Below are 230,686 nucleotides of genomic sequence, written 5' to 3' on the forward strand. Positions count from 1 at the left end.
CTCGGCCAACAGCACCGACCCCATCGGCAGGTACTTTCGGTCTGCGGCCACTGCAGCATGGGCCTGCAACGGGATCCCGGCACTGCCCATCACATCCAAGGTCGAGCTCGGCTTAAAGAAAACAAACGACGGGTTCTGCTCGAGCAATTCACGCACGGTCGCGTCATCTTGCTTGGCAGCCCACTCGGAAATTGCTTTGAGTGACATTTTCTCGCGCGGCACCTCGCCACGCTCGATAAGCACCTTGCCGATACTGACGTACGGATGGCCATTCTTGCCGTTGTAGGCAAAATACTGAAGCTGGTCATTGTCCTCGAAATGGACAAAGCCGCTGCCCTGTACTTCCATCATGAAGATATCGAGCATTGATGCGCTATAACCAAGCTCCAGCCCCTGTCCATCAAGAGCACCGGCATAAATCGCCGTTCGATTTGGGCACGAGGTACCACACTTAGGCATCGCGTAAACAGGGTAACGGTAAGTGGCATCAGGTTGGTGGCGCAGTTCGATAACTGGCGAAAAATACCCGGTAAACATCACGTTTCCGTAACCGTCGCCGCCGCCCATTTGAGCCAGATCTATGCCGTAATTACCCAGCGTAGCAGGATCACCGCTATTCTCGGCCCAGTTTTCAACCTGACGGTAAAGCGACTGGTAAGTGGCTGCCATCGAAGGGGAACGCTCCAGCACCAGCTCCATCTGCTGCTTGAACTCATGATAATCACGAGGCTTGTCCGAAGAAACGGTCGAAACCGGATTGAGAACCTGATCAAATTCCCCATCAAGGTACTGCTGGCCGCGATCTGTCGGTCTGGCACAGCCAGCCAACCCCAATACCAAAAGCGCAATCGTTGCTTTTCGTAACACTGAAAATCCTATAAAAATAATGGGTTATAAAGCAGCTCAAGCCGAGATGCGTCCAGCGCATTTCTCGCTACCTCTCAAGCTGGCCGCTATTGTAACGGCATGGATAATCAGTATGTCAGCAGATTGTCTGGAGGCCAAGCCGTTAGCAAATCTAACTGCATTGCCAGTATGCATTTTATGCTATCAGCACTGAATATAATAAATACCAGGCATTAAATAAGGGGGGGGGCACTCAAGCAGCGACCAATCAACCACCAGCGACGGCCCCTACCACGAGACTGTGATTCGCTACCACGGCCTGACGGGTAAACGACGACACATAGTGAACTGGCTGCTCACGAATCAACTGCTGATCAATCAAATGATAACGGTATAACTCATTGCCATAGCGATATTCCAGCTCGCGACCGTTCCAGGTGTAATCCGTGCTGACCTGACGGCCACCAACAAAAACCCCGGCGGGTCGTAGTTCAAAGCTGTCGGCGGCATAGGGGGCGACATCTTGCTCCACCCACACACCGTAAATATCCGATCGTGCGAGCCCTGATGTCTTAGGTTGACTGCAGCTGTAGGCGGCAATGACAAAGGTAATGACGACCAAGGAGGCCAAGCCCCCACGTAAAGCCATCGCGAGCTGTATTCGTATTTTCGTCTGGCGTGCCATAGTTAAAATGCTGATTACAATGCTGTGGGGGACTATACCGGAAAGCCCCTTACTTGTGGGGCTTCCCCCGCCGCCAAAGGCCACAAACGAGATCTTCAGTCCAAAATTCGCAGTTTGTCATGTTTTCCCCCGGATCCGCCGCGATGAATTATTATTGACTCGCAGCGCATAAAATATAAATTATTAGACATCTACAACAAGGATGTTGATTGTGAAACTACGAAGCACCGCACTCGTCAAGGGGTTCCGCCAGTCTGCGCCCTACCTCAATGCCCATGTGGGTAAAACCATTGTTATCATGCTCGGTGGGGAAGCTATCGCCCATCCGAATTTCCCCCATATCGTCAACGATATCGCCCTGCTCAACAGCCTTGGGCTGCGTATCGTTCTGGTGTATGGCGCGCGCCCGCAAATCACCGCGCTGGCAGAGCAATGCCACTGCCCGACCCCTTACCACAAAGGCGTCAGGATCACTGACCAACGCACGCTGGAAATCGCCAAGCAGGCAGCCGGCCAGTTACAGCTCGATATTACCGCCCGTTTTTCGATGGGACTGAGCAATACCCCGATGGCAGGGGCACAGATCAACATCATCAGCGGCAACTTCATCATCGCCCAGCCACTCGGGGTCGATGACGGCATCGATTATGCCCACAGCGGGAAAATACGCCGTATCGATATTGACGGGATCCACCGCCAGCTCGATCAACGGGCTATTGTCCTGCTTGGCCCAGTGGCCAGCTCCGTCACTGGCGAGTGCTTCAACCTCACCTCCGAGGAAATAGCCACCCAGCTTGCCATCCGCCTCAAGGCCGACAAGCTGATCGGTTTTTGCTCCGCCCAAGGTGTACTGGACAGCACCGGGGAGGTCATTTCTGAAATGCACCCATCTGACGCCGAACATGCCTTGCAACAGCTTATCGACCAGCAACTCGATGACTGCGGTACGGGTCGATTCCTGCGCGGGGCTATCACCGCCTGCCGGGCAGGAGTGCCAAGGAGCCACCTCATCAGTTATCAGGGTGACGGCACCCTAATCCAAGAACTATTCTCCTTTGATGGCATCGGCACCCAAATCGTCATGGAAAGCGCTGAACAGGTCCGCCGTGCAACCATTGACGATATCGGCGGGATCCTCGCGCTTATCCGCCCCTTGGAACAGGAAGGGATCTTGGTCCGCCGCTCTCGCGAGCAACTCGAGCAGGAAGTCGAGCAATTTACCATTATCGAACGTGACGGGTTAATCATCGGCTGCGCCGCCCTCTACCCGTTCCCTGGTGACAAGATGGCGGAGATGGCCTGCGTCGCGATCCACCCCGACTACCGCGATGCCGAGCGGGGCCTGATCTTGCTCAAACAAGTCAAGCAACAAGCAAGGTTGATGGGACTCGAAAAACTCTTTGTCCTCACCACCCGCAGCCTGCACTGGTTCCGCGAGCAAGGCTTCTGCGAATCGTGTGTCGATGATCTGCCGATGGCCAAGCAGGCCCTCTACAACTTCCAGCGCCGCTCCAAAATCCTCGTGACCAACCTAGCCGGCAAATAGTCCCGTCGGCAACCGCCAAAACAAAAACACCAGCCGCAAAGCTGGTGTTTTCTCATCCTAAAAAGCCAATCAGCCCAAGAGATCGGCCAGACCGCTCGCACGCTCGGTGCGCCGCTTGACAGAGCGCTGAATCACCTCTGGCTGCGCATAGAGATACAGGCGGGCCTTGGCACGGGTCACCCCGGTATAAACCAGCTCACGGGTCAGGATCGGCGAGAAGTCCGCCGGGAGAACCATTAGCGTATCGGCAAATTCCGAGCCCTGTGATTTGTGGATCGTCATCGCATAGACCGTCTCGTGTTCAGGGAGGCGGCTTGGCAGTACACTACGAATCGTGCCGTCTGGCATATCAAAAAACACCCGCATATGAGGTTTGGCCGGATCAACCGTTTCATCCATCATCGCAATGCCGATATCGCCATTATAAAGCCCCAGACCATGATCGTTACGGGTGATCATCACCGGGCGGCCGACATACCACGTATCTTCGGTCTGGCTGATCTTGCCGATCTGACCCAGCTCCCGCTCAATCCGCTGGTTCAGCCCCGATACACCGAAGTCCCCCTCGCGCAACGCACACAGCAAGCGTACCGCCGCAAACGCATCGAGTACCTCTTTCGGTGACTTCTTGTGCTCGATGGCATCTAGGTAGTCTCGGTAGAATGTCACCGTCTTGTGGATCATATCCTTGTAGCTGTCGGCACTGAGAGAGGCAACCTTGATATCCTTGTACCCTCGCGTGCAGACCTGATCGACCAAGGCCGGCTCACCCATATTGATGGCCTTTGCCAACTGCCCGATACCCGATTCGGCATGGAAACGATAGCTCTTTCTGAGCATGCACAGGCTATCAGCGATAGCACTAACTAGCACACCACTATCATTGCCACCGGCTAGCTGGTAGCCCGTAAGGCGGCTCAACTGCTGGGCATGCTCGGCGCTGTAGCCTTGCTTGGAGAACGCGCAGATGTCCCCCAATACCGCCCCCGCCTCAACCGAGGAGAGCTGATCCTTATCGCCGAGCAAGATCAGTTTGGCATGCGGCGGCATGGCATCGAGCAACCGTGCCATCATCGACAAATCCACCATCGACGCCTCGTCCACCACCAGCACGTCCAAGTGCAACGGGTTATCCTTGTTGTGGCGAAAATCAACCTGATTGGGTACCGCACCCAATAATCTATGCAAGGTACTGGACTGGGTCGGGATCAAGGCACGAATACGGGGGTCGACCGGCAACGACTGCACCGCCAAGCCAATAGACTCCGTCAGACGCGCCGCCGCCTTACCGGTCGGAGCGACCAGCTTAATCGTCGGTATTGCCTCCTCGTCACCCTGAGAACGGTGATCAGCCTGCATCACCAACGCCGCCAATAGCTTAGCTACCGTGGTGGTCTTACCGGTACCCGGACCGCCGGAAATCACCGCGAACTGGCGGGTGATTGCCACAGCCGCCGCGACCTTCTGCCAATTCAGGCAGGCCGCAGCTGGTACCAATGTATCAAGCTCTTTCAGCTCCTCCGCCCGGCTTGCTGATGTCAACACTCTATCGATGCAACCCCAATCAAGCGTTTGGGGATAAACCACGTCAAGCTTGTCACACACCTCACGCTGGCGCTGTTGCTGGGCCTGCTCTGCCGATAGCGGCTCTTTGTCCAACTGGCGGAGAGCCTGATACAAATAGGTATAGGTTCGTGGGAACAACATATCGAGCACCGCCGGCATGATATCGCCCCCGGCCGAAACGGCTTCATTGGCCAACGCGGCTGACTGAAGTTTTCCTGCCACCAACTGTTCAAAATGCCAATAGCGGTGAAGGTACAGCCGCCCATCCTGCAAAATAAGCGGTGTCGCCTGTGGCTTTGCCTGACGCCCAGCCCCCGACATATCACTCACAACCGCGACATGACGCAACCGCGCCAACCACTGTGTTGGATCACTCATGCCATCCAGCAGCGAAACCGATAACGACGGAGACAGGCCAAACAGCGAATCAGCCCTGACCCGATCCAGCTTCAGGCAGACATGCCCCTTACCCAACTCATGGCTCGCCAGGGCCGCAACCAGTGCAACCAACGGCGCATCCTCACCCGGACTGCGCTGGGCAACAAATTTGGCAAATTGATAATCAAGCTGGCGCAGCCCCCCTTGCTTGACCAGACTCTGTAGTCGCTTAAGCATCAACCGGCTCCCCATCAATCAATTGTTCTAGACTTGCCAATAACTCGGCCGTTGGACGTGCATGGAAAATACCGCTATCGCCACTGGCTTCCATTCCACGCAAGAACAGATAGTAAACACCGCCAAAATGGCGCTCATAGTCATAATCGGGAATACGGCTACGCAAGAAACGCTGCAAGGCCAATGCATAAATTTGGTACTGCAGGTCATAGCGGTGATCGCGCATGGCGGCAACCAATTGCTCGCCACGGTACACCGCTGGATCATCACCGAGATGGTTGGATTTCCAGTCCAGCACGTAATATTTCCCCTCGTGCTCGAAAACCAGGTCAATAAAGCCCTTGAGCATGCCGCTGACCGTGGCAAAGCCCAGCTCACCCGCTTTTGCCGAGACGGGGTCATGCTTGGCAATCACCTTGTTGAGCATCGACGACTGCAGCAACTCGATCGGCAGCAGGAATTCCATTTCGGTCAAACGCTGGGCGGGGGTCTTGTCCACCAGCCGCATGCCCTTGCCATCAAGCTCACAGTGCAGCACATTATGGATCAGCTGCTGCAACACCGGCAGCCACTCCAAATCGTAATGCTCTTTTTGCAGCAAGTCGGTCAGTATCGCCGTCGTTGCCTCACCATCGACCGGCGCTGTAAATTCAATTTCTTCAAAAACCGTATGCAGGAATGTACCCGGACGGGCCCCGCGCGGGAAGGTGTAGATCGAACGGGCAGACTCAAGCGCTTCCAAGTCCCCCTCACTGCCAGCCACGGCTTCAGCAGCCGACTCAATATCAAAGCCAGGCAGATCCATACTGCTATCGTGGTGGGCCTGATGCCCCTGCTTGACCAAGCTAGAATAGCTGGTCATCCACCAATTACGCTCCAGAGAAGCGGTAAACATCGACGGAGCCAGCTCCGGCATTACCGCCTCTACCGGCTGCCAAGGTGACTCTGGTAACACTGGCGGCGCAACAACCGCTACCGATGCCTGCTCGTCAGCCAATTTGGCCAAGGCCAATGTCAGTTCGCCGACGGTTCCCTCTTTGCCATCCTGCACCAAGTGACCAATGGCTGATCGATGCAAACCGGTTGGCTCTTTGGTACTCCGGCCATTACGAATCGGAGCCATACCGACAAAACAGCCATATACCGCTCGAGTTAGCGCTACGTAAATAAGGCGCAGGTCTTCTGCCAGCCGCTCTTGCTCTGCCAACGCAATGGCCTTTTCCTGCTTGGCAATATCAAGCACCGTCGAGTGGTCATCCTGATCGTGGTATTTCACCTCGACCCGGCTGTCGACCTCGCGGTAACTGCAGACAAAAGGCATAAAGACCAAATCGTATTCCAGACCTTTTGATTTATGGATGGTGACAATCTGGACCAGGTTGCGCTCGGACTCCAAGCGTAGGATCTGATCATCGGCGTTGCCGTTCGGCTCAGCCACATTCTCGGCCAACCAGCGCAGCAGGCCGTAATCACTATCAAGGGTCTGGCTTGCCGCCTGCAATAATTCGCCGATATGCAGCAAATCAGTCAGCCTGCGCTCGCCCCCTTCGTCAGCCAATAGCCGCTCGGCAATTTTGTTCTGGGCCATCACGGTGCGCAGCATCGGCATCACCCCGCGAGACAACCAAAGCTTGCGGTATCCCTTAAAGCTGTTGATCGCCACTTCCCATGCCGACTCGCTGTTATTCAGCTCATCCAACTCCACCGCCGTCAGCGCAAACAGGCTCGAGGCCAGCGCAGCACGCAGCGCGCGTTCGTCTTCAGGCGTCAGCACGGCCTGCAGCAAGCGCTGGATATCCCCGGCTTCGGCACTCGCAAACACGCTATCGCGGTTAGACAAATACACACTGGCTATCCCTTGTTCGGCCAAGGCCTTCTTAACCAGCTTGCCTTCACTGCCGGTACGCACCAGCACCGCGATATCCCCCGCTTCGATCATATGGCGCTGCTCGCCATCACAAAAATAGGCCGACTGCTGCTGTGACTGGGTCAGGATATGCTGGATCTGAGCCGCTGTCGCAGCAGCCATGGTTTCCTGATAACTCCCTTTGGTTATCGGTTTACCGTCATCGCTGTCCTGCAGCCAGAATGTCAAAGCCGGTTGATCTTGGTTGTCCAGCCGCCAACGGCGTTCCGAGGCTTTCGGGCTATGGTTAACCGCCGTGAACTGGATATCCTGATCATAGATAAACGGGCTCTCTGGGCGGGCAAAGACCGCATTGACCGCCCCGACCATCTCGGCTGTCGAGCGCCAGTTGGTATCAAGGGTGTAATGATCGGTCACCTGCCGACGGGCTTGGATATAGGTGAAAATATCCGCCCCGCGAAAGGCATAGATCGCCTGCTTGGGGTCGCCGATCATGAACAGGCCGCAATCGGCATGATCACGGTAAATCGTACTAAAAATACTGTACTGCAGCGGATCGGTATCCTGGAATTCATCGATCATCGCCACCGGATACTGTGTCCGGATACGCCCGGCCAGCAGGTCATCGCTATCGTTATCAATGGCCGCCGACAATTGAGTCAACAAATCATCAAACGACAACCAGCCTTTACGGGCCTTGGCCTGTGCCAGCAAACTCCGACACTGCTCAATCGCGTGCGCCAGCAGCGGATCATGTAAGTTCGCAGGGCTATCAAGCAATTCAGCAATCGCAACAAATACCGGATGCTCGGGCGGCTCGCCCTTGGCCGTTTTCTCGATCAGGGTCTGCTGATGAAAACGGTCAAGCTTGTCAGGCAGGGAGTAGTCCTGCGTTGGCTTGGCCGCCCACGCGCTGACCTGAGCCAACCATGCTGGCAGGCTCTTTTTGGTATAGCTGCGCTTGTTGATCCCCGAATTGGCAATCAGAGCTTCAAGATCCGCCTCATGTTCTTGCCACAAGGCCTTGACGCTGTCGATCCGCTGCATATTTTCCTGATGAAGCGTATCAAGCGTGTCCGACATTGGCGGCACCGAAAGCTTCAGCGGCGCCCCGGTCAGGCTGCTGCCCAATTCGCGCAGCAATGCCGCCGGCGATGACCAGAGCTGCCTGACCTCATTCGCCAGACCAAACGGCAAATGGTAGAAATTCCGCCGCCAGTAGTCCGCAACCACGAGACTCTTTAGCTGGCTCTCATCGGTCACGAACTCATTATTGAAGCGACTGCCTGACTCGAAAGCATTCTGGGTTAGCATCCGCTGGCAGAAACCATGAATGGTATAAATCGCCGCCTCGTCCATACGCCGCTCGGCATCCAGCAATATTTGCTTGGCGATATGGTGATCGGGGATCTCTTGTAACAACGTGTCGATAGTCTGCTTGTACGAGCCGGTGCTCTTACCGCGGCAAAAAGAGACATAAGCATCTTTGATCCCCGTGCGGATACGATCTCTCAGCTCTGCGGTTGCGGCTTCAGTGAAGGTCACCACCAGAATTTCGTCCACATCCAACGGCTTTGCATGGCGCGTTTGATCACTGCCATGTCCCAGCAAAAGCCGCAGATACAAACTCACAATGGTAAAGGTCTTCCCCGTACCAGCCGAGGCTTCGATGAGCCTAGCGCCGTACAACGGGAAGGCCATCGGTTGTAATTTATTGGCAACGTTCACGTTATCCATGGATTGTCTTTCCAAATATTGTTTTGTTGGTTGATCCACCCGTCATCGGATGTCATCGCATCATCAGTTGCAGCAAGGGGCTTCGGCCACATCATCAATGTGATCAAGCACTTATTACGTACCTAAAACACACTGGCCACAAACCATTGTGAGACGTTTCTCACAGTTTACCCCGAGGCCATTCGTTAGTATCTGCGCCAGAAACGTGGTCTACCTCTGCACCAGTGGTCGTACAGCGAACACCCTACAACTAACAATGATTTGCTGGCGACCACACTACTTCCTTTCTGGCTTTTTCCACTACTCCTGCTCCACATCCTCACTGCCCATAATCGGACCCTGCAGTACTCGGGCAGCCAGTTGCGATATCTCCTGAGCCAGTTCGTCACTCCACTGCGGCCAGACTCGAGCGACATAAGTATCAACCCCCTCGCCGGTAAACATGTAACCGCCGTTGAAAGCATCTGCCATTTTTGCCAGGGCCTTCTCACGATTCTCGTCACTGTCGCTCCAGTTACCGTTCTTATCGATACAGGCCATGATGCCGGCCTGCGCCGTTTTCGGGAAATACGCCAACGGCTGGTTTAGCCCTTGGAAATATAACTCAATGACCTCTTGTAGATATGCTTTCGCATCACCGGCCTCCACTTGGAGCAGCTTCACATGCCGGTCAGTACCGATCACATGCGTTTCCAGTCCCTTGCCACCGGCCGCAAGGCAGAGGTGATCAAACCAAGCCGCCAGCATATCCTGCGGACGGATCTTCCCGCTGCGGTAGCGCAACAAACCGGACTGATAACGCTGTTTCAACCACCCTTGCAACTGCACCGTTTCGCCGTTGATCTCAAAGGCAATATCAACCTCATGATCATCAAGTGGCTTGCTCGCCAACGGGGCGATCAAATTAACCAGCGCCATTGTTTCCAGACGTGTGACTTCCAAGTCGAGCTCGCCAAACGCGGCGATTGGCAGGTTACCCGCCGCTTTTTGCTCAGCGGCAAAATCTCGGTACACCGGTTCCTCATCACGTCCCTGCGCACGAGCATCAAGCAGCAACGACAGTAGCTCATCACGCAGCACGTAGCTTTCCAAGCCATTGAGCTCAAATGGTTCATCATCAACCATCACGCCCATCGGCGGCTCAAAATACACCTTGAGTCGACGGTTGAAGAAGTAGCGTACCGGCAAACGCCAGAAGCGCTGCAATTCTGCCAGCTCGAGAGGTTTTATCTGCCCGTCCTTGAGCGGATCTGCATTGAGGGCTGCGATTTGAAATGCAGGGCTGGCACTGCCACTGCGGGTAGCGGCAGGAAGCCACTCGGCCGCAAAGCTGGCATGCTCACCGCTAAATGCCTGCGGGCTGAATGGGACAAGCGGATGGTGACGGATCAGCTTATCTTTGAGCAAATCAGCTGACTGGTCGACCGGCAACGCCTCGTCGCCGTCAAGGCAATAGCCTTGCTGACAGTACTCCACCAGCTCGCTAACCAGTACACTTGGCATCCGCTCGGCATTGTCCTGAATTGAACGTCCGACATAGCTGATATACAAGGTTTCCTGCGCTGACTGAATCGCCTCGAGGAACAGGTAGCGGTCGTCATCCCGGCGCGAGCGATCCCCTGCCCGAGTGCGGCCATTCATCAAATCAAACCCTTCAGGGGCAATGTTACGAGGGTAAGCCCCATCGTTCATCCCCAGCAGACACACCACCCGGAACGGGATCGAGCGCATTGGCATCAGGGTACAGAAGTTCACCTGTCCGGCGAGAAAACGCTGGCTTACCCGCTCACCCGATAGCTTGTCTTGCAGGTATTGGTTCAGCACGGCAGGGGAAATATCAGTGGCAAAACCCGCATCGTCCAACTGCTCGTCCAAGCGGTGGAGAAGATCACGGATCGACTTCAGCACCAACTCGCCTTCCAGCTCCACCGCCAGAAAATCATCCAACAGGGTATTGAGGATCGCGGTCCACTCATGGACCGAATGCGGCTGCGCCAGACTTTCCCGGTATTCAATAAGGCAGTCGATAAATCCAGCCAGATGGCCCGCCAGCTCTGCATCCAGCCCCTGCACCTGCTCATAGGCTGATATCCCGTCAAACAGCCCGGCATCATGCGGCATGGCATAACCAAGCAACATTCGCTGAATACCAAACAGCCAGGTATTCTGGCTTTGTTCTGGCAAATCAAACTGGCTCGCGGTTTTGCCATCAAGCCCCCAGCGAACACCGGCCTCTTCAATCCAGCGCTTTATTTTCTCGAAGCTGTCACCATCAAAGCCAAACTTGGCCATCACGGCCGGAACCTCAAGCAACTCAAGGATCTCGGATGCATGGCAGCGACTCTCAGGGAGCGACAGCAAACGGAGGAAGGCCAGCAGAATTGGGTTTTCCTGCTCGGCGGTACGGTCGGAAATCGAGAACGGGATATAACGCTGGCCCGGCGCATTACCGAACACGGCCTGAATCGCCGGGCTGTAGGCATTAATGTCTGCCACCATGACGATCACATCACGCGGCTTCAGGGTTGGTTCGGCCTCGAACATTGCCAGCAGCCTGTCATGCAGCACCTCCACTTCCCGCATCGGGCTATGGCAGGCATGAATAGACAGCGAGTGGTCATCCTTGCGGATCGGGAACTTGTGGTAGCTGTTATCAAGGATTTCGTCGTTCTGACGATCTTCCAAATTCAAGATATCAGCCTGGATGGCATGGAGCAGCGAATCCGGTTCGATATCGACAAAACCGGCATCGACTTCATTGACTTGCATTTCAGACAACAAGTAAAGGTTGTCACGCCCCAGTTTTCCCATCGAGGCCAGCAGGCTGTTGCCGACCACATTGTTGTGCATATCGAGATCATAATGCGTTTCGTCACTGTCTTTGAGCTGCTCGATATGCTCCTGCACATCAAGCTGGCTCTGCACCGAGCGCAAGGCTATACGCTTATTGGCGGCAAGACGGGCCAAATGCTTGCGATCCCGGATATCACCCCAGTAATAGCGGCAAGGGTTGGTGAACATCAGATGCACGTCAATATGCTGTCCCAAGGCGGCCAAGGCATCGAGATAGCGCGGCGGCAACGATGAGATACCAAACACAAACAGTCGCTTGGGAAGATTGGCCGACAACACGCCGGTAGTCGCGTAGTTCTCGAGGGTTTCGATGAAATGCTCGTACAAGTTAGCACGGTGATACGGCGACTGGCCCAGAGCCAGGGTATGGTCATACAGCGCTTGCCACAGTATAGGCTGCCAAGGGTGCTCACCCTCCAAATCGGCAACGACCTCACCGGCCTCCCATTGCTGGATCCACTCGGGACGGTATACCAAGTACTGGTCGAAGATATCCGCGATCTTCTCGGCAAGCTGGTAAAGCTTCAGGCTTTCGTCATCGTTTTCCAAATAGCGCTTGAGCGGCTCGAATTCCGGCAGATCCAACTGCTGCGGCAATACCTGCATCAGTTTCCAGGCCATCGATTCTTTGTTGAAGGCACTTCGCTCAGGCACATCATTGAGCACCTTGGTAAACATTTTCCAGATAAACGTCGCCGGCAGCGGAAACTCTATATTTGCCGCGACACCGAAGGACTTTGCCAGCTCCATCTTCAGCCATTGCGACATCCCCGGGCTCTGAACGAGGATCTGCTCCTGCACGAACGGGTTGTCCAAGGGCTCAAGACGAATAAGCTCGACCAGCAAGGATTTGAGCAGGTCCAGTTGATTGGAGTGATAGACGGTAAACACGCGGGTATCTCGCTAACAAGGGGCAATGCAACGATTTTCCTCTATCTGCCAAAGCGCTGCAAACGGTATTCCCGTGCTTTGTCCCACAAAAAAGCCCAGCATCACTGCCGGGCAAAGATCATCTTACATTGGAGCCCTTTATAGAATTCCCTTTAGCACACCGCTGGTTTCAACAAGGTCGAGATTGGGCGGTAGAAGGCCAAGTAGCGTAGTGCCACGTAGCCAACAACCAGTGTTGCAACAACCAGTTCAAACTGTGCCAATGCCGCAACCTGTCCGACATAGTGCTGGGCATAGCCCTGGCTCGCCATCCAGGCCGCTGTTTTGAACAAGGCTGTCGCGCCGATCACCATTGGGAAGGTGAAGGCTGCATAGCCCGGTGAGAATTCCAAACGCAGCAAGCGGAAGAAAGCCACATAGATAATAAACGTCATCAGAACAGCAATCCCACCAAGCAAACCGATAACAACCGGTGATGGCACTTGGCTGACGGTCAGGTAGCCTGCCAGCGACAGGCTGGCCGGCGCCGCAAGGATCGCAATAGTCGGCTTGGCCGCATCCGGAATTTCATGGCTGAAGATCAGGCGGTAAATCATCACCGGCAGCATCACGGCATACACCGCCATACCGAACATCAACAAGCCCTCGGCCAGCGGGCGGAATACCCCACCGGGAAAAGCAACGTCAGCAACAATGATCCCAATAGGCGGAACAAACCAGCTAGGCACCATATGATGCAGTTCGAACTCGCGGACACGATGGATGGTAAACAGGGTCAGGAACCCCAAATGCAATACGACAGCCACCAGCCACAGCACCTGCCCCGCCAGCGGGAAATACATGCCCAGCGCCTTCGATACCACCATGGTCGCCATCGCGAATGTCGGTACCACACTGCCCACTACCGGGTGACTCAAATCGTTCCACAACGCCTTAGGATGAAAGAGAAACTTGGCCAGCAACACCAACAGCAGCACGCTGGCGATGGCTGCACCGCCAATCTGGCCATAGCCATGCAGCTCGGCGCCGTTCTCCCAACACCAGCCAAGGCTGGCGATACCAAGAGCCAACCCGGCCATCGGGGTTGGTGCGCCCAATACTTTTTTCTTTGTTGCCTTAATCATGAGGACTCCCAAGGTAAACCATGTTGCTGAATACCGGGATAGTGTAACGGGGTTGCTTGATTTAGAATACTTGAATATATTTAAAGCCAAGTTAAATTTTACTGAACATTGAAGTTACAGTATGAATATTGCCCTACGCCAGCTGAAAGTCTTCGTTACCGTCGCCCAGGAACTCACCATCACCGCCGCCGCAGAGAAGCTATTTCTCTCCAAACCGGCTGTCAGTATGGCGCTGTCAGAGCTGGAAAAACAACTCGGCCACAAACTGTTTGACCGCAACAACAACCGCTTGCTCATCAACGAACAAGGCAAACGACTGCTGCCGCTGGCCGACGAGCTACTGGCCCGCAGCCAAGATATCGAGCAATTGTTCAATCAGGAAGGGCCGATCACCGGCAAACTGAAAATAGGATCAAGCGATACAGTCGGCAATCAGGTAACGCCATTTCTGCTCCGTGACTTCCGTCAGGAATCAGGCCACTGCGACCAATCCCTGTTCATCGCCAATACCGCCCAAATTTGTCATATGCTGGCCGAGTTCGAACTCGACATCGGCTTGGTAGAAGGCAAGGTCCAAACCGATAACCTAACGGTCATTCCCTGGCTCGGCGATGAGATGGTCGTTGCTTGCCATCCGGAGCACCCTCTGGCCCAGCACCACACACTAACCCTCGCCGAACTGGAGCACAGCCAATGGATCCTCCGGGAGCCCGGTTCAGGGACTCGCGAATTCTTCCTAAGTAGGCTGGCACCGCGACTCGAACATTGGCGGCAGGCATTCGAGCTCAACAATACCGAGGCAATCATCAACTGTGCTGCCGCAGGGCTGGGGATCACCTGCCTGTCACGCCGGGCCGTCGACCATGCCGTGATGGACGGGCGGCTGGTGATCCTTGAGCTGCCGCTCGACATGCAGCGCCAATACTGGCTCCTGCTCCATCAGGAAAAATACCAGAGCCCGTTGCTCAAGTTGTTCGTCTCGTTCTGCCAGCAATGGCAGCTTGAGCGCTGAGCCCCAGCCGTCAACGGGACATCCTAATAATTATCACCCACGCTGAACGCAATCACCTGGCTGATCTGGCACAGCGGACGGCCAGATTCGAGCTGCCAGGCATTAAATGCCGCTTGTGCCGCCGCCAGTGATTTCTGGGTATCTCGGCCACCGTCGATGATCCCGGTATGGCGTAGGTAGGCTTCAACGTCCCGGCTGAGAATGAAGGTATCCTTGCCCATGATCCGCAACGTATACGGGCCGGTATTGCCGCCTAGCCGCTGGCCATGCTTTTTCAGGTAGCGCCACAGGCCGACAATGTCATTCGATGGCCAGTCGGCCACCATCTCGGAAAAAGAATCAAACTCACGGGCCGCGCCGTGGATCATCTGGGCATTGGCCGGAATAGTCATCACCTTGCCGAGATGGCGGATAATCGCGGGGTCTGCCGCCTTACGCTCCCACATTTCATTGGGGATCAGCAGCATTTTTTCGATATCAAAGCCGAAAAAGACCTCTTCGAAGTTGGGCCATTTATTCCTGACGACCTGCCAGCTCATGCCGGACTGAAACACTTTTTGTGACAGGGCGGACAGCCAACGGTCATCACCAACCTGCGCCAGCGCGTCAGCCGGCAACGGATTGGCCAGCATCGCCTCAAGCGACTGGCTCCCCCCTTTGCGTTCCGCCGCTCGGGCATAAATTTGGTCAAATTTCTCTCGAGTCATCACATTCCCATGCTAACCACTGGACATTGCCGCCCATACTACTGTATAAACAGCCAGTTAATCAATTTCGGAGAGGGTGACCATGGCTGTTATCGTCAAATATGTAGTTGAGCGCAACGGAGAAGAAAAGATGACTTTCACCTCTAAGTCCGAAGCCGACGCATACGACAAAATGCTAGATATGGCTGACGAGCTGTTCGTTTTACTAAACGAGAGCAATCTAATCGAAGAAGAATCGATGCAAGAAGAGCTATCTATGTTCCTTGCCCAAAATCGGGAAGAAGTACTGGTAGCACTGGGCGCGAAAAAAGCCCCTAAGAAAAAAGCAGCAAAACCTGAAGTCGTTGCAGACGCTTCAGACGAAGAAGCCGCTTAAACAGCAGACTATCTGCTCGGGCTCCTAACGGATAGCAACACGATCAACCAAAGTTTTTTCTACTCTTTGCTCCCTGAGCAAAACCTTCGTCAAACCCGGTCTGGGTTTTCGAATCAGCGTAGAAAATGCTTTGGTTTTTTTAGCGCCGTATTTTGCCGCAACGCCCCAAAACAATCCCACCTCCCTGCTACCACAACGTCCCAATCCCAGAATAATCTTCGCTATTTCCCTTTGCCCCTTCAAACTCCGGGCAACTCTCTTTATGATGGGTTCATTAGATATTTCTATATGCGCTGCCGCTGAAGGCAACGCTTTATGATTTAACATGGAGAATGAACAATAATGGCCAGCTTTTCACTAGCCCTTGGTACTGCGACCAAAAACCGCGACGGCAAAATCATCGAAGCGTTCTTCCCAACGCCAATTCTGAATCCTTCCGATGAGCTAGTTAGCGCCCTTGCTGCTATTGTTGATTACAAAGATGGCAACCAAGCCATTGAAGTCACTGCAGCTCAGTGTGCTGATCTTGCCGCGGCCTTCACTGCGACCGGCGAGCAAGCCAGCGCCGCATTTGCAACCAAGGCAGCGGCTTCGAGCCAACCGTTGGTATTGGTTATTCTGGCCAGCGACGAAGCGCCAACATCTGTTGCGGAAGGCTTCCTTAAACTGCAGCTGATCTCCCACCGTCTGGTGAAGCCACACGGTCTCGTGCTGGACGGTATCTTCGGCCTGCTGCACAACATTGCCTGGACCAACCAAGGTGCTATCGACCTACCTGAACTGGCTGATCGCCAAATCGAAGCCCGCCTGAACGGTGAAACCCTGACGGTAGATTGCGTCGACAAATTCCCGAAAATGGTGGATTACATTGTACCGACTGGCGTACGTATTGCTGATACTTCCCGTGTTCGCCTTGGCGCGCATGTCGGCGAAGGCACCACGGTTATGCACGAAGGTTTCATCAACTTCAATGCAGGTACAACAGGCGTGAGCATGGTTGAAGGCCGTATTTCTGCAGGCGTTGTGGTCGGCAATGGCTCAGACATCGGCGGCGGTGCATCCATCATGGGTACACTATCTGGCGGCGGCAAGGTTGTCGTATCAATCGGCGAGAACAGCCTGCTTGGCGCGAATGCCGGTCTTGGTTTCCCGATGGGCGACCGCTGTACCATCGAATCAGGCCTGTATGTGACTGCCGGTTCTAAAGTACGTCTGCTTGACAACAACGGTCAAGAAGCCGGTTTTGCCAAAGCCCGTGATCTCGCTGGCAAGCCAGACCTACTATTCCGCCGTAACTCAATGACCGGTGTCATCGAATGTTTGACCAACAAGGCCGCCGTTGAGCTAAACAGCGAATTGCACAAAAACAACTAAGTCCACATTGTGCGATATGGCAATAAAAAGGCTGCCCAGTGGCAGCCTTTTTCCATTCAACAATAAAGGCGGGATCAGTACCCCCTGTCACCCAGATCATAGGACGCGGATCGATCGTCCTTGCACTCATCAGGATAGCCCGAGCTAAACAGTGTCCCCACGGTTGTCTTGTCGGTACAGTAATCGAAACGCCCCTGCAAATACCCAGCCCGGTATTCCTCATAGTCCGTTTCGGTCATCGCCCCCTTTTTATGCAGTTCCCCCTGATCCCATTGCCGGTATCCCTGCTCGCCGTGGTAATGTCCCAGCTGATCCCACTGTCCACTGCCCGTTAACTGCTGCTCATATTGGCTCACACACGCCGACAACATGAAAACGCCTAGCCCAAGTATGCCAGCCACTGCTCCTCTCGCCATGACCATCCTCTCTATTATATGTATTCACAGATAAGTATGGTTTAACCATTGAGGGCTGCCACTGCCTGCTGTCCCGTTTCGCTGCGTGTCCCACAAATCACCAGCACGACACCACCAAGCGCACCGAACAACATGACAGTACCAAGATGCCACGGGTACTGAATACCAAGTTTCAGCAACCCATTACTGCACAGCGAGGCAAATACCATCTGGCACGCCCCTGCCAGCGCAGCCACAGTCCCAGCTTTTTGGCTGTAAGGGATCAGCAATAACGACTGGGCACAGGGGAAAACCATGCCATTGGCCATTGCAAGGAAGAAATGCCCGGCAATCATCCAGGCCGCTTCGACCGGAGCCAGTATCAACAGGCACCCGGCGAAAATCTGACAGGCCGGAGCGAGGAAGAGCATGGTCCGCGTACCAATAAGCGGCCGCAATCGCTGACAAAACAGCCCCCCGCACAACAAACCGACAGCAGGGATCATCGCCCACCATGCATATTCCTCAGACGACATGCCGATCTGAACCTGCATAATGAACGGCATCAGCGATATTGATAACACGACCAGGGAAAAATTGATCCAGCCTATACCGGCAAAAGAGATAAAATGCCGATCCCGAATCAGTGCGGCATAGGATCGCACCAATACCGCCACAGACTGCGGCCGCGCTTGACCGGGCAAGGTCTCCCTGAAACAGACCACCAACAACAGCCACACCACCGCGATATAACCCAGCAACACGCAAAACACAGCCAGCCATCCGGCATAATGGTTGACCATCCCGCCAACCACCGGGGCCATAATTGGCGTAAACGCTGCAACAATAGCAACCCAGGTCATCGCTTTGACCAAATCATGGCTCTGGTAACTATCTCTGATGCTCGCCCTTGCCAGTACCGCGACACTGCCGGCCCCCAATCCTTGGATCATGCGGCCGGCCAATAACAAGGTAAATGAATCAGCCCAAATTACCGCAAGCAACAGCCCGGCCATTGCAATCAGCAGCCCCGAAAGCAACACGGGTCGTCGGCCGAAGACATCTGAAAGGGGGCCATAAACAAGCTGTGATGGGCCAAAACCCAGCAAATAGCCAGAAACCAGCCATTGTACCTGACCGGTAGACAAAGAGAGATCCTTGGCGATCCACGGCAGTGACGGAAAGATCAACCCAAGGCTCAGCTGGCCAATACTGACGATCAAGCAAGCCAGCAGCAGTGGCCTCCAGTTAAACGCGCCCATTCTATCCCCTTAATACTGTGCAAGTGATTAATTATGCACAACGACCAAGGTAGCGAGAAGCGACGGGCGCACAATGGATTCTTTCCCTATGGGAAAGTAATTACTTTTTTATAATATAAGTGAACGGGTTAGCAAAAGAGAACTTGCTTCCCTGAGTTGTCACCCGACCTTGCTTCATCGCAATAATCACCTCTTTTTGAACTCGGATCAGAGAAAAGAAGCGTACTACCATAAAAACAAGAAAGACCGGGATCACGATGTTGGCTGCCGAGGCGGACTTCAATACCAGATCATTGAACAGCCAAAATGCCAACATCCCCAACATCAAATACAATGAATGCGGACGCAGCACAATGCTAATCGTGTTCGCCGTTTCGGTACGTTCAAAAAAATACGTCATCTAAAAGGCCCTTTACCTAAACGCTCAGTAACACTTAGCCTCTCACAGTCAATCAGAGCAACGCAAGCCCCCCAATTCTTGCTCCTATCAACATCACCAAAGGAAACACACTGAATTATAAATGGCCAAATCAATACTTTTTGCGCATGACATACTCAATAAATGCACAATGTGCATTTTCTTTAAACAACCAATATTGCAAATTAACATATTACATTGGTGCATTTCTTTAAACGAAAACACTGTTATTTTAATGAACGACAGCAAATTACCGCTATGAGGTATGCTGCAAATTATCATTGTAATAGCCTACGATTTTAATCAAACATAGACTATTTCTTTGGTGACTAGGTGTAATGATCACTTTAGGACTTAAGAAATGAAAACATATGAGCAAAACTGGGATAAAGAAAATAACATTACAAATGATGCAAACAATTGGGCGAAGTATCGTAAAGATATGCTCAGTGCCTTTCCTGCTTACCAAACTGAAGAATCAGACCCGCTCGTTACTGCAATCGACAAAGCAGTAAAAGCCATAGATCAACTTCGTCCAGACTCTGAAGGTCCCGCTTACTTAGGCAAAAATCCCAAATTAACAATAGATTTTGATCATATTAAACATATCAGTATGCCAAGCAAAATGAGCACTACTGACAAAGTTATTGATGATACTATTGCATTGTTTGAGGGATTACCAAATTGGGGCCACCCTCTAACAATGTGTAATGTTATTCCACAGGCAAACACAGCATCTATTGTTGCTGCAGTTTTATCAGAGATATTTTCACCTAACATCCTTGAAGGCGAATATTCATGGAACGTACACCGTGCTGAATTAGAAAGTGCAGGTATGTTAGGTAATTTATTTGGATGGAATCCTGAAAACACTGGTTGTCTATATACATACGGTGGTTCTGGCTGTTGGACCTACCATGTAAAATATGCACTAAGTCGTGTACTGAAAGACTCTCGTCAAAAAGGTGTTCGTACTGATGCAAAAGTAATTTGTTCTCACCAAGCTCACTATACTATGCTCAATAGCACTGACTGGATGGGCCTTGGTATGGATAATATTATTAAGGTTCGTACTGATGTTCATACAAATGCAATGGATTTGGCACATTTAGAAGAAATTCTTAAAGATTGCCATGAAAAAGATATTCCTGTTGCTTCTGTCGTTTGTACTATGGGCACAACAGATGCTAACACGTTTGATCCAGTTGAAGGTGTCCGCAAGCTGCTAGACCAATACCCCAATAACACTGAAAAATATGGTAAAGCATTACTGTATTGTGATTCAGTTGTTGGTTGGGCTTGGGCTACGTTTAAAGAATATGACTTTGATGCTAACCCACTTCAATTCTCCAAAGAAATTATCCCATCACTAAAAGCTAATGCGAAAGCATTGTCTGGCGTGCAATACGCTGACGCCATTGGGGTGGACTTCCATAAAGTAGGCTGGTCTCCATACGCAAGCAGCTGTTTTGTTTATAAAAATAGTGAAGAATTTGAAACATTACTAAAACGCCCAGGTTCTGCCTATTTACAACCTCGTTCACCATATAACCCACTCGACTACACACTTGAAGTCTCTCGAGCTGCAACAGGTTCACTGGCTGGTTGGGCAACAATGAAATACTTTGGCTACGAGGGGTTCCAAGCGATCCTCGGCGGTATTTTAGAAAATCAACATTTTCTACGAAATGTTATTGCCTCTCATACAGAAACAGTATGTGTAAACTCAGAAGATCATGGCTTAGTGACATTATTCCGTGCATACCCTGATGGCGTAATGGCTGATGAGCAATACCGAAAAGAGCTTACTGACCCTGCTTATAAAGAGCAACTAGTCAAAAATAATATGTTAACAAAAGCTATCGGTGACAAATTGTATCACTGGTTCCGTGATGGTAAGAAAATCAATGGTCGATATACGCCTTATATAAGCTTCAGTACAGGTTTCCGAGTTGCTGAATATAATGGCAATGACAGTGACCCTGATGCGTATATTTTTGCATTGAAAATATTTCCAATGAATGTCCATATTACTCCAGAAATAATGCGCTATGCGATTGATTGTGTTCTGCTAGCAAGAGATGAAGTTTTATCTGAAATTTAATTCCATCATCTTACAAAAACACCGGTAACTAACACCGGTGTTTTTCATGACCATGATTTGTTATCTATGGGGTTGACACATGTCTGATAGTATATTGGCGAATAAAGGCGCATCAAAAACAAAATTAACTATTGCTACATTAGCAATAATGAATATAACGACAGTGGTTAGTTTAAGAGGTTTATCATCTGAGGCTGAATACGGTACAACTGCTGCTTTCTATTATATTTTTGCCGCCGTTGTTTTTCTCATTCCAGTAGCCTTATGCGCAGCAGAATTGGCAACAGGCTGGCCACAAAAAGGAGGGGTCTTTAACTGGGTAAGTAAAGCCTTTGGTCATAGGTTAGGTTTTTTAGCCATTTATCTTCAATGGCTAGCGACAACAATTTGGTTCCCAACAGTGCTTATTTTTGCCGGTGTGGCTTTAGCGTTCATAGGCCCAGATCAAACTTTTGACCAAGCTTTAGCTGCTAACCGTTTCTATAGTGGTATCGTCGTACTGGTTGTTTATTGGCTTGCAACATTTATCAGCCTGAAGGGCTTAAAAACAGCATCAAAAATTAGCTCCCTCGCTGGATTAATTGGTACCATTATCCCTGGGATAATTTTAGTTACTTTAGCTATTATTTATATTGCAAATGGTAATCCAATTCATTTTGATCTTTCGATGAAAGGATTTTTACCTGACTTTAGCAATTTCAATAATCTGGTTCTTGCTGCCAGCATATTTCTGTTTTTCGCAGGTATGGAAATTAATGCGGTACACGTAACAGAAGTTGAAAACCCATCAAAAGGCTATCCTCTAGCTATTATTTACGCCACCATATTTACCGTTATTATATTTATTTTCGGGACCTTATCCATTGCAACAATCATCCCAAAAGATGATATTAACTTAGTTCAAAGCTTGTTAGTTGCTTACGATAAACTATTTGCTCACTTCGGGCTAGGATGGCTCGGTAACTTGACTGCTGCTGCAATTTCGTTAGGTGTTCTTGGCCAGATAATCGCTATAATTTCTGGTCCATCAGCAGGGATATTACAAGTTGGACGAAAAGGATATTTACCGCTTATATTACAAGAAACAAACAAAAATGGCGTACAAAAAAATATACTTATGTGCCAAGGGGCAATTGTAACTGCACTTGTCATTATTATGACATTACTGCCGTCGGTACAAGCTGCATATCAAATGATCAGTCAATTGGCTGTTATTCTATATTTAGCCATGTATATTATGCTTTTCCTTTCTGTTATTTATTTACGTTATAAAGAACCTGATACTCCTCGACCATATAAATTACCGGGTGGAATGTTCGGGTTATGGATTATTGCAGGGGTCGGTTTATTTGGTTCTATATTAGCTTTTGTTCTAAGCTTTATTCCACCATCACAAATATCTATTGGTTCACCATCAACCTATATTGGTATTCTTGTTGTAGGTACAATTGCTTTTACTATTATACCTTTCATCATCTATGCATGCCGAAAACCAAGCTGGGCAACAACAACTAATGATTAATTAGGTAACATATAGTAGGCGATTTCATATATTCGCCTACTATATTTAAGTGAGTTTGTATGAATGTAATAGCTAAAAACAACAAACAGAAAATAATAAAAATCAGTGTACTTACTTTTGCCGTTATGAATATAACAACAGTATTAAGTACAAGAGGGTTAGCGCCTGAAGCTGAATATGGTCTCACTTCGATTTTTTATTATTTATTTGCTGCTATTTGCTTTCTTATCCCAGTCTCATTAGTCGCAGCTGAATTAGCGACTGGCTGGCCACAAAAAGGAGGTGTGTTTAATTGGATTAGCGCTGCATATGGAAAAAGAATAGGATTTGTCGCCATCTACTTACAATGGCTAGCAACAACTATTTGTTTTCCTACCATGCTAATTTTTATTGCAGTATCAATAGCATTCATTGACACAAACCATGCTAAGGAAATTGCTGCAAATAAAGAATTTGTACTCGCTATTGTATTGGGTATTTATTGGTTCTCAACATTTACAACATCAAAAGGAATAAAGTCAGCAGCTAGAATAAGTGCAGCATCCGGTATAACAGGGACAATTATCCCATTGATGATTTTATTTATTAGTGGTATTTGTTATATTTTCTCAAAGGGAAGTGTTGAATTTATAGTATCAAGCAATGATTTACTCCCAGACTTTCATCAATTTCATAATCTTGTATTAGCATCAAGTGTTTTCCTTTTTTACTCAGGAATGGAAATAAATGCAGTCCATGTGCAAAACATGGAAAACCCATCCAAAAACTACCCTATTGCAATTGCTATTGCATCAGGCATGACGGTATTATTTTTAGTTATAGGCACATTAATTATCAGTGCTGTCGTTCCACATGATAAAATTAATCTTGTTGAAAGCTTATTTATCACATACGATTCTATTTTCAAATATTTCCATATTGGATGGATGGGCCAAGTGATAACGGCAGCTATAGCTATTGGTGTCTTTGGTCAAATAACAGTTATTGTTGCTGGCCCATCAACGGGTTTATACCAAGTAGGTCAAGAAGGTTATCTACCGACAATATTACAAGGAAGTAATCGTAATGGTGTACAGATGCCAATACTTTATGTGCAAGGCGTAATTGTAACCATACTATCAATGATGCTAGTTATTTTGCCATCAGTCCAATCCACATTCCAAATATTAGGACAGCTTGCATCTATACTCTATTTAATTATGTACATGCTATTATTCTCTAGTGCTATATATTTACGCTATAAGTCGCCGGAAGTAAACCGCCCCTATAAAATACCCTTTGGTAATATAGGTATTTGGATTGTCGGTTCGCTTGGGTTCATTTCAAGTTTTATTGCATTAAGCTTAAGTTTTATTCCACCGTCTCAGATTAATACTGGAAATTCATTTTCATATATCGCAATTCTTATTGCATTAACCATAATATTCTTACTTGTCCCTATTCTTATTTATCAGAATCGTAAACCATCTTGGTTATCAAAATAATACTATTTAATAACTTAGAACCTCTTCCGATAGGCTCGAAACCAATGATAGGCCAGCAAGTTCTCCAATAAATAGGCCTACCCATCATCGGCAACGCACAAGCGTAAAAAAGCCCCGCTATTTCTAGCGGGGCATTCGAAGAAGTGGCGGAACGGCGGGGACGCCTAGTCCGGGCTGGCGCACCAGCGGGACTCATTCGCCTGTAAGGCGAACATAGTCTATAGATGTAAAAAAGCCCCAGTCTTTCGTCGGGGACGCCTAGTCTGGGGCTATCCGGCCGAAGGACGGACATTCAAAATTATTCAAATACGAAAAAGCCCCGCTATTTCTAGCGGGGCTTTCGAAGAAGTGGCGGAGCGGACGGGACTCGAACCCGCGACCCCCGGCGTGACAGGCCGGTATTCTAACCAACTGAACTACCGCTCCGCAGCGTGTCTATTCAGCTTAACGCAATTGAGAACTTAGCAATGTCCTACTCTCACATGGGGAGGCCCCACACTACCATCGGCGCTACAACGTTTCACTTCTGAGTTCGGCATGGGATCAGGTGGGACCGCTGTGCTATGGTCGCTAAGTAAATTCTTTTACTGTTCATGTCAAAAGACATAAACAAGAAATTTGAAGCCTGGCGATGTCCTACTCTCACATGGGGAGGCCCCACACTACCATCGGCGCTGTTACGTTTCACTGCTGAGTTCGGCATGGGATCAGGTGGGTCCATAACGCTATGGTCGCCAAGCAAATTCGTTTATTTACCGCCTTGGCAGTAAATAGCAATCTGGGAAAGTCCAACTAGTTATCTCAAGCACTGCATTCAAGTGCTCGTGGAGTCCGATAAAACCCCTTGGGTGTTGTATGGTTAAGCCTCACGGGCAATTAGTACAGGTTAGCTCAACGCCTCACAGCGCTTACACACCCTGCCTATCTACGTCGTAGTCTCCAACAACCCTTCAGGATACTTGTAGTATCAGGGATGACTCATCTTGAGGCTCGCTTCCCGCTTAGATGCTTTCAGCGGTTATCGATTCCGAACTTAGCTACCGGGCAATGCGTCTGGCGACACAACCCGAACACCAGAGGTTCGTCCACTCCGGTCCTCTCGTACTAGGAGCAGCCCCTCTCAATCATCCAGCGCCCACGGCAGATAGGGACCGAACTGTCTCACGACGTTCTAAACCCAGCTCGCGTACCACTTTAAATGGCGAACAGCCATACCCTTGGGACCGACTTCAGCCCCAGGATGTGATGAGCCGACATCGAGGTGCCAAACACCGCCGTCGATATGAACTCTTGGGCGGTATCAGCCTGTTATCCCCGGAGTACCTTTTATCCGTTGAGCGATGGCCCTTCCATACAGAACCACCGGATCACTATGACCTGCTTTCGCACCTGCTCGAACCGTCATTCTCGCAGTCAAGCGGGCTTATGCCATTGCACTAACCTCACGATGTCCGACCGTGATTAGCCCACCTTCGTGCTCCTCCGTTACTCTTTGGGAGGAGACCGCCCCAGTCAAACTACCCACCAGGCACTGTCCGTACCCCCGATAAGGGGGCGACGTTAGAACATCAACACTACAAGGGTGGTATTTCAAGGACGGCTCCACAGATACTGGCGTACCTGCTTCGAAGCCTCCCACCTATCCTACACATGTAGGGTCAATGTTCAGTGCCAAGCTGTAGTAAAGGTTCACGGGGTCTTTCCGTCTAGCCGCGGGTACGCAGCATCTTCACTGCGATTTCAATTTCACTGAGTCTCGGGTGGAGACAGCGTGGCCATCATTACGCCATTCGTGCAGGTCGGAACTTACCCGACAAGGAATTTCGCTACCTTAGGACCGTTATAGTTACGGCCGCCGTTTACCGGGGCTTCGATCAAGAGCTTCGCTTGCGCTAACCCCATCAATTAACCTTCCGGCACCGGGCAGGCGTCACACCGTATACGTCATCTTTCGATTTTGCACAGTGCTGTGTTTTTAATAAACAGTTGCAGCCACCTGGTATCTGCGACTTCCGATAGCTCCATCCGCGAGGGACTTCACCGTCAGAAGCGTACCTTCTCCCGAAGTTACGGTACCATTTTGCCTAGTTCCTTCACCCGAGTTCTCTCAAGCGCCTTGGTATTCTCTACCCGACCACCTGTGTCGGTTTGGGGTACGATTCCTTGCTATCTGAAGCTTAGAGGCTTTTCCCGGAAGCATGGCATCAATGACTTCAGCACCGTAGTGCCTCGACGTCGTATCTCAGCCTTGAGATGGTCCGGATTTGCCTAAACCATCAGCCTACATACTTGAACCTGGACAACCGTCGCCAGGCCCACCTAGCCTTCTCCGTCCCCCCATCGCAATAGCAAGAAGTACGGGAATATTAACCCGTTTCCCATCGACTACGCCTTTCGGCCTCGCCTTAGGGGTCGACTCACCCTGCCCCGATTAACGTTGGACAGGAACCCTTGGTCTTCCGGCGAGGAGGTTTTTCACCCCCTTTGTCGTTACTCATGTCAGCATTCGCACTTCTGATACCTCCAGCGCCCCTTACAGGACACCTTCAGCGGCTTACAGAACGCTCCCCTACCCAATGTGAACAAGTCACATTGCCGCAGCTTCGGTGTATCGCTTAGCCCCGTTAAATCTTCCGCGCAGGCCGACTCGACCAGTGAGCTATTACGCTTTCTTTAAATGATGGCTGCTTCTAAGCCAACATCCTGGCTGTCTGAGCCTTCCCACATCGTTTCCCACTTAGCGATAACTTTGGGACCTTAGCTGGCGGTCTGGGTTGTTTCCCTCTCCACGACGGACGTTAGCACCCGCCGTGTGTCTCCCGGATAGTACTTACTGGTATTCGGAGTTTGCAAAGGGTTGGTAAGTCGGGATGACCCCCTAGCCTTAACAGTGCTCTACCCCCAGTAGTATTCGTCCGAGGCGCTACCTAAATAGCTTTCGGGGAGAACCAGCTATCTCCGAGTTTGATTGGCCTTTCACCCCTAGCCACAAGTCATCCGCTAATTTTTCAACATTAGTCGGTTCGGTCCTCCAGTAAGTGTTACCTCACCTTCAACCTGCCCATGGCTAGATCACTCGGTTTCGGGTCTAATCCTAGCAACTGAACGCCCAGTTAAGACTCGGTTTCCCTACGGCTCCCCTATACGGTTAACCTTGCTACTAAAATTAAGTCGCTGACCCATTATACAAAAGGTACGCAGTCACAGGACGAAGCCTGCTCCTACTGCTTGTACGTACACGGTTTCAGGTTCTATTTCACTCCCCTCACAGGGGTTCTTTTCGCCTTTCCCTCACGGTACTGGTTCACTATCGGTCAGTCAGGAGTATTTAGCCTTGGAGGATGGTCCCCCCATGTTCAGACAGGATAACACGTGTCCCGTCCTACTCGATTTCACTGTAAAGGCACCGTCGGCTACGGGGCTGTCACCCTGTATCGCCACGCTTTCCAGCGTGTTCGCCTAGTGCCAATTCAACTTAAGGGCTAATCCGGTTTCGCTCGCCGCTACTGCCGGAATCTCGGTTGATTTCTTTTCCTCGGGGTACTTAGATGTTTCAGTTCCCCCGGTTCGCCTCACAATGCTATGTATTCACATTGAGATAACTGCTTATGCAGCTGGGTTTCCCCATTCGGAAATCCAAGACTCGAGTGGCTCTTACTGCCTCGTCTTGGCTTATCGCAAGTTAGTACGTCCTTCATCGCCTCTGACTGCCCAGGCATCCACCGTGTACGCTTAGTCACTTAACCATACAACCCCAAGAGGTTTCGTATGTTCAAACAACCAAGGTTGTCTATCTGAGTTGTGATAGACGTTGTTTTGCCGGACTTCTCTTCTTTTATTCCACTTTTGAAAAAGTGGAGACAAAAGCCAAGACACTTGAATGTGTGTTGCTTGAGAACTCGTTCTCGTTCCGAAGAACGAAAACATTTAGTGTGATCTTTCGATCACTTACTAGTCAGCTTTCCAGATTGTTAAAGAGCATGTGTTGCCTTGCGGCATCCACTTTCTAACGACACTTGCCAAGCAAGTATGTTTAGAAAGTGGCGTCCCATAGGGGAGTCGAACCCCTGTTACCGCCGTGAAAGGGCGGTGTCCTAGGCCTCTAGACGAATGGGACACGTCGTCTTTACTTTCAACCAAGCAATCTGTGTGGACACTGCGTCAAAAGCGCAGTCATATCGTTAAGGAGGTGATCCAGCCCCAGGTTCCCCTAGGGCTACCTTGTTACGACTTCACCCCAGTCATGAACCACACCGTGGTAAACGCCCTCCCGAAGGTTAAGCTATCTACTTCTGGTGCAGCCCACTCCCATGGTGTGACGGGCGGTGTGTACAAGGCCCGGGAACGTATTCACCGTGGCATTCTGATCCACGATTACTAGCGATTCCGACTTCATGGAGTCGAGTTGCAGACTCCAATCCGGACTACGACGTACTTTGTGGGATTCGCTCACCATCGCTGGTTGGCCGCCCTCTGTATACGCCATTGTAGCACGTGTGTAGCCCTACTCGTAAGGGCCATGATGACTTGACGTCGTCCCCACCTTCCTCCGGTTTATCACCGGCAGTCTCCCTGGAGTTCCCGCCATTACGCGCTGGCAAACAAGGATAGGGGTTGCGCTCGTTGCGGGACTTAACCCAACATTTCACAACACGAGCTGACGACAGCCATGCAGCACCTGTCTCAGAGTTCCCGAAGGCACCAAAGCATCTCTGCTAAGTTCTCTGGATGTCAAGAGTAGGTAAGGTTCTTCGCGTTGCATCGAATTAAACCACATGCTCCACCGCTTGTGCGGGCCCCCGTCAATTCATTTGAGTTTTAATCTTGCGACCGTACTCCCCAGGCGGTCTACTTAACGCGTTAGCTCCGAAAGCCACTCCTCAAGGGAACAGCCTCCAAGTAGACATCGTTTACGGCGTGGACTACCAGGGTATCTAATCCTGTTTGCTCCCCACGCTTTCGCATCTGAGCGTCAGTCTTTGTCCAGGGGGCCGCCTTCGCCACCGGTATTCCTTCAGATCTCTACGCATTTCACCGCTACACCTGAAATTCTACCCCCCTCTACAAGACTCTAGCCTGCCAGTTCCAAATGCTATTCCGAGGTTGAGCCCCGGGCTTTCACATCTGGCTTAACAAGCCGCCTGCATGCGCTTTACGCCCAGTAATTCCGATTAACGCTCGCACCCTCCGTATTACCGCGGCTGCTGGCACGGAGTTAGCCGGTGCTTCTTCTGTAGGTAACGTCAAACAATGCCGCTATTAACGACACTGCCTTCCTCCCTACTGAAAGTGCTTTACAACCCGAAGGCCTTCTTCACACACGCGGCATGGCTGCATCAGGGTTTCCCCCATTGTGCAATATTCCCCACTGCTGCCTCCCGTAGGAGTCTGGACCGTGTCTCAGTTCCAGTGTGGCTGATCATCCTCTCAGACCAGCTAGGGATCGTCGCCTAGGTGAGCCGTTACCCCACCTACTAGCTAATCCCACCTGGGCCAATCTTGGCGCGAGAGGCCCGAAGGTCCCCCTCTTTGGTCCGTAGACGTTATGCGGTATTAGCCATCGTTTCCAATGGTTATCCCCCACACCAAGGCATGTTCCCAGGCATTACTCACCCGTCCGCCGCTCGTCATCTCCAAAAGCAAGCTTTTGGAATGTTACCGCTCGACTTGCATGTGTTAGGCCTGCCGCCAGCGTTCAATCTGAGCCATGATCAAACTCTTCAATTAAAGTTTTTGTGTTTCCGAAGAAACGGCTCAGTGATTACTGATTTTCTTGTTTCCACTTTTTTATAAAAAAGCAGAACCAAAAAGAATTGACTGTGGATACTAAAAGTATCAATGGTCACTCAGTTCACTGATTTAAATCTTTTGACTAAATCTTTTCACGAGTGCCCACACAGATTGCATGGTCAAATTGTTAAAGAACAAACTGACTTATCGTTACCGGCGATGCCGTTGTCCGTGTCAGTGAGGCGGCATTATAGAGACTTCGAGCGCACTGGCAATACCCAAAATGAAATAAATTCAAAAAAACACGCCAAGCGTTCAAATAGCAGCCAAATCACTTTTTTTTGATAAAAAAAACACCGCTGACGCGGTGTTTTCTCTTAAGTAAACTGATTAATCCTGATGGGCAATAATCCGCCCGTCTTCAGCAGCAATAGTTACAGGCTTACCTGTAGTGAACTTGCCGGACAAAATATCCTGTGCCAGCGGGTTCTCTATGTATTGCTGAATAGCACGTTTTAATGGTCGCGCACCAAAAACAGGATCAAAGCCCGCTTCTGCAACTAAATCCAAGGCACTACTTTCAATGTCGAGGTGGTAATCACGCTCAGCCAGACGTTTAACCAATCGCTCCATCTGAATAGAAGCAATATTCTTGATATTTTCAGCACCCAGAGGGTGGAATACCACGGTTTCATCAACACGGTTAATAAACTCTGGGCGGAAATGCTGCCCGACGACTTCCATCACCAAGTGCTTGATACCGTCATAGTCCAATTCGCCAAAGTGTTCTTGGATCCGATCTGAGCCTAGGTTAGAGGTCATGATCACCACAGCATTGCGGAAATCAACCGTCCTGCCCTGCCCATCGGTCAAACGGCCGTCATCCAATACCTGCAACAAGATATTAAAGACATCCGGGTGGGCCTTCTCGACTTCATCAAGCAAGATGACAGAATATGGACGGCGGCGTACCGCTTCCGTCAAGTAGCCACCTTCCTCATAGCCGACATAGCCCGGAGGAGCGCCGACCAAGCGGGCCACGGAGTGCTTCTCCATGAATTCCGACATATCAATTCGCACCATGGCATCATCACTGTCGAACATAAAGTTGGCTAGCGACTTACAAAGTTCTGTCTTACCAACCCCTGTCGGACCAAGGAACAGGAACGAACCAATTGGACGATTAGGATCTGACAGTCCGGCACGACTACGGCGGATCGCATTGGCAACTGCTTCAACCGCTTCATCCTGACCGATAACCCGTTTATGCAGCGCCTCTTCCATCCGAAGCAGCTTGTCACGCTCCCCTTCCAGCATCTTAGCAACCGGAATACCGGTCTGGCGCGATAACACTTCTGCGATTTCCGCGTCGGTCACTTTGTTTTTCAGTAGGCTCATTTCCTGCATTTCAGCCTGAGCGGCGAGATCCAACTGCTTCTCAAGCTCAGGAATTCGACCATACTGAAGCTCGGACATCCGGTTCAAATCGCCGGCCCTACGGGCAATTTCCATATCAGTACGAGCTTGCTCTAGCTCTGTTTTAATATGCTGTGTGCCCGACAGCGCTGCTTTTTCCGCATTCCAAACCTCTTCAAGCTCAGCATATTCACGCTCTTTGCTATCTAGCTCATCGTTCAGATCGCTCAGGCGCTTCTTGCTGGCCTCATCGCTTTCTTTCTCTATGGCTTGCTGCTCAATCTTCAACTGAATAATCCGGCGTTCGAGGCGATCGAGCGATTCCGGCTTGGAGTCAATCTGCATACGAATACTGGATGCAGCTTCGTCAATAAGGTCAATCGCTTTGTCAGGTAACTGACGGTCCGAAATATAACGGTGCGATAAGCTAGCCGCAGCGACAATGGCCGGATCGGTAATCTCCACGTGGTGGTGCAGCTCATAGCGCTCTTTCAAGCCGCGCAAAATTGCCACTGTATCTTCAACCGTCGGCTCATCCACCAGCACCTTCTGGAACCGGCGCTCTAGAGCCGCATCTTTTTCAATATACTGGCGGTACTCATCAAGCGTGGTTGCCCCGACACAATGTAATTCACCTCGAGCCAACGCCGGTTTGAGCATGTTGCCGGCATCCATTGAGCCTTCACCCTTGCCCGCACCCACCATAGTATGGAGCTCGTCGACAAACAGGATCACATTGCCTTCTTCCTGCGCCAGTTCATTAAGTACCGACTTCAGGCGCTCTTCAAACTCACCACGGTACTTAGCCCCCGCAATCAGCGCACCCATGTCCAATGACAGCACGCGCTTGTTACGCAAACCCTCAGGCACTTCACCATTGACTATGCGCTGGGCAAGGCCTTCGACAATGGCGGTTTTACCCACCCCTGGCTCACCGATAATCACAGGGTTATTTTTGGTACGACGCTGAAGTACTTGAATCGTACGACGAATTTCATCATCACGGCCAATCACCGGATCAAGCTTGCCTTGCTCGGCTCGTTCGGTCAGGTCGATAGTGAATTTCTCGAGTGCCTGACGGTTTTCTTCGGCATTCTGATCATCGACCTTCTGCCCACCGCGAATTTGCTCTATCGCTTTTTCAACTTTTTCGGTTGTCATCCCAGCATCTTTTAGCAGCTGGCCGAGCGGGCCTTTATCTTCAACCGCAGCTAAAATAAACAGCTCAGACGAAATAAATTTATCTTTTCGTTTTTGTGCCAGCTTATCGCACATGTTGAGCAATACGCCCATCCCATGGGATAGCTGAACATCACCCCCGATCCCGGTTACCTTCGGCAAACGGTCCAACAGCTCAGACAAGCTTGAGCGTAGTTGGGCAATGTCGACATTCAATAGGGTCAGGAGTGGCCGAATCGTGCTGCTGTCCTGGTTCAACAGCGCTACCATCAGGTGAGCCGGCTCTATATACTGATGGTCCCGCCCCAATGCTAGCGACTGAGCATCAGAGATCGCCATTTGAAATTTGCTAGTAAAACGGTCAAGACGCATAAGTCCTCCTCAATATCTTTCAAAAGTAGATATGGTGGTGACCGTCACGCTTTTCAACCAAATTTATTCCCTATAAGCCATTTATCTCATCCCTCAAGAATGAAGCAATCTGCTATTCATCGGCACATGCATGGGGAATTCTCTTGTATTTAACAGTACATCACCCTGTATATTGCTCACCACGACAGAATGGCATACCATTTAATCCGTACCCCATACTGTTTCAAAGGTGAGAGATAATGATCAAACAACGTCTGGCTCTGTGTTTCATTACTATTGTATCCCTCCTGACATCCTCCTCTGTTTGGGCTCAGCGCCCTATTCAAGAAACTCGACAGGAGATACGCCAAGAAGCACGAATTGAAAACCGCACCGAAGCGCGAATTGAAAGGCGACGCAGCGGAAACAGCAACACCAGCGTTGTGATCATCAATAATGCTATGCTCCGTACCGTTAGCTACAAAGGCGTTGTGCTACTGCACGATCCGATTAACCATCGCTTCTACCGCGCGATCAACAACGGATACCAGGCCTATAACGTGCCCTACGGAGCGAAAGTGATCGAACTCGCACCCGCCTCTCCAACCCAACTCACTATCTTGCAATGAGTTGCAATAAAGCACAGATACAAAAAGGCCCCGCCAAATGACGGGGCCTTTCAATGTCATATCTCGAATGATCACGACTCGGCATCAAGCCAAATCAAACTCGCCTGTCTGCCAGTAACACCGTCTCGACGGTAGGAAAAGAAGCGATCCGGTTCCGAGAATGTACAATATTCTCCACCATACACCTCAATTACGCCCTGCCGTTGCAGACGCTGTCTTGCCAACAGATACAAATCAGCCAGCCATTTACCCTTGCCGTGGGCCGTAAAAGCCGCTTCGGCAGCAGGATCATGGGCAACAAACTGCTCTCGCACTTCGCCCCCCACCTCAAAGGCAGCCTGACTAATAGCCGGACCGAGCCAAGCCATAATCTCACCGCCCGGAACGCTGAACTCCGCCAAGGCATTTTCAATAATGCCGTCAACCAGACCTCGCCACCCGGCATGCACCGCTGCTACCTGTGTCCCAGCCTTGTCGCAAAGCAATACCGGCAGGCAATCAGCCGTCATCACAACACATGGCATACCCTGATGGCTGGTGTAACTGCCATCAACCTCTACAGAGGCCGGTACGGAGCCATCAATATTTAGCACCTTGGTACTGTGGATCTGGTTCAACCATCGGAGCGGAGACGCTAGTCCCAGCTGCTGCTGTAGCGCCTTACGGTTAGCTGCAACATCATCAGGACGATCCCCAACATGGTCACCGAGGTTGAACCCCCGGTAAGGTGCCTCGCTCACACCGCCGATGCGAGTGGTCGCTACAGCCTTGACCCTCGCCGGGGCCGGCCAGTTAGGGATAATAAGCATCTTAGTACTCGTCCTCTTGATGCTCTTCTTTGTCGTTGCGCAAGATATTGATCATCGCAATCATGTCTGTCGGCAACGGCGCTCGCCATTCCATCAACTCGCCAGTGATCGGATGCTCCAGACGCAACATGCGAGCATGCAGAGCCTGTCGGTCAAACGCACGCAGGGCCATGATCAGCTCTTCCGATGCATCACGCGGCGGACGCGGACGGCCACCGTAGGTTGCATCACCAAGCAGCGGGTGGCTCAGGTACGCCATATGGACACGGATCTGGTGGGTACGGCCCGTTTCCAAACGCAACACAATACGGGTATGGTCACGGAAATGCTCGGCAACACGGAAGCGAGTGATCGCCGGCTTACCCATTTCATTCACCGCCATGCAAGTACGCTTGGTCGGGTGACGGCCAATCGGCTTCTCAACACGACCGCCACCGGTCATACGGCCCATCGCAATGGCCTCGTACTCACGGGTGATCTTGCGCTTTTGCAGAGCACGAACCAGACGCGTCTGCGACTGAATAGTCTTTGCTACCACCATCAGGCCGGTAGTGTCCTTATCCAGACGGTGGACGATACCGGCACGTGGCACTTCCGCCAAAGCCGGACTATGGTGCAGCAAGGCGTTGAGCACTGTGCCGTCCGGCGTTCCCGCACCAGGGTGAACCACGAAATCACGCGGTTTGTTGATCACCAAAATATCATCGTCTTCGTAAACGATATCCAGCGGAATATCCTGAGCAACGAAACGAACTTCGTCCTCGATCTCAGCCTTGACCAGCAGCTCTTCGCCGCCCATCATCTTGATTCTTGGTTTGGTAATGACTTCCCCATCAACCGAAACCATACCGTTAAGAATCCACTCTTTAATCCGTGAGCGGGAGTAGTCTGGGTATAAATCAGCGATAACCTGATCTAGGCGCATGCCCAATTGGCTATCTTTTACTGTATTTGTTAACTCTATCTGCTGTGCCATCGCGAACTTTTTCAAAAAGCGTGGGACTAAAAGTCAAACGCTGAGTACAATAACCTATTAGTGTCATTGTATCCGTTAACGGTTCCATTCGTAATGGATCTGCCGAAATAAAATTTATAGCAAGGAAACTAACGCCTCCATGAAACGCCTGACTCTTACGTCTCTGCTTGCCCTAGCCATTCTTAGCGGCTGTTCAAGCACGGAAGAAGTGGTACCGGATGTACCGCCTTCAGAGTTGTATGCCACTGCCCAGCAGGCCCTGCAAAACGGCAGCTGGACTACGGCTATCGAGCGCCTGGAAACACTGGACTCACGCTACCCGTTTGGTGCGTATTCAGAGCAGGTACAACTTGACTTGATTTACGCCTACTACAAAAACGATGACCTAGCCCTTGGTGAAGCCACCATCGACAGGTTCAACCGCCTCAACCCAGCTCACGAAAAATCCGACTGGGTATTGTACATGCGCGGCTTGACCCACATGGCCCAAGATCGCAGCTTCATGCACGATCTTTTCAACATTGATCGTTTTGACCGTGACCCTGAACCGGCTCGCAAGGCATTTCGTGATTTCAAGCGCCTGCTTGAACGCTACCCGAACAGCCGCTACGCCGCTGATTCCAAAGCACGTATGGTCTTTTTGAAAAACCGCCTAGCCGATTACGAACTTGCCACGACCGATTTTTATATTCGCCGTGGGGCATGGGTTGCCGCTATCAATCGTGCTCAACTGATCCAGCGTGAATATGCCGATACGATGGCGGCACGCAAATCATTAGCATTGATGGAAACCGCTTATGAGGAACTCGGGCTGCAAGAACCGCTGGAACACACACGCGAACTAATGACGCTCAATCCATAATCGATAGCATCTCCCAAAAAAAACAGCAGCCCAATGGCTGCTGTTTTTTTATCTCTGCATAAACAGAGAAAGGATAAACAAGAATGTAAGTGGAGCTCACAAGATTGAAGGTGATGGTCAAAAAGAACGCAAGGCATTGTTTTAAACCGTATTTACCCCCTGAATAGCACCGGCCATCAGTCTTGTCTACTCCCCCATACTGCCCCAAAACAAAAACCGACTACAAGTACTTTCATCAAACTTTTTTGCAACAAACAAAACCGGATCACAGAATTTTTCCGAACAATAAATTAAAAAAATAAGTGTGATCCAGATCACGTTATTCCTGCCTGATTTTAGTAATCTGAAGTCAACCCAACGAAGGGTAGCAAAAGAGGAAAACATTTATGACAGTAGACATCGCCGGCAAAAACCTTGAAGTCACCCCTGCTATCCGTGAGAGAATCGAGTTTAAATTCAAGAAGTTGGAGAAATATCAAGTTCAGCTACTCAATAAACACGCAGTGATCAGCACAGAACCAAACCGACACTTTAAAGTTGAAGCATCTGCTGCTATTCCGGGAGGTCAACTTGTTGCCTCAGCAGAGCATGAAGATATGTACGGTGCCATTGCGGAAGTTTACCAAAAACTCGAACGCCAACTAAACAAGCAAACTCACAAGCCAGCGGCTCGCCGCGCAAGTCACAGTGACAAGCCTGAAGTTGAAGCTGACGTTGACGTTGAAAATGAAGAAGCCGAAGAAGCATAATCATTCATGAGGATTACTCGGGGCGTTGATCCTAGTAACAGCGCCCCATCACAAAAAGTCCTCCCATATATGTCACGAAGAATACTGTTTGGCTAACCGAATAAGTTCCGAGTACAACGACATGAGGCCAAGACAGCCCTGCCCTTGCAGGGCTGTTTAGTTTCTGCTTGACATCCAATGCACCGCTGAATAATGTTGAACCATATCTAACATAAAATAATCATTTTGGTATTAATGAAATCCAGCAAACTGTTTTTCTTTCGCTTGTTTTTTATGTCGCCATAACGGGGGCTATTCGTTGCGCGAGAGACAAGCGAAAGACGAACAGACAGCCTCCTGACCGGGAGGCTTTTTTGTATGGGTTGCCAACAGACAGGACGTGACAATGACCGAACCGATGTATTCGCTAGACGATATCCGAACCAATGTGACCCGTATCGATAACGAGATCCTCTCGTTGCTGGCAGAGCGGCGACAGCTGAGCCTCGAAGTGGCCAAAAGTAAAATTCAAACCGCCAAGCCAGTTCGAGACCAGACACGCGAACACGCTCTGCTGCTACGACTTATCGAAACAGGCCGCGCACTCAACCTAGACGCCCAGTATGTCACTCAAATCTTCCATGCCATCATTGAAGACTCAGTCCTGTTCCAGCAAGCCTACCTGCAAACACTAGCCAACCCAGACAGTCTTCAGCCCGTTGCTCGCGTCTCTTTTCTTGGCGCCAAGGGATCCTATTCAAACCTTGCCAGCCATCACTACTTCAGCAAAAAACAAACCAAACTGGTAGAGATCAGCTGTTCGACATTCCGCGATGTTCTCCATACTGTTGAAATTGGCAATGCCGATTTCGGGGTACTGCCGATTGAGAACACCAGTTCTGGCTCGATCAACGAGGTCTATGACCTATTGCAGCACACCAGCCTGTCTATTGTCGGGGAAATCACCCAGCCTATTGATCACTGCCTGCTTGTGGCTGTCGACACTCAGGTTGACCAAATTGATACCCTGTACTCGCATCCGCAACCCCACCAGCAATGTAGCGAATACCTCCATTCGCTGGGCGAGATCACCCAAGAATACTGTTCAAGTACAGCCGAGGCAATGCAGAAAGTCGCCGAAATCAAACGTCCGAACGTCGCTGCAATCGGCAATGCCGCCAGCGGCGAGCTTTACGGACTAACCCCGGTGAAGAGCAATATTGCCAACCAACAGGAGAATTTCACCCGTTTCATCGTTGTGGCCCGCAAACCCGTCGATGTCACCTCGCTGATCCCAGCCAAAACAACCCTGATCATGTCAACAGCCCAGAAAGCCGGTTCGCTGGTTGAATGTCTGCTGGTACTGCGCAACCTCAATATCAATATGACAAAGCTCGAATCACGACCGGTAATCGGCAATCCGTGGGAGGAGATGTTCTATGTTGACGTACAAGAGAACATCAAGTCAGGCGTTATGCAGCAGGCTCTCGAAGAACTCACTCACCTGACACGGTTCATCAAAGTGCTGGGGTGTTATCCCAGCGAGAACGTCAGCCCAACAGATGTCGAGATAACCCCATAACCGCCCACGGCAGCTCTACATAACAAAAGGCCCGCCCCTTCAATGGGGCGGGCCTTTTCCTGCTATCAGCCCTCTTGGGCTCTTACGCTTTACGGTGAGTTGAATCGTTCGCCTGTCTAAGCAATCCCTGGCTCTCGATTAAAAAATGCTGGGCATAATCCCCAAACCAATTTTCGACCCGGCCAAAAGCCTGCTTGAACGTCTCCTTGTCTTGGTTATCCAGCATTTCGATAGCTTCACCAAACCGTTGATGAAAGCGCTTGATCATCGCAATATTTTGCGGCGATGACATAATAATGTCCGCATATAACTGCGCGTCCTGAGCAAACAACCGGCCTACCATCGCCAGTTCCAACCGGTAAATCGGCGAACTCAATGACAGCAGTTGCTCCAGCTTGGGATCTTCTTCCGCCAAATGCACGCCATAGGCAAACGACGTGAAATGGCGAAGAGCCTGAATCAGGGTCATCCCCTCGTCGTGCTCAATCGCACTGATCCGATTGAGTGTTGCGCCCCAGATCTGAATCTGCTCAAGCAACCACTGATAACTCTCAGGCATCCGCCCGTCACAGTAGGCGACGACTTGCTTGGCCAAGCTGGCAATATCAGGGCCAAACATCGGATGCAGGCCAACAACCGGTCCGGAGTGAACCTCAAGCATCGCCTGAAGCGGGCCACTCTTCACCGATGTCAAATCAGCAAGAATACAATCTTCGGGCAAGTTGCCCAGTTTCGCGATGATCTGCTCGGTAATATTAATCGGTACCGATACCACGACCATCCCGGCGTCTGCCAGCAATTCGTCAGCACGATCCCAGTCACCGCTTCCTAACTTACGGATGGTATAACCCGACAGGGCAAACAAGCGGCAGAACAAACCACCAAGCTGGCCATGACCACCAACCACCACAATAGGACGGAGCTGCGGGTTAAGGCACTTGAAGCCAGAGTCATTCTCGCTGGCGTATGACTCTCGCATCGTTCGGCGCAAGATATCTTCAATCAGATCGGGAGGAACCCCCTGGTTTTCGGCCTCTTGACGACGAGAGGCCAACATCGCAGCCTCACGATCCGGGGCATAAATCGGTAATCCGTGCTGGCTTTTGACATGGCCGACCTCCTCGACCAGCGCCAGCCGCTGGGCAAGAAGTGCGACCATCTGGCGGTCGACCTCGTCAATTTGATCTCGTAGTTTACTCAGTTCAGCAACCATCTATGGCTCTCTGCTCTCTTGCGGAATTAAGATTCGGTACGTACCGGAAGAAACGGCATCAGTTCTTGGTGAATATGACGAAGTAAGGTTTCGGTTGTTTCCCAACTGATGCAGGCATCGGTGATCGACACCCCGTAGGCCATCTCTTCACGCGCCAAATCCGCACTCTGATTTCCTTCGTTAATATGGCTTTCCAGCATCAAGCCGATAATCGACTTGTTACCCTCACGGATCTGATGGATCACATCTTCTGCCACCAGCGGTTGACGGCGGTAATCCTTGCGTGAGTTTGCATGGCTACAGTCTACCATCAGCGATGGCGAAAGGCCTGATGCTTTCATCTCGTTTTCACATTCGGTCACTGAGACAGAGTCGTAATTGGTCTGCTTGCCCCCTCGCAGGATCACATGGCCGTCTGGGTTACCCTGGGTGTTAAGCAAAGCGACCTGGCCATCGGGGTTGATCCCCATGAAACGGTGGCCAGATGCCGCCGCCTGCATCGCGTTGATCGCAGTCCCCAAGCTGCCGTCGGTTCCATTCTTGAACCCAACCGGCATCGACAAGCCGCTAGCCATCTCACGGTGAGTCTGCGATTCCGTTGTACGCGCCCCGATAGCCGCCCAGCTAAACAGATCACCGATATATTGCGGGCTGATCGGATCCAGTGCCTCGGTGGCCAACGGGATCCCCATCTCCACCAGGTCAATCAGCAACTGGCGGGCAATATGAAGCCCTTTTTCGACCTCGAACGAACCGTCGAGGTCAGGATCGTTGATCAACCCCTTCCAGCCAACAGTCGTCCTCGGCTTCTCAAAATAGACCCGCATGACAATATACAGCTGGTCACCCAGCTCCTCAGACAACCGCTTGAGCTTTTCCGCATAGATCTTCGCGGCCTCAACATCATGGATAGAGCACGGCCCGCAGACGACCAACAGGCGGTGATCCCGGTGGTGGATAATATCGGCAATCGTCCGGCGCGACTGGCTGACAAAACTTAATGCCGACTCGCTCACCGGGAGCTTGCTACGCAGCTCATTGGGCGTAATGAGTACCGATTCATTCTCAATATGGACATTATTCAGTTGGTCTTTATGCATGCGGGCTTCCCTGTAAAAAATTAGATACACTCGATAAAGAAAAAACAGGACACCCTGTCATAAAGCGAACAATAACAGCCATTCAGATTAAATTGCAAGCGATGTAAAGTATAAAATCCATCCGTAAACAATTATTTCCGTTCAGCGTTTTTTGGTATGCGCGTTAAAATCCAGTTACCATAACGGCATAAGCCACTGGCAATCTCACAGCGAATAAACGCAATGGAACTGATTTTCTCGCTCCTCCAGCAACTCAGTGTATACCTAGTGCTGGCCTACCTGCTCAGCAAGACACCGCTATTCATGCCTCTGACATCGGTATCCGGGCGGTTATCGCAGCGCTTCACCTGCTATATCCTGTTTTCCCTCTTTTGTATTTTAGGCACTTACTTCGGATTGCACATAGAAGATGCTATTGCCAATACCCGTGCAATCGGTGCGGTTATGGGGGGGCTACTAGGCGGGCCAGTGGTCGGTTTTGCCGTCGGTCTTACCGGAGGATTGCACCGTTACAGCCTTGGGGGATTTACCGATCTTGCCTGTGCGATCTCCACCACCGCCGAAGGGGTGATCGGTGGCTTGATGCACAGCTACTTTGTCCGACGAGGCCAAGTCGACCAGTTATTCCGTCCTGTTGTCGTCTTTGCCGTCACCCTATTCGCCGAAATAGTGCAAATGCTGATCATATTGGCGGTGGCCGAGCCGTTCGACAAAGCCGTCCAGCTGGTCAGCGCCATTGCCCTGCCAATGGTTATCGCCAACTCGGTCGGGGCGGCTTTTTTCATGAGCATTATTCTTGACCGGAAAACCATCTACGAAAAATACTCGGCGGCATTTTCAAACCGGGCCCTGAAGATCGCCCAGCGCTCCGTCGGGATCCTCAGCCAAGGCTTCAACGAAGAAAGCACCAAGAAAATCGCCAATATCGTCTACGAGGAAACAGGGGTCGGCGCGGTCGCTATCACCGACCGGGAGAAAATTCTCGCCTTTATCGGGATCGGCGATGACCACCATCTGCCAGGTACTCCCATCTCATCAGGTTATACCCGCCGGGCTATTGATGCCTGCGAACTGGTCTATGCCGACGGCTATGATATCCCCTACCAATGTTCGCTGCATGAAAAGTGCCGCCTCGGCTCGGCACTGGTGATCCCGCTGGTCGGCGGCAACAATGAGGTACTCGGCACCATCAAACTCTACGAGCCCAAGCGAAAGCTGTTTTCCACGGTCAATGTGACCCTCGGCGAAGGGATAGCCAAGCTGCTATCCAACCAGATCTTAACCGGCCGCTACATCCAGCAGCAAAACCTCTTGGTTCAAGCCGAGCTGCGGCTATTGCAGGCACAGGTCAACCCGCACTTCCTGTTCAACGCGCTCAACACCATTAGCGCGGTTATCCGCCGCGATCCCGACAAGGCCCGTCAACTGATACAGCACCTGTCGCAGTTTTTCCGCAGCAACCTCAAGCAAAATATCGATACCGTCACCCTCGGCGAGGAGCTGCAGCATGTGCAGGCGTATCTCGAGATTGAACTGGCACGTTTTTCCGACCGGCTCCATATAGAAATCAATGTCCCGCCATCTCTCCACGCCCTTAGGCTGCCGACTTTTACTCTCCAGCCATTAGTCGAGAATGCCATCAAACATGGCACCTCATCGCTATTGGAAAATGGTAAAATCACCATCAACGGCTATTCGGATGGTGGCCAGATCATACTTGAGGTCGAAGATAACGCCGGTAATTATGCCCCGGTAGGGGAAGAAAGCGGATTGGGGATGAAGATTGTCGACAAACGCCTGAAGAATATGTTCGGCAAACACTATGGATTGGCAATGAGCTGCCAGCCCCAGCTCTGGACCCGGGCTACCATAAAGCTCCCTTGCGAGAATACAATAAACGGAGAACATGCTGCATGATCAAGGCGCTGGTCATTGACGACGAAAAATACGCCCGCGAAGAACTTATCGAACTACTCGAGGAAAGCGGCCGCATCCAAGTGATTGGAGAGTGCAGCAATGCCATCGAGGGGCTGAAGAAGATCAACGCCCTCAAGCCCGATGCTATCTTCCTTGATATCCAGATGCCTCAGCTCACCGGTGTTGAATTACTCAGCATGCTCGACCAAGACACCATGCCCAAGGTCGTCTTCGTGACGGCCTACGATGAGTTCGCCCTCAAGGCTTTCGAAGACAATGCATTCGATTACTTACTCAAACCCGTCGAGCCTGCACGGCTTTCCAAAACCTTGGATCGCCTCAGCCGTGAGTGCCATCAAGTAGACTATTCCCCACTCACCTCTGACATGCTGGAGCTGATCCCGTGCAGCGGCCATAACCGTATCGTACTGCTTAGCCCGGCCGATATTGAGGTGGCCTTCTCTGATCTGAGCGGGGTACATGCGGTCACCCATGATACCAAAGCGACCACTCACCTTACGCTCAAGACACTGGAGGAGAAGACACCGCTGATCCGGTGTCATCGACAATACCTGATCCACCCCAAAGCCATCAGAGAGATCAAGCTGCTGGATAATGGCCTTGCTGAGATCACAACCCAGCACGGCCATCATGCCCCCGTCAGTCGCCGCTACCTCAAGGAGCTCAAAGACCGCTTCGGGCTAACTTGAGGAGCTCGCTAAAAGTCAGCAGGCCCCTTGAAGCTGAGCCATTTGTCATAGCCGCGCTGCCAGTAGATCATGTAGAGGCCTTTCTGGTCGCGGCGAAACTCGCACGCCCCCCAGTTATTTTTGCCTTCTTGGCCAAATTGCTCCAATTGCTCCGGGGTACAATACTGTTCGATACCGGCCTGATAGCCCGCTTGATATTGCCCATAGTCAAGCGGCTGGGCTCCCTCTGTTTGCTCCGTTTTCTCTTCCAGTACCGTCATCGCAGTCGGATGCATGCCCTGCTTTCCATTGAGGAAGCCGAGCTTGTACCAATTGCCCTCTTCGATCAACGACGACTGCGTCACACAACCTGACAATAGTATGGCCGCCGCCCCGGCTACCAATATCTGTATTTTCATAACACGCATATCTCCTCCTTGCACTACGCCCGACACTGTAGAATATAATCTTTTTCTACAGTAACTTAGAAAACCCAATGGTGGCTTAACAAGCACCAATGAAACCGGACACCCATCACGAATTTTCGCTTTTACCATCAATACCGAAATCACTCGGCAAAACCGTCTTACAACATCGGAAAAACCGCTCAAGCAGGCTATCGACCGTTCAGCGGGCCATAGAACCACTCGCCCTTTTTGACCGTGCATCTAGCGATAAAAAGCTTAGGATGGCAGCTGAATAAATGAGTTTTGCGCCCGTTGCCAGGATGACAAGGCAAAGCGCGCCAAATTAACCATCCCACTCCCAAGGATATAGAGAGACAATTTATGGCCTGGTTTCTGATGTGTGTCGCCGCACTGGTAGGTGGATATTTCATCTACGGTGCATTTATCGAAAAAGTATTCGGTGTTAACGAGAACCGCAAAACCCCTGCGTATACCAAAAATGACGGCGTGGACTACGTCCCGATGTCTAACAAAAAAGTCTATCTAGTCCAATTGCTGAACATTGCCGGTGTCGGTCCGATTTTCGGCCCGATCATGGGGGCACTCTACGGCCCGGCGGCCATGCTCTGGATTGTACTGGGTTGTATCTTTGCCGGTGCGGTTCACGACTACTTCTCGGGCATGCTGTCAATTCGCAATGGTGGTGCATCTGTACCGAGCATTACCGGCCGCTACCTAGGCAACGGCGCAAAACACTTTATGAATATCTTTGCGATCGTGCTGTTGCTGCTTGTTGGTGTCGTCTTCGTCTCGGCCCCTGCCGGCATGATCACCAACCTTGTCAATGAGCAAACCAATATCGGCTTGTCGATGACGACCATGGTCGTGGTCATTTTCGCCTACTATATTCTGGCTACCATTGTCCCGGTAGACAAAATCATCGGCCGCTTCTACCCATTCTTCGGCGCCCTGCTTATCTTCATGTCGGTCGGTCTTATCACCGCGATGGCGATCTCTAGCGAGCACTCGCTGCTTGGGGGTTACGAGATAAGCCAGATGTTCACCAACATGAACCCTAACGATCTGCCACTGTGGCCGGCGTTGTTCATCACCATTGCCTGCGGTGCGATCTCCGGCTTCCACGCGACCCAATCGCCGCTGATGGCACGCTGTATGGAAAATGAAAAGAACGGCCGTTTCGTCTTCTACGGCGCGATGATCGGCGAGGGTGTCATCGCCCTGATCTGGTGTGCGGTTGCCCTGTCTTTCTTCGGCTCGGTCGAGGGCCTGTCTGAAGCGGTCGCCAATGGTGGCCCGGGTACAGTTGTCTACAATTCGTCAATGGGTCTGCTAGGCGTATTTGGCGGCATCATCGCCTTCCTAGGCGTGGTCATTCTACCGATCACCTCAGGCGACACTGCCTTCCGCTCAAGCCGTTTGATCTTGGCCGAATACTTCAATATGGAGCAGAAAACCCTACGTAACCGCCTACTAATGGCTGTACCACTGTTCGTTGTCGGTGGCATCCTGACTCAGGTTGACTTTGCGATCATCTGGCGTTACTTCGGCTTTGCGAACCAGGCCACCGCAGTGATGATGCTGTGGACAGCATCGGCTTATCTGCTACGCCACAACAAACTGCATTGGGTCACGACAGTACCGGCTATCTTCATGACCACGGTATGTATTACCTTCATTCTGAATAACAGCCAGCTAGGCTTCGGTCTGCCAATGACACTGTCTACTGCCGTGGGCCTCATCAGTGCTTTCGGTATCACAGCATTGATCATCAAGCGCTCAAAAGGCAAAGGTGAAACCGACTTGGCCGATGAAGAAAGCGGTGAACTAGAAGCTGCAAAATAATCGGTGAAAAACACTGAATCAAAAAACCAGCCTACGGGCTGGTTTTTTTCACTCACAAAATACACATGTTCATCCGCACTTCGCTACTCACAAAAGCGTCGAGACTGAGTGCCATCATGATGTTTTTCGGCCACCTCTTTCGCATAAGCCACACGCTCAGGCATCGCCGCAAAAAATGTCCCCACTCCCGCACCAATCCATACATTTCCATCACGGCACAAACTAACTATTACAGGGGTATAAGTAATGTCTCGAACAAGATCAGCTTCAACCGCTTGAACATAATCAATCATCTCACCGCTAAGCGATACATCCCCATTGATGACATCTACCACTTTCGCTTTAACCTTACGGTCTACCCATTCATCCTCTTCCGTACCAGGAATCAACTCGACAGTTTGAATATCAAGTACTGCCGTAAAATCCGTGAGCGTAACTGCATGCGTAATAGCCTGTTGTAAGCCAGCATCCAATGATGAAGAAGTGGATGCAGAGGCATGCAGTTGAAAAAAAGCGACAGCCAGCACTATAAATAACTTATTTTTCATACTAGACCTCAGAACCAGCTTTAACAGATGCCGCTGAATAAACAGGGAGACCTACTGTAGATGTATCAAAGTCATGAGGAACAACAAATGTATGAAAATCACTAGCTGGATATCGAGCTATGCTAACCCGATTACTCTGATTACCACCAAGTATGTATAGTTTACTGCCATCACTATTTTGACCAACAACAAACCCAACATGTCCTCCACCCTTTCGATCCTTAACAGCAATAGCTCCATGAATAGGTGACGACACTGCTTTTCCAAATAAAGCCCAGTTTTTAGCCCTATATGGAGCATCTAGAGTAAATACACAATGTTGCTTCATTATCCAATAAACAAAAGCACCACACCAAGCACTCTCCTCGAGAGAATCATCGCTAACCCATGAGAGCCCTGATGATTTAATGTAAGCCATTATTTGTGGATTTGATTTTTTACCAGCAACTTCCTGATGACCCAATTGGCCTAAAGCAGTCTTCATCCAAGGGACAATTGTAGTAATAGATAACGCAGGAGAGACTAACTTTAACTTTTCATTAATCTTTTTGTGTGTTTTCCCATTTACATCTATCTTTCCGTCAGGCGCTGAATACCGAAGAATTTGACGTTGAAAAGCCTTGATTGCCTTAACCGTATTTGATTGTGCAGGAACAGAACCAAGAGTTCCTGTAACAATAATTTTCTGTGATGGGGGTATAAGGTGAAGAAGTACATTTAGTGCATTTTGGACAGCTTTTACATCTTCGTTTGTATTATCAGCATCCCCTAACCCTACAGACTTATTCAACTTTAACGAATCCATATAAATATCTTCCACTAATAAATAAAACCAATGACAACACATTGATTTAAAATAGAAAAACACAAATGAAAAGCATTTTATATTTATCGATACGCATCAAATAAAAATGAAATATAATCCATAAATTACCTTCCTCACCCACGCAGTCGCTAAACCTTTTGGCTCATCCTGCGTTCATTCCCTATCAAGTTTCTCCCCTTTACATATCCTTCCCACGGCTCAGCACCATTTTCACACGCATAAAAAAAGCCCACCTTGCGGTGGGCTTTCAATTCGCGTCTTACGACAAGCGTATTACTTAGAAGATAGCTTCTCTTTGATACGAGCTGCTTTACCAGAACGCTCACGTAGGTAGTACAGTTTGGCACGACGTACTGCACCGCGACGCTTAACAGTAATGCTGTCAACTACTGGAGAGTGCAGTTGGAATACACGCTCAACGCCTTCACCGTTAGAAATCTTACGAACAGTGAATGCAGAGTGTAGACCACGGTTACGCTTAGCAATTACTACGCCTTCAAAAGCCTGAAGACGAGAGCGCTCACCCTCTTTTACTTTAACTTGAACAACTACAGTGTCACCAGGTGCGAACTGTGGAAGGTCTTGTTTCATTTGCTCTACTTCAAGAGCTTTGATGATATTACTCATTGGTTAATACCCTAGAATAAACTGATACTAAATTAATTAAATGCTTGCTTTGTATTCGCGGATAAACTCCGCCAGCAAGAATTCCTGATCGTCAGTCAGAGCTAGGTTTTCCAGGAGCTCTGGTCTTCTCAACCAAGTGCGGCCCAGCGATTGTTTCAACCGCCAGCGGCTTATATCCTTGTGGTTTCCTGACAACAAGACCCGAGGGACTTCCTGCCCGTCCAACACTTCAGGACGCGTATAGTGTGGGCAATCAAGCAAGCCATTGGCAAAGGAGTCTTCCTCTGCCGACGCAAAATCTCCCAGAACGCCCGGTACAAACCGAACGACTGCATCGACAAGCGTCATGGCTGGCAGTTCGCCACCCGTTAGCACAAAATCCCCGATAGACCATTCTTCGTCTACCTCTTGTTGGATAATGCGCTCATCTACCCCTTCATAGCGACCGCAGATAAGAATCAAGTTCTCGTTCTGCGCCAGCTCCTCAACACCCGCTTGATCAAGCTTACGGCCCTGAGGCGACAGATAAATGACTTTAGCCGGCCCATCAATGGACTGTTTTGCTGCATGAATGGCATCGCGCAATGGCTGAACCATCATAAGCATCCCAGGTCCACCGCCGTATGGTCGATCATCGACCGTACGGTGTTTGTCATGGGTGAAATCACGAGGATTCCATGTATCCAATGACAAAAGGCCTTTTTTAACCGCCTGGCCTGTGACCCCATAATTGGTAATGGCATCAAACATTTCAGGGAATAGGCTAATAATGCCTACCTTCATATGTCCACCTAATTACCGGGGTTAGAATCCAGGATCCCAGTCAACTTCGATCCGCTGAGCAGTGCGATCAATCGACTTGATGACCTGCTCATCGAGGAACGGGATTAGGCGTTCCTTTTGGCCAAAAGCATCTTTCAGATTAGCCTTAACTACCAATACATCGTTGGAACCTGTTTCCAGGATGTCAGTCACTTTACCTAGGTCGTAACCTTCGGTAGTCATCACTGTCATTCCAATCAATTCACGCCAGTAGAACTCGTCATCTGACAGCGCTGGCAGTTGGTCAGCAGCAACGTAGACTTCAGCATTAGTGAACATTTGAGCATCCTCGCGGATATCCAAACCTTCCAGCTTCGCTACCAAACCCTGACCGTGGCGCTTCCATGATTCAACACGGATCTCTTGCCACTCACCCTTCACTTTCACAAGCCAAGGCTGATAGGCAAAAATGCTCTCAGCGTCTTCGGTGAAAGAAAAAACTTTGAGCCAACCCTTGATGCCGTATGTGGAACCAAGTTTCCCGACGACGATGTTGTTGTCTTGAATACTCATAGCCTCTCTATTACCTGACATCGCTAATTAAGCCGCTTTAGCAGCGTCTTTGATTAGCTTAGCTGCGCGGTCAGACACAGTTGCGCCTTGACCTACCCAGTGGTTAACACGGTCTAGGTCTAGACGTAGGCGCTCTTCCTGACCCTTAGCTAGCGGGTTGAAGAAACCAATTTTCTCGATGTTACGACCGTCGCGTGCAGCGCGAGAATCAGCAACAACGATTTGATAGAATGGACGCTTTTTAGCGCCGTGACGTGCCAAACGAATGGTTACCATATCGTCCTCTTTGCATTACTGTAAAATTAAATGGCCCCGCCAGAATATAACGGGGCCCGTGCCAAATTAAGCTCGGGAATTTTACTCTTAAAACTGGCGAATGCAACCGCTTTAGCTAAATTTTCACCAATGATAAGAGTTGTCGCTCCAGCAAGCCTAATAATATAAAGGCAAAAAACCTTAGCGGCCGAACATTCCGCCGCCAGACATCATACCTTTCATATTACGCATCATACCCTTCATGCCGCCCTTCTGCATTTTCTTCATCATCTTCTGCATCTGGGTGAACTGCTTGAGCAGACGGTTTACATCCTGCACCTGGGTACCTGAACCCAGAGCGATACGTTTCTTACGCGAGCCCTTGATCAAATCAGGGCGCTCACGCTCTCCCGGGGTCATCGAGTTGATGATCGCTTCCATCTGAACGAACATCTTATCATCAACTTGGTCTTTGACATTGTCCGGCAGTTGCGACATACCTGGAAGCTTGTCCAGCATCCCCATCATGCCGCCCATTTTCTTCATCTGCTGCAACTGGTCACGGAAGTCTTCCAGATCGAAGCCTTTCTTCTCTTTGAATTTCTTCGCCAGCTGCTCGGCTTTTTCTTTGTCGACGTTACGCTCAAGATCTTCGATCAGCGACAGCACGTCGCCCATACCGAGGATACGCGAAGCCACACGGTCTGGGTGGAACGGCTCAAGCGCATCGGTCTTCTCGCCAACACCCAAGAACTTGATCGGCTTACCAGTCAGATGGCGTACTGACAGCGCCGCACCGCCACGGGCATCACCGTCGACCTTGGTCAGGATCACACCGGTCAGCGGCAGGGCCTCATCAAAGGCCTTGGCCGTATTGGCCGCATCCTGACCTGTCATGGCATCAACCACGAACAAGGTTTCTACCGGATCAATCGCCTTGTGGACGTCCTTGATCTCTTCCATCATTTCGCCGTCGACGTGCAGGCGACCTGCGGTATCGACGATCAGGACATCATAGAATTTTAGCTTGGCATGAGCCAATGCATCTTGGGCAATCTGTACTGGCTTCTGATCCGGTGTTGACGGGAAGAAGTCTACACCAAGATCGCTGGCCAATGTTTCTAGCTGCTTGATAGCGGCAGGGCGATATACGTCAGCCGACACCACCAGCACTTTCTTTTTCTTGCGCTCTTTAAGCAGTTTACTCAGCTTACCCACACTGGTGGTCTTACCCGCACCCTGTAGGCCCGCCATCAAAATTACCGCAGGCGGCTGGCTGGCAAGGTTCAAATCCTCGTTGGACTCGCCCATCACCGCTTCAAGCTCGGCCTGAACAATCTTGATAAACTCCTGACCCGGCGTCAGGCTCTTCGATACCTCTGTACCGACAGCGCGCTCTTTCACACGCTTAACGAATTCACGGACGACTGGCAGCGCAACATCTGCCTCGAGTAACGCCATGCGTACTTCACGCAGCGTATCCTTGATGTTGTCATCGGTCAGTCGACCGCGCCCACTGACATTCTTTAGCGTTCGCGATAAACGCTCCGTTAAATTTTCGAACATGTGCTACTCGCTCGTTACGCAATAATCTAAATCGTTATGATCCGGCTAGTATACCGCAATCCCTATGATGCTTTCATGCCCCGTAGGCGACTTTCACTGTGACATTGGCTTACAAAACCCTATTCTGCCGCGCAGAATACGGCTTTGGCATGGAAGAGACAGGGCGGGCAAGGTATACTTGCGAACTCTTACCATCTTAACCAGTTAAGTTTACTATGGATATGCTGATAGCCTTGGCGGCTGCTTGCCTGTACTTTCTCGCATTAGGGTTAGTCGTGCCCGGACTTACCAACAACAACGGCATCAAAACCAAACCGGTTTTCTTTTCCGCTATTGGCGCCATTGCTCTTCATCTCCTGTTGCTCAAAGACTTGATCCTCGGCGGTGTCGGGCAAAACCTCAGTATCCTCAATGTCGCCTCCCTGATCAGCCTGATGATAGCCATCATCACCACCACAGCCATGCTACGAATGCGGGTTTGGTTCCTGCTCCCGGTCGTCTACAGCTTTGCAGCCATCAATTTATCCGCTGCCATCATGCTGCCCGGGGCATTTATCACCCACCTCGAATCGCATCCCCAGCTGTTGCTGCATATTTCACTGGCGCTGTTCTCCTACTCGACCCTGATGATTGCGACCCTGTATGCAATCCAGCTGGCTTGGCTCGACCATAAGCTCAAAAGTAAGAAGAGCCTGCTGATCAACCCGAACATTCCCCCATTAATGATGGTGGAACGCCAACTTTTCAAGATCATCCTTGTCGGCAACGGCCTCCTGACACTGACATTGATCACCGGCCTGATTTTCATTCAGGACATGATGGCGCAAGGCAAACTCCACAAAGCCGTACTCTCTTTCTTGGCGTGGGTCGTGTACAGCACCCTGCTATGGGGCCATTACCAGAAAGGCTGGCGAGGACGCCGTGTTGTCTGGTATAGCTTAGTCGGTGCCTTTCTACTGACACTGGCTTATTTTGGCAGCCGCTTCGTCAAGGAGATCATCATCGGCGGCTGATTTAGGCCGCTATCATTGACACCCAGAGCATCTGGGTACACAGTACATGTAACCGAAACGTTAAGGAATAGCTTTTTGGAAGATGTATCTACCGGGATTTTATTTTCCCTGCTGATATTACTGCTCGTCATTTCAGGATACTTTTCCGGTTCAGAAACCGGAATGATGGCACTGAACCGCTACAAGCTCCGCCACTTGGCCAACCAAGGCCACAAGGGAGCCAAACGGGTGGAGAAACTTCTTTCTCGCCCTGACCGGCTGATCGGGCTCATTCTCATCGGCAACAACCTCGTCAACATCCTTGCATCAGCCATCGCGACCATCCTTGGTATGCGCCTCTACGGCGACATGGGCGTGGCCATTGCCACCGGTGCCCTGACCCTGGTGGTGCTGGTATTTGCCGAAGTCACCCCGAAAACACTCGCTGCGCTCTATCCCGAACGGGTTTCCTATGCCAGCAGCGTGCTCCTGCAACTTCTGATGAAGCTCCTTTACCCGCTGGTCTGGTTCGTCAACGGGATCACCAACGGCTTCCTGCGCCTACTCGGCCTCAGGGTCGGCAACCATCATGACGGCAAACTCAGCTCAGACGAACTACGCACCGTGGTCAACGAGGCCGGGGGGCTGATCCCCCGTCGCCACCAAGACATGCTGCTGTCTATCCTCGACTTGGAAAATGTCACCGTCGAAGACCTAATGGTTCCCCGCAACGAAATCGCCGCCATCAATATCAACGACGACTGGAAATCCATTGTCCGCCAGCTCAGCCACTCGGCTCATGGCCGGATCGTACTTTTCCGCGACACTATCGACGAAGTTGTTGGAATGCTCCGAGTTCGCGAAGCCTATCGCCTGATGATGGACAAAAACGATTTCAGCAAGGAGAACCTGCTTCGCGCCGCTGACGAGGTTTATTTCATTCCCGAAGGCACTCCCCTCAATATTCAGCTGATAAAGTTCCAGCGTAACAAGCAGCGTATTGGCCTTATTGTCGACGAATACGGCGATATCCAAGGGCTGATCACCCTCGAAGATATTCTCGAGGAGATTGTCGGGGAGTTCACCACCTCCATCAGCCCGACGCTGGCCGAGGAGATCACCCCCCAGAACGACGGGAGCTTGCTGATCGAAGGCAGTGCCAATATTCGGGACCTCAACAAGAGCCTCAACTGGGGGCTGCCTACCGACGGGCCACGTACCCTGAACGGCCTGATCCTCGAACACCTCGAGGATATCCCCGACAGCCAGCTCAGCGTCAAGGTGGCAGGCTACCAGATGGAAATCGTCGAGGTCTCCGACAATATGGTCAAACGGGTCAAGATCATGCCAGGCCAATTGCAAAAAACAGGCTAAGGCCCCCACGTTCAATCACTACCAATACAACAAAGCCGGCACTCAGCCGGCTTTGTTGTTGGATCACCCGTGGCCCCACGGTGATTCCTATCGGATAAATACGCGAGGCAGACGTTATTTGATCTTGAGCTCTTGCAACATGGAAGCCGGCAAGGCCAGCTCGTCATTCTTGTTGACGGCAATGCCCTGCTCGAGGATAGCGCGGGCAATCGCCTGTGCCTCTTCCAATGAGTGCATGCTGTAAGTCCCGCACTGGTACTCGTTCAGCTCCGGGATCTGGGTCTGAGATTCGACCTTAAGCACATCCTCCATCGCCGCACGCCAGCTGTCAGCAACCTGCTCCTCACTCGGTGTACCAATCAGACTCATATAGAAACCCGTACGGCAGCCCATCGGTGAGATATCGATAATTTCCACCCGCTCGGAATTAAGGTGGCTGCGCATAAAACCGGCATAAAGGTGCTCGAGGGTATGGATGCCACGCTCGCTGAGAATATCGGCATTCGGGCGGCAAAAACGCAGGTCAAACACCGTGATGGTATCGCCTTTGGGCGTTTTCATTGTTTTGGCGACCCGAACGGCTGGGGCCTGCATCCGGGTATGATCTACGGTGAAACTGTCTAATAGTGGCATGCTTCCTTTACTCCTTGGCCATCTCAACGGCTTCTGGCACAGAAGCCGTATATACATCCTTAACCCTACCTACCACACCGCTATCGCGCAAGGTTTAACCACCTCAGGGATTAAAACGGCCACCAGCTCCGGTTATCCTCAAGCTCAGTACGACACTGCTTGAGTTGCCAGCCGTAACTCTTGGCCTGCTGTTCGACACGGCGAGAAACCTTGATCAAATTGGGTTTGGACTTATACGTCCCCCGCTTATAACCACCGCGGCCATCATGGTAGGCCAGATACTGGCGGTAAGCATCCCACTTCGAAATTCCCAACTGGCGCTGGGTTTCATGGGTATACCAACCGACGAACATCAGTGAATCGGCAAAATCAGTGCGCGAGCCGCCATTACCCGTGGCTTTCTGATAATCGGCCCAAGCCGGGTCCTGTGCCTGGGCATAGCCATAGGCACTACTCACCCGCCCCCAGGGGATAAATCCTAGGACATATTTCTTGGGCGGCCTGGCGTCATGGCGAAAACTACTTTCCTGTTTGATGAAGGCCATCGCAACTTGGATCGGTGTCCCCCACTCCTTTTCCATATCAAGCGCATCCTCATACCAGCTGGGATATTCACGGAAGATATTGCAAAGGTTGGATTGGTCTTGGGGAGGGGCAGAGGCGCAACCGGTCAGGACAACCGCCGCCAATAACAATGAACTACGAAAAAATGCGCGCTTTTTTCCTGCAAGCATGGAACTCATTTCCGTCCTTAGGGTCTTATACTATGACTGGCAGCCCCGTGCTGCCATCATCCCTGCGAAATTATTTATCGGGCAGCATGACGCTGCCCGCTTTTTTTATGCCTGTTATACCGACTTAATATCAGCAAAATACTGATCCAAGAAGGTATCAAACGATACCATATCCGCCGACTCAATTTCCGCCTGACGAACCGCCGAGTCTTGGGCTTCCTGCTCGAAAGCAGCCTGATCATAATAGCCGTACTCACGCTCAGACAGCGTCGTCGCATGCTCGGCAAGCAGCGCCTTGCCCATACGGCCAATGCCCTGTTGTTCTTTAATTTGCGTAAGCACCTGAGCCGACAAGGTCAATGAAGGCTCATCAATCCACGTCTGCAATCGGCTCAAGGTCTGCTGATATTCATCATTACCCGCTGCCGTATCCATTACCTTGGCAACCTCAGCCAGCTCGGCAAAAACACGGGAACCCCACTGCTGAACGGTCAGACGCTCGCCATCACAACCAATCTTGAGCAACAGCTCAGGATTGCGTCCATCGAGGACAACACGGTTCCAGTTATCACGCCAGCATTCCAGCTCACACTGATCCATCGGAGCCGAATCAGACAGCACCGCCCAAGTCAGGAACAGGTCTAGGAAACGCACCTGATCAGCGGTAATACCAACAGGGCTGAACGGGTTAACATCCAGCGAGCGAACCTCAATATACTCGACACCGCCGCGCTCCAACGCTTCGGACGGTTTCTCGCCACTTTGGGTCACGCGCTTAGGCCGGATCGGGGCATACAGTTCGTTCTCAATTTGCAGAACATTGGCGTTTAGCTGACGGTATTCGCCATCAACCTTCACCCCAATTTCGGCAAACTTTTCTGAAGGCGTGCGAATCGCACGGCGCAAACCCTCGAGGTACTCAGGCAAGCCGTTAAAGCCAATTTTCAGCGAGCTCTGCTCACTGTTGGTGTAGCCAAGATCACTCAATCGCAATGCCGTGGCATTAGGTAGGAAATAAGTCCCCTCGCCCACTTTCTCAAACGCCAACTTCGAGGAGGCCGCATTGTTGAGGAACGAGCCGCATAGTGCCGGAGAAGCACCGAACAGGTACGGGATCAACCAACCGAATCGGTAATAGTTTCTGATCAGGCCGAAGTAAGCGTCAGAAACGGCATTCTGGCGTTCGTCAGCCGCCTGCTCGCCGAACAGCTGGTCCCAGAAGCTATCAGGGAATGAAAAGTTGAAGTGAACCCCGGAGATCACCTGCATAATGCTGCCATAACGGCGCTTTAGACCTTCACGGTAGAGGTTCTTCATCCGTCCCGTGTTCGAACTGCCGTATTGCGCCAGCGTAATGTCATCTTCATTGCCGACAAAGCACGGCATCGACATCGGCCACAGGCGCTCGTCGCCCATCTGGGCATAGGTAAACTGATGGATGTCAGCCAACTGAGACAACAGGTGCTCGACATTGTGCGAAACCGGGGTAATAAACTCCAGCAGCGACTCGGCATAATCTGTTGTGATCCACTTGTTGGTCAGCGCCGATCCCAATCCGGATGGATGCGGCTCAGGCGACAACGCCCCCTCAGGCGTAATACGCAATGCTTCACGCTCTAGGCCACGGCCAATTTGGGTCAGGGCGTCAGGATTCGCAGCAATTCGCTGCAATCTTTGTGAAAAATCCATCAAGGTGATTCTCAATCGTTAACAACTCAGCTCGGTAGAGTAATCATTATTGTGGTTGATTACCATTATTATTGTATCGAAACACTTTTACCCTACAGCAACAATTCTGCACGATTCTGCATCGCGGCAGCGAGGCTAAAATACCTCCCCCAGATAAAAAATAACCGGTCATACGACCGGCTATTCTCTGAGTTACATTTTCGGCTCCATCACCTCGATTGGCAGGCCGAGGGTTTCCAGTTGCGGCTTCAAGCTCTTGGCATCCCCCACCACGATAATCTGGTAATCCTGCGGGTTAAACCACTTGGCTGCCAACTTATCGATGGTCGATTTACTGATTGAAGCAGCAATCTGGTTACGCTGCTCGACGAAGTTTTCCGGCAGCGAGTAGGTCAGGATTTGCCCCAGCAGCTGGGCCTTCTTGCTTGGCGTCTCATAACTCAAGGCATCTTTCTGCCCCACGGCCAAACGCATGAAGGCCAGCTCCTTGTCAGTCACCCCGTCACGGGACATCTTGCCCAGCTCGGCAAGAAACTCTTTGACCGACGGCAACGTCGCATCGGCACGCACCTGTGCATAGTAGACCGACAGCCCTACTTCGCGGCCGCCGCTCTGGTAGCCTCCAGCGCCATAGGTATAGCCCTTGTCCTCACGCAGGTTCAGGTTGATCCGGCTGTTGAAGTTACCGCCCAAGTTGAAGTTCGCCAACTGGGTACGGTACAGCTCACCCGTTGCATCGTAAGGCAGCCCCTGACGAACCAAGCGGATCACGCTCTGCGGCGCGCCCGGCTTGTCCACCAGCCACACCTTCTGCTGCGACAGGGTCGGCAGCGCTGGCGTGGTATAGCTAGGTGTCGGCATCCCCTGCCAGTTGGCGAGGAAACCGACATCACGCTGCAATGACTGCTGGCTGATATCACCCACCACCACCAGATCTGCCCCATTCGGCGTATAGTAACGGTTGTAGAACGCCTTCACGTCCTCAAGGGTAATTGCACTTAGCGATGCCTTGGTTCCTTCCGGCGGCAGGCTGAAGTTAGTTCCACCGAACAACACTTCACGGGTTGCCTGCCCAGCCAGCCAAGACGGGCGCTGATGTTCATAAATAATCCCCTCAAGGGCCTGCTTTTTCACCCGGTCGAAATCAGCCTGATTAAATGCAGGGAAGAACAACCGCTCTTGCAAGATAGCCAGCGTTTCCGGCAGGTGCTTTTTCAGCGAGGTCAGCGAGATAACCGTCCCGTACTTACCGGCAGTGAAGTTCACGGTACTGCCCAGCATATCCAGCCGCGAAGATAGCTCCTCCACCGTGGATTTCTGCGAGGCCTCAGCCATCATACTTGCGGTCAACTGCGCCAGTCCCGCCTTGCCCTGTGGCTCAAAACGACGTCCCGCCGGAACCACCAGCTGCAACTCAACCGTCGGGGTCTCGCGGTATTCCGTTCCCAACACCTTGATGCCATTGGCCAGTTCAAACTGGTACAGGGTCGGCATCGCTGCCTCTACCGGTGCTGAAGGCTGTGGCATCACCGAGCGGTCGAAATCGTCGCGAGTCTCTCGCATCTGCTTTTTCAGTGCCGCTTCGCTAACCGTGCTGTGAGCCGGAATGATCCGCTCAGCAGGGGCATAATTAGGCGCAGCAGCCTGAAGCGAGGTCTTGCCATGCGGCACCACGCTCAGCGTCACGTTCGGGTGGCCGTTGATGTATTGCTCGTAGGCCGCCTCCATGCTTGCTGGCGTTACCGCTCGCAAATTACCCAGCTCAGTCGTCAGGTAACCCGGGTTGCCGTAGAAGGTTTCATAGGAAGCCAGCTGCGACACCTTGCCGCTGACACTCTGGAGGCCGAAGATGGCATTCGCCTCGACCATGCCCTTGAGCTCATTCACTTCTTTGTCGCTGATCCCGCGCTGCTCGATCCCGGACAGGATCCCTTCTACCTTGTTGCGCAGAGTTTTCAGATCCCCTTTGTCACCGCTTTGGCCAATAGCATAAACATACATGGTACAGGCCAATTCAGCACAGTCATGGAACGCACCGGCATCAACCACTTCGCCAGTCTTGACGAGGTTCTGGTATAGCAGGCTGTTCTTGCCACCGCCGATCACCCGAGCCAGCATATCCAAAGATGCTTCGTCCTTAGCACCGCTATAAGAGGTCGGCCAAGCCATCATCAGCATCGGTTGCTGAATATTATCTTCCAGCGTCAAGAAGCGGTTGTTTGCCAAGGTTACAGGCTGCTTGGCTGGTTTATCGACTTCAGGGCCACGCGGGATCGAACCGAAGTACTTATTGACCCATTCCAGCGTCTTGGCGATATCAATATCACCACCAATGGTCAGCGTCGCATTGTTTGGCCCGTACCAGCGCAAGAAGAACGCCTTCAGATCATTAACGTTGACCCGGTCAAGATCCTCAACATAGCCGATTGGCTGCCAAGAATACGGATGTGTCCGTGGATACAGCGCCTCGCCGATACGCTCGTAAACCAAACCATAAGGGCGGTTCTCATAGCGCTGGGCGCGTTCGTTCTTCACCGTGTCGCGCTGGATCTCGAACTTACGCTGTGACACCGCCTCAAGCAGGAACCCCATTCGGTCCGCTTCAAGCCACAATACTTTCTCCAGCTGGTTGGCAGGCACCGTTTCGAAATAGTTGGTCCGATCCCGGTTGGTCGTCCCGTTCATGGTTCCGCCCGCCTCGGTGATCAGGCGGAAGTGTTCCTGATCGCCCACATGCTTTGATCCTTGGAACATCATATGTTCGAAGAAATGGGCAAAACCAGACTTACCCAGCTCCTCACGGGCAGAGCCGACATGGTAGGTCATATCGACATGCACCAGAGGATCCGATTTATCCTCATGGAGCACCACCGTCAGGCCGTTTGCCAGTGTATATTTCGAATACGGTATCACCGGTGATACCGCACTCTCGTCGCCCTTCAACTGCCCCACGAATGTCACGCCTGGCGGCAGCGCCGCCGACTCTTGCTGGGGCTCTAGCAGGCTACAGCCAGCCAGTGACAACAGCGCAACGCCCACTATCCACTTTTGCACGTAATGCCTTCCTTATAATAATCCTGTTACGATCATAGCCAGTACCGTATACCGGAGCGCCTTGCCGACCATTATCAGCAATAAACTCAAAGAGTGCCGCATCCGCAACCACCCTGCAGCAAGGCAGAGCGGGTCACCGACCAACGGCAGCCAACTGAGCAGCAGCGACCAGTAGCCGTATTTTTTCAGCCATAGTAAAGCTCTATGACCGTGTTTTTCCTGAGAAGTTTTATCCGGCAACAACCGGCCAAGCCAATAATTGGTCATCCCCCCGAGCGTATTGCCCAATGTCGCTACCGCAACCACCAGCCAAACAGCGTTATCACCCAGCTTGAGAGAAGCCACGAGATTGGCCTCCGATCCGCCAGGCAACAGCGTCGCACTCAAAAAACCCGTTGTGAACAGCACCCAAAGCGCCGAATCACCATGAAATAACTCTAGCATTAAAACAACTTAGCCAATCTATCCAATCAGGTAGCCGCCATATGGCAACCACCGCTAGCCTATCGAGGAGAGTACGATCCCCTCGTCGTCACCAGCCCTCCTACCTTAACGGATTTGGCGCAAAAGAAAACGGGCAGCGATCAGCTACCCGTTTCAAAATATTGCAAAATTCAGCTTGTTCCGGTGAATTGACCGAAAGCCGAAGAGTTACCCAACCAAGGCCAGCAAGATACCGGCGGCCACGGCTGAGCCCAAGACCCCTGCCACATTCGGCCCCATCGCATGCATCAGCAAGAAGTTCTGCGGATTGGCCTCCAGACCGACCTTGTTAACCACCCGGGCCGCCATCGGTACTGCCGATACCCCCGCCGCACCAATCAGCGGATTGATATCCTCCTTGCTGAAACGGTTAAGAAGCTTGGCCATCAGTACACCGCCACCGGTACCGACACTGAAGGCGACGGCCCCCAAGACCAAAATCCCCAGCGTCTCAAGCTGAAGGAATGTCTCGGCCTCAAGCTTAGAGCCGACGCCAAGCCCAAGCATGATCGTGACGATATTGATCAGCTCGTTCTGCACCGTCTTGGACAAGCGCTCCACCACACCGGACTCGCGCATCAGGTTACCAAGGCAGAACATCCCCACCAAGGGTGTCGCCGACGGCAGGAACAAGATGGTCATCAGCAGTACCGCCAGTGGAAACAGAATCTTCTCCCCCTTGCTGACATGCCGCAGTTGCTTCATCTGGATCTTACGCTCTTCAGCCGTTGTCAGCGCCTTCATGATCGGCGGCTGGATAATCGGCACCAATGCCATATAGCTGTATGCGGCAACCGCAATCGCCCCGAGCAGATCTGGCGATAGCCTACTGGCAAGGAAAATCGCAGTCGGACCATCAGCACCACCGATAATCGCAATCGACGATGCATCGGCCAGGGTAAAGTCCATCCCCGGGATCACATTGAGCAGAATCGCCCCGAACAGGGTGAAGAAGATCCCGAACTGGGCCGCCGCGCCGAGGAGCAAGGTCTTGGGGTTGGCAATCAACGCCCCGAAGTCTGTCATCGCCCCGACCCCCATGAAGATCAGCAGGGGGAAGATCCCGGTTTCTATCCCGACATGGTAAATGTAATACAGCAGCCCGCCCGGCTCGGTAAAACCGGCATTGGGGATATTGGCCAGTATCGCCCCGAACCCTATCGGCAACAGCAGCAGAGGCTCAAAGCCCTTGCTGATCGCCAAATACAACAGGCCGGCACCGACCAACATCATGATTATCTGGCCAAACTCGAAATTGGCCAGCCCCGTCTCGCTCCAGAGTATCAATAAACCTTCCATGGTACCCTCTTATGCCAGACTGAGGATCGGCGCGCCGACCACCACCGAGTCACCTTCCTTGACGAGGAGCTCCTGCACCACGCCGCTGCGGGCAGCCCGGACTTCGGTTTCCATCTTCATCGCCTCGAGGATCACCAATACATCACCTTCCGATACCTGATGCCCCGGCTGGACATGGATCTTGAAGATATTGCCTGCCAAGGGTGCAGCTACCGGTTCAGCAGTAACGGCGGCAGAAGCGGCTGGGGCTACCGATGGGGCGGCGGCGGCCGGTGAAACGGCTGTCAGCGCACCACTGGGACCAACCTCAACATTGTAGAGCTGGCCATCCACCGTCACGCTATAGGCTTCAACCCCGCCAGCAGCAGGCGCGGCCTTTGTTGCGGGCGTAACGACAGGGTCAGGCTCGCTCCCCGGCGCTGGCTCAAACGCTTCAGGGTTATTGCGATTTTTAAGGAAGTTGAGCCCAACCTGAGGAAACAGTGCATAGGTCAGCACATCATCAACCTGTTGGTCGGCAAGCGTAATATTGTCTGACTGGGCTTTGGCCAGCAGTTCATCGGTTAATCGGTGCAACTCTGCATCAAGCAGATCTGCCGGACGGCAAGTCAGGGGCTTGCCACCCTCAAGTACCCGCTCCTGCAACGCACTGTTCACCGGTGCAGGCGCGGCACCATATTCGCCTTTCAGCACACCGGCCGTTTCCTTGCTGATACTTTTGTAGCGCTCGCCGGTGAGCACATTGAGCACCGCCTGAGTACCGACAATCTGCGAGGTCGGCGTTACCAGCGGTATATAGCCCAGATCCTGACGCACGCGCGGGATCTCCTCCAGCACTTCGTCGAAACGATCAGCGGCCCCCTGCTCCTTGAGCTGGCTTTCCATATTGGTCAGCATGCCGCCCGGCACCTGAGCCAACAGGATCCTGGCATCAACCCCTTTAAGGCTGCCTTCAAATTTGGCGTATTTCTTACGTACTTGACGGAAATAGGTGGCGATAGGCTCAAGCTGCTGCAAATCGAGCTTGGTGTCGCGAGGGGTACCCTCGAGCATGGCGACCACGGTTTCAGTCGGGGTATGGCCATAAGTCTGGCTCATCGACGATATCGCGGTATCGAGAATATCAATTCCCGCCTCGACCGCCTTCACCGCCGTTGCCGCCGACAACCCAGTCGTCGCATGACAGTGCAAGGCCAGAGGGATATCGCACGACGCCTTGATCTGAGTGATCAGCTCCTCGGCCTCATACGGCTTGAGCAGGCCTGACATATCTTTGATACAAAGCGAGTGGCAGCCGAGATCCTCAAGTCGCTTGGCGAGATCCGTCCAAGTCTCAAGGTTATGTACCGGACTGGTGGTATAGGATAAGGTTCCCTGGGCATGAGCGCCGACATCCACCGCCGCCTTGACGGCCTTTTCGAAATTCCGGACATCGTTCATCGCATCGAAAATCCGGAAGACGTCCATTCCGTTGGCGTGGGCGCGCTCAACGAACTTCTCGACCACATCATCGGCATAATGGCGGTAGCCCAGCAAGTTCTGGCCCCGAAGCAGCATCTGCATCGGGGTATTGGGCATCGCCTGCTTAAGCAGACGCAGGCGTTCCCACGGATCTTCCCCAAGAAAACGGATGCAGGCGTCAAATGTCGCCCCGCCCCACGTTTCGAGAGACCAATAGCCGACCTTGTCCAATTGCTCGGCAATGGGCAGCATATCCTCAACCCGCAAACGGGTAGCAAAAAGTGACTGGTGGGCATCACGCAATACAACATCAGTGATGGCTAGTGGCTTAGACATGCTCACAAACTCCTTGTCAAAAAACGAATCCTATATCCACACGGCTTCAATCAGGCTGTCTGGTCTATTCCGCAGACTTATACCTTTCGGCTGCGATACTGGTGCACCGCAGCGCCAATCGCGGCCACGATCTCAGGCCGCACACCATTGTGCGATGGCAAAACGGGGGTCGGGTGACTTCTGGCTGGAGCCGCCGGGGCATCCTTGGGGGCAATCCTTGCCAGCAATTGAACGAGGTAAATCAAAATACTGAGAAAAAGAAACACCACCACCATGCCTGTCACCATGATGGTGGCCGCTTCCCACAGCACACTCCCTAAATCGGCCATAACGCTTCCTTTCATTCCCTGTGTTAGTAGGGCGTTAACAAATAACACGTGAAGTAAAAATATGTCAAATTGATTAATAAATAGCACCATAACGATGAAGATTTGTTCTGAAATGCGATTTACGTAGTAAATTTACCAACTAATCACCAAAATCCCTTTGCTAGAGGATCAACCTCCTGAGGCCAGAGTGGATTAGCGTATTTCACTACTAGATTCGAATTGGAAAGGTCATTTCGCCAAACACTGACGCTGACGTAAGAGTCACCGCACTCACTGGCTAATACCAAGGCAAGGAGGGATATCGCAAAAGAGAAGGGAAAGGAATAGCGCGAGGTGTAGCCGGAGCCAATAGATGCAAATCAGCCGAACGGTACAAAATTTAGGTATAAAAAAACCCAGCGATTAAGCCGGGTTTTAAAATGATGGCGCGCTCGGGAGGATTCGAACCTCCGACCGCCTGGTTCGTAGCCAGGTACTCTATCCAGCTGAGCTACGAGCGCGCAATAAATCTGATTTTGTGCCTTTCGGCTATGAAGTAACAGCAACAAGCTATTGCTTCAAAATAATGGCGCGCTCGGGAGGATTCGAACCTCCGACCGCCTGGTTCGTAGCCAGGTACTCTATCCAGCTGAGCTACGAGCGCGCAGTAAATCTGATTGTGTGCCTTTCGGCTATGAAGTAACAGCAACAAGCTATTGCTTCAAAATAATGGCGCGCTCGGGAGGATTCGAACCTCCGACCGCCTGGTTCGTAGCCAGGTACTCTATCCAGCTGAGCTACGAGCGCGCAGTAAATCTGATTGTGTGCCTTTCGGCTATGAAGTAACAGCAACAAGCTATTGCTTCAAAATAATGGCGCGCTCGGGAGGATTCGAACCTCCGACCGCCTGGTTCGTAGCCAGGTACTCTATCCAGCTGAGCTACGAGCGCGCAGTAAATCTGATTGTGTGCCTTTCAGCAATAAAGTAATAGCAATAAGCTATTGCTTCAAACATAATGGCGCGCTCGGGAGGATTCGAACCTCCGACCGCCTGGTTCGTAGCCAGGTACTCTATCCAGCTGAGCTACGAGCGCGCAGTAAATCTGATGTTTGACCTTGTGGTCATTCAGTAACAATCCATTGATACTTTAAAAATAATGGCGCGTCCGGGAGGATTCGAACCTCCGACCGCCTGGTTCGTAGCCAGGTACTCTATCCAGCTGAGCTACGGACGCGCAGGCTGTATTCTGCCAATGGCAGATTACTTTAAAGATGGCGCGCTCGGGAGGATTCGAACCTCCGACCGCCTGGTTCGTAGCCAGGTACTCTATCCAGCTGAGCTACGAGCGCGCAATGAATCTGATTGTAACCTTTCGGTTTTTGAGTAGCAATCCGTTGATACTTTGAAATAATGGCGCGTCCGGGAGGATTCGAACCTCCGACCGCCTGGTTCGTAGCCAGGTACTCTATCCAGCTGAGCTACGGACGCGCAGGCAATTCTTTCTCAAGGATCTCTTGAAGGAAGAATGGCGGTGAAGGAGGGATTCGAACCCTCGATACGGCTATAAACCGTATACTCCCTTAGCAGGGGAGCGCCTTCAGCCTCTCGGCCACCTCACCACACAAATTATGGCGCGCTCGGGAGGATTCGAACCTCCGACCGCCTGGTTCGTAGCCAGGTACTCTATCCAGCTGAGCTACGAGCGCACACTTAATTCGGTTGTAACAACACTGCCCTAAGGCAATGCTTTTAAATAATGGCGCGTCCGGGAGGATTCGAACCTCCGACCGCCTGGTTCGTAGCCAGGTACTCTATCCAGCTGAGCTACGGACGCGCAGGCATCTTTCAATGAAAGAAAGAATGGCGGTGAAGGAGGGATTCGAACCCTCGATACGGCTATAAACCGTATACTCCCTTAGCAGGGGAGCGCCTTCAGCCTCTCGGCCACCTCACCACACAAATTATGGCGCGCTCGGGAGGATTCGAACCTCCGACCGCCTGGTTCGTAGCCAGGTACTCTATCCAGCTGAGCTACGAGCGCACACTTAATTCGGTTTTTACAACACCGCCCTAAGGCAATGCTTTTAAATAATGGCGCGTCCGGGAGGATTCGAACCTCCGACCGCCTGGTTCGTAGCCAGGTACTCTATCCAGCTGAGCTACGGACGCGCAGGCATTTCTCAAGAAACAATCTTGAAGCAAGAATGGCGGTGAAGGAGGGATTCGAACCCTCGATACGGCTATAAACCGTATACTCCCTTAGCAGGGGAGCGCCTTCAGCCTCTCGGCCACCTCACCGTCTTGCGGGGGCCCATATTACTGCTAGCCAAAAATAAGTCAAACACTTTGTTGTGAAAAAATGACTTCTTTCGCGCGTATGAATACTTAATAGCCAAGTAGGCAATTAATCAAACGCGAACATCGACTTACTGGCTTATTTCTGGGTTTCTGAAGAAGAAGGCAGAAAAACAGACGGCAGCGTATGGATACAAAAAAGGCCAGCAAACAATGCTGACCTTTTCCGAATTAGTAGTTACCAGAACCCTGGGAACCTGTTTCTTTTTCTGCTTGAATGCGCATGTAGATTTCTTCGCGGTGCACAGAAACTTCTTTTGGTGCATTTACACCAATGCGAACCTGGTTACCTTTAACGCCCAATACGGTGACAGTGACTTCATCACCAATCATCAGCGTTTCACCTACGCGACGTGTCAAAATTAGCATTCGTGTGCTCCTTGAGTAATCTCAGTCTTATAAGAGTTAAGTCTATTATCCAACAATTTTTACATTTTCGTAAATGGTCACTGCTCAAGAAACAGCGAGAAGCAGTCGATTATCCAGACTTTCTGGCTCAACCACAAATTTTTTGTGGATGATTTTCGCCGCTAATTGTTGATCCTGCCCATTAATAAGCAGGGACATACAACGGGATGTAGATTTACTATGGTAAACCATCACCTCCGCCTCTGCCATTGCCGTTTCCAATTGGTCGCGGATCTGCGCCACCCCCTCCCCTACCAGAGTCATCACAGCGACATCAGGTAGGTGATTGGCGATATCAGACGCCAGCACCAATCGCAAACGTGCCAGCTCATCACTGGCAATAATAATGCCGGTCGAATGCGCTTGCTCGGCATAACACCATGCGTCCAGTCCCAGTAGCTGCAAGCGTGGCTCTATCTGCCCTATAGGCTCAGATACCACGACAAGACAATGCTGACTCTTCATAGCCAGACCAACGGCCCCCTGTTGCGGGCTCATGGGCTGGAAGCATACCAGACTACCTTCTCCGTCATCGAAGGAAGACAGTACCCTCAATGGCACTTTATGTTGCCTTGCATATTCAACCGACTGTAATTGTAGCACTTTTGCACCATGACGTGCCATCGCTGCCATATCATCGAAATGAATCTCTGATAATCGCTGCGCGTCGTCCACCCAGCGCGGATCGGTGGTATATACCCCGTCCACATCGGTGAAGATCTGGCATTCGTCAGCATCCAACGCACTTGCGATGGCTACCGCGGTGGTATCGGAACCACCGCGACCCAGGGTCGTAATATTGTTTCCGCTATCACGTCCCTGGAACCCGGCCACCACCACAATGTGGTCCTGACCTAGCCATTTTTCGAGAGTCTCTGTCTCTACCTGGAGAATACTGGCATTGTTGAAGGCATCATCCGTTCGGATTGCCACCTGGTCGCCTGTCAGCGACACCGCCGGGTAGCCCCGTTTGTTCAGTGCCATAGCAAGCAAGGCGATGGTCACCTGCTCGCCGGTCGACAGCAGCATATCCAGCTCGCGCGGGGTCGGCACTTCATCCACCTGCCGGGCCAAGCCCAGCAAGCGGTTGGTTTCACCGGCCATTGCCGATACGACCACGACAACTTGATGCCCCTGCTGGCGCGCTTTGATCACACGCTCAGCGACTGCTTCAATACGTTCGATGCTCCCAACCGAGGTACCACCGAACTTCTGCACCAACAATGCCACTTTACTACTCCAGTGTAATTACAGCTTCTCCGCCAGCCAAGGTGTCACAGACTCCAGCGCCGCAGGAAGGGCTGCTGCATCGGTACCACCCGCCTGAGCCATGTCAGGACGGCCGCCGCCTTTACCGCCAACCTGTAGGGCAACCATGTTGATCAGCTCACCGGCCTTCACTTTGCCGATAAGATCTTTGGTCACACCCGCAATCAGGCCAACTTTGTCATCGCTTGCGTTGCCAAGAACAACAATACCGCTGCCCAGCTGGTTCTTCAGCTCGTCAACCATGCCGCGAAGGGCTTTGTTGTCCGCGCCGTCAAGCTTGGCGATCAAGACTTTAACGCCATTGATTTCTTTCGCCTGGTTAATTAGGCCCGCGCTCTCTTGCGCAGCCAGCTTGTCTTTCAGCTGCTGGATTTCTTTTTCCAGCTGCTTGCTGTGGGCAACCAAGGCGCTTACTTTGGTTGCAACAGAGGCAGCATCAGACTTCACCAAGTTCGCTGTTTTGGCCAGCAATGCTTCCTGCTCATGAAGAGCAGCAATTGCCGCTTCGCCAGTTACCGCTTCGATACGGCGAATACCGGCTGCGATACCCCCTTCGGAGATGATCTTGAACAGGCCGATGTCGCCGGTCTTAGAGGCATGAATACCACCACAAAGCTCGACAGAGAAGTCGCCCATGCTCAGGACGCGAACCTCGTCATCATATTTTTCGCCAAACAGTGCCATCGCACCTTTCTCTTTGGCTGCATCGATGTCCATAACATCAGTGCTGATAACATGGTTACGGCGGATCTGCTCGTTCACCACACGCTCAACTTCGCGCAGTTCCTCCGGCTTCACGCCTTCTAGGTGCGAGAAGTCAAAACGCAGGCCTTCTGGCTTAACCAAAGAGCCTTTCTGTGCTACGTGCTCACCCAGCAGGTTGCGCAGTGCAGCATGCATCAAGTGCGTTGCAGAGTGGTTCAGGCTGATCTTGGCACGGCGAGCCGCATCGACAACCGCTTTGATCTTGCCGCCAACAGTCAGGCTGCCCGCAGCCACTTTGCCGCTGTGGCCGATTGCATTGCCGAACTTCTGGGTATCGGTAACATCGAACTGAATGCCTTCAGCACTCATCACACCGGTATCACCGCACTGGCCGCCTGATTCCGCGTAGAACGGCGTGTTATCCAAGATAACCAGTACTTCTTCACCTTCGGCAGCGCTATCAATACTCTGGCCTTCGCGGTAAAGAGCAACGATTGTGGCATCACCTTCCGTCGCGCTGTAGCCGCAGAACTCAGTGTCCGCATCGACTTTGATCGCGTCGTTGTAGTCAACGCCGAACTGGCCTGCTTCGCGGGCACGCTGACGCTGGGCTTCCATTGCATCGTTGAAGCCTTCTTCATCGATAGAGAAACCGCGCTCGCGAGCAACGTCGTTGGTCAAATCAGCAGGGAAGCCGTAAGTATCGTACAGCTTGAACACTGTCTCGCCGTCCAGCACTTCGCCATCTAGCGCATCCAGTGCTTCGGCAAGAATAGCCATACCACGGTCAAGAGTACGACCGAAGTTCTCTTCTTCGATTTTCAGTACTTTCTCAACCATTTCCTGCTGCTTCTTCAGCTCTTCGCCAGCAGAACCCATCACGTCAGCCAGAGGGCCAACCAGCTTGAAGAAGAAGGCCCCTTTGGCACCTAGCTTGTTACCGTGACGCACAGCGCGACGGATAATACGGCGCAATACATAGCCACGGCCTTCGTTCGAAGGCATAACGCCATCGGCAATCAGGAAGGCGCAAGAGCGGATGTGGTCCGCGACAACGCGCAGTGACTGGTTAGACAGATCTTCATAGCCAATCACCTTGGCGGCTTCTTTGATCAGCGTCTGGAAGATGTCGATTTCGTAGTTTGAGTGAACGCCCTGCATGATTGCAGAGATACGCTCGATGCCCATACCGGTATCAACCGACGGCTTCGGCAACGGCTCCATAGTGCCATCCGCATGACGGTTGAACTGCATGAATACGTTGTTCCAGATCTCGATGAAGCGGTCGCCGTCTTCGTCTGGTGAGCCAGGAGGTCCCCCGGCAATGTGGTCGCCGTGGTCGTAGAAGATTTCGGTACATGGACCGCAAGGACCGGTGTCGCCCATCTGCCAGAAGTTGTCTGACTCGAACGGCTTGCCGCCTTCCTTGTCACCGATACGGATAATACGCTCCGCAGGGATACCTACCGTCTTGTTCCAGATGTCGAATGCTTCGTCATCGGTTTTGTAAACAGTAACTAGCAGGCGCTCTTTTGGCAGCTGAAGAACTTCAGTCAGGAATTCCCACGCGAACTGAATGGCATCGTGCTTGAAGTAGTCGCCGAAGCTGAAGTTACCCAGCATCTCGAAGAAAGTATGGTGACGGGCCGTGAAGCCTACGTTTTCTAGGTCGTTGTGCTTACCGCCTGCACGTACACAGCGCTGAGCCGTAGTCGCTCGAGTATAGGCTCGTTTCTCAAGGCCTAAGAAGCAATCCTTAAATTGGTTCATACCTGCATTGGTAAACAGCAGGGTCGGGTCGTTGTGTGGAACTAGCGATGAACTATCTACGATTTGGTGTCCTTTGCTTTCAAAGAACTTGAGGTACGCGTTGCGTACCTCATCAGTGCTCATGTACATTGGCAATTCCTGAATAGTGCTTTCATGTAAACTGAATGAACGAATTTATTTTCGTACTAGCAGGCCCGGGTACTCCGCCATGCCCTTGGCGGGACAATTCGGGCAGGCCGTGATTGGACTAAAATAAATGCTTTGGCTGATATTGTAAAACAACGGCAGGCGTAACAGGAAATGTTATGTGGTCAAATGGGACATTTTCTACCCCTTGGCAGCCACTCGTACTGACGGTGACGGAGGCGAGATCACACGGCCTTCCGCCTAATATTCCTCGTCGACCCCGAAGGCATATTTGATCTGCTCGAAATCAAACCCCCGATATTGCATAAAACGCACCCGCTTGGCCTGCTCCTTCGGGGTATCGGCCTGCGTTTCACCGAATTTGCGCCGGGCCACTGCTCGGGCATGCTCGAACCAATCGGTTTCATCCTCATCGAGCAGCTGACGCACCACGACCTCGTGTACCCCCTTAAGCTTGAGCTCCTGCCTGATCCGCAGTAATCCCCACCCCTTGGCGAGCCCATTGCGCAGCATCTGCCCGGCAAAGCGAGCATCGTCAAGCCAGTTGTAGTCTTGACAAAAGGCCACGGCCTCGTCGATCTCGGCACTCTCGTAGCCCCGGTTCTTCAGCTTTTTCCTCAGCTCCTTTTCGGCATGGTCACGGCGCGAAAGATAGCCCACGGCGGCTTCTTTCACACTCTGCTTAGGTGGTTGCTTTCTCATGGTCGGTCTCACTCGCTTACATGCAAAAACGGGCGAGGTAGTCGCCTACCCGCCCGTTTGGTTAATCTTGTTGCTCAATCTGCTTGGCTGGATCAGAATTCCTGATCTTCTGCATCCATTTTTTCCAAGGCTGCGTCTTCGCCAGCGGCTGCCGCATTTTCCTCGGCGGTGCTTAGCAGCATATCACGCAGCAGCTTTTCGATTTCCGCCGCGATTTCAGGGTTCTCTTGCAGGTGCTTACACGCATTCGCCTTGCCCTGACCGATCTTGTCACCCTTGTAGCTGTACCAGGCACCAGCTTTCTCAACCAGCTTGTTCTTCACGCCAAGGTCAACCAGTTCACCTTCGCGGTTAAAGCCGATACCGTAAAGGATCTGGGTTTCAGCCTGCTTGAACGGCGCGGCAATCTTGTTCTTGACTACCTTAATACGGGTTTCGTTACCAACGACTTCGTCACCGTCTTTGATTGAACCGGTACGGCGAATATCAAGGCGAACAGAAGCGTAGAACTTCAGCGCATTACCACCAGTAGTGGTTTCTGGGTTACCGAACATCACACCGATCTTCATACGGATCTGGTTGATGAAGATACACATACAGTTTGACTGCTTAAGGTTACCCGTTAGCTTACGCATTGCCTGAGACAGCATACGCGCCTGCAGACCCATGTGCGAGTCGCCCATTTCGCCTTCGATTTCCGCCTTCGGCGTCAACGCGGCCACGGAGTCGATAACCAGAATGTCGACAGCGCCTGAACGCGCCAGTGCATCGGCAATTTCAAGCGCCTGCTCACCGGTATCTGGCTGAGACACCAACAGCTGATCGATATCTACGCCCAGCTTCTTGGCATAGATAGGGTCTAGAGCGTGCTCTGCATCGATGAAGGCACAGGTCTTGCCCTGCTTCTGCGCAGCTGAAATCACCTCAAGGGTCAGTGTTGTCTTACCTGATGATTCCGGACCGAAGATTTCAACGATACGGCCCATTGGCAAGCCACCAGCACCCAAGGCGATGTCAAGTGACAACGAGCCCGTAGAGACGGTTTCGACATCCATAGTACGGTTGTCGCCCAGTTTCATGATCGAGCCTTTACCGAATTGCTTTTCAATTTGACCTAAGGCCGCGGCAAGTGCCTTCTGCTTGTTGTCGTCCATTCGAATCTCCAGGGATACTGAATAAATGCTGAGATTAAGTACTGATATTGATTACTAGTATACTGTCTATTCATACAGTGTCTAGTGCTGTGTGAACTTTTTTTTCAATCTGCTGACTGCCTGTCATCATGGCTCAAGCACAACCATCCGCTTGCGCATTCCCTCCAGCGCCACCGTGACCGCCTGCGCTCGAACTGCCGAGCGATCCCCGTCAAACAGATACCTTTCGGCCGAGATCCAGCCATGCCGATCTGCCCACGCGAACCAAACTGTCCCTACCGGCTTACTCTCCGAACCGCCGCCCGGCCCGGCAATACCGCTGATCGCCACACTGATATCGGCCCGAGAATGCGCCAGAGCCCCTGCGGCCATCTCCCTGACCACGGCTTCACTTACTGCACCGTGACTATCGAGAGTTTGCGCCGCGACACCGAGCATCTCCTGTTTGGCTTCGTTGCTATAGGTTACGAAAGCACGGTCAAACCATGCCGAGCTGCCCGCTATATCCGTAATCGCCGTCGCTACCCCGCCACCGGTACATGATTCTGCCGTGGCTGCGACCCATTGTAGGCGAGCGAGCTGCTCACCCAATGCCGTTGCTAATTCCATCTCCGTTTTCCTTCTTCCCGCAGCCCGGTACGAGCTCGCTCAGATGATTAAAATTCCGGCGCACCCTCTTTGCCGACCGGACCGATTCACGTATCCTAGGCGACCAGAAAATTCACCGGATAAGGTGGAATGCTCTCCTCCACCCGGCACAATGTAGCAGGCAAAATCGTGACAGTAAAAGGCATAGAAAAGCATACCCCAATGATGCAGCAGTATTTGAAGATCAAGGCCGAGAACCCCGAGGTCCTGCTGTTCTACCGGATGGGTGACTTCTACGAACTATTTTTTGACGACGCCAAACGCGCTTCGCAACTGCTGGATATCTCCCTGACCAAGCGCGGTGCCTCCAACGGCCAGCCGATCCCGATGGCAGGAGTCCCTTACCATTCCATCGAGGGCTATCTTGCCAAGCTCGTCCAGCAGGGCGTCTCTGCGGCCATCTGCGAGCAGATTGGCGATCCGGCAACCAGCAAGGGACCGGTAGAGCGCAAGGTGGTGCGGATCATCACCCCGGGAACCGTCAGCGACGAGGCCCTGCTCAACGAGCGCCACGACAACCTGATTGCCGCCATCTACCACGAAGGCGATAAATTTGGCTATGCGACCTTGGACATCACCTCCGGCCGCTTCATGCTCACCGAACCGGAAACCGAAGAGGCGATGCAGGCCGAGCTGCAGCGCACCAGCCCGGCAGAGCTGCTCTACCCAGAAGACTTTGCCCTGCCCGGCCTGCTTCAGAGCATCAAAGGAAGCCGCCGCCGCCCGGTCTGGGAGTTCGACCTCGAAACGGCCCGCCAGCAGCTCACTATGCAGTTCGGCACCCGCGATCTGGTCGGCTTCGGCGTCGAGCAGGCCTAGCGTGGCCTATGCGCAGCCGGTTGCCTGCTGCAATATGTGAAAGACACCCAGCGCACCGCCCTGCCTCACATCCGCGCCATTACCTTGGATACCAAAGATCACGCGGTGATCCTCGATGCAGCCACGCGCCGCAACCTAGAGCTGACCCAGAATCTGGCGGGGGGCTATGACAACACGCTGGCATCGGTACTGGACCAGACCGCGACGCCGATGGGTAGCCGCCTGCTAAAGCGCTGGCTGCACCAGCCAATCCGCGACCAGCACCAGCTCAACGGCCGTCTCGACGCCATCGAGACGTTCAAGGACAGCGGTCTGTTTGTCGATCTTGCCGGCGTTCTCCGCCACATGGGGGATCTCGAGCGTATTCTTGCCCGACTGGCCCTGCGCTCGGCTCGTCCTCGCGACCTCGCCCGGATGCGCACTGCCCTCCAATACTTGCCGGAGCTTTCCGATCTGCTCGCCGACATTCCCCAGCAGCGAATTGGCGAACTGGCCCAGTATGCCGCGCCGATGGATGAGCTGTGCGAATTGCTCGAGCGTGCCATTATCGAAAACCCGCCTGTCGTGATCCGCGACGGGGGCGTACTGGCACCGGGATACAATGCCGAGCTAGACGAATGGCGCGATCTGGCTGACGGGGCCACCAAGTTCCTCGAAGAGCTGGAAGCCAGCGAGCGCGAACGCCATGATATCGATACCCTGAAAGTGGGCTTCAACCAAGTCCACGGTTTCTATATCCAGGTCAGCCGTGGCCAAAGCCATCTGGTACCTAGCCACTATGTGCGCCGCCAAACCCTCAAGAATGCCGAGCGCTACATCATCCCCGAGCTCAAAGAGCACGAGGACAAAGTACTCAATTCGAAATCCAAAGCTCTGGCTCTGGAGAAAAAGCTGTGGGAAGAGCTGTTCGACCAGTTGCTGCCGCATCTGGAGCAGCTGCAAAATGCCGCCAGTGCCCTGTCTGAGCTGGATGTTCTTGCCAACTTGGCCGAGCGTGCCGACAGTCTCAACTACTGCCGCCCTGAATTGACGGAAAACACCGGGATCGAAATCACCGCAGGCCGCCACCCGGTAGTCGAGCAGGTACTGAGCGAACCGTTTATCGCCAACCCGATCTCGCTTCATCGCGACCGCCGGATGCTGATCATCACCGGCCCTAATATGGGTGGTAAATCGACCTACATGCGCCAAACGGCCCTGATAGCACTGCTTGCCCATGTCGGCTCTTTCGTACCGGCCGAAGCCGTCAAGATCGGCCCGCTGGATCGGATCTTCACCCGCATCGGCGCCTCGGACGATCTGGCATCGGGACGCTCGACCTTCATGGTCGAAATGACAGAAACGGCCAACATCCTCCACAACGCCACCCAGAACAGCTTGGTGCTGATGGACGAAATCGGCCGGGGTACCAGTACCTATGACGGCCTGTCATTGGCTTGGGCGAGCGCTGAATGGCTGGCTGACAAAATTGCGGCCATGACCCTGTTCGCAACCCACTACTTCGAGCTGACTGAACTGCCATCACTGATCGATGGCCTGGCCAACGTCCACCTTGATGCGGTCGAACACGGTGATGAAATTGCCTTCATGCACGCAGTACAAGAAGGCGCGGCCAGCAAATCATACGGCCTTGCCGTTGCCAGCCTTGCCGGGGTACCGAAATCAGTGATCAAGCGGGCCAAAATCAAGCTCCAGCAACTCGAGGCCAGCGGCCACCAGCAAGCCGTTGCACCGGCTTCGGCCGCCCCGCGCGAAGAGCAGCAACTGAGCCTGATCCCTGAGCCGAGCGAAATCGAAGAGGCTCTGGCCCGGATCAACCCGGATGAAATGACGCCTCGTGAGGCACTCGAGGAGCTTTACCGTCTACGGGCGCTACTGTAAACGGCGCTTCTGTGCAGATGAAATAGAAAGGGTTGATGCTTGGCATCAACCCTTTTTGTTTAGTGCTTTGTTCACCCGCAGCCGCAAAATGGGGGAGAAAAGTTACTGTAGCTCCTGATTGAACAAAGATTCAATGCTTAGCCCTTGGTGGGTCAGCATGTCGCGCAGCCGGCGTAGTCCTTCGACTTGAATTTGGCGAACCCGCTCGCGGGTCAGGCCTATTTCACGGCCGACATCCTCTAGCGTCGAAGCCTCGTAGCCCAACAGGCCGAAACGCCTTGCCAGTACCTCGCGTTGCTTGGGGTTGAGCTCCTGCAGCCAATGGACAATCGATACTTTAATATCATCATCTTGGGTTGACGTCTCAGGGCCCCCGCTTTTTTCATCAGGAATAATATCAAGCAGCGCTTTTTCCGAATCGCCGCCGATCGGGTTATCGACCGAGCCGACCCGTTCGTTGAGTCGCAGCATACGATTCACATCCTCGACAGATTTATCGAGCTTGGTAGCAATATCTTCGGCGGTGGGCTCATGGTCGAGTTTTTGCGCCAGTTCGCGGGCAGTGCGGAGGTAAACGTTGAGTTCTTTTACGACATGGATAGGTAAGCGGATGGTGCGGGTTTGGTTCATTATGGCCCGCTCAATAGTCTGGCGGATCCACCACGTGGCATACGTCGAAAAGCGAAATCCCCGTTCAGGGTCAAACTTCTCAACCGCCCGAATAAGACCAAGGTTGCCTTCTTCAACCAGATCCAACAGGGCTAAGCCGCGGTTGCTATAGCGGCGGGAAATTTTTACAACCAAACGAAGATTACTCTCAATCATTCGCTTGCGGGCAACCTCATCCCCTCGCAGTGCCCGCCGGGCATACAACACTTCCTCTTCGGCGGTCAGCAATGGCGAAAAACCAATTTCACCAAGGTAGAGCTGAGTGGCATCGAGGGCTTTTTGCGTCGTGCCATAACGCGAAAGGTCAATTCCCTCATCAGCACTCTTAACAGCTTCAGCAGGGGTCTCTTCGGTCTCGGTTTCAAGCTCCATTTCAGCGTCGAATTCAAAGTCATCAATATCTGTAGCAGTATTGCTTCTACTCATAGCGCCTCCCAGATGGCGAGTTAGCAAGACATTACAACCTGACTATGCCATGTTGACTATCGCGGTAAATACCGCATTGGATCAACGGATTTACCTTTGTAACGAATCTCAAAGTGCAGTTTTACGTTGGCGGAGCCCGAGCTGCCCATCGACGCGATTTTCTGCCCGGCCTTCACCGGTTGCTGCTCCTTGACAAATAACTGGTCATTGTGTGCATAGGCGCTGAGGTAGTCATCGCTATGCTTGATAATGACCAGGTTGCCATAACCCCGTAGGGCGTTACCTGCATATACCACCACGCCACCAGCGGCTGCGTTGATGGCCTGTCCTCTCTGACCAGCGATATCGATCCCCTTATTGCCATTGTTGGCACTAGAGAACCTCGCAATCACCCGCCCTTTGGCTGGCCATCCCCATGACGCCACTTTGTTGCTAACAGGCTTTGGCTTACTTGTAACAACTTTGTTACTTTTAGGTTTTTGAGAGTACTCCTTTGTGGGAGCTGGATCAATATTTTTATTGATGTTTTTTTGCACAGGTTGCGGTTTTGCTGCCACCTTCTGGGGAGGAGGCGACGCTACTACTGGTTTAGGTTTCGGCGTTGGCTTAGGCGTTGGCTTAGGTGTTGGCTTTACAGCAACGGGAGCTGGCTTGACCACCGGAGTCGGCTTAACCACGGGTTTAGGCGCTACCGGTTTCGCTTTTGGCTTAGGCTTGGCTTTTACCACCGGAGGCTTAGGTTCGACACGTTTGCCGTATTCAGGAGCCACATAACGCGGTTTCCACAGCTGCAGTCGCTGGCCGGGGAAAATAGTATATGGCTTAGACAGGTTGTTATAAGCCACCAACTCGCTCACATCACGGCCGGTGATATACGAGATGAAATAGAGGGTATCGCCCTTTTGGACTTGATAATAGCTCCCCCTGAAGCTCCCACGCTCCAGCGATGCGTAATCCTTGTTAAGGCTCGTCACCGGTGCGGGTGTATGCGAGCTACAAGCACTCACCAGCAAACAGGTGCCTGCGAGCGCCCAACGATACCATTTTGACTTGCCCAAACCCTGTCTAGCCATATTCAGTTATGCCAACTCACCCGGAACCAACGGAACAAAACGGACGGCTTCGATATCCCTGTAGGCAAAGCGATCTGCCTCACGCGTGATCAGCTTGAGCACCTGAGAGCCTTCCCCTACAGGAATGATCAGGCGCCCGCCATCGGCAAGCTGGGCCAGTAACTCAACCGGGATCTCTGCTGCAGCTGCGGTAACAATGATAGCATCAAATGGTGCTTTGCTACGCCACCCCTGCCAGCCGTCACCGTGCTTGGTTGAGATATTGTGAAGATCAAGACGCTTAAAACGCCGTTTAGCCTGCCACTGCAATGACTTGATTCGCTCAACAGAACAAACATGCCCGACCAACTTGGCCAAAACAGCCGTCTGGTAACCCGATCCCGTACCGATCTCCAGCACCCGAGAATGCTCGTCCAACGCCAGCAGTTCGGTCATCTTAGCAACGATATAGGGTTGCGAAATTGTCTGCCCGCTGCCAATCGGCAGGGCATTATTTTCATAGGCTTTGTGTGACAGGGCTTCGTCAATAAACCACTCGCGCGGAATAGATCCGATGGCTTCGAGCACCTTGTCATTACGGATCCCCTGCTGATGCAAATAATTCAGCAAGGCATGCCGCTCTTCCACATAGCGCATTCTTATTGTTTCTCCTGGTGAAGCCAATCACGGATCGCTGCCATGGCATCATGGGCGGTCAAATCAACCTGCAATGGGGTAATCGACACGCAGCGCTGTTCAACGGCGTAAAAATCTGTTCCCGGTCCGGCATCCTGACAGGCACCTGGAGGCCCTAGCCAGTAAAGGGGTTTGCCGCGAGGATCGACGTCCTTGACCATATTCTCAGCACGATGACGGGCTCCAAGCCGCGTCACCTGCCAGTCACCCAGTTCATCAAAGGTGACATCAGGAACATTAATATTGAGTATTTTATTAGTTGGCAAGGGTGTTTTGGCTAAATTTAGCAGAACTTGCTTCACAACCTCTGCCGCCGTTTCAAAATGGGTATCGCCAACAAGGGATACCGCGATAGCCGGTACCCCTAGAAAGTGCCCTTCCGTCGCCGCAGCCACCGTGCCAGAATACAGCACATCATCCCCCAGATTGGCACCGTGGTTGATTCCGGCAACCACAACATCCGGGCGGTAATCGAGCCATTCATTCAAGGCAAAGTGGACACAGTCCGTCGGCGTTCCCTCGACAGAAACACGCCCCTCACCCTCTTCGCGGATACGCAATGGATAATCCAGCGTGAGAGAATTGGAGGCACCGGAGCGGTTGCGATCAGGCGCAACCACCACCACATCACCCAGCTCGCTCAGAACGGATGCCAAGGTATTAATCCCCTTGGCAAAGATCCCGTCATCGTTACTGATCAGAATTCTCATGATTCTCGTCCTGTTGTTCTTGCTCTACCATGAGCTCGCGAACAACTGCTGTCGCAAAGCAGCCCGCAGGCAAAGAGAAAGACACCGTCACCGAATCGCCATCCAGCTGCCAAACCATATCTCTTGGCTTTAGCAATAGCGGGCGGCGCTCATGGCGCATCCGGTTATCGCGGATCAATTTCAGCAACAGCGGCTCGCGCTCGACGATCGACATTTCGAACGCCTCGGCATCAGCCGTTGTCGGCAGCGCGTTATCACCCATCATCGGAGCGGTGATCTGCAACGCACCGGTATCAACCGCCTGCTGCAGTTCAGCCGTCACGGCCTCGACGACAGAGCCGGACTCATTGCTATCCTCAACCCAGTCACCCGCCATCAACTGGTGTACCTGACCCTTGGCGATACGCTCGGACAACACCATATTGAACAACCAAGAACGAGCCGCAGAAAGATAGAAACTGCGCTTGCTCTTGTCACGTACGCGGAACTCGTCATTGCCCCACGCACGCGCCTTGGTGACGTTGTTGCCACCATTGCCAAAACGCTGCTCACCGAAATAGTTCGGTACACCATGCTCGGCAATCTTCGTCAGCCTTGCCACGACGTCGTCTGGCTGGTCCAGATCACGCAGACGCAACTCGAACCAGTTGCCAGACAAATCGCCAGGGCGTAGTTTCTTGTCGTGGCGAGCCGTTTCAATAACCTCAACCCCAGGGTGCTCGGCAACAAAATCCGTTAAGTCTGGATCCGGCTTACCCGGCAGGTGGACACTTAGCCACTGTTCGGTAACGGCATGGCGGTCTTTGAGACCTGCCCAGCTGACATCACGTGACTTCACGCCGCAAGCCTTGGCCAGCTCGTTGACGACATACTTGGTGTTCTCACCCGTCTTGCGGATTTTCACCATGAAGTGCTCGCCGGTGCCGGCAAATGCAAAGCCCAGGTTTTCCTTCACCACAAAATCTTCAGGCTCGACCTTAATGCGACCCTGACAGCTTGGCGCTCCGTATAACCAGCTGAAATGCTCCATAATACCAGACATATTTACACCATAGTGTTCGCTCCGGATCGGCCAGGAAAAGAGTTTCCCGCCGTCACGGCAACGTAATTATTGTTTACAAATCAAAACGACCGCTTCGCAGGCGATGCCTTCTTTACGACCGGTAAAGCCAAGACGCTCCGAGGTGGTCGCCTTGACGTTAATATTCTCAACTGCCGTTTCAAGATCGGCGGCAATCGCTTGGCACATCGCCTCGATGTGCGGTGCCATTTTCGGGGCCTGGGCAATAATCGTGACATCCAGGTTGCCCAGTAGATAGCCTTTGGCCTTGACCTTGCTGTACACGTCGCGCAGCAACATCCGGCTGTCAGCACCTTTCCACTCTGCATCAGTGTCTGGGAAGTGGCGGCCAATGTCGCCGGCACCGATCGCCCCAAGCAAGGCATCGCATACCGCATGCAGGGCAACGTCACCATCAGAGTGGGCCAACAACCCCTGCTCATAAGGTACGGCAACACCACCGATAATCACCGGGCCTTCGCCACCGAACTTGTGTACGTCAAAGCCGTGTCCAATTCGCATCATTGCTCGTCCCTCAATAAGTTTTCCAAATAAAAGGCCGCCAAGGCCAGATCTTCTGGCTGGGTCACCTTCAGGTTATCGGCACGTCCCGCCACCAGTTGAGGTGTCATGCCACAATGTTCGAGTGCAGAGGCTTCGTCGGTCACAACTGCGCCATCGGCCAATGCCGACTCCAATGCCTGCTTAAGTTGGCCGGCACGGAACATCTGCGGGGTAAGGGCATGCCAGAGATCACTGCGGTCAACAGTCTGGGCGATCGCACCACTGCCATTGCCGCGCTTCATGGTATCGCGCACCGGCGCGGCAAGGATTGCGCCGAACTCGCAGGCCTTCGCCGCCGCGATCAGCTTGTCCAAGTCCTCATGGCGCAAGCAAGGCCGGGCCGCATCGTGGACCAATACCCATGCATTGCTATCCCCGATGGCAGCGAGCCCTGCAAATACTGAATCGGCCCGCTCTGCGCCGCCGTTGACCCGCTCGACACGGGGATCCGAGGCCAATGGCAACGCTGGGAAATATGGGTCATCCGGGCTCACGGCCACTACCACCCTCTCGATAGAAGGGTGTTTCAGCAGGCGTGCCACGGTATGTTCAAGAATGGTTTTACCTGCTATCTGCAGGTATTGCTTCGGGCGATCTGCCGCCATGCGGCTGCCGACCCCGGCGGCAGGAACTACCGCTATCATTTCACTGCTCATGGATATCGTAATCGGCCTGCGGCCAGTGAGTTGGATTAATCGCCGACTATGCGGAAGAACGTTTCATCAGGGCGAACCATGCCTAGCTCATTGCGGGCACGTTCCTCAACCGCTTCCAGCCCACGGTTCAAATCGTGGATTTCAACATACATCTGCTGGTTACGCTTGGCCAACTCAGAATTGGCCTGCTGCTGAACGGCTACATTATCGCGAACGGCCAGATAGTCCACCATCCCGTTCTTGCCCAGCCAGAAATCGTACTGCAGCCAGCCCAAGATCATCAGCAATGTCAGTGTTAACAGGCGCATCCGCTCCCCCTGGCTAAATTGATAATCATAGCGCACCATTTCTTGCCTGCTTCCGATAAGCCGGCAATCACACTGTATAAGGTCTTGATTCCATTTCTACAGCGGTGTGGTACGAGCTGATTATCATCCCATAAAGCGTAGTTTGACACTAGCTCCGTCCTGTCATTCGCCCATAAAAAAACCGCCCATAAGGGCGGTTTTTCGAAGGCAAGTAAAACTTGCGTCAAGGCAGGATATTACGCCTGGCCTTTAACTTCTTTAAGACCGTTGAAAGGAGCACGCTCACCTAGTGCTTCTTCGATACGGATTAGCTGGTTGTACTTAGCAACACGGTCAGAACGGCTCATAGAACCAGTCTTGATCTGGCCAGCAGCAGTACCTACCGCTAGGTCAGCGATAGTTGCATCTTCAGTTTCACCTGAACGGTGAGAGATAACTGCAGTGTAACCAGCGTCTTTAGCCATCTTGATTGCAGCTAGAGTTTCAGTTAGAGAACCGATCTGGTTGAACTTGATAAGGATAGAGTTAGCGATGCCTTTCTCGATACCTTCAGCAAGAATCTTAGTGTTAGTTACGAACAGGTCGTCACCAACGATCTGGATTTTCTTACCTAGTTTCTCAGTCTGGTATGCGAAACCATCCCAGTCAGACTCGTCTAGACCGTCTTCGATAGAAACGATTGGGAACTGGTTAGTTAGCTCTTCTAGGAAATCAGAGAATTCGTTTGAAGTGAAGATACGACCTTCGCCTTTCAGGTTGTATTCTTTCTTCTCTGCGTCGTAGAACTCAGATGCTGCACAGTCCATAGCAAGAGTAACGTCTTTGCCTAGCTCGTAGCCAGCAGCAGCAACAGCTTCAGAGATAACTTCTAGAGCTTCAGCGTTAGACTTAAGGTTTGGAGCGAAACCACCTTCGTCACCAACAGCTGTGTTGTAGCCTTTAGACTTAAGAACTTTAGCTAGGTTGTGGAATACTTCCGCACCGATGCGTAGAGCTTCTTTAAGAGTCTTAGCGCCAACTGGCTGAATCATGAACTCTTGGATGTCTACGTTGTTGTCTGCGTGCTCACCACCGTTGATGATGTTCATCATTGGTAGAGGCATAGAGAATACGCCTGGAGTGCCGTTTAGCTCAGCGATGTGCTCGTATAGAGGCATAGCTTTTGCAGCTGCAGCTGCTTTAGCGTTTGCCAGAGATACTGCTAGGATTGCGTTTGCGCCGAAGTTTGACTTGTTCTCAGTACCGTCTAGGTCGATCATGATCTGATCGATTTCAGCCTGAGCTTTCGCGTCTTTACCTACTAGAGCTTCTGCAATAGGACCGTTCACAGCTTCGATAGCTTTAAGAACGCCTTTACCTAGGAAACGAGACTTGTCACCGTCGCGTAGCTCAAGAGCTTCACGAGAACCAGTTGATGCACCAGATGGTGCAGCAGCCATACCTACGAAACCGCCTTCTAGGTGTACTTCCGCTTCAACAGTTGGGTTACCGCGTGAATCGATAATTTCACGACCTAGAACTTTAACGATCTTAGACATTGTGTTTCCTCTTGCTTTATCTTGAATTTAAAAGCTAAAAAAATAGCTGCAGCTAACACCTGCCGCAGCTATCCGTAATCCTTACTTGTTTAGCTCACCACGCTGGTTCGCACCAGCCGCTTTCACAAAGCCCTCGAACAGAGGATGGCCATCGCGAGGCGTTGAGGTGAACTCTGGGTGGAACTGAGCAGCCACGAACCATGGGTGACCCGTGTTCTCAACGATTTCCACCAGCTTCTTGTCTGCAGACAGACCAGAAATCTTCAAGCCCGCCTTCTCAAGTTGAGCGACGTACTTGTTGTTTACTTCGTAACGGTGACGGTGACGCTCGTGTACAGTTGGGTTACCGTACAGCTCACGAGCCTTGGTGCCATCAACTAGGTGACATAGCTGAGAGCCAAGGCGCATCGTACCGCCTAGGTCAGACTTCTCGCTACGCTCTTCAACGTTACCTTCGTTGTCTACCCACTCAGTGATCAGGCCAACAACAGGGTGCTTAGTTTCAGCGTTGAACTCTGTTGAGTGCGCGCCTTCCAAGCCAGCAACGTTACGAGCGAACTCGATCAGTGCAACCTGCATACCCAGGCAGATGCCAAGGTAAGGGATTTTGTTTTCACGAGCATACTGTGCTGTCAGGATCTTGCCTTCAACACCACGGTTGCCGAAGCCACCTGGTACCAAGATTGCGTCAAGGCCTTCAAGAATTTCAGTACCTTTAGACTCAACGTCCTGAGAATCCACATAGCGGATTTTCACTGACAGACGGTTTTTCAGACCCGCGTGCTTAAGTGCTTCGTTCACAGACTTGTATGCATCCGGCAGTTCGATGTACTTGCCGACCATACCGATAGTCACTTCGCCGGTTGGGTTTGCTTCTTCGTAGATAACCTGTTCCCACTCAGACAGATCCGCTTCCGGCGCTGTAATGCCGAAACGCTGGCACACTAGATCATCAAGACCCTGTGCTTTGATTAGCTGAGGGATCTTGTAGATTGAATCTACGTCTTTCATTGAGATAACGGCTTTTTCCTGCACGTTACAGAACAGGGCAATCTTCGCACGCTCGTTTGCAGGGATCATGCGGTCGCTACGGCAGATCAGCACGTCAGGCTGGATACCGATAGACAGCAGTTCCTTAACAGAGTGTTGGGTCGGCTTAGTCTTAACTTCGCCAGCCGCAGCCAAGTATGGTACCAGTGTCAGGTGCATGAACATCGCGCGCTCGCGGCCTAGTTCTACAGCAAGCTGACGGATAGCTTCCATAAATGGTAGAGATTCGATATCACCAACGGTACCGCCCACTTCCACGATAGCAACATCGTGACCTTGTGCACCGGCGATAACGCGTTCTTTGATCGCGTTGGTAATGTGAGGGATAACCTGAATAGTTGCACCCAAGTAGTCACCGCGACGCTCTTTACGCAGAACGTCCGCGTATACGCGGCCTGCTGTAAAGTTGTTGCGCTTGGTCATCTTGGTGCGGATGAAACGCTCATAGTGACCTAGGTCAAGGTCAGTCTCTGCACCGTCTTCCGTAACGAATACTTCACCATGCTGAATTGGGCTCATTGTGCCTGGGTCAACGTTGATGTAAGGGTCTAGTTTCATCATGGTCACGTTAAGACCACGAGCTTCTAGAATAGCTGCTAGAGATGCAGCAGCAATGCCTTTACCTAGTGAGGATACGACCCCGCCCGTAACAAAAATGTAATTCGTTGTCATGTTTTACCTGGAAGATTGGTATAGAGGATAAAATGTATCTGGACGGGAAATTAGTATACCAGACACGTTTTATCGCCACAACGTGAAAACTATCACAGCAGGATTGGTTTTTTTTTGTTTCAAATCAATTCTGCATAATTGGAGTGCTATCAACCGTATAGTCAATAGCAAATCCCGCCGCCGCTCACTTTTCCGCAGCCTTGACCTGCTCCCAAATCTTGTCCAATTCGGCCAAAGTACAGTCTTCGAGCTGCCTCCCTTTTTCTAGCACATTTTTCTCCACTTCGCGAAATCGCCGTTCAAATTTTTGGTTGGCGCGCTGAAGGGCATGCTCGGGTTTGACTTGCAAATGGCGGCTGAAATTGGCCACGGCAAACAGCAAATCCCCCATTTCCTCTTCGATCCTGTCCTGGTCCTGTGGCACTTGGATAACCTCTTCCAGCACTTCGTCGATTTCCTCATGGACCTTGTCGACCACCGGCCCCAGCGTATCCCAATCGAAGCCGTGCTTGGCACAGCGCTTCTGGATTTTATCTGCCCGAGTCAGGGCCGGAAGGGCTCGCGGTATATTGGCCAGCACGCTGGTGTCCTCACCCTTGTCGGCTCGCTCCTTGGCTTTCTCCGCCTCCCAGTTGGCGCTGATCTCCGCCTCGCTGGCAAACTCGCTACCGGCAAAAACATGAGGATGGCGACGGATTAGCTTCTCATTGAGCCCTGCCACCACTTGGTCAAAATCAAACAGCCCCTGCTCCTTGCCCAGCTGGCTGTAAAAAATAACCTGAAACAGCAAATCACCCAGCTCCTCACGGACATCGCCCCAATTTTCCTGCCCGATGGCATCCGCCACCTCGTAGGCTTCTTCGAGGGTATGCGGCACGATAGTGGCAAAGGTCTGCTTGCGATCCCACGGACAACCCTGCTCCGGATCGCGCAGGGTAGCCATAATCTCAACCAATTGTTCAATCGGGCTCTGTGTCTTGCTCATAAATACCATTCTCTGGTTAGAAAAGAAAAAGCGGCAGCCTTCGCTCCCGCTCTTTGGTTTGTCGCCTACGGCTTAGTGCAGACGTTTGGCTTCTGCCACATCGCGCACCTGCTCAATCCGCTTAAGCACCCGCCCCAGCACATCAAGATCCGTCAGCTCAAGGTCGAAGTCCATAATCGACATCTGCTTTTTGAAGTCAACCCGACTCTTCATCCCCGCCACCTTGACCTTTTCGTTGGCCAAGGTGTTGGTCAACTCCTTGAGCAAACCGTTACGCTCGGATGCCGTTACCCGCACCGTGATGTTGTAGTTGCCGACAAAACCGCCGCCCCATACGGTGTCGATGATCCGCTCCGGGGCAACATGGCGTAGCTCCTCAAGCTGCTCACAATCGCTGCGGTGGACCGAGATACCACGCCCCTGTGTCACGAACCCTTGGATCTCATCGCCAGGAATAGGCTGGCAACAGCGGGCCAGGTGGGTCATCAGGTTATCGACCCCTTCAACCACCACGGCGTCACGCTGTGGCTTCTTGGAGCCAGGAGCCTTGCTGCCCGCCCCCGTCAGCTTCTCGAGCAGTTGCTGGTCTTCTTCTTCAGCCGTCGGCTTGTTGACCAGCGCATTGATGTGGTTGAGCACCTGGTTGATTCGCAAATCACCACTGCCGACACCAGCGTACAATTCATCGGCCGAGTTAACATTGAAGCGCTTGAGGGCATAGGCCTCGGCATCCTTGAGCGTCGCACCGATTTTACCCAGCTCGTGCTCCAAAATTTCACGGCCCGCCGCGATATTCTTGTCTCGGTCCTGCTTGCGGAACCAAGCATGAACCTTGGCACGAGCACGGCTCGACGTGACAAAGCCGAGGTTCGGGTTGAGCCAATCACGCGATGGGTTCGGCTCCTTCTGGGTGATAATCTCGACCTGATCCCCCATCTGCAAGTGATAGGTAAACGGTACAATCCGCCCCTCCACCTTGGCGCCGATACAGCGGTGTCCAACTTCGGAGTGAATATGATAGGCAAAGTCCAACGGCGTCGCATTGAGCGGCAGGTCGACCACGTCCCCCTTCGGGGTAAAAGCGTAGACCCGATCATCGAACACCTGACTACGCAGCTCCTCGATCATCTCACCGGAGTCGGACATCTCCTCCTGCCACGCCAACAGCTTGCGCAGCCAGTTGATCTTCTCGTCGTAGGACGACTTGGCACCACCGGACGACGAGCCGCTCTCCTTGTACTTCCAGTGGGCGGCAACACCCAGCTCCGACTCCTCGTGCATCTGCTTGGTTCGGATCTGGATTTCTATGGTTTTGCCTTCCGGCCCCAGTACCACGGTATGGATTGACTGGTAACCGTTAGGTTTCGGGTTGGCCACATAGTCGTCAAACTCTTTGGGCAAATGACGATACTTGGTGTGAACGATACCGAGCGCGGCATAGCAGTCCTGCAGCTCGTCGGCGATGATCCGCACCGCTCGTACGTCGAACAACTCGTCGAACGCCAAGCTCTTCTTCTGCATCTTGCGCCAGATGCTGTAGATATGCTTCGGCCGCCCCTGTACCTCAGCCTTGATACACGATGCCTTCATCGCATCGGCCAGATCCGTCACGAAATGCTCGATATAGTGCTCTCGGTCGATCCGCCGCTCGGCCAATTGCTTGGCGATCTGCTTGTAGGTATTTGGATGACGGTAACGGAAGGCGTAATCTTCAATTTCCCATTTAAGCTGGCCGATCCCCAAACGGTTAGCCAGCGGGGCATAGATGTTGGCACACTCCTTGGCGGCGGCGCGGCGAACCTCGTCCGGCTCGTCCTTCACTTCGCGAAGGTTGCAGATCCGCTCCGCCAGCTTGATCACCACGCAACGGAAATCATCCACCATGGAGAGCAGCATCCGGCGGATATTATCGACCTGAACCGATTGCTCCGCCCCTTCGGTCGTCGCATTGAGCTGGCCGATCGCCGCCATCTGGCTGACCCCGGTAACCATCTGCAAAATCGTCGCGCTGTAGTCTTCCTTCAAAGCCTCCGGCTCATATACGCCCGCCTCCATCAGCGGGAACAGCAACGCAGCGGTGAGGGTATCCTTATCCATGCTCAGGGTGACAAGAATTTCGACCATCTCGCGCCCGCGCCACAACAAGAGTGGCCCCGAGTCGACATTTGCCGTGAGATCAATACACCGCTGGTAAGTTTGCCTGATGCGTTCTGCCACCTTGGCATCCTGCTTGAGGCTTTCCACCCAGGATGAAAGCTCAAATTTATCATTTTCCTTTAAGTGCGCACCGCGTACTGCGACCATGTTTCTTTCCTGTTCTTCTGTAATGGCTAAGGCTGTTTAACAAACAACGCCATTGACTCTAAATGCCCGGTATGGGGGAACATGTCCATCATACCAAGCTTTTCCAACTGATACCCCTGCTCCAAGAGCACTTGGCTATCTCGGGCAAGGGTGGCAGGGTTACACGAAACGTAGACGACCCGCTCAGGACGTAGCCCCACCACATGCTGCATCACCCCGGCCGCACCGGCACGGGCCGGATCGAGCAGCACTTTGTCAAAGCGCTCCTTCGCCCACGCCATCTTGGTCACATCGTCTTCAAGGTTGGCTTGGAAAAATGCCGCATTTGCCAGCCCGTTGTGCTGGGCATTGTCACCAGCACGATGCACCATCTCGTCGATGCCTTCAACACCGACCAGCGCTTTGGCCTGCTTTGCCAACGGCAAACTGAAGTTCCCCAACCCGCAGAACAGATCCAGCACCCGGTCCCCCGGCGCCACCGCCAGCCAGTCCATCGCCTGAGCCACCATTTTGCGGTTCACCTCGGCATTGACCTGGATAAAGTCCTTCGGCGAGAACACCAACTCCAGACCATCAAGTTCATAATATGGCTTTTTGTCTGACATCGCATCGAGCTGATCGGCCGTTGGCGCCAAGAACAACATTAGCTGATGGGTGTCAGCAAACTCACGGAGCAGGGTCATATCTTTGTCAGAAAACGGCTGGAGGTGGCGGATCAGCACCACTCGACCATTGTCGGCCTCAACCAGCTCAACATGGCCCAGCGCCTTGCGCGCCTGCAGCTTGCCCAATACCTCTCGGAGCGAAGGGAGCAGCGCATTGAGGGACTCAGCCAATACCGGGCAGTGCTCGACATCGACAATTTCCTTGCTCTGCTTTTTGCGGAAGCCCACTCGCAGACCGCCGCCGGCAGGCAGTACGGCAAAGCGGGCACAGCGGCGGTAACCCCATGGCGCACTGGCAATCGGCTCAGCCTGCTCGATATGGCCCGCCTTGGCGAACTTGCCCATCAACTCACCCAATGCCTGCTGCTTGGCAGCAACCTGGCCATCGTGCGACAGATGCTGAAGGTTGCAGCCGCCACATTCCGCATACAGCGGACAGGCAGGGGCAACACGCTGGTCGCTGTCGTTCAAGCGGCGCATCACCTTGGCACGGGCATACTGCTTCTTGTCCTCGGTGAGCTGTACCACCACCTTTTCGCCCGGCAGGGCGCCATCAACAAAAACCGGCTTGCGGTCAAGATGACCGATACCGGCACCCTGATGATCAAAGCGGTTGATGGTGATTTCTTTGTGCTTGGTATCCGTAATTTTACGTTTCTGAGGCTTGAAAAAGCGTGCCATAGTGTTTCGACTCACAGTGCAGGTAGTCAAACTGAGTGACATCCACTACAGTTTGTTATTCGTTCGTTGTCGAATAGCCCTAGTTTCATTAAGCTATCGACCTAATACACCCCGCGACCTTTCATCATTCGCAGGGAAATAAGCACCAATTCTCCCACAGAATCGCATTCTTGTAATTAAGTGAACCATGACCAAATATGGACTTCGTGCCAGGGTCTTCACCCTGACATTAGCACCGACCCTGATTATTGGCCTGCTTTTGAGCGCATTTTTTACCATGAGCCGGTACCGCGACCTTGAGCACCAACTTATCTCGACCGGTGCCAGTATTATCGAGCCGCTTGCCATCTCGACCGAATACGGTATGGCCGACCAAAACCGCGAAGCCGTTAGACGGCTGATTAGTTATGCTCATCGCAAACACTCGCAGATTGTCCGCAGCATTGCTGTATTCACTCCGTCCAACGATCTGTTCGTCACCTCGAACTTCCACCGCAATTTCGAAGCGCTGATGTACCCGGCCGACCAGCCGATCCCGATGCTGCTCGAAACCCGGCTCAACGACAACTCCCTGATCCTGCGCGCCCCTATCCTAAAGGAAGGGCCGCTCGGCAGCAGTATCAGCGCTGGCTACCAAGCCGAGGCCATTGGCTACATCGCGGTTGAGCTGGATCTTAGTTCGCTGCGCCTGCAGCAATACCAAGAAATATTCACAGCCCTGATGGTACTGCTGTTCGGGCTGACCCTGTCGTCGCTGTTCGCCTACCGGCTGATGAAAGACGTTACCCGCCCGATCTCGCACATGGTCAGCGTAGTCGACCGAATCCGCCGCGGCCACCTCGATGTACGAATCGAAGGGCAACTGCTCGGCGAGCTCGATACCCTCAAGAACGGGATCAACGCGATGGCCATCTCGCTGTCGGAATACCATATCGAAATGCAGCAGAGCATCGACCAGGCCACCTCGGATCTGCGCGAGACCCTCGAGCAGCTCGAAATCCAGAATGTCGAGCTCGACATCGCCAAGAAACGCGCCCAGGAAGCGGCACGGGTCAAATCCGAGTTTCTGGCCAATATGTCACACGAGCTGCGCACCCCGCTCAACGGTGTCATCGGCTTTACCCGCCAGATGCTCAAGACCCGCCTGAGCACCAGCCAGCAGGACTACCTGCAGACTATCGAGAAGTCGGCCAACAACCTGCTGACAATCATCAACGACATCCTCGACTTCTCGAAGCTCGAGGCTGGCAAGCTGCTGCTTGAGAATATCCCGTTCGACTTTACCGAGTCCCTCGATGAGGTAATGAAGCTGCTGGCACCAAGTGCCCACGAAAAGGGCCTCGAACTCACCCTCAAGATCGACCACCGCGTGCCAGCGGGTCTGATTGGCGATCCGCTGCGGATCCAGCAGGTTCTGACCAACCTGATCGGCAACGCGGTCAAGTTCACCGAACGCGGCAACATCGATGTCGCGGTGGAGATGCGCAACGACAAGGACGAGTTCATCGAACTTCAATTCATGGTTCGCGATACCGGGATCGGGATCTCGGAGCGCCAGCAGGCCCAGCTGTTCCAAGCATTCAGCCAAGCTGACGCCAGTATTTCACGACGCTACGGCGGTACCGGCCTTGGCTTGGTGATCACCCAGAAGCTCGTCAGCCAGATGGGTGGGGAAATCAGCCTGACCAGCCGGCTCCATCAGGGGTCGACCTTCTGGTTCAGCCTGCGCCTGAGCAAGACCGACCTACCCGTCTCGCAACCTATCGATACCCGCCAGCTGAGCAACAAAAAGCTACTGCTGATCGAGCCGAACATGCAGGCGGCATCAGTACTGCAGCAACGCTTGATCCGGGCGGGCATCCACGTGACCTACCGCTCGACCATGCCGGATGAGGCAGAGCAACACGACTTTACCCTGCTCAACCTCTCGCCGGGCGAACAGCCACCGCTGGCCAGCCTGCTCGATACCGTGTTCAAGGCCGAGCAGCTTAGCGACAAGGTTATCGTCAGCCTGCCGACCACCGAGCTGGCCCTGTCCGAACGACTGATCAATGCCGGGGTATCCGCCTGCCTGCCGAAGCCGATTGGCCACCGCAAGCTATTCGAAGCCCTGTGCTGCCAGCCGGACATCTTCAGCGAGCCTGAGCTGCTGCCGGACGAGGACGAGGCTCAAACCGTCCAGCCGCTCACAGTGATGGCGGTTGACGACAACCCGGCCAACCTGAAACTGATCTCCGCCCTGCTCAGCGAGCGGGTCGAAACCGTGATCACCGCAACCGGCGGCCGCAAGGCGGTCGAATATGCCCGCCAAAAGCAATTCGACCTGATCTTCATGGATATCCAGATGCCGGAAATGGACGGGGTCAGTGCCTGCCAGGCAATCCACCAAACCGATCTCAACCACAACACGCCGGTCATCGCCGTTACAGCCCATGCTATGGCAGGAGAACGCGAGCGCCTGATCGAAGCGGGAATGGACGACTACCTGACCAAACCCATCGAAGAGCATATCCTGCTGCAAATCCTGTCTAAGTGGGCGGCACCGACCGGAAAAGAGCCAGCGCCCCTGACAGCACAAACCAGCCAGAGCCAGCCAGAGCCAGCCAACAGCAATGTCAGCTGGGACTGGGCTCTAGCGCTCAAGCAAGCCGCCGGCAAAGAGGACTTGGCCAAAGACATGTTGCAGATGCTGCTCGACTTCATGCCCGAGGTCGAACTGCTGGTCAACGAGGTGCTGGACGGCAAGGAGATCGAGCTGTGGCCGCCTATCCACAAGCTCCACGGCAGCTGCGCCTACAGCGGCGTGCCGCGCCTGAAGAACCTGTGCCATACCATCGAAACGGCGCTCAAGGCAGGGGCCAGCAGCGAGGACATCGAGCCAGAGCTGTACGAACTCATCGACGAGATGAACAACGTGGTCAAGGCATCCAAAAGCTACCGCCCGTAATACCTACGGCCCTATCGGGCAACAACGAAAAAGGCGAGCCAGATGGCTCGCCTTTGTTTTATTTAACCCCAGACTAGCGCTCTAGGATCACGGTCGCAACCGCGTATTTCTTCTCGTCGGCAATGGTCAAATGAACATGGTTCACCCCCATCTGCGCCGCCAGCTCGGCAGCCTTGCCTGACAATGCCAGTACCGGCTTGCCGTATTCGTCATTGCTCACGGTAAAATCCTGAAAGCTCACGCCACAGGCGATACCCGTACCGATCGCCTTGGCTCCGGCCTCCTTGACAGCAAACCGCTTGGCCAAATAGCGCTCTTTCAATTTCAGGGAGTGGAAGATCGCCAATTCAGAGGGGGCCAATACACGCTCGGCGAACGCATCGCCACTGCGGGCATACACTTTGGTCACCCGCTCAATATCGGCGATATCCGTGCCCAATCCGACAATTGCCATTAGCGACGGGCATCCAGCATGATTGCCTTCATGTCGGCAACCGCTTTGTCCAGACCGTCGAACACCGCACGGCCGATGATCGAGTGGCCGATATTCAGCTCGTACAACTCAGGCAGAGCCGCGATCGGCTTGACGTTATGGTACGTCAGGCCGTGACCGGCATTGACCTTGATCCCCTTGTCATGGGCATAACTCGCCGCGGCCGCAATTTTCTTAAGCTCGGCCTGCTGCTCTTCCTCGGTCTCGGCATCGGCATAATGGCCGGTGTGCAACTCGATAAACGGCGCGCCACAGGCCACAGCCGCATCAATCTGGCCTCGGTCGGCATCAATGAACAACGACACCTTGATCCCGGCAGCAGACAACGCCTCGGTAGCCGCCTTGACCTTGTCCAACTGCCCGGCAACATCCAGACCGCCTTCCGTAGTCAGCTCCTCGCGCTTTTCCGGCACCAGACAAACAAACTCAGGCTGAGTTTCAAGGGCAATCTGCACCATCTCATCAGTCACGGCCATTTCGAGGTTCATCCGGGTCTGGATGGTCTCGCGCAGGATACGGACGTCGCGATCCTTGATATGGCGGCGGTCCTCGCGCAAATGGATGGTAATACCGTCCGCACCTGCACGCTCGGCGACTTCTGCGGCATGAACCGGATCCGGGTAGCGCGTCCCGCGGGCATTTCGCAATGTGGCAATGTGGTCAATATTCACGCCGAGTAAGATGTTGTTCATTTTCCGGTACTCCTTCCTCTAGGGATAAACAATTCCCTGCTTTTTAATGGCTTGCCGCCAAGAAATGGCTTAAGGGCGATACGGGTGAAACGCTTGGCAGCCCTGAGCTGCTCTGGGGTTTCAAACCGCCGTGCGGCTATCGCCTTAAGCTGTTCACCGGTGAAAGTCAGCTGGCCGATGGTCAGCGACGCAATAAAGCCACGCTGCTCCCGGTAGTTATACGTCATGGTATCGTCCACCGGCAGGCCACTACCCGCGCAATGGAAGAAGTCCACACCATAGCCAAGATGATCCAGCAGTGCCAGCTCAAAACGGCGCAATGCGGGCTCTGGATTCTCTGCCTGTGCCAGCTCGCGCAGCACGTTCAGGTAATCCAGAAACAGCACCTGATAAGGGGTATTGGGCTCGACAACCCGCGCCAACAGCTCGTTGACGTACATCGCCGAATAGAGGATATAGCTGCGCATCGGCAGGCCGATACTGATAGGCTCGGCATGGGTCAGCACCGGCATTGAGCCTTTGCCGGACCATTTCATAAACAGGGGGGTAAAGGGCTGGAGTGCCCCTTTGAGGTTGGAACGCTTGCGCCGCGCCCCTTTTGACAGGAGAGTAAGACGGCCTGCATCCTCGCTGAAGACATCGAGGATCAGGCTCGTCTCACTATAGGGACGAGAATGGAGGACAAAACAACGCTGTAGCCCTTCCATTACGGCCCTTATAGATCGTCAATATAGCCTAGGCTACGCAGTGCTCGCTCGTCATCGGCCCAGCCGGACTTCACTTTCACCCATAGCTCGAGGTAGACCTTGCGCTCGAACAGATCTTCCATATCAAGACGGGCCTCGCGGCCGATAGTCTTGATCTTCTCGCCGCCCTTGCCGATCACCATCTTCTTCTGGCCATTACGCTCAACCAGAATCAGGCCGTTGATATCAAAACCATCGGTATCCGGGTTGTAGTCGAAACGCTCGATCTCAACGGTTACCGAATACGGCAGCTCGTCACCGGTGAAGCGCATTAGCTTCTCACGGATAATCTCCGACGCCATGAAGCGCTGCGAACGGTCGGTCACGTACTCCTCGGGGAAGTAGAACTGGCCTTCCGGCAGGTGCTTGCGCACAATCTTCTCGACGGCGTCAATGTTGGTGCCGTGCTTGGCCGATACCGGTACGACATCGACGAAGTCCATCTTGCTCGCCAGCTCCTGAAGGTGCGGGAACAGATCGTACTTCTCTTTCACATTGTCGACCTTGTTGACCAGCAGTACTGTCGGCAGCTGGGACTTGGCCAGCTTGTTGAGTACCATCTCGTCATCCGCAGTCCACATGGTGCCGTCGACAAGGAACAATACCAACTCAACATCGGTCAGCGAGCTGCTCGCCGCACGGTTCATCAAACGGTTGATGGTACGCTTCTCTTCGATGTGCAGGCCCGGGGTGTCCACATATACCGCCTGGTAGCCGTCACGGGTATCAACACCCATGATGCGGTGGCGGGTCGTCTGTGGCTTGCGCGAGGTAATCGACAGCTTCTGGCCAACCAAGCGGTTGAGAAGGGTCGATTTGCCCACATTCGGTCGGCCTACAATGGCAATGAAGCCGCAATGTGTCTTGTCTGTCATGATTCTAACTGCTTAAGTGCCAGTTCTGCTGCTGCCTGCTCTGCCTTGCGCCGGCTGCCGCCCTTACCGATAACAGGCGCATCCAGCCCTGCCACTTCACACTGCACCGTAAATTCCTGGTTATGCGCTTCGCCGTGCACCTTGGTAACAACATACGCAGGCAACGGTTGGCGACGACCCTGCAGGCATTCCTGCAAACGGGTCTTAGGATCTTTCTGGTTGATACCCGGCTTGATCGTCTCTAGGCGGCTCTGGTACCACTTCAGCACGATTTTACGCACCATCTCGATATCGCTATCAAGATAAATTGCACCGATGATCGCCTCGACACAGTCAGCCAGAATCGAATCACGGCGGAAACCGCCACTCTTCAGCTCGCCCGGCCCCAGCAGCAAGTGGTCACCAAGATCAAACTCACGGCCCAATTCAGCCAGTGTCTTGCCTCGCACCAGTGTGGCACGCATCCGGCTCATGTCACCTTCGTCCACTTTAGGGAAACGGTGATAGAGATCGTCTGCGATCACAAAGCTCAGAATCGAATCGCCCAGAAACTCAAGGCGCTCGTTGTGTGTCCCGTTGGCACTGCGGTGTGTCAGTGCCAAGGTCAATAAATCCAGATTATTAAATTGGTAACCCAGCTTGCGCTGTAGTCTGTTAGCAGGAGTGGTCATTTTTTCCCGATCAGTTTATGCCACCGATGCGACTGAAACGCACACCGGTAGGAATCCAAGATGGAAGTGCACTGTCAGCACCTCGTTCAAACTCAAAGCTGATCCAGATCCCGACCGCTTTACCGACCAGATTGGCCTCTGGGACAAAGCCCCAGTAACGGCTATCTGCACTGTTATCACGGTTGTCGCCCATCACGAAGTACTGGCCTTCGGGTACGACCCATTCATTCACACCAGGACGCGGCTGATACATCATGGTACGGTCACGTTTGAGCGGGTTGATCAAGATCTGGTGATCATGTTTACCCAGCTGCTCGTTAAACTGCACCAAGCGGGTCATGCCCTGGCTAAATTCACTGTCAGTCATATCGAACAACGACACTGGCTTGCATTCGCTCGCACCTTTCGGGGCAATGCAAATTTGCTTATGGTCGCTGTAGCGCACGGTATCACCCGGCATACCCACTACACGTTTAATGTAGTCGACGCTTGGCTGCGGCGGAAATTTAAACACCACCACATCACCACGCTCAGGCTTGCCAGTTTCAACCAACTGATGGCGGAAAACCGGGTCTTTCAGGCCATAGGCAAACTTCTCAACCAGGATGAAATCACCAACCAACAAGGTTGGCATCATCGAACCGGATGGGATCTGGAACGGCTCATAAATAAATGAGCGAAATACCATAATTAACGCGATCACCGGAAACATTGAACTGGTCGACTCGACCCAGCTCGGTTGCGGTGCAACACGCTGTAGGGTTTCAGCATCCACCTGATCGCCGGCATTCGCCGCCGCCGCTTGAATTTTCAATTGACGTTTAGGCGCCCAGACAAATTTGTCCAGTGCCCAGATGATCCCGGTGACCAGCGTCGCCAGTACCAAAATAAGCGAAAAAGTATTAGCCATATTTATCCCTACTCAATGAACTACCAAGGGCGAGCTTTGCCCGCCGCTTGATAAAACAATGCAGCAAGACCAGCCCGCTGCATTGCCAGTTGTTACCGGTCAGCAAAAATAGTCGCACTCGCTACTATCCCGCTCGCCAGGAACAAGAGGTTACTGATTATTTGTCTTTGCCAACATGAAGAATGGCCAAGAATGCTTCTTGAGGCAGCTCAACGTTACCGATCTGCTTCATACGCTTCTTACCTTCCTTCTGCTTCTGCAGAAGTTTCTTCTTACGGCTCACGTCACCGCCGTAACATTTCGCAATTACGTTCTTACGCAGCTGCTTCACGGTTGAACGGGCAATGATGTGGTTGCCGATGGCAGCCTGAATCGCGATGTCGAACATCTGGCGAGGGATGAATTCCTTCATCTTCTCAACCAAGTCGCGGCCACGGTGCTGAGCGTTGTCTTTGTGGGTAATGATAGCCAGCGCATCGACGCGGTCGCCGTTAAGCAGGATATCAACACGTACCATGTCAGACTCTTCGTAACGCTGGAAGTTATAATCCAGTGACGCGTAGCCACGGGATGTCGACTTCAGGCGGTCGAAGAAATCAAGCACCACTTCAGACATCGGAATATCGTAAGTCAGGGCAACCTGGTTACCGTGGTAAACCATGTCAACCTGCATACCGCGTTTCTCGACACACAGGGTAATAACGTTACCTAGGTAATCACTCGGTACAAGGATATTACAGCGGGCAATCGGCTCGCCGACAACCTCGATGTCGTTGACCGCAGGCAGTTTTGCCGGGCTGTCGACATACATAGTCGTACCGTCGGTTTTCTTCACCTCGTACACTACGGTCGGTGCCGTGGTGATCAGGTCAAGGTCGTATTCACGCTCCAGACGCTCCTGGATGATTTCCATGTGCAGCATGCCAAGGAAACCACAGCGGAAACCAAAGCCCAGTGCCGCCGAGCTTTCTGGCTCGTAGAACAACGACGCATCGTTCAGGCTCAGCTTGCCAAGTGCATCACGGAAGTTCTCGTAATCGTCTGATGATACAGGGAACAGACCCGCATATACCTGCGGCTTCACTTTTTGGAAGCCCGGCAATGGTTTTTCACAGCCGTTTTTAGAATGGGTCAGGGTATCACCCACTGGCGCGCCAAGGATGTCCTTGATGCCACACACTACCCAGCCAACTTCGCCCGTACGCAAGACGTCTTTATCGACCTGTTTCGGGGTAAAGATACCCAGACGGTCTACACCCCAAGTCTGGCCGGTGCTCATTACCTTGATCTTGTCGTTCTTCTTCAGTACGCCGTTCTTGATACGAACCAGAGAGACAACACCCAGGTAGTTATCGAACCATGAGTCAATGATCAGCGCCTGCAGCGGCGCATCAGCATCGCCTTCTGGCGCTGGGATCGCCGACACGATGTTCTCAAGCACGTCGTCAACGCCCAAGCCAGTCTTGGCCGAACAACGGGTAGCTTCCATCGCATCGATACCGACGATCTCTTCGATTTCCTCGGCCACGCGCTCAGGATCGGCGGCTGGCAGGTCAATCTTGTTCAGGATCGGTACGACTTCCAGATCCATTTCAATCGCGGTGTAACAGTTTGCCAGTGTCTGTGCTTCTACGCCCTGACCGGCATCCACCACCAACAGCGCACCTTCACAGGCCGCCAGTGAACGCGATACTTCGTACGAGAAGTCAACGTGTCCTGGGGTGTCGATAAAGTTCAACTGGTAGGTTTCACCATCTTTGGCCGTGTAATCGAGCGTCACGCTCTGGGCCTTAATAGTAATACCGCGTTCACGTTCAAGGTCCATGGAATCGAGAACCTGGGCTGCCATTTCGCGATCGGAAAGGCCACCGCAAACTTGGATCAAGCGGTCAGATAAGGTCGATTTACCATGGTCGATATGTGCAATAATCGAAAAGTTACGAATGTGCTTCATGAATTGGCGTGACTAACTCGTGATTAAATGAATGGGATCAATAGATCAAGTTGACGGATTCTACCGAATTTCGCCGCTAGTCGCTATCCTTCGCTGCAGCATTTGTTATCAGATTGTCTGAAACAGGGCTACCTAGCACCCGTACAAGTGTTGGCTGATAGGCCGACTGCCCTTCAAGACGACGAGCATAGCGGCGAGCCAGCCACAATCCGCCGCCGGCAAAGGCAAACGCCGAGGCTATCACCCCAAGCTCTCCGCCACCGCTCAGCGACACAAACCACCACTGGCCAAAAATAGCACCCAGCACTAAGCATAGCAGAGGCAAGACATAGACCAGCAAAGCAGAAGTCAACATACTGCGCTCGGCAAGGCCGATTTCAACGGTATCCCCGACGTTGGCCTTGAGCTTGGTTGCGATGGTCAGCTCATGACGGCGGCCAGGCAGTGCCTTGCTGACCAAGCCTGTCCCGCAGCTATCGCGCGAGGCGCAGCTGCCACAGCTGGTTTGCTGCTGGCAGCTAACGGTAATACTTCCGCGCTCGACAGCGACCACGGTAGCCAGCGAACGCATCATTGCTCATTGCTCCCGCCATGCGCAAATACAACCGACTCGGCAACGCGCCGTGCCGTCGCCGGGGGAATATCTCCCACCACGGTCACTTCTTTGTCTTTGATCAGGTAGCTATGCAAGGTACGGCGTCCCTGGCGCACCAACTGTTCGCGCACGGTGAAGTTGTCAGCCGCCGAGATATAAATCGAGAAGCTGAACAAACCGTCGCTGAACATTTTGCTCTCAACCGGTCGGTCGGTCATCATCAAACGATGGCGGTTGCGCGACACCGACTCAAAGCCACGCGGCAGCCAACTGACCTTCCAGTTCAGATCGGCCTGTGGCTGGGGCGGCAACTGCACCACCGCCGGCAACTCGACGTTCTTGAGGCTTTTCAGGACATCAGCGACTTTCGGGTTGATCACGTACGATACGGCACGGTACTGCTCGAGCGGCTCGCCGTCGCGGTCCAGCAGGTCGGCTCGCATTACCAGCTTGCTGCGGGTATCAATCCACAACAAATAGGAGTAGCGGGCACCGTCTTTGGGCGCAATTCGAACCACATCACAGGCAACGCCGGCCTCGCGGGCCCGACCCATCGAGATAAAATCATAATATCCTGACAGCTCATGGATATCGCTGCGCATGATTGGCGGCAGCGGGGCAACCATCTTGTTGCTGTCAATCGTAAAAGGCTCCAGGCCCGGCTCGAAGTAACTCACTTCGTTGCCGCGCTGGATCACCTCGCGCGGCGGGCCGCTGAGATAGACCAAATGGGCATAGGTTTCCCCCTCTTCCAGCGCGTGCCGGTAACGTAGAGGCTCAATACTGTTTTTCTTGATTAGGATGTACGACAGCTCATAACTGAGCTCGCGGCTAGCCTCATCCATTTGATGCAACAAAGCCTCTGCTGAAGCGACAGGCTCTTCAGCAGAGGCTTGATATGGCATCGCAAGGCTGACCAGTGTCATCACACCGACCAGTAATTTCTTCATTTCCCCGCCATTAATTCGATTCAAGCAACGAACGGTCAATACTACCGTCTTCAGCATTCAAACGCAGCTGCAATTCATAATCCTGCAACATGGCGTTGATCCGGCGACGCTGTTCCATCACCTGCTCTTCGCTCGGGCCGGTATGGTGGCTTGTGCGCACAGAATCTCGCGTCAGGCTCACCGGCTCGGCGGTGCCTGAAAACGGAATGGTCTCCAGTACAGGAAGCTGGGTATCGGCTGTCGGCACCAGGCCGTCATCGCTACCATTGTATTGCTGCACCCCGACAATCACCGCCAGCGACACGCTTGCAGCCACCGCGACCTGACCCAGCTGGGTCAGCCAGGCTGGCATAAAGCGCTTGGCTTGCTGTGGCGTTGGCTGGGATTCAATACGCGCCTCGCGCGCCGCTGCCAGTTCGACCACTGGTGCCGGCTCGCTGACCAGAGGAGCTGTACCGGTATGCGCTGGCTCATCTTCCAGTGCCAGTGCTACCCTTGCCGCGATGTCCCAATCCTTGCTGTTCGGTGCCTCCCCGCGCATCACATCCCCAACGAGGTTGAAATGCTGCCAGGTTTGCTGGCTGTCTTCATCGACTGCCAATGCATTGATAATGCTCTGATCTAGCTCTTCGCCATCTAATAACGCGGAGATTTTTTCTTTATCAGCCATCTTTTTCACCGTTTGGCCTAACACTAGCGCTGCATAAGAGGACGGATGCGTTTTTCAACCGCCTCCCGCGCCCGGAAAATTCGTGATCGTACCGTTCCCACCGGACAGTCCATAACTTCTGCGATCTCCTCGTAGCTCAAGCCTTCCAGCTCTCGCAGGGTAATCGCCGTCTTCAAGTCATCAGGCAATCCTTCGATGGTACTAAAAACAACCCGCTTCAATTCATCTGACAACATCTGGCTCTCAGGGTTCGAAATTTCTTTCAACGCATTGCCCGACTCGTAATATTCAGCCTCTTCGGCATCAACATCCGAGGCCGGCGGGCGACGTCCCTGAGCAACCAAGTAGTTCTTCGCCGTATTAACGGCTATGCGGTACAGCCATGTATAGAAGGCACTCTCTCCCCGGAACGTCGGCAACGCCCGGTAAGCTTTGATAAATGCCTCCTGAGCAACATCCGGCACATCGCCGGGGTTGTTCACATACCGGGCAACAAGGTTGCACACCTTGTTCTGGTATTTCATCACCAGCAAGTTGAATGCCTGTTTGTCGCCGCGCTGTACCCGCTCAATTAATACCTGATCAGTTTGCTGCTCGCTCATCCGAGCGTGTACTCCTATATCAAATGCACTCGTCATTTTATCGCTATTGGCTCGCTTATCATTGCGCCAATTACCCAGTGCAATCCCATCAATCTGCTGATAGGTAGCTTACCATGTCCAATCCAAACGGAAGGATAAAACGGTATGAGCGTGAGCACTATTTATGACCCGGCGCAGACAATAAAGTTCCGCTGGAACGAAATAAATTTGCACATCAACGCGACTGGGACGATACCGCGAGTACCGCCTATGGGGGTTATACGGGGGATTATATACCCAAAACAGCCGAAACTGATTGTTACGGCTACAATTTGCGAATCCGGCACAGGGGTAAAGCCAACAGACGCCCCCGCCTTAACAGGCAACGCCCGATACCGATATTCATTCTCTCAGTTATACCAGCCAGATCCGCAAAATTGTGAAGCCCTAGTCAAAAATGAACAATTTGTTCAAAATTTGATAAGATGACCGCACTACCAAAGGGATATGGAATCATGATGAACGAAAACCGTGAACATCAATGCGATGTGCTTGTTATCGGAAGTGGTGCCGCAGGACTCTCACTGGCACTGCGCCTCGCCCCACTCGGCAAGGTAATCGTACTTAGCAAAGGACCGCGTAGCGAAGGGGCTACTTATTACGCGCAAGGCGGTATCGCCGCCGTCTTCGACGAGTCAGACAGCGTTGACTCCCATGTTGAGGATACCCAAATTGCCGGGGCCAACCTGTGCGACGAGGACGTGGTGCGATTCATTGCCGAGAATGCCAAGCATTGCGTCCAGTGGCTGATTGACGGAGGCGTCCCCTTCGACCAAGAAGGTAGCGGCAGCGATGGCAGCCCACGCTACCACCTGACCCGTGAGGGCGGCCACAGCCACCGCCGGATCCTCCATGCGGCAGATGCCACCGGGATGGCGGTACAGACCTCACTGCAAGACAATGTCCACCAGCACCCCAATATCACCGTCCTCGAGCGCCATAATGCCCTCGACCTCATCACCAACCAGAAGCTAGGTCGCCTCCACCAGCCAAACCGGGTACTCGGCGCCTACGTCTGGAACCGCAACCGCGAAGCTGTCGAAACGGTGCGGGCAAAATTTGTCGTCCTTGCCACTGGCGGCGCATCAAAGGTCTACCAGTACACCTCCAACCCCGATGTCTCTTCCGGTGACGGAATTGCCATGGCCTGGCGTGCCGGGTGCCGGGTGGCCAACCTCGAGTTCAACCAGTTCCACCCCACCTGCCTGTTCCACCCCGATGCCCGCAACTTCCTGCTGACCGAAGCCCTGCGCGGCGAAGGGGCTTACCTGCGCCGCCCTGACGGCAGCCGGTTTATGCTCGACTTCGACGAACGTGGCGAACTGGCCCCGCGAGATGTCGTCGCCCGTGCCATCGACTTTGAAATGAAGCGTCTCGGGGCCGACTGCATGTACCTCGATATCAGCCACAAGCCCGCTGATTTCGTGAGCAAGCATTTCCCGATGATCCACGAAAAGCTAATGACTTATGGCATCGACATCACCAAAGAGCCGATCCCTATCGTGCCAGCGGCGCACTACACCTGTGGTGGCGTAGTCGTAAACCAGAGCGGCCAAACCGACCTCGAGGGGCTGTATGCCATCGGTGAAGTGAGCTATACCGGCCTCCACGGCGCAAACCGAATGGCTTCCAACTCACTGCTCGAATGTGTGGTCTACGCGTGGTCGGCGGCCGAGAGCATCGCGGGCCAAATCAACAGTGTCAGCCTGCCGGATGAACTGCCCGGCTGGGACGAAAGCCAAGTCGGCTGCTCCGACGAAGAAGTGGTGATCCAGCACAACTGGCACGAGCTTCGCCTGTTCATGTGGGACTACATGGGTATTGTCCGCACCACCAAGCGCCTTGAGCGTGCAATGCGCCGGATCCAACTCCTCAAGGACGAGACCCACGAGTACTACAGCAACTTCCGGGTCTCCAACAACCTGCTCGAACTGAGAAACTTACTCGACGTCGCTGAACTGATGGTCCGCTGCGCCCTGAAACGAAAAGAAAGCGTCGGGCTTCACTACACCCTCGACTATCCCGAGGCGGCGGGTGATCCGCACCCAACCATCCTCACCCCGGATCAGCCCTGCTGATCCGGTTAGGTCTGGCAGCGGGCCCCCTCCGCTGTCAGACCCGGTAATTACTGATCGCACCGGCCAACTCAGCGGCATGCTGCGAAACCGTATTTGCCGCCACGGCGTTGTCCTCAACCAACGCAACATTGGTTCCGGCCAAATCGCGGATTGCCGTCACATTGGCCCGGATATCGTCCGACACCAAACTCTGCTGCTCGACAGCGGCTGCAATCTGGGTACTGGTATCCATAATCTGCTGCATATCCTCCATGATCAGGCGAATTTTGCCCTCGGCACCTTCGGCCTGACCAACACTCGTCTCACCCAGCTCACGGCAGTGGCCAATGTGCGTGACTACCTGCTCGATCTGGGTCTGGAGCGACTCGATAATCGATGTGATTTCCTCGGTCGACTGACTGGTACGCATCGCCAAAGAGCGGACCTCATCCGCCACCACGGCAAAACCACGCCCCTGCTCACCGGCACGGGCAGCCTCAATCGCCGCATTGAGCGCCAGCAGGTTAGTTTGCTCGGCAATAGTACGGATCACATCAAGCACGGCACCAATATCACCCGATAGCCCAGATAAATTCGCCACTTCGTCGCTCGCCTGTGCCAAGTCCTGCGACAGCCCGTCAACCTGATGCTTAGTCGCACTCACTTCCGCCAATCCCGCTTCGGCCCCTTGGTAACAACGATCGGCATTGCCTGCCGCCACTTCGGTGTTGCTGGCGATCTCCCTGATAGTCCCGCCCATCTGTGTGATGGCCGTCGCTACCGAATCAGTCTCCGCCAACTGGCGTTGCAGAGCATGCCCTGCCTCCTGACTACGAGATAACAGCAACTGAGATTCCGGCCCCAGCTCGGCAACCGCCTGCTGCACATTACCGACAAGCTGACTAAGGCTTGCAAGCAGATAATTGAAATTATTTGCCATCTCAGCCAACTCATCCTGCCCGTCGCCACACGCCCGGCGAGTCAGATCATGGCTTGTCGTGATCTCTGCCATCAATTGGCTCAAAGATGCCAGACGCCCTTGAATCGAACGTCCAATCGCCATCGACAACACCAGCAACCCCGATACCACGATAAGCACCGCAATCAACGTCGTTGCGGTCGTAGCCTTCTCGGCCTTCACAACCTCGGATTCAAGCTGCTGCTTGAGTTCAGCAAAAATAGCTTCGGCCTTGTGCGACAGGCTTCGAATCGCCCCCTGCAAACCGTGGTTCTGATCCAATCCGATCACCGCCAACTGAGCCAGCACAGCCTGCGCCTTGCGATGGTAGTTCGCATAGGCCTCCCCCAAAACAGGAGCAAGTTGTGCCGATTGCTCCTCCAGCTGCCTGTTAAAATCGTCGGCAGCGGCTTGGCTAGGGGCCAGTACCAGCATCTTGCCCGCACTCACCAACCGAAATACCGGCACCACAGCATACTGCTGTTCAGAAGCCTGAGTGATCAGATCGCCCGACGCCGCCAAGAATGCCCCTTTGACCCCCTCCTCGGCCAACAGCCCAAACACCTGATACCCCTCCATCAACACCATCATCCCACTTCGGTATTCATCCATTGCCTGCGCCATCGGTGTCAATTCAGGCAACGCGATACCCAGAGCTTCCCGTGTATGGTTGAGCGACTGCTGTAATTGCTGAAACTTGGCAAAGTTAGCCAAGAACGTCTCGCGATACTTCAAGGCACCGCGCATCAAAAAATCTTTTTCGTTACGGCGTAAGTTGAGCAAGGCAACTTCCATTTCACTCACAGTGGTAACCGCCTGATTGATCCGAACAATCCTGTCATTGGCCAACCAGCTTGCCGCCATCACGGCCACAAGAGCGACAACCGACAAGGCCGTCAATCCCAATAATTTATGTTTTATCTTCATCGGACTTCCCTTCTCAAATAATGGCAACCGACTTATATTCGGCTTTGAGACCATGTCGGCCAAGCACAAAAAAGCTTGAGGTAAAGAATGTGCCAGAGGGATAAAAAGAAAGGCCTGTATACTCAGGAAGCCACTAGATAGCGGGAAAATAACGCCAGACTCCGGTAATCCGGTTCACGACAACTACTCGGGGAGACCACCAGCCAGCCACGCTGCCCCTCTCGGCCACGCAGCTTAAGCACGATGACCACTGATGTGCATATTTTGGTCTGACAAACCAGCCAACGGTACCCTGCCCAGCCAACCGTCCCATCATGGTACAGGCAGAGCCGGCCACGATAGCGGCTGTAGTCGATGTGCCGGGCCTCAGCCTCATGGCACAACCACCATGACATCAGCAAGAAAAGCGGAATGGGGAAATCACTACGAAGGGAGGAGAACGCCAAGAAAAACAACGCACCGGCATACAAGGCTACCAGTGCGCTCAATAAAAAAATGGAAGGGCTCAGCCTGAAATCAGCGAAGCTTGCTGTTGTTGTGGGCAACAATCTTGTCAACCATCGCAGCAAGGGCAGGGTTGTCACTGCGGCCGTGGCGCATCATCCAGGTAAACAGATCAGGATCATCGCATTCCAATAACGCTATGAAATCCTGCTGCTCAGACTCCGGCAGCGCATCAAAGCACTCTTCGAAGAACGGCATAATGATCACATCCAGCTCTAGCATCCCACGGCGGCATGCCCACTTAACCCGTGCTTTTTCTTCTGCACTCAACATGTAACAACCTCAAATGTATTCCTTGAGCCCTGTACCGCATAGCGCTGATACCGGTCTCTGAGTGATATAGCTAGGGCCAATACTAGCAGCCCACCTCCATCTCGACCATGCGCCAGCGCAAGCAAAGCGCCAAGATGAGAACTTAGCGCCATTTTCGCCACGCCAACCCGCACCAATACCACTGCAGTCATCAGAGAGCTGACAAATTGCAGCCTTCGCTTTACCATATCTTCAAACCCATTCCTGCATGCCGCAGCAATTACAGTCTGGAATCCCTATGAGCACTTGGTCTGAAAACTACCTGTTCGATACTCTTTCCCTTTCATCCCACGACGCCCTGCCTCAACTGGCACTGGTTGACTTGGCAAATTGGGCGCTGGTTACCCTGATCGGTGACGACAAAAAGTCATACCTTCACGGTCAGGTTACCTGTGACGTAGTTGGCCTTGGTGCCGCCCAGTCAACCCTCGGCGGCCACTGTGATGCCAAGGGCAAGCTGCGCACCGTTTTCCGCCTGTTCCACCACAATGACGGTTACGGTTTCTTCCAGCGCCGCAGCATTCTGGCGACCCAATTACCGGAACTGAAGAAATACGCCGTGTTCTCCAAGGTCGATATCGCCGAGAGTAACGATGTCCTGCTCGGCCTGACCGGCCCGCAGGCGACCGAAACCATTGATGCCCTATTCGGTGCCGGCGATGCGGTACGTGCCATAACTGGCGGCAGCGCCGTACAAATCGACGACGAGCGCTGGCTATTGGCCCTTGAGCAAACTCATGCCAAGGCACTGGTAGAGAAGCTGGCACCACAGGCTACCCTGAGCGATGACGCGCTATGGGACCTGTACGACATCCGCCACGCAATCCCGCGCATCGACGATGCCACTGCGCTTGAGTTCATTCCCCAAGCCGTCAACCTGCAAGCACTCGGTGCAATCAGCTTCAAGAAAGGCTGCTATACCGGACAGGAAACCGTCGCCCGCGCCAAGTACCGCGGCATCAACAAGCGTGCAATGTACATCCTCAGCGGCCCGGCAGATCACACACCGCTGGCCGGTGATACGCTGGATCGTAATGTCGGTGACAACTGGCGCAAGGGCGGTACTATCATTGCTGGCTACCGTTTCAATGACGGGCAGGCAATTGCGCTGGCCGGCCTGCCGAACGATCTAGAAGAGGAAACACGCTTCCGCCTGGCTGACAGCGAGGCTATCTGGCACCGTCTTGCCCTGCCTTATTCTCTGGAAGACGACGCGTAATGATCACGCCAGTCACCCGTTACTTAGAACAAGAAGGCGTGGAATACCGCCTTCTTCCCCATCGCCAGCCAGCCAAAACCATCGAGGAGGCAGCCCGCGAGCGCGGCGTTGCCCCCGAGCAGATGGTCAAGTCGATACTGCTAAGGGATATGAGTGGATTCCACGTCCTGGCCTGCGTGCCCGGCCCGGCTCAGGTAGACCCGCGCAAGGTACGCGATATGTTCGGTTGCCGCCGGATGACATGCGCCGATGCCAGCGATGTCGAGAAAATTACCGGACTAATCATCGGCACCGTCGCCCCTATCGGGCTCAAGCAGCCCTTGCCACTGATCTTTGACCACACGATCACGGGCCATGACTTCGTCAATATCAGCAGCGGGGATCGGATGGCTGGCATTGAACTGGCCACCGACGATCTGTTGCTGCTCTGTGATCCGATGCTGGCCGATATCTGCCGCTAGACTCACAAATAAAGGAATGAACATGAGCGCAATCAACTGGCGCGGGGTCGACCTCAACTTGCTGGTCGCCTTCTCGGCCCTGATGGAAACCCGCAGCGTGACTAAGGCGGCCGACAAGCTATCCATCGGCCAGTCAGCCATGAGCCACAACCTCTCTCGGCTCAGGGGCCTGCTCGATGATCCGCTTTTCGAACGTCAAGGGCACCAGATGATTGCCACCGACAGGGCGCTGGAACTGGCCCCGGTTGTCGATCAGATTTTACAGATGGTCACCAGCCAGGTTCTGCGCCCCGGCACCTTCGTCCCCGATCAATACGACGGTACGTTCCGTATTGGCCTGACCGATTACGCCGAGCTGCTGTTTGCCCCAGCCCTGTTCGACGCCATCCAGGCTGCCGCGCCGCGCAGCCAGCTGAGTTTTTGCAATGTAGACCGCAACAACTACCAACGTGCTGCCGAAGAGCAGAAAATCGACCTGATTATTGGCAGCATGACCGATATCCCCCGCGAGTTCGACCACCAATACCTCTATACCGAGGATCATGTCTGCCTGTTTGACCCCAGTGCAACCGGGCTGGGCAGCCCCATCGACCTCGCCCGCTACATCCAGACCCCGCAAGCCTTGGTCACCCCAGACGGAAAACTGGCGACAAACGTCGACAACCAGTTGCAGCAGCAAGGCTTCCAGCGCCACATCGCTGTCGGCTCAAGTAGCTTCCTCACCATCCGCCACCTTCTGACCGGACGCAACCTGCTCTGCGTTGTTTCGACCCTGATGGCAAAACTGGATGTGTTCCATGACAACCTCTGCCAATGCAGCCCTCCGGTTCACATCCCCGATTTCGATATCAACATGCTCTGGCTCCAGCGCAATGCAGCCCACCCCCGTCAGGAATGGCTGCGCCGCTGTGTTCACCATGCAGTGACCGAACGGGTAGAAGAACTGCGCAAGCTGCACTGATCAAAAAAGGCCGGTAGTCACCGGCCTTCAACGAACCCCATTCAGGAGACCTTGTCTCCCGGCTCTTGGATCTGGTAGAGCTTGTGCTCATCGCAAGGCTCCTTGCAACCGCACTCCTTTTCGACCCCGACATTGGCCAAGCCACCACAGCTGCCCTGAATCGATTTGCGTTTCACCACCCAACCAATGGCCATGCCCGCAATCACCAGCAGAAAAACAATCACCGTCAATAGGTATGTCATCGTGTGAACCCTCCTAAGCGAAACAGGCCACCGGTTAGTCGCGGCGCATGTCCCTTCATGCCAATTTTAGCAGGTGCCGCCTTTTTCTTGCTGCCGCAACCACAACCACAGTCGCCTTTCTCACGTTTGCAGGGACGCCCCTGCTCGGCGGCCGTCAGAGCCTCGCGGGCTACCTTGCCGGAGACAATCGCCTCCAGCGGCGAGCGCGGGGCAACTCGGCTGACCTGCCAGCCGGCATTGAGCAAACGGGCCAGTGAGCGCTGACCGATATTGCCAACCACTAAATGGGTCACCCCGTATTCGGCCAACTGACGCTGGATCAGCTTCTTGTGCTTACAGCCGACCTCGCGACTGCCGCTGTTCTCAACTTCCGCGACCTGCACACCTTTATCATCAAACAGCAAGAATGCTGCAGCCTTGCCAAAATGGCCAGCCACTTCCCTGCGGGCAGTAACGGCAATTGCTAACGACATGTTGTTTCCTTCTCTGTAACGGTGACCGGCTCTAATTCGAGAGCCATCCCATTGACCAGGGCCTTGGCGACTTTGTGTCGGGCACTGGCGATAATATTGCCTAATGTTTGTCGGGAGACCCCCAACTGGCGAGCGGCCTCAAGCTGGTTATGACCATCTCGGTCAACCAGTTTAAGGGCCTCAAGCTCGTCAGCTGCCAACATCAAGGTCGGGAGCTGGGACATCGGCACCCCATTGGGCTTATAGCAGCTATAAGCCGGGCGGCAGCTGATCCGCCGCTGTAGTTTGGGTCTTGGCATTGTGTCCCCCTATCATATTCACTACCTTATTATTGGCATATGCCAATAACTTGTATTGATCTAGCGCAGACGGATGCCATGTTTCCCGTTGCCAGCACAATTCCAGCGAAAAAAAGCCTATGCCAATGTGCAACGGGCAAAGAGGCAGATCAGACCATTTAACTTCATCAGCATTTTCTCCTGCCACCTCCCCCTTTCTGCCTGGCAAGCTACCGATCATATGGAAAAATCACCGATAAAAGATCTGTTCGGGCTGTGTCGACGCGAAGGGGAATCCTATTTAAACCATTAATAAATAGGAGTTAATTGGGAATCATTCAGAAGAGCGTGAATAATATGCAATGGTGCACATTTGTTATTGAGAGATATGAAGCAGAATAAAATTCTGCATTGATACTTTGATTAAAAAGAATTTATAAATCAAGATCTCTTTAACATCGCGATTATGCTGAAGTCGTCACAAAAGGTTCATGCATGTTGTTTTATAATTTGCGACGACGTTGGCAAAAGGAAGGTTGGCAAAATATGCGCATGTTCAAACACTACGTGCCCCAGATGATCGCAAAGCACGTTAGTCGTTTATTCCGTGGAAGGATCTACATTGATGGCAGGGGGGGCTACGAGTTCCAAAATGGCCAGTTGCTTGTACCTATCAAGGCCCAGCAACACCATTTTCAAACCGTAAAAGAAATCAACAGTGAAATAAGGCGCTTGAAAGAATACGCCTAATCCCATTCCTGTCTGCGCAGCAAGCCCACCTCGGTGGGCTTTTTACTTATCACCACTAGTCGTCGCTATCCTCGTCGATCAAATCAAGATAGCTATCTGCATCAAGCAAATCTGCCACCTCGCTTTCATCATCCACTTTCAATTGAAACAACCAGCCGTCACCATACGGATCGCTGTTTACCAATTCTGGGGCCCCCTCCAATTCTTCATTAACCGCGACGACATAGCCGGTAAGCGGCGCGTATACATCCGTGGCAGCCTTTACCGACTCGGCCACAGCACAGTCTTCCCCTGCCTCTGCGGCAGCATCTATTTCCGGCAGGTCGACAAACACCATATCCCCCAGCATTGACTGGGCATGATCAGTGATCCCGATGGTATATACCCCATCCCCCTCGGGGCGTACCCACTCATGGGTATTGGTAAACTTCAACTCAGAAGGAATATAGCTCATGGTTAAACTTCCCTTTGAAAGCCTGCCTTTTGCCACACGCACTTGCGAACAAAGCAGAAACAAGACATACAGAGGGCCTTTTGCCGCCCTCGGCCACGAGCAAGCCACCTCGGCCCGCTCTACTGATATTTAATGTAGGAGAAAAAGTCCCAAAATGAGTAATAAAAAATACCAACAAAAAAGCCGCCCGAAGGCGGCTTGGCAAAACATCAACGGGGACGGGCCAATTCGGGTAAATGACCACTCAGCCCTAATGCCCGGCGCATGAATTCGTCTTTCAGGCCCGGGGCCTTGTCGACGAACAGCATACCGATATCACGGACCAGCTTCTTGGCCGGGTGACTTCCGGAAAAGAGGTCTCGGAAAGCTTGCATGGACGCAATCATCTTGGCCGCCTCTGCTTTTCGCCATCGTTCATAAGGGCGCAGATTAGCCTTGGCACCGATATCTTTATCTTGCTGCCACAGCGCCTTGATTTCCTGAGCCAAGCTCGCGGCATCCAACAGACCAAGGTTCACCCCCTGCCCCGCTAGTGGATGAATGGTATGGGCCGCATCTCCAACCAAGGCCACCCGCTCACGCACAAAATCACGCGCATAACGCATTCGCAGCGGGAACGCCTGACGCTCACCTTCCACCTGGCACAAGCCCAAACGGTGATCAAAGGCCGCGGTCAAGTGCTTGTTGAACGCCTGCTCCGGCATTGCCACCAACTCGGCGGCACGCTCGGGCGGCAGCGACCAGACAATCGAGCACAGATCCGGCTCGCCCAGCGGCAAGAAGGCCAACGGCCCATCAGGGCGGAAAATCTGGCGGGCGGTCTGACCATGCGGATCACTACAGCGAATGTTGGCAACGATCGCGCTGTGGCCATAATCCCAGTGAGTCAATGGGATATCCAACTGCTGGCGTACCCAAGAATTCGCACCATCGGCACCGACCACCAGCTTGGCCGTCAGGTGCTTGCCCGATGCCAGACTGAGCCAAGCCTCATGCTCACCGAACGCCATGCTCTGACACTGCTCCGGCATCATCAAGGTCACGTTCGGCAATTGGCTCACCCGGTCAAGTAAGGCCAGCTGAATCACCCGGTTCTCGACGATATGGCCGAGATCCGGCTGGGCGAGTCGGGCTGCATCAAAGGCAATCCGGGCAAAGCTGTCCTGCTCCCAGACTTCCATCTTGTCATAGGGGGCCATCCGGCGTGCCTCAATCCCCTGCCATGCCCCGACCTGACGCAAAATACGCTCACTGGCTCGGCTCAGGGCCGAGACTCGGATATCGGGCAGAGCGGACAATTCCCGCTCAGGCTCACGCCCCTCGATCACCGCTACCCGCAACTCGGTATCGGCCAATGCCGCAGCCAGAGCCAATCCCACCATTCCGCCGCCAATAATGGCGACATCCACATTTTGCATCATGATTATCGTTCTACCTGTCCCATAGCCCGACGCACCAGCGGGGCCTTACATACATCGCTCCATCCCATCGCAGCCAACCCTACATTGCGGCCGACGACAAAAGGGAGACTTTCATTGGCAAAAATCCCGACCAGTCCAGCCGTCATCATCACGGTGGCATCGCGATCCGGTGTCCGGCGCTGGCGGTAGCGGCTCAGTATCCGCTGATGACCGGCATCGAGCCCCTCGGCCGTTCCGCGCAGGATCTCCTCGGCAAGGCTCATGACATCGCGCAGCCCGAGGTTGAACCCCTGACCGGCAATCGGGTGAAGGGTCTGGGCTGCATTGCCTACCACCGCAGCCCGATGGGAAACCAGCCGCTGGGAGCAACGCAACAGCAACGGATAGGCATCTCGCCGCCCGGCTCTTTGCATACGGCCCAACCGCCAGCCAAACGCCTGCTGAAGGCGAGCCAGAAACGCCTCGTCGTCAAGGCCCATGATTTCGGCCTGCGACTCGGGGCGGATACACCATACCAGCGAACAGCGCCCCTCCGACATCGGCAGTAAAGCAACAGGGCCGTCAGGGGTAAAGCGCTCGAAAGCCCGTCCCTGGTGATGTTCGGCAGTCGTGACATTGGCAATCACCGCAATTTGCTGGAAGTCATGCTCATCGCGCCCGATCCCCAGCATCTCACAGCATCCCGACACGGCACCGTCGGCCGCCACCACCAGCGAGCAAGCCAACCGCTTGCCGCTGGCCAAGGTGAGGATGTTGCCCTCGAGATCCCGTTCAATGGCCTCGATGGTCTCCGGGCACAACAGGTCTATCGACTCGCGTTCAGCTAGTTGACGGTGAAACAGCTTGCCTGCATCAGCCAGCTCAATGACATAACCGAGTGCGTTGACAGCCTGTTCGCGGGCACCGATATGCAGCATACCGGCATGGCCACGGTCAGAAACATGGATATCCGAAATCGGAGTAGCCATATCGGACAACGCCTGCCAGCACCCAATCGAGGTCAGCAGTTCGGATGAACCAAGAGATAACGCTATACTGCGGGCATCATAGCCCGGGTGCTGGTCAAGACACGGCTCGACAGCCTCTACCACAGCGATTTTCAATCGACCGCCGCCCAACGTATCGAGCGCAATGGCCAAGGTTGCCCCGGCCATCGCCCCTCCAGCAATAACGACATCATACTGCTTCACGGTATGCCCTCTATCACATTCGCCCATAGATCAATGCAAGGTTGGCTTGCCGTCCTGTTCGTGCCCCGCCTCGTCGAGCTCGCCACGCTGGCTCAGACCAACCAAACACACTAGAACACATTCAGGGACGTAGGCCACAATATTGTCCAGCAGCATCGCCTGCTCTTCCATATCCTCGTCCTCGTCGATGCCCAACTGGGCGATCTCCTGCAGGGCGGCAATCGCCTCGGTCACGTCATCGGAGAGGGTCTCTTTGCGCATCCCCATCAGACCAAGGCCGGAGATGAAATTGGTCACCCATTCGCCCAGTGCCTCGCCACGCAACATGAGATCGGTATTTTCTGCCGGTAACAGCAGCGACACGGTGAACTCAATCTCGGCCAATTCAGACGCCGTCGAATTTAGCAAGGTGCTCAATACGCCCTGCAACTGGCTGGCTGCCGGATCAAACACCGAGCGCACAACCGCCTTGGCGCCGTCAGTCAGCGGCTCGCCCTGATTAGCATAATCGGCAACTGGCGCCAGCCAGTGCTCACCGTCTGTCGCCAGACCAGCGCAAATCATCCCGCTAAGCAGGCCGTGCAGCTCGGCTGGGTTGACCGCAAGCCCCTGTTCTTTCAGGAGCGGCTCAAGGGTTTCATAGGCCGGCAATGATAGTTCGCTCATGGCTGTTCACCTTTTCGTATAGAATTCGTTAGATTAACTGTTATGCTACCACTTATCAGAAACCAGCGTCACTTGGCTTTTCGAGTGACAGGCGCACGTTTGTGCCAAACTGGTTAATATCTGTTTAGTCAGACACAATTGATCGCAAAGCGTGAATAGGCGGCTTGCATGTTGCTAGGGCTTTTTCTATATTGGCTGTCTTAACGCGTATCGCAAGCGGAATGCCATATTGATCAATCTGGCACGGAGCAGATTAAACACTTATGAGTAACCAGGCAGTAGAAATTCAGGTTTTGGGCCGCAGCCTCAAGGTAAATTGTCCTGCGGGTCAAGAAGACGCCCTCAAAGCAGCGGCCGCTGACTTTGACCAGCGCCTGAAAGAGCTCGCAGATCGAACCCATATCAACAATACCGAGCAGCTACTGATCTTTACCGGTCTCAATATTTGCAACGAACTGCATAGCGAACGCCATGAACAACAGCGCAATGCTGATAAAATGTCCAATAGAATCAATGAAATGCAAGATTTATTGGAGAAAGCATTGCAATATCAGCCTGAGCGTTGATAATGAATTGACCCTGGGGTGTGCGTCAGCGGATTAACGTCCCCGAGCCGATAAGCAAAAACCCAGGATCTGCTTTTATTAGCTATTGAGCATGCTCGGCTCGTACCGAGAAGCCTACGGTTAATGTTGCAGGTCCACCTTGAACTCTGGTTCAAGGGCCAACTATTCGCAACGGCACCTTGGGGCACCTATTCCCAGTGGCACGCAGACAGTGCCTATCATCGAACCCACTCAGTCACCGGATGACCTATGAGAGCGACGATTCCCGCTGGAGTCACTCGCCAGCATATTCGCCAAACTATTCGTAAAACTCGACGCGCGCTCAGCACCTCTGAACAAAATCGTGCTGCCCAAGCCTTGCTTGCCCGCTGCCAAGTTTCCGATACCCTGAAACAAGCCCACCATATCGCCCTGTACCTAACCAACGATGGCGAACTGGATACCGAACCGCTGATCCACTGGTTATGGCAAGCCGGCAAACACGTTTACTTACCAGTGCTCCATCCCTTCAGCAAAGGCCATCTCCTATTCCTCGGCTACAGCCCCAATACCCCCATGGCACCCAACCGCTTCGGGATCGCCGAACCGGTGCTCGATATCCGCCGAGTTTGTCCGATTGCCAATCTCGATGTGGTCTGCACCCCGCTGGTCGCCTTCGATGCAAGGGGGCACCGTCTGGGAATGGGCGGCGGGTACTATGATCGGACCCTGTCACGCTGGCACCACCACCGTGAAGGCCCTCGCCCCATCGGCCTTGCCCATGATTGCCAGCAGGTCGCCTCCCTGCCCAGTCAGTCCTGGGATGTCCCGTTGCCGGAAATCATCACCCCCAGCCACCATTACTGTTGGTAGCCCAAAAGGCAAACGATTGGTATTTGGCAAAACATTGCATCGGGTAAGCCCATGTAAACAATAGAATTGTCTTGTTAATCTGAGGGTTGCGGCTTTATTGTGCCAGATAACGCCTGACGGCTGCGATGGATTTGGCTATAATCGGCGCTCCGCACAATGTCATCCACTAGGAGAAAAGCATGACACAAGATGAAATGAAGAAAGCCGCAGGCTGGGCTGCCTTAGAATACGTAACCAAAGGCAGTATTGTGGGGGTGGGCACCGGCTCAACCGTCAATCACTTCATCGACGCGCTGGCAACCCGTAAAGAGGAAATCAAGGGCGCCGTTTCAAGTTCTGTTGCATCTACCGAGCGCTTGGAAAAAATCGGTATTCCGGTCTTTGATGCCAACGAAGTCTCCAGCTTGGATATCTATGTTGATGGCGCTGACGAAATCAACGGCGACTTCGATATGATCAAAGGCGGCGGTGCGGCGCTGACCCGCGAGAAAATCGTGGCAGCCATTGCCAAGCAATTCATCTGCATCGTCGACAACACTAAGCAAGTTGACGTTTTGGGCCAGTTCCCATTGCCGGTCGAAGTCATCCCAATGGCTCGCTCATTTATCGGCCGCGAGCTGGTTAAGCTCGGTGGCGATCCGGTTTACCGCGAAGGCTGCATCACCGACAACGGCAACATCATCTTGGATGTCCACAACATGGCCATCACCGATGCGAAAGCCATGGAAGATGCGATCAATGCCCTACCTGGCGTCGTGACCGTCGGCCTGTTCGCCCACCGAGGTGCCGACGTCCTGCTGATGGGCACACCGGACGGCGTGAAAAAAATCGAAAAATAACGGATTCGCAACGCGGCTGTGCTGTTTCACCCAGCCTTCAGCCGCGAAATTCGTTACCAACTTTCAAAACGGCATAATATATGCCGTTTTTTTTTATCTATTCTGTAATATTCTTACCCATTTTGGTTGTTTTTTGATAACGTAATTCCAGAACAACCGAATATGGCGCATATGGCCAGCCCCGCACACAGGATACCTGCACCCGCATTTCCTGCCTCTGCCCCGCTTCCCCAGCGCTATCTATGTATTAAGGATGAGTACAAAATGGCTAAATATTCACTGGATAAAGACAAGATAAAAATTCTGCTGCTCGAAGGGGTCCACCCGTCGGCCATCGAGGTGCTGCAGCAGGCTGGCTACAGCAATATCGAATACCACAAAGGTTCCTTGTCCGGTGATGAACTGCTGACCGCGATTTCCGATGCCCACTTTGTCGGGATCCGCTCCCGCACCGAACTCACCGAGGAAGTCTTCAGCGCCGCCAAGAAACTCATTGCCGTGGGTTGCTTCTGCATCGGGACTAACCAGGTCAACCTCCGCGCGGCGGCCAAGCGCGGGATCCCGGTCTTCAATGCCCCGTTCTCAAATACCCGCAGCGTGGCCGAACTTGTACTGGGCGAAATCCTGCTGTTACTGCGCGGGATCCCCGAGAAAAATGCCAAGGCCCACCGGGGTGAATGGTTCAAGTCAGCCGATCACGCCTTCGAGGCCCGCGGCAAGCGGCTCGGGATCATCGGCTACGGCCATATCGGTACCCAACTCGGCATTCTGGCCGAAAACCTCGGGATGAAAGTCTACTACTACGACATCGAAAACAAGCTCTCGCTTGGCAATGCAACCCAACTGCCGCTGCTTACCGAGCTGCTCAACAAGTGTGATGTTGTCAGCCTCCATGTCCCGGAAACCCCTGACACCCAGAATATGATGGGGGCAGAGGAATTCGCCCGCATGAAGCCTGGCGCGATCTTCATCAACGCCGCCCGTGGTACCGTGGTTGACATCGACGCCCTGTGCAGCGCCCTTGAAAGCAACCATATTGCCGGTGCCGCCATTGATGTGTTCCCGGCAGAGCCCCAGACCAATAGCGATCCCTTTGAAACGCCGTTGGCAAAATTCGACAACGTACTGCTGACCCCGCACATCGGCGGTTCGACCCAGGAGGCTCAGGCAAATATCGGCATCGAGGTGGCAGGCAAGATGGCCAAGTACTCGGATAACGGCTCTACCCTGTCTGCGGTTGGCTTCCCGGAAGTGTCGCTGCCCGAGCACCGCAGCTGCTCGCGCCTGCTCCACATCCATGAGAACCGTCCAGGGATCCTCAACCAAATCACCACGATTTTTGCCGCCGACGGGATTAACATTGCCGCCCAGTACCTCCAGACAGGCCCTGAAATCGGCTATGTGGTTATCGATGTGGAAACTGTGCATGCCGATGCCGCCCTCAAAAAGCTCAAGGCGATCGATGGCACTATCCGTGCACGGATCCTGCACTCAGCACCGTAACATTGCCCCGATCCAAAAAAAGGAGAGCCTATCGGCTCTCCTTTTTGTTTTCGCTAGACTCGCGGCGACTATTCTTCCAGCTTGAAAATCACATCCACGCTGTCACGCACCGTGATCTGGGTGTCCTGGTAGCCAGCCGAATTCGCTGGTGCGGCATCCATCGCCATTCGCATCATTACCGGACGCGGGTTATGCGACTGGTAGGAAATCTGCCATACCCCATCGAGCTTTTGACCAAAGCCTTCCGCCAATGATTTGGCCTTAGTTTGGGCATCTTTGATAGCAGCCAGACGGGCCTGCTCCTGTACCGCCGACTCGTCGCTCACTTTCAGCTCGATATTATTGATCCGGTTAATACCATCGCCCAGCGCGCTGTCTAGGTAGGTATTGAGTTGGTCAAGCTGGCTGACGGTTACCGTCACGGTACGGGTCGCCCGGTATCCCTGAAGCTCGGGAGCCTTGTCCTTCGGGTAATGGTACTGCGGCTGAAGGCTGATATTGGCACTTTGGATCTGGCTGCGATCAAGCCCTTCCGCCAACAGGCGATCGACAAACGCTGTCACCGCCTTGTCGGCTGCCAGCTTGGCTTCCTTGGCGCTAGGGCGCATTTCGTCTACCGCCACCGAAAACACGGCCATATCAGGCTGGACGGTGATCTCACCGATCCCTGTCGTCTCCAAATGCGGCACATCGATATTGGCCGAAGCCATACCACTTGCGCCCATCATCCCCAACCCCAACATTACGGCAACTAACTGTTTTTTCATCGTGCTTTCCTATGTTTATTCGGAATATGGCTATTGGACAACAGCACATGACAAAAAATTCCCTAATCATAAAAATTTTTTGAACATCGTTTTATTAACACTATTGCGGAAGCACGTTCCGGGCAAATTCAGTCAGCTGCTGGGATAACTCGGACAATATCCCGCTCTCAAGAGCCCAATGGTGCCAGTACATCTGTCTCGTAAGCAAAAAGGAGGGGGTCACATTGATCAATATCCCTTCATCAAGCTCTCGCTGGATCTGAATACGCGGGATCAGGCAATAAGCAATCCCCTCTACCGCCATCCTTACGAATGCCTCCGAGGATCTTACCGTATGGGTCAAAACGCTTCCTGTCGGCAAATTAAAATGCTGGTGGACGAAGCGTTGGTGCAGATCATCATGCTGATCGAACGAGACCCCAGGCGCCAAACGTAACGCCTCGCGCGTCACCCCGGCGGAAAAATACTTGGCCGCAAAGGCCGGGCTGGCCACGCAGAGAAAATCGACCCGCCCGAGGTAATCAGCCATACAGCCAGGCAACGGGGCTGGCTCCATGCTAATCGCCCCGACCACCTCCCCGCTGCGGAGCTTGTCCAGCGTCCGCGTCTCGTCATCGACAACCAAGTCGAGCATCAGCCTTCTGCTCATCAGAAGGGGCTTGAGGGCAGGCAACAACCAGGTCGCCAAACTATCGGCGTTGGTCGCAATGGCCACTGACAACGGCTGGCTGCTATCGTCGGGGATCAGTTCAGGCAGCAGCTCCTGCTCAAGCAGGCGCACCCGACGGTAAAGCCCGAGCAGTTTTTTTCCTGCCGGCGTCGGAAGCGGTGGCTGACCGCGCACCAGCATCGGCTGTGCCATCAGCTTCTCTAGCTGCTTGATCCGCTGCGAGACAGCCGACTGGGTAATACAAAGACTGTCGGCCGCACGCTCGAATCCCCGCATTGCTACCACCGCATCCAGTGCCTCTATCCAACGGTAATCCAGTCCCCTCATCACCTCGCCTCCTGTTCGCCCCTCGGCACATTGTTATATTAGAAACACTAATATTATATAAATATTATTAGATTTACTTCATCAAGGCTCAGCGCCTATCCTTGGTTCATCACTTATTTCACGCCTTAAAGGATCTGCCTCTATGAGTATTTGGCCTTTGCTACAAGGATTCGGGCTCGGGGCATCGATGATCATTCCCATCGGAGCCCAGAATGCCTTTGTCCTCAACCAAGGGATAAAACGCAACCACCACCTGACAACCGCCACAGTCTGCAGTTTACTTGACACCTTTTTCATCAGCCTTGGCGTATTTGGCGGCGGTGCCGTACTGGCCAGCAACCAAACCCTGCTGACCGCCGTCACAGTCGGCGGAATCCTGTTCCTGTCATTCTACGGGCTACTGTCGCTACAAAGCGCTTTTCGTCCTGCCAGCGACGACCACCACAGCGCACCGATTTTCTCTCACGGCCGCCGAGCCGTGATCCTAGGCGCGCTGGCGGTCACTGTCCTCAACCCCCATGTCTACCTCGATACCGTGGTGATCCTCGGTTCAATCGGTGGCCAGTTCGAGGGCAGCGACCGTACCGCTTTTGCCGCAGGGACCATCATGGCCTCGTTCGTCTGGTTCTATACCCTGTCAATCGGCGCAGCGAAGCTTGCTCCCACATTATCAAAACCCAAGGTGAAACGCGGAATTGACCTAGCCGTTGCGGCTATGATGTTCGTGATCGCCAGCCATCTGGCACAAGGACTATGGAGCCAATATGCAGCCTGACAAACTCGATGAAATCTACCACGCCAACCTTGCCCTGTTTTCCCGAGCAGGCGTCAGCTACCAGCAATGGCAGCACGAGCCAATCCTCGACTTCGAAGCCGATGAACGGATAGGCAAGGCGCTCGGCTGGACTGCCGCCCCGACCAAGAGCCTGTTCATGAAAATCAAGGGCGGCGGCCACTGCCTGCTGCTAACCCACCGTGACAGCCGCCTCGACAGCAAGTTGGTCAAGCAGGTTCTGGGCAAACGGGTCTCCGTCTGTACCCATGACGAGATGATTTCGGCCATCGGCTGCGCGCCTGGGGCCGTCTGCCCGTTCGGGCTTCCTGACGATATCACCCTGCTAATCGACCCGGTGGTATATAGCTATCAGGACCTGATGTTTACCCCCGGCAAGCCTGATCACACCTTCGCTTTTGCCAGTGCTGATCTCAATCACCTATTGGCCGCCCTACCCAACCCGGTTCTGCCGCTGCCGACCGAGACTGAGGCCTAATTTCAGGCATAAAAAAATGGAGCCGATATGGCTCCATTTTTCCTTCAGGCCAGCGCCGCTGCGCTATCAGCCTTCGATTTTGTTCAAGTGAACGTCCATTTGCGGGAATGGGATCTCGATACCTTCTTGATCCAGCTCTTCTTTGATCGCCTGAAGCAGATCGAAGTAAACATCCCAATAGTCAGCCGTGTTCACCCAAGGGCGCACCACGAAATTCACTGATGAATCAGCAAGAGCAACCACACCCACGGTCGGTGCTGGATCTTTCAAGACACGCTCGTCAGCAGAGACAACACGCTCAAGAACCGCTTTCGTCTTCTTCAGGTCAGCCTTGTAAGACACACCGATAACGAAGTCGATACGGCGCGTAGCATGACGCGAGTAGTTAGTGATTGGACCGCCGATAACGGCCGAGTTAGGTACTACGACCATTTTGTTGTCTGTGGTTTTCAGGATAGTAGAGAACACCTGAATAGCCTCAACCAGACCGGCTACGCCGCCAACTTCCACGAAGTCACCAGACTTGAATGGACGGAATGCCACAATCAGAACACCTGCGGCGAAGTTAGACAGCGAACCTTGCAGCGCCAGGCCAACGGCCAAACCAGCGGCACCGATCACGGCAACCACAGAGGCAGTCTGCACGCCAACGCGGCTTAGAGCTGCAATCAATACGATGACAAACAGCAGGTAGCGAACCAGCGAATGCAGGAACTCCACCACGGCCTCGTCCATTTCTTTCTTGCGCAGCATTCTTGCCACGCCATTGGCAACGGCCTTGGTAACGATGTTACCAATAAACAGAATCAGCAGTGCCGCGACAATATTGACCGCGTATTGGATCAACAGGTCGTGGTTGTCTGCCAGCCAGTTCCCGGCGTTCAGCACGCCGTTCGTCAAATCATTGTCCTTGATAGTATCAACGACAGTTTCCGTTACGGTATTTGCAACGCTCTCACTCATACTTTTCTCACCCAGCTATTGTTATTTTCATTTCCGCTTATCACGGAAGCACTGATAATCATAGACTTAATTAAGTAATATACCTACCCGGGCCACCGCTGCGGCGGCTTACCGGCTAGAAGGCAGTATGCTACCGCCCATATTTCGCGCCGGATAATAACGTCACCGGCGAACAACACCAACAACTATTTGATACAGGTCACACCCCTATTTTGACCGATACAAAAAAGCCCGCTTTCGCGGGCTTTTAAATCAACACGTTAACTGTAAATTACAGTACGTCGATTGCGTTAAGGTCAGCAAATGCTTTCTCAAGACGCGCAACCATTGAAGACTGACCAGCACGTAGCCATACGCGTGGATCGTAGTACTTCTTGTTAGGAGCGCCTTCGCCAGTTGGGTTACCGATCTGGCCCTGTAGGTAATCGTGGTTTTCAGCTTCGTACTTACGGATACCGTCCCAAGTTGCCCACTGAGTATCAGTATCGATGTTCATCTTGATCACACCGTAGCTGATAGACTCTTTGATTTCAGCTTCAGTTGAACCTGAACCGCCGTGGAATACGAAGTTAAGCGCGTTTGGTGCAATACCGAACTTCTCAGAGCAGTACTTCTGAGAGTCACGCAGGATAGTTGGAGTCAGTACAACGTTACCAGCCTGGTAAACACCGTGTACGTTACCGAAAGAGGCAGCGATAGTGAAACGGTGGCTGATTGCGATTAGTTTCTCGTAAGCGTATGCAACGTCTTCTGGAGAAGTGTATAGCTCAGAAGAGTCCATGTCAGAGTTGTCAACGCCGTCTTCTTCGCCGCCAGTACAACCTAGTTCAAACTCAAGAGTCATGCCCATCTTTTCCATGCGCTCTAGGTACTTAGAACAGATTTCGATGTTCTCTTCTAGAGACTCTTCAGACAGGTCGATCATGTGAGAAGAGAATAGAGGCTTACCAGTTTGCGCGAAGTACTCTTCGCCAGCGTCTAGTAGACCGTCGATCCAAGGAAGTAGTTTCTTAGCAGCGTGGTCAGTGTGCAGGATTACTGGCACACCGTATGCTTCAGCAACAGCGTGTACGTATTTAGCACCCGCTACAGCACCAAGGATTTGTGCACCTTGACCTTCTAGTTTCACGCCCTTACCAGCGAAGAAACCTGCACCGCCGTTAGAGAACTGAACAACAACTGGTGCTTTTACTTTAGCAGCAGCTTCAAGTACACCGTTGATTGAGTCAGTGTTAACAACGTTAACCGCTGGCAGTGCAAAGTTGTTTTCTTTTGCTACTTCAAAAACTTTCTGTACGTCGTCGCCAGAAATAACACCAGGTTTTACGAAATCGAAGATCTTAGACATAACAATAGTCCTATTTGCCTTGTTGTCTGTATTAAAAGTAATTCTGTGCAATCGTTTGCTACTGGCCGCTATTTTACAAAAACACGACCCCATTCACAAACGATAAGTACGGGAGCCAACGGCTCCCGACTCATATAATTACGCTTTAGCGCGCTCTTCCAGCATAGCAACCGCTGGTAGAACCTTACCTTCTACGAACTCAAGGAACGCACCGCCACCAGTAGAGATGTAAGAAACATCTGCTTTGATACCGAACTTGTCGATAGCTGCTAGTGTGTCACCGCCGCCTGCAACAGAGAAGCCTGCTGATTCAGCGATAGCTTTAGAAATGCCTGCTGTACCCGCTTCGAAGTTCTTGAACTCGAATACGCCAACTGGGCCGTTCCAAAGAATAGTTTTTGCATTGCCGATGATTTCAGCCAGTGCCGCAGTTGAATCTGGGCCTAGGTCGAAGATCATGTCATCGTCTTGTACGTCAGCAACGTTCTTAATTTCTGCTTCTGCGTTCTCGTCGAATGCTTTTGCACAAGCAACGTCAGTTGCAACTGGGATAGAACACTCTTCCATCAGCTTCTGTGCAGTTTCGATTAGGTCAGCTTCGTACAGAGACTTACCTACGTTGTGGCCAGCAGCTGCGATAAAGGTGTTAGCGATACCGCCACCAACAACTAGCTGGTCAGCAACTTTAGACAGAGACTCAAGAACAGTCAGCTTAGTAGAAACCTTAGAGCCACCAACGATAGCAACAAGTGGACGCTGTGGGTTGTCCATTGCTTTGCCTAGTGCTTCTAGCTCTGCAGCTAGTAGAGGGCCAGCACAAGCAACTGGAGCGTGCATACCTACACCGTGAGTAGATGCCTGGGCGCGGTGAGCTGTACCGAATGCATCCATTACGAACACATCACACAGTGCTGCGTACTGCTTAGACAACTCTTCTTCGTTCTTCTTCTCGCCTTTGTTGAAGCGAACGTTTTCAAGAACAACTAGCTCACCAGCGTTCAGCTCTAGGCCGTTCAGGTAGTCTTTAGCCAGTTTAACTTCGCAATCAAGTGCGTCGTTCAGGTAGTTAACAACAGGCTGTAGAGAGAACTCTTCCGCGTACTCGCCTTCAGTTGGACGACCTAGGTGAGAAGTAACCATTACTTTCGCACCGGCTTCTAGACAAAGCTTGATGGTAGGTAGAGATGCAAGGATACGTGCATCTGAAGTTACTTTACCGTCTTTCACTGGCACGTTTAGGTCAGCACGGATAAATACGCGTTTACCAGCTAGGTCCAGATCAGTCATCTTGATTACAGACATGGTTTGTCCTCTCAACTTGTTAATTTAAAATTCAATTTTTAGTCAGCCCAGCGTCACTGCAAGGCTCGGTAATTCTTACTGCTTGTGTATCCGCCCTATCGACGGCATACATAGCCAACGCGGTGTCTAGCATTCGGTTGGCAAAACCCCATTCGTTATCGCACCAAACCAGCAATTTAACCAAGTGCTGGTTGCTCACCCTGGTCTGGGTACCGTCGACAATCGCACTGTGCGGGTCATGGTTGAAATCAACCGAGACCAGCGGGGCTTCGGTGTAATCTACTATGCCACTCAATGTACTACGAGATACAGCCGCTAAGGATTGATTTACGTCATTAACTTTCACGTTTGTCTTTACAGTAACGCTCAAATCCATCGCAGTAACGTTAATTGTCGGAACGCGCACGGAAATAGCTTCAAACTTGTCAGAAAATTTCGGAAAAATACGACCAATCCCCAAGTGTAGCTTAGTATCAACTGGGATTATTGACTGGCTGGCAGCGCGAGTACGGCGCAAATCGGAATGGTAGGCGTCAATGACCTGCTGGTCATTCATCGCCGAGTGGATCGTGGTAATCGTGCCGGACTCGATACCGAAGTTCTCGTCCAGAACCTTAATAACAGGGACAATACAGTTGGTGGTGCAAGAGCCATTAGACACTATTTTGTGTTCAGGCAGCAGCGTTTGGTGGTTGACGCCGTAAATAACGGTATTGTCGATATCTTTTGCAGCAGGATGGGAAAACAGAACTTTGCCGGCACCGGCCTTGAGATGGGCCTCGCCGTCAGCGCGGGAGCCATAGACACCGGTACAATCCAAGACGATATCGACCTCAAGATCATGCCACGGCAAGAGTGATATATCACTCTGATGCAAAATACGGACACTGTCGCGCTCGCCGTCATCATGACCAATAAACAGGTGTTCCTGATCATGGCTGACAGACTTGCAGAAGCGACCATGACAGGTGTCATACTGCAGAAGGTGAGCCATTGCTTCCGGCTCAGCCAACTCGTTGACTGCCACGATCTTCATTTGATGGCGTTTGCCGCTTTCATACAGGGCGCGAAGCACACTGCGTCCGATACGGCCAAATCCATTAATTGCGACTTTTAGTGTCATATCCGTGCTACAAAATTAATAAGCCGCGTTAGTGTATACCAAGCGCCAAGCAGAATCACGATAAATGTGACCCGCATCACCCAGACCACCAACACCAAATAAAAACAAAGACTTAGCCAGCAAAACCTTAACATCCAAGCTGTTTTTGCCGCCAATTCAGCTGTGAGTCAGATCCCACTTTCCATAAAAAAAGACCTCCGCAGAGGTCTTTATTTTATGCATTGAAATAAATCAGCGTGGCAATTAGTCCAGAAGCTCTTTGGCGGTTGCCACTGCATTTTCAGTGGTGAAGCCAAACATCTTGAACAGCTCGTCGGCAGGTGCAGACTCGCCGAAGGTGCTCATGCCGATGATACGGCCGTCGAAACCAACGTACTTGTACCAGAAGTCAGCGATACCCGCTTCGATGGCAACACGCGCAGTCACGTCAGATGGCAGTACTGCTTCGCGGTAAGCTGCGTCTTGCTTGTCGAATACATCAGTTGCAGGCATAGAAACAACGCGAACCTCACGGCCTTCAGCGGTCAGCTGTGCTGCAGCTTCTACGGCTAGCTCAACTTCAGAACCTGTCGCGATAAAGATAAGCTCAGGCTTGCCTGAACAATCTTTCAGGATGTAGCCACCCTTGGCGATATCAGCCAGCTGCTGCTCGTCACGAGGCTGCTGGGCAAGGTTCTGGCGAGAGAAGATCAGTGCTGTCGGGCCGTCTTTGCGCTCGATAGCCAGTTTCCATGCCACGGCAGATTCAACCTGGTCACATGGACGCCATGTGCTCATGTTCGGAGTCAGGCGCAGAGACGCAATTTGCTCAACCGGCTGGTGAGTCGGACCGTCTTCGCCAAGACCGATTGAATCGTGCGTGTAAACCTGGATGTTCTGCACCTTCATCAGGGCAGCCATACGCATTGCGTTACGCGCGTATTCCATGAACATCAGGAAGGTCGCGCCGTACGGTACGAAACCGCCGTGCAGGGCGATACCGTTCATGATCGCCGTCATGCCGAACTCACGCACACCGTAATGGATGTAGTTGCCTGAGAAGTCATCGGCAGTCAAAGACTTCGAGCCAGACCACATGGTCAGGTTAGACGGCGCAAGGTCAGCCGAGCCGCCCATGAACTCAGGCAGCATTGCACCGAACGCTTCCAGTGCGTTCTGAGACGCTTTGCGAGATGCGATGTTTGCAGGATTGGCTTGCAGATCAGCGATGATTGCAGAGGCTTTTTCTTCCCACTGTGCTGGCAGCTCACCGTTTACGCGGCGTTTGAATTCAGCAGCCAACTCAGGGTATGCCGCTTCGTACGCTGCGAACTTGTCGTTCCAGCTTGCTTCTTTGATTGCGCCAGCTTCTTTGGCATCCCACTGCGCGTAGATGTCGGCAGGGATTTCAAAAGGACCGTGTTCCCAGCCTAGGAATTCACGTGCCGCTTTGATTTCATCAGCGCCTAGTGGAGCACCGTGACAGTCGTGAGAACCCGCTTTGTTTGGAGAGCCGAAGCCGATGATGGTCTTGGTACAGATCAGCGTAGGGCGACCTGTTTCGGCTTTCGCCGCTTCGATAGCTGCGTTGATCGCTTCTGCGTCGTGGCCGTCAACCGCAGGGATCACGTGCCAGCCGTATGCTTCGAAACGCTTAGGGGTGTCGTCAGAGAACCAGCCCTCAACGTGGCCGTCGATAGAAATGCCGTTGTCATCCCAGAACGCGATCAGCTTGCCCAGACCCAGCGTACCCGCCAGTGAACATGCTTCGTGGGAGATACCTTCCATCAGGCAGCCGTCGCCCATGAACACATAGGTGTTGTGGTCAACGATGTCGTGGCCTTCGCGGTTGAACTGGGCAGCCAGTGCCTTTTCAGCCATCGCCATACCCACGGCATTGGTGATGCCCTGGCCTAGTGGGCCAGTGGTGGTCTCAACACCCGGTGCGTAACCGTATTCTGGGTGGCCAGGCGTTTTGGAATGCAGCTGGCGGAAGTTCTTCAGATCATCGATAGACAGATCGTAGCCAGTCAGGTGAAGCAGAGAGTAAATCAGCATTGAACCGTGGCCGTTCGACAGCACGAAGCGGTCGCGGTCAGCCCACGCAGGGTTCTGCGGGTTGTGGTTCATGTGGCCGCGCCATAGGACTTCGGCGATATCAGCCATACCCATAGGGGCGCCTGGGTGGCCAGAGTTTGCTTGTTGTACACCGTCCATGCTCAGGGCACGGATTGCATTCGCAAGTTCTTTACGAGAAGACATGTCTGCTCCAGAAATTCGTAGAGTGTTATTGAGGCGGTCTGGGCTTCACATGCCCAGTACAGCCGATGTTCGGCGGGCGGGTATTGTCGCAAAGAGCCCCCTACTCTGCAAACGATTTCCAGCGAAAAATAACTGCCAGATCAATGCTATTCTGGCTTAAACGCAACCAAATAGCTGTAATAAAAGCGTTACAGGGAATCGTTTGCGCTATTTCATACCCAATACACCTACACTTCCTATTGTTGATTTTCTCATATCAACAGGTATTATAGACGTCTAGACGGAGGTAGCTCTATACATACAAACGTATATCCGTTTATGCATCCTTGCCGATTGGCTGATATAGAGCACCGTACTATCACTTTATTCAACTTTATGGGAGCGCTCATGTCGAAGCACCTGTTTACTTCTGAGTCAGTATCAGAAGGCCATCCAGATAAAATTGCAGACCAAATTTCAGATGCAGTATTGGATGCGATCTTAGAACAAGATCCTAAGGCACGTGTGGCGTGTGAGACTTACGTAAAAACCGGTATGGTGATGGTTGGTGGCGAAATCACAACATCAGCATGGGTAGACATCGAAGAGATCACCCGTGAAACCGTACGTGAAATCGGCTACGTGAACTCACAGATGGGCTTTGATGCCAACTCTTGTGCCGTACTAAGCGCAATCGGTAAGCAGTCTCCAGACATCAACCAAGGTGTTGACCGTGAAGACCCACGCGAGCTGGGTGCCGGTGACCAGGGCATCATGTTTGGCTACGCAACCAACGAAACCGACGTACTAATGCCAGCACCGATCACTTACGCACACCGTTTGGTTGAGCGTCAGGCTAAAGTACGCAAGAACGGCGCGCTGCCTTGGTTGCGTCCAGATGCAAAATCTCAGGTAACATTCCAGTACGATCAGGGCAAAATCGTAGGTATCGATGCGGTTGTTCTGTCTACCCAGCACTGCGAAAGCATCGAGCTGCCTGTGCTGCAAGAAGCGGTAATGGAAGAAATCATCAAGCCGGTACTGCCTTCTGAGTGGCTGAACAAAGACACCAAGTACTTCATCAACCCAACCGGCCGTTTCGTTATCGGTGGCCCAATGGGCGACTGCGGCCTGACTGGTCGTAAGATCATCGTTGATACCTACGGCGGCGCAGCACGTCACGGTGGTGGTGCATTCTCTGGTAAAGATCCATCGAAAGTTGACCGTTCTGCCGCTTACGCAGCGCGTTATGTAGCGAAGAACATCGTCGCTGCAGGCATGGCTGACCGTTGTGAAATCCAGCTGTCCTATGCGATCGGCGTGGCAGATCCAACATCTATCATGATCGAAACCTTCGGCACCGAGAAAGTGTCTCACGAAATCATCGTGGAAGCGGTACGCCAGCACTTCGACCTACGCCCATACGGCCTGATCGAAATGCTTGACCTGCTGAAGCCAATGTACAAGAAGACTGCGGCATACGGCCACTTCGGCCGCGAAGAGTTCCCTTGGGAAGCGACCGACAAAGCCGAACTACTGCGCGACTTCGCTAACCTGAAGTAATCGCAGTTCGACCAAACAAAAAGGAAGCCTCGGCTTCCTTTTTTGGTTTCAGGCTTAGCACAAGCCAGCAGCCAAACACGGCTTCCACCCGCGCCACCAATTCCCTATACTCGGCGACCGTATCCAACTATCAGGTACCGGCCATGACCCCTCTACAATCACAAGTGACAGAACGCGTTGCCGCCTGCATCCGGCAGGCCAACCAGCGTCTCAACAAGCGCATGCCGCTACCGTCCGTGCTGTTCAACCAGCGCGGGAAAAGTGCCGGCAGCGCCCGCCTGCAACGCTGGGAACTGCGCTTCAACCCGGTACTGCTCGCCGAAAACCCGCAGGCCTTCCTTGAGGAAGTCGTGCCGCACGAGGTCGCCCACCTCGTCACCTTCCGCCTCTATGGCAAGGTTCGTCCCCACGGCCGGGAATGGCAACAGATCATGAGCGCAATCTACGGCCTCGAGCCCAGGGCCACCCACAGCTTCGATGTCAGCTCAGTGCAGGGGGAGACCTTCCTCTATCGCTGCCAGTGCAGCGACTACCCCCTCACTATCCGCCGCCACAACAAAATTCAACGCGGCCAAACCAGCTATCGCTGCCGCCAATGCGGCCATCCCCTGATCTGGGCCAACGTATAATCGCATGCCCTTGCCATCCACTTTCGGATCAAAAAATGCCTTTTAAGGATGTAAATGATCAAAAACACAATGTGATATCAATCTAAAAAGCCTTTTCGGTGATAGTCTTGTCAGTATTACTCCCTGACTTAGGACTGCCATGCGATACATCATCTCCTCCCTATCTCGCCACGCCTGCTATGGACTGGCTATCTCTCTGCTATTGCCGTTTGCCTCTTCTTCCCATGCCGCAGATACGATCGTAAAAAAATCCACGAGCGGGATCTGCCATGACAGCAATAGCGCATCGTACCAGCGCACCAAGAATTTTACGCCCTACAATAGCCTTAGCGCATGCTTAGAGAGTGGCGGCCGTTTGCCCAAGGGAGCCAAAGCACCGACAACCAGCTCGGCGGCAGATTCCGGCTCATACCAACGCCACCACTTTGGCCACGGCTGGCAGGATTTCGACAAAGATTGCCAGAACGCCCGCATGGAAACCCTGATTGCCCAGTCGGTCGGCCAGGTGCACTTCAAAGATGCCAAACAATGCCAAGTGGTCTCCGGCCGGTGGAACAGCGCTTATTCCGGCAAAGTGATTTACCGAGCATCCGACATTGATATCGACCATGTGGTCCCTCTGAAATGGGCCTGGGAGCACGGTGCCAATCATTGGACCTTAGATAAACGTAAAACCTTTGCTAACGACCCCAAAAACCTCGTGAGCGTTGAGGCCTCCCTCAACCGCCAGAAAGGAGCCAAAGGGCTAGACGAATGGCTGCCGCCCAAAAATCAGTGCCAGTATATTCCCCACTTCATGGGGATCGTGAAAGCCTACAACCTGACGCTAACCCCTCGTGAAACCAAGCAGTATCAGGCCCTACTTGAACGCTGCAAAAACACCTCGAAATAATCTCATGGGGCCGCCCACATGCGGGCTGCCCCAGAAACAAGCATCTTGGACACACTTGGGTATATAATACTGCCAGAATAAACCCAACAGGTTACAAGATAGCCATGAGAATCCCACGTATTTACCACCCAGAGACACTACCGTCTTCGGGTTTCGTCATGCTCAGCGAAGATGCAGCCGGTCACATTGGTCGCGTACTGCGGATGCAGCCAGGCCAGGAAGTTGAACTGTTTGACGGCAGCGGTGCCGAATTCCCAGCCGTGATCAGCGAAGTCAGCAAGAAGAATGTCCAGGTCGAGATCCAAAAGCGCATCGATCGCAGCAGCGAATCACCGCTCAATCTTCATCTCGGCCAGGTCATTTCGCGTGGCGATAAAATGGAGTTCACTATCCAGAAATCTGTCGAACTGGGCGTGAATACCATTACCCCGCTGATTTCAGAACGCTGCGGCGTCAAGCTGGATCAGAAGCGTTTCGAGAAGAAACTCGCCCAGTGGCAGAAAATTGCCATCAGCGCCTGTGAGCAGTGCGGCCGCAATACCGTGCCTGAGATCCGCCCGATCATGCAGCTCGAAGAGTGGTGCGCCGAAGAATACGACGGCCTCAAGCTGAACCTTCACCCGCGTGCCAAATACTCAATCAACACCCTGCCGACGCCGGTGGAAAATGTCCGCCTGCTGATCGGCCCTGAAGGCGGCCTGTCCGCCGAAGAAATCGCGAAGACCCGCGATTACCATTTTGAGGAAACACTGCTGGGACCGCGCGTCCTGCGGACGGAAACCGCCGCACTGACCGCCATTACCGCCCTACAAGTTCGTTTCGGCGATCTTGGCTAACTGGAGAGAAGCAATGATTAAACTGGGTATCGTGATGGATCCCATTTCATCCATCAACATCAAGAAAGACTCAAGCTTTGCCATGATGCTGGAAGCCCAGCGCCGCGGCTACGAAATCCACTACATGGAGATGAACGACCTCCATTTGGATCAGGGCGTGGCCATCGCCGACACCAAGGTTGTCGAGCTCAAGCAGGATCCGGCAGGCTGGTACGAGTTTAAATCAGAGCAGACCATCGCCCTCTCCGAGCTGGATGCGGTGCTGATGCGCAAGGATCCGCCGTTCGATACCGAATACATCTACGCTACCTACATCCTAGAGCGCGCCGAAGAACAAGGCACACTGATCGTCAACAAGCCGCAGAGCCTGCGTGACTGTAACGAAAAGCTGTTCACCGCATGGTTCCCGGAGCTGACCCCGACCACCATCGTGACCCGCAAGGCCGAGAAGATCAAAGCATTCCGCGAAACCCACGGTGACGTGATTCTCAAACCGCTTGACGGCATGGGCGGCGCTTCTATCTTCCGCGTCAAGGAAAACGATCCTAACGTATCGGTGATCATCGAGACCCTGACCAATCACGGCCAGAACTACTGCATGGCCCAGACATTCGTCCCGGATATCAGCAACGGTGACAAGCGCATCCTCGTTGTGGATGGCGAGCCAATGCCGTACTGCCTGGCGCGCATCCCGGCCAAGGGCGAAACCCGTGGCAACCTGGCCGCAGGCGGTACTGGCGAAGCACGTCCGCTGAGCGAGACCGATATGCAGATTGCCGCTGCGGTTGCACCGACCCTAAAAGAGAAGGGCCTGATCTTCGTTGGCCTTGACGTTATCGGCGACAAGCTGACCGAAATCAACGTGACCAGCCCGACCTGTATCCGAGAAATTGAAGCCGCCTTCGATATCTCGATCACCGGCAAGCTGATGGATGCCATCGAGCGCCGTCTGGGCAAAACAGCCTAACGGCTGATCCCGCTGGAAACGCAGCCTCCGGGCTGCGTTTTTATTTGCACCAAAGCCAATGCGCAGCCGATTAATCCCCCTACATAGTAATTGGGGCAATTACTCGGCATACTGTAGATAAACATGTTCTGGTAGTAGGTACAGCTCATGAACTTAACCAATCATTTCTTGATTGCCATGCCCCAGATGCAAGACCCGAACTTCAAGGGAGGCGTGGTCTACATCTGCGAACACAATGACGAAGGCGCAATGGGGATAGTGATCAACCTGCCGATCGAAATCTCCGTCGGCAGTATGCTGGAACAAATCGAGATCGAGCGGGAGCTGCCTATTCAGGATCCAACCAGCCTCGAACAGCCGGTTTTCAACGGCGGGCCAGTCTCGGCAGACCGTGGCTTTGTCCTTCACAACCGGATCGGCAACCTGCTTTCGAGCATCAATATCACCGACGATGTCTCGATCACCACCTCCAAGGATATCCTGTCCCTGCTTGGCACCCATGCCGCGCCGGACAATTTCCTTGTCGCCCTCGGCTACGCCGGCTGGGATGCGGGACAGCTCGAACAGGAACTGGCCGAGAATACCTGGCTAACCACCGAGGCCAACCCGGACGTGGTCTTCAACACACCGATCAGCGAGCGCTGGCACAAGGCCATCGCCCAACTCGGCATCAACTCAACCCATCTTTCCAATGAAAAAGGACACGCATGAGCCATTCACGCAGCGTTTTAGGTTTTGACTACGGCACCAAGAGCATCGGGGTGGCGATAGGCCAGGAACTCACAGGCACTGCCCGCCCGCTTCCGGCCCTGAAAGCCCGCGACGGGATCCCGAACTGGGATGACATTGAGAAAATCCTCAAAGAGTGGCAGCCCGACCTTGTGGTTGTCGGCCTGCCGCTCGACCTACAAGGCGGCGAACTGGAAGCCATTACGCCAAGGGCTCGCAAGTTTGCCAACCGCCTTCACGGCCGTTTCGGCTGCACAGTAGAGCTTCATGACGAACGCCTCAGCACAGCCGAAGCGCGGGCCGAGCTATTCGAGCGTGGCGGATACCGCAACCTCAGCAAAGGCAATATCGACTCCCAGTCTGCGGTTGTCATTTTGGAAAGCTGGTTCGAGAACCAATACGGCTAACCTTTCCCTGCACCCCTCTCTGGGGTGCATATCCCCTTTCATGATGACATTTGTACAGCTCATCGTTCAAAAAACAGCCTAAAGCCGACCGTATCCCAAGCTCGCCACATAGACTCGTCAAGGATCCTTGCCGAGCAAGGGGCGATCAGCTTGTACAGCTTTTGGACTATATAAACCCAAAAGCTCAAATTCCTGCACACCGAGATCCTATTTTCCGGTTTACCGAGAAAAACGAGAGACTTACCTGTGCCAGACATAAAAAAAGCCTTGGGCTCATAACAAGCCCAAAGCTTTCTGCCTATCCCAACCCTTTCGGATCAGCCCATATCGATAGTCACCCCATCGAGGGTGCTGGTGGCGTAATTGTTCTTGTTGCCCATCTTAATCATCAGGCGCAAATCGTTAGCCGAATCGGCATGGTGCAGGGCATCCTGCTCGGTAATTTTTTCCTGCCGGTAAAGCTCAAACAGCGACTGATCGAACGTCATCATCCCCGACTGAGTCGAGCGGGCCATCGTCTCTTTGATTTCGTGCAACTCGCCGCGGCGGATCAAATCCCCTACCCGCGGGGTGTTAATCAGCAATTCAAATGCACCGTGCCGCCCCATGCCCCGGGCATCGGGGATCAATTGCTGGGCAAGGATGCACTTGAGGTTCAATGACAAATCAAACAGGAACTGCTCACGGCGCTCCTTGGGTACCAAGTGCATGATGCGCTCCAACGCCTGGTTGGCATTGTTGGCGTGCAGTGTCGCCATACACAGGTGGCCAGTTTCGGCAAAGTTCATCGCGTATTCCATGGTTTCCCGGGTACGGATCTCGCCGATCAAGATCATATCCGGCGCCTGGCGCAACGAGTTCTTCAATGCCACCTCGTAGCTTTCGGTATCGAGCCCGACCTCGCGCTGGGTGACGATGCACTTATCATGCTTATGGACAAATTCAATCGGATCCTCAACCGTCAGGATGTGCCCGCTGCGGTTGCTGTTGCGATAGCCAGTCATCGCCGCCAGCGAGGTGGACTTACCGGAGCCCGTCGCACCCACAACCAACACCAGACCACGCTTGGCCAAGGCCATTTTTTGCATATCCATCGGCAGGTTAAGCGAGAAAATATCTGGGATATTGGTTTCAATCCTACGCAGAACCATCCCCGGCAGCTCGCGCTGCCAAAAGGCGCTAACCCGGAAGCGGTGCTCGCCGCGAACCAAAGCAAAATTGGCCCCCCGGGTTTCCTCGAACTCATGGCGCAGCTTGTCGTCCATTGCATCATCGAGCATGGCATCCACCGCCGCCCGATCGAGACAATCCCCATAAGGGTGGAGGTTACCGTCAATCCGTAACAGGCTCGGTGAGTCCACAGTAATGTAAACATCCGACGCCTTGTTGCGTACCATTTCCTTCAGGACATCCTGTAAGATCATTGCCGCCATCTCCCCTCTTAGAATTTCGACAAACTATTATCAACCACGCGGCGGCCTTCCTCGGCTTCCACCAAGCCCTGTGCCACCAGCATCTTCACGCTCTGCTCCATTGTCTGCATCCCCATCGCCGAACCGGTCTGGATCATCGAGTACATCTGGGCAACCTTGTCCTCGCGGATCAAGTTACGGATCGCCGGGGTCGCCATCATCACCTCATGCGAGGCGATACGGCCGCCGCTGGTGCATTTTAGTAGGCTCTGTGAAATCACGGCGCGCAAGGATTCAGACAGCATCGAGCGTACCATCGCCTTGTCGTTACCCGGGAAAACGTCGATCACACGGTCGATGGTCTTTGCCGCCGAGCTGGTGTGTAGTGTCGCCAGAACAAGGTGGCCGGTTTCGGCGGCCGTCAGGGCCAAACTGATGGTTTCCTGATCACGCAGCTCCCCCACCAAGATAACATCCGGGTCTTCACGCAAGGCCGAGCGCAACGCGTTATTGAAGCTATGAGTATCGCGATGGACCTCACGCTGGTTGATCAGGCAGCGCTTACCCTCGTGGACAAATTCCACCGGATCTTCAATAGTCAGAATATGGCGGTTGTAATTTTCGTTAATGTAATCAACCATAGCTGCGATGGTGGTTGATTTACCGGAGCCCGTTGCACCTGTCACCAACACCAAGCCGCGCTGGCACTGGGCGATTTGATAGAAAATCTCTGGCACGCCCAACGACTCAAGCGTCGGGATCTTCACCGGGATTGTTCTGAATACGGCAGAACAACCGCGTGACTGATGGAAGGCATTGACACGGAAGCGGCCAACATCTGGCAATTCGAAAGAAAAGTCGACTTCGAGGTTTTCCTCAAAGTCACGGCGCTGGGCATCGTTCATAATATCGAAGACCAGACGGTGTACCTCACCATGCTCCATCGCAGGCAGGCTGAGCTTACGGACATCGCCATCAACCCTGATCATCGGCGGTACGCCCGCAGAAAGATGCAGATCAGAGGCATTATGCTTTACACTAAAGTCCAGTAGTTCGGTGATATCCATACAATTTCCCCACAGAATCAATTATGAACAGTATCAAGCAAAATATTGAGCAGGTCATCTCCCAGATCAGCCTTGCGGCAGAAAAATGCGGCAGAGATGCCGATTCCGTGCAACTTCTCGCGGTAAGCAAGACCAAACCTATCGCGGCTATCGAGGCCGCCATCAAGGCAGGCCAGTACGCATTTGGCGAAAATTACGTCCAGGAAGGTGTCGATAAAGTCCGCTATTTCGCCGACCTTTCCTTCGACCAGCCACTCAGCTGGCATTTTATCGGTCCGCTCCAGTCCAACAAAACCCGGCCGGTCGCTGAGCATTTCGACTGGGTACATTCGGTCGACAGGATCAAAATCGCCCGCCGCCTCAGCGAACAGCGTCCTGCCGAGATGCCACCGCTCAACGTACTGTTACAGATCAACACCAGCGGCGAGGAGAGCAAGTCGGGACTGGCCTTTGACGAGGTCGCAGCACTTGCCGATGAAGTCGCGGCACTGCCCAACCTCGTCCTTCGCGGTCTGATGTCGATCCCTGAGAAGGCCGATGACTACGACAGCCAGCTGGCCGCCTTCTCGAGCCTTGCCGAGGCAATGGACAAACTCAAAGCCAAGCACCCGCAACTAGATACCCTGTCAATGGGCATGAGCGGTGATATGGATGCCGCCGTCGCAGCTGGCAGCACAATGGTTCGTATCGGCACCGCCATCTTCGGGGCCCGAGACTACAGCAATACCTAATCCACACAGCTATCGGCAAGGAAAGCATCCCTTCCCGCCGCCTTACGAGGACACAACATGGAACAACGTACAATTGCCTTCATCGGGGCGGGCAACATGGCCCGCTCGATCATCGCCGGGCTGGTAGCCAGCGGCTACGCGCCAGATAAAATCACGGCCACCGCGCCGAGCGAGACCCGCCGCGAGCCGCTGGCCCGCGACTATGGCGTCCACACCACCGACGACAACCTGCAAGCGGCCTCCGATGCCGATGTGGTTGTCCTCGCCGTCAAACCGCAACTGATGGAGGAGGTCTGCCGCCCGCTCCAGATCCTCGATTTTTCAGGCAAGCTGGTGATCTCCATCGCTGCGGGCATCAGTGCCGAGCGCCTTAACCAAATGCTTGCTACCCAGCTCAATCTGGTTCGGGTCATGCCAAATACCCCATCATTAATCGGCAAGGGGATGAGCGGCCTTTACGCCACTGACGGCGTCAATCCCAACGATCGCCAGTTCGCCGCGAATCTGATGCAGGCTGTCGGCAAAATTTGCTGGGTCGGGGAAGAATCGCAGATCAACGGAATTATAGCCGCAGCAGGCAGTGCACCGGCCTATTTCTTCCTGTTCATGGAGGCCATGCAGGCCGAGGCCATTGCCCAGGGGTTCAGTGCCGAGCAGGCCCGCCAACTGGTCCAGCAATCAGCTCTAGGTGCCGCCGAAATGGTGGTTGCCAACCCGGAGCTGGATCTGGCGACCCTGCGCGAGCAGGTCACCTCCAAGGGCGGCACTACCGCAGAGGCAATCCGCACTTTCAACGAACACCAACTTAGTGATACCGTAGCATCAGCCATGCAAGCTGCGGTTTCCCGCGCCCGAGAGATGGAAAAACTATTTTAAGGTTAGTATATGAATTCACTTGGTTTTCTAGTTAACACCCTGTTCGACCTATACATCATGGTCGTCCTGCTACGGATCTGGCTCCAGTGGGCAAAAGCGGACTTCTACAACCCGTTCTCCCAATTCGTGGTCAAAGCCACCCAGCCGGTTGTCGGCCCGCTACGCCGTATCATCCCGTCTGTCGGCTCACTAGACCTGGCCACCTTGCTATTTGCCTACCTCCTATGCGTGGGCAAAATCCTGACATTGCTACTGGTTCTTGGCGGCGGAATAGTGTTCAACCCTACATATCTCTGGTACGGTGCACTCGCCCTGCTCAAGGCTGCGGGTGGCCTAGTGTTCTGGGTACTGCTTATCCGTGCAATCCTGAGCTGGGTCAGCCAGGGCCGCAGTCCAGTTGAATACGTGATGTACCAACTGACCGAGCCAATGACGGCACCTATCCGCCGCGTGATCCCGGCGATGGGCGGCTTGGATCTCAGCGTACTGGTACTGTTCCTTGGCCTCCAGTTTGCCAACTTCCTGATCGGCGATATTGTCGGCCAGATTTGGTTCCAGCTATGAGTGACAATGCCGTCTCCCGGCAAGGGGATGATCTGGTTCTTCGCCTCTATATTCAGCCCAAGGCCAGCCGCGACCAGCTGGTTGGCCTGCATGGCGAAGAACTCAAAATCGCTATCACCGCCCCGCCAGTGGATGGCAAGGCCAATGCCCACCTGACCAAATACCTATCCAAGCAGTTCAGGGTCGCAAAAGGTCATGTGATTATCGAAAAAGGCGAACAGGGACGCCACAAGCAGGTGCGCATCGAAGCACCCCGTGAAATCCCTGACGCTGTCAAAACCCTGCTCTAGCAACATCTTGCAATACCGTGCGCGGCAGCCTGCCGCGCACTCCCCCCGGACTATACTTGAAGGATCAACACCCTCGACTGGCAGGCTGCGCCTGACCGGAACAGGGAAGAGAAAAGGATAACTACATGAACACGCTGATCTCCCTGCTAGGCTCCGTCATTCTCTTTTTCGGCCTCAGTGCACCTGCAACCGCCGGGCAATACAAGAATATTGGCAACCTCGAAGTCCACTACTCGAGCTTCCCCTCAACATTCCTGACCCCGGACATCGCCAGCAACTACAAAATCAAGCGCAGCGGCTATTCGGCCGTCGTCAACATCACCGTGCTCGATACCAGCCAGCCGAGCAAACCCGCCGTTCCGGTGACGTTGAGCGGCGAGGCCCGCAACCTGCTGGGCACCCGCAAACAGCTGGAGTTCCGTGAGATCCGCGAAGGCAAAGCCATCTACTATCTGGCCGAAATAAAGCACGCCAATGAAGAGAGTTTTCAGTTCTCTATCGACGTCAAGCACACGGCCACACAGGGCAAGCTCGACTTCCGTCAAACTTTCTACGTCGACTGAGCTCCGGCAGGCCCGGCCAGCCATGAACAGACATTAGGGGGGCTCCAGGGGCTCCCCTTTCATTTTCTGGGTAGTACGCTAAGATAGCGCCCTCTTAGACCCTTGCGAGGAAATGTGTGATGAGCAAACTGGTACTGGCCACTGGAAATCAGGGCAAAGTGAAAGAGATGGCCAGCCTACTGGCCGAGTTCGGATTTGATGTGGTTGCCCAGAGCGACTACAACGTTTCATCGGTTGCCGAAACCGGTACGACGTTCATTGAAAATGCCATTATCAAGGCCCGCCATGCCGCCAAGGAAACCGGGCTGCCAGCCATTGCCGACGACTCCGGCTTGGAAGTGGACTACCTCAAGGGCGCACCGGGCATTTACTCGGCCCGCTTTGCTGGCGAAGAAGCCAGTGACGAAGAGAACCTCACCAAGCTCCTCAAGGAGATGGAAGGCGTACCCGCCGAGCAGCGTACTGCCCGCTTCCACTGCGTACTGGTACTAATGCGCCATGAAAACGATCCTACACCGCTAGTCTGCCACGGCAGCTGGGAAGGCAGCATCCTGACCGAGGCCCACGGTGAAAACGGCTTCGGCTACGATCCTGTATTCTGGGTACCGGAAGACCAGTGCGCATCAGCCGAGCTGGAACCGGCTCGCAAGAAGATGCTGTCGCACCGCGGCAAGGCACTGGCCAAACTATTTGCAGCCCTGAAGGACGCCTGATCCATGTTGCTCCCACCGCCGCTGAGCCTGTATATCCATATTCCCTGGTGTGTCCAGAAGTGCCCATACTGCGACTTCAACTCCCACGCCCTGAAAACGGATATTCCCGAGCAGAACTATATTGACGCCCTGATCGAGGATCTCGATACCGATCTGGCCGAGTACGGCTTGCAAGACGGCCACCGCACGCTGCATTCGATCTTCATTGGCGGCGGTACTCCGAGCCTGATTTCAGCGCCTGAAATCGGCCGCCTACTTGATGCCGTCCAAGCCAGAATCCCGTTTAGTGATGATATCGAAATCACGATGGAGGCCAATCCTGGCACCGTCGAAGCCGGCCGCTTCACCGCCTACCGGGCCGTGGGGGTAAACCGGATTTCGATCGGGATCCAGAGTTTCCAGGACGAAAAGCTCCAGCGCCTAGGCCGTATCCACGGCAGCGAGGAAGCTATCCGAGCCGCCGGGCTGGCAGCAGAAGCCGGACTGGAGAGCTTCAACATCGATTTGATGCACGGGCTACCCGACCAGTCGGTAGAAGAAGCGCTGGCCGATCTCAAGCAGGCCATCGCCCTCAACCCGCCGCACCTATCGTGGTACCAGCTTACCATTGAGCCCAACACCCTATTCTACTCCAAACCGCCGACCCTACCGGACGACGACGAGCTGTGGGACATTTTCGATCTCGGCCACCAGCTGCTAAGCGACGCTGGCTACGTCCAGTATGAGATCTCCGGCTATAGCAAGCCGGGCAAGCAGTGCCGCCACAACCTCAACTACTGGCGTTTCGGCGACTACCTAGGCATAGGCTGCGGTGCTCATGGCAAGATCAGCCACCCCGACTGGACGATCACCCGCACAGTCAAGGTCAAGCACCCGCGCGGCTACCTCAACCCGGCCAAGCCGTACCTTGACCAGCAGACTCAGGTCGACGCCGCCGAACGCCCGTTCGAGTTCTTCATGAACCGCTTTCGCCTGCTTGAAGCCTGCCCCAAGCAAGACTACACCGAGCGAACCGGCCTACCGCTGGCAAGTATCGAACAGCCTATCAGTTGGGCGATAGAACAAGACTACCTGCACGATCTCGGTGACAGCTGGCAGATCACCGAACGAGGCAAGTTGTTCCTCAACGACTTGCTTGCCGCCTTTGTCGAAGACGACGAATAACGCGCATGCAACAAAAAAGCGAACGGCATAACCCGTTCGCTTTTTTTATGCTTATAGCCGTCAACAAATAGAGCCAAACACGACCCCCAATTTGGTTGGGGTATCCGGTCAGTCCAACGTCACGCTCTGCCAGCGCTTAAGCGCTGGGATCAACGACTGGATTTCATTTTCTTTGATCTGGCGGGCGGCCACCCGCTGGCAGAACTCGTCATCGATATGCTGGTTATGGGACAAGGTGTACGGCAGGTCATCGAGCATCATCTGGTGGTAGTTCGCCAGTACCTCCATCTGCTGCTCGTTGAGCTTAACCGGGTGAACCCCGAAATAGAGCCGGCCGTCGGAGCGGACGCTGAAGGTCTCACCGCCCAGACCCAGCTCGAGCTTACCGTCATCAAGGCTCATGGTATTGTGCCACTGCGGATCGCACTGGCGAGGTTCGGCCGCCGCCAGCGAGCCGGAAAAGAGCAGGCTAACAGACAACAGACCCAAAGAAGAGAGCACACATCGACGAACAGGTGACAACATAGGCATTTCCCCTAAACACCGGGGACGCCTGTCTGCGCCCCCTTTTTAGAATATTGAGCGACCGATACGCTCGGCGAGCAATTCCAACGCCGCAGTGCCAGCCAAAGAGTTCCCCGAGGGGTCAAGCTCCGGCGACCATACGGCAATGGCCATCTCGCCCGGTACGATAGCGACAATCCCGCCGCCCACACCGGACTTGCCCGGCATACCGACCCGGTAGGCAAATTCGCCAGCACCGTCATACAAGCCACATGTGGCAAGCAGTGCATTCATTTGCTTACATTGAGTTTGGGTGACAATGGTTTTTTTTGCGCCCAAAGGAAGCCCTTTATTCGCTAAGTAACTGAATGTACGAGCCAAATCAACACAACTCATTTTCAGCGCACAATAGCTGAAATAATTGCTCAAAACAGGCATGACTTCGTTGTCAAAATTGCCGAACGAACGCATCAGATAGGCGATCGAGGCGTTGCGATCACTGTGCTGCATCTCGGAGGACGCAACCACCTTGTCATAGGCGATATGCGGGTTCTGGGCCAGCCCGCGAACCAATTCAAGCATCCGGTACTGCGGGGCTGACAGACGGCTGTGCAGCAGGTCGGAAACCACCAATGCACCGGCATTGATGAAGGGGTTTCGCGGAATCCCGTTTTCCAGCTCAAGCTGGATCATCGAGTTGAAGGCATGACCTGACGGCTCCTTGCCGACCCGGCGCCAGATTTCTTCCGGTTGGTACAGGGTCATCGCCAGCGTCAGGGCCAGCACCTTGGAGATCGACTGGATCGAGAAGCCTTCCTCGCTGTCGCCAGCCTGGATGATCTCACCGTCATTGTAACAAACCGCTATCCCCAGCTTGTCTGCCGGGACTTCAGCCAGAGCCGGGATGTAGTTGGCAACCTTGCCTTTGCCGATAAGCGGCCTTACTTCATCCAAAATTTCATTAAGCAACTGTTCTGTAGGCTTCATTACATTTTCTCCAAGGCTAAAAAAGCCAACCTGAGGTTGGCTTTCTTTTCAATACTGCTTGCCGTCATAACAACGGCACGGGTGCCCCCGGGGGACAAGTTCAGCTTATTCTGTGCGCGCGAACTTCATATCCCATACGCCATGGCCCAAACGGTGGCCACGAGCTTCAAACTTGGTCAGCGGGCGGTCGTCAGGACGCGGGATGTAGTCACCGTCAGTTGCCGTATTGCGGTAACCCGGTGCGGCGTTCATCACTTCGACCATGTGCTCTGCGTAGTTTTCCCAGTCTGTTGCCATGTGGAAAACACCGCCAATCTTCAGCTTCTTGCGAACCATCTCAGCAAACGCAGGCTGGACAATGCGGCGCTTGTGGTGACGGGCCTTATGCCACGGATCAGGGAAGAACAGCTGAACGGTATCCAGACTGCCGTCAGGGATCATGTAATCGAACACTTCCACCGCATCGTGGCACATTACGCGCAGGTTGGTCAGGCCAGCTTCTTCCGCCGCCATCAAACACGCACCCACGCCCGGACTGTGTACTTCGATACCGATAAAGTTTTTCTCAGGGGCATTTTTTGCCATTTCGACAAATGATGCGCCCATACCGAAGCCGATTTCAAGCACTACCGGACCTTCACGGCCATAAACCGCTTCCCAGTCAAGCATCTCCTGAGCAAAGTCTATACCCATTGTTGACCAGTTTTTCTCAAGCGCCATTTCCTGGCCCTTGGTCAGACGGCCTTCACGGCGAACAAAGCTGCGTACCTTACGTACCAGTTTGCCGTCTTCGGTGAATTCAGACAGGGTGACATCACCCGAGGTATTTGTAACTTTGCTCATCGTATTACCTAACCTTGAAAAGACACTAAGCGTCGGCATTATCCAAAGAAACAGCACAAGTGCAAGTCTATCGTTTGCGGCAACCCCGACTTTATGGTGCAATCACAGTCAAAAACAAGGCAGCGCGATAGCTGTCAGTAAAGTGAGCTCAATACTGTGACCCAAACCTTCTCTGATGCCATTTTAGCTTGGTATGACAAATTTGGCCGTAAAACCCTGCCTTGGCAACAACAAAAGACCCCTTACAAGGTCTGGCTGTCGGAGATCATGCTCCAGCAGACCCAAGTAGCCACCGTCATCCCTTACTTCGAACGTTTCATCGCCCGCTTCCCAAGCGTCGCCGATCTGGCGGCCGCCGAACAAGACGAAGTCCTCCATCTCTGGACCGGGCTGGGCTACTACGCCCGGGGTCGCAACCTCCACAAGGCAGCCCAGTACATCGTCGAACACCACGACGGCCAGTTCCCGACGACCTTGAAAGAAGTCATGGCACTGCCGGGAGTCGGCCGCTCGACGGCGGGTGCCGTCCTGTCGCTATCGCTCAAGCAACCCCATCCCATTCTGGACGGCAACGTCAAGCGGACCCTTGCCCGCTGCTTCGCCGTCGAGGGCTGGCCGGGCAAAAAACCGGTTGAAAACCAACTCTGGTCGTTGGCAGAAGCGAATACTCCATCAGAAGGCGTCGAACGCTACAATCAGGCAATGATGGACATGGGGGCGATGATCTGCACCCGCAGCAAGCCCAAATGCGACCTGTGCCCGGTCGGCGAACGCTGCCAAGCTCGTGCTACGGGGCGCCAAGCAGACTTCCCCGGCAAGAAACCCAAGAAAACCCTGCCGGAAAAACAAGCCTGGTTTGCCATCTTCCAGCACGGGCGCAAAATCTGGCTGGAAAAAAGACCGCCAGCCGGAATATGGGGCGGCCTATGGTGCTTCCCGCAGCAGGATCATCCTGAGCTGGACGGGCTGATCGACCAAAGGCTGGGCGGATGCGACTCACTGGTGGCCGGCACGGAGCAGATGATTGCCTTCCGCCATACCTTCAGCCATTACCACCTGGACATCGTCCCGGTCAAAATCCGCCTCGCGGCCCTGCCGACGATAATCAACGATAGCCAGTCCGGCCAATGGTACGATCTCGACCAGCCAGCGGAAATCGGCCTCGCCGCACCGGTCCAGCAGCTCCTCGACACCCTGCGGGGCGAAAAGGAGTAAGGCAGCTCCCGGCACCCGATGCTATACGCCAAAACCTCTCTTTGGTATAAAGAGAACGAACATCCATTGATCCCCCGCGCCGCCAATCGAGCCCGGGGCCAACCAAATGAAGGAACGCCGCATGAGCCGTACCGTATTTTGTGCCCGTCTGAAAAAAGAAGCCGAAGGCCTGGATTTCCAATTCTACCCGGGTGAGCTGGGCAAGCGTATCTTTGACAACATCTCCAAAGAGGCGTGGGCTGAGTGGCAGGGCAAGCAAACCATGCTGATCAACGAGAAAAAACTGAACATGATGGATCCGGAGCACCGCAAGCTTCTGGAGACCGAAATGGTTAATTTCCTGTTCGAAGGGCAGGACGTGGTGATTGACGGCTACACCCCGCCAAGCCAATAAACACGATCACATTTTCGGAGCCTGGCGGTAGTTTCTCTCGCCTCGCCCGCCAAAACTATTGATAATGGCATCATTTGCACGCGCAACTGATGCCATTATTTTGTCTGGGGACTATGAAACGTAAAGCGATATTGTTGGCCGCCCTTATTCTGAGCGGCTGTAGCCGGGAGTTTGTCGAAGAACACGTCTATCAGGTCGACTACACCACCACCAACCGTTTCGCCAACAATTTGGCCCCGCTTCCCGGCCAGTTCACCAAAGATACCGTTGCCTTTGACCAGCTGATGAACTCATTCAGCGGTCAGGTCAAGCGTTACTGGGGCGATGACGATGCCCTGGTCGCCAGCAAACGCCAATACGTAAAATATACCGATGGCTACCAGAGCCGGGCCCATGTCGATTTCGAACGAGGGGTCGTTATCGTCGAAACCGTAGCAAAAACCGAGCCGACAGCCCACCTGCGCCAGGCCATCGCCACCACCCTGCTCACCCCCGAGGACCCAGCGGGCGTCGACCTGTATTCAGATTCTGACATCAAGCTTGACGGCAAACCCTTCCTCTACGGCCAGATCCTCGACCAAGAAGGCAAACCGATCGAATGGTCTTGGCGCGCAAACCGCTTTGCCGAATATCTGGTCAATGCCAAGGTACACACACGCAACGAGCGCTACCACAAGGTCTGGTACGTGGAAATTCCGATGGTGGCCGACCATGCGGACAAACGTGGCTACAAATACGCCTCGATCGTCCGTGACGCAGCGCGCCGCTACGGGATTGCCGAAGATCTTATCTATGCCATCATCAAAACCGAAAGCAGCTTCAACCCCTACGCCGTTAGCCATGCCAATGCCTACGGCCTAATGCAGGTCGTGCCGAATACCGCCGGGGCCGATGTCTTCAAGCTGGTCAAGAACAAGCCGGGCAAGCCCAGCCCTGAGTATCTTTTTGATCCTGCTAGAAATATTGATGTCGGCACAGCCTACTTCTACCTCTTGCGCAATCGCTACCTGAAGGACGTCAGCAATCCGACATCGCTCCACTACAGTATGATCTCGGCCTATAACGGCGGTACTGGCGGCGTACTCAAGACATTCAATGCAGATCGCAAGCGAGCCATGAATGATCTCAACCGGCTCCAGCCCAACCAGGTTTACTGGGCACTGACCAACAAGCATCCGAAGGCAGAAGCTCGCCGCTACTTGCAAAAAGTCACCGCTTTCCAAAAAGAATTTCAACAGGGAAAACTTTAGCACTGACAACAAAATAGGCTTTTTTGACGCACGCAGCGCAAAATTCAACCTAACGGACAAAATAAACAAAAAATCTCAAAAAAGTGGTTGACGAAAAGAGCGAAAACCAGTTTAATAGCGCTCCGTTGCCTCGATAGCTCAGTCGGTAGAGCAGGGGATTGAAAATCCCCGTGTCGGTGGTTCGATTCCGCCTCGAGGCACCATATTTTAGCTTGGTGTCGAAGACGACAAGCAACGAAGTACAATTCCCCCTTAGTTCAGTCGGTAGAACGGCGGACTGTTAATCCGTATGTCGCAAGTTCAAGTCTTGCAGGGGGAGCCACTTTCTACTGCCCTGCCCTTATGGCGGGAACGGTAAACAAAATTAGGCGCCGACTTAGCTCAGTAGGTAGAGCAACTGACTTGTAATCAGTAGGTCACCAGTTCGATTCCGGTAGTCGGCACCATTATTTAGCAAATATTGCTGTTAGCAGTATTGCAGAAGTTAACACCACGGTGTGACTTTTGCCTCGATAGCTCAGTCGGTAGAGCAGGGGATTGAAAATCCCCGTGTCGGTGGTTCGATTCCGCCTCGAGGCACCATACAATTCCCCCTTAGTTCAGTCGGTAGAACGGCGGACTGTTAATCCGTATGTCGCAAGTTCAAGTCTTGCAGGGGGAGCCACTTTCTACTGCCCTGCCCTATGGCGGGAACGGTAAACAAAATTAGGCGCCGACTTAGCTCAGTAGGTAGAGCAACTGACTTGTAATCAGTAGGTCACCAGTTCGATTCCGGTAGTCGGCACCATTATTTAGCAAATATTGCTGTTAGCAATATTGCAGAAGTTAACACCTCGGTGTGACTTTTGCCTCGATAGCTCAGTCGGTAGAGCAGGGGATTGAAAATCCCCGTGTCGGTGGTTCGATTCCGCCTCGAGGCACCATACAATTCCCCCTTAGTTCAGTCGGTAGAACGGCGGACTGTTAATCCGTATGTCGCAAGTTCAAGTCTTGCAGGGGGAGCCACTTTGAAAAGCCTTGTCGAAAGACAAGGCTTTTTTTATACCTGTCAGGCGGTACTCCCATCACTCCGGCCGCCATGTATACAAGGCAAAAAAAACCGCAGTTAACACTGCGGCCTTTCAATATGTTCAGCACTACTTCCCGTCGCTGACCAGCAATACTCCCAGTTCGTAATCTTGGAACCCGTAATGGGTCACCAGCCCGTCATTCAAGCCAAACGTCGCAATCTGCTGGGTGGCGGGGTTGGCCGTCGATGACCACACTGTCCGCTTGGCATCCCATTGATCTTCTTCTTTGTTAATCAATCCCGGGAATGCCTTGATATTGACCGCAGGTGATATACAGGCAACCTCCCTCAGGCCGACCAGCTCTTTGATATTGGGCATCCGCCAACCAGGCATACCGCCATAACCCGCGCTTTTTTCGCTGTGCTCTATATGGAACAGTGCCGACTTCCACTTGAAGCCCGTCGGCTCACCGGTACAGCGCTGGGTTTGCGAATCCCAAGCCATCCCGACCAAACAACGGCGCCAGACCAGATTCGTCTGCAAGTCGGTCACCGTACCGTTTTGGTTGTCCTTGAATCGGATATCAACCGCGCTCCCCGGCACATCCGTATAACAAGACTGCATTACGGCACTGGCCTCTCCAGCGACAGACATGGCGCATACCAGCGCAATCAAGGTTTTCTTCATCATTGTACAATTCCTTATTGGGCAACCATGCGGGCCTGGATAACGGTAGGTGAGTAACATTCTTCGCTCTGGCTTGCTTCACAAACGGAATACCCCGCAGAGATATCGCCCAACATGGTGCTATCCTCAATCACGGTCATTTGTGACAACAGCGGGATCTGCTTGCCTGTGGTGTAAGCGGGATCTGAGCGCATTTGGGTGGATGACCAGTACATCCCATAAGGCAGCTCCCCCGCCCCGGTGACCAGATCATCAAAATATGCCACATCCAAGCCATAGGTATTGCCGCTGGCATCTGTCGCCGTTTCCCCGAAATCAAGCAAATCGAACTGCTCATTGAATGTCGGCAGACGCCAGTTGCTCTTGCCGCAAAAACGCGCCTCATTCAACCTGTCAACGTACTCTTGAGTCGTGCACACGCCGAGACCGTCACTCTGGCACGATGCCATCGCCAGCTCGGCAGGATGCGGCTTGTGGCTAGCCGTCTCAAAGGCAAACTGACGGTGCTTGTCGCGATACGAGCCTCTGTCGTCCGCCTTATGCTCCCAGACCAACCCGGTGCGTTCGTCTTTCACGCATTGCCATTGCGTGCTGTCGTCAGCCAAGGGCTGACCATTGCCATCTAATTTGACGAACTTGAAGCCACCATCGGTCACATCCAACCCATAGCTGGCATCTTGCCCCGGCGCCCCCGGATCGGCATCCTCGGTCATCTGCCCCGTCGCCAAATTCAGCGATTTGGTCAAACCGGTATCGTTGTGCCCTCTCTGGGCTATCGCCCCCAAAGACGCCAGCTCATCGTAGTGCCGCTCGCTCAGCGTCCCGTCGAGGATCGACTGCCCATAGATCGCCAGCCCTTTTGTCGTCCCCGCCACCAAGGTGTCATAGGACTCACTGCGTTTGGCCATGTTTGCCAATACGGTTACCAACTCCCGATCGATGTCAGCCAAGGCGGCATCGTCACTTTGTGCCAGCAAGTCGGCCGGTACGGGTATCCCCAATGCCGACAGGTTTGCGGCAACGCTGGCAACCGCCTGCTCTTGGTTGCTGCCCAGCAGCATCTCGCCCATCACCAACGTCGTTATGCCGTTGATCTGGCTGGCTTGGCTTTCCCCCACAGCCGGTGTGGCCAGTCTCACTCGCCCTGCCGTTGCGCTCTTCTCCCCGTGTGCCAAAGATGCGACCACCAGCAGCGGTGAGGTCTTGATCTTGATATCCGCACTTTTCAAGACAAATGCAGGGTGCTCCGACTGGACGCTAGGCTCATTGCTATCACAGGACCAATTGCGGTCAATATCTGCACATACCGTAAATGGCATCGCCGCATTGGTTGCTGACAGGTTTCCACTCACCTCGTACGTCGGTGCGACCGGGCTGCCACTGTTACTACCGCTATCATCACCAGATCCACCACAGCCGGTCAGGGCCAACGTAATGGCAACAGGCAATAAGGCTAATTGCGTTATTTTCATAAGACTCTCTCTGTCGTTATCGTTTAATTCTTCGGCGTACACCAGCAAGGAATAAGCTCGCCAGCAGACCGGTCAGACCAAGGCTGCCCCCCGACGCCCCCGCTGCGGGAGCGACAGTACCCTTATCACCGTCTCCGCTGGCTGCTGCGCATTGGTATCCGGTGACCGGCCCGATCCCCCAGCGGTGGATTTCACCAACATTGCCAGCGACACGATCGGTAATATCCAGGGTCCAGTTGCCGGCCAGCGGCTCGCCGGCCCATTGTTCCAAAGCAGGGGTGTTTGCAATGGTATAAAGGTACTCATGGCTTGCCAGCGGTAGTGCTTGGTTGCCCATCAGGGTGATACTGCGCCCGGACGGCGCACGGACGGTTACCTTGAGATCAGACAGGCGCTCATGGCTCAACGAAAGGTAAATGGCAAAATCATTACCCACTACCCCGGCTCCATCATCCACTTTCAATGCATAGAGGTTGTCTCCCAGCACAATCTTGTCGCCAAGCGGGGCCGGGCGTGCATCGGCCAGCGCTTGGTCTAGCACCTGTGGCGCTATCGCCAGTTGCGGCTCGCCATAGATAAAGTTCACCTGCTGGCGGCTAGTGAACGGTTGCAGGGCCGACGAATGACTGGCGGCTGTTTCTGCTGCCAGGACCAGCTCGTCACCGCACTGCAAGGTTACCGGCAGCGTCAGAGCCTCGCCCAATGAATGGCTATGGCCATCGGCCACTCCCTCGTGGCGCACTGTGCGGCTCCAGCCCAAAGCAGGAAGTGACAGATCAGAGCGGTAACCGACAAGCTGACGGCCGCTGGTATTGACCAGCGCCGCTGGCAACACCACGCGCTTGCCGTCAGGGCTGCGGAGCAGGTTGCTGCTTTGAGCCAGCATCACATCATCACGCAGAATTTGGTGGTTTTTAAAACGCGCTTCGAGAAAAACGGCGTAGTCTTTATCCGGATAGAGCCGAGCCGCAGCATCAACGGTCGAACGGGCCACGTCGTGCATCTTGGCCCCATAACCAATCCCGGCCTGCCCCTCCAGGACAATCCGGTTGAATTCATCAAACGCACCCTCGCCGTAAACCTCGACGGCTTGCTTCAGAGTCTGAAACAGCGGCGTAGACCACAGCTCGTCGCTCAGCGTGCCCATCACCGACACATGGGCACGATAATCAAACTCGGGGTAATAACGGGCATCGGCATCATTGAGCGAGCGCCGCGATTTCAATGCCCCGGTGATCCCATCCCAGTTACCGAACAGGTCCGGCTCGAACTTCACCGCCCGGTCGCGCTGCACCCAGTAGCTGTATGCCCCAGCCCAGTAATCACTGAATCCCTCGCCCATCGCCTCGGTGTCGCCGCCCTGCCAATCCGGCGTCAGGCGCTCGGTGATCGCATGGGCAAACTCGTGCAGCACCACATCTGCATCTTCGCTATCCGGCACCCCGCCAGTCCCCATCGAGAGCACATCGATATCGCTCAGGTAGGTAGAGTTGTTGCCGGCCTCCCCCTGGGCATCAATCTTGAGCGGCGCAGTAAATAGGGCCTTGCCCCCGACAAAACCCAGGGTCTCCAAGTACCGCAGCGAATGGTCAAGGTGGTAGAACGCATTCACATCACGAAACGCCGCCTGCTCACGGCGAAAAGCGAACGGCATCCCTTCATCAACCGACACGATCCCCTGCCGTGGAGACACGGCCTCCCCAAACATATGGGTAATATCCACAGCCGTAACACGGCTATTGGCCAGATACAGTTTCCCCCCGGCCCGAGTCACCTCGATATCATCGACGGTACGGTAGGCCTCTGCCGGCACGACGATATTGTCGACATTGCTCTGGCCGTCTTCCAACGCCCGCCCCGTCGCGGTGCGGGGATCGGGGTCGAACACCGTCAGCGATGCGGTCACAGCCTCCCCCTCGGGCGGCTCAACCAAGGTATGCGGGCGCGGTGCCAGCGGGAGATTGGCGTCACACGCCCTGGGGTTGACAACAAGGGTGTTGAACACCCGATAGAGCTGGCCGTCCCTGCCGGTCGAGACCACCAGAGCCCCCTTGCAGGGCTCCCCCTTGCTGTTGGCCTGGGCAAAGTGGTAATGGGTCCCGAGCAGGCTGGACACCGTACCGGTAAGTACCATGCTGTCGGTATCGCCATAGCGCGACTGAACCAGACGCAGGGCATCATCAGCCGCCTTGATCACCTGAGCCTCCAACGGATACTCCAAGTGGACCGGTGACGCCAAGCTAACGGCAGGTATGCAAGCAGCGATAGCAGCCGCGACAAAACTTGTTTTCATCACGCCCCCTTAGAAGCTGTACTTGGCATTGATATTGAAATAACGGCCCGGCTCGGTGGAATACAGCACGTTGCCCTTGCTGACCCCGGCCACATCCTGGTAACGGGTATATTCGCTGTCGAACAGGTTGTTGATTGCCACATTGACCCGGAAATCAGGGGTAATGTCATAGCCCGCCCCCATATCGACACTCATCCAGCCCGGTGTGGTTGCGCACTCGGCTTTCATCCCGATACTGTTGGTACACGACGGCACCCGATCTATCGAAGCGGCATAATTGACCCGGACAAAGGCATCGACCCCGCCGTGGTAGTTGATCTGGGTATTGCCCTCAAGCGGGGTCAGATTGCGGATAGGCTCACCTTGGTCGTCTTCGCCGTCGACAATCCCCAGCTTGGTCACCACTTCCACACTGCTGGCCAGCCAATAACCGGCCGTGAGCTCGGCACCATAGGTCTTCACCCCGTCCAGGTTCAGGTACTGGACTTCCGACGCCTTGAGCTCATCGTTCCAGCCGGTGGTCTTGTAGCTGATGAAGTTGTCGAACACGGAATAGAACACGGCCGCATAGACAGACAGTCGTCCATCGTCGTACTTGCTGCCCAGTTCGATGTTGTCGCTGGTTTCGGCCTCGAGATCGGCGTTCGGCTTGATGATAAAATTGGCAATCCCGCTCGACAGGTGCGGCACGTACCCGTATGCCTTGTCGTAGGACGGGGCCCGGAAGCCGTGGTTGTAGCTCAGGTAGGTATTGAACGTATCCGTCCACTGGTAGCCAACCGACAGGCTCGGCGACAGCTCGCTGCTGGTCGACTCTTTGACGTCGTAGCTGCCAATCCTGGCACTGTGGCTCGGCGACAAGTGCTGGTAGTCAAACCGCAGGCTCGGGGTAATATTCCACGCCCCGAAATCAATCACGTCATGGAGGTACAGACCGGCCCGCTGGGTCGTCGCCGCCGCGAACGGCGCGTAGGTTTTCGGGCGGTTGCCGTTCCAGTCGATCAGGGTTTTCTGGATCGGGCGCTGATGCTCGAGCCACTCCAGCTCTATCCCCCAGGCAACGTGGTGGCTCAGCCCCCCTGTCTCCCCCTGCTTGAGCATCTCGGCCGACGCCCCGTACAAGGTATCGGTGAACTGGCGGCTCTCCATTTGGCGGCGCTGATACTCGAGCCCCTCCTGTTTCCGGTGCATCGCGATATCCTTGTCGCCATTATTCTCGGTATGGCGGTAGTAGGCACTCAATGCAGCCTGATCCGCCAAGATCCCCCGTCCTGCCCACTCGGCCGAGACTTTGGCCAGCAAGGTACTGGTCTCGTTGTCCTCGAGGAAGGTTTTGCTCTGCCAGCCGCCACCGTCCTCCTGCACCGGGGCGATACCGTCCCTTCGGGTCGCATTCTGGCGGTAGTACTCGCCCTTGCCTTTAAGCAGCCAGGCATCATTGACGAACCACTCGCTTGTCAGGGCGGCATTGAATCCGTCAATCTCTCGCTGGTAGAGGTTCTCGGCATGGTTCTTGGTTTCGCTGCCTTGCCAGTAGCTCAGGCGCAACAGATGATCGGTATTGCCCAGCCGTCTGGCGGCTGTCAGGGCCGTGGTGTATTTGTCGCTGATCCCCGAGTAGCCAGCCTCTACTCCCATATAGCTGTCATCGTTGCCCAGATAATCCTCCGGCGACTTCGAGGTCAGCACGACCACCCCGCCAATCGCTCCGGAGCCGTAGAGCGACGATCCGGCCCCCTTGACCACTTCAATCTGCTTGATGTCACCAAGATCAAAGCTGTTGAACCCGGCGACATCGTTGATATCGTTGGCCCCGTAGCCATCGGCAACCCGAACGCCATCTTTGACGACCGCAATCCTGTTACCCGACATCCCGCGGATCGTAATATTCTGCGGACGCCCCGCACCACCCGAGACACTCACCCCCGGCTCGTTGCTCAGCGCATCGTAGAGCTCTGTCGCCCCCTCTCGCTCAAGCTCCTCGCTGGTCACAACAGCCACCGAGCCATTGGTCTTGGACAAGGGCTGTTCAACCTTGTTGGCTGTCACGATAACCGGGGCAAATTCCGTCACGTCGGTGGCGGCCTGGCTGCTCGGGGAAAGCGCAAATATCGACATGAAAGCCAATGGGATCGGCTTGAGCTGCATGATAGTTCTCCGCATCTATATTGATGAATGGGTGGAAATAGGCAAAACGACGCCCCTCCGGCACCATAAAGACGGCCAGAGTCAGGCAAGAAAGAGTCAGTAAAGGGGATCAGGTACTGTTATGAATACCGGCCAACGTGGCTTGCCAGATCAAAAAGGCATACTCACGGGCCTGCTGCTGCTCGGCATGACGGCGGTCCGGTCTATGGCCGCCTTCCATGTTGGTACTCAGCAAAAATGGCCCCGCGGATGTGCTGGCATCGCGAACGTTAGCGACCCATTTGGCCGGCTCCCAATAAGGGACCTGGCTATCATATAGCCCGGCGGTCACCAACATGGGCGGGTAAGGCAGGGAACGGATATTATCGACAGGACTGTACCCGGCGATAACCGCACGCTCGGCGGGCAGGCGGGGATCGCCCCACTCGCCATATTCCTGCAACGTCAGAGGAAGAGAGGGATCGGACATCGTCGCCATCACATCGACAAACGGCACCTGCAGGACTGCCGCCTTGAACAGCGAGGGTTGCTGGTTGATTGCCGCAGCGACCAGCGTTCCGCCGGCACTGCCACCCATCGCCAGCAGCGGACGTTGCCGGCCGTTGCGGTAATGCTTCAGCGCTTGGGCCACGGCAATATAATCGGCAAAAGTATTTGGCTTGTTGACACCCCGCCCCTGCTGGTGCCAATCAGGTCCGAGGTAGCCCCCACCCCGGACATGGGCAATGGCATAGATCATCCCGCGATCAAGCAAACTCATGATCTGAGGGATAAAATAAGGCCGCATCGGTGTACCGTAGGCCCCATAGCCATACAGGACAACCGGGGATTGCGGGGTCAGGCGATCTGGCCGATAAACTAACGATACCGGCACGGCGACACCTTGGTGCTTGACGACCAACTGCTCGCTGCGGTAATTAGCAGGATCAAGATTGTCATAGCTATCGCCGCCGATGATCGTCAACGATAAATCCTGCAGGTCCAGCTCCAGCCATTGCGGAGGCTGTGCCATGGACATGCTTCGGATCCGAACGCTCTGGCCAAACTGGCTATTGTTGCCGGACAGCCAGGCGATCCCGCCCGTTGGCGTGATCTGGCGCTGATAACGAACCCTGAACTGATCATCGAGAACCACCAGTTGGCTGAGCTGCTGCTCGGCCACTTCCAGCACGATACTCCCCGGGTACAGATACCAGCTTTTAAGGTACTGCCCGCGCTCCGGTTGCCATACTCGCTGCCACATTGCCTGAGGGTTAGTCAGGGCCGTCCGGTAAAGCGCCATCTCACCTGACACGTTACTCTTGAGGTATAGCGACCCGTCACGGATATCGCCATAATATTCGATACCTTGCTGACGGGGGCGCAGCTCGTTGCCGATCTCACCACTGGCCAAATCCAACACACGCTGCTCGCTCGAGTCATGGTTGTTGCTCTGGACAAAGGCGCTCTCTCCCGATGTGGCGGGATAGACAGACACCAGCCAAGACGCTGACGGTTCACGGTATACCTCCTGCTGCTGGCCATCATCAAGCGACCAGCGCATCACCCTGAAGGGACGAAGCGTCGTCAGCTCATTCTCGACCCAGTACAGGCTACGGCTATCCGTCCCCCACACCATATCCGAGGCCGCGTTGGTGACCCCTGATAGTTTGACTTTCCCGGTCTGGGTATCGAGAACCGTCAGCCGGTAGTTGCGATCCCCACGGTGATCCTCGGCCAGAGCGATATATCTGTGATCAGGACTGTTACTCCAACCGCCCAGCCGATAATACGCAGAATCAGCAGCACGCTGACCGAGATCGATGATCGGCTTGACCCCGTACGTCTTTGCATCCTGCCGTAGCAGCTGATAACGGTGCCCGCTGTTCTCTACACGGTAGTTATATATGCCTCGCAAAGACCACGGCTTATAACTCTGGGTGGGTATACGCCCCTGCCACTCGCGCAACAGTTCAGCCTCCAATGGCTGCTGGGGTAAAAGCACTGAATGGGTATGTGCATTCTCTCGGCGCAAAAAAGCCAAGACAGGAAGGGACTGCCGTGTGTCATCGCGCAGCCAATGGTAATGGTCATGCCCCGCATCGTCAGTAAGATCCTCACCATTGGCAATCAATGACAAGAAACTACAACAAAAAGCAAACCCAACGAGACGAATGTTCATTAACCACAACCCACTACAACACTTCGAATTGACAACTGGCAGAGCAAAAATCTACTAATAACGGGCGCATCATACACACATGCGATAATGATATCAATTATCACTTGCATTTGATTTTGATAATCTTTTCCAATAATGAAGCAAAGATAATTTGTGCAGGTCAAAATCATCCGAATTGATAGTTACACCACGGCCGAATTAATACCCCAATGGCATTGGCCCTGCAGGGAAAAGCCCAATTACGTCATAAGCAACCGGGGATATACAGAATATGTTTACAAAACAATAGCGAGTCATTATAAGTAGCGCCTCTTAAATTAACTCTACAGCATAGCTACGACCATGAAACTCAAGCACCAAGCCTTTGCACTAGCTGCTCTTGTCTTGCTGGCGCTGATTGCCATGAGCGCAACAGGGCTCTGGACAATGCGTATGGCCAGCAATCTGGACAACAAAGCGCGGGTAACCGAGCTATTCAACAGTGCCTACAGTATTCTCACCGAAGTGGAGAAAATGGCCCAGGATGGGACATTGACGGAAGATGAGGCCAAGGCCTTGGCTACACGCCTGCTGCGCAACAACCTCTACAAGGACAATGAATATGTCTACGTTGTCGACGCCGACATGACCTTCATTGCCGCCCCACTTGATCCCCAGTTGCACGGCACCAGCTTCAACGACTTCAAAGATGCCGATGGCGGCAGTATCGGCGCCCTGATCCAGCGCAAACTAGGCAGCAGCCGCGACCAGTTGATCGAATATACCTGGCACCAGAAATTGCCTGATGGCACTGTCGAGCAAAAGCTGTCGATTGCCAAGAAAACCCCGCACTGGGGCTGGGTCGTGGGGACCGGTATCGGCTTACAAGAAGTCAACGCACGGTTCTGGTCTACAGCACAGTGGCAATTGCTGCTCTGCCTGTTTGTCGCTGGCAGCATTATCACCCTGCTTTTGACGGCCATTAAACGTATGCTCGCCCTGCTTGGCGGTGAACCGACAGATGTCCGCATTGCGGTGCAGGCCGTGGCTGACGGGCAGATTTATACCCACTTCGCCGAGTCGGCCCCCCGTGGCAGTATCTACTATGCCGTTCAGCAGATGAGCTTCTCGCTGGCAAACCTCATCCAGCACCTCGAGCTCTCAATCCGTTCCTTGCACCAAGAACTGGATGACGCCCGCATCCGCTCAGGGCAAATTGCCGAGTTCAGCGAAACCCAGCAACAGGCCACCGAGATGATAGCCACGGCAATGACCGAGATGGCGTCTTCCAACGCCAATGTCTCCGACGCAGCCAATGACAGCGCCATCAGCACCAAAGATGCGGACAACCAAAGCCAGCATACCCAGGCACTGATCAATGCCACTGTTGGCAATGTCGCGGGATTGGCCAACGAGCTCAATGCCGCCAGCCAGGCGGTATCGGCACTAGACAGCGACGTCAACAACATCGCCAAGGTGCTGGTCGTGATTGGCGACATTGCCGAACAGACCAACCTGCTCGCCCTCAATGCCGCCATTGAGGCCGCCCGTGCCGGTGAGCAAGGGCGTGGATTTGCCGTGGTTGCTGACGAGGTGAGAAACCTCGCGGGGAGAACCCAGAACAGCACCAAAGAGATCCAGCAGATGATCACCAATCTCCAGCAGGCATCACAGAACGCAATCCAAACCATGGGGATCTGTGCAGAGACGAGCCAAACTACCGTCCAGCAGTCTCAGCAGGCCTCCTCGGCGCTAGGAAACATCGTTTCGGCACTGGAGTCGATCACCGAGATGAGCCACCACATTGCCTCGGCGGCGGCCGAGCAGACTCAGGTCAGCAATGATATCTCCGAACGTATCAACATGATTGACGATAGCGGCCGCCAGCTCAGTGAGGTCGTCACCCAGAGCCAGCAGAGTAGCTCGAACCTGTCGCAACTCGCTGATGAGCTCAATACGTGGATCAGCAAATTCACGATTCGCCAACGTTGAACCCGGCACACTAAAAGCTAAACCGCAGCCCCGCTGCGGTTTTTTTTCACTTGGTGCCGGAGCAAGGGCGATACCCCAGCCTGCCGCTGGTGGACCGAGGAAAAAACGATAACGCCACCGTTGCAGACCTTGCCAAAAACCACCCTGACGGGTGTTTTTTTTGGACTAACTTTAAAGTCATGACTCTGTACTCCTTCAAGGATGGCAAATGATCACTCTTTACGGTTACCCCCGCACCCGCTCACTGCGTGTCTCATGGCTACTCGAAGAGCTGGGGCTTGATTGGCAATACCAATTAGTCGACTTCTCCCACAACGCCCACCGCTCAGCCCCCTACCTCGCCCTTAACCGACAGGGCAAAGTCCCCTGCCTCAATGACGACGGTATCGTTATCACCGAGTCGGCGGCAATCTGCTTCTATCTGGCAGAGCGCTACGGGCCACACTGGCTACCAGAACCGGGAACGGCCGACTCAGCCAAGCACCATGAATGGGTATGCTTTACCACCACAGAGCTGGAACAACCGCTTTGGTCGATGGGAAAACACCGCTTTGCCTTACCGGAAGCCATTCGACTCCCCGAAATGCTCTCGGTGGCCAGCTGGGAATTTAAACGCGCGCTGCAAACCGCGGAATCCCGACTGGGCGAAACTGGCTATTTATTCGGCAAGTTCCCAACCGTTGCCGATATCATCTTGGCCCACACGCTCAACTGGGCAGCTAAATTTGATCAAAAACTTCCTGAAAAATTAGAAAAGTACCGTCAATTCATCAGTAAACGTCCAGCTCTTAGCCGGGCACTCGATCGTGAAACCAGAGCATTAGGTAATACCTGAACACACCATCAGCCCAAAAAAACCACAAAAACACACCAAAAAGAACAAAAAATCAGAACTCAAAATATTTGTTCAAAAAAACCATTGACGAAAAGTCCGAAAACCAGTTTAATGCGCCCCGTTGCCTCGATAGCTCAGTCGGTAGAGCAGGGGATTGAAAATCCCCGTGTCGGTGGTTCGATTCCGCCTCGAGGCACCATATTTTAGCTTGGTGTCGAAGACGACAAGCAACGAAGTACAATTCCCCCTTAGTTCAGTCGGTAGAACGGCGGACTGTTAATCCGTATGTCGCAAGTTCAAGTCTTGCAGGGGGAGCCACTTTCTACTGCCCTGCCCTATGGCAGGAACGGTAAACAAAATTAGGCGCCGACTTAGCTCAGTAGGTAGAGCAACTGACTTGTAATCAGTAGGTCACCAGTTCGATTCCGGTAGTCGGCACCATTATTTAGCAAAGCAGAGACTTAACCATCACTGCTTCTGCCTCGATAGCTCAGTCGGTAGAGCAGGGGATTGAAAATCCCCGTGTCGGTGGTTCGATTCCGCCTCGAGGCACCATATTTCAACTTGGTGCATAAGCAGCAAGTATAAAAAGACAATTCCCCCTTAGTTCAGTCGGTAGAACGGCGGACTGTTAATCCGTATGTCGCAAGTTCAAGTCTTGCAGGGGGAGCCACTTTCTAGTTTAAGCCGCAAGGCTTGAATAATAAGAATAAAACGCCGACTTAGCTCAGTAGGTAGAGCAACTGACTTGTAATCAGTAGGTCACCAGTTCGATTCCGGTAGTCGGCACCATCTTTGAAACCTCATCCTCGGATGAGGTTTTTTTTTGCATCAATTTTCCCATCAAGACAAACGGGTCAATTTAGTCCCAATCCATATGAAAAAAGTGTTCCCGCCTAGCACTAAGTGAAAATAATTTAGCGCTAGAGACACATCTCGTATAATCTCCAATACCCCGGATTTATAACCGGGTGTAACTCTTTTATGTGCAATATAAATCTAGTTGGACATATGGCCACAGTAAAACTCTCTATTGAACAGTTAACTCAGGGGCTGTACATCAAATTGCCCCTTCAATGGACGGATCACCCTTTCCTGTGTAATCACTTTCTTATCAAAGACCCGCAGCAGATCCGGTTAATCAAGAATCTCGGGATAAAATTCGTCTACCTCATTCCAGAGAAAAGCGAAACGACGCCTTTAGCGCCAGACACCCAGGATGATGCGATCAGCGATCAAGAAAGCCAGTTTCTCGCCAAACAAGCCGAGATGCTGTGGCAAGAAAAGCAAGCCAGGATCTCCCGGCTGAAAAACTACAAGCTCAAGTATCAACGCTGCGAACAGAACTTCACCCGCTCAATGGCGCAGCTTCGCTCCATCATGACCAAACTGAAAAACCGGCCGCTCAATGCCATCAAGGAAGCTGAGATGCTGGTCGAAGAGATGGTCGACGCCCTGCTCGACGCCGACAGCGTGGCGCTGCACCTGATGAGCGACAACAAAAAGCACGAAGATATTTACTGCCACTCGCTGAATGTCACCATTATGTCGATGATGGTCGCGCGGGCATGCGGACTGGACGCCGCAGAAATCAAAACAATCGCCATCGGATCGCTTTTCCATGATATGGGTAAACTAAAAATACCCAGTGCGATTCTCCGCAAGACAACGCCGCTGACTGAGCCGGAAGAGAACTACTTCAAGCTCCATACCAAATACAGCCTCGACTTTGCCAATCTCAGCAGCACCTTCCCCGAAGAAGCCAAGCCGATTTTGGCCCAGCACCACGAGCTCATCGACGGCAGCGGCTATCCGAACCAGCTCACGGCCGAGGAGATTTCCCCCTATGCGCAGCTTGTCGCCGTTGTCGATGCCTACGACAGGCTTTGCCACCCGCAGGATCCGAAAAAGGCCAAAATCCCATACAGCGCACTGTCGTATCTGTTCAAGTACCAAAAGGAACAATACAACAATGACTACCTCGGCCAGCTGATCCGCTTGCTGGGCGTCTACCCGCCGGGCAGCGTTGTCCAGTTGTCCAACCAACAGCTAGGGTTAGTGATGTCCGTCAATTCGGATAACCTACTCCACCCCAATGTCCTGCTCTACGATCCGAGCGTTCCCTCCAACGAAGCACCGATCATTGATCTGGAAGAGAGCGATATCCGTATCGAGCAGGCCATCGCGCCGCACAAACTGCCGGAACACGTCGCGACATACCTCAACCCCCGCGTCAGGATTTCCTTCTATTTTGACCCTGACGACTAAGAGTGCCGGCGAGCGCAAAAAAATACCCCGCCAATGGCGGGGTATGAGATAACAGCAAGAATGAAACAACCACATTCAGGCGCTATAGCCCGAACATATCCTGAATCCACCTTGCCGGCTGGCTGGTTTCGCAGTAAGCCTTAACTTTTCCATTCTTGTCCCACACCGGCAGCGAATATGCCCCGGCACAGTCTCGGGTCAGGGTGCCGTTCGGCAAGCGGTTGTACTTGGCCGTTATCAATTTGCTCGGCCATGCCAAACGCAGGGGTTCTGGTTGTCGGCGTGACAGGTAATCCCCGTACAACCGCAAGGCACCGGCCGATCCGGTCAGGTTAACCGACTGGTTGTCATCGCGCCCCATCCATACCGTAACGACCTCGCGGCCATCAATGCCGACATACCAGCTATCACGGTTATTGTCCGTGGTACCCGTCTTGCCAGCCAGGGCCGCCCAACCAAACTGAGGCTGGAGATAGCGGGCCGTTCCCTGCGATACCACATTTTTCATCCCGTAGGTCGTCAGCCATGCTGCCTGTTCAGGAACGACCTGCGACGCCTTGGGCATCGATCGGTAAAGCACCTTGCCCTGCTGCTCAACCACCGCCCTCAGCGCGGTCAGAGGAGCCCTGCGGCCACCGCTCGCCACCGATTGGTACATCTGCGATACCTCCAGCGGTGTCAGGGTAAACGAACCTAGCAATATTGATGGCAGCTCAGGGATCTCGTTACGCTCGACCCCAAGCTCAACCAAGGTATCGATAACCTTGCCCAAGCCTACCGCCATCCCGAGATTTACCGTCGGCACATTCAGGGATTTGGCAAGGGCGTAATAAAGAGGCACTTCGCCCCGGAACTTACGATCATAGTTGCGAGGCTGCCAGATTTGGTTTCGCCCCCCTCCTATTTTGATCGGCTTGTCATCAATAGTCGTGGCCAAGCTGAAGCTCCCCGGCTGGCGCAGTGCTGCCAAATATACCGCAGGCTTGGCCAATGAACCTATCTGTCTGCTGGCATCCAGAGCCCGGTTGAACCCGGCATACCCCGGCCGGCTCCCGCCAATCATCGCCCGGATCTCGCCACTGCGGCGGTCGACGGCAACCAGTGCCGTTTCGAGATCCACCCCGGCCTTCTTGGCCAATTGCGGCAGCATTTTTTGCACCGCCTGCTCCGCATCATTTTGAGAGAGCGGATCGAGGGTACTAAATACCCGCAACCCCACACCCGGGGTGAAGTTATCCCCGACCTTGGCCTTCAGCTCCCGCTGGAGCTGCTGGAAATAGGCCGGCTGGCTGCTGGCAATCATCGGCCGGGACTGAACATCCAATGGCCGCGACGCCGCCTGCTCATACTGCGCCCCATCCAGGGTGCCGTTGTCCATCATCAGCCTCAGGATCAAGTCGCGCCGCTCGCGGGCCCGCTCGGGATTTCGCCACGGGTTGTAGTACGACGGCCCCTTGGCCATCGCCACCAGCAGGGCTTGCTGGTCAATCCTCAGCTCCTGCAACGGACGGCCGAAATAAAGCCGGGCACCAAGGGCAAAACCGTGCACTTCCTTGCCGCCGTTCTGACCGAGGTAGATCTCATTGAGGTAGGCCTCGAGAATCCGATCCTTGCTGTAGCGATAATCGATGATCATCGCGATATAGGCTTCGCTGATCTTCCGCCACAAGGTCCGCTCCCGGGTCAGGAAGATGTTCTTAGCCAACTGCTGGGTCAAGGTACTGCCGCCCTGCACGGTGCGTCCCGCCTGCAGGTTGACCATCATCGCCCGGATAATTGCCCAAGGCGATACCCCGCCATGATGGTAGAAATCCCGGTCTTCGGTCACCAGCAAGGCATCCACCAACACCTCGGGGAACTGCTCGCGAGGCATGAAAATCCGCTGCTCGCCCTCTTTGGTCCCCAGCATCCCGAGCATTTTCGGCTCAAGGCGCAAATAGCCCAGTTCACGCTTGCTGCCCACCTCTTCTATCCGGCGCAGGCCATGGCCATCGAACACCAACATGACATGCCTTGCCCCCTCGGGCCCATCGTCAAATTCGAACGGCCGGCGGATCAGCTCTATCCGGGTTTTCGAGGAGGAGTACTCGCCGTTGCGCTGCGGTGTCCGAACCTTGTGATAATGCAGCAAATCCAATTCACGGCGCACCTCAGACAAGGTAATGGCCTTCCCGGGCTCCAAATCGAGTACCCGCCCGTAAACAACCGCCGGTAAATTCCACAGCTGACCGTCAAACTTACTTCGTACGATGTTATCCAGGTAAATCCCGACCACCAGCAGTACAGCCAGCAGCACTATCGACAGCTTGATACCCAGCCCACACAGGCTTTTAAACCAGCCGGGCAGCTGCGGAAACTTTCCCTTGCCTGACTTGCGAGATCCCGCCTTGCGGGGTGTTTTTTTCTTGGCCGTTTTCTTCGCGGCAGGTTTCTTGGCTGCCGGGCTTTTGCGCGGAGCCGGGGTCTTTTTAGCCCCGTCCTTAGGAGCCGCCTTGGGCGGCGCAAGTCGTTTGTGCGCCGCTATCTGTTCGTCAATCATCATGATCGCACTCTACATATACTTTTTGGTTTTGCGGGTCGGTGCATGGGTTGCCGGATCATCCGGCCACGGGTGCTTAGGATAGCGCCCCTTCATTTCTTTCTGCACTTCTCGGTATGATCCGGCCCAGAACGCAGCCAGATCGCGGGTTATTTGCAATGGCCGCTGGGCCGGTGACAGCAACTCCAGCACCACCGCCACCTTGCCGTTAGCAATCATCGGTGATGCCTGCTCGCCAAACATTTCCTGCAGCTTTACCGCCAGTACGGGGTGCTGGCCCAGCTGGTAGCGAATGGCATAGCGCGAGCCGGTCGGCACTTGGTAATGGGTTGGCAGTGCCGCATCCAATGCCTGCTTATTATGCCAGCCGAGGCGAGCCTCGAGTGCGGCAAGCAAGTCAATTTTGTCGATAGCTTTAAGGGTTTTAACCCCCTGCATATAAGGCAGCAGCCACTCATCGAGGTTCATCAGCAAGCTGTCTTCATCCATCGCAGGCAAACCCAGCTCTGGCAGCCACTCGGCTGCACAACGCACCCTGACAAGAAGATTTTCTGTCGCCTCATTCCACGGCAGAACGCCCAGCCCCTTGCGGGCTATCGCATTGAGCAGCGCCTCGCTGGCCTTGCCCGGATCCGGCTCGGCCATTGCAGCCCGAGCCAAGATCAGCTTGCCGCAGCACAGCTGCTTCTCGGCCACCAGCCTTCCTTTGCCGTCATCCCAATCCAACCATTCACGCTCGCAGAACATATCCGGCAATGCCTCTCGGAGCGTATCCAGATCCGCCGCCAGCGCCGAGAAGATCCGGCTGTCACCCTGCCGAGTTTTGACAATATCCGCGACCACCAGCATCGACTCACCCGCCATCGGCTCATCGGGCATCAGCATCGCCCCTTGGCCATTGGCCAGCTGGTAGCGCCCGTCAAGACCTCGCGACAGCGCTATCCTGTCAGGGTAACCCGCCGCCAACAAAGGCGCCAACCAGCTGCTGTCGAGTCGCAGGGGCTGTCCGCTCGCATTCATTTTGGCCAGGTGCTGGCCGGCACGCTGTAGATACTGCTTGCCCTTGGCCAAGCGGCCATCCTCAAGCAGCGACAACTGGAAATGGAGATCGGGGCTGGCCTGCCCGCGCGGCGGCTCCTCGAGCAGGGCGACCATCATCGCGGCTGTGGCGATTGCACCACCACCGAATGCCTGGCCCGCTGCCAGAATTGCCGCATGGCGAGGTTCTGCACCGAACTGTTGGATCTGCCGCCCTTTATCGGTCAACTGGCCACGTTCGTCCAGCGCACCGAGCATCAACAGCAACTGTCGAGACTGCTGCAACGTGACAGACGGTGGTGTGTCCAGCCAGCGTAGATCGCGGGCATCCAGGCAGCCCCACTGGGCAAGCTCCATCGCCAGCGACGTCAGATCCGCACGCAGGATCTCGGGCTGCGGCACGGCAGGCTGACGTGACAACTGCTCCTCGCTGTATAGACGCAGACAGACTCCCGGCTCCAGTCGCCCGGCTCGGCCGGCACGCTGCTCGGCAGACGAACGGGCAATCCTCACCACGTCCAGCCGGCTGATCCCGGTTTTCGGGTCCCACTTGGCAATACGCTCATACCCGCAGTCAACCACCAACCGGATCCCCTCAATCGTCAGGCTGGTCTCGGCAATATTGGTCGCCAGCACCACCTTGCGCTGGCCGCTAGGGGCCGGGGTGATCGCCTGCTGCTGGACGCCGCCGCTAAGCTGGCCATATAAAGGAGCGACTATCACCTCCTCGCCGACCTTATCGGCAAGCAGCTCCGCCATGCGCCGTATTTCTCCTGCGCCGGGCAAAAATACCAGCATCGACCCCGGCTCCTGCCCCAATAGCGATATCACCTCCCGACTAGCTGGCTCCAGCCAATGGGTCTGTTCTGACAACGTCTTATAGCGAAATGATACCGGATAGCAACGCCCCTGCGACTCCACGTAAGCCGCCTCAGGCAGAAGCTCGCTCAGTGCCTCCTCATCAAGAGTGGCCGACATGACGAGGATCCGGAGATCGTCACGCAGTGCCTCCTGCACTTCCAGCGCCAGAGCCAGCGACGTATCGGCATGGATACTGCGCTCGTGGAATTCATCGAAGATCAGCAATGAAACCCCTTCAAGCTCGGGATCCTGCTGCAGCATCCGGGTCATGACGCCTTCCGTCACAATTTCGAGCCGGGTGCGGGTGCTGACCCTTGTCTCTCCCCTCACCCGCAGGCCTATCGTCTCCCCGACCTTCTCCCCAAGCTGGGACGCCAGATAACGGGCAATATTGCGCGCCGCCAACCGACGGGGCTCAAGCAGGACAATTCGCCCCTCAAGCGCAGCCTGCTGCAACAAAACCAGCGGCAGGCGGGTTGACTTACCCGCCCCCGGCGGGGCCTTAAGGATCAGTTGGGAATGCGTTTGCAGGCGGGCCAGCAAATCCGGCAGTACGTCATCGATTGGCAGCTGTGACAATGGGAGCACCTTGTGTCATATTCAATTCAAACCCAATTGTACCTTACTGCCATGAAAGAGAAAAAACAGCGGCTGTTCTTTGCTCTTGAGCCGGACAAAAACAGCGCGGATTACCCGAAGCTCCGCCAAACCCTATCGGGCCTGCCCCGAAACTGCCGTCCCGTCCCCCTCGACAACCTTCATATCACCTTGGCCTTTGTCGGCAGTGTGGCACCGGCAGTGCGGCAGGCCCTTGAGCTATCCGCCGCCCGGATAGCCCCAGTCCCCCAATTCCATATTTGCCTCGATCAACTAGGCTACTGGGCTCGCAGCCGTATCCTCTGGCTCGGCACCTCATCACCTCCCCCGGCCCTGCAGGATCTGGCCAGCCAGCTCCGAGATACCACTGCGGCCTGTGGCCTACCCACCGAACACCGCCCCTACCTTCCCCATATCACCCTCGCGAAATCCGTTCCCGGCAAACCAACTTCCCCAATGTCCACGCTCCCGCTCCGGTTTCACTTTCGCCGGTTCGGGCTGTATATTTCCGAGCCAGCCCCTCACGGTGGCGGTGTTCGTTATACCTGCATCGCCGACTGGCCGCTGGCCCCCAATTAAAGGAAGAAAGATGAAATTTTCCCCGCCGCTGCAACAGGCAACCCTGATCAAACGCTACAAACGCTTTCTGGCCGACGTCACATTGCCCGATGGCTCCGTCACCACCATCCATTGCGCCAATACCGGCGCCATGACGGGCTGCGCCGAGCCGGGCAACACCGTCTGGTACTCGACGTCCGACAACCCCAAGCGCAAATACCCCTGCAGCTGGGAACTGGCGGAAACCGCACAGGGACACACTATTTGCGTCAATACCGTGCAGGCAAACCGGTTAGTCGCGGAAGCAATAAATCGCGATACTGTCACAGAATTAAGTGGCTATTCTTCCCTCCGTACAGAAGTGAAGTATGGTAAAGAAAACAGCAGGATAGATATCTTGCTGCAGGCAGAAGGGAAACCTGACTGCTATATTGAAGTGAAAAGCGTCACGTTGCTGGAAGAGGATCGGGGCTATTTCCCCGACGCAGTGACCACTCGGGGGCAAAAGCACCTGAGGGAATTAATAGACATGGCACAAAGCGGAAACCGTGCCATACTTTTTTTCGCAATTTTGCATTCAGGGATTGAAAATGTTTCTGTGGCCCACCATATAGACCCGGACTATTTTTCATTAATCCAAGAAGCAGAAAAGGCCGGCGTAGAAATCCTGTGTTACAAAGCGGTATTGACACAGTATGATATCTATCTTGAGCGACGCATAAATTTCAACCAGTAGCACGACCAAAGTGATGGTTTCTTCACATTGGTATAAAATTGAATATATGCAGCGATTGCCACACCAGACCCTTTCTGCTATAGATACCGCCCCAAATTAACCAGTGACGGTTATACAGGTATATTAGGAGATGCTATATGCCAGAGAGCAAAGTAAAAAAATCGCTGGGCATCCTGGCTATTGCTGAGGTTGAGCCATACCAAGAACAAGCCGGCGAAGAGTATATGGGTGAAGCGCAGCTTAACCATTTTCGCAAAATTCTTGGCGCTTGGCGTAACCAATTACGCGAAGAAGTTGGCCGAACTGTCAACCATATGCAGGATGAAGCTTCGAACTTCCCTGATCCGGTTGACCGAGCAGCCCAGGAAGAAGAGTTCAGCCTAGAACTGCGCAACCGCGACCGCGAGCGCAAGCTAATCAAGAAAATCGAGAAGACTCTTCAACGTATCGAAGATGACGATTTCGGCTTCTGTGACTCTTGCGGTATCGAAATCGGTATCCGCCGCCTAGAAGCTCGCCCTACTGCAGAACTATGTATTGACTGCAAGACACTGGCAGAGATCAAAGAAAAACAAATGGCAGGTTAATACCCTAGGGTATACCTACCATTCTATGAAGAGGGAGCGTTGGCTCCCTCTTTCATTTCAGTGATTTGCTTATGACTACAAAGACAGATTATATCGGACGCTTTGCGCCCTCACCGTCGGGCCCGCTGCATTTCGGCTCGCTGGTCGCCGCCCTCGGCAGCTACCTGCAAGCCCGCTCCCAGCAGGGCCAGTGGCTGGTCCGCATGGAAGACCTCGACCCGCCTCGGGAAATGCCGGGTGCCGCCGATGACATCCTGCGTACACTTGAGGCCTACGGGCTGCACTGGGACGGCACGGTGATCTACCAAAGCCAGCGCCACCCGGTCTACCAAGGCCAAATCGACACATGGCTGAGCCAAGGCCAGGCCTACTATTGCCGATGTAGCCGTAAGCAAATTAAAGAGGCTGGCGGTTTCTATCCAGGCACCTGCCGAGACCGGCAGCTGCCAGCTGCCGACAGTGCCATCCGACTGCGTATGACCCAGCCGGTCACCGCTTTTACAGACCAGCTCCATGGCCAAATCGCCATTCCGCGAGCCTTAGCGGAAGAAGATTTCATCATCCGCCGCCGGGACGGGCTCTTCGCCTACAACCTCGCGGTCGTGCTCGATGATATCGAACAGGGTGTCACAGAAGTCGTACGCGGAGCCGATCTGATCGAACCAACCGGCCGCCAGATCAGCCTTTACCGCCAGCTAGGCCAGCAGGAGGTCAGCTATGTCCACCTGCCCCTTGCGGTAACAACAAACGGCAACAAGCTATCTAAGCAGAACCATGCCCCGGCCATCGACAAGCAGCACCCCAAACCGGCCCTGCTGGCTGCGATGCGATTTTTGGGGATGAGACCGGATGATGACCTGATGGCATCGTCTCTAGCAGAGATTCTTCGCTGGGGCGGCGAAAACTGGCAGCTGGAAAAGTTGCCAAAAACAACCGCAATCACCCTCGAAACCGAGCTGTAACCCAGTACGGCATTCTCAAAATCCTCGCCGTGATATATGATATGCGGCTGTTTGTTGAATCCGAATCACATTCATGAGGTGTATTATCTTTAATCGAGTCGCCAGCTTTTGCCGTAACATATTGAATCGAAATAGTAGTAATCTCGATAGCGGGGAACAGGCCTTGCAAATCTATCAACGCCAAGAGCACGGCATTTCACGTAAAGATATCAGCGAAAACGCGCTGAAGGTCCTTTATCGCCTGAACAAAGCAGGTTTTGACGCCTATTTGGTCGGCGGAGGGGTTCGTGATCTCCTGTTGGACAAACAACCAAAAGACTTCGATATCGCCACCAATGCGACACCGGAAGAAATCAAGCAGCTGTTTCGCAACTGTCGCCTGATCGGACGCCGTTTTCGCCTGGCCCATATCTTGTTCGGCCGTGATGTCATCGAAGTGGCGACCTTCCGAGGCCACCACTCCGATGCCAAGCCTAGTCCACAGGACAAGAAAAACAATATCTCGGCCCAGAGCCAAGAAGGAATGCTGCTGCGTGACAACGTCTACGGCAGTATCGAAGAAGACGCAGAACGTCGCGACTTCACCATCAATGCCCTGTATTACAATATTCAGGACTTTTCGATTGCCGACTACGTCAATGGCGTAGACGACCTCGAGAACCGTATTATCCGCCTGATCGGCGATCCGGAAACCCGCTACCGCGAAGACCCGGTTCGAATGCTGCGCGCTGTGCGCTTCGCCGCCAAGCTGGATATGGAGATCGAGGCCAGCACCGCCGAGCCAATCAAGCGTCTATCGACCTTGCTGCTTGATATCCCGGCCGCCCGTCTGTTCGAAGAAAGCCTGAAGCTGCTGCAATCGGGCAACGGCCTTGCCACCTACAAGCTACTGCGCGAATACAACCTGTTCCAGCAACTGTTCCCGCTGCTGTCTGACCACTTCACCGAAGACCAGAGCAGCCAGACAGAAAAAATGCTTGAGCACATCCTTGATGCAACAGACAAGCGCGTTGCAGAAGGAAAGCGGATCAACCCTGCGTTCATGTTTGCGGCTATGCTGTGGTATCCGGCGACTATCCGAGCCGAGGAAATCTCGTTTGCCAGCGGCCTGTCTTACTATGATGCGTTCATGGTAGCAGCCAATGACCTACTGGATGAACAGGTTAAGAGCATCGCCATCCCACGCCGCCATACCAATACGGTCCGTGACATTTGGCAGCAGCAAATGCGCTTTAGCCGCCGCAGTGGCAAGCGCGCATTCAAGATGATGGAGCATCCGAAGTTCCGAGCGGCCTTCGACTTCCTCGAAATCCGAGGCAAATTCGAAGGCAGAGATGTTGCCGAGCTGGCCCAATGGTGGGAGAGCTTCCAGCATGGTGACCGCAACCACCGCAACAAAATGGTGATTGACTTTAACAACAACGGTTCGTCGGCCACATCACGCCGCCGCCGCCGTCCAGCCCGCCGCAAGAAGCCGCAGGCCAAATCATCATGACCCGAGCCTATATCGCTATCGGCAGTAACCTGGGCGATCCCGTCGCCCAGGCCAACAGTGCTATAAAGGCCCTTCGCGACCAGCCGGATCTTGAGGTCGTGGCGGTATCATCGCTCTACAGCAGCACCCCGATGGGCCCACAGGACCAGCCGGACTATATCAATGCCGTGGTGGCGGTCGATACCGACTTATCGCCGCTGGCGTTGCTTGACTGCACCCAGTCAATTGAGCAGCTGCACGGCCGCGTGCGCAAGGCCGAGCGCTGGGGGCCTCGTACCCTTGACCTCGATATCGTGCTCTACGGCTCGCTGGTACACCACTGCGACCGCCTGACCGTGCCGCATTATGGAATGAATATTCGCGAGTTCGTACTCTACCCACTCGCAGAAATTGCACCCGATCTGGTGCTGCCGGACAACACCCCGCTGAAAACGCTGCTTGCCAGCGTGGACAGAAACGGCTTGGCTGTCTGGAACGTCTGAATACAGGCTCAACGCTTAAAGGGAGAAAAGATGAAAAAGATCACCATCAACGACCTGATGAAATGGAAGAAAGAAGGTCGTAAGTTCGCGTCAGTGACTGCCTACGATGCCAGTTTTGCCCAACTTTTCGAACAGCAAGACATGCCTGTCATGCTCGTTGGTGACTCACTCGGCATGGTACTGCAAGGGAAACCCGATACCCTGCCGGTCAGCATTGATGACATTGCCTACCATACCCGTTGTGTACGGGCCGGTAGCCCAAATTCGCTCTTGATGGCCGACATGCCATTTATGAGCTATAGCACCCCAGAGCAAGCCTGTGAGAACGCCGCCGTGCTGATGCGCGCCGGGGCCAACATGGTCAAGCTCGAAGGCGGTGCCTGGTTGGCGGAAACCGTCACCAAACTGACCGAGCGCGCGGTACCCGTCTGCGCCCACTTGGGCCTGACACCTCAGTCAGTAAATATTTTTGGCGGCTATAAAGTGCAAGGACGTGATTCCGACCACGCTGAGCAAATGGTAAAAGATGCTATTCTGCTTAAAAATGCCGGCGCACAAATCATTTTGCTGGAATGCGTTCCGGCCAGTTTGGCCGAACGAATCACCAAGGCCGTCGAGGTACCGGTTATCGGTATCGGCGCAGGGAATGCGACCGACGGGCAAATTCTGGTGATGCATGACATGTTCGGCATTTCAGCCAACTACATCCCGCGTTTTTCCAAGAATTACTTGGCGGAAACCGGCGAGATGCGCGCTGCCGTGACCAAATACTTAGAAGATGTCGAGGCCGGGATATTCCCGGGCCCGGAACATACCTTTGAATAAGGAATAAAGATGCAAACATTCGCCGAGATTGCCCCTATTCGTGAACAAGTACGCATCTGGCGCCGTGAAGGCCGCCGGATTGCCTTTGTCCCGACCATGGGCAACCTGCACGAAGGCCACCTGACCCTAGTTCGCAAGGCTCGCGAGCAGGCTGATGTGGTTGTAGTCAGCATTTTTGTCAACCCGATGCAGTTCGACAAGGCCGATGACCTCAACAACTACCCACGAACCATGGATGAGGATCTCGCCAAACTGAACACCGAAGGTGTTGATCTGGTTTTCACCCCGACACCGGAAGTCATGTACCCGGCAGGGCTGGATCGCCAGACAGCGGTTGACGTCCCGGGTCTATCCACCATGCTAGAGGGTGCCCTGCGCCCAAGTCACTTCCGTGGCGTCTCTACCGTGGTAACCAAGCTGTTCAATATCGTTCAGCCGGATGTGGCCTGTTTCGGCGAAAAAGACTTCCAACAGCTGGCATTGATCCGCCAGATGGTGGCTGATATGGCGATGGACATCGAGATTATCGGCGTACCGACAGTCCGAGAGATGGACGGTCTAGCGATGAGCTCGCGCAATGGCTACCTAACCGTTGACGAGCGCCAGCGCGCACCGGTGCTGGCCCGAACCATGCGTTGGATCAGCAGCCAAATGCGCGGAGGCCGCAACGACTATGCTGAACTTGTCGTCGATGCCAGCGACCAGCTACGTGCCGCCGGCCTGCAGCCAGACGAAATCTACATCCGTGATGCAGCCAACCTGCAGCCTATCGACGAGGGCACCCAGCAAGCGGTGATCCTTATGTCGGTATTTCTCGGCAAGGCTCGCCTGATCGATAACCAGATTGTCGAACTGGCGCCAGCGTCAAATAACAGCGAAGAGTAATCGCAGCTCCCAGCTCCCATAAAAAATCCCGGCCAATGCCGGGATTTTTTGGTTGATGACCAAGCTGCCCACCGGTATGGCAAGGCTATCGCTAGGAACGCAGGCCAATACCACGCGAGATCAGGGTATAGCAGATCCCATACAAGATCGCGGTAAACAGACCTAGCACCGCAAACGACGTGCCGATCCCCACATCGGATACCCCGAGAAATCCATAGCGAAATGCATTGACCATGTACACAATCGGGTTGAGCTTGGAAACTGACTGCCACACTTCCGGCAACAGGCTGAGCGAGTAAAACACCCCGCCCAAGTAAGTCAGCGGCGTCAGGACAAAAGTCGGGATAATGCTGATATCATCGAATGTCCGGGCAAAAATAGCATTGATCAGGCCGCCAAGCGAAAAGACCACCGACGTCATCAACACCGTGGCGACCACAATCCCCAAATGGGCTATCTGCAAGTCAACGAACAGCAGCGACACCACCGAAACAATCAAGCCAACCCCAAGGCCACGCAACACCCCGCCGCCGACATAACCGGCAATGATAATATGGTTAGGCACAGGGGCAACCAGCAGTTCCTCGATATTGTGCTGGAACTTGGCACTGAAAAATGATGATGCGACATTGGAGTACGAGTTGGTGATCACCGACATCATAATAAGGCCGGGTACGATATATTCCATATAGCTAAACCCACCCATCTCACCGATCCGGCTGCCGATCAGGCTACCGAATATGATGAAATAGAGCGTCATGGTAATCGCTGGCGGTACCATTGTCTGAACCCAGATCCGGGCGAAACGATTCACTTCCTTGGTGATCAGGCTCTTAAACGCGATCCAATACAAGCGGTTCATGCCTCGCCTCCTGTTTTCTTGCTGTTGCCCACTAAGGTCACAAACAGCTCCTCAAGCCGGTTGGCCTTGTTCCGCATCGACACCACATCAATGCCCTGCTCGCTGAGCTGGACAAACACCCGGTTCAGGCTCTCGCCCTTGTTGATGTCGATCTCCAGCGTGTGGTTGTCGGGCAATTTCCAGTTGACCCCCTCAAGGCGCGGCGTATTGCCGTTGAGGTTGATATCGAGGATAAAGCTCTCGACTTCAAGCTTGCCCAGCAGGCTCTTCATCGAGGTGTTTTCGATCAGCTGGCCCTTACTGATAATGCCGATGTTGCGGCACAGCATCTCGGCTTCTTCAAGATAGTGAGTCGTCAGGATAATCGTCACCCCCTGGCGGTTGATCTCACGCAGGAACTCCCACATTGATCGACGCAGCTCAATATCCACCCCGGCAGTAGGCTCATCGAGGATCAGCAACTTGGGTTCGTGCATCAAGGCACGGGCGATCATCAGACGGCGCTTCATCCCCCCCGACAAGTTACGGGCCCGCTCGTTGCGCTTCTCCCAAAGATCCAGCTGAGACAAGTATTTCTTGGCGCGCTCCTTGGCCAACGGCCTCTCGACCCCATAGAACCCCGCCTGGTTCACGACGATCTGCTCAACCGTCTCAAACTGGTTGAAATTGAACTCTTGCGGCACCAAGCCGAGCTGCTGCTTGGCCAGCACCTTCTGGCTATCAAGATCGTAGCCAAAGACCTTTACCTCCCCCGAGGTTTTATTCACCAGCGAGCTGATAATCCCGATAGTGGTGGATTTCCCGGCACCATTGGGCCCCAGTAGCGCAAAAAAATCCCCTTCTTTAACACAAAGGCTCACACTTTTCAGTGCATTCACGCCGCCTTTGTAGGTTTTGTTTAAGTTTTTTATTTCCAATGCGTTCATAAAATGCGATCTTAATGTTATTGATTTGTCGGCAGGTAGAGATCCGATTTGCTAGCTGACAAGCTTGTGTATAGTAATCCGGTTTGCATATCTATCCGCCCTGCGATCCAGTACGGATAAATATGTAAATTGTTCAGCCCTGGCAGCGGATACTCTCCCAGCTAGGAATAAGACTGTATCAAACAAAGGCATTATCATGGCAGATATCAAGCAGCTATTCGCAAACAACCAATCCTGGGCCGAAAACATCAAGGAGGAAAAACCGGAATTCTTCGCCCACCTGGCCAAAGCCCAACACCCAGAATACCTCTGGATCGGCTGTGCCGATAGCCGGGTTCCGGCAGAACGTCTGACCGGGCTCGACTCCGGCGAACTGTTCGTCCACCGCAACGTCGCCAATCAGGTGATCCACACAGACTTAAATTGCCTCTCGGTCGTTCAGTATGCCGTTGACGTACTCAAAGTCCGCCACATCATCATCTGCGGCCATTACGGCTGCGGCGGTGTCACGGCCGCTATTGAAAACCCGCAGCTAGGCTTGATCAACAACTGGCTACTACACATTCGTGATCTGTTCATGAAGCACCGCTCTGATCTCGGCCAGCTTCCCCGCGAACAATGGGATGACAAGCTCTGCGAGATCAATGTCGCGAGTCAGGTCTACAACCTCGGCAACTCCACCATCATGCAAAATGCTTGGGAACGAGGCCAAAAAATCAAAATTCACGGCTGGATCTACGGGATCAATGATGGGGTACTGAGCGATCTCGGCGTTACGGCAACCAGCCGCGAGAGCCTTGAGGTAGCCTATCAGGCCGCGATGGCGCAGATCCTTCCGAAAGAAGCAGAGTAAGACACTCGGCTGCCACCCCAGATAACAAAAAGCGACTGTAATACAGTCGCTTTTTTCTCGGAGCTATTAGCCTTCAATAGGCACTACTTTGCCGATATATGGCAGGTGACGGTATTTCTGAGCATAGTCAATACCGACACCCACTACGAACTCGTCTGGGATTTCAAAACCAACCCACTCTACATCCACTTCAACTTCACGACGCTCTGGCTTATCGAGCAAAGTACAGATTCGAATCGAATTCGGCTCACGAAGAGACAGGATTTCACGCACCTTGTTAAGTGTGTTGCCTGTGTCGATAATGTCTTCGACCAACAGCACATCCTTGCCCTTGATGTCGTCATCCAGATCTTTCAGGATGCGTACATCACGGCTGCTTGCCATCGTATTGCCATAGCTGGATGCTGTCATGAAATCGACTTCGTGCGGAAGATCTATGGCGCGGGCAAGGTCTGCCATGAAAACAAACGAGCCACGGAGCAGGCCAACCATGACCAGATTTTCCGAACCATTGTAATGCTCGGTAATTTGCTTCCCTAGCTCTTTGATACGCGCCTGAACATCCTGCTCAGAAATCATTACTTCGATTGTGTGCTTCATCTCTCTCTCCACCAGAACGGCTACACCAGCCGCCTGTCGGCCAACGGTAAATGGAGTCTTATTCTAACATCCCTATCAAGTAATAGTTATTTAATCGAACATGTCAATTATATGACACACATTGCTTAAAACTCGATTGAATACAGTAGACTGCTCCTGTAAAGTTGGCGGGTATGGACAAAACATAACCAAAAAAATTACTGAGCTAGGGAAATGATCAATGGATACGATCCTAAAGAAAACAAGGACTCGCCTGTCGCCTGAAAAACGCAAAGAACAACTGCTTGATTTTGCCATTGATGTCTTCGCACGACGTGGTATCGGCCGTGCCGGGCATGCTGATATTGCTGAAATGGCCAATGTCTCTGTCGCGACCGTCTTCAATTATTTTCCAACGCGTGAAGCCCTAGTCGAACAGGTGCTTAACGAAATTGAAGAGCAATTCAGGCTAATGCTTACCGAAAACCTCAACAACGAGACCAGCTTCAAAGAGCAGCTGACCCAAATCTGCTATCGCCTAATCGACGAGGTTATCGAAGACAAAGACTGGGTCAAAGTATGGTTCGAGTGGAGTACCTCGGTACGTGATGAAATCTGGCCGCATTTCATCAACAAGAACAAGAAGCACTTCACTTACATTACCGAGCAGTTTGACAACGCAGGTCTATCGGGAGCCCTCTCTGGCCAAGAGCGTGCCTGGCAATTCCAGGGGCTTTGCTACGTGCTCTACTTGCAGACCAACATCAATCCGAACAAAGAAGAGATGCAGGCTCAGGCCGATACCCTTATCGGCACCTTGCTTTCCTAGCATCACCGCCAATAAAAAGGCCGGCTCATTGCCGGCCTTTTGCTTTTATCCCTTCGGCCTTAACGCAGGCACTACCCGCGAGCCCTAACTGGCAATGGCAAAAACAACCGGCTCATGGGGCTCGACTTCTATCCTCACCTTCTCGCCTACCGTCAGGATCTGATGCGAATGCACCAGTAAGGTATGTTGCTGGAAGGCGACCGAATAACGGCAGCTGTCTCCCATGAAAAGCTGTTCGATGATCTCGCCTTCTCCATCGGCATCGGGGATCACCCTGAGGTTCTGCGGGCGCAGCAGCCATTCCACTTCTCCCGTGGCGGCCGGAGTTTCATGGATATCAAATGCCCCCAGCGGCGTCGACAGCATATGGTCCCGCTCTACGGTCACCGGAAGATATGAGCCAGTCCCGAGGAACTCAGCGACAAAGCGGCTGCTCGGGCGGTAATAAAGCTCGGTGGCTGTACCAAATTGCTCAATCACCCCGTTGTTCATCACCGCCATTCGATCCGCGAAGGCAAACGCCTCTTCGCGGCTATGGGTGACAAAAATGGCCGTCACCCCCTGCGCCTTGAAGATCCGGCGAATTTCCTTGATCAAACCGTGGCGGACTTGGGTATCGATGTTCGAGAACGGCTCGTCGAGCAAAATCAAATCCGGCTCGCAGGCCAGTGCCCGCGCTATCGCAACCCGTTGCTGCTGACCGCCCGATAACTGGTGCGGGTAGCGATCATCCAACCCCTCAAGGTGGACCAGCACCAGCATCTCGGCCACTTTGGCCGCAACTCGCTCCTTGTCCCAGCCGCGCAGGCCGAAGGCAATATTCTCGGCCACGGTCAAATGCGGAAACAAGGCATAATCTTGGAAGATCATCCCGATATTTCGCAGCTCCGGCGGTAGCCAAGTCTGCGCGTCGACAATCACCCGCTCGTTGATCATAATATCGCCGCTTTCAAGCGGCAGCAGCCCGGCAATAGCCTTGAGCAAGGTGGTTTTGCCACAGCCGCTCGCCCCGAGCAAACAAACGATCTCATTGTCCCTGACCGGCAGCGACAAGTTTTCCAGTATCGCCTGACCATTGTACTTACAAGTCAGGTTCTTGATAGATAATGCATGGCTCATCAGTGTTTCTGCTCCAATGATCGGTTAACCATCACCAAGGGGATCAGGCCGACGAAGACCAGCAGGATCGCAGGCAATGCTGCTAGCTCAAGCTGCTCGTCAGAGGCAAAGTTAAAAACATAAGTTGCCAGGGTCTCGAAGTTGAACGGCCGCAATAGTAAAGCGGCATTGAGCTCTTTCATCGACTCAATGAACACCAGCAACCCGGCAATCAGGCAACCACGGCGGATCAGCGGCAGGTGTACCCTGCGCAGCATCTGAAACGAGGCGTACCCCATTGTTTTAGAGGCCATATCCAGCGACGGTGGGATTTTAGCAAGGCTGCTCTCTACGCTGCCGATGGCCACCGCGGCAAACCGAACAACGAAGGCAAAGATAAGGGCAAACATGCTCCCGGAGAACACCAGACCTGGGCTGCCCAGCCCTAGAGCCAGCGTGATATCATTGAGCAGGTGATCGGCCCAGCCAAGTGAGATCATCACCCCGATTGCCAATACCGTACCCGGCACGGCGTAACCCATTGACGAAATACGTATCGGCACCACCGTCGCCCGTCGGTCATCAAGACGGCGATAAAAATTGACCGCCAGTGCCAATGCGACAGAAACCACCGCCGTAACCAACGCGACTCTGAGGCTATTTAGGCTATAGAGCTGAAACTCACTGGTCCAACTCTCGGCAAAATAATGAAACGCGTAGTAACCCAACTGGAAAAGCGGAAACAGGAAAGCGAAGCAAACCAGCACCCAACACCACGCCACCGCAAACCATTTCTTCGGGCCGGCCAGTAGGTAGCGCACATCATCGCCATGCTCAAACTGTTGTTGGAACAACTTCTGGCGGCGGCGGCTGAAACGCTCGGCACTGAGCAGCAGGAAAATAGCCAACAGCATAAGCGCGGAGATCTTGGCAGCCGCCGTCAGGCTGGAATAGCCAAGCCAAGTATCATAGACGGCCGTCGTCATGGTATTTACGGCAAAATAGCTGACAGTACCGTAATCCCCTAGGGTTTCCATGGCCACCAGCGACAGGGCAACGGCGATTGACGGCCTAGCAAGAGGCAGCGAGATACGACGGAAACTCTCCCACGGTGAGCAGCGCAGCAGGCGGGCTGACTGGAGCAGACTGGTACTCTGCTCCATGAACGCGGCCCGGGCCAGCAGGTAAACATAAGGATAAAGCACTAACGCCAGTACCATGCAGGCCCCGCCAAGCGAGCGGATATCCGGAAACCAATAATCATGAATGCTCTGCCAGCCAAATACATCACGCAAGGCAACCTGAACAGGACCGGCATAGTCAAACCAGTCTGTATAGATATAACCAATGATATAGCCGGGCATCGCCAACGGCAGCACCAGGGCCCACTGTAATACTTTCTCGCCAGGGATCTTACACATTGCCATGATCCAGGCTGACGGCAAGCCAAACAGCAATGACAGCACCAAAGTCCCGACCACCAGCAATACGGTATTGCCGGCATACGTCGGCATCACCGTCGCCATCAAGTGGGTAAAGACATCGTCCGTTTCGCCGGATGCCTTATGGAAGATAGCCAGAATAGGCAAAACCAGCAGGAGGGATAATCCCCAACTACTGGCCTGCCAAAAATAATATTTTTCTTTCATTGCTTACAACTTAGTACCTTTTGCAATCAAGCAGTGCCATTGCGATATCCGGCCTGCACGGGCAGGAGGATCAGCCTTTCAGCGGGGCGCTGAAACTACCACAGCTTATTGGAAAAAATACGTCGCTCTAAGCAAAAAACGGGGCGTTATGCCCCATTTTTTGTAACAAACTACAGATCAAACTTTACTTCATCCAGCAGCTTAATTGCGGTGCTGTGGTACTGTGCCACTTTATCCAAAGACAGATCGTCAGCTTTGAAGTCACCCCATGATGCCACCAGCGCTGAACGCTTCACGCCTTCTTTTACCGGGTACTCATAGTTGACCTCCGCGTACATTTGCTGCGCCTGTTCGCCGGTCAAGAACTCCATCAATTTCTGTGCGTTATCTTTATTCGGAGCATATTTGGCCATCGCCATGCCACTCACGTTAACGTGCGTACCGAAGTTTTCCTGACCCGGGAAGTTGATGTATACCGCTTCCGCCCAAGACTTCTGCTTGTCGTCATTGACCATCTTGCCAAGGTAGTAGCTGTTGCCGATGGCCAGATCACACAGGCCTTCCTTTACGGCTTTGACTTGTGCACGGTCATTACCCTGAGGCTTGCGCGCAAGATTGGCCTTCACGCCTTCTAGCCATGTTTTGGTTTCGGCTTCGCCATAATGGGCAATCATCGACGACACCAGCGAAATGTTATATGGGTGCTTGCCTGAACGAGTACAGATCTTGCCTTTCCATTCGGGCTTGGCCAGATCGCTGTAATCGAAATCGGCCGGCAACTTGCCAACACGATCGCGGGAAGAATACACGTTACGACTGCGCAGGGTCAGGGCGAACCACTCGTCCTCGTTATCGCGGAACTGAGCTGGAATATTGCTATCAATCACCTTGCTATCGACAGGCTGCACCAACTGCTTGTCAGACAGTTCAACCAAACGGCTGATATCGGTTGTCAGGATCACATCTGCCGGGCTGTACTTGCCTTCTTGCTCCAGCTTCTCAGCCAATCCTTTTTTGGCAAACTTCACATTAACCTTGATACCGGTTTCCGCGGTAAATTCCTTGAACATCGGCTCAACAAGGAAAGGCTGGCGGTAAGAATAAACATTCACTTCTTCCGCAGCCATCGCAGCCTGTGGGGCAGCCAATCCGGCCAAAATAGCAGTCGCCAACAGCTTCTTCATAGGTGATCCCTTAACGTAACGATAAATGCAATGATAATGTTTCTCAATAGCGAATGATTATAATGTAGCCCACTCATAACGCAATGGCTTGTAACAAATACAAACAAAAAAAAAGCATCCTCGCGGACGCTTTTTTCAAAAGATGTGATTTAAATATATGTTACTTATTTCACACTAACAAACTCAGGGTAGGCATCGATACCGCAATCGTGAAGGTCCATGCCCGCCAGCTCTTCCTCTTCGGTTACGCGAATACCTACGGTGTACTTCAGCACCGCCCATACCGCCAGACTTGCACCAAATACCCAGCCGAAGATAACCACAGCCCCTAGCAACTGGGCCCCAAAGGTGGCATCTGCATTGCTAAACGGCACGACCATCAGGCCGAAGATACCGCACACACCGTGGACTGAAATCGCACCGACCGGATCATCAATCTTAATTTTATCCAAGCCGACAATACTGAAGACCACCAGAGCACCGGCAATCACACCGATACCAACAGCTGCCAATGGCGATGGTGACAGCGGGTCGGCGGTAATGGCAACCAGGCCGGCCAGGGCACCGTTGAGGATCATCGTCAGATCCGCCTTGCCCCACGTTGTCTTGCACACAGCCAGCGCCGCAATCGCACCTGCCGCAGCAGCCGCATTGGTGTTAAGGAAGATCTGACCGACAGCTGTCGCGTTCTCAAAGTCAGATACCATCAGCTGCGAGCCGCCGTTAAAGCCGAACCAGCCAAACCACAGGATGAAAGTACCCAGTGTCGCCAATGGCATGTTTGAGCCCGGGATTGGGTAGATTTCACCGTTCTTGCCGTATTTCCCCTTACGGGCACCCAGCATCAGAACACCTGCAAGCGCCGCCGCCGCACCGGCCATATGCACAATCCCCGAGCCGGCAAAGTCGCTAAAGCCCGCTTCAGAAAGGAAGCCGCCGCCCCATGTCCAATATCCTTCCACCGGATAGATAAACGCGGTCAGCACCACCGAGAAAATAAGGAATGAAGCCAGCTTCATGCGCTCTGCCACGGCACCGGATACCACCGACATTGCCGTCGCGACAAAGACCACCTGGAAGAAGAAGTCGGACTCCAGCGAGTGGTCAGCCCCCTCAGCCTGGGTACCTATCAACATCCCGATAGAAGGCAGCCATCCGCCCTCGCCGTTATCGACATACATGATGTTGTAGCCCACGATCAGGTACATGGTACAGGCAATGGCATACAAACAGATGTTCTTGGTCAGGATCTCCGTGGTGTTTTTCGAGCGGACCAGCCCGGCTTCAAGCATCGCGAACCCCGCGGCCATCCACATTACCAGTGCCCCTGACAGCAAAAAGAAAAAGGTGTCGAGTGCATAGCGCAACTCTGTAACGGTTGTTGTCAATTCCATAGCTTTGTCCCCTGTCTCCTAATACTTACAGTGCTTCCATATCTACTTCGCCAGTACGGATCCGCACGGCATGGTCAAGGTCGTAGACGAATATCTTGCCATCGCCGATCTTGCCGGTCTGGGCCGCTTTGGAAATCGCGTCGATGATGGCATCGAGGTTGTCGGACTGGGTGGCGATCTCCAGTTTCACCTTGGGTAGGAAATCAACCTGATACTCGGCCCCACGGTACAGCTCGGTATGGCCCTTCTGGCGGCCGAAGCCTTTCACTTCGGTCACCGTCATTCCCTCGACCCCGACATCGGCCAGTGCTTCGCGTACATCGTCTAACTTGAATGGCTTGATAATTGCGTTAATTAGTTTCATTCGCTGCTCCTCACAAACTGCATTCCCTCTTAATCACAATTAATTAACAAACAAGCACCGTGCCAACTTTTTATTCTCTTAATTATCATTAGGTTAATGATATCCCTATACCACCAACAAAAAAGGCCGCACCATATTGGTGCGGCCTTTTCACTATAAACAGGCATTCCGTGCCTTTATGGGGCATCCCCCTATCCAAGCCGATTAAAAACGCGTGACAAACGCCCGCCAGGCATCGAGCACCTGAGCAAAATCCTCAAACCCACAGACGGCGATGGCTTCCTCATCATAAAAATCCATGTTGTCTTCAAGTTCGGTATCATCTTCTGAAAACAGATAGTTAGCCTGAACAACCACTTCATTGTCCTGCAGGGTAAGCGTCAGCTCGTCGCCCACCATCCGCCATTCTTGAGTGCTGTTCTTGAGTGCACCAAGCTGGGACATCACCGTATCCATCAGCGCAAAGTCCTTACCCGCCACTTCCACCAACCAGCGTCCCAATACCTCGTGGCCCATTGAAAAGACAGCATGATAACTGCCATCTAATGTGTTCTTCTTAAAATCGTAATCCATAGCGGCCCCTTACACGCCATCAATGACAAGCGTGCGGAGAGTGATACACTTTGACCACGCCCCAGCATGCGCTCACGGTGCGCACATTTTCAGGATCTGACACAGAAATGCAACTCAACGCCACCATTGCCCGCCAAATCGTCGAGCGGGCTATGAAGATCATCCGGCATTCGGTCAATGTCATGGACGAATACGGCAGGATTATCGGGTCCGGCGACCCTTCCCGCCTCAACCAGCGCCACGAGGGAGCGATCCTTGCCCTCAACGACAACCGGGTGGTCGAGATCGATCCTGCCACCGCCCTTCAGCTCAAAGGGGTCAAACCGGGCATCAACCTGCCGATCCTGTTCCGCGACCAAGCCATCGGTGTGGTGGGAATTTCCGGCGAGCCCGAACAAGTGCGCAACTACGGTGAGCTGGTGAAGATGACCGCCGAACTCATCGTCGAGCAAGAAGCACTGATGGCACAAGTCCAGTGGAACAAGCGCCACCGCGAGGAACTGGTCCTCCAGCTGATCCGCGGCAGCGAGCTCAACGAGAACCAGCTGCTGTCGATAGCCCAGAAACTGGCACTGGATCTCTCCCAGCCCCGCATTGCCGCCATCGTCAAGGTGTTGCCATCGGCAGGGGAAAACCTCTCGCTCGAACACCTCCAGCGCATGGTCCATCTGCTCGAATACCCAGAGCGCGACAACCTGGTGGGGATCGCCTCGGTCTCGATGAATGAAATCGTGGTCCTCAAGCCAATATCCCTGAGCGGTGACAGTTGGTCCAAAGAGGTCGAGAGAAAGCGCCTCGACAAGCTCCTGCGCCGAGTCGCCAAGGAAAGCCAGTTCACGATCCGAATCGCACTCGGTGAATACTTTCCCGACCTGCAGGGACTATCACGATCCTACCTCACAGCCCAGGCAACCCTGGAGTCGGATCGCTCCGGCGAGACGGTTCTGTTCTACCAAGACCACATCCTGCCGGTCCTGCTTAGCAGCCTCAAACAGGACCGCTGGCGCTACGATCAGCTGATGCAGCCCCTGCATTTGCTCCGGGCCAATGACCCCCGCGGAACACTGCTACGGACCCTTGAAGTATTTTTTGCCCAGAATTGTGATTTGGCTCAAACCTGCGAAGCCCTCCACATCCACCGCAATACCCTGCGCTATCGCCTTGAGCGAATAGAGCAAGAAACACTATTAAGTTTCAATAACATAAGTGACAAAACACGTCTCTACCTCGCCATCTGCGGCTGATCAAAAAAACTCAATTTGTGCATCTGCACAAATAAACACGTCTGAGGTGATGCATTTTCGTCACCTCGCCTAAAGCTAAAAACTGCCCTGCCGCGTAAAGTCCAGCGCAACAACGCATTCTCGCTTTCTCTGACATGGAATACAGCAATGGTAGAAGTCTCAACCCTCGGCGCCCTTGCCGCCCTGATTGTGGCCATTAGCCTCATTTTGAAAAAAGTCCCGCCTGCCTACGGCATGATCATTGGCGCCCTTGTCGGCGGTATTGTCGGCGGCGTCTCGCTGACCGATACCGTCAACCTGATGATCGGCGGCGCTCAGGGCATCGTCACAGCCGTGCTGCGTATCCTCGCTGCCGGCGTTCTGGCCGGGGTGCTGATTGAGTCCGGCGCGGCGACAACCATTGCCGAAACCATCGTCAAGAAAGTCGGCGAGACCCGTGCCCTGCTGGCACTGGCCGTCGCCACCATGATCCTGACCGCTGTCGGCGTATTCGTCGATGTGGCGGTGATCACCGTCGCGCCTATCGCGCTGGCCATTGCCCATCGTGCCGACCTCTCCAAGATGGCGATCCTGCTGGCCATGGTCGGCGGCGGCAAGGCGGGCAACGTGATGTCGCCGAACCCGAATGCCATTGCCGCGGCCGATGCCTTCAACGTTCCGCTGACCTCCGTGATGGCAGCAGGCGTGATCCCAGGGCTATGCGGTATGGTCTTTGCCTACTTCATCGCCAAGAAACTGGTCAACCGCGGCAGCAAGGTCCAGCAGCACGAAGTCGTTACCGTAGACCACAGCCGCCTGCCGACATTTGGTGCCGCCATCGTCGCCCCGCTGGTCGCGATTGCCCTGCTGGCCCTGCGCCCAATCGCAGGACTCAATGTCGACCCGCTGATCGCCCTACCCCTTGGCGGCCTGATCGGTGCCGTCGTGATGGGACGCTTCCGTGACAGCAACCACTTTGCCGTCTCCGGCCTAACCCGCATGGCTCCGGTTGCCGTCATGCTGCTCGGTACAGGTACCCTTGCCGGCATCATTGCCAACTCCGGCCTCAAGAGCGGCCTGATCGATGTGCTGACCGCCTCTGGCCTGCCGTCTTACCTGCTGGCACCAATCTCCGGTGCACTGATGTCACTGGCCACTGCCTCGACAACCGCTGGCACGGCCGTGGCTGCCAGTGTCTTCAGCCATACGATTCTCGAGTTGGGTGTACCGGCTCTTGCCGGCGCGGCGATGATCCATGCCGGTGCGACGGTGCTCGACCACATGCCGCACGGCAGCTTCTTCCATGCCACCGGCGGTGCCGTCCACATGGACATGCAAGAGCGCCTCAAGCTGATCCCTTACGAGTCAGCGGTCGGCCTTGTGATCGCCATTGTTTCAACCCTTATCTTCGGTGTTTTCGGTCTGTTCGTTTAAGGAATCCCAGCCATGAAAATTGTTATCGCTCCTGATTCATACAAAGAAAGTTTAACGGCGATGGAAGTTGCCACGGCAATCGAAGCTGGCTTCCGCGAAGTATTGCCCGATGCCGACTACCACAAGCTCCCGATGGCCGACGGCGGCGAGGGCACCGTCCAGTCGCTGGTGGATGCCACCGGTGGCACGATTATCAACCACCCGGTCACCGGCCCGCTTGGCGAGCAGGTTGACGGCTTCTACGGCCTGCTGGGTGACGGTCGTACGGCGGTGATCGAGATGGCCGCGGCCTCAGGCCTGCACCTTGTCAGCCCGGCACAACGCAACCCGCTCAAGACCACCACCTTCGGCACCGGCGAGCTAATCAAGGCCGCACTGGACAAGGGGGTCGAGCATATCATCGTAGGGATCGGCGGCAGCGCAACCAATGACGGCGGGATAGGTATGGCCCAAGCCCTTGGGATCCGCCTGCTTGATACAAATGGCGAAGCGGTCGGTTTCGGCGGTGAGGCTCTAAGCCAGATTACCAGCATCGATATGGAGGGGCTCGACCCGCGCCTTGCCACGGTCAGACTGGAAGTGGCTTGCGACGTCGACAACCCGCTATGCGGCCCGAAAGGAGCCTCGCAGGTGTTCGGCCCACAAAAAGGGGCAACGCCGGAGATGGTCGCGCAGCTTGACGCCAACCTCGCCCACTATGCTGCGATCATCAAAGCCCAGCTCGGGCGCGATGTAAAAGAGATGGCCGGTGCCGGTGCGGCTGGTGGAATGGGCGCGGCCCTGCTTGGCCTGCTAAATGCCAGCCTGCGCCCGGGGATCGAGATCGTGATGGATGCGGTCAACCTAACCGATATCGTTGCTGATGCCGATCTGGTGATCACCGGTGAAGGCCGTATTGATAGCCAGACTATTCACGGCAAGACCCCGATTGGGGTTGCCCGTACCGCGAAAAAATTCCACTTGCCGGTGATCGGTATTGCCGGCTGTCTGGCTGCCGACTGCGATGCCGTTTACGACCACGGTATCGATGCTGTCTTCAGTGTCGTGCCCCGCGCGATGACGTTGCCCGAAGCACTGGACGAGGCCGCTTTCAACCTCCAGATGACCGCCCGCAATATCGCCGCCATGGTCACTGTCGGCCGACGCTAATTACCGTCCCCATCGAGTCAAAAAAGGCAGGTGCCCAACCTGCCTTTTGCATCTGCCCCCACCGCTGTTACCGCCATCACAAAACCGTATTCCCATTGCCGATATTCAGCACAGGCTAACCACAACCGTAGTCTAATGGGAACACTCTCCACTCTTCCCATTCAGAAGGATATGGCTTATGGATAGATTTCTCGCTTTTCTCTCGGGCCGCAACAATGCCCACCGTCTCGATGATATCCTGCTTCTGTTACTACGCCTGGCAACCGGCGGTGCGATGCTGGCCCACGGCATCGGCAAAATTTTCCAGTTCGGTGATCTGGCCCCGACCTTTGCCGACCCGCTCGGTATCGGCACGGGCGCCAGCCTTGTCATCATTATACTCATCGAAATCATGGCTTCACTGGCCATTTTGGCAGGTATGCTAACCCGCCTGTTCGCCCTGATCCTGCTGCTTACCATGACAGTGGCCACCTATACCACCGGCACCACGGCAGGCTGGACCAACGCCGAGCCAATGTTCCTCTATGCCATGCTCTACCTCACCTTACTGATTCAAGGTGGAGGCCGACTCAGCGCCTCGCACTACTGGCTGGCCAAACGCAGCAAAACCAAACCGGCCCTGCAAACCGCCTAAAAAAGAAAACGCCTCCGAGGAGGCGTTTTTATTTGGCAAATAGCCCTAAATCTGGGGATCAGGCAGGCTGCTGCACAATCACCTCATCGGCTACCTTGGTATACTGCTCCATTCGGTGGAAATTAAGGTAACGGTAGGTATCCGCCGCCGTGGCATCGATCTGCTTGGCATACTCAAGGTACTCCTCAAGCGTCGGGATCCGCCCGAGAATTGCCCCTACCGCCGCCAGTTCGGCCGACGACAAGTACACGTTCGCGCCAGTCCCCAAACGGTTAGGGAAGTTACGGGTCGAGGTCGACATCACTGTTGCCTTGTCGGCCACCCGAGCCTGGTTACCCATACAGAGCGAGCATCCCGGTGTTTCAATCCGTACCCCAGCTCGGCCAAAAATGCCGTAGTAACCTTCTTCGGTTAGCTGATCCTTGTCCATCTTGGTCGGTGGTGCCACCCATAAACGGGTATCCAGCTGGCCGCCGAATTTCTCGAGCAACTTGCCGGCTGCACGGAAGTGACCAATATTGGTCATACACGAACCGATAAATACCTCGTCAATTTGGGTACCCTGGACCTCGGACAACAACCGGGCATCATCAGGATCGTTCGGCGCACAGAGAATGGGCTCTTTGATATCAGCCAGATCGATTTCGATCACATGGGCGTATTCCGCATCACTGTCTGCCGTCATCAATTCAGGGTTGGCAAGCCATGCTTCCATCGCACTGATACGGCGCTCAATGGTACGTCGGTCACCATAGCCCTCGGCTATCATCCACTTAAGCATAACGATGTTCGATTCGAGGTACTCGGCTATCGATGCCTGCGACAATTTCACCGTACAGCCAGCAGCGCTTCGCTCTGCCGAGGCATCTGACAGTTCGAACGCCTGCTCGACCGTTAAGTGCTCAACCCCTTCAATTTCCAACACGCGGCCAGAGAATTCGTTGATCTTTCCTGCTTTCTCTACCGTCAACAGCCCTTGCTGAATCGCGTAGTAAGGGATGGCATGAACCAGATCGCGCAAGGTGATCCCTTCTTGCATCTCGCCTTTAAAGCGCACCAGAATCGACTCGGGCATATCAAGAGGCATCACCCCAGTTGCTGCCGCAAAAGCCACCAGGCCGGAACCGGCAGGGAAAGAAATCCCCAGAGGGAAGCGAGTATGGGAGTCACCGCCAGTACCGACGGTATCCGGCAGCAACATGCGGTTGAGCCATGAGTGAATGACACCATCACCCGGACGCAAAGATACCCCGCCTCGATTCATAATAAAATCAGGCAGCGTATGGTGCGTATTCACATCGATCGGTTTTGGGTAAGCCGACGTATGGCAGAACGACTGCATGGTCAGCTCAGCAGAAAAACCTAGACAGGCTAAATCTTTCAATTCGTCGCGGGTCATCGGCCCGGTGGTATCCTGCGAGCCCACCGTGGTCATCTTAGGCTCACAATAGGTACCAGGGCGGATGCCTTCCACGCCACAGGCTTTACCGACCATCTTCTGGGCCAGCGTATAGCCCTTGCCTGAGTCCTCGACGGCCACCGGACGGCGGAACACATCAGAAGACGGCAGGCCCAAAGACTGGCGCGCACGATCAGTCAGGCCACGGCCGATGATCAATGGAATACGGCCACCAGCACGCACTTCGTCAATCAGCACATCAGTCTTCAGACCAAAGGTCGATACCAGTTCGTCTGATTCATGGCGACGCACCTCGCCCTTGTAAGGGTAGACATCAATCACATCACCCATATTGAGTGCGGTAACATCAACTTCGATCGGCAAGGCACCGGCATCTTCCATGGTATTGAAGAATATCGGGGCAATTTTGCCGCCCAGTACATAGCCTCCCGCACGCTTGTTAGGCACGCAGGGGATATCATCGCCCATAAACCACAGCACCGAGTTGGTCGCCGATTTACGCGACGAACCGGTTCCGACCACATCGCCGACGTACACGAGTTGGTGGCCTTTTTGCTGGAGCGCCTCTATTTGCTTAATCGGGCCAATACTGCCGGGCTGATCGGGCTCGATGCCATCACGGACGTTCTTGAGCATAGCCAGTGCATGCAACGGGATATCCGGACGTGACCAAGCATCAGGCGCTGGCGAAAGATCATCGGTATTGGTCTCGCCGGTGACCTTAAACACTGTCAGGGTGATTTTCTCGGCGAGTTCAGGCTTAGACAGGAACCATTCGGCGTCAGCCCAAGATTGCAGCACAGCCCGGGCGTAGGCATTGCCAGCCTTGGCCTTTTCCTCCACATCATAGAAGGCATCGAACATCAGCAAGGTGTGGGACAGGGCCTTGACCGCCACCGGCGCCAACTCGGCATCATCGAGTAGAGAGATCAGCGGCTCGATGTTGTAACCGCCTTGCATCGTCCCCAGCAGCTCAGCCGCCTTGACCGGAGTAACGATAGGCGAAACCGCCTCGCCGGTTGACAATGCAGCCAAAAAGCCGGCTTTCACATACGCCGCTTCGTCAACCCCCGGCGGGATACGATTTTCAAGCAGATCAAGCAAGAAGGATTCCTCTCCCGCTGGCGGGTTCTTCAATAACTCAACCAGAGAAGCCGCCTGCTCGGCATCGAGAGGCTTTGGAACAATTCCTTCAGCTGCACGTTCTTCGACGTGTTTACGGTAGGCTTCAAGCACGACATATTCCTCATTCTAGGTTTGGCCAAGACGCCAAACATCCTTGGAAGTGATTGATCACCCGACATGCTGCAATGAGGCTTATCCTGCCACACACTTAACGGTTACCCGGCGGGAAACGCCTCAACATTAGCCTAGGGAGACCAAAACCGTTTATTCAGCATACCAGTTTTAACGTAAAGTTAAAATCCACTCGTTTTTTACAACATTCACAGATTTTGAATAAATTTACAGCGCACCGCCAAAGAACAGATAGAACGAATTATTGTTTTGCTCCGTCTGACCATACGCCACTATCAAGGGTCCCAGCGGGGTGGTAATGCCCGTGAAAACACTGCCCGCCGTATATAAGGGCCTGTCACTGAACCCGAGTTCTGGGTCGTTGTATACCCCGCCATACTCCACGGATCCCCCAAGGAAGACCGATGACTTGAACAAACCAAAATCCTGCTCGGCGAGGTGGTAGCGATATATCGCGGCCCCAAAGAGCTTATTGTTGCCAGTCAGGCCATTTTTAGGGATCCCGGAAAGGTTTAGAAACCCCCCTATCTCCTTGGGATCCACCAACGCGGACAGGGTATAGTCAATCTGCCCATACTCCGCCTTCCCCATGAAGGTGTGGTTGCCAAAGGTATACGCCCCACGCCAGTTAACATCGAGCTCAAAGGCCATATCACGATTGGAAACATTGCCGTCATCATAGTTCTCGTCGGACAACGCCATCGACACATCCACCGAGTTTCCCCATTTGGGCAGCATAAAATCATCAAGGGTATCGAGCTGGTAACTAACATAAACCGCCTTGCTTTCTCGCTTCCCCGCACTAACGCCGGGCACCCCAACATATTCGGTATCACCGTAAATGTAGCGAGCCCCAAGTCTGAACTCCTGCCACAGTTCGGGCTGCCACCCTACGGAGCTATCGAGAATATAGTCGGTGTAGGTCGCGGGAATAAAAAAGCCGATATCATCCAGTGAGGGTTCATCGCCGGAAAAAATAATATTCTTGTCCGCAATTTTGTATTCGGCCGAAAACAAGGTGAACAAATTCGGTTCGTTGATAAACGGCAGGTACAGCTCGGTGGCGATACGCTTATCGGTACCGTATTCCAGCTCACTCCGCCACTCTGCGCCCGCTTGGTTCAACCCGGTAACATTGAAAGCCACGCCTATCGAGTAATCGGTACTGTTTTCGAAATCATCCTCAAGGGCAAAACGCAAATCGATAAAATTCGGCCCCCAGCTTTTCTCCCTGACATCCAACAAAATGGCATTGTTGCCCGCGGGGTTTTCCTCTATTCGGTAATCAACCCGTTCGAACCGATCCAACGCATAGAGGTTGCGTACGCTCTCGGCCAGCTGCTCCGAGGTGATAGTATCGCCCGCTTCCAACTGAAGCCGATCCAGCAGCACCGAATCGGCAAAGCTGCTGTTGTTCACCAATATCAATTCATCAATATGGAGCTGATCGAGGTAACTCAGGTCACGTCGGCGCAACTGCTTGTGATCGACATAATCTTGAAACCATACCGCCTGCCCCATCGGCGCAAGCGTCAACGCCTCTGACATCGTGGCTTGATAGCCCCGTTCAAAGGCCTCCGGCATCTTGGCAAAATCGGCCGTGTTAATCCCCTGAATTGCTGGCCGGATCAAGAGGTCACCGCCCTCCAGCAAGGCGATCTGCCGCTTTGAATTGTCACGCACCATGAAATCCGTCAGCTGATCCATTACCGCGAAATAGTTGCTGAGCTCATCTCGCGATTTGAAGTCGTTGCTGATATCAACCGCGATAACAATATCGGCCCCCATGGCGCGTACGACATCCACCGGCAGATTGTTGGTGATCCCACCATCAACCAGCAGCCGCCCCTGCAGGTTCATCGGCGGCAACAGCCCCGGAATCGACATACTGGCCTGCATCGCCTCAGCTAAATCGCCACGGTCCAACACCACGGGCTTGAGAGTCTCAATATCTGTCGCCACCGCCCGAAACGGAATCACCAAGTCATCGAAACTATCGAATACCGGCAAGTTGCCCGATGTTGTCCGTAGGATCTCGCCCATCGTCTGCCCCTGGACAATCCCCCGCGGCGCTTTGAGCTCCCACCAATCAAAGCCGATTTCACTTTTGATCTGAAAGCGATCCTCCTGCTGCTTTTCCCGTACCCGCCGATCGCTGCGCTCAACCCGATCCTGGTAGCCTCGCTCCCAGTCCACGCTCGTCAGCAACGCTTCAATTTCGTCAGCACTCATCCCCGTTGCATATAATCCGCCGACATAGGCACCCATGCTGGTTCCGGCGATATAATCCACAGGGATATGGAGCTCTTCAAGGGCCTTGAGCACCCCGACATGGGCTGCCCCCTTGGCCCCGCCGCCGCCCAATACGACCCCGATCTTCGGTCGCTGTATCTCATGGGCCTCGACCTTTACCGGAAATACACCTATCGCAAGAAAAAATAAGATGAAAATCACTAAAGATATGAATCGATATTGCAGATATACATACACGCTATGCGTTGCCTCAAACTTTTCAAAATCATACAGTGGCGACAAAACTCACGAGCGAGTTATTCGCTCAAACAACACCAAAAGTAAATGACTATGAAGCTCAACCACTTCACCATCAAGCAGAAGCTGATCTTGGCTATCATCATTGCCGTCCTTGCCTCAACGTTACTCGTTGGCATTATTAGCCAAAAGCAGGCCCGCCATGTGGTCGAAAACCGCCTACTGGAGTCTGAGCTACCTGCGACACTGATGCAAATCCGCAACAATATCGACAAAGAAGTCTCGATCATACAAGGAGCCGCTCAGCAACTCGCCACCAGCCGCTTTATCACCGATCTCTACCATGATGGTCGCAGCCAGACAGACGAAGCTAAAATCGTCCAGCAACTCAATGATATCAAAAACCAATACGGCTTGTTTGATGCGTCTGTTGCAGACCGTACTACCGGTGATTACTGGAACCAAAATGGCTTTCTACGCCGCCTAAACCGCCAACAGGACAGCTGGTTCTTCGGGTTTACCCAAGGCGGGCAAGCACGCTCGCTCAGCGTATTCAAAGAAAGCAATGGTGACGTAAAGCTGTTTATCAACTACCAGCAGCTCAACGGCAAAGGAATGGCAGGACTGTCGAAATCCCTTGATGAAATGGTTTCATTCATCAACCAATTCAAAATCGAACAGACCGGTTTCGTCTATCTGACCGATGCCAGTGGCAACATCAAGCTCCACCGCAATGACAGCATTATCGATAAACAATCGCTTTCGGGGCTCTACGGCAGCCAGCAAGCCGGCAAATTGCTGATCAAGGACAATATCAACATTACCCAAATAGAGCACAACGGCCAGAAACTCCTCTTGGCAAGCAGCTATATCCCATCAATGGACTGGTTTGTCGTGGCTCAAGTGCCATTGGAAGAAGCCTTTACCGCCCTTGATAGCGCCCGCGAGCAGATCATGCTGTGGACGGCCGGTATCGCCGCCTTGTTCGCCCTGCTGGCTATCTGGCTCGGCAGCAACATTACTCGACCTATCACCCGCTTGGCTGATGTATTCAAAGATCTCGGCGAAGGCGAAGGCGACCTTCGCCACCGTATCGATGTCGACGGCAATGATGAGATTGCCCAACTATCGAACGGATTCAATAGCTTTATCAGTAAAATCCATGCTTCTGTCCGTGACGTGGCCGAAACAGGCAACAGCCTGCGAGAGGCCGCCGAAGCCGTTGCGCAGCAAGCGGAATTCACCCTAGATAACAGCCATAGCCAGCGTGACCGTACCCTTCAGGTCGTGACGGCTATCAACCAGATGGGGGCGACGGTCAACGAAATTGCCTGCAACGCCGCTCAAGCTGCCGAGGCAACCCAAAATGCCGAGGCGGAGACCCAAACCGGCCATGCCGTTGTCGGCCAGGCCCGCGATGCCATCAACCAACTGTCACGCGATGTCATCCAAGTCAGCGAAGTTATCGAGTCTCTGGCCAACAATACCCAGGCGATCGGCAGCATCCTTGACGTGATCCGGGGGATATCAGATCAAACCAACCTTCTTGCGCTCAATGCCGCCATCGAGGCTGCCCGCGCCGGCGAGCAAGGGCGCGGATTTGCAGTGGTGGCCGACGAGGTACGCAGCCTAGCCAGCCGCACCGCCGATTCAACGGATGAAATCCAGTCGATGATCAACCGCCTTCAGGAAGAGGCAGGCAATGCAGTCAACGCAATGGTTCAAAGCCGCCAGCTAAGCGCGGAAGGTGTCTCGGCCGCAGACGAAGCCTCTGCCGCTCTGGACTCGATTGCCGAACGCATCACCCTGATTGCAGACATGAATACCCAGGTTGCCACGGCTACCGAGGAACAATCCACGGTCGTCAATAATATCCACGGTAACATCGAGGAGATTAATGACACCACCCAGCGCACAACGGATACTGCGGGTGAATTGGCACAATCAAGCCAGGCACTGCGAGAATTATCACAACGCTTGGATACGATGGTAGGGACATTCCGACTTTAAGCTAAATATGATCAGGCCCAATCAAGCCAATCTCTACGCGCCCTATCCCAGCGCCTTGATAGCATGGTTGGTACTTTCAAAATCTAATTAGCGAGTAAAAACCACAGCAGGAAGAGTACGCACTCTTCCTGCTGTTTTCTCCCGTTCTACATTTCCTTGCACAATCAGTACTTTGCATCGCAAGATAAAAATCTTGCGAAAATATCGTTCTCCCATCACGCCATTTCTTCAGCTTATATCAATTAAAACAAGCCATTAGCTCTTTGGCATAAAAATTGATTTGTTATCAGCAGCTATAGAAGGAATTATATGATGGAATACAAAACTCTCTTGTCAGTGCTGCCGGTCTTCTTGTGGGGAACCCATGCAAACAGTGCCGCTTTTGATACCTGCCCTTACACTGCATTTTTGATGCAAAACTCACAAACGACAGTGTATGGCATCAATCTGTTAACCGGGGCCTACCAAACCCTCCAAACCAATATTGGGCAAACCGGTAACCTGAATGCGGCAGGATACAATGAGGCTGACAATTACATCTACGCTTTCAATACCACGGCTAAGAACGTGGTTCGGGTCAATCGTGATTTCATTGCTACCACCCTGCCTGTAACGGGCCTACCCGACGACCCCTTTTATGTCGGAGATGTCAGCAATCAGACCTATTACCTGTACCGCAAAGGCATGGGGTTATACACCATACCGCTGAATGATCAGGGTCCCAATTACCTACAGGCAACCCAACTCACTAACAGCAATACTAAAATGACCCTGACTGATTTTGCGTTTCATCCCAGTGATGGCCAAATTTATGCCGTTGATAATAAAAAAGGGGATCTCTACCGCATCAATCCCACTGATGGCAGTCGCACAATTTTGGGGAATACCGGAATAACAGGTACCTTCGGTGCGGCCTACTTTGATGCCAGTGGAAAATTCTATGTTAGTCGCAATCGAGACGGCATCATTTTCACGATAGACATCAGTGATCCGACAAACATCATTCCAACGGCGACTCGCTTTGCCGCAGGCCCAAGCTCAGGACTCAATGACGGCGTACGCTGCGCTTCGGCCCCTGCCCCCATTCAAGCACTTGATTTAGGGGATGCTCCAGACAGCTATCAAACATCCATCGACAACAATGGTGCGCGTCATGACCTAACCGACAATACACTCTATCTAGGAGGCATAGCCCCTGATAGTGAAACCGTACTCACCCTAAGCGACGATGAAACTGGTGCTGACGATGAGGATGGGGTAATCATCACCCCACTGCAAAACGGTGAAACCGCAGTGGCCATGGTAACCGCCAGTAAAGCCGGCTTTCTCAATGCATGGATCGACTGGAACCAAGATGGCGATTTTTCCGATAGCAATGAACAAATCAGCAGCCAACAAGCCATGGTTCCGGGTATGAATAACCTGATCATTCAAGTACCAGACTTTGTTACCGCAGGAAATACATGGGCGCGATTTAGAATCAGTAGCGTCAGCGACCTCCCTCCATTTGGAGGAGCGCCGGATGGTGAAGTCGAAGACTATCAAGTGGCGATTGAAAACAGTCAGCTAACAACCACCAACTACGGCCCTTTTACCGCTGCATTTGAAGATTACTGGCCAAGAGAAGGCGACTATGATGTCAATGATGTGGTAATGCGCTACCAAATCGAAATTAAGAGCGATCAAAATAACAACGCGAAAAAAGTGAAAATATCAGGCACATTACAAGCGCTAGGTGCCGACTATGCCAATGGTTTCGGTATTCAGCTGCCACTGTTAAGCCGCGAATCGGCAGATGAAGCCAACATTATTTTTGAAAAAAACAGCCAAGTTATTTCTTCTTCGCCGTTAGAGGCCGGACAAAGTAATGTTGTTCTGATCATTTCTGAAAACCTAAGAGAAGATGTCCAATTTAGCTGCCGTTTCTACCGCACACTCGAAACATGCCAAGAAGTCGAACGTTTCAATTTCTCAGTCACTGTCCCATTGGTTGATGGGGTGAAAACAGGGAGCCTCCCTGCCGCCCCATTTGATCCCTTTATTTTTGCTGTCGAAGGGTTATATCACGGCGAAGGCAGTTCGCTGGGACGCGGCTTGGAAATCCACCTTGATGATAATGAACCCACCGATTTAGCTAATGCCAGCCTTGGGCTAATGGGCAGCCACCAAGATGATAGCAACATCAGCTCCGGTAACCTCTATCGCACCAAAAATGGGCTTCCATGGGGTTTTATCATTGCCGAGAGCTGGGTTCATCCCGTTGAGCGCACTGACATGTTACAGGCTTATCCATACTTCTTTGACTATGCCACCTCGGGAAACCATGTTGACTGGTTCACTAAGAACAAACGGGTAAGTCAGCATCTCTATGGCAACGAATAACGAGAAGGAACTTGAAATGAGAGCATCTAAATACACACTCTGTGGCTTCATCTTACTGTTTGGGGTAATCGCTTGTGGCGGAGACGACGGGGATAGTAACACTTCGACCCTATCATCTAGCGATGAGGATACGGCAGCAGAGGAGACTGTGACTATGTCTAACATCAAGGTTGCCCCTGACTACGATTTTACCACCACAAAACAGCTGGATGTGGCCGTAGATCTTCGCTCCATCACCAATCAACGAGCATTCGTCAGCTTTTATCAACACTGGAGTGGCACCGACACCGCCCCAACCCCTAACCCCGACTCACAACTCTTAATGCAAGCCACTGACAGTGGCGTTATCACGCATACCTTAACCTTGGGTAAACAACAAAACGAACTACTGATGATGGTTTTGTTTAGTGACCCCCAGCAACAAGCCATTACTAAAGTATTCACGGTTGATACTGTCAATGGGTTCCAGTATCCAGAATAATTTGCCCAACCGGGACCTCTGCCTTTTAAAATGACCCATAAAAAAAAGCGCCCGAGGGCGCTTTTTCATTATCTTCGTAAGGTAAGGATTACTTCTTACGCTTAACCGCTTTTGCGTTCGGCAGGTCAGTGATTGAACCTTCGAAGACTTCAGCGGCAAGACCCACTGATTCGTGCAGTGTTGGGTGGGCGTGGATAGTCAGAGCGATATCCTCTGCATCACAGCCCATCTCGATCGCTAGACCGATTTCACCCAGTAGTTCACCACCGTTGGTACCAACGATTGCACCACCGATCACGCGGTGTGTGTCTTTGTCGAAGATCATCTTCGTCATACCGTCAGCACAGTCAGATGCGATTGCACGGCCAGATGCAGCCCAAGGGAAAGTCGCAACTTCGTAGTTGATGCCTTCTGCCTTCGCTTCTTTCTCGGTCTTACCAACCCATGCCACTTCTGGCTCAGTGTAAGCGATTGAAGGGATAACCTTAGGATCGAAGTAGTGCTTCTTGCCAGAGATAACCTCTGCCGCTACGTGGCCTTCGTGCACGCCTTTGTGAGCAAGCATTGGCTGACCAACGATATCACCGATAGCATGGATGTGGGCAACGTTAGTTCGCATCTGCTTGTCTACGTTGATGAAACCGCGCTCGTCAACTTCGATGCCCGCTTTCTCTGCGTCGATCAGCTTACCGTTTGGTACACGGCCGATAGCCACAAGCACTGCATCGTAACGAACTGGCTCGGCTGGTGCTTTCTTGCCTTCCATCGATACGTAGATGCCATCTTCCTTCGCTTCAACCGCAGTAACTTTGGTTTCAAGCATCAGGTTGAATTTCTTCTCGATACGCTTGGTGAAGACCTTGATGATGTCTTTATCAGCAGCAGGGATCACCTGATCGAACATTTCCACCACGTCGATCTGAGAACCCAGTGAGTGGTATACCGTACCCATCTCAAGGCCGATGATACCGCCGCCCATAACCAGCAGCTTCTCTGGAACTTCACGCAGCTCAAGTGCGTCCGTTGAATCCCAAATACGTGGATCTTCGTGCGGAATGAACGGCAGCTCGATTGGACGAGAACCGGCAGCAACGATCGCATTGTCGAAGTTTACTGTCGTCTGGCCGTCAGCACCTTCCACAACGATAGTATTAGGGCCGGTGAATTTACCGTAACCGTTAACCACGTTAACTTTACGCATCTTGGCCATACCGCCAAGACCACCAGTCAGCTGGGTGATAACTTTGTCTTTCCACAGACGGATTTTGTTGATGTCTGTCTGAGGCTCGCCGAATACTACGCCATGCTCGGCCATTGCTTTTGCTTCTTCGATAACTTTCGCAACGTGAAGCAGTGCTTTAGAAGGAATACAGCCAACGTTTAGACATACACCACCTAGGGTGTTGTATTTTTCGATCAGCACAGTGTCCAGACCCAAGTCTGCACAACGGAATGCCGCCGAGTAACCAGCAGGGCCTGAACCCAACACCACTACCTGGGCTTTAATTTCTTTACTCATCATGACCTCGTTGTAAGTCTTTTATCCCTAACAGGCGATGTATCTCGTCATCTACTTTATCTATCAGCCGGCTAACAAGTTTACAGAGGTGTTAACAAACTGAAAAGCAAATTGACATAGCCTGTGAGCTACCCAACACTTCCATGCCGAGTAGGCATGGAAGCGGGCAAGGAAACCTTAAAGTACCAGACGGCGAATATCAGACAGACACTCGTTCAGGTACGTAATGAAGCGTGCACCTTCCGCACCGTCAATCACACGGTGGTCGTATGACAGAGACAGTGGAAGCTGCAGGCGTGGTGCGAACTCTTTGCCGTTCCACACAGGCTTCATTTCAGACTTAGATACACCCAGGATACCAACTTCAGGAGCATTCACGATTGGAGTGAACGCCGTACCGCCGATACCACCTAGGCTTGAGATAGTGAAACAGCCACCCTGCATGTCAGCAGCAGTCAGCTTGCCAGCACGGGCTTTCTTCGATACTTCTGCCAGCTCAGCAGATAGCTCGTAGATGCCTTTCTTGTTCACGTCTTTGAAGACAGGAACAACTAGGCCGTTTGGCGTATCAACCGCGATACCTACGTTTACGTATTTCTTCAGGATCAGGCTCTCACCGTCTTCTGATAGAGAAGAGTTGAACGCAGGGAACGCTTCAAGAGACTTGGCAACAGCCTTCATGATGAACACTAGCGGAGTGATCTTCATGCCGGTGTCTTTCTTCGCTTCGATCGCGTTCTGCTCTTTGCGGAATGCTTCTAGCTCAGTGATGTCTGCGTTGTCCCACTGAGTAACGTGCGGGATCATTACCCAGTTACGGTGTAGGTTAGCACCAGAGATCTTCTTGATACGAGACAGTGGCTGAACTTCAGTTTCGCCGAACTTGCTGAAGTCCACTTTTGGCCAAGGTAGCAGGCCAAGAGCTGCACCGTCACCTTTGCCAGATGCCGCAGCACCAGACTCAAGGCGCTTAAGTGCTTCTTTAACGAAGTTCTGAACGTCTTCTTTCAGGATACGGTTCTTACGGCCAGTACCCTTAACCTTAGACAGGTTAACGCCGAATTCGCGAGCAAGACGGCGAACAACTGGAGACGCATGTGCGTATTCGTTGTTTTCCTGGAAGTCACCAGTTGAAGCAGGGGCTGCTGCCGCTGGAGCCGCTGGAGCCGCAGGTGCTGCAACCGGAGCTGCTGGAGCAGGTGCTGCTACTGGCGCTGCGACGGCTACCGGAGTGCCGGCCACTTCAAATACCATGATCAGAGAGCCAGTAGACACTTTGTCACCAGTCGCGATCTTGATTTCTTTTACTTTACCGGCAAACGGTGCTGGTACTTCCATAGAAGCCTTGTCGCCTTCTACAGTGATCAGCGACTGCTCTTCTTCTACCATGTCGCCAACAGCAACCATGATTTCAGTCACTTCGACTTCGTCGCCACCGATATCCGGTACGTTCACTTCTTTGTCAGCCGCTGCCGCAGGTGCAGCTGCAACTGGTGCTTCGGCCGCTGCAGGTGCTGCTGGCGCAGAACCGGCTGTTTCGAAGATCATGATCAGTGAGCCAGTCGATACTTTATCGCCCGCTGCCACTTTGATTTCTTTTAGAACACCAGCGAAAGGTGCTGGTACTTCCATAGAAGCCTTGTCGCCTTCAACCGTCAGAAGAGACTGCTCTTCTTCGATGCTGTCGCCAACTGCAACCATGATTTCGGTTACTTCAACTTCGTCACCACCGATATCTGGCACGTGTACTTCTTTCAGTTCAGCCGCCGCTGCTGCCGCTGGAGCTGCTACTGGAGCTGCTTCCGCCGCAGGAGCAGGTGCTGCAGCTGCAGCACCCGGAGCGCCGGCCGCCTCTGCTTCGAAAATCATGATCAGAGAACCGGTTGAAACCTTGTCGCCTTCAGCGATTTTGATTTCTTTCACGATACCCGCCTGAGAAGCAGGTACTTCCATAGAAGCCTTGTCGCCTTCTACAGTGATCAGAGATTGCTCTTCTTCAACCTTGTCGCCAACGCTTACAAGGATCTCAGTTACTTCAACCTCATCCGCACCGATGTCAGGTACATTAATTTCGATTGCCATGTTTAATTTGCCTCTTACGCGTATAGCGGGTTGATCTTGTCAGCGTCGATGTTGAACTTAGCAATTGCCTCTGCAATTACTGATTTCTCAACGTCACCACGCTTCGCCAGTTCAGTCAGCGCAGCCACTACAACGTAGCCTGCATTCACTTCGAAGTGACGGCGTAGGTTCGCACGGCTGTCAGAGCGGCCGAAACCGTCAGTACCAAGTACCTTGTAAGACTCGGTCGGCATGAACGCACGTACTTGCTCAGCGTAGTTCTTCATGTAATCCGTCGCGGCGATTGCCGGCTCAGTACCCATCGCAGTTGTGATGTAAGGTACTTTCTGCTCAGCTTCAGGATGCAGCATGTTGTAACGCTCAGCATCTTGGCCATCACGAGTCAGCTCGTTGAATGACGTTACAGAGAACACGTCAGACGCAATACCGTAATCGTCGCTCAGAATCTGCGCCGCTTTACGAACTTCGTTCATGATCGTACCAGAGCTCATCAGCTGAACCTTGGCCTTGTCACCAGCGTAAGACTCAAGCTTGTAGATACCCTTGCGGATGCCTTCCTCAGCGCCTTCTGGCATTGCTGGCATCGCGTAGTTTTCGTTCATTACTGTTAGGTAGTAATAAACGTTCTCTTGGTTTTCACCGTACATGCGACGGATACCGTCTTGCATGATAACCGCTAGCTCGTAAGCGAACGTTGGATCGTAAGAGATACAGTTAGGTACAGTGTTCGCCATGATGTGTGAATGGCCATCTTCGTGCTGAAGACCTTCACCGTTTAGCGTTGTACGACCGGCTGTTGCGCCCAGTAGGAAACCACGCGCTTGCTGGTCACCTGCTAGCCATGCCATGTCGCCCACTCGCTGGAAGCCGAACATTGAGTAGTAGATGTAGAACGGGATCATCGGTAGATCGTTGGTGCTGTAAGATGTTGCAGCAGCCACCCAAGATGCCATTGAACCTAGTTCGTTGATACCTTCCTGAAGAACCTGGCCAGATGTTGCTTCTTTGTAGTAAGAAACGATGCCTTTATCTTCTGGGGTGTATTCCTGGCCGTGCGGGTTGTAGATACCCACTTGACGGAACAGACCTTCCATACCGAACGTACGTGCTTCATCACAGATAATTGGTACGATGTTCTTACCAATATTCTTATCTTTTAGCAGGATGTTCAGCGTACGCACGTAAGCCATAGTAGTGGAGATTTCACGCTTCTGTTCAACCAACAGCGGTGCAAACTCTTCTAGCTCAGGTACTTTGAACTCTTGCGTGAACTTAGGCAGACGCTTAGGCGTGTAACCGTGCAGCGCGTTACGACGAGCATGTAGGTAGTTGTACTCTGCAGAGCCTTCTTCCAGCTTCAGGTAAGGCAGGCTCTTCACGTCTTCGTCAGACACTAGATCTTGCAGGCCTAGGCGGTCACGTAGGTGAAGAACATGCGTCATGTCCATTTTCTTCACGCCGTGTGCAATGTTCTTACCTTCAGCTGCATCGCCCATGCCGTAACCTTTTACGGTTTTAGCAAGGATAACTGTCGGCTTGCCGCCTGTTTCTTTTGCATTGTTGAACGCAGCAAACAGCTTAGAAGACTCATGACCACCACGCTTAAGCGCGAAGATTTCGTCATCGGTCATATCAGCAACCAACGCTGCCGTTTCAGGGTACTTACCAAAGAAGTGCTCACGAACATAAGCGCCGTCTTTAGATTTGAATGTCTGGTAGTCACCGTCGATAGTTTCGTTCATCAGCTGAAGAAGCTTACCGGTAGTGTCTTTCGCTAGTAGCGCATCCCAGTTGTTACCCCAGATAACCTTAACCACATTCCAGCCAGCACCCTTGAATAGGCCTTCTAGCTCTTGGATGATCTTGCCGTTACCCATTACCGGGCCGTCAAGACGCTGTAGGTTACAGTTGATCAGGAAGCATAGGTTGTCCAGCTTCTCACGAGCAGCAAAAGAGATTGCACCGCGTGATTCTGGCTCATCCATCTCACCGTCGCCCAGGAAAGCGTATACGCGCTGTGCCGAGGTGTCTTTCAGACCGCGACCTTCAAGGTACTTAAGGAAACGCGCTTGGTAGATAGCAGAGATTGGACCCAGACCCATAGATACGGTCGGGAACTGCCAGAACTCAGGCATTAGTTTAGGGTGCGGGTATGAAGGAATACCTTTACCGTCTACTTCTTGACGGAAGTTATCTAGCTGCTCTTCAGTTAGACGACCTTCAACAAACGCACGAGAATAGATCCCCGGAGAGATGTGGCCTTGGTAGTAAACCAAATCGCCGCCATCTACTTCGTTTGGTGCACGGAAGAAATGGTTGAAACATACTTCGTAGAATGCAGATGCAGACTGGTAAGAAGCCATGTGGCCACCCAGATCCAAATCTTTCTTAGAAGCACGTAGTACGATCATGATTGCGTTCCAACGGATGATGGAACGAATACGACGCTCAAGCGTTGTGTCACCTGGGTATGCAGGCTCTTGTGCCGCTGGGATCGTATTGATGTAGTTAGTAGTTACGCCAGTGGCCATATCTACGCCATCTAGACGTGCTTTGTCCAATACTTGCTCTAGCAGGTACTGCGCGCGCTCTACACCTTCTTCACGAACGACTGATTCAAGGGCTGATAGCCACTCTTGAGTTTCCAGTACGTCCACGTCATTTTTCATGACTTCAGACATGCGATCTATCCTTTAGGTTGATAATCTACAAAACAATGTCGCGACTGTTTACTACCACTCTCGGCTTATATGAGGGGTATTAATCCAGCCCATCCATGCGTTGTTGAATCCGGCGAAGTGAGCGTTCACGTCGGCTCTCTTCACGTGACAAATCCAACAATGTTTCCTCGATATAAGCCAAGTGTGCATGCGATGCCTCCCGAGCCTTTATGGGCTCACCGGAAACAATCGCTTGGACAATGTTGGCTCGGTGGTGACGCACCTTCTCCACCACCTCTGGACGGCGGTTCAGGAGCTCAAAGTTTTGTAATACGTTTTGCTCCAGCAGCGGAGCCAAGCTCCGAACTATATGCAGCAGTACCACATTATGAGCGGACTCGGTGACCGCAATCAGGTACTGCATCACGGCGGCGGCCTCGGCCGGCAAATCGCCTTGCTGCTGGGCATCCCGGATCCGCTGATGGCAGTCACGAATCCGGTTGAAATCTTCGTTATTGCCGCGCAATGCGGCATAGTAGGCCGCCAGCCCTTCTAGGGCATGGCGTGACTCAAGTAGGTCAAATTGGGTTTCCGGGTTTCCGGCCAACAGCTCCAGCAGTGGTTCAGAAAAGCTCTGCCATAGCTTTTCCGTCACAAAGGTACCGCCACCCTGTCGACGGGTAAGCAGTTTGCGGGCTTCTAGACGCTGGATAGCTTCACGGACCGAAGGGCGAGACACATCGAACTGGCGCGCCAACTCACGCTCTGGCGGGAGTTGCTGACCCGGCGAGAGAATACCCTCGAGGATCAATCGCTCTACTTCCTGCTCGATGGCATCAGAGAGCTTAGGCTGGCGAATTCGTTTATAAGTCATTTGTTATTCTGTATTCGTTGTACTTATTTGTGGCTCGTAAATCCGTTGTGCGGATAATTGGTATTACCAATTTAACGATATGGAGAAAGTTTACAGAAATAATTGAGGATGTCCACCAACAACTTGACTGAAATCATGGAACAGGGGGTGATTTAACAAAAATTTCAAATAATGAAAACTTATTAAAACATTATAAATGTAAGCGCTGAACTGCGTTTACGGCTAAATAGAGGGTGAAAACATGCCAATGGTCTGACCAATAGCGACATGCATTCCCACCCGTCATCTTTCTACCCGACCAATCTAACTGGTGGTTTATTCACCGTTATTATTCGCCAACAGGGATTTGTAATAACGCCAGTCAAATACCAAGCCAGGATCGGTCTTGCGCCCAGGGGCAATAAATTCGTGTCCGGTAATCCGGCTCATATCCATATGGGGGTAACGCGCGAGCAGCGCTTGAGTCAAAGCGACCAGTACTCGGTACTGGTCGTGGGTATAAGGGAGGGTGTCCGTTCCTTCCAGTTCGATACCTATTGAATAATCGTTGCATTTGTCCCGCCCGGCAAACTGAGATACACCGGCATGCCAAGCCCGACGATTAAACGGAACAAACTGAATAATATCCCCATTTCGCCGAATTAAACAGTGAGCAGAAACACGAAAACCGGAAATTAATGAAAAATATGGATGATCATCTGGGTTTAGCGTGCCTGTAAAAAGCTGCTCGATGTAAGGGCCACCAAATTGCCCTGGGGGCAAGCTGATATTGTGGACCACCAGCAAGGAAATATCGCCTTCATTCGACCGTTCATCGAAAAAGGGAGACGGTACATGTTTGGCGTTATCTAGCCAATGTTCTGGGTTTATGGTCAGCATGAAATAATCGGTAAAGCCGCAGTAAAGGAACCATCGAGCGATCCTTGTCAAAGCATCACGTCCTGTCAATGTGTTTGTCGATCTTGCCCTACTCTCGCGGTATGATCAGGGCGTTCAAAGGCAACGCCAGCTGAAATACTCCTTCTGTCCGTCTGCCTTTCCTACCACACCAACTAGGGATATGTCATGACTCAGATGGACACGAAACACGACAGCCAATCACGCTTCGAATACCTCATCCAACAACTTCCCGGTGATATTGCCCGTACGGTGGCCGATGCCCTACGCGAGGATCTCGGAGGCAGTGTTGATCCCACCCAAGATATTACCGCCAGCCTGATCCCGGCGGAAAACCGCAGCACAGCAACGATCATCACCCGTGAGCATGGGATCTTCTGCGGCCAAATGTGGGCTGATGAAGTATTCCGGCAGCTAGGCGGGGAAGCTCGCATTGACTGGCATGTCAAAGACGGTGATCAAGTAAGGCCTAACCAAATCCTGTGTACGCTGGAGGGCCCATCGCGGATCCTGTTGACCGGTGAACGCAATGCGATGAATTTCATTCAGACCCTATCGGGTTGCGCAACGACCACCGCCCAATATGTCAAACAGCTAGAAGGGACGAAGTGCCGCCTGCTTGATACCCGCAAGACCATCCCGGGCCTGCGCAGCGCCCTTAAATACGCCGTCGCCTGCGGGGGCGGTGCCAACCACAGGTTCGGGGTATTCGATGCCTACCTGATCAAGGAAAACCACATTATCGCCTGTGGCGGGATCCGGCAGGCCGTGGCTTCCGCCAAGCAGCTCCACCACGGCAAGCCGATAGAGGTCGAGACCGAAACCCTCGGCGAACTGCAGCAGGCTATCGATGCTGGTGCAGATATCATCATGCTCGACAACTTCACCGCCGAGATGATGCGTGAGGCCGTCGCCCTCAATGCGGGCCGTGCGGCGCTGGAAAATTCCGGTAACGTCACCCTTGATACCATCCGCGAATATGCCCAAACAGGGGTCGACTATATTTCTGTCGGCGCACTTACCAAGCACTTAAAAGCCCTCGACCTCTCCATGCGCTTTAAATAAGCCGCATTCAGCCCACACGCTTTATCGGCGGACAGCAAAATATGAAGTCCGCCGAATAAATCCCTTTTGCACCTGTTCCCGCCCCAAAAATGGGGTGATTATTCCTTACTGATTTTACTCTCAGCATTTTTTCGTGTTTTCAATCGCAAAATAATATGCAACCAATGAGATATTCAGTTGATTATTTCAAACTACGCCGAGCAATTATTTTCATCTGATTCAGCGTGTTGCAGTATCGGCATATTCTTCTCAGACCAAACACTTTGCTTGTTTGCAACTTTGGAAATTTTTAAGGAAACGTAAAAATGAAATTTAAAGGACAAAAGGGTTTTACCCTGATCGAATTGATGATTGTCGTAGCAGTTATCGGTGTGCTATCTGCAGTTGCGATCCCTCAGTACCAAAAATATGTCGCCAAATCTCAAGCAGCGTCAGTTTTAGCAACTATTGCAGCGCTAAAAACAAACGTTGAAACCAGCATTGCTGATAACGCAGCCTTCCCTACCGTAGCAGCAACGAATACAGGTGATGTTACATTGGGCGTACCTGCAACAAACCTAGGTACCGTAGCCTTAGCGCCAACCGGTACTGATACAGCGGGTACCATCACATATAAACTGGCAGGTGCGAGCGCCCTAATTGATACAAACGATATTGTATTAGCACGCGATGCTTCGGGTAACTGGACATGTAGCACTACGGTTGCCGAAAAGAGCCTAGTACCAAGTGGTTGCCGGTAAATAATCTATGCAAACTAACCTAGCCTCTATCCTGCAGCAGGCTGATTTACTTAGCCTTACGCAACACCAGCAGGTGGTGGACCAGGTCAATGCCGAGGGCACCTCTGTGCCCTCGGCGTTACTCCAACTGGGTATTCTCGGCAGCAGCGAACTGGCCCGTCAGCTCGAATCCCTGTTCGGCCTGCCCTTGGTTGATGTCCACCACTACGACTATGCCGAGTGCTGCAAAGTACTCAACCTTCGTGACCTGGTGCTGCGCCACAAAGTGCTGCCGCTCTATTTCAACGACAATACCCTGTTCGTCGGGCTCAGTGATCCCACCCGGATCGATGCACTGGACGAGTTTCGCTTTACCACCGGCAAAAATACCGAACCGCTCCTGCTTGAATACAAGCAGATGGACGCCGCCATTCGTCGCCTCTACGGCAGTGATATCGCCGGGATGCAGAACAACAAAGCGGGCCGTCAGGTCAGCGATGACGACCTGAGCGAATTGGTTGATTTGGCCGACGGCGAAACTGTCGATGAGGTGGCCGATATCAGTACCGATACCGCCCCGGTCAGCCGTTATATCAACCAAACCCTGCTTGATGCTGTACGTAAGAAAGCCTCGGATATCCATTTCGAACCTTATGAGGAAACTTACCGGATCCGCTTCCGCTGCGACGGGATCTTACATCAGCATGCGACACCGCCGGCCAATTTATCGCGCCGTTTATCGACCCGCCTCAAGGTCATGTCAAAGCTCAATATTGCCGAGCGACGCCAGCCCCAAGATGGTCGGATCAAGCTGCGCCTGTCCGACACCGTTACCGTTGACCTGCGGGTTTCCACCCTGCCGACGTTGTGGGGGGAAAAAATCGTCCTGCGGATCCTCGACGGCACCAGTGCCAATTTGGATATCGACATCCTTGGCTATAACGCCAGCCAGAAACAGGCCTACCTTGATGCACTGAAAAAACCACAAGGGATGATCCTGATGACCGGGCCGACCGGCAGCGGCAAGACCGTCTCTCTGTATACCGGACTGAAAATTCTCAATACCGAAGAGCGCAATATCTCAACCGCCGAGGATCCGGTGGAAATCAACTTGCCGGGTATCAATCAGGTCCAAATAAAAAGCGCTATCGGGTTGGGCTTTGCCGATGCGCTGCGTTCATTCCTCCGTCAGGATCCGGATGTGGTCATGGTCGGCGAGATCCGCGACTTGGAAACCGGCAGTATCGCGGTAAAAGCGGCCCAAACCGGCCACTTGGTTCTCTCAACCTTGCATACCAACTCTGCCGCCGAGACCATCACCCGCCTCACCAACATGGGGATCGAGAACTTCAATTTGGCCTCATCACTGACCCTAATCATTGCCCAGCGCCTTGGACGGCGGCTCTGCCACCACTGCAAGCAGCCTGATGATATCGACCCATTTATCCGCGAGCAGCTTTCGATACCGCTCTCTGCCACTGTATTCAAAGCCGCCGAGCACGGCTGTGACGAATGCAACAAGGGCTACCTAGGCCGGGTCGGTATTTACGAGGTCATGCCGTTTAGCCGCGAATTGGCCGAAGCACTGATGCGCGGGGCAAGCACCATAGAGCTTGAACGCATTGCCGTCGAGCAAGGGATGCAGACCCTCAAGCATTCAGGGATCGAAAAACTGTGCGAGGGCACCACCAGCCTTCAGGAACTACAGCGGGTTATAAACCTTAGCTAGGAGATAACACGTGGATACGACCAGTAAAATCCGCTATTACCACTGGCGGGGCATCGGCCCGTCAGGCAAAAAGCTCTCAGGCATCACCCTTGGCTTCCAGGAACAGGAAGTTCGCGCCAAGCTGACCGAGCAGATGATCCAAATCAAGAAGATCAAGCGCCGTCAGCCTTCAACATTGAGCAAGATCCGCAACCAGCTCAAGTCAACGGATATCACAACCATCACCCGCCAGTTAGCCACCATGCTCTATTCTGGTGTTCCTATAGTGATGGCCCTCAAACTAATGTCCGACAGCCACAACAAGGCCGAGGGCCGTGCCACCTTGCAGCAAATCGCCAACCAAGTCGAATCGGGAGCCTCTTTAGCGCGTGCTTTGCGCACCAGCTCACCATTGTTTGACAACTTCTACTGCGATTTGGTCAGCACTGGCGAGCAGACTGGCCACTTAGCTGAAGTTTTCGATCGCCTAGCGACCTACCGCGAAAAAAATGAGGCCACACGTAAGAAAGTCATCAAGGCTTTAATCTACCCGACGATGGTAACCCTCACCGCCATAGGCGTAACGATTTTAATGTTGGTTTTTGTTATTCCCCAGTTTGCCTCTATCTTTAAGAGTTTCGGCGCGGAATTACCACTATTCACTCAATTTGTATTAAAAACCTCGGATTTCATCATTGCCTACGGAGGCTATCTAGCCTTGGCCATCTTAGGAGCAACCTTACTCTATCGCTACATGTTCAAACGTTCAGACAATGTTCGCCTCCGTTCCCACCGTATATTACTACACATCCCTATTATCGGCGGGGTGATGCTTAAAGCCACCATTGCCCGCTTTGCTCGTACCTTGGCCACAACATTCAGTGCCGGTATTCCGCTACTGACCGGCCTTGAAGCTGCGGCCAAAACCTGCGGCAACCTTCATATCGAAATGGCATCCATGGAAGCCCACAAAAGTGCCGCTGCGGGGATGCCACTTCATATTGCGATGCGCCAAAGCGAGGTGTTCCCTGAATTGATGTTACAGATGACCATGATTGGTGAGGAATCAGGCTCGCTCGATGATATGCTCAATAAAATAGCAGCACTGTATGAAAGCGATGTAGACAATACAGTCGACAACCTCGGTAAGATATTAGAACCTTTGATTATCATAATCCTCGGTATATTAATTGGTGGCCTATTGGTCGCTATGTATATGCCGATATTCACATTAATGAGCGTCATTGGCTAATCATCAGCAATTACTGCACCTAAAGAAGCCGGAATCACCGGCTTCTTTTGTGCCTGTTATAGGATCTCCATTCCGAATCCCCTACAATAGCCTTGAACCTAATATGAGAGTACCTTCATGGATCTGCTGACGTTAACGCCTTGGATTTTCCCACTATTTGCTGCCATTTTCGGGCTGCTCATCGGCAGCTTCCTTAACGTTGTTATTTACCGCCTGCCCATTATGATGGAGCGCCAATGGAAGACCGACTGCGCCGAGTGCTTCCCGGAATTTGATGGCAGCGCTGCCACAACCAACCAAGAAACCTTCAATCTCAGCGTACCGCGTTCGCGCTGCCCAAGTTGCCAGCACCCTATCGGAATGCTGGAGAACATTCCCGTCATCAGTTGGCTGGTACTGAAGGGCCAGTGCAAACATTGCCATGCGAAAATCAGCGCCCGCTATCCGCTGGTCGAGGCTTTCACGGCCCTTGTCGCACTGACTGTCGCCATCATGCTACCGCCTTCTGAATGGGCACTTGCGGTACTTGGTTTCAGCTTCGCCCTGATCGCCCTGACCTTTATCGATATCGACAAGATGCTACTGCCCGATCAGATCACCCTGCCACTGATGTGGGCAGGCCTGCTGCTGGCCCTGCTCGGCTATTCACCAGTTAGCCTTGAGGATGCGGTCATCGGTGCCATAGCCGGCTACCTGTCACTTTGGAGCGTCTATTGGACCTTTAAATTGCTTACCGGCAAAGAAGGAATGGGATATGGGGACTTCAAACTGCTCGCGGCCTTGGGCGCCTGGCTTGGCTGGCAATTATTGCCGCTGGTTATCCTGCTCTCGTCACTGGTCGGTGCGATTGCCGGGATCATTCTTATGCGGCTCCAAGATACCGACAGCCAAACCCCGTTTTCATTTGGCCCCTACCTCGCCGTGGCCGGGTGGTTGGCGATGCTTTGGGGCCATGATCTGGTCAGCTGGTACCTGACATCCTTTTTTGGAGCCTAACCATGACGATGGTGATCGGACTAACCGGCGGGATCGGCAGCGGCAAAACGACCGTGGCCAACCTGTTTGCAGAATACGGCATCGATATCATTGATGCCGATGTCATTGCGCGAGATGTCGTTGCCCCAGGCTCTGCAGGGCTTAACACGATAAAACAAAAACTTGGCTCTGACATCCTACTGACAGACGGCCAACTCAACCGTAGTAAATTACGTGATGCTATCTTCAATGACAGTAGCCTGAAATCATGGCTGGATAACTTACTGCATCCGCTGATCAGGGAAAAAATGCAGGCAGAAATCATAGCATCAACCGCCCCCTACTGCCTGCTCGTGGTACCGTTAATGGTCGAAAATAACCTCCAGCAGATGACGGACCGACTACTTGTGGTCGATGTCAGCGAAGAGGTACAGATCAGCCGTACGACGGCTCGCGATGGCGTATCGGCGGAGCAAGTCGTCAAGATACTCGCGGCACAGGCATCCCGCCAGCAACGCCTTAACGTCGCGGATGATGTTATCTGCAATAATGGAGATGGTAGCAACCTGCGCGAAAAAACCGCCCAGTTGCACCAATACTACTTAGCGCTCGCGAAGAGCAATATCTGAACGGAATGAATCGGATTGTCACCATGCAAGTTAATCGTTACGAGCACCCGCTGAACGAAAAAGTCCGCATCTACCTGCGGCTGGAATACTTGATCCGCCAGATGAGCCATGCCGCCAAACTTACCGACCAATGGCAATATCAGGTATTCTTCCGCGCCCTGTTCGACTTGCTTGAGATCCTAGACCAAATCCAGCTCAAGGCCGAACTCGCCAAAGATCTCGACAAGCAGCGCGAAAAGCTCAAACAATGGCTCAATATCGAGGGGGTTGACCAAAATGCCCTGCTCGAACTGCTCGACTCACTGGAGTCAGCCCAGCACCAACTGCTAAGTGCCAACCGTCTTGGTCAAGAACTCCGCGAAGACCGCTTTCTGGGCGGGATTAAACAACGCCTGTCGATCCCAGGGGGAAGCTGTTGCTTTGATTTGCCAGCACTGCACCACTGGCAGCACCTTCCTCTGGCCCACAAACAAAACGACATGCAAAATTGGCTGAACCAGATACAGGAACTCAGCCATGCACTGGGGCTATGGCTAAAACTGATCAGGGAATCAGGCCAGTTTTCACCACAGGTTGCACGTAGCGGCTTTTATCAGCACGAAGCCGAAGATGCCTGCCTGCTCCGTTTGGATATTTGCCCAAGCCATGGGGTTTACCCTATGATATCGGGTCACCGCAGTCGCTTTGCCATCCGCTTCTTGCCTTTCGAGGAAGGGGCCAGCATAGCAGAATGCATCGAATTCAAACTGGCTATCTGCTGAGGCCCGCCATGACACAAACCCAAAATCGCACGGCATCACCAACTATCGTCAAGTGCCCGACCTGTAAAACCGATGTAGTGTGGGGCGAGCAAAGCCCATTCCGTCCATTTTGCTGTAAACGCTGCCAGCTCATCGATCTGGGCGAATGGGCTGAAGAAGAAAAAGCAATCCCCGGGGCGCCGGATATGTCCGATTCAGATGGCTGGTCGGAAGATATGGGCTACTAACCCAATCAGGGGGCAAGGAAAACCTCGCCCCTTATTTTTCGTTAACACACCGCGCCAACAATTTTGCCAATACGACATCATTCGCTTCGGGAAACGCATATTCATGTAGCCGCTCCAAAGCAACCCACTCGCCCGGCTGACCTTCTTTGCCGAACGCTTCCCCCTCAAATGCTTTGACCAAGAAAAAATCAAACTTCAATGCCTTGTCAGGGTAATCATGCTCCAATGCCATGAAGTGCTCGAGCTCTGTTGCCTCAATCCCCACCTCCTCGTGCAGTTCACGGATCACAGCCTGCTCGGCAGTTTCATCCTGTTCTACCTTGCCACCGGCAAACTCCCAAAAGCCGCCCTTGTGAGCCGATGCTGCCCGGCGGGTAATAAACACCTTATCCTGCGTTACGTTGAAAATAATTCCCGCAGAAATCCATACTTGCTTCTTATTCTGAACCACGCCAGCTCCAATTTCTTTCTCTTGGTTTCAAATAAACAAAAGGCCGCTTGCGCGGCCTTTTCATTGAGTCCCGGGTAAGATTAGTTAATCTTACCGTGGCACTGCTTGTATTTCTTGCCTGAACCACAAGGACACGGCTCATTGCGGCCAACCTTGCGTTCTTCACGATGATAAGGCTCTGCACCGTCCTCATCTTGGCTTTCATCGACAATCTGGTTTTCGGCATTTTGATGCTGGAATTGCTGACGACGGGCAAGCTCTTCTGCCTGACGACGGCGCTCGGCTTCCATACGATCAACTTCTTCCTGCTGCTGCACGCGAACCTTGCTAAGAATAGCAATCACGTCAGCCTTCAGGCTTTCAAGCATCCCCTCAAACAGTTCAAACGACTCACGCTTGTACTCCTGCTTAGGGTTCTTCTGAGCGTAGCCACGCAGGTGAATACCCTGACGTAGATGATCCATCGCCGCCAAGTGTTCTTTCCATAGCGTATCAAGATTCTGCAGCATTACCGTCTTCTCGAAGTTGCGCAGTACAGGAGCACCAACAACCTCTTCTTTCTGGCGGTAAACAGCCACAGCCTGCTCAACAATACGTTCGCGCAGAGCTTCTTCGTACAGTTTCTCTTCGCTATCCAACCACTGCTGAATTGGCAGGTCCAGATCAAAATCCGACTTCAGACGATCTTCAAGGCCTGCGATATCCCACATTTCTTCCAGAGACTGTGGTGGGATATAGGCATCAATCAAATCATTAAACACATCTTCGCGGTTATGCTCGATCATATCGCTGATATCGTCAGCATTCATCAGCTCGTCGCGTAGCTCGTAAACCACCTTACGCTGGTCGTTGGCCACATCATCGAACTCAAGCAACTGCTTACGGATATCAAAGTTACGGCCTTCCACCTTGCGCTGGGCGTTCTCGATTGCCTTGGTCACCCATGGGTGCTCAATCGCTTCGCCTTCTTCCATACCCAGCTTCTTCATCATGTTAGAAACACGATCAGATGCAAAGATACGCATCAGGCCATCTTCCATCGACAGGTAGAAGCGTGATGAACCTGCATCACCCTGACGGCCTGAACGGCCACGGAGCTGGTTATCGATACGGCGTGATTCATGACGCTCGGTACCGATAATATGCAGACCGCCCGACGCCAATACGGCATCATGGCGGACTTGCCAATCGGCTTTCAACTGAGCCAGTTGTTCTTCGGTTGGATTAACCAGTTTCTCAGCTTGTGACTTCCAAGAACCCCCCAACACGATGTCGGTACCACGACCGGCCATGTTAGTCGCAATGGTTACCGCGCCAGGAGCACCAGCTTCGGCAACAATATCGGCCTCACGTTCGTGGAACTTGGCGTTAAGCACTTCGTGCTTGATACCTTGCTTTTTCAGAGCACTAGAAAGCAACTCTGACTTTTCAATCGATACCGTACCAACCAATACAGGCTGGCCTTTTTCGACACGCTGTTTGATATCTTCGCTAATTGCCGCGAACTTCTCTAGTTCGGTCATATAAACCAAATCACCCATATCATCGCGGATCATCGGTTTATTGGTTGGCAATACCACGGTTTCCAGACCATAGATTGACTGGAATTCAAACGCTTCGGTATCAGCTGTACCTGTCATACCTGACAGTTTGGTATACAGGCGGAAGTAGTTCTGGAAGGTAATCGAAGCCAGCGTCTGGTTCTCGTTCTGGATCTTCACGCCTTCTTTGGCTTCAACAGCCTGATGCAGGCCTTCAGACCAACGGCGGCCCGGCATTGTACGGCCGGTGTGTTCGTCAACGATGATCACCTCATCGTCCTTCACGATATAGTCGACATCGCGCTCGAACAGCACATGCGCGCGCAGGGCGGCATTGATATGGTGCAGCAAACTGATGTTGGCAGGAGAATACAGGGTATCGTCCTCTTCCATCATCTTGTGCTGCTTCATCAGTTCCTCGACGAACTCCTGGCCATTTTCAGTCAGGTGGACCTGCTTGGATTTCTCGTCAAGGGTATAGTGGCCTTCACCACGGTATTCTTCGCTGTCTTCCTTATCCTGCTTAACCAGCTGCGGGATCAGGGTGTTGATCTTGATATACAGCTCAGAGCTGTCTTCGGCTGGGCCGGAAATGATCAGCGGCGTACGGGCCTCATCGATAAGGATCGAGTCCACTTCATCGACCACAGCAAAGAAACGCTCACGCTGTACACGGTCTTCCGGACGGAAAGCCATATTATCGCGCAGGTAGTCAAAACCGAATTCGTTGTTAGTACCGTACAGAACGTCGGCGGCATAGGCTTCTTTCTTCGCCTGCGGGGCCATATTCGGTACGTTGATCCCGACGGTCATACCGAGGAATTCAAAGAGTGGGCGGTTGGTTTCCGCATCGCGGGCTGCAAGGTAGTCGTTCACGGTAACAATGTGAACACCTTTACCTGTCAACGCATTAAGGTAAGCTGGCAGGGTTGCGGTCAGGGTTTTACCTTCACCAGTACGCATCTCAGCGATTTGGCAGTTGTTCAGTACCATACCGCCAATCAGCTGGACATCAAAGTGACGCATGCCGTATACGCGCTTCGACGCTTCACGAACCGTTGCAAATGCTTCAGGTAGCAGCTGGTCGAGGTTTTCACCTTGCTCAAGGCGCTCACGAAACTCTACGGTTTTTGCCTTCAGTTCTTCGTCCTGCAGGCTTTCAAACTGCGGTTCAAGTTTGTTGATCTGGTCAACAATTTTGCGCATACGACGCAGAGTGCGGTCGTTACGGCTACCGATAATTTTTGTCAGTAGTTTTGATAACATGGCGTTGCCGTTTTCTCTTTGTTGTTTCAGCAAAATATCGCTGAATTGCTTAATCTGAATGTTTCTACCGGGTCATAACCAGCATGCAATGTGCAGCCAGGTATATCATCCCTGTCCCGTACTCAGCTACCACGATGTGGCGACGGAAACTCATGCGAAAAACAGTGTTAATGAAGATATTGTGCCCCTTGGCACCATTTTCAAGGGAAAAATGAAACTAACCCTGTTTTTCGGCCAGGCAGCCCATCGTCAGAGCCCGATACCGTGGCTTTTGGCTAGACCTTAGCCACTGCACCCCCAAGCCTGTTATAATAAGCCATATTAATGGTGTCGCCTATGATTAATCCCCTAGCAGGGTTTACCATATACGAAAAATTAGAGCTCACTCCTTATTTTTTATAGCGAGAAATCCCCAAGACATGCGTGACCACCGCCCCAAACCAACAACCGATTTGCTTGATGACAGCTCCCTCGGAAATATCCAGCAGCGGGCTATCGCACTGAGCAAACTCGACAAAGCGGTCAAACAGCACCTAAACTGTGCCGACCACTGCCGAGTAAGCAACTACCGTCAGGGCGTACTGGTTATTGAAACAGCCTCCGCGGCCTGGTCGATGCGGCTCAATTACGAGCGGCTCAATTTGTTACGTACTCTACGGGAAAACATACTGCCGAACCTGGTTACCATCGAGGTAAAAGTAAATCCGGCATTGGCAGCCATCGCCCCTGAATACAAACCGAAATCGTCGGCGATCCGCCGCAAACCCCTTACCGCCAAGGCGGCCGGTTACCTATTGCAAACAGCTGACAGTGCGCCTGAAAAAATAAAACGCAGGCTTGAGCGTATTGCAGCCTTGGCGGCGGCCAAACGTAACGACGAAACGTCGTAGCACCACTCTCGCTTTACCCCCAACAAAGACAAACAACCAAAAAAAAACGCCGGACAATGTCCGGCGTTTTTTATAATTCTGTGACTGGCACTTAAGCCAACACCATACCTGGCTGAGCAAAAGTAACAGGTACCTGCTGCTCATCCTCAAAGGTTGACCACTCATAGGCTTCCTGATCAGCCAATACTGCACGAAGCAGCTTGTTGTTCAGGGCATGGCCCGATTTGTATGCCACCATTTCACCAATAATGTTATGACCGCACATGTACAGGTCGCCGATCGCATCGAGCACCTTGTGAGTCACCAACTCATTGTCAAAACGCAAACCCTCGTCATTCAGGATACGGTAATCATCCAGAACGATAGCGTTATCAAAGCTGCCACCCAGAGCCAAATTCTGTGACTGGAGGTACTCAATATCGCGCATAAACCCAAAGGTACGAGCGCGGCTAATGTCTTTGACAAACGACTGGCTTGAAAAATCTACCACCAAGCGCTGTTGTTCGGCATCAATCGCTGGGTGGTTAAATTCAATGGCAAAGTCCAGACGGAAACCATTGTGTGGACGAAGCTCGGCCCACTTGTCTCCGTCTTCGACACGCACGGTTTTCTTGATCCGCAGAAAACGCTTAGGCATATTCAGAGGATCAATACCGGCTGATTGCAACAGGTAAATAAATGGGCTGGCGCTACCGTCCATAATCGGAATTTCCGGTGCATCCACCTCGATAATAACATTATCGATACCCATACCTGCCAACGCAGCATTCAAGTGCTCAACCGTTGAGATGCGTACACCCTCCTCGTTCACCAAGGCGGTACATAGCATAGTGTCACGCACTGAATCGGCGTCTGCAGGAAAATCAACAGGTGGATTCAAGTCTGTACGACGGTAAATAACACCAGTGTTAGCTGCAGCAGGACGAAGAATAAGCGTCACCTTACGGCCCGAGTGCAAACCCACCCCGGTCGTCTTGACGATGCTTTTCAAAGTACGTTGTCTGATCATCTGCTTAATCTCAACTCAAATTTGCCGAATGCTGGCCCTTGCCTCTGTATAAAATTAAGGCAAGGACAAACATCATACCACTTTGACACATGTTTCCCAAATAATTTGCGAAACAGGTCACTGTTAGTCGGCTTGTTTACGCAAGAATGCTGGAATATCCAGATAGTCATGATCAGCTTGTGGCTTCGCCTTGGCAACGGCTTGCGCGTTATCAGCAACAGGTGCCGACTGCGTCATCGGAGCAGGCTTGCTCTCTTCCGCTACCGGAGCTGCAACAACCGGCTTTTCCTGTGCCACAGCTGGCGCAGGTTTGCTTGTTGTCACAAGCGTGATATCAGGCTTTGACTCTTTGCCAATACCTGTTGCCACAACAGTAACCCGTAGCTCGTCAGACATATCAGGGTCAAGCGAAGTGCCGATAACCACAGTCGCGTTGTCAGACGCGAACGCCTTAACGGTGTTACCCACGGTTTCGAACTCGTCAAGACGCATATCCATACCCGCCGTGATGTTAACCAGCACGCCGCGAGCACCAGCAAGATCGATATCTTCAAGCAGCGGGCTTGAAATTGCCATCTCAGCCGCTTCTTCAGCACGATCATCACCCGTTGCGACACCGCTACCCATCATGGCATGACCCATCTCAGACATCACGGTACGAACGTCAGCAAAGTCGACGTTGATCATACCCGGACGGGTGATCAGCTCGGCGATGCCCTGCACGGCGTTCTTCAGCACGTCGTTTGCCTTGGCAAAAGCGTCCAGCAACGTAATGCCGCGACCCAATACCTTGAGCAGCTTTTCGTTAGGGATAGTGATCAGAGAGTCAACATGCTTTGACAGCTCTTCAATGCCCTGCTCGGCAAACGCCATGCGTTTTTTGCCTTCGAAGCTAAATGGCTTGGTGACCACCGCTACCGTCAGGATACCCAGCTCTTTTGCCACTTCGGCAATGATTGGCGCTGCACCGGTACCGGTACCGCCGCCCATACCAGCAGCAATGAAAATCATATCTGAGCCTTGAAGCTCAGCTTTGATCGCCTCGCGATCTTCTAGCGCCGAATCACGGCCAACCTGTGGGTTGGCACCGGCACCCAATCCTTTGGTGATTGCGCCACCAATTTGGATTACCGTGTTGACGCTACTTTTACGAAGCGCCTGAGCATCAGTGTTAACGCTGATGAACTCAACCCCTTCAATTGACTCACGTACCATGTGATCAACGGCATTACCACCGCCGCCGCCAACGCCAATGACCTTGATTACTGCCTCATCAGACATTTCCATCATCGGTTCAAACATGTGTTCTCTCCGTCCATCCTGTTTGCATCAGGTTTAAAATTCTTTTCTTAGCCAGCCACTGATTTTAGTGAAAATACTTGAGACCGAACGTTTCGGCTCCAAATCACTATCATCAAATGTCTGACTGTCCTTTCCGTAATGCAGTAATCCTACTGCCGTTGCATAATGCGGAGCTTGTACGTGCTCCGTCAGTCCGACCACATCCAATGGCAAACCGACCCGGACCTGGTTGCTGAATACACGCTCGGCACATTCAACAAGCCCTTCCATCTGGGCTGCACCACCTGTCAGGACAATCCCGGCAGCTAACTGGTGCTTCACCCCCGCATTACGCAGTTGTTCTTGTACTTCAATGACTTTCTGGTTTACTAATCCAAGCAGCTCGCTATAACGAGGCTCGATAACCTCAGCCAATGTTTGACTCTGCAAACTGCGCGATGGTCGACCACCAACACTCGGCACATCGACCTTGGCATCTTTGCTGACCAGTTCGCTCAGTGCGCAACCGTACTTAACCTTGATCTCTTCGGCATCGCCAAGCGGCGTACCGAAGGCGTAGGCGATATCACTGGTCACTACGTTCCCCGCGTACGGGATTACCGCAGCATGACGGAGCGCGCCACCGGTCCATACCGCGATATCCATAGTACCGCCACCGATATCTACCACGCAGACCCCGAGCTCTCGCTCATCAGGCGTCAATACCGCGTGGCTTGCCGCCAAGCCTGAAAATATGAGCTGGTCAACCTTCAGGTCGCAGCGCTCAACCGCTTTGACAATGTTACGAGCCATATCGTTATGGCACGTAATGAGATGAACATTTGCCTCCATGCGAACCCCTGACAATCCAACAGGGTTTTTAATCCCCTCCTGATAATCAATAGCAAATTCTTGGGGAATAACATGCAAAACTTTATGTTCATCACTGATTTTTACCGACTTCGCCGTATGGATAACATTATCGACGTCGTCTTGAGTGACCTCTTTGTCAGAGATTGGCACCATGCCTTCCTCTGTCTGGCAACGAATATGCTTACCGGACAGCGACAGAAACACCGACGAGATCTGGCAGTCTGCCATCAATTCCGCTTTGTATACTGCGCTCTGTACCGATTTAACCACGGACTCAAGATCATTAACCCCGCCTTTATCCATACCGCCAGATGGGCTGCTACCCTCGCCAATGACATTCACTTCGCCATCGGGCAAGACTTCCCCAACCAAAGCACAGACTTTAGATGTACCTATATCCAAGCCAACTATCAGTTTTTTATCTGCTGCTTTCGTCATTAGCGTACGCTCATCTTGTTATACCAAACCAGCAGCCATCCTCTACGACAGCTACTGTTTTTCGTTCTGCTCAGCATCGACTTTCCAGCCTACTGCGGCTCCGGTGTCATAACGCAAATCAACATATTCAATGGCTTTGCCTTGACTCTCCATCTCTGGATAGAGGGAGACAAAACGCGCCAGTCGCTCCATCCGCTCGCGACGCCCAAGTTCAAGCCGGATTCCGTTACTCAGCCATACCCGCCAGGCACGACGCTCATTCAAGGCCAGCGTAGCAATTTCGAAGCCCGCCCGCTGCAACACCGGTTGCATTTCGTGCAATGCGGCCAAGAGCTCCTCGCTACTGTCTTCTGGACCATCGAGATTAACCAGCGACTGACCGGCCTGCTCGAACGGAGCCCGGAACACCTCACCGGCCTCATTCACCAGGTAATGGTTGTTCCACGTCGCGACCGGCTGCTGCTCAACCAGAAACACCTTGAGGGTATCGGGCCACTGCTTACGAACCGCAGCACGAGCAACCCACGGCATTTCTTCCAGCGCATACTGGATGGCATCAACATCCTGGGTCATAAAACTACCCAGAGTGTCAAGCTTGAGGATCCCGCTTCGCACGTCTGCCGGGGTCAGGTAATGGAGCTCTCCCTGAATCACCAACTGTGATAGCGGCAAGCGGTTGGCATCGGTCATCCAGTTAATCGCGGCATTAAATAGCCAAACCGTAAAACCGATGACAAAAAGGAAAAAAGCCAATCCTCCCCACAGCGATTTTTTCCGCAGCGAAGGGGACGCTACCATGTTTAAGACACTATCAGCCATCATTCGTTTAACCTTTCACAGCCGATATCGTAAGGGATAGCCAAGGCAGCCTCATTGCCTGTCCGTGACCAGTGCTTAATTTCGAGCAAAGTTGGCAGATTATACCGAGCAACACCCAGCACTCCAACACTTGCCGTCGCTTTCCTTGCAATTCCTTCGAGCAATACCCACAAAAAGCACGTAATCTATCCCCCAAAAAGCCAAAACAGCCGTGGTAGAGCACATTTTTGCGACACAACCTTCAAACCAATCAATAATCCCCAGTGATTACTGCTGGCGCATCACCTCGATATCGAGCTTCATATCAGCGAGCTGACGGGCAATTTTGCCAACATCACCGGCACCTTGTGTCAGAACTAAATCATTATTCTGCAGAATATTAGCCAATGCCGATGGCAACGCCTCGATTGTTGGTACAAAAATTGGATCAATGCGACCCCGGCCACGGATTGTACGGCACAAAGATCGACCATCAGCACCGGCAATCGGTGCCTCGCCCGCAGAATAAACATCCAGCATCACCAAGACATCGACCTGCTCAAGCACATTGGCAAAATCATCGTATAAGTCACGGGTACGGCTAAAGCGGTGGGGCTGGAAGACCATCACCAGACGCTTATCTTCCCAGCCGGCACGAGCGGCCTGAATAGTAACGTCAACCTCACTCGGGTGATGACCGTAATCATCAACCAGCATCACATTGCCGTTTCCGGTCTCAAACGCCCCCAAGTGATCAAAACGACGGCCCGTACCCTCAAATTCGGCCAACGCACGAATAATTGCCTCGTCATCCACGCCTTCCTCGGTCGCCACCGCCACTGCAGCTGTCGCATTGAGTGCATTGTGCTTACCTGGGATATTCAGTTTCACCTCCAGCGCGGGCTTGCCTTCGCGCAGGATCGAGAAATGCCCCTGCTGGCCGCTCTGATAATAATCAACCAGTCGAACATCGGCATCTTCGGCAAAACCATAGGTGATCACCGGACGCCCGATCCGAGGCAGTAGCTCGCGGACAACAGGATCATCAATACACATCACCGCAAGACCGTAAAATGGCAAGTTATGCAGAAAATCGACGAATGTTTGCTTGAGAACTTCGAAATCACCACCATAGGTATCCATGTGGTCAGCTTCGATATTCGTCACCACACAGACCATTGGCTGCAGATGCATAAACGACGCATCACTTTCGTCCGCTTCGGCGATCAAGTAACGGCTGGAACCCAAACGGGCATTCGTGCCGGCACTTTTCACCAAGCCGCCATTCACGAACGTCGGATCCAGACCCGCCTCGGAATAAATCTGGGTAACCAGCGCCGTCGTTGTTGTTTTGCCATGCGTACCGGCAATCGCAATACCGTGACGGTAGCGCATCAGCTCGGCCAGCATCTCAGCACGACGCACAACGGGAATTCGCAATTCACGGGCAGCCACCAACTCAGGGTTGTTCTGATTGATAGCCGTTGAAACCACCACGACACTCGCGCCAGATACGTTCTCTGGCTGATGGCCGATAAAGATATCAGCCCCTTTGTTTTCCAACCGGGCTGTCACGGCATTGGGCGCGATATCCGAGCCACTGATCCGGTATCCTTCATTCACCAATACCTCGGCGATACCACTCATGCCTGCACCGCCGATCCCCACAAAGTGAATGCGCTCAACGCGGCGCATCTCTGGTACCATGGTTCTGATTTTTGCTAGTTGCTGGCTGTCCAGTTTATTCATCACTTTGTCTCGTCTTTGTCATTTGCCTGCGATTTGATAACAGCCGCTACTCGGCGGTCAGCATCGACAATCGCAGCATCGCGTGCAGCCTGGGCCATCGCCGCCAGCTGGTCTCGATCTAACTGTGCTAATTCTTCTGCTAGCCGGGCTACTGTCAGCTCCGGCTGCTCAATCATTCTTGCGGCACCACACTGCACCAGATGGTCAGCATTAAGCGCCTGCTGGCGGTCCTTGTGCATAAACGGGACGAAAATCGCCCCCAATCCAGCGGCAGACAACTCTGATACCGTCAACGCGCCAGAACGGCAAACGACAATGTCGGCCCATGCATAAGCCGCCGCCACATCGTCGATAAACTCGGTGACCCGGTGCTGGCCTTCTGCCTGTTCGGCATAAGCTGCGGCCGTTTCCTGCTCGGCACCTTTACCGGCCTGATGCCATACCGTCACCTTATCGCCAAGCTCGGCAGCAACTTGCGGCATGGTCTGGTTGAGGATCCTAGCCCCCTGGCTGCCCCCCATCACCAATATCCGAATTGGACCACTGCGCTCGAGAAAACGTTCAGCCGGCGCTGGCAGCGCAACGACATCCTGACGCACGGGGTTGCCAACAACCTCTTTGCCAGGGAAAGCGCCCGGGAATGCCTGCAACACTGCGCGGGCTATCTTAGACAACCACTGGTTGGTCAGCCCAGCCACCGCATTCTGCTCATGGAGGATCACAGGCACGCCCGACAGCCATGCGGCTACCCCGCCCGGCCCGCTGACATAACCGCCCATACCCAATACCGCGTCAGGCTGCCACGCCTTGATATAGCGACGGGCCTGAAGCACCGCACCCAAAATCTGGAACGGTGCCGCCAACAAGCGCTTGAGCCCTTGCCCACGGAGCCCCTTGACCTTGATAAAATCAATCTCGATACCGTGCTTAGGCACCAAATCAGCTTCCATTCGGTCGGCCGTACCCAGCCAGCGGATCTCCCAACCTTCCTGCTGCAAAACCCTAGCGACAGCCAGCCCAGGAAAAACATGGCCGCCTGTGCCGCCAGCCATTACCAGCAAGCGTTTATTCTTGTTCATTGTCATTATCTTCAGTTTCAGGATCAGGGCCCTTGCTGGCCGCCAATCGCTGTTCATAATCAATTCGGATCAAAATTGCCACCGCCGTGGCCATAATAAACAGGCTCGAGCCGCCGTAGCTGATCAACGGCAGAGTCAAGCCTTTGGTCGGCACCATCCCTGCTGCGGCCCCGACATTGACCAGGGTCTGGAAAGCAAACCAAAATGCGATCCCGAAAGCCAAAAAGCCACCAAATAACTGTTCGCTTTCTAGCGCTCGCCGCCCGATGGACAGAGCTTTGAAGACCAAAGAGAAAATAAGCAGGAGTACAATCACGACGCCGATCAGGCCAAGCTCTTCGGCCAATACCGCAAATACAAAGTCGGTATGGGCCTCGGGGAGGTATTCCAGTTTCTGGATCGAGTTCCCCAAGCCCTGCCCCCACCATTCACCACGACCAAACGCCATCAATGACTGGGTCAACTGGTAGCCGCTGCCAAACGGATCGTCCCACGGATCAAGAAACGAGGTCACACGCCGCAGTCGGTAAGGCTCGAACAAAATCAGCATAACGACACCAAACAGTGCCGCCCCAAGCATTGCAATAAACTGCCACAACTTAGCCCCGGCAATAAAGAGCATCCCGACCGTGGTTACCAGCATCACCACTGATGAACCTAAATCCGGCTGCCCAAGCAATAGGACAGCAATGAAAGCAAACAGTGCCATAGGTTTGGCAAAACCGACAAAACTATCGCGGACCTGCTGATAATGGCGGACCAGATAACCGGCAATAAAGATGAACAGTGACAGCTTGGTGACTTCGGCTGGCTGGAGGTTGAAAAAACCCAAAGAGATCCAGCGCGAGGCGCCGTTAACAGAGCGGCCAACCACCAGCACCAGAAACAGCAGGGCAATAGAACAAATCAGCATGTGCCAACTGTACTTTCGCCATGCATGCAGCGGAACCATCACCATCAAGCTCCCCAAGAACAGCGAGCCTAGCAAGAACATTCCGTGACGCTGGGCAAAATAGAACGGGTCATCGGTCAGGCGGGAGGCTACCGGTATAGAGGCAGAGGTTACCATCACCAGTCCGGTAGTCATCAGGGCCAGTGCTATCCACACCAGTTGCCGGTCATAAGAGGTTGCTGGCGCTGGACGGACGAACCAGCCAAATACCGAAGCCAGCGCCTCCCTAAACACCGAGAACATCAGTGTTTACCACCGACTTGCGGGGCGAGCTCATGCGCAAGATCGGCAAACGCCTCCCCCCGCGCCATGAAATTGGCAAATTGATCAAGGCTGGCACAGGCAGGCGACAGCAGCACCATATCCCCTGGCTGGACGCACTCGGCAGCCAACATCATGGCTTCTTGCATTGTCTCAACCAGAACAGCCTGCGGAGACAACGGGCATAGCAAGTGGCCATCACGGCCGAAACAGTACAACCGGACATCCATCGGGGCCAGCACATCGCCCAAGGCCGAGAAATCCGCCCCTTTGCCATCACCACCAACCAAAAGATGAAGCCGTCCTGCCAGCTTAAGGCCACTCAATGCCGCGACAGTACTTGCCAAGTTTGTCGCCTTAGAATCGTTGACCCATTGCACACCATGTTCATTGGCAACCATCTGACAGCGGTGATCGAGACCGGTATAACGGCGCAAGGTTCGGCAGGCAGCCTGACGTTCAATCCCCGCCGCATCGGCAAGGGCCAGGGCCGCAAGGCTATTGGCCACGTTATGGCGACCGACCAAGGCGATCTCCTCAACCGGCATCAAAGCATCGCCGTCTACGGCCAACCACTCCTTGCCGTCTTGCCATACCAAGCCGTACCCCTCGCCATCGAAGCCGAAACTTGCCAACTGAGTCGCAGTGGCAGGTTTGGTGGCGAGGTCATCGCGATTGAACAGCGCGAGATCGGCATGCTTGAAAATCCGCATCTTGGCCTCGCTGTACTGCTCCAAGCCGCCCGGATAGCGATCCATATGATCTTCAGACAAATTGAGGTAAACAGCAGCGACTAAAGGTAGGCTGGAGGTTGTTTCCAACTGGAAGCTAGAGAGTTCCAGAACATAAAGATCATGGCCCTGCTCAAGCATATCCAACGCCGCAAAGCCGATATTGCCACCGACGCCGACGTCGATGCCGGCTTCCCTTGCCATTTCCCCGACCAAGCTAGTCACGGTACTTTTGCCATTGGATCCCGTAATACCGACCACCGGTTTGTCGACGGCACGGGCAAAGAGCTCGATATCACCGATGATCTCAATACCGGCAGCCGCAGCCTCTGCCAACTCGGGTGTTGCCAAGGCTATACCCGGGCTGGCCACGACCAAGTCGGCGTCAAGCAGCCAGCCGCGCTGCCACTCGCCGCAGCACAGCTCGACCTCGGCAGGCAGCTGCTCTTGGCCTGGAGGCGCAGCACGGGTATCAATTACCTTGATATCCAAAGACTGCGGCAATCGTCGCAAATGGTTCACCACGGAAAGGCCGGTCATACCCAGCCCAATCACTACAACCTTACTTACGCCATCCAAGCTTTTCATTTATCGTACCTTCAGTGTCGCCAGAGCAATCAGCACCAGCATCAAAGTGATGATCCAAAAACGAACAATAACCCGTGGCTCCGGCCAGCCACTCAATTCATAGTGGTGATGAAGCGGTGCCATCCGGAAAATTCGCTGGCCACGCAGCTTATAAGAGCCAACCTGCAAGATCACCGACACGGTTTCCATGACAAAAACACCACCCATGACAACCAGCAGCAGTTCCTGACGTACCAGCACCGCAATCGTGCCCAATGCACCGCCAAGGGCCAGCGAGCCCACATCGCCCATGAATACCTGAGCCGGATAAGTGTTAAACCACAAAAAGCCAAGCCCGGCACCAACGATAGCCGTACAGACGACCACCAATTCGCTGGCATCTTTCAGGTAAGGAATATGCAGGTATTCGGCATAGTTAACATTGCCGGTTGCCCAAGCAATAAACGCCATACCACCGGCCACCATCACCGTCGGCATAATCGCCAGTCCGTCCAGGCCATCGGTCAGATTGACCGCATTACTTGTTCCGACGATCACAAAATAGGTGAACACGATATAGAACAGGCCAAGCTGCGGCATAACATCTTTGAAGAACGGCACCACCAGCTGGGTTGCCGCCGTATCATGGCCGTGAACATACAGGGCAAAAGCCACCCCGAGGGCAATCACCGACTGCCAGAAATACTTCCAGCGCGCAATCAGGCCGTCTGTATTTTTACGTACCACCTTGCGGTAGTCATCGACAAAACCGACAGCACCGTACCCCAGCATGACAACAAGCACAGCCCACACATACGGGTTGCTCAGGTCACACCAAAGCAAGACGGTAATGGCAATCGCCGCCAAAATCATGATCCCGCCCATAGTAGGCGTACCACGCTTGCTAAGGTGAGACTCCGGCCCGTCATGGCGTACCACCTGACCGATCTGTAATATCTGCAGGCGGGCAATGAGACGCGGGCCCATCCACAGAGAAATCAGCAATGCCGTCAAGATACTGATAATGGCACGAAACGTCAGGTATTCGAAAAGACGGAAAAAAGGAAAAGTCGGTTCAAGTAAATCGGCTAACCAGTAAATCATTATTTTGTTTCCTGCAATGCGACGATCACATCTTCCATGCGGGAGCTACGCGCTCCTTTCGCCAACACTGTCACTTGGGTGTTGTCTTCGGTCAATAGCGGTTCGAGGTGCAGTTTCAGCTCCTCAATCAACGCTGTTTTGTCGTCAAAATGACGGCCCCCGTTAAGCTCGCTTACCACTTGGCTTGCTCGGCCAAACGTTAGTACACGGTCAAGGGAGTGGGTCATGGCATGCTCCGCGACTTCCCGGTGCAAGGCAGCACTGTCTTCACCCAGCTCTGCCATGTCGCCAAGCACAAACCAGCGCTGGCCATCAAAACCAGCCAGCAAATCAATCGCGGCCTTTACCGATGCCACACTGGCGTTATAGGTATCGTCAATTAAGCGCAGTCGCGGGCGAGGCTCTGAAATATCAACCCGGCCTTTGACACTGGCAACACGACCCAGCCCTGCCTGAACCTGCTCTGCAGTTGCGCCTAGCGACATCGCTAACGCAGCGGCAGCCAAAGCATTAGACACATTATGCCCACCAGCCATAGTCAGGCTAACAGGGAACGCGCCATAGGGGGTGCGCATTGTAAAACAAGCCTGCCCGTGATTGTTAATTTTTATCGCCTCGGCAGTGAAATCAGCATTAGCCTGGGTTGCCGAGAAACTCACGACATCATGCCCAGCTAGCAACGGCTGCCATGTTTCGAGGGAGTGGGAGTCCAGATTAACAATCGCCACACCGCCATCGGTCAGGCCCTCGAAAATCTCGCCCTTGGCCTTGGCTACTCCCGCCAGCGAGCCAAACCCTTCTAGGTGAGCAGCCGCCAAGTTGTTGATGAGTGCAACCTGAGGCTTGACCAGCGCCGTGGTATAGGCGATTTCCCCCTGATGGTTGGCACCAAGCTCAATCACCGCATACTCGTGCTGAGGCTCGAGGCGAAGCAAGGTCAGCGGAACACCAATATCATTATTGAAGTTCCCCCCGGTGGCCAACACCCGACCTTTCTCGGCCAAAATCGCCGCCGCCATTTCCTTCACCGTGGTTTTACCACAGCTGCCGGTCAGGGCAACGGTCTGCAACCCGTGTTCCGCCGCCATCTTGGCCTTGAGCCAAGCGCCTAGCTGCCCGAGTGCCGCATGCGTGTCAGCAACGACCAGCTGCGGAAGCGGCAAAGGTAAGTGCCTGCTAACCAACAGGGCACTTGCACCTTGTTCTAGAGCCTGCTGGCAAAAGTCGTGACCATCAAAACGGGCTCCGGCCAATGCAATAAACAGAGTGTTGCTACCTACGGTACGGGTATCGGTCGATACTGCGCTGACTGCGCAGTCGCCACCAACCAATTCGGCGCCTAGCACGCCAGCCAGTTCTGCCAGTTGCACTTCAATCATGCCAGCCCCTCCAACAAGGCCTTGACCGTTTCACGGTCAGAATAATGAATCGTTTTGTCTGCGAGGATCTGGTAATCCTCGTGCCCTTTGCCGGCTACCAATATGATGTCATCGCTTTGCGCCTGCGCAAGTGCCCACTCACATGCCGCCCGGCGGTCATGGACCACCTCGACGAATTCGGGCTTGGTCAGCCCGGCTTGCATATCAGCCATGATCTGATGCGGGTCCTCACTGCGAGGGTTGTCATCGGTCAGTACTACGCGGTCAGCCATCAGCTCGGCAATCGCCGCCATCATTGGCCGCTTGCCGCGATCGCGGTCGCCGCCGCAGCCGACAAGGCACCAAAGCTGCCCCTTGCAGTGGACGCGCAGGGCCTGAAGGGCCTTCTCCAGCGCATCCGGGGTATGAGCATAATCAACCACCATCATAGGTTTGTCAGCCGCCTGAAAAACTTCCATCCGGCCGTTCACTGCACGCAGCTGCGGGGCGACGGCCAGCAACTGGGCCAACGGGCGACCGGTGGCCAGCAAGGTCGCCAAAGCCAGCATCAGGTTCATCACGTTGAATGCGCCAACCAGCGGGGCGGTAAACTGACCGTTCCCCCAACTGGAACCGAACTCCACCGTTACCCCACGGGTACTGTAGGCAACGTCCTCCAACCACAGCTTATTGCCGTGATGAAATGCCGCAGCGCCTTTCTCCATGGTCACGGCCACCGCCTGCGGCAAATCGACCAGCCAAGCCCGACCGACAGGGTCATCGGCATTGATAACCGCCACACCGCATTCATGGGTGGTAAACAATTGTTTCTTAGCTTCGGCATAGCTGGCCATGTCACCATGGTAGTCGAGATGATCCCGGCTGAGGTTGGTAAAAATACTGGCCTTGAAGGACAAGGCTGCGACGCGGCCCTGAACCAAACCGTGAGAGGAGACTTCCATCGCGGCATAGTCAGCACCGAGTTCAACCATTGAGGCAAGCGTTGCTGGAATTTCCAATGCGCTGCCAGTGGTGTTGGCTGCTGGGACGATGGCATCAAGCAGGCCATTGCCCGTCGTTCCCATTACCCCGCTGGTATGCCCAAGCAGCTGTGCCCACTGGGCCAGCAACTGGCTGATCGTGGTCTTGCCATTG

At 53.4% G+C, this 230,686-nt stretch carries 194 protein-coding genes, 31 tRNA genes, 4 rRNA genes, 1 other RNA gene, 1 pseudogene and 1 other annotated feature (2 of these 232 running past the window's edge); of the genes and pseudogenes, 90 read left to right on the forward strand and 141 right to left on the reverse strand.

Annotated features, from left to right (window positions below; genetic code table 11):
* Both mltA and ACSF8X_RS15020 read right to left on the reverse strand, forming a co-directional pair.
* A protein-coding gene (gene mltA, locus ACSF8X_RS15015) for a murein transglycosylase A (RefSeq protein ID WP_084722466.1) crosses the window boundary here: on the reverse strand, positions 1–867 show its 5' portion. Its footprint begins 210 nt before the window's first position; only the first 867 of its 1,077 coding nucleotides appear in the window; it begins with the start codon at positions 865–867; its stop codon lies off the left edge, out of view.
* 247 nt (positions 868–1,114) lie between these two features.
* On the reverse strand, positions 1,115–1,531 hold the full coding sequence (locus ACSF8X_RS15020; protein ID WP_047881055.1) for a DUF2850 domain-containing protein: 417 nt from the start codon (positions 1,529–1,531) through the stop codon (positions 1,115–1,117).
* Positions 1,532–1,742: 211 nt separating this feature from the next.
* On the opposite strand from ACSF8X_RS15020, the gene argA reads away from it, so the two are divergent.
* The gene (gene argA, locus ACSF8X_RS15025; protein WP_500850332.1) at positions 1,743–3,077 is read left to right on the forward strand and encodes an amino-acid N-acetyltransferase; all 1,335 of its coding nucleotides are present in this window, start codon (positions 1,743–1,745) and stop codon (positions 3,075–3,077) included.
* Between the two features lie 69 nt (positions 3,078–3,146).
* On the opposite strand, the gene recD is transcribed toward argA, so the two are convergent.
* The 4 genes from recD to ACSF8X_RS15045 form a co-directional block, all read right to left on the reverse strand.
* A complete protein-coding gene (gene recD / locus ACSF8X_RS15030) occupies positions 3,147–5,258 on the reverse strand; it encodes an exodeoxyribonuclease V subunit alpha (RefSeq protein ID WP_500850333.1) in 2,112 nt (703 codons plus the stop codon).
* On the reverse strand, positions 5,251–8,877 hold the full coding sequence (gene recB, locus ACSF8X_RS15035; RefSeq protein WP_500850334.1) for an exodeoxyribonuclease V subunit beta: 3,627 nt from the start codon (positions 8,875–8,877) through the stop codon (positions 5,251–5,253). The genes recD and recB overlap by 8 nt, the downstream gene beginning before the upstream one ends.
* A 285-nt stretch (positions 8,878–9,162) precedes the next feature.
* Positions 9,163–12,606, reverse strand: a complete 3,444-nt coding sequence (recC, locus tag ACSF8X_RS15040) for an exodeoxyribonuclease V subunit gamma (protein WP_500850335.1) — start codon at positions 12,604–12,606, stop codon at positions 9,163–9,165.
* A 152-nt stretch (positions 12,607–12,758) separates the two neighbouring features.
* Positions 12,759–13,730: a TDT family transporter gene (locus tag ACSF8X_RS15045; protein WP_047881050.1), complete on the reverse strand. Its 972-nt coding sequence runs from the start codon at positions 13,728–13,730 to the stop codon at positions 12,759–12,761.
* A 121-nt stretch (positions 13,731–13,851) separates the two neighbouring features.
* Here ACSF8X_RS15045 and ACSF8X_RS15050 point away from each other — a divergent pair, with 121 nt between their 5' ends.
* Positions 13,852–14,742 (forward strand): LysR substrate-binding domain-containing protein, encoded by an 891-nt coding sequence (locus tag ACSF8X_RS15050; RefSeq protein ID WP_047881049.1) that lies wholly within the window; start codon positions 13,852–13,854, stop codon positions 14,740–14,742.
* 23 nt (positions 14,743–14,765) lie between these two features.
* On the opposite strand, the gene ACSF8X_RS15055 is transcribed toward ACSF8X_RS15050, so the two are convergent.
* Positions 14,766–15,449 carry a DNA-3-methyladenine glycosylase I gene (locus ACSF8X_RS15055; RefSeq protein WP_500850336.1) on the reverse strand — a complete coding sequence of 228 codons (684 nt, stop codon included), beginning with the start codon at positions 15,447–15,449 and terminating at the stop codon, positions 14,766–14,768.
* 82 nt (positions 15,450–15,531) lie between these two features.
* Between ACSF8X_RS15055 and ACSF8X_RS15060 the strand changes: the two genes are divergently transcribed.
* On the forward strand, positions 15,532–15,825 hold the full coding sequence (locus ACSF8X_RS15060) for a YebG family protein (protein WP_047881047.1): 294 nt from the start codon (positions 15,532–15,534) through the stop codon (positions 15,823–15,825).
* A gap of 24 nt (positions 15,826–15,849) precedes the next feature.
* Here ACSF8X_RS15060 and ACSF8X_RS15065 read toward each other — a convergent pair whose 3' ends face one another.
* Complete coding sequence (locus ACSF8X_RS15065) at positions 15,850–16,152, reverse strand: hypothetical protein (RefSeq protein ID WP_500850337.1); 303 nt, start codon at positions 16,150–16,152, stop codon at positions 15,850–15,852.
* Positions 16,153–16,167: 15 nt separating this feature from the next.
* Between ACSF8X_RS15065 and dapD the strand changes: the two genes are divergently transcribed.
* Complete coding sequence (gene dapD / locus ACSF8X_RS15070; protein ID WP_047881046.1) at positions 16,168–17,199, forward strand: 2,3,4,5-tetrahydropyridine-2,6-dicarboxylate N-succinyltransferase; 1,032 nt, start codon at positions 16,168–16,170, stop codon at positions 17,197–17,199.
* Between the two features lie 74 nt (positions 17,200–17,273).
* On the opposite strand, the gene ACSF8X_RS15075 is transcribed toward dapD, so the two are convergent.
* From ACSF8X_RS15075 to ACSF8X_RS15085, 3 genes are all read right to left on the reverse strand, one after another.
* Positions 17,274–17,615 (reverse strand): DUF2799 domain-containing protein, encoded by a 342-nt coding sequence (locus tag ACSF8X_RS15075; RefSeq protein ID WP_500850338.1) that lies wholly within the window; start codon positions 17,613–17,615, stop codon positions 17,274–17,276.
* 41 nt (positions 17,616–17,656) lie between these two features.
* Positions 17,657–18,856 carry a multidrug effflux MFS transporter gene (locus ACSF8X_RS15080; RefSeq protein ID WP_500850339.1) on the reverse strand — a complete coding sequence of 400 codons (1,200 nt, stop codon included), beginning with the start codon at positions 18,854–18,856 and terminating at the stop codon, positions 17,657–17,659.
* A gap of 100 nt (positions 18,857–18,956) precedes the next feature.
* Positions 18,957–19,256 carry a hypothetical protein gene (locus tag ACSF8X_RS15085; protein WP_047881043.1) on the reverse strand — a complete coding sequence of 100 codons (300 nt, stop codon included), beginning with the start codon at positions 19,254–19,256 and terminating at the stop codon, positions 18,957–18,959.
* A 379-nt stretch (positions 19,257–19,635) separates the two neighbouring features.
* On the opposite strand from ACSF8X_RS15085, the gene ACSF8X_RS15090 reads away from it, so the two are divergent.
* The 3 genes from ACSF8X_RS15090 to ACSF8X_RS15100 all read left to right on the forward strand — a co-directional run bounded on the left by ACSF8X_RS15090 (position 19,636) and on the right by ACSF8X_RS15100 (position 24,384).
* On the forward strand, positions 19,636–21,378 hold the full coding sequence (locus ACSF8X_RS15090; RefSeq protein WP_500850340.1) for a pyridoxal phosphate-dependent decarboxylase family protein: 1,743 nt from the start codon (positions 19,636–19,638) through the stop codon (positions 21,376–21,378).
* A gap of 79 nt (positions 21,379–21,457) precedes the next feature.
* Positions 21,458–22,900: a glutamine/gamma-aminobutyrate antiporter GadC gene (gene gadC, locus ACSF8X_RS15095; RefSeq protein ID WP_500850341.1), complete on the forward strand. Its 1,443-nt coding sequence runs from the start codon at positions 21,458–21,460 to the stop codon at positions 22,898–22,900.
* A 59-nt stretch (positions 22,901–22,959) separates the two neighbouring features.
* On the forward strand, positions 22,960–24,384 hold the full coding sequence (locus tag ACSF8X_RS15100; protein WP_500850342.1) for an amino acid permease: 1,425 nt from the start codon (positions 22,960–22,962) through the stop codon (positions 24,382–24,384).
* 349 nt (positions 24,385–24,733) lie between these two features.
* Here ACSF8X_RS15100 and ACSF8X_RS15105 read toward each other — a convergent pair.
* From ACSF8X_RS15105 to clpB, 7 genes are all read right to left on the reverse strand, one after another.
* Positions 24,734–24,810: transfer RNA gene (locus ACSF8X_RS15105), tRNA-Asp, on the reverse strand.
* 33 nt (positions 24,811–24,843) lie between these two features.
* Positions 24,844–24,959: ribosomal RNA gene (rrf, locus tag ACSF8X_RS15110) — 5S ribosomal RNA — on the reverse strand.
* A 48-nt stretch (positions 24,960–25,007) separates the two neighbouring features.
* Positions 25,008–25,123: ribosomal RNA gene (gene rrf, locus ACSF8X_RS15115) — 5S ribosomal RNA — on the reverse strand.
* 116 nt (positions 25,124–25,239) lie between these two features.
* Positions 25,240–28,130: ribosomal RNA gene (locus ACSF8X_RS15120) — 23S ribosomal RNA — on the reverse strand.
* A gap of 295 nt (positions 28,131–28,425) precedes the next feature.
* A tRNA-Glu gene (locus ACSF8X_RS15125) sits at positions 28,426–28,501 on the reverse strand.
* Between the two features lie 65 nt (positions 28,502–28,566).
* Positions 28,567–30,111 (reverse strand): 16S ribosomal RNA (locus ACSF8X_RS15130).
* Together the 16S, 23S and 5S rRNA genes with 2 tRNA genes alongside form the textbook arrangement of a ribosomal RNA operon.
* A gap of 393 nt (positions 30,112–30,504) precedes the next feature.
* Positions 30,505–33,081 (reverse strand): ATP-dependent chaperone ClpB, encoded by a 2,577-nt coding sequence (gene clpB, locus ACSF8X_RS15135; protein WP_047879352.1) that lies wholly within the window; start codon positions 33,079–33,081, stop codon positions 30,505–30,507.
* Positions 33,082–33,320: 239 nt separating this feature from the next.
* Between clpB and ACSF8X_RS15140 the strand changes: the two genes are divergently transcribed.
* Positions 33,321–33,689 (forward strand): hypothetical protein, encoded by a 369-nt coding sequence (locus tag ACSF8X_RS15140; RefSeq protein ID WP_500850343.1) that lies wholly within the window; start codon positions 33,321–33,323, stop codon positions 33,687–33,689.
* 71 nt (positions 33,690–33,760) lie between these two features.
* On the opposite strand, the gene pgeF is transcribed toward ACSF8X_RS15140, so the two are convergent.
* Both pgeF and rluD read right to left on the reverse strand, forming a co-directional pair.
* Positions 33,761–34,498, reverse strand: coding sequence for a peptidoglycan editing factor PgeF (pgeF, locus tag ACSF8X_RS15145; protein ID WP_500850344.1), 738 nt, complete (start codon positions 34,496–34,498; stop codon positions 33,761–33,763).
* 1 nt (position 34,499) lies between these two features.
* Positions 34,500–35,474, reverse strand: coding sequence for a 23S rRNA pseudouridine(1911/1915/1917) synthase RluD (gene rluD, locus ACSF8X_RS15150; RefSeq protein ID WP_047879355.1), 975 nt, complete (start codon positions 35,472–35,474; stop codon positions 34,500–34,502).
* Positions 35,475–35,613: 139 nt separating this feature from the next.
* Here rluD and bamD point away from each other — a divergent pair, with 139 nt between their 5' ends.
* The 3 genes from bamD (at position 35,614) to pheA (ending at position 38,646) form a co-directional block, all read left to right on the forward strand.
* Positions 35,614–36,336, forward strand: coding sequence for an outer membrane protein assembly factor BamD (gene bamD / locus ACSF8X_RS15155; RefSeq protein ID WP_047879356.1), 723 nt, complete (start codon positions 35,614–35,616; stop codon positions 36,334–36,336).
* A 386-nt stretch (positions 36,337–36,722) separates the two neighbouring features.
* Positions 36,723–37,085, forward strand: a complete 363-nt coding sequence (gene hpf / locus ACSF8X_RS15160) for a ribosome hibernation-promoting factor, HPF/YfiA family (protein WP_047879357.1) — start codon at positions 36,723–36,725, stop codon at positions 37,083–37,085.
* Positions 37,086–37,321: 236 nt separating this feature from the next.
* Positions 37,322–37,443: a sequence feature (Phe leader region), on the forward strand.
* A 27-nt stretch (positions 37,444–37,470) separates the two neighbouring features.
* On the forward strand, positions 37,471–38,646 hold the full coding sequence (pheA, locus tag ACSF8X_RS15165; protein ID WP_500850345.1) for a prephenate dehydratase: 1,176 nt from the start codon (positions 37,471–37,473) through the stop codon (positions 38,644–38,646).
* Positions 38,647–38,728: 82 nt separating this feature from the next.
* On the opposite strand, the gene tyrA is transcribed toward pheA, so the two are convergent.
* A complete protein-coding gene (gene tyrA, locus ACSF8X_RS15170; protein WP_500850346.1) occupies positions 38,729–39,859 on the reverse strand; it encodes a bifunctional chorismate mutase/prephenate dehydrogenase in 1,131 nt (376 codons plus the stop codon).
* 26 nt (positions 39,860–39,885) lie between these two features.
* The gene (locus ACSF8X_RS15175) at positions 39,886–40,959 is read right to left on the reverse strand and encodes a 3-deoxy-7-phosphoheptulonate synthase (protein WP_047879360.1); all 1,074 of its coding nucleotides are present in this window, start codon (positions 40,957–40,959) and stop codon (positions 39,886–39,888) included.
* 222 nt (positions 40,960–41,181) lie between these two features.
* Between ACSF8X_RS15175 and ACSF8X_RS15180 the strand changes: the two genes are divergently transcribed.
* Positions 41,182–42,876, forward strand: coding sequence for a LytS/YhcK type 5TM receptor domain-containing protein (locus ACSF8X_RS15180; protein ID WP_500850347.1), 1,695 nt, complete (start codon positions 41,182–41,184; stop codon positions 42,874–42,876).
* The gene (gene btsR / locus ACSF8X_RS15185) at positions 42,873–43,586 is read left to right on the forward strand and encodes a two-component system response regulator BtsR (protein WP_500850348.1); all 714 of its coding nucleotides are present in this window, start codon (positions 42,873–42,875) and stop codon (positions 43,584–43,586) included. Before ACSF8X_RS15180 ends, btsR begins: the two co-directional genes overlap by 4 nt.
* An 8-nt stretch (positions 43,587–43,594) precedes the next feature.
* On the opposite strand, the gene ACSF8X_RS15190 is transcribed toward btsR, so the two are convergent.
* On the reverse strand, positions 43,595–43,984 hold the full coding sequence (locus tag ACSF8X_RS15190; protein WP_500850349.1) for a DUF2799 domain-containing protein: 390 nt from the start codon (positions 43,982–43,984) through the stop codon (positions 43,595–43,597).
* Positions 43,985–44,353: 369 nt separating this feature from the next.
* Here ACSF8X_RS15190 and ACSF8X_RS15195 point away from each other — a divergent pair, with 369 nt between their 5' ends.
* Entirely contained in the window at positions 44,354–45,835 is a 1,482-nt protein-coding gene (locus tag ACSF8X_RS15195; RefSeq protein WP_500850350.1) for a carbon starvation CstA family protein, read from the forward strand.
* An 83-nt stretch (positions 45,836–45,918) separates the two neighbouring features.
* Here ACSF8X_RS15195 and ACSF8X_RS15200 read toward each other — a convergent pair whose 3' ends face one another.
* From ACSF8X_RS15200 to ffh, 7 genes are all read right to left on the reverse strand, one after another.
* Positions 45,919–46,383, reverse strand: a complete 465-nt coding sequence (locus tag ACSF8X_RS15200) for a hypothetical protein (RefSeq protein WP_500850351.1) — start codon at positions 46,381–46,383, stop codon at positions 45,919–45,921.
* A gap of 1 nt (position 46,384) precedes the next feature.
* Positions 46,385–47,188, reverse strand: coding sequence for a TIGR02594 family protein (locus ACSF8X_RS15205; protein WP_500850352.1), 804 nt, complete (start codon positions 47,186–47,188; stop codon positions 46,385–46,387).
* Between the two features lie 294 nt (positions 47,189–47,482).
* Positions 47,483–47,836: a 50S ribosomal protein L19 gene (gene rplS / locus ACSF8X_RS15210; protein WP_047879364.1), complete on the reverse strand. Its 354-nt coding sequence runs from the start codon at positions 47,834–47,836 to the stop codon at positions 47,483–47,485.
* Between the two features lie 36 nt (positions 47,837–47,872).
* Positions 47,873–48,619, reverse strand: a complete 747-nt coding sequence (gene trmD, locus ACSF8X_RS15215; RefSeq protein WP_047879365.1) for a tRNA (guanosine(37)-N1)-methyltransferase TrmD — start codon at positions 48,617–48,619, stop codon at positions 47,873–47,875.
* A 21-nt stretch (positions 48,620–48,640) separates the two neighbouring features.
* Positions 48,641–49,171 carry a ribosome maturation factor RimM gene (rimM, locus tag ACSF8X_RS15220; protein WP_047879366.1) on the reverse strand — a complete coding sequence of 177 codons (531 nt, stop codon included), beginning with the start codon at positions 49,169–49,171 and terminating at the stop codon, positions 48,641–48,643.
* Between the two features lie 27 nt (positions 49,172–49,198).
* Positions 49,199–49,447, reverse strand: coding sequence for a 30S ribosomal protein S16 (gene rpsP / locus ACSF8X_RS15225; protein ID WP_047879367.1), 249 nt, complete (start codon positions 49,445–49,447; stop codon positions 49,199–49,201).
* 180 nt (positions 49,448–49,627) lie between these two features.
* Positions 49,628–50,992 (reverse strand): signal recognition particle protein, encoded by a 1,365-nt coding sequence (ffh, locus tag ACSF8X_RS15230; protein ID WP_500850353.1) that lies wholly within the window; start codon positions 50,990–50,992, stop codon positions 49,628–49,630.
* 215 nt (positions 50,993–51,207) lie between these two features.
* Here ffh and ACSF8X_RS15235 point away from each other — a divergent pair, with 215 nt between their 5' ends.
* Positions 51,208–52,005: a cytochrome C assembly family protein gene (locus ACSF8X_RS15235; protein WP_047879369.1), complete on the forward strand. Its 798-nt coding sequence runs from the start codon at positions 51,208–51,210 to the stop codon at positions 52,003–52,005.
* 75 nt (positions 52,006–52,080) lie between these two features.
* Positions 52,081–53,358 carry an HlyC/CorC family transporter gene (locus tag ACSF8X_RS15240; RefSeq protein ID WP_047879370.1) on the forward strand — a complete coding sequence of 426 codons (1,278 nt, stop codon included), beginning with the start codon at positions 52,081–52,083 and terminating at the stop codon, positions 53,356–53,358.
* Positions 53,359–53,472: 114 nt separating this feature from the next.
* Here the strand turns inward: ACSF8X_RS15240 and luxS are convergent, their stop codons facing one another.
* The 29 genes from luxS to pncC all read right to left on the reverse strand — a co-directional run bounded on the left by luxS (position 53,473) and on the right by pncC (position 72,475).
* Complete coding sequence (luxS, locus tag ACSF8X_RS15245) at positions 53,473–53,991, reverse strand: S-ribosylhomocysteine lyase (RefSeq protein ID WP_047879371.1); 519 nt, start codon at positions 53,989–53,991, stop codon at positions 53,473–53,475.
* Positions 53,992–54,101: 110 nt separating this feature from the next.
* On the reverse strand, positions 54,102–54,725 hold the full coding sequence (locus ACSF8X_RS15250) for a transglycosylase SLT domain-containing protein (protein WP_047879372.1): 624 nt from the start codon (positions 54,723–54,725) through the stop codon (positions 54,102–54,104).
* A 114-nt stretch (positions 54,726–54,839) separates the two neighbouring features.
* A complete protein-coding gene (gene gshA, locus ACSF8X_RS15255) occupies positions 54,840–56,417 on the reverse strand; it encodes a glutamate--cysteine ligase (protein WP_205626086.1) in 1,578 nt (525 codons plus the stop codon).
* 189 nt (positions 56,418–56,606) lie between these two features.
* Complete coding sequence (locus ACSF8X_RS15260) at positions 56,607–59,468, reverse strand: M16 family metallopeptidase (RefSeq protein WP_500850354.1); 2,862 nt, start codon at positions 59,466–59,468, stop codon at positions 56,607–56,609.
* Between the two features lie 12 nt (positions 59,469–59,480).
* Positions 59,481–59,912 carry a YqaA family protein gene (locus tag ACSF8X_RS15265; RefSeq protein ID WP_047879375.1) on the reverse strand — a complete coding sequence of 144 codons (432 nt, stop codon included), beginning with the start codon at positions 59,910–59,912 and terminating at the stop codon, positions 59,481–59,483.
* 207 nt (positions 59,913–60,119) lie between these two features.
* Positions 60,120–61,250: a sodium ion-translocating decarboxylase subunit beta gene (locus ACSF8X_RS15270; protein ID WP_047879376.1), complete on the reverse strand. Its 1,131-nt coding sequence runs from the start codon at positions 61,248–61,250 to the stop codon at positions 60,120–60,122.
* A 9-nt stretch (positions 61,251–61,259) separates the two neighbouring features.
* Positions 61,260–63,047, reverse strand: a complete 1,788-nt coding sequence (oadA, locus tag ACSF8X_RS15275) for a sodium-extruding oxaloacetate decarboxylase subunit alpha (RefSeq protein ID WP_500850355.1) — start codon at positions 63,045–63,047, stop codon at positions 61,260–61,262.
* A gap of 77 nt (positions 63,048–63,124) precedes the next feature.
* The gene (locus ACSF8X_RS15280; RefSeq protein ID WP_500850356.1) at positions 63,125–63,376 is read right to left on the reverse strand and encodes an oxaloacetate decarboxylase subunit gamma; all 252 of its coding nucleotides are present in this window, start codon (positions 63,374–63,376) and stop codon (positions 63,125–63,127) included.
* Between the two features lie 423 nt (positions 63,377–63,799).
* Positions 63,800–63,876 (reverse strand) — tRNA-Arg (locus tag ACSF8X_RS15285).
* A gap of 66 nt (positions 63,877–63,942) precedes the next feature.
* Positions 63,943–64,019: transfer RNA gene (locus ACSF8X_RS15290), tRNA-Arg, on the reverse strand.
* Between the two features lie 66 nt (positions 64,020–64,085).
* A tRNA-Arg gene (locus tag ACSF8X_RS15295) sits at positions 64,086–64,162 on the reverse strand.
* 66 nt (positions 64,163–64,228) lie between these two features.
* Positions 64,229–64,305, reverse strand: a tRNA-Arg gene (locus ACSF8X_RS15300).
* A gap of 67 nt (positions 64,306–64,372) precedes the next feature.
* A tRNA-Arg gene (locus tag ACSF8X_RS15305) sits at positions 64,373–64,449 on the reverse strand.
* 64 nt (positions 64,450–64,513) lie between these two features.
* Positions 64,514–64,590 (reverse strand) — tRNA-Arg (locus ACSF8X_RS15310).
* Between the two features lie 38 nt (positions 64,591–64,628).
* Positions 64,629–64,705 (reverse strand) — tRNA-Arg (locus ACSF8X_RS15315).
* 62 nt (positions 64,706–64,767) lie between these two features.
* Positions 64,768–64,844 (reverse strand) — tRNA-Arg (locus ACSF8X_RS15320).
* 38 nt (positions 64,845–64,882) lie between these two features.
* Positions 64,883–64,975: transfer RNA gene (locus tag ACSF8X_RS15325), tRNA-Ser, on the reverse strand.
* A 10-nt stretch (positions 64,976–64,985) separates the two neighbouring features.
* Positions 64,986–65,062, reverse strand: a tRNA-Arg gene (locus tag ACSF8X_RS15330).
* 51 nt (positions 65,063–65,113) lie between these two features.
* Positions 65,114–65,190: transfer RNA gene (locus tag ACSF8X_RS15335), tRNA-Arg, on the reverse strand.
* A gap of 27 nt (positions 65,191–65,217) precedes the next feature.
* Positions 65,218–65,310 (reverse strand) — tRNA-Ser (locus ACSF8X_RS15340).
* Positions 65,311–65,320: 10 nt separating this feature from the next.
* Positions 65,321–65,397 (reverse strand) — tRNA-Arg (locus ACSF8X_RS15345).
* A 51-nt stretch (positions 65,398–65,448) separates the two neighbouring features.
* Positions 65,449–65,525, reverse strand: a tRNA-Arg gene (locus tag ACSF8X_RS15350).
* Between the two features lie 36 nt (positions 65,526–65,561).
* Positions 65,562–65,654 (reverse strand) — tRNA-Ser (locus ACSF8X_RS15355).
* 228 nt (positions 65,655–65,882) lie between these two features.
* Positions 65,883–66,080 carry a carbon storage regulator CsrA gene (gene csrA, locus ACSF8X_RS15360; protein ID WP_036818084.1) on the reverse strand — a complete coding sequence of 66 codons (198 nt, stop codon included), beginning with the start codon at positions 66,078–66,080 and terminating at the stop codon, positions 65,883–65,885.
* An 84-nt stretch (positions 66,081–66,164) separates the two neighbouring features.
* A complete protein-coding gene (locus tag ACSF8X_RS15365; protein WP_047878299.1) occupies positions 66,165–67,349 on the reverse strand; it encodes an aspartate kinase in 1,185 nt (394 codons plus the stop codon).
* An 18-nt stretch (positions 67,350–67,367) separates the two neighbouring features.
* Positions 67,368–69,992: an alanine--tRNA ligase gene (alaS, locus tag ACSF8X_RS15370; protein ID WP_047878300.1), complete on the reverse strand. Its 2,625-nt coding sequence runs from the start codon at positions 69,990–69,992 to the stop codon at positions 67,368–67,370.
* Between the two features lie 258 nt (positions 69,993–70,250).
* On the reverse strand, positions 70,251–70,712 hold the full coding sequence (gene recX, locus ACSF8X_RS15375; protein ID WP_500850357.1) for a recombination regulator RecX: 462 nt from the start codon (positions 70,710–70,712) through the stop codon (positions 70,251–70,253).
* 92 nt (positions 70,713–70,804) lie between these two features.
* On the reverse strand, positions 70,805–71,866 hold the full coding sequence (gene recA, locus ACSF8X_RS15380) for a recombinase RecA (protein WP_047878302.1): 1,062 nt from the start codon (positions 71,864–71,866) through the stop codon (positions 70,805–70,807).
* Between the two features lie 126 nt (positions 71,867–71,992).
* Positions 71,993–72,475: a nicotinamide-nucleotide amidase gene (pncC, locus tag ACSF8X_RS15385; RefSeq protein ID WP_500850358.1), complete on the reverse strand. Its 483-nt coding sequence runs from the start codon at positions 72,473–72,475 to the stop codon at positions 71,993–71,995.
* Positions 72,476–72,604: 129 nt separating this feature from the next.
* Between pncC and mutS the strand changes: the two are divergent.
* Positions 72,605–75,214, forward strand: a pseudogene (gene mutS, locus ACSF8X_RS15390) (DNA mismatch repair protein MutS).
* 102 nt (positions 75,215–75,316) lie between these two features.
* Here mutS and rpoS read toward each other — a convergent pair.
* The 13 genes from rpoS to rlmD all read right to left on the reverse strand — a co-directional run bounded on the left by rpoS (position 75,317) and on the right by rlmD (position 89,250).
* Positions 75,317–76,309 (reverse strand): RNA polymerase sigma factor RpoS, encoded by a 993-nt coding sequence (gene rpoS / locus ACSF8X_RS15395; protein WP_047878305.1) that lies wholly within the window; start codon positions 76,307–76,309, stop codon positions 75,317–75,319.
* Between the two features lie 56 nt (positions 76,310–76,365).
* Positions 76,366–77,382, reverse strand: a complete 1,017-nt coding sequence (locus tag ACSF8X_RS15400; protein WP_500850359.1) for a peptidoglycan DD-metalloendopeptidase family protein — start codon at positions 77,380–77,382, stop codon at positions 76,366–76,368.
* A gap of 6 nt (positions 77,383–77,388) precedes the next feature.
* Entirely contained in the window at positions 77,389–78,009 is a 621-nt protein-coding gene (locus tag ACSF8X_RS15405; protein ID WP_205626064.1) for a protein-L-isoaspartate(D-aspartate) O-methyltransferase, read from the reverse strand.
* Positions 78,010–78,020: 11 nt separating this feature from the next.
* Entirely contained in the window at positions 78,021–78,767 is a 747-nt protein-coding gene (gene surE / locus ACSF8X_RS15410; protein WP_047878308.1) for a 5'/3'-nucleotidase SurE, read from the reverse strand.
* Positions 78,748–79,809, reverse strand: a complete 1,062-nt coding sequence (gene truD, locus ACSF8X_RS15415) for a tRNA pseudouridine(13) synthase TruD (RefSeq protein ID WP_500850360.1) — start codon at positions 79,807–79,809, stop codon at positions 78,748–78,750. The genes surE and truD overlap by 20 nt, the downstream gene beginning before the upstream one ends.
* Positions 79,810–79,875: 66 nt before the next feature.
* Positions 79,876–80,349, reverse strand: coding sequence for a 2-C-methyl-D-erythritol 2,4-cyclodiphosphate synthase (gene ispF / locus ACSF8X_RS15420; protein WP_047878353.1), 474 nt, complete (start codon positions 80,347–80,349; stop codon positions 79,876–79,878).
* Complete coding sequence (gene ispD, locus ACSF8X_RS15425) at positions 80,349–81,047, reverse strand: 2-C-methyl-D-erythritol 4-phosphate cytidylyltransferase (RefSeq protein ID WP_500850361.1); 699 nt, start codon at positions 81,045–81,047, stop codon at positions 80,349–80,351. Before ispD ends, ispF begins: the two co-directional genes overlap by 1 nt.
* A gap of 35 nt (positions 81,048–81,082) precedes the next feature.
* A complete protein-coding gene (gene ftsB / locus ACSF8X_RS15430; protein ID WP_047878354.1) occupies positions 81,083–81,355 on the reverse strand; it encodes a cell division protein FtsB in 273 nt (90 codons plus the stop codon).
* 236 nt (positions 81,356–81,591) lie between these two features.
* Positions 81,592–82,893, reverse strand: coding sequence for a phosphopyruvate hydratase (eno, locus tag ACSF8X_RS15435; RefSeq protein WP_047878311.1), 1,302 nt, complete (start codon positions 82,891–82,893; stop codon positions 81,592–81,594).
* Between the two features lie 81 nt (positions 82,894–82,974).
* Positions 82,975–84,615, reverse strand: a complete 1,641-nt coding sequence (gene pyrG, locus ACSF8X_RS15440; RefSeq protein ID WP_047878312.1) for a CTP synthase — start codon at positions 84,613–84,615, stop codon at positions 82,975–82,977.
* Between the two features lie 184 nt (positions 84,616–84,799).
* Positions 84,800–85,600, reverse strand: a complete 801-nt coding sequence (gene mazG, locus ACSF8X_RS15445) for a nucleoside triphosphate pyrophosphohydrolase (protein WP_047878355.1) — start codon at positions 85,598–85,600, stop codon at positions 84,800–84,802.
* A gap of 72 nt (positions 85,601–85,672) precedes the next feature.
* Positions 85,673–87,904 carry a GTP diphosphokinase gene (gene relA, locus ACSF8X_RS15450; protein WP_047878313.1) on the reverse strand — a complete coding sequence of 744 codons (2,232 nt, stop codon included), beginning with the start codon at positions 87,902–87,904 and terminating at the stop codon, positions 85,673–85,675.
* Between the two features lie 26 nt (positions 87,905–87,930).
* A complete protein-coding gene (gene rlmD, locus ACSF8X_RS15455) occupies positions 87,931–89,250 on the reverse strand; it encodes a 23S rRNA (uracil(1939)-C(5))-methyltransferase RlmD (RefSeq protein WP_047878314.1) in 1,320 nt (439 codons plus the stop codon).
* 187 nt (positions 89,251–89,437) lie between these two features.
* On the opposite strand from rlmD, the gene barA reads away from it, so the two are divergent.
* On the forward strand, positions 89,438–92,197 hold the full coding sequence (gene barA / locus ACSF8X_RS15460; protein ID WP_500850362.1) for a two-component sensor histidine kinase BarA: 2,760 nt from the start codon (positions 89,438–89,440) through the stop codon (positions 92,195–92,197).
* Between the two features lie 73 nt (positions 92,198–92,270).
* Here the strand turns inward: barA and acpS are convergent, their stop codons facing one another.
* The 11 genes from acpS to rpoE form a co-directional block, all read right to left on the reverse strand.
* Complete coding sequence (gene acpS, locus ACSF8X_RS15465; RefSeq protein ID WP_047878316.1) at positions 92,271–92,651, reverse strand: holo-ACP synthase; 381 nt, start codon at positions 92,649–92,651, stop codon at positions 92,271–92,273.
* Complete coding sequence (pdxJ, locus tag ACSF8X_RS15470; RefSeq protein ID WP_047878317.1) at positions 92,651–93,382, reverse strand: pyridoxine 5'-phosphate synthase; 732 nt, start codon at positions 93,380–93,382, stop codon at positions 92,651–92,653. The genes acpS and pdxJ overlap by 1 nt, the downstream gene beginning before the upstream one ends.
* A complete protein-coding gene (recO, locus tag ACSF8X_RS15475; protein WP_047878318.1) occupies positions 93,379–94,089 on the reverse strand; it encodes a DNA repair protein RecO in 711 nt (236 codons plus the stop codon). The genes pdxJ and recO overlap by 4 nt, the downstream gene beginning before the upstream one ends.
* 8 nt (positions 94,090–94,097) lie before the next feature.
* The gene (gene era, locus ACSF8X_RS15480) at positions 94,098–95,003 is read right to left on the reverse strand and encodes a GTPase Era (RefSeq protein ID WP_047878319.1); all 906 of its coding nucleotides are present in this window, start codon (positions 95,001–95,003) and stop codon (positions 94,098–94,100) included.
* Entirely contained in the window at positions 95,000–95,674 is a 675-nt protein-coding gene (gene rnc / locus ACSF8X_RS15485; protein WP_047878320.1) for a ribonuclease III, read from the reverse strand. Before rnc ends, era begins: the two co-directional genes overlap by 4 nt.
* A gap of 10 nt (positions 95,675–95,684) precedes the next feature.
* On the reverse strand, positions 95,685–96,584 hold the full coding sequence (lepB, locus tag ACSF8X_RS15490) for a signal peptidase I (protein WP_047878321.1): 900 nt from the start codon (positions 96,582–96,584) through the stop codon (positions 95,685–95,687).
* A gap of 157 nt (positions 96,585–96,741) precedes the next feature.
* The gene (gene lepA, locus ACSF8X_RS15495) at positions 96,742–98,538 is read right to left on the reverse strand and encodes a translation elongation factor 4 (RefSeq protein WP_047878322.1); all 1,797 of its coding nucleotides are present in this window, start codon (positions 98,536–98,538) and stop codon (positions 96,742–96,744) included.
* 76 nt (positions 98,539–98,614) lie between these two features.
* Entirely contained in the window at positions 98,615–99,112 is a 498-nt protein-coding gene (locus tag ACSF8X_RS15500) for a SoxR reducing system RseC family protein (RefSeq protein ID WP_047878323.1), read from the reverse strand.
* Positions 99,109–100,083, reverse strand: a complete 975-nt coding sequence (rseB, locus tag ACSF8X_RS15505) for a sigma-E factor regulatory protein RseB (protein WP_047878324.1) — start codon at positions 100,081–100,083, stop codon at positions 99,109–99,111. Before rseB ends, ACSF8X_RS15500 begins: the two co-directional genes overlap by 4 nt.
* A gap of 10 nt (positions 100,084–100,093) precedes the next feature.
* Positions 100,094–100,753 (reverse strand): RseA family anti-sigma factor, encoded by a 660-nt coding sequence (locus ACSF8X_RS15510; protein WP_047878356.1) that lies wholly within the window; start codon positions 100,751–100,753, stop codon positions 100,094–100,096.
* A gap of 23 nt (positions 100,754–100,776) precedes the next feature.
* Positions 100,777–101,355 (reverse strand): RNA polymerase sigma factor RpoE, encoded by a 579-nt coding sequence (gene rpoE, locus ACSF8X_RS15515; protein WP_047878325.1) that lies wholly within the window; start codon positions 101,353–101,355, stop codon positions 100,777–100,779.
* 497 nt (positions 101,356–101,852) lie between these two features.
* Between rpoE and nadB the strand changes: the two genes are divergently transcribed.
* On the forward strand, positions 101,853–103,472 hold the full coding sequence (nadB, locus tag ACSF8X_RS15520) for an L-aspartate oxidase (protein ID WP_500851196.1): 1,620 nt from the start codon (positions 101,853–101,855) through the stop codon (positions 103,470–103,472).
* A 34-nt stretch (positions 103,473–103,506) separates the two neighbouring features.
* Here the strand turns inward: nadB and ACSF8X_RS15525 are convergent, their stop codons facing one another.
* The 3 genes from ACSF8X_RS15525 to ACSF8X_RS15535 all read right to left on the reverse strand — a co-directional run bounded on the left by ACSF8X_RS15525 (position 103,507) and on the right by ACSF8X_RS15535 (position 106,113).
* Positions 103,507–105,336 (reverse strand): methyl-accepting chemotaxis protein, encoded by a 1,830-nt coding sequence (locus ACSF8X_RS15525; RefSeq protein ID WP_500850363.1) that lies wholly within the window; start codon positions 105,334–105,336, stop codon positions 103,507–103,509.
* Between the two features lie 122 nt (positions 105,337–105,458).
* A complete protein-coding gene (locus ACSF8X_RS15530) occupies positions 105,459–105,824 on the reverse strand; it encodes a protein YgfX (RefSeq protein WP_500850364.1) in 366 nt (121 codons plus the stop codon).
* 28 nt (positions 105,825–105,852) lie between these two features.
* On the reverse strand, positions 105,853–106,113 hold the full coding sequence (locus tag ACSF8X_RS15535; RefSeq protein WP_500850365.1) for an FAD assembly factor SdhE: 261 nt from the start codon (positions 106,111–106,113) through the stop codon (positions 105,853–105,855).
* A gap of 277 nt (positions 106,114–106,390) precedes the next feature.
* Between ACSF8X_RS15535 and ygfZ the strand changes: the two genes are divergently transcribed.
* Genes ygfZ through ACSF8X_RS15550 form a run of 3 tightly spaced genes read left to right on the forward strand, consistent with a single transcriptional unit; the run spans position 106,391 to position 108,793 of the window.
* Positions 106,391–107,371, forward strand: coding sequence for a tRNA-modifying protein YgfZ (gene ygfZ / locus ACSF8X_RS15540; RefSeq protein ID WP_500850366.1), 981 nt, complete (start codon positions 106,391–106,393; stop codon positions 107,369–107,371).
* Positions 107,371–107,832, forward strand: a complete 462-nt coding sequence (locus ACSF8X_RS15545; RefSeq protein ID WP_047878332.1) for an aminoacyl-tRNA deacylase — start codon at positions 107,371–107,373, stop codon at positions 107,830–107,832. The genes ygfZ and ACSF8X_RS15545 overlap by 1 nt, the downstream gene beginning before the upstream one ends.
* Before the next feature lie 22 nt (positions 107,833–107,854).
* Positions 107,855–108,793, forward strand: a complete 939-nt coding sequence (locus tag ACSF8X_RS15550) for a LysR substrate-binding domain-containing protein (protein ID WP_047878333.1) — start codon at positions 107,855–107,857, stop codon at positions 108,791–108,793.
* 41 nt (positions 108,794–108,834) lie between these two features.
* Here ACSF8X_RS15550 and nqrM read toward each other — a convergent pair whose 3' ends face one another.
* The 3 genes from nqrM to ACSF8X_RS15565 are packed head-to-tail and all read right to left on the reverse strand — an operon-like array spanning position 108,835 to position 109,807.
* Positions 108,835–109,035 (reverse strand): (Na+)-NQR maturation NqrM, encoded by a 201-nt coding sequence (gene nqrM / locus ACSF8X_RS15555; RefSeq protein WP_047878334.1) that lies wholly within the window; start codon positions 109,033–109,035, stop codon positions 108,835–108,837.
* Positions 109,032–109,508, reverse strand: coding sequence for a NifB/NifX family molybdenum-iron cluster-binding protein (locus ACSF8X_RS15560; RefSeq protein WP_047878335.1), 477 nt, complete (start codon positions 109,506–109,508; stop codon positions 109,032–109,034). Before ACSF8X_RS15560 ends, nqrM begins: the two co-directional genes overlap by 4 nt.
* The gene (locus tag ACSF8X_RS15565; protein ID WP_047878336.1) at positions 109,499–109,807 is read right to left on the reverse strand and encodes a DUF134 domain-containing protein; all 309 of its coding nucleotides are present in this window, start codon (positions 109,805–109,807) and stop codon (positions 109,499–109,501) included. Before ACSF8X_RS15565 ends, ACSF8X_RS15560 begins: the two co-directional genes overlap by 10 nt.
* A 525-nt stretch (positions 109,808–110,332) precedes the next feature.
* Here ACSF8X_RS15565 and ACSF8X_RS15570 point away from each other — a divergent pair.
* Entirely contained in the window at positions 110,333–110,536 is a 204-nt protein-coding gene (locus ACSF8X_RS15570; RefSeq protein WP_047878337.1) for a DUF1107 domain-containing protein, read from the forward strand.
* 55 nt (positions 110,537–110,591) lie between these two features.
* Here the strand turns inward: ACSF8X_RS15570 and gcvH are convergent, their stop codons facing one another.
* The 4 genes from gcvH to ACSF8X_RS15590 all read right to left on the reverse strand — a co-directional run bounded on the left by gcvH (position 110,592) and on the right by ACSF8X_RS15590 (position 114,267).
* Positions 110,592–110,981, reverse strand: coding sequence for a glycine cleavage system protein GcvH (gene gcvH / locus ACSF8X_RS15575; protein WP_338048467.1), 390 nt, complete (start codon positions 110,979–110,981; stop codon positions 110,592–110,594).
* Positions 110,982–111,199: 218 nt separating this feature from the next.
* A complete protein-coding gene (locus ACSF8X_RS15580; protein WP_500850367.1) occupies positions 111,200–112,411 on the reverse strand; it encodes an FAD-dependent 2-octaprenylphenol hydroxylase in 1,212 nt (403 codons plus the stop codon).
* Between the two features lie 2 nt (positions 112,412–112,413).
* Entirely contained in the window at positions 112,414–113,601 is a 1,188-nt protein-coding gene (gene ubiH, locus ACSF8X_RS15585) for a 2-octaprenyl-6-methoxyphenyl hydroxylase (RefSeq protein WP_500850368.1), read from the reverse strand.
* Between the two features lie 30 nt (positions 113,602–113,631).
* Positions 113,632–114,267 carry a UPF0149 family protein gene (locus tag ACSF8X_RS15590; protein ID WP_500850369.1) on the reverse strand — a complete coding sequence of 212 codons (636 nt, stop codon included), beginning with the start codon at positions 114,265–114,267 and terminating at the stop codon, positions 113,632–113,634.
* A 263-nt stretch (positions 114,268–114,530) separates the two neighbouring features.
* On the opposite strand from ACSF8X_RS15590, the gene zapA reads away from it, so the two are divergent.
* The 5 genes from zapA to serA all read left to right on the forward strand — a co-directional run bounded on the left by zapA (position 114,531) and on the right by serA (position 118,027).
* On the forward strand, positions 114,531–114,833 hold the full coding sequence (gene zapA, locus ACSF8X_RS15595; RefSeq protein ID WP_047878342.1) for a cell division protein ZapA: 303 nt from the start codon (positions 114,531–114,533) through the stop codon (positions 114,831–114,833).
* Between the two features lie 7 nt (positions 114,834–114,840).
* Positions 114,841–115,023, forward strand: a non-coding RNA gene (gene ssrS, locus ACSF8X_RS15600) — 6S RNA.
* A gap of 59 nt (positions 115,024–115,082) precedes the next feature.
* On the forward strand, positions 115,083–115,685 hold the full coding sequence (locus tag ACSF8X_RS15605) for a 5-formyltetrahydrofolate cyclo-ligase (RefSeq protein WP_500850370.1): 603 nt from the start codon (positions 115,083–115,085) through the stop codon (positions 115,683–115,685).
* A 179-nt stretch (positions 115,686–115,864) separates the two neighbouring features.
* The gene (gene rpiA, locus ACSF8X_RS15610; RefSeq protein ID WP_047878344.1) at positions 115,865–116,524 is read left to right on the forward strand and encodes a ribose-5-phosphate isomerase RpiA; all 660 of its coding nucleotides are present in this window, start codon (positions 115,865–115,867) and stop codon (positions 116,522–116,524) included.
* Positions 116,525–116,788: 264 nt separating this feature from the next.
* Entirely contained in the window at positions 116,789–118,027 is a 1,239-nt protein-coding gene (gene serA, locus ACSF8X_RS15615; protein WP_047878345.1) for a phosphoglycerate dehydrogenase, read from the forward strand.
* A gap of 68 nt (positions 118,028–118,095) precedes the next feature.
* Here the strand turns inward: serA and ACSF8X_RS15620 are convergent, their stop codons facing one another.
* Both ACSF8X_RS15620 and ACSF8X_RS15625 read right to left on the reverse strand, forming a co-directional pair.
* A complete protein-coding gene (locus ACSF8X_RS15620) occupies positions 118,096–118,794 on the reverse strand; it encodes an oxidative stress defense protein (protein ID WP_047878346.1) in 699 nt (232 codons plus the stop codon).
* A 100-nt stretch (positions 118,795–118,894) separates the two neighbouring features.
* On the reverse strand, positions 118,895–119,791 hold the full coding sequence (locus ACSF8X_RS15625) for a LysR family transcriptional regulator ArgP (RefSeq protein ID WP_500851197.1): 897 nt from the start codon (positions 119,789–119,791) through the stop codon (positions 118,895–118,897).
* A 142-nt stretch (positions 119,792–119,933) separates the two neighbouring features.
* Between ACSF8X_RS15625 and ACSF8X_RS15630 the strand changes: the two genes are divergently transcribed.
* Together ACSF8X_RS15630 and ACSF8X_RS15635 are read left to right on the forward strand one after the other, a co-directional pair.
* Positions 119,934–120,566 carry a LysE/ArgO family amino acid transporter gene (locus ACSF8X_RS15630; protein ID WP_500850371.1) on the forward strand — a complete coding sequence of 211 codons (633 nt, stop codon included), beginning with the start codon at positions 119,934–119,936 and terminating at the stop codon, positions 120,564–120,566.
* Positions 120,556–121,062: a YbaK/EbsC family protein gene (locus tag ACSF8X_RS15635; protein WP_047878347.1), complete on the forward strand. Its 507-nt coding sequence runs from the start codon at positions 120,556–120,558 to the stop codon at positions 121,060–121,062. Before ACSF8X_RS15630 ends, ACSF8X_RS15635 begins: the two co-directional genes overlap by 11 nt.
* A gap of 66 nt (positions 121,063–121,128) precedes the next feature.
* On the opposite strand, the gene mscS is transcribed toward ACSF8X_RS15635, so the two are convergent.
* From mscS to tkt, 5 genes are all read right to left on the reverse strand, one after another.
* Positions 121,129–122,025: a small-conductance mechanosensitive channel MscS gene (gene mscS, locus ACSF8X_RS15640; RefSeq protein ID WP_047878348.1), complete on the reverse strand. Its 897-nt coding sequence runs from the start codon at positions 122,023–122,025 to the stop codon at positions 121,129–121,131.
* 271 nt (positions 122,026–122,296) lie between these two features.
* The gene (fbaA, locus tag ACSF8X_RS15645; RefSeq protein ID WP_047878349.1) at positions 122,297–123,373 is read right to left on the reverse strand and encodes a class II fructose-bisphosphate aldolase; all 1,077 of its coding nucleotides are present in this window, start codon (positions 123,371–123,373) and stop codon (positions 122,297–122,299) included.
* Between the two features lie 138 nt (positions 123,374–123,511).
* Positions 123,512–124,675 (reverse strand): phosphoglycerate kinase, encoded by a 1,164-nt coding sequence (locus ACSF8X_RS15650; RefSeq protein WP_047878350.1) that lies wholly within the window; start codon positions 124,673–124,675, stop codon positions 123,512–123,514.
* 31 nt (positions 124,676–124,706) lie between these two features.
* A complete protein-coding gene (gene epd, locus ACSF8X_RS15655) occupies positions 124,707–125,798 on the reverse strand; it encodes an erythrose-4-phosphate dehydrogenase (protein ID WP_047878351.1) in 1,092 nt (363 codons plus the stop codon).
* Positions 125,799–126,041: 243 nt separating this feature from the next.
* Positions 126,042–128,039 (reverse strand): transketolase, encoded by a 1,998-nt coding sequence (gene tkt / locus ACSF8X_RS15660; protein ID WP_500850372.1) that lies wholly within the window; start codon positions 128,037–128,039, stop codon positions 126,042–126,044.
* A 387-nt stretch (positions 128,040–128,426) separates the two neighbouring features.
* On the opposite strand from tkt, the gene metK reads away from it, so the two are divergent.
* The 7 genes from metK (at position 128,427) to ruvX (ending at position 134,041) form a co-directional block, all read left to right on the forward strand.
* The gene (gene metK / locus ACSF8X_RS15665; protein WP_500850373.1) at positions 128,427–129,581 is read left to right on the forward strand and encodes a methionine adenosyltransferase; all 1,155 of its coding nucleotides are present in this window, start codon (positions 128,427–128,429) and stop codon (positions 129,579–129,581) included.
* 143 nt (positions 129,582–129,724) lie between these two features.
* Positions 129,725–130,210 carry a SprT family zinc-dependent metalloprotease gene (locus ACSF8X_RS15670; RefSeq protein WP_500850374.1) on the forward strand — a complete coding sequence of 162 codons (486 nt, stop codon included), beginning with the start codon at positions 129,725–129,727 and terminating at the stop codon, positions 130,208–130,210.
* 139 nt (positions 130,211–130,349) lie between these two features.
* Positions 130,350–131,102 (forward strand): HNH endonuclease family protein, encoded by a 753-nt coding sequence (locus tag ACSF8X_RS15675; protein ID WP_500850375.1) that lies wholly within the window; start codon positions 130,350–130,352, stop codon positions 131,100–131,102.
* A 104-nt stretch (positions 131,103–131,206) separates the two neighbouring features.
* Positions 131,207–131,938: a 16S rRNA (uracil(1498)-N(3))-methyltransferase gene (gene rsmE / locus ACSF8X_RS15680; protein WP_047878660.1), complete on the forward strand. Its 732-nt coding sequence runs from the start codon at positions 131,207–131,209 to the stop codon at positions 131,936–131,938.
* A 13-nt stretch (positions 131,939–131,951) separates the two neighbouring features.
* Complete coding sequence (gene gshB / locus ACSF8X_RS15685) at positions 131,952–132,905, forward strand: glutathione synthase (RefSeq protein WP_047878659.1); 954 nt, start codon at positions 131,952–131,954, stop codon at positions 132,903–132,905.
* A gap of 147 nt (positions 132,906–133,052) precedes the next feature.
* Positions 133,053–133,616: a YqgE/AlgH family protein gene (locus ACSF8X_RS15690; RefSeq protein WP_047878658.1), complete on the forward strand. Its 564-nt coding sequence runs from the start codon at positions 133,053–133,055 to the stop codon at positions 133,614–133,616.
* On the forward strand, positions 133,613–134,041 hold the full coding sequence (ruvX, locus tag ACSF8X_RS15695; RefSeq protein ID WP_500850376.1) for a Holliday junction resolvase RuvX: 429 nt from the start codon (positions 133,613–133,615) through the stop codon (positions 134,039–134,041). Before ACSF8X_RS15690 ends, ruvX begins: the two co-directional genes overlap by 4 nt.
* 317 nt (positions 134,042–134,358) lie before the next feature.
* Here the strand turns inward: ruvX and ACSF8X_RS15700 are convergent, their stop codons facing one another.
* Positions 134,359–135,474 (reverse strand): PilT/PilU family type 4a pilus ATPase, encoded by a 1,116-nt coding sequence (locus ACSF8X_RS15700; protein WP_500850377.1) that lies wholly within the window; start codon positions 135,472–135,474, stop codon positions 134,359–134,361.
* A gap of 8 nt (positions 135,475–135,482) precedes the next feature.
* Positions 135,483–136,520 (reverse strand): type IV pilus twitching motility protein PilT, encoded by a 1,038-nt coding sequence (locus ACSF8X_RS15705; RefSeq protein WP_047878656.1) that lies wholly within the window; start codon positions 136,518–136,520, stop codon positions 135,483–135,485.
* Positions 136,521–136,543: 23 nt separating this feature from the next.
* Here ACSF8X_RS15705 and ACSF8X_RS15710 point away from each other — a divergent pair, with 23 nt between their 5' ends.
* From ACSF8X_RS15710 to hemW, 7 genes are all read left to right on the forward strand, one after another.
* Entirely contained in the window at positions 136,544–137,251 is a 708-nt protein-coding gene (locus ACSF8X_RS15710; RefSeq protein WP_500850378.1) for a YggS family pyridoxal phosphate-dependent enzyme, read from the forward strand.
* A 57-nt stretch (positions 137,252–137,308) separates the two neighbouring features.
* A complete protein-coding gene (proC, locus tag ACSF8X_RS15715; RefSeq protein ID WP_500850379.1) occupies positions 137,309–138,127 on the forward strand; it encodes a pyrroline-5-carboxylate reductase in 819 nt (272 codons plus the stop codon).
* A gap of 9 nt (positions 138,128–138,136) precedes the next feature.
* Positions 138,137–138,691 (forward strand): YggT family protein, encoded by a 555-nt coding sequence (locus ACSF8X_RS15720; protein ID WP_047878653.1) that lies wholly within the window; start codon positions 138,137–138,139, stop codon positions 138,689–138,691.
* A complete protein-coding gene (gene yggU, locus ACSF8X_RS15725) occupies positions 138,688–138,981 on the forward strand; it encodes a DUF167 family protein YggU (protein WP_047878652.1) in 294 nt (97 codons plus the stop codon). Before ACSF8X_RS15720 ends, yggU begins: the two co-directional genes overlap by 4 nt.
* A gap of 125 nt (positions 138,982–139,106) precedes the next feature.
* Positions 139,107–139,544 (forward strand): DUF4426 domain-containing protein, encoded by a 438-nt coding sequence (locus ACSF8X_RS15730; protein ID WP_500850380.1) that lies wholly within the window; start codon positions 139,107–139,109, stop codon positions 139,542–139,544.
* Positions 139,545–139,663: 119 nt separating this feature from the next.
* Positions 139,664–140,257: an XTP/dITP diphosphatase gene (locus tag ACSF8X_RS15735; protein ID WP_047878650.1), complete on the forward strand. Its 594-nt coding sequence runs from the start codon at positions 139,664–139,666 to the stop codon at positions 140,255–140,257.
* A gap of 3 nt (positions 140,258–140,260) precedes the next feature.
* Positions 140,261–141,421: a radical SAM family heme chaperone HemW gene (gene hemW, locus ACSF8X_RS15740; protein ID WP_500850381.1), complete on the forward strand. Its 1,161-nt coding sequence runs from the start codon at positions 140,261–140,263 to the stop codon at positions 141,419–141,421.
* Between the two features lie 108 nt (positions 141,422–141,529).
* Here hemW and ACSF8X_RS15745 read toward each other — a convergent pair whose 3' ends face one another.
* The 3 genes from ACSF8X_RS15745 to trmB all read right to left on the reverse strand — a co-directional run bounded on the left by ACSF8X_RS15745 (position 141,530) and on the right by trmB (position 143,755).
* On the reverse strand, positions 141,530–141,946 hold the full coding sequence (locus ACSF8X_RS15745; RefSeq protein ID WP_053062432.1) for a hypothetical protein: 417 nt from the start codon (positions 141,944–141,946) through the stop codon (positions 141,530–141,532).
* 45 nt (positions 141,947–141,991) lie between these two features.
* Positions 141,992–142,912 (reverse strand): glutaminase B, encoded by a 921-nt coding sequence (gene glsB, locus ACSF8X_RS15750; protein ID WP_047878648.1) that lies wholly within the window; start codon positions 142,910–142,912, stop codon positions 141,992–141,994.
* 105 nt (positions 142,913–143,017) lie between these two features.
* Entirely contained in the window at positions 143,018–143,755 is a 738-nt protein-coding gene (trmB, locus tag ACSF8X_RS15755) for a tRNA (guanosine(46)-N7)-methyltransferase TrmB (RefSeq protein WP_047878647.1), read from the reverse strand.
* Positions 143,756–143,911: 156 nt separating this feature from the next.
* Between trmB and mutY the strand changes: the two genes are divergently transcribed.
* The 11 genes from mutY to ACSF8X_RS15810 all read left to right on the forward strand — a co-directional run bounded on the left by mutY (position 143,912) and on the right by ACSF8X_RS15810 (position 147,619).
* Complete coding sequence (gene mutY, locus ACSF8X_RS15760; RefSeq protein WP_500850382.1) at positions 143,912–144,970, forward strand: A/G-specific adenine glycosylase; 1,059 nt, start codon at positions 143,912–143,914, stop codon at positions 144,968–144,970.
* Positions 144,971–145,091: 121 nt separating this feature from the next.
* Entirely contained in the window at positions 145,092–145,364 is a 273-nt protein-coding gene (locus ACSF8X_RS15765; RefSeq protein WP_047878645.1) for an oxidative damage protection protein, read from the forward strand.
* A gap of 113 nt (positions 145,365–145,477) precedes the next feature.
* Positions 145,478–146,614, forward strand: coding sequence for a membrane-bound lytic murein transglycosylase MltC (gene mltC, locus ACSF8X_RS15770; RefSeq protein ID WP_500850383.1), 1,137 nt, complete (start codon positions 145,478–145,480; stop codon positions 146,612–146,614).
* A 127-nt stretch (positions 146,615–146,741) separates the two neighbouring features.
* A tRNA-Phe gene (locus tag ACSF8X_RS15775) sits at positions 146,742–146,817 on the forward strand.
* 43 nt (positions 146,818–146,860) lie between these two features.
* A tRNA-Asn gene (locus ACSF8X_RS15780) sits at positions 146,861–146,936 on the forward strand.
* Between the two features lie 48 nt (positions 146,937–146,984).
* Positions 146,985–147,060 (forward strand) — tRNA-Thr (locus ACSF8X_RS15785).
* A 60-nt stretch (positions 147,061–147,120) separates the two neighbouring features.
* A tRNA-Phe gene (locus tag ACSF8X_RS15790) sits at positions 147,121–147,196 on the forward strand.
* A 6-nt stretch (positions 147,197–147,202) separates the two neighbouring features.
* Positions 147,203–147,278 (forward strand) — tRNA-Asn (locus ACSF8X_RS15795).
* 47 nt (positions 147,279–147,325) lie between these two features.
* Positions 147,326–147,401, forward strand: a tRNA-Thr gene (locus ACSF8X_RS15800).
* A 60-nt stretch (positions 147,402–147,461) separates the two neighbouring features.
* Positions 147,462–147,537: transfer RNA gene (locus tag ACSF8X_RS15805), tRNA-Phe, on the forward strand.
* 6 nt (positions 147,538–147,543) lie between these two features.
* Positions 147,544–147,619, forward strand: a tRNA-Asn gene (locus tag ACSF8X_RS15810).
* A 131-nt stretch (positions 147,620–147,750) separates the two neighbouring features.
* Here the strand turns inward: ACSF8X_RS15810 and ACSF8X_RS15815 are convergent.
* From ACSF8X_RS15815 to ACSF8X_RS15835, 5 genes are all read right to left on the reverse strand, one after another.
* Positions 147,751–148,314 (reverse strand): Lcl C-terminal domain-containing protein, encoded by a 564-nt coding sequence (locus tag ACSF8X_RS15815; protein WP_500850384.1) that lies wholly within the window; start codon positions 148,312–148,314, stop codon positions 147,751–147,753.
* 11 nt (positions 148,315–148,325) lie between these two features.
* The gene (locus ACSF8X_RS15820) at positions 148,326–149,783 is read right to left on the reverse strand and encodes an Lcl C-terminal domain-containing protein (RefSeq protein WP_500850385.1); all 1,458 of its coding nucleotides are present in this window, start codon (positions 149,781–149,783) and stop codon (positions 148,326–148,328) included.
* 16 nt (positions 149,784–149,799) lie between these two features.
* Positions 149,800–152,076 carry a proprotein convertase P-domain-containing protein gene (locus tag ACSF8X_RS15825; protein WP_500850386.1) on the reverse strand — a complete coding sequence of 759 codons (2,277 nt, stop codon included), beginning with the start codon at positions 152,074–152,076 and terminating at the stop codon, positions 149,800–149,802.
* A 9-nt stretch (positions 152,077–152,085) separates the two neighbouring features.
* Positions 152,086–154,224, reverse strand: a complete 2,139-nt coding sequence (locus ACSF8X_RS15830) for a TonB-dependent hemoglobin/transferrin/lactoferrin family receptor (protein ID WP_500850387.1) — start codon at positions 154,222–154,224, stop codon at positions 152,086–152,088.
* Positions 154,225–154,333: 109 nt separating this feature from the next.
* On the reverse strand, positions 154,334–156,385 hold the full coding sequence (locus ACSF8X_RS15835) for a prolyl oligopeptidase family serine peptidase (RefSeq protein ID WP_500850388.1): 2,052 nt from the start codon (positions 156,383–156,385) through the stop codon (positions 154,334–154,336).
* A gap of 342 nt (positions 156,386–156,727) precedes the next feature.
* Here ACSF8X_RS15835 and ACSF8X_RS15840 point away from each other — a divergent pair, with 342 nt between their 5' ends.
* The 9 genes from ACSF8X_RS15840 to ACSF8X_RS15880 all read left to right on the forward strand — a co-directional run bounded on the left by ACSF8X_RS15840 (position 156,728) and on the right by ACSF8X_RS15880 (position 161,459).
* Entirely contained in the window at positions 156,728–158,356 is a 1,629-nt protein-coding gene (locus ACSF8X_RS15840) for a methyl-accepting chemotaxis protein (protein ID WP_047878640.1), read from the forward strand.
* 208 nt (positions 158,357–158,564) lie between these two features.
* Positions 158,565–159,191, forward strand: a complete 627-nt coding sequence (locus tag ACSF8X_RS15845; protein ID WP_047878639.1) for a glutathione S-transferase family protein — start codon at positions 158,565–158,567, stop codon at positions 159,189–159,191.
* Between the two features lie 123 nt (positions 159,192–159,314).
* Positions 159,315–159,390, forward strand: a tRNA-Phe gene (locus ACSF8X_RS15850).
* Between the two features lie 43 nt (positions 159,391–159,433).
* Positions 159,434–159,509: transfer RNA gene (locus tag ACSF8X_RS15855), tRNA-Asn, on the forward strand.
* Between the two features lie 47 nt (positions 159,510–159,556).
* Positions 159,557–159,632, forward strand: a tRNA-Thr gene (locus ACSF8X_RS15860).
* A gap of 38 nt (positions 159,633–159,670) precedes the next feature.
* Positions 159,671–159,746: transfer RNA gene (locus ACSF8X_RS15865), tRNA-Phe, on the forward strand.
* Positions 159,747–159,788: 42 nt separating this feature from the next.
* A tRNA-Asn gene (locus tag ACSF8X_RS15870) sits at positions 159,789–159,864 on the forward strand.
* Positions 159,865–159,907: 43 nt separating this feature from the next.
* Positions 159,908–159,983 (forward strand) — tRNA-Thr (locus ACSF8X_RS15875).
* A gap of 219 nt (positions 159,984–160,202) precedes the next feature.
* Positions 160,203–161,459: a cyclic di-GMP phosphodiesterase gene (locus tag ACSF8X_RS15880; protein WP_047878638.1), complete on the forward strand. Its 1,257-nt coding sequence runs from the start codon at positions 160,203–160,205 to the stop codon at positions 161,457–161,459.
* Between the two features lie 82 nt (positions 161,460–161,541).
* On the opposite strand, the gene mrcB is transcribed toward ACSF8X_RS15880, so the two are convergent.
* A complete protein-coding gene (mrcB, locus tag ACSF8X_RS15885) occupies positions 161,542–164,001 on the reverse strand; it encodes a penicillin-binding protein 1B (RefSeq protein WP_500850389.1) in 2,460 nt (819 codons plus the stop codon).
* 9 nt (positions 164,002–164,010) lie between these two features.
* Entirely contained in the window at positions 164,011–166,476 is a 2,466-nt protein-coding gene (gene hrpB, locus ACSF8X_RS15890; protein WP_500850390.1) for an ATP-dependent helicase HrpB, read from the reverse strand.
* A gap of 12 nt (positions 166,477–166,488) precedes the next feature.
* On the opposite strand from hrpB, the gene thpR reads away from it, so the two are divergent.
* The 8 genes from thpR (at position 166,489) to panC (ending at position 173,024) form a co-directional block, all read left to right on the forward strand.
* A complete protein-coding gene (thpR, locus tag ACSF8X_RS15895; protein WP_500850391.1) occupies positions 166,489–167,073 on the forward strand; it encodes an RNA 2',3'-cyclic phosphodiesterase in 585 nt (194 codons plus the stop codon).
* Between the two features lie 10 nt (positions 167,074–167,083).
* On the forward strand, positions 167,084–167,788 hold the full coding sequence (sfsA, locus tag ACSF8X_RS15900) for a DNA/RNA nuclease SfsA (RefSeq protein ID WP_047878636.1): 705 nt from the start codon (positions 167,084–167,086) through the stop codon (positions 167,786–167,788).
* Between the two features lie 137 nt (positions 167,789–167,925).
* Positions 167,926–168,375 carry an RNA polymerase-binding protein DksA gene (gene dksA, locus ACSF8X_RS15905; RefSeq protein ID WP_047878635.1) on the forward strand — a complete coding sequence of 150 codons (450 nt, stop codon included), beginning with the start codon at positions 167,926–167,928 and terminating at the stop codon, positions 168,373–168,375.
* Positions 168,376–168,446: 71 nt separating this feature from the next.
* Entirely contained in the window at positions 168,447–169,337 is an 891-nt protein-coding gene (gluQRS, locus tag ACSF8X_RS15910) for a tRNA glutamyl-Q(34) synthetase GluQRS (RefSeq protein ID WP_500850392.1), read from the forward strand.
* A gap of 121 nt (positions 169,338–169,458) precedes the next feature.
* On the forward strand, positions 169,459–170,832 hold the full coding sequence (gene pcnB, locus ACSF8X_RS15915; RefSeq protein WP_500850393.1) for a polynucleotide adenylyltransferase PcnB: 1,374 nt from the start codon (positions 169,459–169,461) through the stop codon (positions 170,830–170,832).
* Positions 170,829–171,314 carry a 2-amino-4-hydroxy-6-hydroxymethyldihydropteridine diphosphokinase gene (gene folK / locus ACSF8X_RS15920; RefSeq protein ID WP_047878632.1) on the forward strand — a complete coding sequence of 162 codons (486 nt, stop codon included), beginning with the start codon at positions 170,829–170,831 and terminating at the stop codon, positions 171,312–171,314. The genes pcnB and folK overlap by 4 nt, the downstream gene beginning before the upstream one ends.
* Before the next feature lie 30 nt (positions 171,315–171,344).
* Positions 171,345–172,139, forward strand: coding sequence for a 3-methyl-2-oxobutanoate hydroxymethyltransferase (gene panB / locus ACSF8X_RS15925; RefSeq protein WP_047878631.1), 795 nt, complete (start codon positions 171,345–171,347; stop codon positions 172,137–172,139).
* A 9-nt stretch (positions 172,140–172,148) separates the two neighbouring features.
* Positions 172,149–173,024: a pantoate--beta-alanine ligase gene (panC, locus tag ACSF8X_RS15930; RefSeq protein ID WP_500850394.1), complete on the forward strand. Its 876-nt coding sequence runs from the start codon at positions 172,149–172,151 to the stop codon at positions 173,022–173,024.
* A 91-nt stretch (positions 173,025–173,115) separates the two neighbouring features.
* Here panC and ACSF8X_RS15935 read toward each other — a convergent pair whose 3' ends face one another.
* Positions 173,116–173,886 carry an ABC transporter permease gene (locus tag ACSF8X_RS15935; protein ID WP_500850395.1) on the reverse strand — a complete coding sequence of 257 codons (771 nt, stop codon included), beginning with the start codon at positions 173,884–173,886 and terminating at the stop codon, positions 173,116–173,118.
* Complete coding sequence (locus ACSF8X_RS15940; protein ID WP_047878628.1) at positions 173,883–174,812, reverse strand: ABC transporter ATP-binding protein; 930 nt, start codon at positions 174,810–174,812, stop codon at positions 173,883–173,885. The genes ACSF8X_RS15935 and ACSF8X_RS15940 overlap by 4 nt, the downstream gene beginning before the upstream one ends.
* A 196-nt stretch (positions 174,813–175,008) precedes the next feature.
* Here ACSF8X_RS15940 and can point away from each other — a divergent pair, with 196 nt between their 5' ends.
* Complete coding sequence (gene can / locus ACSF8X_RS15945; protein ID WP_047878627.1) at positions 175,009–175,665, forward strand: carbonate dehydratase; 657 nt, start codon at positions 175,009–175,011, stop codon at positions 175,663–175,665.
* Between the two features lie 66 nt (positions 175,666–175,731).
* On the opposite strand, the gene hpt is transcribed toward can, so the two are convergent.
* Positions 175,732–176,265: a hypoxanthine phosphoribosyltransferase gene (gene hpt, locus ACSF8X_RS15950; protein ID WP_047878626.1), complete on the reverse strand. Its 534-nt coding sequence runs from the start codon at positions 176,263–176,265 to the stop codon at positions 175,732–175,734.
* Between the two features lie 220 nt (positions 176,266–176,485).
* Between hpt and ACSF8X_RS15955 the strand changes: the two genes are divergently transcribed.
* The gene (locus tag ACSF8X_RS15955) at positions 176,486–177,073 is read left to right on the forward strand and encodes a TetR/AcrR family transcriptional regulator (protein WP_047878625.1); all 588 of its coding nucleotides are present in this window, start codon (positions 176,486–176,488) and stop codon (positions 177,071–177,073) included.
* A gap of 84 nt (positions 177,074–177,157) precedes the next feature.
* Here the strand turns inward: ACSF8X_RS15955 and ACSF8X_RS15960 are convergent, their stop codons facing one another.
* The 6 genes from ACSF8X_RS15960 to ACSF8X_RS15985 all read right to left on the reverse strand — a co-directional run bounded on the left by ACSF8X_RS15960 (position 177,158) and on the right by ACSF8X_RS15985 (position 183,335).
* Positions 177,158–178,192 carry an ABC transporter ATP-binding protein gene (locus ACSF8X_RS15960; RefSeq protein WP_500850396.1) on the reverse strand — a complete coding sequence of 345 codons (1,035 nt, stop codon included), beginning with the start codon at positions 178,190–178,192 and terminating at the stop codon, positions 177,158–177,160.
* Positions 178,192–179,820: an ABC transporter permease gene (locus ACSF8X_RS15965; RefSeq protein WP_047878623.1), complete on the reverse strand. Its 1,629-nt coding sequence runs from the start codon at positions 179,818–179,820 to the stop codon at positions 178,192–178,194. Before ACSF8X_RS15965 ends, ACSF8X_RS15960 begins: the two co-directional genes overlap by 1 nt.
* A gap of 170 nt (positions 179,821–179,990) precedes the next feature.
* Entirely contained in the window at positions 179,991–181,004 is a 1,014-nt protein-coding gene (locus ACSF8X_RS15970) for a Fe(3+) ABC transporter substrate-binding protein (RefSeq protein WP_047878622.1), read from the reverse strand.
* A gap of 164 nt (positions 181,005–181,168) precedes the next feature.
* Positions 181,169–182,398 carry an ammonium transporter gene (locus tag ACSF8X_RS15975; RefSeq protein WP_047878621.1) on the reverse strand — a complete coding sequence of 410 codons (1,230 nt, stop codon included), beginning with the start codon at positions 182,396–182,398 and terminating at the stop codon, positions 181,169–181,171.
* Between the two features lie 25 nt (positions 182,399–182,423).
* Complete coding sequence (gene glnK / locus ACSF8X_RS15980; protein ID WP_047878620.1) at positions 182,424–182,762, reverse strand: P-II family nitrogen regulator; 339 nt, start codon at positions 182,760–182,762, stop codon at positions 182,424–182,426.
* Positions 182,763–182,966: 204 nt separating this feature from the next.
* Positions 182,967–183,335, reverse strand: coding sequence for a YacL family protein (locus ACSF8X_RS15985; protein ID WP_047878619.1), 369 nt, complete (start codon positions 183,333–183,335; stop codon positions 182,967–182,969).
* Positions 183,336–183,442: 107 nt separating this feature from the next.
* Between ACSF8X_RS15985 and ACSF8X_RS15990 the strand changes: the two genes are divergently transcribed.
* The 4 genes from ACSF8X_RS15990 to ACSF8X_RS16005 all read left to right on the forward strand — a co-directional run bounded on the left by ACSF8X_RS15990 (position 183,443) and on the right by ACSF8X_RS16005 (position 187,775).
* Positions 183,443–184,579 (forward strand): sugar diacid recognition domain-containing protein, encoded by a 1,137-nt coding sequence (locus tag ACSF8X_RS15990; RefSeq protein ID WP_500850397.1) that lies wholly within the window; start codon positions 183,443–183,445, stop codon positions 184,577–184,579.
* 147 nt (positions 184,580–184,726) lie between these two features.
* The gene (locus ACSF8X_RS15995) at positions 184,727–185,992 is read left to right on the forward strand and encodes a GntP family permease (RefSeq protein ID WP_500850398.1); all 1,266 of its coding nucleotides are present in this window, start codon (positions 184,727–184,729) and stop codon (positions 185,990–185,992) included.
* Positions 185,993–186,004: 12 nt separating this feature from the next.
* A complete protein-coding gene (locus ACSF8X_RS16000) occupies positions 186,005–187,141 on the forward strand; it encodes a glycerate kinase (RefSeq protein ID WP_500850399.1) in 1,137 nt (378 codons plus the stop codon).
* 178 nt (positions 187,142–187,319) lie between these two features.
* Complete coding sequence (locus ACSF8X_RS16005; RefSeq protein ID WP_500850400.1) at positions 187,320–187,775, forward strand: DoxX family protein; 456 nt, start codon at positions 187,320–187,322, stop codon at positions 187,773–187,775.
* 58 nt (positions 187,776–187,833) lie between these two features.
* On the opposite strand, the gene acnB is transcribed toward ACSF8X_RS16005, so the two are convergent.
* Both acnB and ACSF8X_RS16015 read right to left on the reverse strand, forming a co-directional pair.
* Positions 187,834–190,431 carry a bifunctional aconitate hydratase 2/2-methylisocitrate dehydratase gene (acnB, locus tag ACSF8X_RS16010; RefSeq protein WP_500850401.1) on the reverse strand — a complete coding sequence of 866 codons (2,598 nt, stop codon included), beginning with the start codon at positions 190,429–190,431 and terminating at the stop codon, positions 187,834–187,836.
* 228 nt (positions 190,432–190,659) lie between these two features.
* Positions 190,660–192,906: a patatin-like phospholipase family protein gene (locus ACSF8X_RS16015; RefSeq protein WP_500850402.1), complete on the reverse strand. Its 2,247-nt coding sequence runs from the start codon at positions 192,904–192,906 to the stop codon at positions 190,660–190,662.
* 129 nt (positions 192,907–193,035) lie between these two features.
* Here ACSF8X_RS16015 and ACSF8X_RS16020 point away from each other — a divergent pair, with 129 nt between their 5' ends.
* The 3 genes from ACSF8X_RS16020 (at position 193,036) to ACSF8X_RS16030 (ending at position 197,815) form a co-directional block, all read left to right on the forward strand.
* Positions 193,036–194,952: a methyl-accepting chemotaxis protein gene (locus ACSF8X_RS16020; protein ID WP_500850403.1), complete on the forward strand. Its 1,917-nt coding sequence runs from the start codon at positions 193,036–193,038 to the stop codon at positions 194,950–194,952.
* Between the two features lie 309 nt (positions 194,953–195,261).
* Positions 195,262–197,334, forward strand: coding sequence for an LruC domain-containing protein (locus tag ACSF8X_RS16025; protein WP_500850404.1), 2,073 nt, complete (start codon positions 195,262–195,264; stop codon positions 197,332–197,334).
* A 16-nt stretch (positions 197,335–197,350) separates the two neighbouring features.
* Positions 197,351–197,815, forward strand: a complete 465-nt coding sequence (locus tag ACSF8X_RS16030) for a hypothetical protein (RefSeq protein ID WP_500850405.1) — start codon at positions 197,351–197,353, stop codon at positions 197,813–197,815.
* A gap of 88 nt (positions 197,816–197,903) precedes the next feature.
* Here ACSF8X_RS16030 and lpdA read toward each other — a convergent pair whose 3' ends face one another.
* The 5 genes from lpdA to ampD all read right to left on the reverse strand — a co-directional run bounded on the left by lpdA (position 197,904) and on the right by ampD (position 205,829).
* Positions 197,904–199,334, reverse strand: coding sequence for a dihydrolipoyl dehydrogenase (lpdA, locus tag ACSF8X_RS16035; RefSeq protein WP_047878612.1), 1,431 nt, complete (start codon positions 199,332–199,334; stop codon positions 197,904–197,906).
* Between the two features lie 177 nt (positions 199,335–199,511).
* A complete protein-coding gene (gene aceF, locus ACSF8X_RS16040; RefSeq protein WP_500850406.1) occupies positions 199,512–201,416 on the reverse strand; it encodes a pyruvate dehydrogenase complex dihydrolipoyllysine-residue acetyltransferase in 1,905 nt (634 codons plus the stop codon).
* Positions 201,417–201,430: 14 nt separating this feature from the next.
* Positions 201,431–204,097 carry a pyruvate dehydrogenase (acetyl-transferring), homodimeric type gene (aceE, locus tag ACSF8X_RS16045; protein WP_047878610.1) on the reverse strand — a complete coding sequence of 889 codons (2,667 nt, stop codon included), beginning with the start codon at positions 204,095–204,097 and terminating at the stop codon, positions 201,431–201,433.
* Between the two features lie 79 nt (positions 204,098–204,176).
* Entirely contained in the window at positions 204,177–204,950 is a 774-nt protein-coding gene (gene pdhR, locus ACSF8X_RS16050; RefSeq protein ID WP_047878609.1) for a pyruvate dehydrogenase complex transcriptional repressor PdhR, read from the reverse strand.
* Between the two features lie 315 nt (positions 204,951–205,265).
* Entirely contained in the window at positions 205,266–205,829 is a 564-nt protein-coding gene (gene ampD / locus ACSF8X_RS16055) for a 1,6-anhydro-N-acetylmuramyl-L-alanine amidase AmpD (RefSeq protein WP_500850407.1), read from the reverse strand.
* A gap of 195 nt (positions 205,830–206,024) precedes the next feature.
* On the opposite strand from ampD, the gene nadC reads away from it, so the two are divergent.
* From nadC to yacG, 8 genes are all read left to right on the forward strand, one after another.
* Positions 206,025–206,912 carry a carboxylating nicotinate-nucleotide diphosphorylase gene (gene nadC, locus ACSF8X_RS16060; protein WP_500851198.1) on the forward strand — a complete coding sequence of 296 codons (888 nt, stop codon included), beginning with the start codon at positions 206,025–206,027 and terminating at the stop codon, positions 206,910–206,912.
* A gap of 305 nt (positions 206,913–207,217) precedes the next feature.
* Positions 207,218–207,652 carry a pilin gene (locus tag ACSF8X_RS16065; protein WP_500850408.1) on the forward strand — a complete coding sequence of 145 codons (435 nt, stop codon included), beginning with the start codon at positions 207,218–207,220 and terminating at the stop codon, positions 207,650–207,652.
* Between the two features lie 7 nt (positions 207,653–207,659).
* A complete protein-coding gene (pilB, locus tag ACSF8X_RS16070; protein ID WP_500850409.1) occupies positions 207,660–209,360 on the forward strand; it encodes a type IV-A pilus assembly ATPase PilB in 1,701 nt (566 codons plus the stop codon).
* A gap of 10 nt (positions 209,361–209,370) precedes the next feature.
* Positions 209,371–210,591 (forward strand): type II secretion system F family protein, encoded by a 1,221-nt coding sequence (locus ACSF8X_RS16075; protein ID WP_500850410.1) that lies wholly within the window; start codon positions 209,371–209,373, stop codon positions 210,589–210,591.
* 117 nt (positions 210,592–210,708) lie between these two features.
* Positions 210,709–211,587: a prepilin peptidase gene (locus tag ACSF8X_RS16080; protein WP_500850411.1), complete on the forward strand. Its 879-nt coding sequence runs from the start codon at positions 210,709–210,711 to the stop codon at positions 211,585–211,587.
* A gap of 2 nt (positions 211,588–211,589) precedes the next feature.
* A complete protein-coding gene (gene coaE / locus ACSF8X_RS16085; RefSeq protein WP_500850412.1) occupies positions 211,590–212,195 on the forward strand; it encodes a dephospho-CoA kinase in 606 nt (201 codons plus the stop codon).
* A 23-nt stretch (positions 212,196–212,218) separates the two neighbouring features.
* A complete protein-coding gene (gene zapD, locus ACSF8X_RS16090) occupies positions 212,219–212,956 on the forward strand; it encodes a cell division protein ZapD (RefSeq protein WP_500850413.1) in 738 nt (245 codons plus the stop codon).
* A gap of 8 nt (positions 212,957–212,964) precedes the next feature.
* A complete protein-coding gene (gene yacG, locus ACSF8X_RS16095; protein WP_047878601.1) occupies positions 212,965–213,183 on the forward strand; it encodes a DNA gyrase inhibitor YacG in 219 nt (72 codons plus the stop codon).
* A 31-nt stretch (positions 213,184–213,214) separates the two neighbouring features.
* Here yacG and mutT read toward each other — a convergent pair whose 3' ends face one another.
* Complete coding sequence (gene mutT, locus ACSF8X_RS16100; RefSeq protein WP_500850414.1) at positions 213,215–213,634, reverse strand: 8-oxo-dGTP diphosphatase MutT; 420 nt, start codon at positions 213,632–213,634, stop codon at positions 213,215–213,217.
* An 80-nt stretch (positions 213,635–213,714) separates the two neighbouring features.
* On the reverse strand, positions 213,715–216,441 hold the full coding sequence (gene secA / locus ACSF8X_RS16105; RefSeq protein WP_500850415.1) for a preprotein translocase subunit SecA: 2,727 nt from the start codon (positions 216,439–216,441) through the stop codon (positions 213,715–213,717).
* 419 nt (positions 216,442–216,860) lie between these two features.
* Here secA and ACSF8X_RS16110 point away from each other — a divergent pair, with 419 nt between their 5' ends.
* Positions 216,861–217,331: a DUF721 domain-containing protein gene (locus ACSF8X_RS16110; protein ID WP_500850416.1), complete on the forward strand. Its 471-nt coding sequence runs from the start codon at positions 216,861–216,863 to the stop codon at positions 217,329–217,331.
* A gap of 91 nt (positions 217,332–217,422) precedes the next feature.
* Here ACSF8X_RS16110 and lpxC read toward each other — a convergent pair whose 3' ends face one another.
* From lpxC to murE, 11 genes are all read right to left on the reverse strand, one after another.
* Positions 217,423–218,340 carry a UDP-3-O-acyl-N-acetylglucosamine deacetylase gene (gene lpxC / locus ACSF8X_RS16115; protein WP_047878597.1) on the reverse strand — a complete coding sequence of 306 codons (918 nt, stop codon included), beginning with the start codon at positions 218,338–218,340 and terminating at the stop codon, positions 217,423–217,425.
* A 123-nt stretch (positions 218,341–218,463) separates the two neighbouring features.
* Positions 218,464–219,642 carry a cell division protein FtsZ gene (gene ftsZ / locus ACSF8X_RS16120; protein ID WP_047878596.1) on the reverse strand — a complete coding sequence of 393 codons (1,179 nt, stop codon included), beginning with the start codon at positions 219,640–219,642 and terminating at the stop codon, positions 218,464–218,466.
* 33 nt (positions 219,643–219,675) lie between these two features.
* On the reverse strand, positions 219,676–220,932 hold the full coding sequence (gene ftsA / locus ACSF8X_RS16125; RefSeq protein WP_047878595.1) for a cell division protein FtsA: 1,257 nt from the start codon (positions 220,930–220,932) through the stop codon (positions 219,676–219,678).
* A 51-nt stretch (positions 220,933–220,983) separates the two neighbouring features.
* Complete coding sequence (locus ACSF8X_RS16130) at positions 220,984–221,751, reverse strand: cell division protein FtsQ/DivIB (RefSeq protein ID WP_047878671.1); 768 nt, start codon at positions 221,749–221,751, stop codon at positions 220,984–220,986.
* A 267-nt stretch (positions 221,752–222,018) separates the two neighbouring features.
* Positions 222,019–223,479, reverse strand: coding sequence for a UDP-N-acetylmuramate--L-alanine ligase (murC, locus tag ACSF8X_RS16135; protein ID WP_047878594.1), 1,461 nt, complete (start codon positions 223,477–223,479; stop codon positions 222,019–222,021).
* Positions 223,479–224,558 (reverse strand): undecaprenyldiphospho-muramoylpentapeptide beta-N-acetylglucosaminyltransferase, encoded by a 1,080-nt coding sequence (gene murG / locus ACSF8X_RS16140; RefSeq protein WP_047878593.1) that lies wholly within the window; start codon positions 224,556–224,558, stop codon positions 223,479–223,481. Before murG ends, murC begins: the two co-directional genes overlap by 1 nt.
* A complete protein-coding gene (gene ftsW, locus ACSF8X_RS16145) occupies positions 224,545–225,753 on the reverse strand; it encodes a cell division protein FtsW (protein ID WP_047878592.1) in 1,209 nt (402 codons plus the stop codon). Before ftsW ends, murG begins: the two co-directional genes overlap by 14 nt.
* Positions 225,753–227,090, reverse strand: a complete 1,338-nt coding sequence (murD, locus tag ACSF8X_RS16150; protein ID WP_500850417.1) for a UDP-N-acetylmuramoyl-L-alanine--D-glutamate ligase — start codon at positions 227,088–227,090, stop codon at positions 225,753–225,755. Before murD ends, ftsW begins: the two co-directional genes overlap by 1 nt.
* Complete coding sequence (mraY, locus tag ACSF8X_RS16155) at positions 227,091–228,173, reverse strand: phospho-N-acetylmuramoyl-pentapeptide-transferase (protein WP_047878590.1); 1,083 nt, start codon at positions 228,171–228,173, stop codon at positions 227,091–227,093.
* Positions 228,173–229,552 (reverse strand): UDP-N-acetylmuramoyl-tripeptide--D-alanyl-D-alanine ligase, encoded by a 1,380-nt coding sequence (murF, locus tag ACSF8X_RS16160; protein ID WP_500850418.1) that lies wholly within the window; start codon positions 229,550–229,552, stop codon positions 228,173–228,175. The genes mraY and murF overlap by 1 nt, the downstream gene beginning before the upstream one ends.
* Positions 229,549–230,686: the 3' portion of a UDP-N-acetylmuramoyl-L-alanyl-D-glutamate--2,6-diaminopimelate ligase gene (murE, locus tag ACSF8X_RS16165; RefSeq protein ID WP_500850419.1), read on the reverse strand. Its footprint extends 377 nt past the window's final position; 1,138 of the gene's 1,515 nt are visible here — the last part of the coding sequence; its start codon lies beyond the right edge, outside the window; the stop codon is at positions 229,549–229,551. Before murE ends, murF begins: the two co-directional genes overlap by 4 nt.

This window comes from Photobacterium panuliri (assembly GCF_059920555.1).

What these genes read in the sequence shown, in the direction of transcription:
- truD (WP_500850360.1), bottom strand. Translation starts at nt 79,809, where the DNA reads ATGTCTGGTATTATGGAGCATTTCAGCTGGTTATACGGAGCGCCAAGC.
- gshB (WP_047878659.1), top strand. Translation starts at nt 131,952, where the DNA reads ATGATTAAACTGGGTATCGTGATGGATCCCATTTCATCCATCAACATC.
- ffh (WP_500850353.1), bottom strand. Translation starts at nt 50,992, where the DNA reads ATGTTCGAAAATTTAACGGAGCGTTTATCGCGAACGCTAAAGAATGTC.
- era (WP_047878319.1), bottom strand. Translation starts at nt 95,003, where the DNA reads ATGACAGACAAGACACATTGCGGCTTCATTGCCATTGTAGGCCGACCG.
- rsmE (WP_047878660.1), top strand. Translation starts at nt 131,207, where the DNA reads ATGAGAATCCCACGTATTTACCACCCAGAGACACTACCGTCTTCGGGT.
- rnc (WP_047878320.1), bottom strand. Translation starts at nt 95,674, where the DNA reads ATGACCACTCCTGCTAACAGACTACAGCGCAAGCTGGGTTACCAATTT.
- pilB (WP_500850409.1), top strand. Translation starts at nt 207,660, where the DNA reads ATGCAAACTAACCTAGCCTCTATCCTGCAGCAGGCTGATTTACTTAGC.
- ACSF8X_RS15280 (WP_500850356.1), bottom strand. Translation starts at nt 63,376, where the DNA reads ATGGCCGATTTAGGGAGTGTGCTGTGGGAAGCGGCCACCATCATGGTG.
- ACSF8X_RS15840 (WP_047878640.1), top strand. Translation starts at nt 156,728, where the DNA reads ATGAAACTCAAGCACCAAGCCTTTGCACTAGCTGCTCTTGTCTTGCTG.
- ACSF8X_RS15045 (WP_047881050.1), bottom strand. Translation starts at nt 13,730, where the DNA reads ATGATTAAGGCAACAAAGAAAAAAGTATTGGGCGCACCAACCCCGATG.
- gadC (WP_500850341.1), top strand. Translation starts at nt 21,458, where the DNA reads ATGTCTGATAGTATATTGGCGAATAAAGGCGCATCAAAAACAAAATTA.
- coaE (WP_500850412.1), top strand. Translation starts at nt 211,590, where the DNA reads ATGACGATGGTGATCGGACTAACCGGCGGGATCGGCAGCGGCAAAACG.
- rlmD (WP_047878314.1), bottom strand. Translation starts at nt 89,250, where the DNA reads ATGGCACGCTTTTTCAAGCCTCAGAAACGTAAAATTACGGATACCAAG.
- tkt (WP_500850372.1), bottom strand. Translation starts at nt 128,039, where the DNA reads ATGTCTTCTCGTAAAGAACTTGCGAATGCAATCCGTGCCCTGAGCATG.
- panC (WP_500850394.1), top strand. Translation starts at nt 172,149, where the DNA reads ATGCAAACATTCGCCGAGATTGCCCCTATTCGTGAACAAGTACGCATC.
- rpsP (WP_047879367.1), bottom strand. Translation starts at nt 49,447, where the DNA reads ATGGTAACCATTCGTTTGGCACGTCACGGCGCTAAAAAGCGTCCATTC.
- ACSF8X_RS15845 (WP_047878639.1), top strand. Translation starts at nt 158,565, where the DNA reads ATGATCACTCTTTACGGTTACCCCCGCACCCGCTCACTGCGTGTCTCA.
- yggU (WP_047878652.1), top strand. Translation starts at nt 138,688, where the DNA reads ATGAGTGACAATGCCGTCTCCCGGCAAGGGGATGATCTGGTTCTTCGC.
- ACSF8X_RS15835 (WP_500850388.1), bottom strand. Translation starts at nt 156,385, where the DNA reads ATGAACATTCGTCTCGTTGGGTTTGCTTTTTGTTGTAGTTTCTTGTCA.
- yacG (WP_047878601.1), top strand. Translation starts at nt 212,965, where the DNA reads ATGACACAAACCCAAAATCGCACGGCATCACCAACTATCGTCAAGTGC.
- ACSF8X_RS16110 (WP_500850416.1), top strand. Translation starts at nt 216,861, where the DNA reads ATGCGTGACCACCGCCCCAAACCAACAACCGATTTGCTTGATGACAGC.
- ACSF8X_RS15060 (WP_047881047.1), top strand. Translation starts at nt 15,532, where the DNA reads ATGGCTGTTATCGTCAAATATGTAGTTGAGCGCAACGGAGAAGAAAAG.
- ACSF8X_RS15090 (WP_500850340.1), top strand. Translation starts at nt 19,636, where the DNA reads ATGAAAACATATGAGCAAAACTGGGATAAAGAAAATAACATTACAAAT.
- nqrM (WP_047878334.1), bottom strand. Translation starts at nt 109,035, where the DNA reads ATGACATACCTATTGACGGTGATTGTTTTTCTGCTGGTGATTGCGGGC.
- ACSF8X_RS15565 (WP_047878336.1), bottom strand. Translation starts at nt 109,807, where the DNA reads ATGCCAAGACCCAAACTACAGCGGCGGATCAGCTGCCGCCCGGCTTAT.
- rimM (WP_047879366.1), bottom strand. Translation starts at nt 49,171, where the DNA reads ATGAGTATTCAAGACAACAACATCGTCGTCGGGAAACTTGGTTCCACA.
- ACSF8X_RS15085 (WP_047881043.1), bottom strand. Translation starts at nt 19,256, where the DNA reads ATGACGTATTTTTTTGAACGTACCGAAACGGCGAACACGATTAGCATT.
- luxS (WP_047879371.1), bottom strand. Translation starts at nt 53,991, where the DNA reads ATGCCACTATTAGACAGTTTCACCGTAGATCATACCCGGATGCAGGCC.
- ACSF8X_RS15510 (WP_047878356.1), bottom strand. Translation starts at nt 100,753, where the DNA reads ATGGCTGATAAAGAAAAAATCTCCGCGTTATTAGATGGCGAAGAGCTA.
- lepA (WP_047878322.1), bottom strand. Translation starts at nt 98,538, where the DNA reads ATGAAGCACATTCGTAACTTTTCGATTATTGCACATATCGACCATGGT.
- glnK (WP_047878620.1), bottom strand. Translation starts at nt 182,762, where the DNA reads ATGAAACTAATTAACGCAATTATCAAGCCATTCAAGTTAGACGATGTA.
- ACSF8X_RS15955 (WP_047878625.1), top strand. Translation starts at nt 176,486, where the DNA reads ATGGATACGATCCTAAAGAAAACAAGGACTCGCCTGTCGCCTGAAAAA.
- hemW (WP_500850381.1), top strand. Translation starts at nt 140,261, where the DNA reads ATGTTGCTCCCACCGCCGCTGAGCCTGTATATCCATATTCCCTGGTGT.
- mrcB (WP_500850389.1), bottom strand. Translation starts at nt 164,001, where the DNA reads ATGATGATTGACGAACAGATAGCGGCGCACAAACGACTTGCGCCGCCC.
- trmB (WP_047878647.1), bottom strand. Translation starts at nt 143,755, where the DNA reads ATGAGCAAAGTTACAAATACCTCGGGTGATGTCACCCTGTCTGAATTC.
- ACSF8X_RS15065 (WP_500850337.1), bottom strand. Translation starts at nt 16,152, where the DNA reads ATGTTAAATCATAAAGCGTTGCCTTCAGCGGCAGCGCATATAGAAATA.
- alaS (WP_047878300.1), bottom strand. Translation starts at nt 69,992, where the DNA reads ATGTACATGAGCACTGATGAGGTACGCAACGCGTACCTCAAGTTCTTT.
- pdhR (WP_047878609.1), bottom strand. Translation starts at nt 204,950, where the DNA reads ATGACTTATAAACGAATTCGCCAGCCTAAGCTCTCTGATGCCATCGAG.
- ACSF8X_RS15935 (WP_500850395.1), bottom strand. Translation starts at nt 173,886, where the DNA reads ATGAACCGCTTGTATTGGATCGCGTTTAAGAGCCTGATCACCAAGGAA.
- ACSF8X_RS15940 (WP_047878628.1), bottom strand. Translation starts at nt 174,812, where the DNA reads ATGAACGCATTGGAAATAAAAAACTTAAACAAAACCTACAAAGGCGGC.
- ACSF8X_RS15815 (WP_500850384.1), bottom strand. Translation starts at nt 148,314, where the DNA reads ATGATGAAGAAAACCTTGATTGCGCTGGTATGCGCCATGTCTGTCGCT.
- murF (WP_500850418.1), bottom strand. Translation starts at nt 229,552, where the DNA reads ATGATTGAAGTGCAACTGGCAGAACTGGCTGGCGTGCTAGGCGCCGAA.
- ACSF8X_RS15670 (WP_500850374.1), top strand. Translation starts at nt 129,725, where the DNA reads ATGACCCCTCTACAATCACAAGTGACAGAACGCGTTGCCGCCTGCATC.
- ACSF8X_RS15985 (WP_047878619.1), bottom strand. Translation starts at nt 183,335, where the DNA reads ATGGATTACGATTTTAAGAAGAACACATTAGATGGCAGTTATCATGCT.
- dksA (WP_047878635.1), top strand. Translation starts at nt 167,926, where the DNA reads ATGCCAGAGAGCAAAGTAAAAAAATCGCTGGGCATCCTGGCTATTGCT.
- ACSF8X_RS16020 (WP_500850403.1), top strand. Translation starts at nt 193,036, where the DNA reads ATGAAGCTCAACCACTTCACCATCAAGCAGAAGCTGATCTTGGCTATC.
- ACSF8X_RS15960 (WP_500850396.1), bottom strand. Translation starts at nt 178,192, where the DNA reads ATGAGCCATGCATTATCTATCAAGAACCTGACTTGTAAGTACAATGGT.
- ACSF8X_RS15195 (WP_500850350.1), top strand. Translation starts at nt 44,354, where the DNA reads ATGGCCTGGTTTCTGATGTGTGTCGCCGCACTGGTAGGTGGATATTTC.
- ftsZ (WP_047878596.1), bottom strand. Translation starts at nt 219,642, where the DNA reads ATGTTTGAACCGATGATGGAAATGTCTGATGAGGCAGTAATCAAGGTC.
- ACSF8X_RS15830 (WP_500850387.1), bottom strand. Translation starts at nt 154,224, where the DNA reads ATGCAGCTCAAGCCGATCCCATTGGCTTTCATGTCGATATTTGCGCTT.
- ygfZ (WP_500850366.1), top strand. Translation starts at nt 106,391, where the DNA reads ATGAGCACTTGGTCTGAAAACTACCTGTTCGATACTCTTTCCCTTTCA.
- epd (WP_047878351.1), bottom strand. Translation starts at nt 125,798, where the DNA reads ATGACACTAAAAGTCGCAATTAATGGATTTGGCCGTATCGGACGCAGT.
- ACSF8X_RS15735 (WP_047878650.1), top strand. Translation starts at nt 139,664, where the DNA reads ATGAGCAAACTGGTACTGGCCACTGGAAATCAGGGCAAAGTGAAAGAG.
- ispD (WP_500850361.1), bottom strand. Translation starts at nt 81,047, where the DNA reads ATGAGCAGTGAAATGATAGCGGTAGTTCCTGCCGCCGGGGTCGGCAGC.
- ACSF8X_RS15730 (WP_500850380.1), top strand. Translation starts at nt 139,107, where the DNA reads ATGAACACGCTGATCTCCCTGCTAGGCTCCGTCATTCTCTTTTTCGGC.
- pyrG (WP_047878312.1), bottom strand. Translation starts at nt 84,615, where the DNA reads ATGACAACGAATTACATTTTTGTTACGGGCGGGGTCGTATCCTCACTA.
- relA (WP_047878313.1), bottom strand. Translation starts at nt 87,904, where the DNA reads ATGGTCGCAGTACGCGGTGCGCACTTAAAGGAAAATGATAAATTTGAG.
- ACSF8X_RS15205 (WP_500850352.1), bottom strand. Translation starts at nt 47,188, where the DNA reads ATGGATTCGTTAAAGTTGAATAAGTCTGTAGGGTTAGGGGATGCTGAT.
- ACSF8X_RS15620 (WP_047878346.1), bottom strand. Translation starts at nt 118,794, where the DNA reads ATGAAAAAACAGTTAGTTGCCGTAATGTTGGGGTTGGGGATGATGGGC.
- lpxC (WP_047878597.1), bottom strand. Translation starts at nt 218,340, where the DNA reads ATGATCAGACAACGTACTTTGAAAAGCATCGTCAAGACGACCGGGGTG.
- pheA (WP_500850345.1), top strand. Translation starts at nt 37,471, where the DNA reads ATGACCGAACCGATGTATTCGCTAGACGATATCCGAACCAATGTGACC.
- rplS (WP_047879364.1), bottom strand. Translation starts at nt 47,836, where the DNA reads ATGAGTAATATCATCAAAGCTCTTGAAGTAGAGCAAATGAAACAAGAC.
- nadC (WP_500851198.1), top strand. Translation starts at nt 206,025, where the DNA reads ATGGACACGAAACACGACAGCCAATCACGCTTCGAATACCTCATCCAA.
- folK (WP_047878632.1), top strand. Translation starts at nt 170,829, where the DNA reads ATGACCCGAGCCTATATCGCTATCGGCAGTAACCTGGGCGATCCCGTC.
- proC (WP_500850379.1), top strand. Translation starts at nt 137,309, where the DNA reads ATGGAACAACGTACAATTGCCTTCATCGGGGCGGGCAACATGGCCCGC.
- ACSF8X_RS16130 (WP_047878671.1), bottom strand. Translation starts at nt 221,751, where the DNA reads ATGGCTGATAGTGTCTTAAACATGGTAGCGTCCCCTTCGCTGCGGAAA.
- ACSF8X_RS16065 (WP_500850408.1), top strand. Translation starts at nt 207,218, where the DNA reads ATGAAATTTAAAGGACAAAAGGGTTTTACCCTGATCGAATTGATGATT.
- oadA (WP_500850355.1), bottom strand. Translation starts at nt 63,047, where the DNA reads ATGTCTAAGCCACTAGCCATCACTGATGTTGTATTGCGTGATGCCCAC.
- ACSF8X_RS15650 (WP_047878350.1), bottom strand. Translation starts at nt 124,675, where the DNA reads ATGTCTGTAATCAAGATGACTGATCTGGACCTAGCTGGTAAACGCGTA.
- pgeF (WP_500850344.1), bottom strand. Translation starts at nt 34,498, where the DNA reads ATGCTTATTATCCCTAACTGGCCGGCCCCGGCGAGGGTCAAGGCTGTA.
- ACSF8X_RS15250 (WP_047879372.1), bottom strand. Translation starts at nt 54,725, where the DNA reads ATGCTTGCAGGAAAAAAGCGCGCATTTTTTCGTAGTTCATTGTTATTG.
- trmD (WP_047879365.1), bottom strand. Translation starts at nt 48,619, where the DNA reads ATGAAGGTAGGCATTATTAGCCTATTCCCTGAAATGTTTGATGCCATT.
- ACSF8X_RS16000 (WP_500850399.1), top strand. Translation starts at nt 186,005, where the DNA reads ATGAAAATTGTTATCGCTCCTGATTCATACAAAGAAAGTTTAACGGCG.
- bamD (WP_047879356.1), top strand. Translation starts at nt 35,614, where the DNA reads ATGAAACGCCTGACTCTTACGTCTCTGCTTGCCCTAGCCATTCTTAGC.
- ACSF8X_RS15765 (WP_047878645.1), top strand. Translation starts at nt 145,092, where the DNA reads ATGAGCCGTACCGTATTTTGTGCCCGTCTGAAAAAAGAAGCCGAAGGC.
- ACSF8X_RS15265 (WP_047879375.1), bottom strand. Translation starts at nt 59,912, where the DNA reads ATGCTAGAGTTATTTCATGGTGATTCGGCGCTTTGGGTGCTGTTCACA.
- recO (WP_047878318.1), bottom strand. Translation starts at nt 94,089, where the DNA reads ATGGAAGGGCTACAGCGTTGTTTTGTCCTCCATTCTCGTCCCTATAGT.
- zapA (WP_047878342.1), top strand. Translation starts at nt 114,531, where the DNA reads ATGAGTAACCAGGCAGTAGAAATTCAGGTTTTGGGCCGCAGCCTCAAG.
- csrA (WP_036818084.1), bottom strand. Translation starts at nt 66,080, where the DNA reads ATGCTAATTTTGACACGTCGCGTAGGTGAAACGCTGATGATTGGTGAT.
- ACSF8X_RS15075 (WP_500850338.1), bottom strand. Translation starts at nt 17,615, where the DNA reads ATGGCGAGAGGAGCAGTGGCTGGCATACTTGGGCTAGGCGTTTTCATG.
- ACSF8X_RS15745 (WP_053062432.1), bottom strand. Translation starts at nt 141,946, where the DNA reads ATGTTGTCACCTGTTCGTCGATGTGTGCTCTCTTCTTTGGGTCTGTTG.
- ACSF8X_RS15140 (WP_500850343.1), top strand. Translation starts at nt 33,321, where the DNA reads ATGATCAAACAACGTCTGGCTCTGTGTTTCATTACTATTGTATCCCTC.
- clpB (WP_047879352.1), bottom strand. Translation starts at nt 33,081, where the DNA reads ATGCGTCTTGACCGTTTTACTAGCAAATTTCAAATGGCGATCTCTGAT.
- ACSF8X_RS15880 (WP_047878638.1), top strand. Translation starts at nt 160,203, where the DNA reads ATGGCCACAGTAAAACTCTCTATTGAACAGTTAACTCAGGGGCTGTAC.
- ftsA (WP_047878595.1), bottom strand. Translation starts at nt 220,932, where the DNA reads ATGACGAAAGCAGCAGATAAAAAACTGATAGTTGGCTTGGATATAGGT.
- recD (WP_500850333.1), bottom strand. Translation starts at nt 5,258, where the DNA reads ATGCTTAAGCGACTACAGAGTCTGGTCAAGCAAGGGGGGCTGCGCCAG.
- ACSF8X_RS15175 (WP_047879360.1), bottom strand. Translation starts at nt 40,959, where the DNA reads ATGCATAAAGACCAACTGAATAATGTCCATATTGAGAATGAATCGGTA.
- mltC (WP_500850383.1), top strand. Translation starts at nt 145,478, where the DNA reads ATGAAACGTAAAGCGATATTGTTGGCCGCCCTTATTCTGAGCGGCTGT.
- ACSF8X_RS15190 (WP_500850349.1), bottom strand. Translation starts at nt 43,984, where the DNA reads ATGAAAATACAGATATTGGTAGCCGGGGCGGCGGCCATACTATTGTCA.
- ACSF8X_RS15690 (WP_047878658.1), top strand. Translation starts at nt 133,053, where the DNA reads ATGAACTTAACCAATCATTTCTTGATTGCCATGCCCCAGATGCAAGAC.
- ACSF8X_RS15580 (WP_500850367.1), bottom strand. Translation starts at nt 112,411, where the DNA reads ATGATGCAAAATGTGGATGTCGCCATTATTGGCGGCGGAATGGTGGGA.
- barA (WP_500850362.1), top strand. Translation starts at nt 89,438, where the DNA reads ATGACCAAATATGGACTTCGTGCCAGGGTCTTCACCCTGACATTAGCA.
- rpoS (WP_047878305.1), bottom strand. Translation starts at nt 76,309, where the DNA reads ATGAGTAGAAGCAATACTGCTACAGATATTGATGACTTTGAATTCGAC.
- ACSF8X_RS15560 (WP_047878335.1), bottom strand. Translation starts at nt 109,508, where the DNA reads ATGTCGTTAGCAATTGCCGTTACTGCCCGCAGGGAAGTGGCTGGCCAT.
- ACSF8X_RS15990 (WP_500850397.1), top strand. Translation starts at nt 183,443, where the DNA reads ATGCAACTCAACGCCACCATTGCCCGCCAAATCGTCGAGCGGGCTATG.
- ACSF8X_RS15995 (WP_500850398.1), top strand. Translation starts at nt 184,727, where the DNA reads ATGGTAGAAGTCTCAACCCTCGGCGCCCTTGCCGCCCTGATTGTGGCC.
- metK (WP_500850373.1), top strand. Translation starts at nt 128,427, where the DNA reads ATGTCGAAGCACCTGTTTACTTCTGAGTCAGTATCAGAAGGCCATCCA.
- ACSF8X_RS15975 (WP_047878621.1), bottom strand. Translation starts at nt 182,398, where the DNA reads ATGGAATTGACAACAACCGTTACAGAGTTGCGCTATGCACTCGACACC.
- eno (WP_047878311.1), bottom strand. Translation starts at nt 82,893, where the DNA reads ATGTCTAAGATCGTTAAAGTTCTAGGTCGTGAAATTATCGATTCACGC.
- ACSF8X_RS15545 (WP_047878332.1), top strand. Translation starts at nt 107,371, where the DNA reads ATGATCACGCCAGTCACCCGTTACTTAGAACAAGAAGGCGTGGAATAC.
- sfsA (WP_047878636.1), top strand. Translation starts at nt 167,084, where the DNA reads ATGAAATTTTCCCCGCCGCTGCAACAGGCAACCCTGATCAAACGCTAC.
- ACSF8X_RS15100 (WP_500850342.1), top strand. Translation starts at nt 22,960, where the DNA reads ATGAATGTAATAGCTAAAAACAACAAACAGAAAATAATAAAAATCAGT.
- pncC (WP_500850358.1), bottom strand. Translation starts at nt 72,475, where the DNA reads ATGGAATTAGCAACGGCATTGGGTGAGCAGCTCGCTCGCCTACAATGG.
- rpoE (WP_047878325.1), bottom strand. Translation starts at nt 101,355, where the DNA reads ATGAGCGAGCAGCAAACTGATCAGGTATTAATTGAGCGGGTACAGCGC.
- ACSF8X_RS15200 (WP_500850351.1), bottom strand. Translation starts at nt 46,383, where the DNA reads ATGAAAAATAAGTTATTTATAGTGCTGGCTGTCGCTTTTTTTCAACTG.
- hpf (WP_047879357.1), top strand. Translation starts at nt 36,723, where the DNA reads ATGACAGTAGACATCGCCGGCAAAAACCTTGAAGTCACCCCTGCTATC.
- aceF (WP_500850406.1), bottom strand. Translation starts at nt 201,416, where the DNA reads ATGGCAATCGAAATTAATGTACCTGACATCGGTGCGGATGAGGTTGAA.
- ftsB (WP_047878354.1), bottom strand. Translation starts at nt 81,355, where the DNA reads ATGCGCCTGTTAACACTGACATTGCTGATGATCTTGGGCTGGCTGCAG.
- ACSF8X_RS15720 (WP_047878653.1), top strand. Translation starts at nt 138,137, where the DNA reads ATGAATTCACTTGGTTTTCTAGTTAACACCCTGTTCGACCTATACATC.
- ACSF8X_RS15630 (WP_500850371.1), top strand. Translation starts at nt 119,934, where the DNA reads ATGAGTATTTGGCCTTTGCTACAAGGATTCGGGCTCGGGGCATCGATG.
- btsR (WP_500850348.1), top strand. Translation starts at nt 42,873, where the DNA reads ATGATCAAGGCGCTGGTCATTGACGACGAAAAATACGCCCGCGAAGAA.
- ACSF8X_RS15625 (WP_500851197.1), bottom strand. Translation starts at nt 119,791, where the DNA reads ATGAGGGGACTGGATTACCGTTGGATAGAGGCACTGGATGCGGTGGTA.
- ACSF8X_RS15605 (WP_500850370.1), top strand. Translation starts at nt 115,083, where the DNA reads ATGAGAGCGACGATTCCCGCTGGAGTCACTCGCCAGCATATTCGCCAA.
- ACSF8X_RS15705 (WP_047878656.1), bottom strand. Translation starts at nt 136,520, where the DNA reads ATGGATATCACCGAACTACTGGACTTTAGTGTAAAGCATAATGCCTCT.
- ampD (WP_500850407.1), bottom strand. Translation starts at nt 205,829, where the DNA reads ATGCTGACCATAAACCCAGAACATTGGCTAGATAACGCCAAACATGTA.
- glsB (WP_047878648.1), bottom strand. Translation starts at nt 142,912, where the DNA reads ATGAAGCCTACAGAACAGTTGCTTAATGAAATTTTGGATGAAGTAAGG.
- ACSF8X_RS15050 (WP_047881049.1), top strand. Translation starts at nt 13,852, where the DNA reads ATGAATATTGCCCTACGCCAGCTGAAAGTCTTCGTTACCGTCGCCCAG.
- ispF (WP_047878353.1), bottom strand. Translation starts at nt 80,349, where the DNA reads ATGCGAATTGGACACGGCTTTGACGTACACAAGTTCGGTGGCGAAGGC.
- ACSF8X_RS15535 (WP_500850365.1), bottom strand. Translation starts at nt 106,113, where the DNA reads ATGTTGAGTGCAGAAGAAAAAGCACGGGTTAAGTGGGCATGCCGCCGT.
- ACSF8X_RS16080 (WP_500850411.1), top strand. Translation starts at nt 210,709, where the DNA reads ATGGATCTGCTGACGTTAACGCCTTGGATTTTCCCACTATTTGCTGCC.
- ACSF8X_RS15080 (WP_500850339.1), bottom strand. Translation starts at nt 18,856, where the DNA reads ATGGGCGCGTTTAACTGGAGGCCACTGCTGCTGGCTTGCTTGATCGTC.
- can (WP_047878627.1), top strand. Translation starts at nt 175,009, where the DNA reads ATGGCAGATATCAAGCAGCTATTCGCAAACAACCAATCCTGGGCCGAA.
- ACSF8X_RS15525 (WP_500850363.1), bottom strand. Translation starts at nt 105,336, where the DNA reads ATGAAGATAAAACATAAATTATTGGGATTGACGGCCTTGTCGGTTGTC.
- ACSF8X_RS15400 (WP_500850359.1), bottom strand. Translation starts at nt 77,382, where the DNA reads ATGGCTAGACAGGGTTTGGGCAAGTCAAAATGGTATCGTTGGGCGCTC.
- zapD (WP_500850413.1), top strand. Translation starts at nt 212,219, where the DNA reads ATGCAAGTTAATCGTTACGAGCACCCGCTGAACGAAAAAGTCCGCATC.
- murC (WP_047878594.1), bottom strand. Translation starts at nt 223,479, where the DNA reads ATGAATAAACTGGACAGCCAGCAACTAGCAAAAATCAGAACCATGGTA.
- ACSF8X_RS15675 (WP_500850375.1), top strand. Translation starts at nt 130,350, where the DNA reads ATGCGATACATCATCTCCTCCCTATCTCGCCACGCCTGCTATGGACTG.
- ACSF8X_RS15710 (WP_500850378.1), top strand. Translation starts at nt 136,544, where the DNA reads ATGAACAGTATCAAGCAAAATATTGAGCAGGTCATCTCCCAGATCAGC.
- panB (WP_047878631.1), top strand. Translation starts at nt 171,345, where the DNA reads ATGAAAAAGATCACCATCAACGACCTGATGAAATGGAAGAAAGAAGGT.
- ACSF8X_RS15500 (WP_047878323.1), bottom strand. Translation starts at nt 99,112, where the DNA reads ATGATGCGTTCGCTGGCTACCGTGGTCGCTGTCGAGCGCGGAAGTATT.
- ACSF8X_RS15590 (WP_500850369.1), bottom strand. Translation starts at nt 114,267, where the DNA reads ATGAGCGAACTATCATTGCCGGCCTATGAAACCCTTGAGCCGCTCCTG.
- aceE (WP_047878610.1), bottom strand. Translation starts at nt 204,097, where the DNA reads ATGTCTGAAGTCATGAAAAATGACGTGGACGTACTGGAAACTCAAGAG.
- mraY (WP_047878590.1), bottom strand. Translation starts at nt 228,173, where the DNA reads ATGATTTACTGGTTAGCCGATTTACTTGAACCGACTTTTCCTTTTTTC.
- rluD (WP_047879355.1), bottom strand. Translation starts at nt 35,474, where the DNA reads ATGGCACAGCAGATAGAGTTAACAAATACAGTAAAAGATAGCCAATTG.
- pdxJ (WP_047878317.1), bottom strand. Translation starts at nt 93,382, where the DNA reads ATGAACAACATCTTACTCGGCGTGAATATTGACCACATTGCCACATTG.
- ACSF8X_RS16005 (WP_500850400.1), top strand. Translation starts at nt 187,320, where the DNA reads ATGGATAGATTTCTCGCTTTTCTCTCGGGCCGCAACAATGCCCACCGT.
- ACSF8X_RS15825 (WP_500850386.1), bottom strand. Translation starts at nt 152,076, where the DNA reads ATGAAAACAAGTTTTGTCGCGGCTGCTATCGCTGCTTGCATACCTGCC.
- ACSF8X_RS15235 (WP_047879369.1), top strand. Translation starts at nt 51,208, where the DNA reads ATGGATATGCTGATAGCCTTGGCGGCTGCTTGCCTGTACTTTCTCGCA.
- hpt (WP_047878626.1), bottom strand. Translation starts at nt 176,265, where the DNA reads ATGAAGCACACAATCGAAGTAATGATTTCTGAGCAGGATGTTCAGGCG.
- ftsW (WP_047878592.1), bottom strand. Translation starts at nt 225,753, where the DNA reads ATGTTCTCGGTGTTTAGGGAGGCGCTGGCTTCGGTATTTGGCTGGTTC.
- acpS (WP_047878316.1), bottom strand. Translation starts at nt 92,651, where the DNA reads ATGGCAATTGTCGGATTGGGCACGGATATCGCCGATATTGAGCGGGTG.
- ACSF8X_RS15020 (WP_047881055.1), bottom strand. Translation starts at nt 1,531, where the DNA reads ATGGCACGCCAGACGAAAATACGAATACAGCTCGCGATGGCTTTACGT.
- gluQRS (WP_500850392.1), top strand. Translation starts at nt 168,447, where the DNA reads ATGACTACAAAGACAGATTATATCGGACGCTTTGCGCCCTCACCGTCG.
- serA (WP_047878345.1), top strand. Translation starts at nt 116,789, where the DNA reads ATGGCTAAATATTCACTGGATAAAGACAAGATAAAAATTCTGCTGCTC.
- ACSF8X_RS15570 (WP_047878337.1), top strand. Translation starts at nt 110,333, where the DNA reads ATGCGCATGTTCAAACACTACGTGCCCCAGATGATCGCAAAGCACGTT.
- fbaA (WP_047878349.1), bottom strand. Translation starts at nt 123,373, where the DNA reads ATGTCTAAGATCTTCGATTTCGTAAAACCTGGTGTTATTTCTGGCGAC.
- mazG (WP_047878355.1), bottom strand. Translation starts at nt 85,600, where the DNA reads ATGAGCAAGACACAGAGCCCGATTGAACAATTGGTTGAGATTATGGCT.
- tyrA (WP_500850346.1), bottom strand. Translation starts at nt 39,859, where the DNA reads ATGGTTGCTGAACTGAGTAAACTACGAGATCAAATTGACGAGGTCGAC.
- ACSF8X_RS15270 (WP_047879376.1), bottom strand. Translation starts at nt 61,250, where the DNA reads ATGGAAGGTTTATTGATACTCTGGAGCGAGACGGGGCTGGCCAATTTC.
- murG (WP_047878593.1), bottom strand. Translation starts at nt 224,558, where the DNA reads ATGAACAAGAATAAACGCTTGCTGGTAATGGCTGGCGGCACAGGCGGC.
- ACSF8X_RS15970 (WP_047878622.1), bottom strand. Translation starts at nt 181,004, where the DNA reads ATGAAGAAGCTGTTGGCGACTGCTATTTTGGCCGGATTGGCTGCCCCA.
- secA (WP_500850415.1), bottom strand. Translation starts at nt 216,441, where the DNA reads ATGTTATCAAAACTACTGACAAAAATTATCGGTAGCCGTAACGACCGC.
- ACSF8X_RS15055 (WP_500850336.1), bottom strand. Translation starts at nt 15,449, where the DNA reads ATGACTCGAGAGAAATTTGACCAAATTTATGCCCGAGCGGCGGAACGC.
- lpdA (WP_047878612.1), bottom strand. Translation starts at nt 199,334, where the DNA reads ATGAGTAAAGAAATTAAAGCCCAGGTAGTGGTGTTGGGTTCAGGCCCT.
- ACSF8X_RS15550 (WP_047878333.1), top strand. Translation starts at nt 107,855, where the DNA reads ATGAGCGCAATCAACTGGCGCGGGGTCGACCTCAACTTGCTGGTCGCC.
- recX (WP_500850357.1), bottom strand. Translation starts at nt 70,712, where the DNA reads ATGAGAAAGCAACCACCTAAGCAGAGTGTGAAAGAAGCCGCCGTGGGC.
- lepB (WP_047878321.1), bottom strand. Translation starts at nt 96,584, where the DNA reads ATGGCTAATACTTTTTCGCTTATTTTGGTACTGGCGACGCTGGTCACC.
- nadB (WP_500851196.1), top strand. Translation starts at nt 101,853, where the DNA reads ATGAACGAAAACCGTGAACATCAATGCGATGTGCTTGTTATCGGAAGT.
- murD (WP_500850417.1), bottom strand. Translation starts at nt 227,090, where the DNA reads ATGAAAAGCTTGGATGGCGTAAGTAAGGTTGTAGTGATTGGGCTGGGT.
- ACSF8X_RS16030 (WP_500850405.1), top strand. Translation starts at nt 197,351, where the DNA reads ATGAGAGCATCTAAATACACACTCTGTGGCTTCATCTTACTGTTTGGG.
- ruvX (WP_500850376.1), top strand. Translation starts at nt 133,613, where the DNA reads ATGAGCCATTCACGCAGCGTTTTAGGTTTTGACTACGGCACCAAGAGC.
- ACSF8X_RS15180 (WP_500850347.1), top strand. Translation starts at nt 41,182, where the DNA reads ATGGAACTGATTTTCTCGCTCCTCCAGCAACTCAGTGTATACCTAGTG.
- ACSF8X_RS15820 (WP_500850385.1), bottom strand. Translation starts at nt 149,783, where the DNA reads ATGAAAATAACGCAATTAGCCTTATTGCCTGTTGCCATTACGTTGGCC.
- recA (WP_047878302.1), bottom strand. Translation starts at nt 71,866, where the DNA reads ATGGACGACAACAAGCAGAAGGCACTTGCCGCGGCCTTAGGTCAAATT.
- ACSF8X_RS15635 (WP_047878347.1), top strand. Translation starts at nt 120,556, where the DNA reads ATGCAGCCTGACAAACTCGATGAAATCTACCACGCCAACCTTGCCCTG.
- rpiA (WP_047878344.1), top strand. Translation starts at nt 115,865, where the DNA reads ATGACACAAGATGAAATGAAGAAAGCCGCAGGCTGGGCTGCCTTAGAA.
- surE (WP_047878308.1), bottom strand. Translation starts at nt 78,767, where the DNA reads ATGAGAATTCTGATCAGTAACGATGACGGGATCTTTGCCAAGGGGATT.
- ACSF8X_RS15965 (WP_047878623.1), bottom strand. Translation starts at nt 179,820, where the DNA reads ATGAAAGAAAAATATTATTTTTGGCAGGCCAGTAGTTGGGGATTATCC.
- ACSF8X_RS15700 (WP_500850377.1), bottom strand. Translation starts at nt 135,474, where the DNA reads ATGGCGGCAATGATCTTACAGGATGTCCTGAAGGAAATGGTACGCAAC.
- rseB (WP_047878324.1), bottom strand. Translation starts at nt 100,083, where the DNA reads ATGAAGAAATTACTGGTCGGTGTGATGACACTGGTCAGCCTTGCGATG.
- mscS (WP_047878348.1), bottom strand. Translation starts at nt 122,025, where the DNA reads ATGAGTGAGAGCGTTGCAAATACCGTAACGGAAACTGTCGTTGATACT.
- ACSF8X_RS16025 (WP_500850404.1), top strand. Translation starts at nt 195,262, where the DNA reads ATGATGGAATACAAAACTCTCTTGTCAGTGCTGCCGGTCTTCTTGTGG.
- dapD (WP_047881046.1), top strand. Translation starts at nt 16,168, where the DNA reads ATGGCCAGCTTTTCACTAGCCCTTGGTACTGCGACCAAAAACCGCGAC.